The sequence below is a fragment of the Psychrobacter sp. H26 genome, from assembly GCF_059073035.1.
On the sequence record NZ_JCACRW010000001.1, the window covers coordinates 115,344 to 346,029 of the forward strand.

At 44.2% G+C, this 230,686-nt stretch carries 208 protein-coding genes and 2 tRNA genes (1 of these 210 running past the window's edge); 127 read left to right on the plus strand and 83 right to left on the minus strand.

What is annotated here, in order from left to right; all coding sequences use genetic code 11:
- Positions 1-109 precede the first annotated feature (109 nt).
- From AC5JPT_RS00505 to AC5JPT_RS00530, 6 genes are all read right to left on the minus strand, one after another.
- Complete coding sequence (locus AC5JPT_RS00505; protein ID WP_493856667.1) at positions 110-361, minus strand: hypothetical protein; 252 nt, start codon at positions 359-361, stop codon at positions 110-112.
- Positions 361-633, minus strand: a complete 273-nt coding sequence (locus AC5JPT_RS00510; protein WP_493856668.1) for a hypothetical protein — start codon at positions 631-633, stop codon at positions 361-363. The genes AC5JPT_RS00505 and AC5JPT_RS00510 overlap by 1 nt, the downstream gene beginning before the upstream one ends.
- Positions 634-718: 85 nt before the next feature.
- Positions 719-1,027: a hypothetical protein gene (locus AC5JPT_RS00515; RefSeq protein ID WP_493856669.1), complete on the minus strand. Its 309-nt coding sequence runs from the start codon at positions 1,025-1,027 to the stop codon at positions 719-721.
- Entirely contained in the window at positions 1,024-1,272 is a 249-nt protein-coding gene (locus AC5JPT_RS00520) for a hypothetical protein (RefSeq protein ID WP_493856670.1), read from the minus strand. Before AC5JPT_RS00520 ends, AC5JPT_RS00515 begins: the two co-directional genes overlap by 4 nt.
- A gap of 1 nt (position 1,273) precedes the next feature.
- Positions 1,274-1,660, minus strand: coding sequence for a hypothetical protein (locus tag AC5JPT_RS00525; RefSeq protein ID WP_493856671.1), 387 nt, complete (start codon positions 1,658-1,660; stop codon positions 1,274-1,276).
- Positions 1,661-2,312: 652 nt separating this feature from the next.
- Entirely contained in the window at positions 2,313-3,053 is a 741-nt protein-coding gene (locus tag AC5JPT_RS00530) for a helix-turn-helix domain-containing protein (protein ID WP_493856672.1), read from the minus strand.
- Between the two features lie 114 nt (positions 3,054-3,167).
- Here AC5JPT_RS00530 and AC5JPT_RS00535 point away from each other — a divergent pair, with 114 nt between their 5' ends.
- The 54 genes from AC5JPT_RS00535 (at position 3,168) to AC5JPT_RS00800 (ending at position 37,033) form a co-directional block, all read left to right on the plus strand.
- Positions 3,168-3,380 carry a hypothetical protein gene (locus AC5JPT_RS00535; protein WP_198333670.1) on the plus strand — a complete coding sequence of 71 codons (213 nt, stop codon included), beginning with the start codon at positions 3,168-3,170 and terminating at the stop codon, positions 3,378-3,380.
- A gap of 3 nt (positions 3,381-3,383) precedes the next feature.
- Positions 3,384-3,596: a hypothetical protein gene (locus AC5JPT_RS00540; RefSeq protein ID WP_493856673.1), complete on the plus strand. Its 213-nt coding sequence runs from the start codon at positions 3,384-3,386 to the stop codon at positions 3,594-3,596.
- 34 nt (positions 3,597-3,630) lie between these two features.
- Entirely contained in the window at positions 3,631-3,816 is a 186-nt protein-coding gene (locus AC5JPT_RS00545; protein WP_075106589.1) for a hypothetical protein, read from the plus strand.
- 28 nt (positions 3,817-3,844) lie between these two features.
- The gene (locus AC5JPT_RS00550; protein WP_493856674.1) at positions 3,845-3,985 is read left to right on the plus strand and encodes a hypothetical protein; all 141 of its coding nucleotides are present in this window, start codon (positions 3,845-3,847) and stop codon (positions 3,983-3,985) included.
- Positions 3,975-4,187: a hypothetical protein gene (locus AC5JPT_RS00555; protein ID WP_493856675.1), complete on the plus strand. Its 213-nt coding sequence runs from the start codon at positions 3,975-3,977 to the stop codon at positions 4,185-4,187. Before AC5JPT_RS00550 ends, AC5JPT_RS00555 begins: the two co-directional genes overlap by 11 nt.
- Before the next feature lie 9 nt (positions 4,188-4,196).
- Positions 4,197-4,406, plus strand: coding sequence for a hypothetical protein (locus AC5JPT_RS00560; protein WP_493856676.1), 210 nt, complete (start codon positions 4,197-4,199; stop codon positions 4,404-4,406).
- A gap of 171 nt (positions 4,407-4,577) precedes the next feature.
- Positions 4,578-4,883: a hypothetical protein gene (locus AC5JPT_RS00565; protein WP_493856677.1), complete on the plus strand. Its 306-nt coding sequence runs from the start codon at positions 4,578-4,580 to the stop codon at positions 4,881-4,883.
- Between the two features lie 58 nt (positions 4,884-4,941).
- A complete protein-coding gene (locus AC5JPT_RS00570; protein ID WP_493856678.1) occupies positions 4,942-5,655 on the plus strand; it encodes an antA/AntB antirepressor family protein in 714 nt (237 codons plus the stop codon).
- Positions 5,656-5,665: 10 nt separating this feature from the next.
- On the plus strand, positions 5,666-6,451 hold the full coding sequence (locus tag AC5JPT_RS00575; RefSeq protein ID WP_493856679.1) for a YdaU family protein: 786 nt from the start codon (positions 5,666-5,668) through the stop codon (positions 6,449-6,451).
- Complete coding sequence (locus tag AC5JPT_RS00580) at positions 6,441-6,980, plus strand: hypothetical protein (RefSeq protein WP_493856680.1); 540 nt, start codon at positions 6,441-6,443, stop codon at positions 6,978-6,980. Before AC5JPT_RS00575 ends, AC5JPT_RS00580 begins: the two co-directional genes overlap by 11 nt.
- A complete protein-coding gene (locus AC5JPT_RS00585; protein WP_493856681.1) occupies positions 6,977-7,738 on the plus strand; it encodes a phosphoadenosine phosphosulfate reductase domain-containing protein in 762 nt (253 codons plus the stop codon). The genes AC5JPT_RS00580 and AC5JPT_RS00585 overlap by 4 nt, the downstream gene beginning before the upstream one ends.
- 11 nt (positions 7,739-7,749) lie before the next feature.
- Positions 7,750-8,163 (plus strand): hypothetical protein, encoded by a 414-nt coding sequence (locus tag AC5JPT_RS00590; protein ID WP_493856682.1) that lies wholly within the window; start codon positions 7,750-7,752, stop codon positions 8,161-8,163.
- A gap of 207 nt (positions 8,164-8,370) precedes the next feature.
- Positions 8,371-8,526 (plus strand): hypothetical protein, encoded by a 156-nt coding sequence (locus AC5JPT_RS00595; RefSeq protein ID WP_493856683.1) that lies wholly within the window; start codon positions 8,371-8,373, stop codon positions 8,524-8,526.
- Positions 8,526-8,873, plus strand: coding sequence for a hypothetical protein (locus AC5JPT_RS00600; RefSeq protein ID WP_493856684.1), 348 nt, complete (start codon positions 8,526-8,528; stop codon positions 8,871-8,873). Before AC5JPT_RS00595 ends, AC5JPT_RS00600 begins: the two co-directional genes overlap by 1 nt.
- Positions 8,870-9,229, plus strand: a complete 360-nt coding sequence (locus tag AC5JPT_RS00605) for a RusA family crossover junction endodeoxyribonuclease (protein ID WP_493856685.1) — start codon at positions 8,870-8,872, stop codon at positions 9,227-9,229. Before AC5JPT_RS00600 ends, AC5JPT_RS00605 begins: the two co-directional genes overlap by 4 nt.
- Before the next feature lie 101 nt (positions 9,230-9,330).
- Complete coding sequence (locus AC5JPT_RS00610; RefSeq protein ID WP_493856686.1) at positions 9,331-9,492, plus strand: hypothetical protein; 162 nt, start codon at positions 9,331-9,333, stop codon at positions 9,490-9,492.
- Entirely contained in the window at positions 9,489-9,926 is a 438-nt protein-coding gene (locus tag AC5JPT_RS00615) for a dATP/dGTP diphosphohydrolase domain-containing protein (protein ID WP_493856687.1), read from the plus strand. Before AC5JPT_RS00610 ends, AC5JPT_RS00615 begins: the two co-directional genes overlap by 4 nt.
- On the plus strand, positions 9,916-10,221 hold the full coding sequence (locus tag AC5JPT_RS00620) for a DUF968 domain-containing protein (RefSeq protein ID WP_493856688.1): 306 nt from the start codon (positions 9,916-9,918) through the stop codon (positions 10,219-10,221). The genes AC5JPT_RS00615 and AC5JPT_RS00620 overlap by 11 nt, the downstream gene beginning before the upstream one ends.
- On the plus strand, positions 10,221-10,709 hold the full coding sequence (locus AC5JPT_RS00625) for a hypothetical protein (RefSeq protein WP_493856689.1): 489 nt from the start codon (positions 10,221-10,223) through the stop codon (positions 10,707-10,709). The genes AC5JPT_RS00620 and AC5JPT_RS00625 overlap by 1 nt, the downstream gene beginning before the upstream one ends.
- The gene (locus AC5JPT_RS00630) at positions 10,709-11,188 is read left to right on the plus strand and encodes a hypothetical protein (protein ID WP_493856690.1); all 480 of its coding nucleotides are present in this window, start codon (positions 10,709-10,711) and stop codon (positions 11,186-11,188) included. The genes AC5JPT_RS00625 and AC5JPT_RS00630 overlap by 1 nt, the downstream gene beginning before the upstream one ends.
- Before the next feature lie 253 nt (positions 11,189-11,441).
- Positions 11,442-11,603, plus strand: coding sequence for a hypothetical protein (locus tag AC5JPT_RS00635; protein ID WP_493856691.1), 162 nt, complete (start codon positions 11,442-11,444; stop codon positions 11,601-11,603).
- A gap of 255 nt (positions 11,604-11,858) precedes the next feature.
- A complete protein-coding gene (locus tag AC5JPT_RS00640; RefSeq protein WP_493856692.1) occupies positions 11,859-12,371 on the plus strand; it encodes a terminase small subunit in 513 nt (170 codons plus the stop codon).
- On the plus strand, positions 12,352-13,836 hold the full coding sequence (locus AC5JPT_RS00645) for a terminase (protein ID WP_493856693.1): 1,485 nt from the start codon (positions 12,352-12,354) through the stop codon (positions 13,834-13,836). Before AC5JPT_RS00640 ends, AC5JPT_RS00645 begins: the two co-directional genes overlap by 20 nt.
- A 4-nt stretch (positions 13,837-13,840) precedes the next feature.
- Positions 13,841-15,322: a DUF4055 domain-containing protein gene (locus AC5JPT_RS00650; protein ID WP_493856694.1), complete on the plus strand. Its 1,482-nt coding sequence runs from the start codon at positions 13,841-13,843 to the stop codon at positions 15,320-15,322.
- Positions 15,322-15,618 (plus strand): hypothetical protein, encoded by a 297-nt coding sequence (locus AC5JPT_RS00655; protein ID WP_493856695.1) that lies wholly within the window; start codon positions 15,322-15,324, stop codon positions 15,616-15,618. Before AC5JPT_RS00650 ends, AC5JPT_RS00655 begins: the two co-directional genes overlap by 1 nt.
- Positions 15,619-15,632: 14 nt before the next feature.
- Positions 15,633-16,499, plus strand: coding sequence for a minor capsid protein (locus AC5JPT_RS00660; RefSeq protein WP_493856696.1), 867 nt, complete (start codon positions 15,633-15,635; stop codon positions 16,497-16,499).
- 183 nt (positions 16,500-16,682) lie between these two features.
- Positions 16,683-17,372: a hypothetical protein gene (locus AC5JPT_RS00665; protein ID WP_493856697.1), complete on the plus strand. Its 690-nt coding sequence runs from the start codon at positions 16,683-16,685 to the stop codon at positions 17,370-17,372.
- 12 nt (positions 17,373-17,384) lie between these two features.
- Positions 17,385-18,389, plus strand: a complete 1,005-nt coding sequence (locus AC5JPT_RS00670) for a hypothetical protein (protein ID WP_493856698.1) — start codon at positions 17,385-17,387, stop codon at positions 18,387-18,389.
- Between the two features lie 12 nt (positions 18,390-18,401).
- Positions 18,402-18,584 (plus strand): hypothetical protein, encoded by a 183-nt coding sequence (locus AC5JPT_RS00675; protein ID WP_493856699.1) that lies wholly within the window; start codon positions 18,402-18,404, stop codon positions 18,582-18,584.
- 43 nt (positions 18,585-18,627) lie between these two features.
- The gene (locus tag AC5JPT_RS00680; protein WP_493856700.1) at positions 18,628-19,125 is read left to right on the plus strand and encodes a DnaT-like ssDNA-binding protein; all 498 of its coding nucleotides are present in this window, start codon (positions 18,628-18,630) and stop codon (positions 19,123-19,125) included.
- Positions 19,126-19,572: 447 nt separating this feature from the next.
- Positions 19,573-19,947: a hypothetical protein gene (locus AC5JPT_RS00685; protein WP_493856701.1), complete on the plus strand. Its 375-nt coding sequence runs from the start codon at positions 19,573-19,575 to the stop codon at positions 19,945-19,947.
- Positions 19,948-20,036: 89 nt separating this feature from the next.
- On the plus strand, positions 20,037-20,276 hold the full coding sequence (locus tag AC5JPT_RS00690) for a hypothetical protein (protein WP_493856702.1): 240 nt from the start codon (positions 20,037-20,039) through the stop codon (positions 20,274-20,276).
- Entirely contained in the window at positions 20,269-20,664 is a 396-nt protein-coding gene (locus AC5JPT_RS00695) for a hypothetical protein (protein ID WP_493856703.1), read from the plus strand. The genes AC5JPT_RS00690 and AC5JPT_RS00695 overlap by 8 nt, the downstream gene beginning before the upstream one ends.
- A 96-nt stretch (positions 20,665-20,760) precedes the next feature.
- Positions 20,761-21,228: a DNA-directed RNA polymerase subunit alpha C-terminal domain-containing protein gene (locus AC5JPT_RS00700; protein WP_493856704.1), complete on the plus strand. Its 468-nt coding sequence runs from the start codon at positions 20,761-20,763 to the stop codon at positions 21,226-21,228.
- A 60-nt stretch (positions 21,229-21,288) separates the two neighbouring features.
- On the plus strand, positions 21,289-21,672 hold the full coding sequence (locus AC5JPT_RS00705) for a phage tail terminator-like protein (RefSeq protein ID WP_493856705.1): 384 nt from the start codon (positions 21,289-21,291) through the stop codon (positions 21,670-21,672).
- 37 nt (positions 21,673-21,709) lie between these two features.
- Entirely contained in the window at positions 21,710-22,066 is a 357-nt protein-coding gene (locus AC5JPT_RS00710) for a putative periplasmic lipoprotein (protein ID WP_493856706.1), read from the plus strand.
- A gap of 102 nt (positions 22,067-22,168) precedes the next feature.
- Positions 22,169-22,591, plus strand: a complete 423-nt coding sequence (locus AC5JPT_RS00715; protein ID WP_493856707.1) for a hypothetical protein — start codon at positions 22,169-22,171, stop codon at positions 22,589-22,591.
- A gap of 9 nt (positions 22,592-22,600) precedes the next feature.
- Complete coding sequence (locus tag AC5JPT_RS00720; RefSeq protein ID WP_493856708.1) at positions 22,601-23,029, plus strand: hypothetical protein; 429 nt, start codon at positions 22,601-22,603, stop codon at positions 23,027-23,029.
- Between the two features lie 56 nt (positions 23,030-23,085).
- A complete protein-coding gene (locus AC5JPT_RS00725; RefSeq protein ID WP_493856709.1) occupies positions 23,086-23,355 on the plus strand; it encodes a phage tail assembly chaperone in 270 nt (89 codons plus the stop codon).
- Positions 23,356-23,366: 11 nt separating this feature from the next.
- Complete coding sequence (locus tag AC5JPT_RS00730; RefSeq protein WP_493856710.1) at positions 23,367-26,243, plus strand: phage tail tape measure protein; 2,877 nt, start codon at positions 23,367-23,369, stop codon at positions 26,241-26,243.
- Positions 26,233-27,291 (plus strand): phage tail protein, encoded by a 1,059-nt coding sequence (locus AC5JPT_RS00735; protein ID WP_493856711.1) that lies wholly within the window; start codon positions 26,233-26,235, stop codon positions 27,289-27,291. The genes AC5JPT_RS00730 and AC5JPT_RS00735 overlap by 11 nt, the downstream gene beginning before the upstream one ends.
- Positions 27,288-27,683, plus strand: a complete 396-nt coding sequence (locus tag AC5JPT_RS00740; protein WP_493856712.1) for a hypothetical protein — start codon at positions 27,288-27,290, stop codon at positions 27,681-27,683. The genes AC5JPT_RS00735 and AC5JPT_RS00740 overlap by 4 nt, the downstream gene beginning before the upstream one ends.
- Positions 27,680-28,417: a phage minor tail protein L gene (locus AC5JPT_RS00745; protein WP_493858401.1), complete on the plus strand. Its 738-nt coding sequence runs from the start codon at positions 27,680-27,682 to the stop codon at positions 28,415-28,417. The genes AC5JPT_RS00740 and AC5JPT_RS00745 overlap by 4 nt, the downstream gene beginning before the upstream one ends.
- Positions 28,418-28,535: 118 nt before the next feature.
- Positions 28,536-29,114: a hypothetical protein gene (locus tag AC5JPT_RS00750; RefSeq protein WP_493856713.1), complete on the plus strand. Its 579-nt coding sequence runs from the start codon at positions 28,536-28,538 to the stop codon at positions 29,112-29,114.
- Positions 29,115-29,174: 60 nt separating this feature from the next.
- Positions 29,175-29,924, plus strand: coding sequence for a C40 family peptidase (locus tag AC5JPT_RS00755; protein ID WP_493856714.1), 750 nt, complete (start codon positions 29,175-29,177; stop codon positions 29,922-29,924).
- A gap of 41 nt (positions 29,925-29,965) precedes the next feature.
- Complete coding sequence (locus AC5JPT_RS00760) at positions 29,966-30,541, plus strand: tail assembly protein (RefSeq protein WP_493856715.1); 576 nt, start codon at positions 29,966-29,968, stop codon at positions 30,539-30,541.
- Positions 30,541-34,752, plus strand: coding sequence for a TipJ family phage tail tip protein (locus AC5JPT_RS00765; RefSeq protein WP_493856716.1), 4,212 nt, complete (start codon positions 30,541-30,543; stop codon positions 34,750-34,752). Before AC5JPT_RS00760 ends, AC5JPT_RS00765 begins: the two co-directional genes overlap by 1 nt.
- Positions 34,749-34,928, plus strand: coding sequence for a hypothetical protein (locus AC5JPT_RS00770; RefSeq protein ID WP_493856717.1), 180 nt, complete (start codon positions 34,749-34,751; stop codon positions 34,926-34,928). Before AC5JPT_RS00765 ends, AC5JPT_RS00770 begins: the two co-directional genes overlap by 4 nt.
- Positions 34,929-34,963: 35 nt before the next feature.
- Complete coding sequence (locus AC5JPT_RS00775; RefSeq protein WP_493856718.1) at positions 34,964-35,485, plus strand: hypothetical protein; 522 nt, start codon at positions 34,964-34,966, stop codon at positions 35,483-35,485.
- Positions 35,485-35,826, plus strand: coding sequence for a hypothetical protein (locus AC5JPT_RS00780; RefSeq protein ID WP_493856719.1), 342 nt, complete (start codon positions 35,485-35,487; stop codon positions 35,824-35,826). The genes AC5JPT_RS00775 and AC5JPT_RS00780 overlap by 1 nt, the downstream gene beginning before the upstream one ends.
- Before the next feature lie 38 nt (positions 35,827-35,864).
- A complete protein-coding gene (locus tag AC5JPT_RS00785) occupies positions 35,865-36,437 on the plus strand; it encodes a M15 family metallopeptidase (RefSeq protein ID WP_493856720.1) in 573 nt (190 codons plus the stop codon).
- A gap of 8 nt (positions 36,438-36,445) precedes the next feature.
- On the plus strand, positions 36,446-36,577 hold the full coding sequence (locus AC5JPT_RS00790; protein ID WP_493856721.1) for a hypothetical protein: 132 nt from the start codon (positions 36,446-36,448) through the stop codon (positions 36,575-36,577).
- 156 nt (positions 36,578-36,733) lie between these two features.
- Positions 36,734-36,919: a hypothetical protein gene (locus tag AC5JPT_RS00795; protein WP_493856722.1), complete on the plus strand. Its 186-nt coding sequence runs from the start codon at positions 36,734-36,736 to the stop codon at positions 36,917-36,919.
- Positions 36,920-36,957: 38 nt separating this feature from the next.
- A tRNA-Arg gene (locus tag AC5JPT_RS00800) sits at positions 36,958-37,033 on the plus strand.
- A 45-nt stretch (positions 37,034-37,078) separates the two neighbouring features.
- On the opposite strand, the gene AC5JPT_RS00805 is transcribed toward AC5JPT_RS00800, so the two are convergent.
- The 3 genes from AC5JPT_RS00805 to AC5JPT_RS00815 all read right to left on the minus strand — a co-directional run bounded on the left by AC5JPT_RS00805 (position 37,079) and on the right by AC5JPT_RS00815 (position 39,451).
- Entirely contained in the window at positions 37,079-38,278 is a 1,200-nt protein-coding gene (locus AC5JPT_RS00805) for a tyrosine-type recombinase/integrase (protein ID WP_493856723.1), read from the minus strand.
- 172 nt (positions 38,279-38,450) lie between these two features.
- Positions 38,451-38,537 (minus strand) — tRNA-Leu (locus AC5JPT_RS00810).
- Between the two features lie 140 nt (positions 38,538-38,677).
- Entirely contained in the window at positions 38,678-39,451 is a 774-nt protein-coding gene (locus tag AC5JPT_RS00815) for a ferredoxin--NADP reductase (protein WP_319050186.1), read from the minus strand.
- A gap of 442 nt (positions 39,452-39,893) precedes the next feature.
- Between AC5JPT_RS00815 and tsaA the strand changes: the two genes are divergently transcribed.
- The 8 genes from tsaA (at position 39,894) to gspK (ending at position 48,023) form a co-directional block, all read left to right on the plus strand.
- On the plus strand, positions 39,894-40,799 hold the full coding sequence (tsaA, locus tag AC5JPT_RS00820) for a tRNA (N6-threonylcarbamoyladenosine(37)-N6)-methyltransferase TrmO (protein WP_493856724.1): 906 nt from the start codon (positions 39,894-39,896) through the stop codon (positions 40,797-40,799).
- Between the two features lie 53 nt (positions 40,800-40,852).
- Positions 40,853-42,640, plus strand: a complete 1,788-nt coding sequence (tfpB, locus tag AC5JPT_RS00825) for a type IV pilus assembly ATPase TfpB (RefSeq protein WP_493856725.1) — start codon at positions 40,853-40,855, stop codon at positions 42,638-42,640.
- Between the two features lie 238 nt (positions 42,641-42,878).
- Entirely contained in the window at positions 42,879-43,667 is a 789-nt protein-coding gene (locus AC5JPT_RS00830) for a TatD family hydrolase (protein WP_493856726.1), read from the plus strand.
- Between the two features lie 233 nt (positions 43,668-43,900).
- A complete protein-coding gene (locus AC5JPT_RS00835; RefSeq protein ID WP_319050189.1) occupies positions 43,901-44,584 on the plus strand; it encodes a TetR/AcrR family transcriptional regulator in 684 nt (227 codons plus the stop codon).
- Positions 44,585-44,743: 159 nt separating this feature from the next.
- Positions 44,744-45,586 carry a prepilin-type N-terminal cleavage/methylation domain-containing protein gene (locus tag AC5JPT_RS00840; protein WP_493856727.1) on the plus strand — a complete coding sequence of 281 codons (843 nt, stop codon included), beginning with the start codon at positions 44,744-44,746 and terminating at the stop codon, positions 45,584-45,586.
- The gene (gene gspI, locus AC5JPT_RS00845) at positions 45,586-46,080 is read left to right on the plus strand and encodes a type II secretion system minor pseudopilin GspI (protein WP_493856728.1); all 495 of its coding nucleotides are present in this window, start codon (positions 45,586-45,588) and stop codon (positions 46,078-46,080) included. The genes AC5JPT_RS00840 and gspI overlap by 1 nt, the downstream gene beginning before the upstream one ends.
- On the plus strand, positions 46,077-46,910 hold the full coding sequence (gspJ, locus tag AC5JPT_RS00850) for a type II secretion system minor pseudopilin GspJ (RefSeq protein ID WP_493856729.1): 834 nt from the start codon (positions 46,077-46,079) through the stop codon (positions 46,908-46,910). Before gspI ends, gspJ begins: the two co-directional genes overlap by 4 nt.
- Positions 46,911-46,958: 48 nt before the next feature.
- Complete coding sequence (gspK, locus tag AC5JPT_RS00855) at positions 46,959-48,023, plus strand: type II secretion system minor pseudopilin GspK (protein ID WP_493856730.1); 1,065 nt, start codon at positions 46,959-46,961, stop codon at positions 48,021-48,023.
- A 21-nt stretch (positions 48,024-48,044) separates the two neighbouring features.
- Here the strand turns inward: gspK and AC5JPT_RS00860 are convergent, their stop codons facing one another.
- The 4 genes from AC5JPT_RS00860 to ychF form a co-directional block, all read right to left on the minus strand.
- Complete coding sequence (locus AC5JPT_RS00860; protein ID WP_319050194.1) at positions 48,045-48,725, minus strand: TetR family transcriptional regulator; 681 nt, start codon at positions 48,723-48,725, stop codon at positions 48,045-48,047.
- Between the two features lie 105 nt (positions 48,726-48,830).
- A complete protein-coding gene (locus AC5JPT_RS00865) occupies positions 48,831-50,243 on the minus strand; it encodes a deoxyguanosinetriphosphate triphosphohydrolase (protein WP_493856731.1) in 1,413 nt (470 codons plus the stop codon).
- 182 nt (positions 50,244-50,425) lie between these two features.
- Positions 50,426-50,962 (minus strand): hypothetical protein, encoded by a 537-nt coding sequence (locus AC5JPT_RS00870; protein WP_493856732.1) that lies wholly within the window; start codon positions 50,960-50,962, stop codon positions 50,426-50,428.
- Positions 50,963-51,146: 184 nt separating this feature from the next.
- Positions 51,147-52,238, minus strand: a complete 1,092-nt coding sequence (gene ychF / locus AC5JPT_RS00875; protein ID WP_443524295.1) for a redox-regulated ATPase YchF — start codon at positions 52,236-52,238, stop codon at positions 51,147-51,149.
- Positions 52,239-52,741: 503 nt separating this feature from the next.
- On the opposite strand from ychF, the gene AC5JPT_RS00880 reads away from it, so the two are divergent.
- The 3 genes from AC5JPT_RS00880 (at position 52,742) to AC5JPT_RS00890 (ending at position 56,896) form a co-directional block, all read left to right on the plus strand.
- Positions 52,742-54,925: an ATP-dependent helicase gene (locus AC5JPT_RS00880; RefSeq protein ID WP_493856733.1), complete on the plus strand. Its 2,184-nt coding sequence runs from the start codon at positions 52,742-52,744 to the stop codon at positions 54,923-54,925.
- 325 nt (positions 54,926-55,250) lie between these two features.
- The gene (locus tag AC5JPT_RS00885; RefSeq protein WP_319050199.1) at positions 55,251-56,498 is read left to right on the plus strand and encodes an NAD(P)/FAD-dependent oxidoreductase; all 1,248 of its coding nucleotides are present in this window, start codon (positions 55,251-55,253) and stop codon (positions 56,496-56,498) included.
- Between the two features lie 59 nt (positions 56,499-56,557).
- A complete protein-coding gene (locus AC5JPT_RS00890) occupies positions 56,558-56,896 on the plus strand; it encodes a RidA family protein (RefSeq protein ID WP_493858402.1) in 339 nt (112 codons plus the stop codon).
- Between the two features lie 105 nt (positions 56,897-57,001).
- Here the strand turns inward: AC5JPT_RS00890 and AC5JPT_RS00895 are convergent, their stop codons facing one another.
- Together AC5JPT_RS00895 and AC5JPT_RS00900 are read right to left on the minus strand one after the other, a co-directional pair.
- Positions 57,002-57,814: an enoyl-CoA hydratase gene (locus AC5JPT_RS00895; RefSeq protein ID WP_493856734.1), complete on the minus strand. Its 813-nt coding sequence runs from the start codon at positions 57,812-57,814 to the stop codon at positions 57,002-57,004.
- Positions 57,815-58,022: 208 nt separating this feature from the next.
- Positions 58,023-58,523, minus strand: a complete 501-nt coding sequence (locus tag AC5JPT_RS00900) for a lactoylglutathione lyase family protein (protein ID WP_101205448.1) — start codon at positions 58,521-58,523, stop codon at positions 58,023-58,025.
- A gap of 108 nt (positions 58,524-58,631) precedes the next feature.
- Here AC5JPT_RS00900 and AC5JPT_RS00905 point away from each other — a divergent pair, with 108 nt between their 5' ends.
- Positions 58,632-59,501 (plus strand): LysR family transcriptional regulator, encoded by an 870-nt coding sequence (locus AC5JPT_RS00905; RefSeq protein WP_493856735.1) that lies wholly within the window; start codon positions 58,632-58,634, stop codon positions 59,499-59,501.
- A 103-nt stretch (positions 59,502-59,604) separates the two neighbouring features.
- Here AC5JPT_RS00905 and AC5JPT_RS00910 read toward each other — a convergent pair whose 3' ends face one another.
- From AC5JPT_RS00910 to ppsA, 8 genes are all read right to left on the minus strand, one after another.
- Positions 59,605-60,741, minus strand: a complete 1,137-nt coding sequence (locus tag AC5JPT_RS00910; RefSeq protein ID WP_493856736.1) for a glycerate kinase — start codon at positions 60,739-60,741, stop codon at positions 59,605-59,607.
- Between the two features lie 111 nt (positions 60,742-60,852).
- Positions 60,853-62,211, minus strand: coding sequence for a GntP family permease (locus tag AC5JPT_RS00915; protein ID WP_493856737.1), 1,359 nt, complete (start codon positions 62,209-62,211; stop codon positions 60,853-60,855).
- A gap of 553 nt (positions 62,212-62,764) precedes the next feature.
- The gene (locus tag AC5JPT_RS00920) at positions 62,765-63,004 is read right to left on the minus strand and encodes a hypothetical protein (protein WP_493843409.1); all 240 of its coding nucleotides are present in this window, start codon (positions 63,002-63,004) and stop codon (positions 62,765-62,767) included.
- 352 nt (positions 63,005-63,356) lie between these two features.
- On the minus strand, positions 63,357-63,863 hold the full coding sequence (gene rplI, locus AC5JPT_RS00925) for a 50S ribosomal protein L9 (RefSeq protein WP_493852668.1): 507 nt from the start codon (positions 63,861-63,863) through the stop codon (positions 63,357-63,359).
- A gap of 20 nt (positions 63,864-63,883) precedes the next feature.
- Positions 63,884-64,114 (minus strand): 30S ribosomal protein S18, encoded by a 231-nt coding sequence (gene rpsR / locus AC5JPT_RS00930; RefSeq protein ID WP_010198808.1) that lies wholly within the window; start codon positions 64,112-64,114, stop codon positions 63,884-63,886.
- 16 nt (positions 64,115-64,130) lie between these two features.
- On the minus strand, positions 64,131-64,535 hold the full coding sequence (gene rpsF / locus AC5JPT_RS00935) for a 30S ribosomal protein S6 (protein ID WP_101205443.1): 405 nt from the start codon (positions 64,533-64,535) through the stop codon (positions 64,131-64,133).
- 293 nt (positions 64,536-64,828) lie between these two features.
- Positions 64,829-65,812 carry an RDD family protein gene (locus AC5JPT_RS00940; RefSeq protein ID WP_493856738.1) on the minus strand — a complete coding sequence of 328 codons (984 nt, stop codon included), beginning with the start codon at positions 65,810-65,812 and terminating at the stop codon, positions 64,829-64,831.
- Between the two features lie 169 nt (positions 65,813-65,981).
- A complete protein-coding gene (gene ppsA, locus AC5JPT_RS00945; protein WP_493856739.1) occupies positions 65,982-68,366 on the minus strand; it encodes a phosphoenolpyruvate synthase in 2,385 nt (794 codons plus the stop codon).
- Between the two features lie 627 nt (positions 68,367-68,993).
- Between ppsA and ppsR the strand changes: the two genes are divergently transcribed.
- Positions 68,994-69,890 carry a posphoenolpyruvate synthetase regulatory kinase/phosphorylase PpsR gene (gene ppsR, locus AC5JPT_RS00950; protein ID WP_443524279.1) on the plus strand — a complete coding sequence of 299 codons (897 nt, stop codon included), beginning with the start codon at positions 68,994-68,996 and terminating at the stop codon, positions 69,888-69,890.
- A 169-nt stretch (positions 69,891-70,059) separates the two neighbouring features.
- Positions 70,060-71,703 (plus strand): Si-specific NAD(P)(+) transhydrogenase, encoded by a 1,644-nt coding sequence (gene sthA, locus AC5JPT_RS00955; protein WP_319050212.1) that lies wholly within the window; start codon positions 70,060-70,062, stop codon positions 71,701-71,703.
- A gap of 162 nt (positions 71,704-71,865) precedes the next feature.
- Here the strand turns inward: sthA and AC5JPT_RS00960 are convergent, their stop codons facing one another.
- The 5 genes from AC5JPT_RS00960 to AC5JPT_RS00980 all read right to left on the minus strand — a co-directional run bounded on the left by AC5JPT_RS00960 (position 71,866) and on the right by AC5JPT_RS00980 (position 78,352).
- On the minus strand, positions 71,866-73,062 hold the full coding sequence (locus AC5JPT_RS00960) for an ABC transporter permease (protein WP_493856740.1): 1,197 nt from the start codon (positions 73,060-73,062) through the stop codon (positions 71,866-71,868).
- The gene (locus tag AC5JPT_RS00965; RefSeq protein ID WP_493856741.1) at positions 73,062-74,375 is read right to left on the minus strand and encodes an ABC transporter permease; all 1,314 of its coding nucleotides are present in this window, start codon (positions 74,373-74,375) and stop codon (positions 73,062-73,064) included. The genes AC5JPT_RS00960 and AC5JPT_RS00965 overlap by 1 nt, the downstream gene beginning before the upstream one ends.
- A gap of 3 nt (positions 74,376-74,378) precedes the next feature.
- Positions 74,379-75,578, minus strand: coding sequence for an HlyD family secretion protein (locus tag AC5JPT_RS00970; protein ID WP_493856742.1), 1,200 nt, complete (start codon positions 75,576-75,578; stop codon positions 74,379-74,381).
- Positions 75,579-75,640: 62 nt separating this feature from the next.
- A complete protein-coding gene (locus AC5JPT_RS00975; protein ID WP_493856743.1) occupies positions 75,641-76,507 on the minus strand; it encodes a YihY/virulence factor BrkB family protein in 867 nt (288 codons plus the stop codon).
- A 222-nt stretch (positions 76,508-76,729) separates the two neighbouring features.
- Positions 76,730-78,352 carry a TolC family protein gene (locus AC5JPT_RS00980; RefSeq protein WP_493856744.1) on the minus strand — a complete coding sequence of 541 codons (1,623 nt, stop codon included), beginning with the start codon at positions 78,350-78,352 and terminating at the stop codon, positions 76,730-76,732.
- Positions 78,353-78,957: 605 nt separating this feature from the next.
- On the opposite strand from AC5JPT_RS00980, the gene glpK reads away from it, so the two are divergent.
- The 4 genes from glpK to AC5JPT_RS01000 all read left to right on the plus strand — a co-directional run bounded on the left by glpK (position 78,958) and on the right by AC5JPT_RS01000 (position 83,694).
- Positions 78,958-80,592, plus strand: coding sequence for a glycerol kinase GlpK (glpK, locus tag AC5JPT_RS00985; RefSeq protein WP_493856745.1), 1,635 nt, complete (start codon positions 78,958-78,960; stop codon positions 80,590-80,592).
- 369 nt (positions 80,593-80,961) lie between these two features.
- Positions 80,962-81,432 carry a hypothetical protein gene (locus AC5JPT_RS00990; protein WP_493858403.1) on the plus strand — a complete coding sequence of 157 codons (471 nt, stop codon included), beginning with the start codon at positions 80,962-80,964 and terminating at the stop codon, positions 81,430-81,432.
- 309 nt (positions 81,433-81,741) lie between these two features.
- Positions 81,742-82,764 carry an endonuclease/exonuclease/phosphatase family protein gene (locus tag AC5JPT_RS00995; RefSeq protein ID WP_493856746.1) on the plus strand — a complete coding sequence of 341 codons (1,023 nt, stop codon included), beginning with the start codon at positions 81,742-81,744 and terminating at the stop codon, positions 82,762-82,764.
- Positions 82,765-83,001: 237 nt separating this feature from the next.
- Complete coding sequence (locus AC5JPT_RS01000; protein WP_319050221.1) at positions 83,002-83,694, plus strand: TetR/AcrR family transcriptional regulator; 693 nt, start codon at positions 83,002-83,004, stop codon at positions 83,692-83,694.
- 154 nt (positions 83,695-83,848) lie between these two features.
- On the opposite strand, the gene AC5JPT_RS01005 is transcribed toward AC5JPT_RS01000, so the two are convergent.
- The 5 genes from AC5JPT_RS01005 to AC5JPT_RS01025 all read right to left on the minus strand — a co-directional run bounded on the left by AC5JPT_RS01005 (position 83,849) and on the right by AC5JPT_RS01025 (position 95,185).
- A complete protein-coding gene (locus AC5JPT_RS01005; protein WP_493856747.1) occupies positions 83,849-84,646 on the minus strand; it encodes a hypothetical protein in 798 nt (265 codons plus the stop codon).
- Positions 84,647-84,793: 147 nt separating this feature from the next.
- Positions 84,794-90,124, minus strand: a complete 5,331-nt coding sequence (locus AC5JPT_RS01010; RefSeq protein ID WP_493856748.1) for an SdrD B-like domain-containing protein — start codon at positions 90,122-90,124, stop codon at positions 84,794-84,796.
- Between the two features lie 139 nt (positions 90,125-90,263).
- Positions 90,264-92,372 (minus strand): beta strand repeat-containing protein, encoded by a 2,109-nt coding sequence (locus AC5JPT_RS01015; protein ID WP_493856749.1) that lies wholly within the window; start codon positions 92,370-92,372, stop codon positions 90,264-90,266.
- 41 nt (positions 92,373-92,413) lie between these two features.
- A complete protein-coding gene (locus AC5JPT_RS01020; protein WP_493856750.1) occupies positions 92,414-92,881 on the minus strand; it encodes a hypothetical protein in 468 nt (155 codons plus the stop codon).
- 249 nt (positions 92,882-93,130) lie between these two features.
- Entirely contained in the window at positions 93,131-95,185 is a 2,055-nt protein-coding gene (locus AC5JPT_RS01025; protein WP_493856751.1) for a hypothetical protein, read from the minus strand.
- A 579-nt stretch (positions 95,186-95,764) separates the two neighbouring features.
- Here AC5JPT_RS01025 and aceE point away from each other — a divergent pair.
- Entirely contained in the window at positions 95,765-98,578 is a 2,814-nt protein-coding gene (gene aceE, locus AC5JPT_RS01030; RefSeq protein WP_443524259.1) for a pyruvate dehydrogenase (acetyl-transferring), homodimeric type, read from the plus strand.
- Positions 98,579-98,603: 25 nt separating this feature from the next.
- The gene (locus tag AC5JPT_RS01035; RefSeq protein WP_493856752.1) at positions 98,604-100,322 is read left to right on the plus strand and encodes a 2-oxo acid dehydrogenase subunit E2; all 1,719 of its coding nucleotides are present in this window, start codon (positions 98,604-98,606) and stop codon (positions 100,320-100,322) included.
- A 214-nt stretch (positions 100,323-100,536) separates the two neighbouring features.
- Here the strand turns inward: AC5JPT_RS01035 and AC5JPT_RS01040 are convergent, their stop codons facing one another.
- Positions 100,537-101,163 carry an OmpW/AlkL family protein gene (locus AC5JPT_RS01040; RefSeq protein WP_493856753.1) on the minus strand — a complete coding sequence of 209 codons (627 nt, stop codon included), beginning with the start codon at positions 101,161-101,163 and terminating at the stop codon, positions 100,537-100,539.
- An 814-nt stretch (positions 101,164-101,977) separates the two neighbouring features.
- Between AC5JPT_RS01040 and AC5JPT_RS01045 the strand changes: the two genes are divergently transcribed.
- Entirely contained in the window at positions 101,978-102,961 is a 984-nt protein-coding gene (locus tag AC5JPT_RS01045; protein ID WP_493853289.1) for an ion transporter, read from the plus strand.
- A gap of 161 nt (positions 102,962-103,122) precedes the next feature.
- Here the strand turns inward: AC5JPT_RS01045 and AC5JPT_RS01050 are convergent, their stop codons facing one another.
- The 3 genes from AC5JPT_RS01050 to AC5JPT_RS01060 all read right to left on the minus strand — a co-directional run bounded on the left by AC5JPT_RS01050 (position 103,123) and on the right by AC5JPT_RS01060 (position 108,026).
- On the minus strand, positions 103,123-103,770 hold the full coding sequence (locus tag AC5JPT_RS01050) for a TerD family protein (RefSeq protein WP_319050232.1): 648 nt from the start codon (positions 103,768-103,770) through the stop codon (positions 103,123-103,125).
- Positions 103,771-103,879: 109 nt separating this feature from the next.
- Entirely contained in the window at positions 103,880-105,019 is a 1,140-nt protein-coding gene (locus tag AC5JPT_RS01055) for a helix-turn-helix transcriptional regulator (RefSeq protein WP_493852683.1), read from the minus strand.
- Between the two features lie 226 nt (positions 105,020-105,245).
- Positions 105,246-108,026: an AAA family ATPase gene (locus tag AC5JPT_RS01060; protein ID WP_493856754.1), complete on the minus strand. Its 2,781-nt coding sequence runs from the start codon at positions 108,024-108,026 to the stop codon at positions 105,246-105,248.
- A 349-nt stretch (positions 108,027-108,375) separates the two neighbouring features.
- Here AC5JPT_RS01060 and rsmG point away from each other — a divergent pair, with 349 nt between their 5' ends.
- The 10 genes from rsmG to AC5JPT_RS01110 all read left to right on the plus strand — a co-directional run bounded on the left by rsmG (position 108,376) and on the right by AC5JPT_RS01110 (position 118,457).
- Positions 108,376-109,095, plus strand: coding sequence for a 16S rRNA (guanine(527)-N(7))-methyltransferase RsmG (gene rsmG / locus AC5JPT_RS01065; RefSeq protein WP_493856755.1), 720 nt, complete (start codon positions 108,376-108,378; stop codon positions 109,093-109,095).
- Positions 109,096-109,341: 246 nt separating this feature from the next.
- Entirely contained in the window at positions 109,342-110,121 is a 780-nt protein-coding gene (locus AC5JPT_RS01070; RefSeq protein ID WP_319050236.1) for a ParA family protein, read from the plus strand.
- Positions 110,122-110,268: 147 nt separating this feature from the next.
- Complete coding sequence (locus AC5JPT_RS01075; RefSeq protein WP_493856756.1) at positions 110,269-111,426, plus strand: ParB/RepB/Spo0J family partition protein; 1,158 nt, start codon at positions 110,269-110,271, stop codon at positions 111,424-111,426.
- A 100-nt stretch (positions 111,427-111,526) separates the two neighbouring features.
- Positions 111,527-112,252 carry a MotA/TolQ/ExbB proton channel family protein gene (locus AC5JPT_RS01080; protein ID WP_493856757.1) on the plus strand — a complete coding sequence of 242 codons (726 nt, stop codon included), beginning with the start codon at positions 111,527-111,529 and terminating at the stop codon, positions 112,250-112,252.
- Between the two features lie 85 nt (positions 112,253-112,337).
- Positions 112,338-112,769 carry an ExbD/TolR family protein gene (locus tag AC5JPT_RS01085; protein ID WP_493843386.1) on the plus strand — a complete coding sequence of 144 codons (432 nt, stop codon included), beginning with the start codon at positions 112,338-112,340 and terminating at the stop codon, positions 112,767-112,769.
- Positions 112,770-112,845: 76 nt separating this feature from the next.
- Positions 112,846-114,633 (plus strand): lipid A export permease/ATP-binding protein MsbA, encoded by a 1,788-nt coding sequence (gene msbA / locus AC5JPT_RS01090; protein ID WP_493856758.1) that lies wholly within the window; start codon positions 112,846-112,848, stop codon positions 114,631-114,633.
- Between the two features lie 105 nt (positions 114,634-114,738).
- Positions 114,739-115,869, plus strand: a complete 1,131-nt coding sequence (lpxK, locus tag AC5JPT_RS01095) for a tetraacyldisaccharide 4'-kinase (RefSeq protein WP_493856759.1) — start codon at positions 114,739-114,741, stop codon at positions 115,867-115,869.
- 48 nt (positions 115,870-115,917) lie between these two features.
- Entirely contained in the window at positions 115,918-116,778 is an 861-nt protein-coding gene (gene kdsB, locus AC5JPT_RS01100) for a 3-deoxy-manno-octulosonate cytidylyltransferase (protein ID WP_319050242.1), read from the plus strand.
- 89 nt (positions 116,779-116,867) lie between these two features.
- Positions 116,868-117,998 carry a DNA polymerase III subunit gene (locus AC5JPT_RS01105; RefSeq protein ID WP_493856760.1) on the plus strand — a complete coding sequence of 377 codons (1,131 nt, stop codon included), beginning with the start codon at positions 116,868-116,870 and terminating at the stop codon, positions 117,996-117,998.
- Between the two features lie 111 nt (positions 117,999-118,109).
- Positions 118,110-118,457, plus strand: a complete 348-nt coding sequence (locus tag AC5JPT_RS01110) for a PilZ domain-containing protein (RefSeq protein ID WP_443524236.1) — start codon at positions 118,110-118,112, stop codon at positions 118,455-118,457.
- Positions 118,458-118,547: 90 nt separating this feature from the next.
- On the opposite strand, the gene ppk2 is transcribed toward AC5JPT_RS01110, so the two are convergent.
- Both ppk2 and AC5JPT_RS01120 read right to left on the minus strand, forming a co-directional pair.
- Positions 118,548-119,648 carry a polyphosphate kinase 2 gene (ppk2, locus tag AC5JPT_RS01115; protein WP_443524235.1) on the minus strand — a complete coding sequence of 367 codons (1,101 nt, stop codon included), beginning with the start codon at positions 119,646-119,648 and terminating at the stop codon, positions 118,548-118,550.
- A gap of 179 nt (positions 119,649-119,827) precedes the next feature.
- A complete protein-coding gene (locus AC5JPT_RS01120) occupies positions 119,828-121,495 on the minus strand; it encodes an acetyl-CoA C-acetyltransferase (RefSeq protein ID WP_493856761.1) in 1,668 nt (555 codons plus the stop codon).
- Positions 121,496-122,046: 551 nt separating this feature from the next.
- Here AC5JPT_RS01120 and AC5JPT_RS01125 point away from each other — a divergent pair.
- The 4 genes from AC5JPT_RS01125 to AC5JPT_RS01140 all read left to right on the plus strand — a co-directional run bounded on the left by AC5JPT_RS01125 (position 122,047) and on the right by AC5JPT_RS01140 (position 126,988).
- Positions 122,047-123,447, plus strand: a complete 1,401-nt coding sequence (locus AC5JPT_RS01125) for a 3-oxoacyl-ACP reductase (protein WP_493856762.1) — start codon at positions 122,047-122,049, stop codon at positions 123,445-123,447.
- 312 nt (positions 123,448-123,759) lie between these two features.
- Positions 123,760-124,677 (plus strand): MaoC family dehydratase, encoded by a 918-nt coding sequence (locus tag AC5JPT_RS01130; protein WP_493856763.1) that lies wholly within the window; start codon positions 123,760-123,762, stop codon positions 124,675-124,677.
- Positions 124,678-124,738: 61 nt separating this feature from the next.
- Complete coding sequence (locus AC5JPT_RS01135; RefSeq protein ID WP_493856764.1) at positions 124,739-125,335, plus strand: protein tyrosine phosphatase family protein; 597 nt, start codon at positions 124,739-124,741, stop codon at positions 125,333-125,335.
- A 213-nt stretch (positions 125,336-125,548) separates the two neighbouring features.
- Entirely contained in the window at positions 125,549-126,988 is a 1,440-nt protein-coding gene (locus AC5JPT_RS01140) for a serine hydrolase domain-containing protein (RefSeq protein ID WP_493856765.1), read from the plus strand.
- A 97-nt stretch (positions 126,989-127,085) separates the two neighbouring features.
- On the opposite strand, the gene AC5JPT_RS01145 is transcribed toward AC5JPT_RS01140, so the two are convergent.
- From AC5JPT_RS01145 to AC5JPT_RS01155, 3 genes are all read right to left on the minus strand, one after another.
- The gene (locus AC5JPT_RS01145; protein ID WP_493856766.1) at positions 127,086-128,333 is read right to left on the minus strand and encodes a cation:proton antiporter; all 1,248 of its coding nucleotides are present in this window, start codon (positions 128,331-128,333) and stop codon (positions 127,086-127,088) included.
- Positions 128,334-128,596: 263 nt separating this feature from the next.
- Positions 128,597-130,483: a dihydroxy-acid dehydratase gene (gene ilvD / locus AC5JPT_RS01150; protein WP_296134320.1), complete on the minus strand. Its 1,887-nt coding sequence runs from the start codon at positions 130,481-130,483 to the stop codon at positions 128,597-128,599.
- A gap of 191 nt (positions 130,484-130,674) precedes the next feature.
- Positions 130,675-131,487 (minus strand): hypothetical protein, encoded by an 813-nt coding sequence (locus tag AC5JPT_RS01155; RefSeq protein WP_493856767.1) that lies wholly within the window; start codon positions 131,485-131,487, stop codon positions 130,675-130,677.
- 204 nt (positions 131,488-131,691) lie between these two features.
- On the opposite strand from AC5JPT_RS01155, the gene AC5JPT_RS01160 reads away from it, so the two are divergent.
- From AC5JPT_RS01160 to dusB, 4 genes are all read left to right on the plus strand, one after another.
- A complete protein-coding gene (locus tag AC5JPT_RS01160) occupies positions 131,692-132,708 on the plus strand; it encodes a hypothetical protein (protein WP_493856768.1) in 1,017 nt (338 codons plus the stop codon).
- A 137-nt stretch (positions 132,709-132,845) separates the two neighbouring features.
- On the plus strand, positions 132,846-133,289 hold the full coding sequence (locus tag AC5JPT_RS01165; RefSeq protein ID WP_493856769.1) for an HIT family protein: 444 nt from the start codon (positions 132,846-132,848) through the stop codon (positions 133,287-133,289).
- A gap of 386 nt (positions 133,290-133,675) precedes the next feature.
- Positions 133,676-135,721, plus strand: a complete 2,046-nt coding sequence (locus AC5JPT_RS01170; RefSeq protein WP_493856770.1) for a BCCT family transporter — start codon at positions 133,676-133,678, stop codon at positions 135,719-135,721.
- Positions 135,722-135,842: 121 nt separating this feature from the next.
- Positions 135,843-136,874: a tRNA dihydrouridine synthase DusB gene (gene dusB, locus AC5JPT_RS01175; RefSeq protein ID WP_493856771.1), complete on the plus strand. Its 1,032-nt coding sequence runs from the start codon at positions 135,843-135,845 to the stop codon at positions 136,872-136,874.
- Between the two features lie 87 nt (positions 136,875-136,961).
- On the opposite strand, the gene AC5JPT_RS01180 is transcribed toward dusB, so the two are convergent.
- Positions 136,962-137,369 (minus strand): DUF1622 domain-containing protein, encoded by a 408-nt coding sequence (locus tag AC5JPT_RS01180; RefSeq protein ID WP_493851660.1) that lies wholly within the window; start codon positions 137,367-137,369, stop codon positions 136,962-136,964.
- 199 nt (positions 137,370-137,568) lie between these two features.
- Between AC5JPT_RS01180 and AC5JPT_RS01185 the strand changes: the two genes are divergently transcribed.
- The gene (locus AC5JPT_RS01185; protein ID WP_493856772.1) at positions 137,569-138,456 is read left to right on the plus strand and encodes an SDR family NAD(P)-dependent oxidoreductase; all 888 of its coding nucleotides are present in this window, start codon (positions 137,569-137,571) and stop codon (positions 138,454-138,456) included.
- Between the two features lie 988 nt (positions 138,457-139,444).
- Complete coding sequence (locus AC5JPT_RS01190) at positions 139,445-140,299, plus strand: patatin-like phospholipase family protein (protein ID WP_443524217.1); 855 nt, start codon at positions 139,445-139,447, stop codon at positions 140,297-140,299.
- Between the two features lie 61 nt (positions 140,300-140,360).
- On the opposite strand, the gene AC5JPT_RS01195 is transcribed toward AC5JPT_RS01190, so the two are convergent.
- The 3 genes from AC5JPT_RS01195 to lipB all read right to left on the minus strand — a co-directional run bounded on the left by AC5JPT_RS01195 (position 140,361) and on the right by lipB (position 142,560).
- Complete coding sequence (locus AC5JPT_RS01195) at positions 140,361-140,828, minus strand: hypothetical protein (protein WP_493856773.1); 468 nt, start codon at positions 140,826-140,828, stop codon at positions 140,361-140,363.
- Positions 140,829-140,996: 168 nt separating this feature from the next.
- Entirely contained in the window at positions 140,997-141,527 is a 531-nt protein-coding gene (locus AC5JPT_RS01200) for an inorganic diphosphatase (protein WP_493856774.1), read from the minus strand.
- 196 nt (positions 141,528-141,723) lie between these two features.
- Positions 141,724-142,560, minus strand: a complete 837-nt coding sequence (gene lipB, locus AC5JPT_RS01205; protein ID WP_493856775.1) for a lipoyl(octanoyl) transferase LipB — start codon at positions 142,558-142,560, stop codon at positions 141,724-141,726.
- Between the two features lie 521 nt (positions 142,561-143,081).
- Here lipB and AC5JPT_RS01210 point away from each other — a divergent pair.
- The 4 genes from AC5JPT_RS01210 (at position 143,082) to pncB (ending at position 149,553) form a co-directional block, all read left to right on the plus strand.
- Positions 143,082-144,566, plus strand: a complete 1,485-nt coding sequence (locus AC5JPT_RS01210) for a coniferyl aldehyde dehydrogenase (protein WP_493856776.1) — start codon at positions 143,082-143,084, stop codon at positions 144,564-144,566.
- 493 nt (positions 144,567-145,059) lie between these two features.
- Positions 145,060-146,988, plus strand: coding sequence for a glycine betaine ABC transporter substrate-binding protein (locus tag AC5JPT_RS01215; RefSeq protein ID WP_493856777.1), 1,929 nt, complete (start codon positions 145,060-145,062; stop codon positions 146,986-146,988).
- 63 nt (positions 146,989-147,051) lie between these two features.
- A complete protein-coding gene (locus tag AC5JPT_RS01220; RefSeq protein ID WP_493858404.1) occupies positions 147,052-147,972 on the plus strand; it encodes an ATP-binding cassette domain-containing protein in 921 nt (306 codons plus the stop codon).
- 354 nt (positions 147,973-148,326) lie between these two features.
- A complete protein-coding gene (gene pncB / locus AC5JPT_RS01225; protein WP_493856778.1) occupies positions 148,327-149,553 on the plus strand; it encodes a nicotinate phosphoribosyltransferase in 1,227 nt (408 codons plus the stop codon).
- A gap of 21 nt (positions 149,554-149,574) precedes the next feature.
- On the opposite strand, the gene xseB is transcribed toward pncB, so the two are convergent.
- The 3 genes from xseB to AC5JPT_RS01240 form a co-directional block, all read right to left on the minus strand.
- On the minus strand, positions 149,575-149,835 hold the full coding sequence (gene xseB / locus AC5JPT_RS01230) for an exodeoxyribonuclease VII small subunit (RefSeq protein ID WP_493856779.1): 261 nt from the start codon (positions 149,833-149,835) through the stop codon (positions 149,575-149,577).
- Between the two features lie 58 nt (positions 149,836-149,893).
- Positions 149,894-151,426 (minus strand): exodeoxyribonuclease VII large subunit, encoded by a 1,533-nt coding sequence (xseA, locus tag AC5JPT_RS01235; RefSeq protein ID WP_493856780.1) that lies wholly within the window; start codon positions 151,424-151,426, stop codon positions 149,894-149,896.
- 238 nt (positions 151,427-151,664) lie between these two features.
- The gene (locus AC5JPT_RS01240) at positions 151,665-152,033 is read right to left on the minus strand and encodes a hypothetical protein (RefSeq protein WP_319050271.1); all 369 of its coding nucleotides are present in this window, start codon (positions 152,031-152,033) and stop codon (positions 151,665-151,667) included.
- Between the two features lie 303 nt (positions 152,034-152,336).
- Between AC5JPT_RS01240 and AC5JPT_RS01245 the strand changes: the two genes are divergently transcribed.
- The 11 genes from AC5JPT_RS01245 (at position 152,337) to purF (ending at position 163,259) form a co-directional block, all read left to right on the plus strand.
- Positions 152,337-152,996, plus strand: coding sequence for an alpha/beta hydrolase (locus tag AC5JPT_RS01245; protein ID WP_493856781.1), 660 nt, complete (start codon positions 152,337-152,339; stop codon positions 152,994-152,996).
- 211 nt (positions 152,997-153,207) lie between these two features.
- Complete coding sequence (gene zapE, locus AC5JPT_RS01250) at positions 153,208-154,308, plus strand: cell division protein ZapE (protein ID WP_319050273.1); 1,101 nt, start codon at positions 153,208-153,210, stop codon at positions 154,306-154,308.
- Between the two features lie 235 nt (positions 154,309-154,543).
- Positions 154,544-155,128 carry a nitroreductase family protein gene (locus AC5JPT_RS01255; RefSeq protein WP_493858405.1) on the plus strand — a complete coding sequence of 195 codons (585 nt, stop codon included), beginning with the start codon at positions 154,544-154,546 and terminating at the stop codon, positions 155,126-155,128.
- Between the two features lie 123 nt (positions 155,129-155,251).
- Entirely contained in the window at positions 155,252-156,544 is a 1,293-nt protein-coding gene (locus tag AC5JPT_RS01260; protein ID WP_493856782.1) for an NAD(P)H-dependent glycerol-3-phosphate dehydrogenase, read from the plus strand.
- A gap of 51 nt (positions 156,545-156,595) precedes the next feature.
- Positions 156,596-157,054, plus strand: coding sequence for a SixA phosphatase family protein (locus AC5JPT_RS01265; RefSeq protein WP_493856783.1), 459 nt, complete (start codon positions 156,596-156,598; stop codon positions 157,052-157,054).
- Between the two features lie 86 nt (positions 157,055-157,140).
- Complete coding sequence (gspL, locus tag AC5JPT_RS01270) at positions 157,141-158,463, plus strand: type II secretion system protein GspL (protein ID WP_493856784.1); 1,323 nt, start codon at positions 157,141-157,143, stop codon at positions 158,461-158,463.
- A gap of 32 nt (positions 158,464-158,495) precedes the next feature.
- Entirely contained in the window at positions 158,496-159,065 is a 570-nt protein-coding gene (locus AC5JPT_RS01275) for a type II secretion system protein M (protein ID WP_493856785.1), read from the plus strand.
- Between the two features lie 236 nt (positions 159,066-159,301).
- Positions 159,302-159,715, plus strand: a complete 414-nt coding sequence (locus AC5JPT_RS01280; RefSeq protein WP_443524192.1) for a DUF4870 family protein — start codon at positions 159,302-159,304, stop codon at positions 159,713-159,715.
- A gap of 237 nt (positions 159,716-159,952) precedes the next feature.
- Positions 159,953-160,987: a quinone-dependent dihydroorotate dehydrogenase gene (locus tag AC5JPT_RS01285; protein ID WP_319050279.1), complete on the plus strand. Its 1,035-nt coding sequence runs from the start codon at positions 159,953-159,955 to the stop codon at positions 160,985-160,987.
- A 30-nt stretch (positions 160,988-161,017) separates the two neighbouring features.
- On the plus strand, positions 161,018-161,515 hold the full coding sequence (locus AC5JPT_RS01290; RefSeq protein ID WP_319050280.1) for a CvpA family protein: 498 nt from the start codon (positions 161,018-161,020) through the stop codon (positions 161,513-161,515).
- A gap of 208 nt (positions 161,516-161,723) precedes the next feature.
- On the plus strand, positions 161,724-163,259 hold the full coding sequence (gene purF, locus AC5JPT_RS01295) for an amidophosphoribosyltransferase (protein WP_319050281.1): 1,536 nt from the start codon (positions 161,724-161,726) through the stop codon (positions 163,257-163,259).
- Positions 163,260-163,378: 119 nt separating this feature from the next.
- Here purF and AC5JPT_RS01300 read toward each other — a convergent pair whose 3' ends face one another.
- The 6 genes from AC5JPT_RS01300 to yajC all read right to left on the minus strand — a co-directional run bounded on the left by AC5JPT_RS01300 (position 163,379) and on the right by yajC (position 170,092).
- A complete protein-coding gene (locus AC5JPT_RS01300; protein WP_493856786.1) occupies positions 163,379-163,738 on the minus strand; it encodes an AzlD domain-containing protein in 360 nt (119 codons plus the stop codon).
- Positions 163,728-164,459, minus strand: a complete 732-nt coding sequence (locus AC5JPT_RS01305; RefSeq protein WP_493856787.1) for an AzlC family ABC transporter permease — start codon at positions 164,457-164,459, stop codon at positions 163,728-163,730. Before AC5JPT_RS01305 ends, AC5JPT_RS01300 begins: the two co-directional genes overlap by 11 nt.
- A gap of 108 nt (positions 164,460-164,567) precedes the next feature.
- Positions 164,568-165,971, minus strand: coding sequence for an MATE family efflux transporter (locus AC5JPT_RS01310; RefSeq protein ID WP_493856788.1), 1,404 nt, complete (start codon positions 165,969-165,971; stop codon positions 164,568-164,570).
- 273 nt (positions 165,972-166,244) lie between these two features.
- Positions 166,245-167,498 (minus strand): protein translocase subunit SecF, encoded by a 1,254-nt coding sequence (gene secF / locus AC5JPT_RS01315; RefSeq protein ID WP_493856789.1) that lies wholly within the window; start codon positions 167,496-167,498, stop codon positions 166,245-166,247.
- Between the two features lie 9 nt (positions 167,499-167,507).
- Positions 167,508-169,385, minus strand: coding sequence for a protein translocase subunit SecD (gene secD, locus AC5JPT_RS01320; protein ID WP_493853256.1), 1,878 nt, complete (start codon positions 169,383-169,385; stop codon positions 167,508-167,510).
- Between the two features lie 377 nt (positions 169,386-169,762).
- Positions 169,763-170,092, minus strand: a complete 330-nt coding sequence (yajC, locus tag AC5JPT_RS01325) for a preprotein translocase subunit YajC (protein WP_319050287.1) — start codon at positions 170,090-170,092, stop codon at positions 169,763-169,765.
- A gap of 687 nt (positions 170,093-170,779) precedes the next feature.
- Between yajC and AC5JPT_RS01330 the strand changes: the two genes are divergently transcribed.
- The 3 genes from AC5JPT_RS01330 to AC5JPT_RS01340 all read left to right on the plus strand — a co-directional run bounded on the left by AC5JPT_RS01330 (position 170,780) and on the right by AC5JPT_RS01340 (position 176,116).
- Complete coding sequence (locus AC5JPT_RS01330; RefSeq protein WP_493851677.1) at positions 170,780-172,000, plus strand: CNNM domain-containing protein; 1,221 nt, start codon at positions 170,780-170,782, stop codon at positions 171,998-172,000.
- Positions 172,001-172,313: 313 nt separating this feature from the next.
- Positions 172,314-172,808: a hypothetical protein gene (locus tag AC5JPT_RS01335; protein WP_319050289.1), complete on the plus strand. Its 495-nt coding sequence runs from the start codon at positions 172,314-172,316 to the stop codon at positions 172,806-172,808.
- Between the two features lie 326 nt (positions 172,809-173,134).
- Entirely contained in the window at positions 173,135-176,116 is a 2,982-nt protein-coding gene (locus AC5JPT_RS01340; RefSeq protein WP_493856790.1) for a LysM peptidoglycan-binding domain-containing protein, read from the plus strand.
- Between the two features lie 128 nt (positions 176,117-176,244).
- On the opposite strand, the gene AC5JPT_RS01345 is transcribed toward AC5JPT_RS01340, so the two are convergent.
- Entirely contained in the window at positions 176,245-177,453 is a 1,209-nt protein-coding gene (locus AC5JPT_RS01345) for a transglycosylase SLT domain-containing protein (protein ID WP_493856791.1), read from the minus strand.
- A 983-nt stretch (positions 177,454-178,436) separates the two neighbouring features.
- Positions 178,437-179,255 carry a Nif3-like dinuclear metal center hexameric protein gene (locus AC5JPT_RS01350; protein ID WP_493856792.1) on the minus strand — a complete coding sequence of 273 codons (819 nt, stop codon included), beginning with the start codon at positions 179,253-179,255 and terminating at the stop codon, positions 178,437-178,439.
- 285 nt (positions 179,256-179,540) lie between these two features.
- On the opposite strand from AC5JPT_RS01350, the gene AC5JPT_RS01355 reads away from it, so the two are divergent.
- Positions 179,541-180,869 carry a S1C family serine protease gene (locus tag AC5JPT_RS01355; protein WP_493856793.1) on the plus strand — a complete coding sequence of 443 codons (1,329 nt, stop codon included), beginning with the start codon at positions 179,541-179,543 and terminating at the stop codon, positions 180,867-180,869.
- Between the two features lie 133 nt (positions 180,870-181,002).
- On the opposite strand, the gene yfaE is transcribed toward AC5JPT_RS01355, so the two are convergent.
- From yfaE to rpoD, 8 genes are all read right to left on the minus strand, one after another.
- Complete coding sequence (gene yfaE / locus AC5JPT_RS01360; RefSeq protein ID WP_493856794.1) at positions 181,003-181,272, minus strand: class I ribonucleotide reductase maintenance protein YfaE; 270 nt, start codon at positions 181,270-181,272, stop codon at positions 181,003-181,005.
- A gap of 71 nt (positions 181,273-181,343) precedes the next feature.
- A complete protein-coding gene (nrdB, locus tag AC5JPT_RS01365) occupies positions 181,344-182,477 on the minus strand; it encodes a class Ia ribonucleoside-diphosphate reductase subunit beta (protein WP_493856795.1) in 1,134 nt (377 codons plus the stop codon).
- A 97-nt stretch (positions 182,478-182,574) separates the two neighbouring features.
- Positions 182,575-182,943 (minus strand): hypothetical protein, encoded by a 369-nt coding sequence (locus AC5JPT_RS01370; protein WP_493856796.1) that lies wholly within the window; start codon positions 182,941-182,943, stop codon positions 182,575-182,577.
- Between the two features lie 258 nt (positions 182,944-183,201).
- Positions 183,202-184,083, minus strand: a complete 882-nt coding sequence (locus AC5JPT_RS01375; protein ID WP_493856797.1) for a P63C domain-containing protein — start codon at positions 184,081-184,083, stop codon at positions 183,202-183,204.
- 81 nt (positions 184,084-184,164) lie between these two features.
- A complete protein-coding gene (gene nrdA / locus AC5JPT_RS01380) occupies positions 184,165-186,441 on the minus strand; it encodes a class 1a ribonucleoside-diphosphate reductase subunit alpha (protein ID WP_493843339.1) in 2,277 nt (758 codons plus the stop codon).
- A gap of 502 nt (positions 186,442-186,943) precedes the next feature.
- The gene (locus AC5JPT_RS01385; protein WP_493856798.1) at positions 186,944-187,327 is read right to left on the minus strand and encodes a YbeD family protein; all 384 of its coding nucleotides are present in this window, start codon (positions 187,325-187,327) and stop codon (positions 186,944-186,946) included.
- Between the two features lie 437 nt (positions 187,328-187,764).
- Entirely contained in the window at positions 187,765-188,724 is a 960-nt protein-coding gene (locus AC5JPT_RS01390) for a bestrophin family protein (protein WP_493856799.1), read from the minus strand.
- A gap of 184 nt (positions 188,725-188,908) precedes the next feature.
- Positions 188,909-190,831, minus strand: coding sequence for an RNA polymerase sigma factor RpoD (gene rpoD / locus AC5JPT_RS01395; RefSeq protein WP_493843336.1), 1,923 nt, complete (start codon positions 190,829-190,831; stop codon positions 188,909-188,911).
- Between the two features lie 131 nt (positions 190,832-190,962).
- Between rpoD and AC5JPT_RS01400 the strand changes: the two genes are divergently transcribed.
- Positions 190,963-191,097, plus strand: coding sequence for a hypothetical protein (locus AC5JPT_RS01400; protein ID WP_493856800.1), 135 nt, complete (start codon positions 190,963-190,965; stop codon positions 191,095-191,097).
- Between the two features lie 266 nt (positions 191,098-191,363).
- Here AC5JPT_RS01400 and AC5JPT_RS01405 read toward each other — a convergent pair whose 3' ends face one another.
- Both AC5JPT_RS01405 and AC5JPT_RS01410 read right to left on the minus strand, forming a co-directional pair.
- Positions 191,364-193,559 (minus strand): DNA primase, encoded by a 2,196-nt coding sequence (locus tag AC5JPT_RS01405; RefSeq protein ID WP_493856801.1) that lies wholly within the window; start codon positions 193,557-193,559, stop codon positions 191,364-191,366.
- 138 nt (positions 193,560-193,697) lie between these two features.
- Positions 193,698-194,906 (minus strand): outer membrane protein assembly factor BamD, encoded by a 1,209-nt coding sequence (locus AC5JPT_RS01410; RefSeq protein WP_493856802.1) that lies wholly within the window; start codon positions 194,904-194,906, stop codon positions 193,698-193,700.
- Positions 194,907-195,732: 826 nt separating this feature from the next.
- On the opposite strand from AC5JPT_RS01410, the gene AC5JPT_RS01415 reads away from it, so the two are divergent.
- Together AC5JPT_RS01415 and AC5JPT_RS01420 are read left to right on the plus strand one after the other, a co-directional pair.
- Positions 195,733-196,848, plus strand: a complete 1,116-nt coding sequence (locus tag AC5JPT_RS01415) for an RluA family pseudouridine synthase (protein ID WP_493858406.1) — start codon at positions 195,733-195,735, stop codon at positions 196,846-196,848.
- 139 nt (positions 196,849-196,987) lie between these two features.
- A complete protein-coding gene (locus AC5JPT_RS01420; RefSeq protein ID WP_493856803.1) occupies positions 196,988-197,884 on the plus strand; it encodes a purine nucleoside phosphorylase YfiH/LACC1 family protein in 897 nt (298 codons plus the stop codon).
- An 86-nt stretch (positions 197,885-197,970) separates the two neighbouring features.
- Here the strand turns inward: AC5JPT_RS01420 and AC5JPT_RS01425 are convergent, their stop codons facing one another.
- Positions 197,971-199,227 carry a YeeE/YedE family protein gene (locus tag AC5JPT_RS01425; protein WP_493856804.1) on the minus strand — a complete coding sequence of 419 codons (1,257 nt, stop codon included), beginning with the start codon at positions 199,225-199,227 and terminating at the stop codon, positions 197,971-197,973.
- A 726-nt stretch (positions 199,228-199,953) separates the two neighbouring features.
- Here AC5JPT_RS01425 and AC5JPT_RS01430 point away from each other — a divergent pair.
- Entirely contained in the window at positions 199,954-200,565 is a 612-nt protein-coding gene (locus tag AC5JPT_RS01430) for a flavodoxin family protein (protein WP_443524159.1), read from the plus strand.
- A 106-nt stretch (positions 200,566-200,671) separates the two neighbouring features.
- Here the strand turns inward: AC5JPT_RS01430 and AC5JPT_RS01435 are convergent, their stop codons facing one another.
- Positions 200,672-200,800 carry a hypothetical protein gene (locus AC5JPT_RS01435; RefSeq protein WP_493856805.1) on the minus strand — a complete coding sequence of 43 codons (129 nt, stop codon included), beginning with the start codon at positions 200,798-200,800 and terminating at the stop codon, positions 200,672-200,674.
- Positions 200,801-201,489: 689 nt separating this feature from the next.
- On the opposite strand from AC5JPT_RS01435, the gene AC5JPT_RS01440 reads away from it, so the two are divergent.
- The 4 genes from AC5JPT_RS01440 (at position 201,490) to guaD (ending at position 208,405) form a co-directional block, all read left to right on the plus strand.
- Entirely contained in the window at positions 201,490-203,202 is a 1,713-nt protein-coding gene (locus AC5JPT_RS01440) for a xanthine dehydrogenase small subunit (protein ID WP_493856806.1), read from the plus strand.
- A gap of 64 nt (positions 203,203-203,266) precedes the next feature.
- On the plus strand, positions 203,267-205,840 hold the full coding sequence (gene xdhB / locus AC5JPT_RS01445; RefSeq protein WP_493856807.1) for a xanthine dehydrogenase molybdopterin binding subunit: 2,574 nt from the start codon (positions 203,267-203,269) through the stop codon (positions 205,838-205,840).
- Entirely contained in the window at positions 205,833-206,876 is a 1,044-nt protein-coding gene (locus AC5JPT_RS01450) for an XdhC family protein (RefSeq protein ID WP_493856808.1), read from the plus strand. Before xdhB ends, AC5JPT_RS01450 begins: the two co-directional genes overlap by 8 nt.
- A gap of 107 nt (positions 206,877-206,983) precedes the next feature.
- Positions 206,984-208,405 carry a guanine deaminase gene (gene guaD / locus AC5JPT_RS01455; RefSeq protein WP_493856809.1) on the plus strand — a complete coding sequence of 474 codons (1,422 nt, stop codon included), beginning with the start codon at positions 206,984-206,986 and terminating at the stop codon, positions 208,403-208,405.
- Between the two features lie 124 nt (positions 208,406-208,529).
- Here guaD and AC5JPT_RS01460 read toward each other — a convergent pair whose 3' ends face one another.
- The 7 genes from AC5JPT_RS01460 to uraD form a co-directional block, all read right to left on the minus strand.
- Positions 208,530-209,339 carry a DUF5020 family protein gene (locus AC5JPT_RS01460; protein WP_493856810.1) on the minus strand — a complete coding sequence of 270 codons (810 nt, stop codon included), beginning with the start codon at positions 209,337-209,339 and terminating at the stop codon, positions 208,530-208,532.
- Positions 209,340-209,862: 523 nt separating this feature from the next.
- Positions 209,863-210,393 carry an ureidoglycolate lyase gene (locus AC5JPT_RS01465; RefSeq protein WP_493856811.1) on the minus strand — a complete coding sequence of 177 codons (531 nt, stop codon included), beginning with the start codon at positions 210,391-210,393 and terminating at the stop codon, positions 209,863-209,865.
- Positions 210,393-211,514, minus strand: coding sequence for an allantoicase (gene alc, locus AC5JPT_RS01470; protein WP_493856812.1), 1,122 nt, complete (start codon positions 211,512-211,514; stop codon positions 210,393-210,395). Before alc ends, AC5JPT_RS01465 begins: the two co-directional genes overlap by 1 nt.
- Before the next feature lie 85 nt (positions 211,515-211,599).
- The gene (gene puuE / locus AC5JPT_RS01475) at positions 211,600-212,580 is read right to left on the minus strand and encodes an allantoinase PuuE (RefSeq protein WP_493856813.1); all 981 of its coding nucleotides are present in this window, start codon (positions 212,578-212,580) and stop codon (positions 211,600-211,602) included.
- A gap of 82 nt (positions 212,581-212,662) precedes the next feature.
- A complete protein-coding gene (locus AC5JPT_RS01480) occupies positions 212,663-214,009 on the minus strand; it encodes a urate hydroxylase PuuD (RefSeq protein WP_493856814.1) in 1,347 nt (448 codons plus the stop codon).
- A gap of 195 nt (positions 214,010-214,204) precedes the next feature.
- Positions 214,205-214,573: a hydroxyisourate hydrolase gene (uraH, locus tag AC5JPT_RS01485; RefSeq protein WP_493856815.1), complete on the minus strand. Its 369-nt coding sequence runs from the start codon at positions 214,571-214,573 to the stop codon at positions 214,205-214,207.
- A 120-nt stretch (positions 214,574-214,693) separates the two neighbouring features.
- The gene (gene uraD / locus AC5JPT_RS01490) at positions 214,694-215,215 is read right to left on the minus strand and encodes a 2-oxo-4-hydroxy-4-carboxy-5-ureidoimidazoline decarboxylase (RefSeq protein WP_493856816.1); all 522 of its coding nucleotides are present in this window, start codon (positions 215,213-215,215) and stop codon (positions 214,694-214,696) included.
- Between the two features lie 476 nt (positions 215,216-215,691).
- Between uraD and AC5JPT_RS01495 the strand changes: the two genes are divergently transcribed.
- A complete protein-coding gene (locus AC5JPT_RS01495) occupies positions 215,692-216,357 on the plus strand; it encodes a TetR/AcrR family transcriptional regulator (protein ID WP_493856817.1) in 666 nt (221 codons plus the stop codon).
- A gap of 207 nt (positions 216,358-216,564) precedes the next feature.
- On the opposite strand, the gene AC5JPT_RS01500 is transcribed toward AC5JPT_RS01495, so the two are convergent.
- The 5 genes from AC5JPT_RS01500 to tolQ form a co-directional block, all read right to left on the minus strand.
- Positions 216,565-217,971, minus strand: a complete 1,407-nt coding sequence (locus AC5JPT_RS01500; protein ID WP_493856818.1) for a nucleobase:cation symporter-2 family protein — start codon at positions 217,969-217,971, stop codon at positions 216,565-216,567.
- Between the two features lie 476 nt (positions 217,972-218,447).
- Positions 218,448-219,740 (minus strand): translocation protein TolB, encoded by a 1,293-nt coding sequence (locus AC5JPT_RS01505; protein WP_493856819.1) that lies wholly within the window; start codon positions 219,738-219,740, stop codon positions 218,448-218,450.
- A 135-nt stretch (positions 219,741-219,875) separates the two neighbouring features.
- Positions 219,876-220,898: a cell envelope integrity TolA family protein gene (locus tag AC5JPT_RS01510; RefSeq protein WP_493856820.1), complete on the minus strand. Its 1,023-nt coding sequence runs from the start codon at positions 220,896-220,898 to the stop codon at positions 219,876-219,878.
- Positions 220,899-220,965: 67 nt separating this feature from the next.
- Complete coding sequence (gene tolR, locus AC5JPT_RS01515; RefSeq protein ID WP_493856821.1) at positions 220,966-221,427, minus strand: protein TolR; 462 nt, start codon at positions 221,425-221,427, stop codon at positions 220,966-220,968.
- Complete coding sequence (gene tolQ / locus AC5JPT_RS01520) at positions 221,424-222,146, minus strand: protein TolQ (protein ID WP_319050324.1); 723 nt, start codon at positions 222,144-222,146, stop codon at positions 221,424-221,426. Before tolQ ends, tolR begins: the two co-directional genes overlap by 4 nt.
- 569 nt (positions 222,147-222,715) lie before the next feature.
- Between tolQ and AC5JPT_RS01525 the strand changes: the two genes are divergently transcribed.
- The 3 genes from AC5JPT_RS01525 (at position 222,716) to AC5JPT_RS01535 (ending at position 228,671) form a co-directional block, all read left to right on the plus strand.
- Positions 222,716-224,011 (plus strand): NCS2 family permease, encoded by a 1,296-nt coding sequence (locus AC5JPT_RS01525; protein ID WP_493851708.1) that lies wholly within the window; start codon positions 222,716-222,718, stop codon positions 224,009-224,011.
- A 692-nt stretch (positions 224,012-224,703) separates the two neighbouring features.
- Positions 224,704-227,967 carry a bifunctional proline dehydrogenase/L-glutamate gamma-semialdehyde dehydrogenase PutA gene (gene putA, locus AC5JPT_RS01530; protein WP_493856822.1) on the plus strand — a complete coding sequence of 1,088 codons (3,264 nt, stop codon included), beginning with the start codon at positions 224,704-224,706 and terminating at the stop codon, positions 227,965-227,967.
- Between the two features lie 11 nt (positions 227,968-227,978).
- Positions 227,979-228,671 carry a 1-pyrroline-5-carboxylate dehydrogenase gene (locus AC5JPT_RS01535; protein WP_493856823.1) on the plus strand — a complete coding sequence of 231 codons (693 nt, stop codon included), beginning with the start codon at positions 227,979-227,981 and terminating at the stop codon, positions 228,669-228,671.
- Between the two features lie 205 nt (positions 228,672-228,876).
- Here the strand turns inward: AC5JPT_RS01535 and AC5JPT_RS01540 are convergent, their stop codons facing one another.
- Complete coding sequence (locus tag AC5JPT_RS01540) at positions 228,877-230,049, minus strand: JmjC domain-containing protein (protein ID WP_493856824.1); 1,173 nt, start codon at positions 230,047-230,049, stop codon at positions 228,877-228,879.
- Positions 230,050-230,179: 130 nt separating this feature from the next.
- Here AC5JPT_RS01540 and AC5JPT_RS01545 point away from each other — a divergent pair, with 130 nt between their 5' ends.
- Positions 230,180-230,365: an NF038104 family lipoprotein gene (locus AC5JPT_RS01545; RefSeq protein WP_493856825.1), complete on the plus strand. Its 186-nt coding sequence runs from the start codon at positions 230,180-230,182 to the stop codon at positions 230,363-230,365.
- Positions 230,366-230,537: 172 nt separating this feature from the next.
- On the opposite strand, the gene purB is transcribed toward AC5JPT_RS01545, so the two are convergent.
- On the minus strand, positions 230,538-230,686 hold the 3' end of the coding sequence (gene purB, locus AC5JPT_RS01550) for an adenylosuccinate lyase (RefSeq protein ID WP_493856826.1). Its footprint extends 1,243 nt past the window's final position; the window shows 149 of its 1,392 coding nt (coding positions 1,244-1,392); its start codon lies beyond the right edge, outside the window; the stop codon is at positions 230,538-230,540.

The window sequence follows — 230,686 nt, forward strand, 5'->3', positions numbered from 1 at the left end:
TATCTAAAAATATGTGATTGACTCCACGCGCTTATCAGCTCGCGTTCCTCGTCATCGGTCAACTTAAAAGCTGGTGCATCGTGATGGTCAAACTGCGCCCATTGGTGTTTCATAACTCACCACCCTTAATTTTTCTCAATGTCTCATTCGCAGCCTTAACCGTTTGATACTGCTCAGACTGCACGTACTCGTCTGTATAGCCACTCTCAGTAGTCGGCTGCCATTCGTTGCTTACCAGCATTTCACCTTCAATCTCGACCATCTGATAAGCCTTGTCGTCTATAACCACCGTGTCAGCAAGTGCCGTTGCCGTGATAGCGCCCATAAGAGCGCCAAACGTGATAAAAATTAGCCAGTCCATTAGTTCACCTCTCTATCTATTGCGCTGTTTTGCCAGTCCGTAGCATCATATTTAACCGCATCGGCATAGCTACCTGTTTTTTTAGCACCAGTCACAACGCCCATTATGTAATGAGAGTAATCATGATGATTTTCAGGCCACCACTGATCGTTATCACTCTTAAGAGCTTCTTTCTTAATGCTGTGATAAAAAGCCGTTCCATTTTTGTCAACAGCCATACTCTTAGCCCATTCGGGAGCATGTTCAAAATCCGCTTGCGTTGGCTGTTTCATCACACCACCCCACTTTTCAGCACTGGCAAAACAAACCAGACGTTTAATGCAAGTACAGCTACAACTGGTACTGCTATGTAATAGTTCATGCCGTGACCTCATCTATCCAATCGGCTTGCATCACAACATCAGCCGTTATGTAAGAGAATAAATCCTCATGATTTGGCACTTCGTTTGCCACAATCTGAGCAATGTCATCTAGGGTCAAATCACGATCAGTAATGAAAAACAAATTAAACTCATTACCCTGAATATCGCTGACGTTATTGATAACCAGCCCCTTGTCGATAACATCAGGTGAGGGCAGCTTGCTTAGTGCTGACACCTTGACGCGGTTGTGAGGATGGTAAGTCCCCACGTTGTCATGGTTGCTGTAGAAGTAAGATTTCATCATGCCGTGACCTCGCTCTTAACGTCCATATTGCACACAGCTACCGATAACATGCTCTCAAAGTGCTCTCTGACCGATTCATCATCAATAGGGCAGTCGAGCAGCAAGTCGCAATCTGTGTTGATTTCAATCTGCACGCGATGCAGCACCAAGTAATTCTCGTCCTCTACGTGCTCATAAGAGAGCAGGGCGTTTGCTACGCCCATGCCGCGATAGTCATCACCACGTACTCTGATTTGCTCTAACATATTAAGCACCTCCCCACATTGCCGCTTCATTACGCATATCGTTTTCCCAGTCATTGTTGAGCCATGCTTGATGCCTTGCTTTGTCCATAACCGCATCAAGGTAGGGCTTACGTTCTTGCACTGGTTGGCTCTGAGTACGTTGCCAGTAAGATTTATTAACCAGTTCAACAAAGGCGATCAAAATAAGATTGTTATGATGTGGCGCGTGTTGATACTTGACCTTGTTACCGCTTGCATCTACTGCAAAGACTGGTAGTGCGTCTTTTAGCTTTTCCGATAAAGTAGCTTTGACTTCAAAGTGAACCTGATTGCTGTCTAACTCGACAATCAGATAACCGTCTTTTCTGCCTAAATCGAAATATTGCTTTTTGCTTATTTGCTGTGTCATAATATCCTCGCTTATTTAAGTAAAAGCCCTGTCTGGTGTCCGCCAATTTCAGGGCTTTTTTGTGGGTGTTATTTGGCTTTAGCTACGCCAATAATTTTCAAGCCATGAAGTACGTGGTTGGTATGTTTGCATACACATCTCTCTTCACCGCTCACATCAACAATTGAGTAGTCCAAGAAAAATCTAGTAATCTTGTACTTCTCACCTACCGTTAGGAGGTTCGTGTACGCTTTGGTACACGTCAAATAATCTCCAACTCTCAACCCCATACCCTTATCCTCATAGTTAGTACGCGATAGCCGTCGATTAAAACGGCTATGACTTAATAACTTCTTGTTGTCTCAGTCTGTTAAATAGCTATCGCTTGCATCGTCTGCGTTGTTCGTTGCGATGTAGTTATAATATCGTGATTACGATATGATGTAAACCCCTATGACGATATTTTTAACGTATTTACGATATTATTATGTAAATTTATTGTTATTACGATATTCACAGATACAAAAAAACCGCCCAAAAGGACGGTTTGATAGATGATTTTAATTATTAGTCTAAATCTATAGCTTCTCTATAGACACCCCAACCAAAAGGCAGCGTCTCGACTAGGTGTGAATGTTTGACCAGGTGGCACACCCATATATAAGACCAATCGTTAGTAGATGACATATTTGCCCACCACTTTACCTACCAAGTTGCATTCGCCCATTGGCAGCATCTTTTGTTCATGCCAGTTTGGGTTAAGAGGGCGTAAGTACATATCTTCCGATGTTTCGCCTAAAACCAACTGCTTGAACGTGGCTTCTGTATCGTCATTACATTGGACTATCACAAGGTCATTGTTCTTTAGTGCAAAAAGTCCAGTCTCAGGCTCTACATAAATAACGTCGTCTGGCTCAAATTTAGGCAGCATACTCTCACCGCGAACGATTAAGGCAAAACCTAACTTAGATATATTAGGTGGTCTAGGAGCCTTGCCTTTAGAGTCTGACATCGTAACTGGGTCAACATTAGACCAACTGCCAGCAGCCACCCAGCTAAGTATGGGCACCATATCTGAGCTATCAGACATTGCTTTATGTTCAGTGTCGGCAGGTGTATCAAATAGGTCACCATTGCTTTGACCTTGCATTGCCATGATCTGCGCTTTCAACTCATCAATAGACGGCTTCTTATCCACATCTAGCATTTCGCCTTGGTTCTTAATAAGCCAATCGGTACTTACACCTGTAACTTTAGCAATATCGTACAAATTAGATGATTCTTTGTTTCTGCCATTCTCAATATCAGAAATAGCGCCTTGTGATGTCTCGACTTTTTTAGCGAGTTGATTTTGGGTGAATCCTGCGTGTTTCCGCGCCTTCCTAACCCTATCGCCTAACTTTTCATTGTCCATTTTAATACCCCTTACTAATTATCGTAATTATGATACAAATAAATATCGTTTTGACGTTTGATTAAATAACGTAATTACGATATTATGATTACATTAAACGCTGGAGCGATATTTATGACTACTGAGATTAACTTCACAAAAGTTGTTCAAGACCTTCTCGAAGGTAGAACGCAAAACGAGCTGCAAGATATTACTGGTGTGCACCAAGGCGTTATCAGTGATCTAAAACGCGGCTTGCCAAAACCAAACCTTACATACATTAACGGCGCTGCACTTGTTAAAGCTCATCAAGAGTTATGCCAAAACAAACAGCTAGAGGAGGCTTAACCCATGTACGACAATCCAAGGCACATCAAAGACCATAGGGTCAATGCTCGTTTCAATGATGACGAAATTGAAGCGATATCTCAGGTGGCTGGTTTAACTGGCTTGCAAAAGAGCACGTTAGTTCGTCAAGCCACACTTAGATTTATCGAAGAACTTAGAGCTGAACTTAAAGGAGAGTTTGACGCAGATTACACAAACTTGAAAGACGCAGGTTAGCGAACTTTTGGTAACCGCAAAATAGGAGAGGCTTATGCCTGATAACGATCAGCCGTCTTTTAGCGAGGATGAGCTAGAGGATATCAAGCGAGCAGCAAAAATTATGGGCATGACAGTCGATGAACTTGTGAGCCATGCAACTAATAGGCACGTCAAGCGCGTAAAGGAGTTTTCTCGCAAATCAATTTATAACCCGAAATCAATAAAGATACTTAAATGATTTTCGGTAACCGAAAAGGAGCTAAAAGATGCAAGAACAAGACATTCAAGCATGGGAGCGTGAGATTAAGCACGCAGCCAGAATGCAGGAGCAGCGAAAAGACAAGCAGCCGGTAGCTGTTTATAGCAATGAGATATACGAAATCAAGGACGAAAACAATGAGAAGTGAATACGACGCAAGGCAATTACTGGCAGCGAGCAAGGAGCAAGCAATACAGGGATATATTGCAGATCGTAACGCTCAGACGCTACTAGATGAGCAGTTACGCAAGCAGCGCATGAACGAGATATTTTGGCGCGGTGTGATGCGATTTATCACGCATATAACGTTGGTATCAATCGTCGCTTACGCACTATTCCACTTTGTATAGGGGTTAATCATGAGAGCACGTAACGCAGGGATCAAAAAGTTAATCATTCCAGCGCACTCAAGTTATGCAAGACAGAGCGCAGATCAAGACGCCATTGATGAGTATCTAAAAAAGCATGGTGTCAGACAAGCGGTAAACACAGGCAAGGTTTTCAGTTTTAACGGCCGAGGCAAAAGGAGTGTAGGGCATGCCAAAAAGGTACTCATACGAGCGGATTAAAGAGAGGATGCTCAGCCATAGAAAAATCACATTGAGCAGCAACGACAATTTACTAGCTCTAAGAGAGCAGATTTACAAACTAAGAAAAGAAGGCTTTGTTATTAACCGCATTGGCGAACGCGGAAACATCAAAGGCTACCAGTTAACGCAAGCACCAGGGGAGTGTCTGAAATGAAAATCACAAAACTAGATAACTTCGGCGAAGGTTTTACAGTCACACCGCGTAAACCACACAGAGAGACGCGAACGCTGGGCAAGCCACTCACTCGCGCAGAAAAGAAAATGCAAATGAAAGATGTTTGCTTGAATCGACTAGAAAAAGACGGTGTTTGTTATGTCTCATGTTTTCCGACCAAGCGAAAAAGACGCAGTGCATTAGACGGTATGTGGCGAGCACATAGAGACGGAAAAATGAACCTAGAAAGGGTTTTTGACAATCAAGGTTTAATCATCGGCTACAAAATCGCTGAGCAATAAAAAACCCATCAGAGGCAACTGACAGGCTTTTCAACAAACTTAACTGGAGTATTACGACATGAATATCAACAACTCAAGTAGCAACAACGGAGATTATGACATGCAATTACCAACTATTCAAGAAAATAAAGATTTACAGCAAGCGGTATCGGCTCGTGACTTATACGGTTTCCTTCAGCCAAGCGAACGTTTTGGCAATTGGTTTGAACGTCAGTTGCAGTATGGCTTTGTTGAGAATGTCGATTATATAGGGTGTGAAGTTTTTAACGCCCTAGCTCGCCAATCCCTTCAGGACTATTTTTTAAGTATCGACATGTCAAAAGAAATCTCCATGATCCAGCGTTCTGATAAAGGCAAACAAGCGCGTCAATATTTCATTGATTGCGAACGTCGCGCCAATCAGCAACCAAGTCATCAGCTACCGCAATCATTCGCTGAGGCATTACAGCTTGCAGCCAACCAAGCATTACAAATCGAGCAAGACGCGCCAAAGGTCGCACATTACAACAAGGTTGTTGACCGTCACACACTACTCACAGCCACACAGGTAGGTCAAAAAATCGGTCTATCGGCAATCATGCTTAATCGCGTACTTAGCGAGATAGGCGTTTATAACAAGGCTCACAAGCGCGGTAAAGCCTTCAAGCAATGGTTTATTGATAAGCAGCTTGGAGAGATGAAACAAACCGATATGGGCTACTCACAGCCGTTATTCACCCTCAAAGGTGAGGCGTGGGTAGTTGAGAGATTGGCAAACGAAAGTGTCGCATAAGGAGATGGTAATGCATTACTACAGTTTCAACATCGCAGATTACAAGAAGGACACCGCCCATCTAAAGCCGATGGAGCATTACATCTATCGTTCGTTGATTGATCTCTATTACTTAGATGAAACACCAATACCACTCAAAACCCACTCGGTTATGCGTCGGTTAAGTTTGGAAACCCACGACCACGAAAAGATGCTTTTAGACGTGCTAAATGACTTTTTTGATGAGCAAGACGACGGTTTCTACCACAAACGTATTGATGCAGAGATTGAAAAGTATCAAGCAAATGCTGAAAAGAACCGCAAAAACGGCAAAAAAGGCGGTAGACCACCTAAAAAAGACAGTAAAAAAACCCAGTCGGATACCAGTGGGAACCAATTGGAAAGCGAATTAAACCCTAACCAAGAACCATTAACTAATAACCAAGAACCATTAACTAATATAAATATACCGTTTGATGATTTTTGGGGTGCTTACGATTACAAAGTTGGCAAGAAGTCTAAAGTTGAAAGCAAGTGGAATTCTCTGACAGATGCAGAACGTGAGCTAATCATGATTAACGTTCCTTTGTACAAAGAGAGTAAGCCAGATAAGCAATTCAGGTTGCATCCGATGACTTATCTGAACAACGAAGGATGGACTCACGAAATAGTAACCAAGCAGGGGAATAACAATGCAAACAGTCAATCAGCTAACAGCCAACATCAGCCAAAACGCTCACAAGCAGACATATACGCAGACAGACTTGATGCACAGCTCGCAGCAGAGTCAGCACAACGAGAGCGAGTTGTTAACTAAAGAGCAGATTGCCAGTTTGTTCAAAGGCTGGAAAAAGCTCTATCGCTCAAAAATGAAAGATGAAGATTGGGACATGGACACTGTGAAAGTTTGGCTTATCGTGCTTAACGACATGAACACCACGGATCAGGAATTTAATCTAGCTAAGCGCGTTTCAATCAGATACGAATGGCCACCAACACATCCAGCAGATTTTTTAAAACTAGGACGCACAGAGACAGCCAGTAACTATCCCGATATGCGTACTGAATACCTAGCAGCAGCACAAGGCAACTACAAGCACGAAGTAACACTTGAGACAGCAAAACGAGTCGGCACATGGAATCTCAAGACACAGCCTGAATCGATTAGCTACAAATCTTGGCAAAAGCATTATCCAGAAGTCTGCAAAGAACACAGCGAAGGCAAGGATTTTAAAGTACCGGAATCGCATCAAGTCGCTTATGAGCATACGCCAGTGCAAGCAGGTAGCGAAGCAGACAAACAGATCACAGCCCAATTAGCAGAATTACGGAGATTGTCAGCATGAGTAACTTAGTGAAGTGTGTGGTGCCGGTATCGGGCGGCAAAGATAGCCAAGTCTGTTTAGCGTTAGCTGTAAAGCGCTTTGGTGCCGAAAACGTCATCGGTCTGTTTTGCGATACGCAATATGAGCATGAGCTGACGTATAAGCACGTTGAAAAGATGAAAGGTATGTATGGCGTAGAAATCATCACGCGGTGTGATGGTGACGTTCTGAGCCTAGTTAGGAAGTACAAACGCTTTCCATCAGGCACAGCAAGATTCTGTACCGACCAGTTAAAGATAAATGTTAGCAAGAAATTCTACAAAACTTTAGCTGAGTATCAAGAAGAAGGGTTTGAGGTGTGGTACGGCATGAGAAGCGGTGAAAGCCACGAACGAGCCAAGCGATACCAAGACAAGATTAATGATGAATTGTATGAGCCGCATGAAATTTTACCGAGCAATTACCCGAAGTATCTAGGAAAAATGGGCGTTAGGTTTAGATTGCCAATTATGGATTGGACGGCAAAAGAGGTATTCGAGTTTTTAGATGGTGCTGAGAATCCGCTATATGCAAAAGGCTTTGATCGTGTGGGCTGCTTCCCTTGCTTAGCAGGTGGTGACTGGTCAAAAGAACGCGCTTTCGGACTTGATGATTTTGGCGCTGAGCAACTAGCAAAGGTTCGAGTGGTTGAGCAAGAAATTGGTAAGAACGTATTTACCAGCAAGGGCGGCGTACAACGGAATAACCCAGACCAACTTTGTTTAATTTGTCAGATTTAAGGAGAGCAACTATGAGCAACTTAGAAAACGAACTCAAAGCAGCGTTTGCCTTGCTCGATATGTCCAATTTTAAATGGCTGACCGATGCGGAGGTAAAGAAGCTACCACCGCTGACCAAGACAGGCTCTATGCAAGTGCCACTTAACAAAGAAACGTTCGAGGGTATGCAAGCAGCAAGTGTTTTTACCGGTCATTGGAAAACACAGACGCGAAAAGTGATGAAAAAGGCGCGATTTTTCAGAATTGAAATATCAATGTATGAGGTGGGATTTAGTAAGCCAGCACAAGCATTCGCTGTGATGAAGCAGCCAGACACGGTACATACGCTTTGGAAGGCGGTAGACAAGGCGTCAAGGGTCATCATGAGCGAAAACGAAGGTAAAGACTGGGACGAAAACAGATGCAGAGCGGTGGTGAAGGTATGAATACAGAAAACTTAGTTATTGGCTTAATGGTCGCTTATCTCATTTGCGCTTACTTTGTCGCTGTGAGGTTCGCAATACTGGCGCACCGAGCATCAAAAGTTACCGCTGTATCGTTTGGTTTTACGTGGTACGAGAAAGCAGCTAGTACATACGTTTTGGCATTACCGATATTTTTACTTTTGGCTTATCTGATAACGAGGGTGTGACATGAACGAAACCAAACGCAAAAACTTTAACAATCAAAAGTACGTGCAGCGAGTGACGCCCAAAGGCATGACGACTGTGATTGTGACTTACACGGACGGCACGAGTGAAGAAATGGCAGCGAGTAAAGCCAAACAGATCATTAGGGAGGTTAAGTGATGAGTAATCCTAGAGAGAGGGTCATAAAAAAACTAAACAGAGATTTTTCTAAATTGATTGGTTGTGAGATACCGCTTGACCAGCCCATCAAGTCACATCAGACAATGTTTGCAGACTCAGGCGGATATCGCTGGTACTTCGTTTACAACAGCGCTGCCAACAACTCTATATCTCAAGGCCGAATAAATGCGTTTGGTAGCACGTTGACAATGACTGAATTACTAAAAGGCAATAAAGATTGGGTTGTAATTGAAGAGGGTTATGGCTGCTACGACATTCAGCTGAGGGAGGCGTATGAAAACGAGTTGAACCATTCTTCGATTTTCCAGAAGGAGGTCGCCAAATGACCGAACTATCAGAACAGCCAGTTTCATTCGCATTAGATTATCCGCCATCGGTCAATAGCTACTGGAAAAGAAACATCAATGGCGGTGTCAGGGTTAGCGCAAGAGGTGTGAAGTACAAGCACACGGTAAAGATGCTGCTACATGGACGTGACAAGCTCACAGGGCGCTTGAAAGGTCGGTTTGTTGTCAATGTACCTGATAGGCGACGCAGAGACTTAGACAACATCCTAAAGGCGTTACTGGACTCGATGCAAGGACACGTATTTTTAGATGACGAGCAGTTTGATGAAATAACGATAGTCAGGGGCGAAGTTGTCAAAGGTGGTCGAATCGATGTTGAGCTATACGAGCTATAAACGCACACAAACGCATCAAATCGGCTAAATGCGAGGTTTTAAAGCTGGTTTGATGCAGGTGGGGCTTAAATACAATTAAGGGCTTAGGTGAGGGATTAGAGATGATTAAAAACGACACGACATGGACGCACAAACAGACAGGGCAAACGGTTTTTGTTATCTGGTCGAGCAATGAGCTTGTGACGTATCAAGCAGAGGGTGCTACAACACCGACGCCAATGATTAAAACTAAGTTTTTGAATGATTTTGAGGAGTTGTTATGAGTGATATTGATTATCTGATTGTCGGACATAAAGAAAAAAAACCTATCTGCAATCACTGCAAGCACGATTACACGGGCGAACAAATGGAAATCATGTGCATGGACGAAAAAAACAACTGTCAAATGTGTCATGCAGCACTAAGCGGCAAGTTTGCAGATGGTCGAAAAGATGACAGCGCAAAACTACGCTACTCGCTATTACCAAGGGGAACGGTCAATCAAGTGGTGCAAGTGCTTGAATTTGGCTCAAAAAAGTACGCAGACAATAACTGGCAGAAGGTCGATAACTCACGAACGCGCTACTACGACGCAGCAATGAGACATATCGATGCTTGGTTTAACGGTGACCTAAAAGACGACGAGACAGGGTTGCACCATCTGGCACACGCCATTTGCTGCTTGATGTTCCTGATGTGGTTCGACGATGAGCAATAGAGACTCAAAGCGTCTTGATGCTATCAGGTCGCTTTCTTGCTGTGAGTGTGGAGCTCAACCAAGGTCGCAAGCTGCACATTCTAATTTTGGAGCTCACGGCAAGGGTAAGGGTATTAAGGCTGATGATAAATACACGATACCCTTGTGTCATGAGTGCCACGGAAAACTAGACCAATACAACATGGGTATGAATCGCCAAGAGTCACTTGAATGGTTTATGCAGAAATGGCGCAAGACAAATCGATTGCTGAAATGGCAGGAACGCAAATTAGAACAGAATGGAGTTGATTTCTGATGAGTAAGAAAATCAAGCGGTGGGTTAAGAGTGAGGACGACCAAGCATTGCTAATGGCTTTCATTGGCAATATGGAGTTGCCGTTTACTGTGACAATCGAAAAGGGTGTTATAGCTAAACGCTCAACAGATCAGAACCGCTTACAACGTCTTTGGATTGGTGAGGCAGCAGAGCAAGACACGATAGGAATGACCGCTGAGGACTACCGCGCTTACTGCAAACTACATTTTGGTGTGCCGATACTGCTTAACGAAAATGAAGCGTTTGCTGAGATTTACGATGAGAAGGTAAGACTAAGAGTTCCACAGTACACGTATGAGCAGAAACTCGAATTTATGGCGATACCGTGGGATATGCACGTAACACGGCTGATGACGATTAAGCAGCACGACAAGTACCTAAACATGATGCACGACCACTTTACTAATTTAGGCATGATTTTAACGATACCAAGCGACATTGAATGGGTGCAAGGGAGAGACTACTGATGGACTTAGATAATTTAGATATTAAAGCAGAATTGACAGCATGGGGCAGATGGGCGTCAGGTAGTAGGATTGCATCAGCACCAAAAGGCGGCTGTGTTGGTAGCTGTAGTCCGCTTGGTTATAGGTCTATATGGGCGACTATCTTACCTAGCGGTGGCGGTTCAAGCGGTGGCTGTGACGATGATATGCTGATGATTGACGCCGCGCTATGCAATCTTAAATTTGAGGACAAGTTTGCATACAAGCTGATTAAGCTCAAGTATCGCTATGGTTACAGCTATCAAAGATTGGCGCAAAAGTTAACTAAGGATTTACCTGAGTATAAGCGCGGAGGTATCAAAGCAGGAATGCAGATGCACCATCCACAGTGCAAAATATATGTAGATAATGCCGAGCAAAAAGTAATAGAGGAACTAAAGTTTTTAGTAGAAAAACAAGGGATTGTTATAAATAGTTTGACATTACAGTCAGAAATATAGTATAAATGTGTTATGTTGTATGCATACGCAGCGAAAAGCAGTACATACAAACCCTATTTCAAGTCCTACTCTAACGAGTGGGGCTTTTTTTATGCCTATAATTTGGAGAGTCACATGGTACGTAACGACGCCCACGCAAAAAGACTAATTGAGCAGCGCGTACAAGCTGGTAAGGCTAACAAGCCCAAAGCGGTTCAGCGTTATGAGAAGCGCACAGGTAAAACTATTTATTAATTAATTTAGCAGGGACGCTATGAAATACACTCATACAGTCGAGCAGCTATATAACCGCTATCAAGACACAGACCACCCTATCGCTAAGATGTATTGGCTGGGTAAGTTAAAAGAGCGTGCAGCGTGTGGTAATACAGATGCTAGAGATAAGCTGTATATCATTGATGCGTGTAGCAAGTAGAAAACGAGGTGAGTGATGTTTGAGAAGGTCATAGGCTTATACTTTAGCGGTAAGGTGTATAGAGCGACGGTAAGACTAGATAACAGAGATATTGAGGTTACACATTACCCTGTTAGCGGCGAGAGTATGGCTGATATTCACAAAGCCATGATAGCCACTGCTAAAGACAAGATTTTGAAAGATGCTTGTAAATAGACAAACCTTTTGCCCACATTGATTTGATGGGCATTTTTTATATTAACGCTGGGAGGTGTTATGACAGACGAAACGCCTAACAGCGTTACACCTGTATTAGATTCTCTAGAGGAGCAGCAGCAGCTATTTGTCTATGAGTACATAAAGGACTTAAACGGAACTAAGGCAGCAATTAGGGCTAAGTACAGCGAGAACACAGCAAGGCAGCAAGCAAGCCGCCTGTTGTCAAATGTTAACATTCAAAACGCTATTGCAGAATTGAAAGAACAGCGTAATGAGCGTCTAAACATTGATGCTGACTATGTGATTAAAACTATCGTTGAAACTATCGAGAGATGCAGCCAAGCCAAACAGGTTTATGACAAAAGCGGTGAGTTGGTCATGACAGAAACGCCTGATGGTGAGTTAGCACCTGCTTATAAGTACGATGCTACAAACGTGCTAAAAGGGTCTGAGTTGCTAGGTAGGCATCTAGGAATGTTCACTGAGAAGGTTGAATTAAGCGGTGGGTTGGCGATTGATACTATATCTGCCTTGATGGATGACTTAGCAGATGACGAAACCACTCGATAAATTAAAGGATAGATTTTGGCGTTTAAATAATCTGTATTGGATAACCGATAAGAACGGCAAGAAAGTTAAGTTCAAGATGACGCCTGAGCAGCTTCATTATTTTGATGGTGAGCATAATAGAAACGTCATTCTGAAAGCTAGACAGATTGGATTCACTACCGAGAAGTGCATTATGCAGGTTGATTCTGCAATATTTGAATCTAAACGATGCGCGATGATTGCTCACACCTTGCCTGATGCTAAGCGCTTATTCCGTGAGAAGGTTAAATACGCCTACGACAACTTGCCAGACATTATCAAAAAAGCTAATCCCTTAGTTATTGAAACTAAAGAGGAGTTAGTCTTTAAGAAAGGTGGATCGGTCTCAGTATCAACCTCATTTCGCGGCGGTGTCTTGCAGAGTTTGCACGTTAGTGAGTTCGGTAAGATATGCGTTAAATACCCCGAGAAAGCGCGTGAGATTATCACTGGTGCTTTTGAGGCGCTAGGTATTGATGGTATTGGTACTATTGAGAGCACAGCGGAAGGTCGTCAAGGGCGCTTCTTTGATATTAGTACCGAAGCTGAGAAGTTAGCATTGTCAGGCAAAGAGCTGACCAAGCAAGATTTTAAATTCTTTTTTTATTCGTGGTGGCAGCTACCTGAGTATCAGATACCAGCGCAGCCATTGCCTGAGCGCCTGGTTAATTACTTTTATAAACTAGAGCATAAGTACGGCATTAAGCTCACAGACGAGCAAAAGAGTTGGTATTACGGTAAAGAGAAAACGCTAGGCGCTGACATGAAGCGTGAGTATCCATCGATACCTAGCGAAGCGTTTGAGCAGTCAGTCGAAGGTGCTTACTACGCAACACAGTTTGCACAGCTATACGAGAAAGGTCGTATCGTTGACGAGCTGCCAAGTAACGAACACATACCAGTAGACACCTATTGGGATTTAGGTGTGTCTGACAGTACAACAATATGGTTTGTGCGTAATGTTGGTGAGCGTTATCAAATTATTGATAGTTACAGCAACTCAGGCGAGGGATTAAATCATTATCTCAAGGTGCTAAAAGACAGAGGGTATAACTACGGCAAGCATGTAGCGCCTCACGATGTAGATAACCGATCACTAGGCGCTCAAGATGCTAAGAGCTTAAAAGACCAAGCGCGTGAGGGTTACTTGATTGATGGCGTGAAAATGTCAATCAGCTTTGAAACCGTTAAGCGTACATCAAGCGTTAATGCAGATATTGAGCAGGTCAGGCAGATATTGCCGTTGTGCGAGTTTGACGCAATTAAGTGTGAGGACGGATTAAAGGCACTCGAATCATATCGCAAAGACTGGAACGAGAAGTTAGGCGTATGGCGTGATAAGCCGTTGCACGATTGGTCAAGTCACTATGCTGACGCGTTTAGATATTTTGCCGTCTATCAGACAAAACCAAAACCAGCTAAGAAACTAAATATTACTTTTGGATAAAACTATGTCAAAGCCTGATTTTATACGCACAGAATTGGTTGAGGCTTTGGCTACCTACAAACTGGTCGCTGATTGCTACAAGGGTGAAACTGCGGTTAAAGGTCGTACAGGTTACACAGTGGGCAGCGCCAACAACGGTGGCGGTAGTAGTGACTCACTTGCGTTATCGCCTTACTTACCTGATCCATCGCCTAAAAGCGAAAAGGCTGAGGTCAGGGTCGCACGTTATAACGACTACGTGACTCGCGCAGTGTTTTACAATGTGACTAAGCGCACGATTAAAGCCATGAGTGGTGCTGTATTTAGCAAGTACCCCACGTTTACCTTGAATGAGCTGTCAGTGCTTGAGACGGACGTAAACGGTGCAGGTCAATCAATCGTACAGCAATCGCGTGACGCTTTGATTAATTGCTTGATACAAGGTCGCGGTGGTCTATTAGCCGATATGCCAGTCAACACAGAGGGTATGAGCAAGGCTGACATGGCGAGTAAGCAAGTCAGACCGATTATCGTGCATTACAACAGTGAGAGCATCATCAATTGGCGTTATCGCAAGGTTGACGGTGTTTTAAAGTGCAGCCTGATTGTGTTGTCTGAGTCATATGTGACAGAGGACGACGGTTACGAGCAAAAGATGGGCAGACAGTTGCTAGTCTTGCGCCTAAACGATAACGATAGAGCTGAGAGTGAGATACTACGCAAATCAGAGGATAGCGGCGAGTGGGTTAGCCAAGGCATTAACCCTATCACTGATAATAGCGGTGCTCAGTTGCCAGATATTCCGTTTTATCCGTATGGCTCAGTTAATAATGATTTAGAGCTTGATGATGTGCCAGTGTTTGATATTGCTCATTTGAATATTGCACATTTCCGTAATTCGGCAGACTACGAGGAAAGCCTCGCAATCTCGCAGCCAACGCTAGCGGTATCAGGGCTAACGATAGAGTGGGTTAAAGATGTGATACCTCACGGCATTGCTATGGGTTCTCGTAGCGGTATATTGTTGCCACAAGGCGGTAAAGCTGAATTGCTACAGCCTGATGTTAATGACAGCAACATGACGGCTATGAAGCACAAAGAAGAAATGATGGTGAGTCTGGGTGGAAAGCTAATAGAAGCCACAACACAAACCAAAACAGCAACCGAAGCATCAAACGACCAAGCAGAAGAAACAAGCGTATTAAGTAGTGTGGCGAACAATGTCAGCGATGCTTATACAAAGGCACTGAAAGCATGTGCTGCTTATATGGGTTACAAAGCTGATGATTTGGTCTATACGCTAAATACTAACTTTGGGTTTAGCAAGATGACCGTAGAACAACGTGCTCAGCTAGTAGCTGAGTGGCAAGCAGGTGCAGTGACATTCGGTGAAATGCGTAGTCAGCTAGTAGAGTCAGAGGTAGCCACTATCGAAGATGAAACCGAGGCGGCAGATACTATTGCTGGTGAGCAAGGTGCTTTATTGTCACCAGAGAGGATTGAGTGATGAGTGAGTTAATAACAGCAAAAGAAGCTAAAAAATTAGCAGAACTTTACGAGCATAAACAGGCTGCCGACAAACTTGTTGCTGATGTCGCAACTAGGATAAAAGCTGAGGCCATGAGAGGGCGCGAATATTTATCTGTTGATGATATGAATTGGGGTAATGACTATAACGATAAGTATGTACTGGCCAAGCAGATGCTTTTGGATGCAGGTTACACGGTGGCTCGCTATGAGTATGAGTATGCACCCAATGGTGGCAGACCTGATAAATTCAAGGCTGTAAAAATATCATGGTGATTAAGGCGTAAGTTATGGCAATCGACGAAATAGCTTTCAACAAGTGGCAGTCAAAGCAGGTTGACGTTGCTATAGGTCGAGCTGAGCGCAAGTTCTTTGGTCACATCAACCGTATGAGTAAAGATTTAAAATACCTGTTAGCTGATGTTAGCCGCATAGATAATATGTCAAAAGGTAAGATTGACAGATTGATTCAGCAAGCGGTTTCGATTCAGTTGACCAGGTATGAAGATGCTATTGCTGATTTTACCCAAGATGCTGCTAAATTGGCTGAGTATGCGGCTGCTAGTGAGCGTTTAGGGCTTGCTATGGCAGTTACACCTAAAGATGTTGCAACCGTTGCTAGTCGCACGCCTATCGCTGCTAACGGCTTGTTATTTAGCGAACACATGGACACACTGCTGGCTTACAACAATAAGCGCATAGCTGAGACTATCCGTAAGTCGTGGGCTGCTAAAGACAGTGTGGCAGACTTAAACACTATCATTATCGGCACATCAAAAGTTAATGAAGCTGATGGTTTAATCTACAAGCAAAAAGTATCAGCAAGGTCAGCCATAGAGACAGCCTCGCACCATCACGCCATGATTGGCAAGGTCGAAGCGTGGAAAGCTAATGATGTTTACAATTACCAGATACAGACTGCGCTCGATAATCGCGTAACCGAGCTGTGTCGTAGTCTTGACCAAATGATATTTGAGTATGGCAGTCCTCAAGCTAGAATACCGCCATTTCACTACAGATGCAGAACGGTTATTGTGCCCGTCATTGATGAGTCATATCGTTTCTTATCGCAGGGCAGAACGCGCTCCAGTATGTACGGTGACGTTGATGCAAATCTAACATATAGCCAATGGGCAAAACAGAATGGGGTTGAGTGATGGCAGACATGATTCATTGGGATTACATACTTAACTTCGTTATTTCTTTTACGATAAGCGTGACTATTTACAAATTAATTATTAGTAAGCTATAAACCAACTTAAACAAAACCGACCTCGCTAACGCGGGGTTTTTTATTATCCAAAATAAGCTCTGTGAGCTAAAAACATGAGGTTGTACCCATGCTGAAATACAAGATTGATACTGAGGCGCATAACGCACTTGATGAAAACCAAAAGCCATTTTACGAGCAAGTCGGTGACGAGTTTGTACTAAAGGTGGACGGTATTCCGCAAGCAGATGACAGCGAAGTTGAGCGATTAAAACAGCACAACGAAAAGCTGATCGGTGAGAAACGTCAACGTGACGAGGCAGCACGTCAAGCGCAAGCAGAACGCGAACGCATTGAGCAAGAAGCTGCTAAGAAAAACGGCGACTTTGAAGCGTTAGAGAAATCGTATCAAGAGAAATTGCAAGCGCGTGAAGCTGAGTTAGCAGAAATGCGAAACCGTAGCGACAAGCAGGTAATGCAAAGTGAGTCGCAGCGATTAGCAGCACAGCTATCTGACAATGCTAAAAATCAAAGCCTATTGCAGCGGTTTATCAATGACCGTCTAACGGTGGTCGATGGTCAAGTAAAGGTGACTGACGAGCAGGGCAAACCGTCTGCTAGTACGTTGGCTGACTTGGAAAATGAGTTTAAGACAAGTGGTATGTACGACTCATTACTAACAGGCACACGCGCAAGTGGCACAGGTGGCACAGGTCAAAGCGGAAAAACGCCAACAGACCCAGCCAAAATGACCGCACTAGAACGAAAACAACTTAAAGACAGCGACCCAGCAGCGTTCGCTCGCTTATTCCCTTCTTAGGAGATTTAGAAAATGGCAAGACTGGTAGAATTATTTGATAAAGACGTTGTGCGCTCATATCGCCAACAAATCCGACCAATGGATGTTAGTCCGTTGTTTAATAGTCAGGCGTTCGTAACCGACCCTGATTTATCTGACGCATTAGCAGCTAAGTCAATGAGTTTTGGCTTTACTTACCTAGAGCCGTTAGACACTAACATCGAGCCTAACTACTCAAACACAGTGTATAACGATGTTGTAGAGCCACGCGGTAAGTCTTACGGTGAGCAAGCAGGTCGTAAGGCCATGATTAACGAATCGTTTGGTGTGGCTAAGTTAGAACGCCAATTAACCGATGGTGATCCGTTACTACAGTTTGCACAGTTTGAAAGCGACTGGACACTAGCTAACTTAGAGCATCGCGCTCAAGCAAGTTTGGTTGGTATTCAAGCGGACGATAACGCAAACCACGGTGGCAGCTTAACCACTGACGTATCAACAAAGACAGGTGATGCAGCACTATTCACTACTGATACGTTCTTACAAGCTACGCAGGGTATGCCACAAGACATCGAACGTCGCGGTGTCATTATCATGCACAACGACAAGTATTATGACTTGAAGCGCCAAAAACTTGTGCTACAAGAGTTTGCTAGCGATGGCGTAACACCTATCGAGACATACAATGGTTTAGCGATTATCCGTAGTAATCGCATGACCAAGTTTGGTACTAAGTACCGCACGATGATTATCGGTGCGGGTGCGTTTGGCTATGCTTATGGCGATGGTCCAGACAACTTAGCGACGGATAATAGCGAGTCACGCGGTAATGGTGGTGGTTTCAACACTATTCACTTGCGTAAAAACGTGATTATCCATCCGCAAGGTTACTCATTTACTGCTCAAGCCGCAGACCTAAATGGCGGTACAACAAACGAAGCATTATTCGCCAACTGGGATGACTTGCAAAAAGCCGACCATTGGTCACGTATCGCAGACCGAGAGCAGGTAGCTATCGGCTTCCTAATCACTAAATAACGGAGATAACAAATGCCAGTACCAGTAGCAACTATTGAGCCTGATTACCATCATCTGTATGCCGAAGATCGCGCATACGCTAAAGATGGCGGTACAGCAACAGCACCAACCATGACCGAGGACACAGGCGCAGACAATGGCGTTGAGAGCCTAGGCGCAACAAAGCCTATCGTCGTTGACGGTGGCGGTGCTTAACCACTAGATTTATAGTTATTACGCATTGCCCAGGCGGTGCGTAATGCCGATAGATTTAAACGAGGATAATGCTGTGGCTTTAACCATACAAACGAATGACGGACTCAGTACAGCTAACAGCTACGTTAGTGCTGATGAGCTAAACACGTACACGACACAGCGCGGCATTGTCTTAACCAAAGATGCTGAGCAACTGCTGCTACGAGCTATGGACTACATTGAGGCTAAGCAATACAAATCAGAGCCGCTTAATAGCACTCAGTCAACACTATTTCCGCGCATGGGTGTTGGTATTGCTCGCAACATCAAACAGGCTCAGATACTCTTAGCAGTGCTTAGTGACACACAAGACTTGATGAGCGCGTCGCTTGAGGCTCAGGTTAAAAGCGAGCGCGTAGAAGGTGCGGTTGATGTGGAATACTTTGAGAGTGCAAACGCTGTGACAAGCTCGCCACTGATGAAAACGGTTAATGAGCTAATATCGCCCTATTTAACAAGTACAAGTGGCTGGGCGGCTAATGTGGCTGTGTATAGGGGGTAATTATGAATTGCTACGGTAAAAAACACATTAATATCTCAAGACAACTGACTTTTGATGGCTGGGATTATTACGAGAAAGTCGGTTTTGAATACAGGCGAATAAGTAAAAGCAGATACCTAGAGATAAGAGCTAGCAACAAGTGCTTTACGAAAAAACTAAAGGCAGAGCGGTCAATACTGCGCTCTAGCTAATGTAAGGGTGTATCGTGGATAAATTACAGTGGTTTGTATTTGCTTTTGGCTTGATGGTTCTAATTTACATAATCGTAAGTATTTACCGCCGAAAATCAGCCAACCTTTTTTGCTCACATGAATTTAGATTTAGAGATATGAAACACCGCGATAGTCAGGGATTAGTTAGATGGCCGTGTCACAAATGTAACAAGGTTTTTATAGCTGAAAACGGTCTTAAAATACTCCACAAAGGCAAGTGCATAGGTGATTAGCTATGAGCAACTTCTACCAACGACTAGCTGAAACCTCGCTACGACTGATAACAAGCAAAGGCGTACCGTGTGTGATTACCTCACTACCACAGAACGGCGGCTTTGACCCATCGACAGGTATGCCACTTGATGATGTGCCAGCCACAACACAATATGCTCAATGCGTCGTGCTTAATTACTCAAAAGTCGTAACGAATATGCCTGAATCGCTAGTACAGCAGGGCGATAAAAAGATATTGATAGCTGCAAAAGGCGTTGATACGCCGAGCATAGGCAGCACAATAGCAGTGCTCGATAAGCGTTACACGGTTGTTGAGGTTAAAGATATTAAGCCTGCTGAGGTGGCTTTGATATATGAAATCCACGGACGCGAATAACCAATGAGGTGCTCACATGAAATGGTTAATGATTGCGGTGGTTGTTATAGCTGATGCTATTTACGATAAATACTTTGATGAGGCTGACGATGAAACTAGCACTTAGAATACGCATAGATGCTATTCGCGTCGGTGAACGGTTGTTTAACGCCATACTTGACGATGACGAAAATGTTGAGCCTATGACTAACGCCTTAACAGATGAGGTCTGCGATGTATCGGCAATCTACAAGGGTTATTTAGTGTTGCGTGATGACAGGTGTGGTGATGAGATTGATGATATACAAGTTGAATTAAGCGGATTGATAAAAGAGGCTGACGATGGCTGATGACTTTATCAACTCGATAACCAATTTTATCAATAGTGCAACTGAGGACGTGAGTGCATTGCGGATCAACGTGCAAAAAGAGCTTGTGGCATCGGTCATATCGGACACGCCTGTTGATACTGGTTTAGCGCGTAAGAATTGGCAAGCAGCAAAGGATAACGTGCCAACAGGCATGGTTCCCTACGCAGGTAATCCAACAGCAGCAGGTGCTCAAGCAGTGAGTCAGGCGCAATCAACCGCGTTCGGTGAAGATGGCACTTGGTACTTCGTCAACAATCTACATTACATCTACTACCTAGAGTATGGCACTAGCCGAATGGCTGCACGAGGTATGGCACGTAAGAACGCCAAGCGGATAGCGGATAATTTACGCTCAAGATACGGCTGATATGTTATAATGACCAAGTGGCTAGGGTAGCTCCCGAACGTCTTTTAACCTGAAAGGCTGCCACACCTAATTAATCAGGTTAATGACAGAGGTGTTATGATGAAAATTAATATATTTGTAGATGATGGGATTAGTGAGGATTTTAGCGAGCACCAATTAGAATTAAGTGCTATTCCTGATAAAGAAGATGTAATTTATTTTGATGGTGCTAAGTATGTAGTTACCCATAGAGAGTTTTATATACACGACCGACTGACTGAAGCAACGGAAAAGTCACAAGCAAGTTATAATTTATACTTACTAAAAGATGATGATGGCGTTCAAAAGACAAGAGATAAAATATTCTCTCACCCTTTGTACGATACCGAGTTGTCTGTCAGAACATCTAACACGCTAGTTAGCGCAAATATAAAGAGCGTTGGTGATTTGGTTAGACAGAGAGAATGGGATTTAATAAAGACACCAGGTTACGGTAAGAAATCCATAAAAGAAGTTAGAGATTTTTTAATGAGTAATAACCTTAAATTCCAAATGACCGAGCAAGACATTATCGATTGGAGTTAAACAGCAGTCAACGCAAACAAGACCTCACCTAACCGTGGGGTTTTTTAATGGGCGAAAATAATGATAAACGACTTACTAAAAGCTATCTACGCACAAGGATTGTTTGCAGTGCCCTTATCTATGCCTAATCGCACGTTTAACACGTCAGGCATGGCAATGTGGGGCAAATGGCAATTGATGCCAACAAGCACCTATATGGGCAATCTGAGAGACATTGAGCGCGCAGGTATATTGCAGATAACGCTATTTGTCCCGATTGGCACAGACGACACGCTGATTGAGTCTAAAGCCAAGGCTATCGCGGCTCATTTTGGCACTGAGAAGGCGCACATGGTCGACGGTCACAACGTATTGATAATGAGTAGTCATATTGAACCTGCAATGCCTGATAGCGACGGCAAGTGGTATATGCAGCCAATTAGTATTGAGTATGAGATTATTTAGTTGTATGCTGTATTTAACTACTAAATGAGCAAATAACATGAAACGCATTATCACAGCAATGTCATTAGCTTTACTGCTGACAGCTTGCGGATCAAGCGGCGCGGACACCACTGAGAGAAAAGAGGAAGCTGTTAAGACACGCAGTGGGATACCGAATTTAGGTGGCAAGTCGGAAGCAGAGCTACTTACTGACTGTCAGGTTGATATACAAGGTAGGCTTAGCAACCCGAGATCAATGGATATTATCCACAGCAACCTAAAATACAAAAAAGAATCTAATCATGAGTTGTGGTTTCAGTTTTATGCAAAAAATCAATTTGACGCTGAATCCAAGCACACAGGTATGTGCGAGTTCGACGACAATGGCAATATACTAAGTTCAAAGTTTGAGTAGCCAGCTAAACACTTAACAACAAGCTCACTTCGGTGGGCTTTTTTTACGCCTATCAAAAACCAATACGCCCGCTTATGGGCGTTTTTTTATGGAGTTTCACCAATGAAAAAACCAGCAGCAGGTACGGTTGTCGAGCTATCAACAACAGCAGCTACCGACCTAACAGACACAGCGTCACTAACTTACACCGAGCTTGGTTGTGACATTACGAGCTTTGCCCTAGAGCGTAGCGAGCGCGATCAAATTGACGTGACGACTATTTGCGAAGAAGAAATGAAGCAGTATCTTGACGGCTTGCGCGACCAAGACACCGTATCAATGGACGCTTTTTACGTACCAGAAGGTGAGGCAGGTGTGCTATTGAACACAGCGTCGAACACTAAAGACAGATATGTATTGCGGTTCACCAAGGACGAGACTGTGTTTTGGACTGGTCTTGTGTCAGTGCAGCCTTTTGGTTTCCAAGGCAGCGTAGGCGATGCACTAAAAAGCACTCTTAACTTTAAAGTACGAAAAACCGCATAAGGATTAATCATGGATATTGCACAACTAAAGGGCACAGACAACAGCCAGTTCAGCAAAAACGCTGAGGTTGAAATCAGACACCCGATTACAGACGAGGTTTTTACTGCGACGATTAAGTCGGTTAAAAATCCTGAGCTTGATGGTGATATTGCTCTACTAATGTCTGAGTACAACAAAGAAAACACCAAGCTAGAAAAAGGCAATCTAAACACTGAGCAAGCCAAGTCCATCAAGACCAAGATTAAGAGCCTGAGTTCTCGGATTGCACACAAGGTTACTGTGGGGTTTGGTGGTTTGTTCAGTGAGGATAAGCCGATCAAGTGCGACAAAGATATGCAAGCTGACATGATTGATAACTACGACTGGATTAGCGAGCAAATCGTAACCAAAGCATCGTCTGAGTATGTTTTTTACAACAGCAAGAGCAAGACCTCTTAGAGCAGACTGCCTACTATTGGCAGGTCAGGTTAAAAGGCAAAAATGGCAGCTCGCAAATGTCCGATGCTTATAACTTCTTAGAGCATACAGGCATGATTGACGATTGCCTAAACACACCTTTAGTTATCCCTGATTATTGCGTCAATGCTTGGAATTGGTTTTTAGATTTAAACGCCTCACGACAAGCTGACAATGCAATCAGTTTTAGCGATATGAAAGCCTATTTTGATTTAACCAAATCCTGCCCTAGTCGGTGGGATTTGTCACTTATACAGATACTAGATCATCAGTTCTTGCAACTACGGAACGAAAATAACAACGATTAGGGGCACGTTTTATGGATATAGCAAACCTCATCATCCGTGTCACTAACGACGGTCTAACAGCAGCACAGCGAGAGCTTAGGCGGTTACGCGATGAAGCAGGTCGAGCACAGACAGCCAACGAGCGTTTTGGCGACTCTATTGCTGGATTGAATAAAATCGCTATGGTTGGCATGGGTGCGTTAGGCGCAACAATGGCAGGATCAATAAAGACGGCTATGTCCTTTGAGTCAGCAATGGCGGAGGTTAACAAGACCGTTGATTTTGCAGCAAAAGATGGTTTGGCAAATTTGCGCGGAGAGCTTGAGCAACTAACAAAGACGATACCGCTTACTTTTGAGGAATTGGCAGCCGTAACCGCCACAGGTGGACAGCTAGGTATTGCTGAGGATAACTTGGCACACTTCACTGAAGTCATGGCAAAAATGGGCGTGGCTTTTGATATACCGGCACAGCAAGCTGCTGACTCAATGGCTAAAATCGCTAACGTGTTTCAGATACCGATTGAAAATATTGATAGGTTGGGCGATGCGATTAATACGCTATCGAACAACACACCAGCTACGGCAGCACAGCTTATTGACTCGCTACAGCGTGTCGGTGGGGTCGCTAAAGTGTTCGGTCTGTCAGAGGATGCCACGCTAGGCTTGACAGGTGCGCTTATCGCAATGGGTAAACCTGCTGAGGTAGCATCATCTGCGGTCAACTCGCTATTAACATCATTCTCAACACTAGACAACGCCACAAAGTCACAGTTGATAGGCTTTGAGCAACTAGGGTTGAATATCGATGAGTTTAGCGAGCTTGTGGCAACAGATGGTAAGCAGGCTATCATTACTTATCTTGATGCTATTAATGATCTGGATAAGTCGCAGCGAATCGGCACTAATGCCTTAATTCTAGGTAAGGAGTTTGGTGACGATATAACCATGCTTGCCGGTAGTGTTGGCGTTCTAGAAAACAACTGGGAAATGCTTGGCGAGACGGTGGGCACGACAAAAGAGTATTTTGGCTCGATGGAATCTGAGTTTGCAAAAATGTCGGACACTACTGCCAATAAAATGGAGTTAGTAAAAAACAACATTAGATTGGTTGCTGCTAGTGTTGGCGATGCCTTCTTACCTGCCGTCAATGAGCTGTTAGCGTCACTCGTGCCCGTTATAGAGAAGATGACAGTGTGGGCAAAGGCTAATCCTGAACTTATCGTCACTATTGCAAAAGTAACGGCTGGTGTATTGGGCGCTGTTATCGCAATGGCGACTATATCAGGCGCTATAGGCACTGTGATGACCGCATTTAGTGGGCTTAGTGCGATATTTACTGCCGTAAAGGTGGCTATTATTGCATTGAGTGGACCGATAGGATTGGCAGCTATTGCGCTAGGAATACTGGTAACAGCAGGTGCTTTAGTCTATCAAAACTGGGATATGATAAAGGCGAAGGCTTACGAGATATGGGGTGCTGTCACAGGTCGCATAAATACTGCTATCGCTACAATGAAAGCCGCTTTTGATAGATGGGTGTCCAATACTAGCGGTGCTATCACCAATGTTAAAAACACGATTATTGACACACTTAAATCATTGCCTGGTCGTGTGCTACAGGTCGGCAAAGATATTGTGCAGGGCTTAATAAACGGTATCAAATCAGGCGTTAGCGGTGTCACGACAGCTATCGGTGATATGGCATCAAGTGCAATATCAAAAGCTAAGAGCGTGCTAGATATTCGCTCACCATCACGCAAAATGAAAAAGGTTGGTGAGCAAACAGCCGAGGGTATGGCGGTCGGTATCAAAAAAGGCGCAAAGGCTGTCAAGACCGAAGCACAGCGCATGGCTGAGCAAGCAATCAGCGCCACTAAAAATAGTATAGCGAGTCTGCAAAAAGAGATTGCACTATTTGGCAATGATAGCGCAATCGCTAGTTTTGACTATGACAGAAATGCGGGTAGTTTTAAGGGTGTTCCAGACAGCTTGCTAGATCAGGAACGTAAGCTGATTATCCAAAAGCAAACCTTGATTGATTTGGATAAGCGACAAATCGAGTCAGCTAAAGCATTAGCCACAGCGCGTGAAGCTATCCAAGCGCGTTTTGACAAGATGAGTGAGTACAAAGACAGCACTAAAACCAACTTGCAGGGCATGTTAAGCGGTATCGAGGATGAAGATCCGCTAACTAGGCTGCAAAACCAGTACGAAGAACGTATGTCTATCATCGAGAAGTATGAGCAGATGCACACTGATATGCTGGGCGTCCAATCTGAGGCAAGGCTTGCCGTTGAACAGTCTTACATGAACGCTAAGCGTGACCTGATGCTTGACCAAGGCGAGGCGTTATTTGGCAATCTAGCAGGGCTATCCAAGACCTTTTTGGGCGAGCAATCCGCTATGTATCGCTCATTATTTGCTATCGAGAAAGGCTACACGCTAGCAAAAGTACTACTCAAAAATAAAGAGGCTATCGCTGCTGCATGGGCTAGTGCACCATTTCCTGCCAACTTGGGTGCTGTAGCTTCTACTGTTGCAGGTACGGCAGGTCTAGCGTCAGCAGTATCAGGCATTGTGCCAGGCTTTAAACAAGGCGGTTACACTGGCAACATGGGTTCGTCTCAAGTAGCTGGTGTCGTCCACGGTCAGGAATACGTCTTTGACGCAGCATCAACAAAACGCATCGGTGTTGATAATCTAAACGCCATGCGTAGTGGTAAAGCGGCTAATGATGGTGGTGATAATGTCAATGTCAACGTCAATGTGACGGTCAATAGCGACGGCTCAAGCAATGTAGAATCTAACAAACAGATGGGGCGAAGCATGGGTAATGCGCTTATCGCAACTATCCAGCAGCAACTAATCAAAGAGAAACGCCAAGGGGGATTGCTGTATGGCGCTTAAAACTTTTGAATGGTGCGTCGATGCTGGGGCGTCACGCACCACTGAGCTTAAAACCAACAACGTACAGTTTGGCGATGGTTACGAGCAAGTATCGAGCTTTGGCATTAATAACGTCCGTGAGTCATGGTCAGTCACAAAGACGGGTTACAAAGCCGAGATTGATGCTATCTATGACTTTTTAATTGAGCATAAAGGCGTTACGCCTTTTTATGTTGATATTGCTGGCAACACTAAGGTTTATCGCACAGATGGCAGTATCAGCACACCTCATCAAAGCGGCAATGTTTGGCAAATATCGTTTAACTTGAGGCAGGCGTTTTATATTGAGCCATTTATATATAGTCCTCAATTGCTATTTACTGACAACAATCAAGGTCTATGGTATGACCTAAGCGACCTATCAACTCTGTTTAAAGATGCAGCAGGGACACAGCCAGTAACAGCGAATGGCGACCCTGTGGGTTTGATTAGAGACAAGTCGGGTAATAACAATCATGCGACTCAGACTGTAAGCGCGTCCAGACCAACTTATAGGACTGATGGTGTGTTGCATTGGTTGTCTTTTGATGGTGTTGATGACGCACTATTAACAAACTACAATAAATTATCTAATATTACGACAAAAGCATCTGTTTACTTTGTTGTTGACATATTAACAGGCAGTAATGAGGGTTATATATTAAACTCTGATGGATCAAATGGTAATACATCTACGCACGGATTCAGCGTACTGCGTAAGTCAGCTTCAGAAGTTAGGTTTTCTGTTGGGGGTAATGTAAACAGCACAAATCCAAGTGCATCAAAACAAATCTATAGCGCTGTTTTTGATAAAGAAAATGGTACAGGTTTTATAAAAGTACAAAATGCAAAAACCAATATTGCTGTTGGCTCTACCAGCTCTCAGCAAAATTTACAAATCGGCTCTCGTGTGGGTGGGGCAAACGGCAAATTCAACCTCTACTCATTAGTTGTCTTAGATAGGCTATACGAGGACAGCAATGGAGATTTGCAGAAATATTTATCTGATAAAGCAGGGGTTTCGCTATGAGCCAATACACTCACAGAATGACGCTTGCTGTACCTGAGCCGTTAATGAGACAAGCCAATCAACTCGCGCTCATAGCAGGTGAGTCGCTAGATGATGTTAATACGTTTACAACCGCAAACTACCAAGACAGCGAGGACAATAAGTACGCTGTTTGCTCAACAGTGATTAAGCCTGTTGTGCTGTCTTTGCTTAACACCCCATTGCCTGATAGTCCGTTAAAAGTTGATAGCGCAGACATTACGCTCGCTGAGCAAGCGATGAGTAAAGCTATGATCTATGAGCAAGGCGTCACAGCTACGACAGATCATATCTATGTCGGTATTGATATTGACCCATTTGTATTTTTTGACGCACTAGGGTTGTCGGTAATCGAGACTGAGGAGGTTATCTGATGCTTGAGTCAGACTTACAAAAACTGTCAGTCACAGGGCTTGTTACGCTCTATGAGCTGGACGCTACCGCTTTGGGCGCAGGTATCATGCGGTGGCATGGTCATGTGTCTTATGAGGACTGGCAGCTTATCGACCCAAACAGCGATGTGACAAAGGGCGATATTATTTGGCAAGGCAATATCTATAGTCCGATGCCGATACAGTCAGATGGTCTTGAGATGCGCGGTGACGGTAAAGCATCAACGCCTAGCCTTGCCTTAGCTAACAATATCGACGGTATCCAGGGTGCTATTAGTGCGCTGTGTTTGCAATTCGATGATTTTGCAGGAGCCAAGCTGACCGTCATCAATACGCTTGCCAAGTATTTAGACGCCGAAAACTTTGTCGAAGGCAACCCACAAGCGGCTAATGAGTACCGCAAGCAGCTATGGTATGTGGAAGCTAAGATTTCAGAAAATGCCAACGCTGTGACGTTCGAGTTATCTAACCCTGTTGACCTAGAAGGGGCTAGGATACCCACTAGAGAAATAACAAGTTTTTGCCATTGGGGTGTACATGGCAGATATAGGATGTCTGAATGCAAGTACATGGGAACGGCTAGATTTACAGAAGACGGAAGACCTACTGATAGCGCAGAATTTGACAAATGCGGCTCACGGCTAAGTGATTGCCGAATTAGAAAAAATGAGCAAAATTTCGGTGGTTTCCCAAGTTCTAGTTTAGTAAGTGGTTGATATTGTGATATAATAATCAAGTGGCTAGAGTGGGATTAATTACCCTGCTTGAAAGAGTGAAACGCTTATCACTTTGCCACACCTACCTAATAAGCGATTACAGAAAGCGAGTAATTTTATGTCAAAACTAATTTACGGTGTGGGCTACAATCCAAGAGGTAAGTTTAGAGCCACTGAAAATAACAAGAACACCAAGTGCTACAGCTCATGGAATCACATGATAGAGCGATGCTACAGTAGTAAAAAGCATAGAGATAGACCAACGTATCAGGGTTGCTCAGTCTGCGAGGAATGGCACAATTTCCAAAATTTCGCAGAATGGTATTACTCTCAAGATCATTGTGATGCAGGCTACCACCTAGATAAAGACTTACTAGCCTCTGATAACAGAATATATAGTCCTGATACGTGCTGCTTAGTTCCTAATGATTTGAATAATCTGATAATGGATGCTAGTAGCAATGTGGGCAAGAACCTACGCGGTGCGATATGGGATAAATCAGCAGGTAGATATATATCTAGAGTGACTATCAACGGCAAAGGGAGGTTCTTGGGCATGTTCGACTGCCCGCAAGAGGCTCACCAAGCATACAAGGTCGCCAAAGAGAAGTATGTTAAAGAAAAGGCGCTTGAGTGGCGAGATCGGATAGCGCCTAACGTGTTTGACGCTCTTATGAGTTGGCAGCTAACAGAATAATTATTAATGCTCACGAAGTCACCTAGCGGTGGCTTTTTTATTGCCAAAAAAAGGTTAACCATGCTTACAAATAAGATAAAAAAGGCTATCAATGCCCACGCAAACGAATGTCACCCAAAAGAAGCGTGCGGTGTTATCGTGAATGGTGAGTATATTCCATGCACCAACGTATCGACTGACGACGCTCAGTTTGAGATTGACCCGTGGGATTTGGTAGGCGCAAGCAAAGAAGGTAAAATACAAGCCTACGTTCACTCGCACTCAGGTTTTGGCGAGGCATCAACAAAACCCAGTCAGCCCGATATGACTCAAATGGGCTTACATGGGTTGCCTTGGGTGATCGCTAATGGTGTGGATGTGGATTTATACCACCCAACAGACTACAAAGCGCCATTAATAGGCAGGGATTACCATCACGGCATACTTGATTGTTATACACTTATTAGAGACTACTATCAGCGCGAGCTTGGCATCTATCTTAACGACTACAAAAGAAAAGATGAATGGTGGACAGACGCTAAAAGCAAGCCGTTATATCTTGATAACTTTAAAGCCGAGGGCTTTATCGAAGTCGATACTATCCAAAAGCATGACTTGATATTGTGCCGTCTTGGTCGTACTGCTCATGTAAATCACGCCCTAATATTTATCGGTGACGGTTCGCTATCAAGTGAGCACGCAGACGATGTTATCGGTGATAGCTTGGTATTGCATCACCCTTACAATCGTGAGTCTCTACGCGAAATATACGGTGAGCCGTGGCAGCGCAGAGCAGCGATTATCATCAGGCATAAATCACTAATCAAATAACACAAGTCACCTAACGGTGGCTTTTTTTATGGGCGCAATTTATGAAAACCATACACATGCATGGTGTACTCGCTGACAAATTCGGTGAGTTTTTTAAACTCGATGTTATGTCGGCAGCCGAAGCTACACACGCTATCGCCTCGCAAATCCCTGAATTTAAAATGTTTATGCTAAAAGCTGAGCAGGAGGGCATGCGCTTTGCGGTGTTTTTAGATGAGCAAATTGAGTCAGCGAACGTAGGCGAGAATGAGCTTGGTAATGTGACAGCGGCAAGTGTAATCCATATCGTGCCAAAGATTATGGGTGCAGGTGGTGATGCGTTTGGGTTCCTACAAGTTATCGCAGGTGCAGTGCTGGTCGGTCTGAGTTTTACGCCATTTGGTGCAGGTTGGGCGCTGGGTGCAGGTGTCGGTCTTATGATTGGCGGTGCAGCAAGTTTGCTAATGCCGACGCCTGAGATTGGTGAGCAAGACGAAGATGGGAACCGCGCTAACTATGGCTTTGGCGGTGCCGTCACAACGGTAGCACAAGGTAATGTAGTGGGCTTGCCATACGGTGAGCGCACAGTGGGCGGTGCGATGGGTAGCGCAGGTATTTACACAGAGGACAATCAATAATGACAGCTATCGCAATCAGAGGCGCAAAAGCGGGTTCAAGCGAGCCGAGAAAGCCATCTATAGCTAAGGACTCAGTAGCAAGTACCAGCACCGCAAAACTGCTCTATATTTTGGGTGAGGGTGAGATTGACGGTCTAGTTAATGGTGGCAAATCAATTTATCTTGACGGTACGCCATTGCTTGACGACAACGGCAACAGTAATTTTGATGGTGTGACGTGGGATTTTAGAGCAGGTACAAATGAGCAAGAATACATACAAGGCTTTCCTGACGTGTCTAATGAGACACCCATTAATGTTGAGTTACGCAGTGATACACCGTTTGTTAAGGCGTTTACTGACACGCAACTAAGTGCTGTGCGAGTCCGTTTTAAATGGAGTCGGCTGTCAAAAACTGACTCAGACGACGGTGACGTAAAGGGTTATAAAATTCAGTATGCAATTGACTTGCAGACGAATGGCGGTGCATACGTCGAAGTGCTTAATACTAAAATTGAGGACAAAACCAGTGCAGGATATGAGCGCACACACCGTATTGATTTGCCAAAATCTACAACGGGTTGGCAGATACGTGTCAGACGTATTACGCCTAACGACCCTAGCGATTTTGTGCAAGATGAGATGTTTATCTCGGCTGTTGCTGAGGTCATCGATGTTAAGTTGCGCTACCCAAACACCGCGTTACTCGGCATACAGTATAACGCTGAGACATTTAGCGGTATTGCTAAAATGGAAGCTCGCATACGTGGCATGATTATTCGTGTACCTAGTAACTATGACGCTGAGGTTCGTACTTACACTGGTATCTGGGACGGTACGTTTAAAGACGCTTATAGCAATAACCCAGCATGGATTTACTTTGATTTATGTACACAATGGCGTTACGGACTAGGTGATCGCTTAGACCTCACCATGATTGATAAATGGTCGTTGTATGCACTTGGTCAATATTGCGACCAGATGGTATCAGACGGAAAAGGCGGTTTAGAGCCACGCTTTACGTGCAATGTCTATCTACAAAAACAAGCCGATGCTTATCAGGTGTTGCAAAACATCGGCGGTATATTCCGAGCCATGTCTTACTGGAACGGTGAGCAGGTTGTACTTGATGCTGACGTACCACAAGACCCTGTTTATACATTCAGCAGGGCAAACGTCATTGACGGCAATTTTGAATATACAGGCACACGAGCGCGTGACCGTCACACACTAGCTAAAGTCGCGTGGGATAATCCGCTTAATCGCTTTGAGACTGAGTACGAGTATATCCGCGATGAAAAAGCAATGGCTAAATTTGGCGTTAAAGTGCTCGATTTATCCGCATTTGGTTGTACCAGTCAAGCACAAGCTCAACGTGCTGGTTTATGGTCGTTAAAGACTGAGCAATTAGAGACGCGCCAAGTATCGTTTGGCGTTGGCTTAGATGGTTTTATACCTCAAGTCGGCAACATCATCAATGTCAGTGACGAGTTATTTGCAGGTCGTGCAACTGGTGGTCGTGTCATCGCGCTATCTGACACCAAGCGGTCAATCACAGTCGATAGAGAGGTCGTTGCTGCTGCTGGTGACGTATTAATAGTCAATGGCGCAGACGGCAAATCTGAGCGTCGTACTATTGATTCTGTAATCGATAGATCCATCACTGTTGTTGCTGCATTTACCAAAGCAGAAACAGAAAATGTCTGGGCGATTGAAACGGCTGATTTAAAACTGATGCGTTTCCGCGTTATGTCAAGCAAGCAGAATGACGATACGACATTTAGCATTACAGCGATACAGCACGAGCCACAAAAGTACGATGCGATTGATTTTGGCACAGATGTAAAACCCACTAATATCACTATCGTTAATCCTGATGTAGTTGATGCTCCAGCTAGTGTCACTATCACGAGCCGTCACCGCGTCGTACAAGGTCAGACTATCACAACGCTAGTGATCGGCTGGGCACAAGTTAAAGACGCGGTAGCTTACGATGTTGAATGGCGTAAAGACGATGGTAGTTGGATAAAAGTACCGCGCACAGGCAATGTATCAGTTGAGATTGAGGGCGTATATAGCGGTCAATACTCAGCGCGTGTGCGTTCTGTGTCTCCGTTTGACGTGCAGTCACAACCTAAAACGTCAGTATTAACCGCCATTACTGGCAAAGCAGGATTACCGCCTACTATCGTTGGTTTGTCAGCCACAGGCGTACTATTCGGCATGGATTTAAAATGGGGCTTTGGCGCAGGTTCAGGCGATGCAGACTATACAGAGATTGAGACTGGCAGCGCACCGAATACCAACGTCAAGCTGTTAGGTCAATACAGTTACCCAACCAACACGCATACTGTGACAGGCTTACAAGGCAATCTATCGCAGTCTTACCGTGCAAGATTGGTTGATAAGCTAGGTTTTAAATCGGCATGGTCAAGCTGGGTGGCTGGTACGACTGATGCGAACGCTGATAAAGTGCTCGACTTAATAGAGGGTAAAGTAACTAATAGCACGCTTGATACCGCATTACGTACCAAGGTTGCCAAGATTGACACGAATGGGCAAGCTGCTGCACAAGCACAGCAAGCAGCAGAAAGCGCGGCAACTCTAGCGGGCAACAAAGGCGAGGTTATCTATCAGTGGCAGACGCCATCAACCGCACGTCGATTACCTCAAAACTTGTGGATCGATACCACAGGAGGTAAAAACACACCTAAGCGTTGGGATGGTAGCGCATGGGTAGCCGTGACAGACAAGGCAGCTATTGATGCTCAGACGGCAGCGGATAAGGCAATAGCAGATGCTAAAGCGGCAGATGATAAGGCAATTGCTGCACAAAGCACCGCAGACACAGCAAAAGCAAACGCTAAGACAGCAGATGATAAAGCAGTGGCGGCGCAGCAATCAGCAACAGCAGCACTGTCGTCACTGGGCGACATATCAGCAGATAGTAAGCTGACGGCTGTTGAAAAGCAGCAAGTTAAGTTGATTTTTGATGACATACAACGGACGCACACAGACTTACTTGCGCGTTCTGCAAAATACAATGTGTCGTCGAGCGCGTACACGACAGCTTACAATGCGTTAGTGAGTTACATATCGCCAAAACTCACGGATATGAACGCGACCAGCACTATCGTCAGGTCAACATTTAACAGCAAATTCGACGACTTGTTTTTAAAACGTGCCGATCTTAACACTGCTATTGTCAATGCGGCTAAAGCTGCAAGTGATGCGGCAGCTCAGGCAGCAAGTCAAGCCAATGCTGATATTGTCACTATCAATCAAGAGATAGAGCAAATCGTTAATGACAACGGCGTGATAGCAGGTGAGGTCGATACGCTACAAGTCACCGTGGGTGAGCACACGACGAGCATACAACAGTCCGATTTGGTACTGGACGACCTGAGCGCACAATCAACAACGGTGCTCGATGTAAACGGCTATGTTATTGGCGTAGGTACGTACAATGACGGCAAGACGGGCACTTTTGCTGTCAATGTTGACGAGTTCTACATCGGTTCACCTAGCGGTACGTCTAAGACGTTTCTGCATTACAACACAGCGCAAGAAATCAACGGTGTGGTCGTTCCAGTCGGCACGTATATTCGTGATGCGTATATCGCAAACGGTACGATAACGTCAGCTAAAATCGGTAATGCTGCTATAACTACAGCCAAGATTGACAATCTAGCCGTCACTACAGGTAAGATTGCTAATTTAGCAGTTAAATCAGCAAATATTGACAATGCAGCTATTACATCTGTGAAAATTGGTAACGCGCAGGTGGACACTTTACAAATTAAAGGCGAGGCAGTAATTACGCCAAGGTCGATGGTGTCTGCATCAACAGCATTGACCTCCAATGATGTAGAGGTTGAGCTATTCAGGGCGACAATGAATAGCCTTGGCGGTAATGTCTTGGTTAATTTTGGGTTTATATCGTTGTACGCCAACGAGGATATTCAAAACTTCTCTGGCGCAGCAGTAGAGATAAAGATATATAGAGACAGTGTTGTTTTGCACGAAATGTATCTGAATGTAAATACCAGCAGCACAACTTCTACAAATGTAACAAGGCGGGGCATGTCTTATAGATATTTAAATGTACCTGCTTTGGTTGATAGCGCAAGCACTGGAGACCGCATTTACAAAGTCACTGCCAAAAAAATCGGTTTGGAAGATAATGCAACAATGAAGGGTGCATCGCTTACACTTTTTGGAGCAAAACGATGACAGTAACACTTTACGTTTACGACAAAAAAACTCACATATTTAATTACGCTGATATGGGTAATGTTGAGCACGTCATACATGACCTTGGCGAAGATAAAGACTTTACACTAACAGCGCCACCAGATTACGAGCAACCGTGGTACTGGATTGACGACAAATGGACAACAACCCCTTAATTGGGGTTTTTTATTATCTAAAATTAGGGGGAGGTATGGACGTTAAACAAACATTGCTAAAGATGTTTTTATTTAACAAGTGGCTGTGCAATTCAGAGTCGGCATTAAAAACGAGCATACGACTTGTCAAATTAAAAAAATACTTAGCGATTAGTATTACGTTCGCTGAGCTGATGAACTCGATATTCACCATCGGTTTTAGTGCTGTGTTCATTTACAACAAAACTTTCAGCACCGATGGCATGACATTGCCAAGCTATAAAGTGTTTGATGATGTTTCGATCTGGTGGTTTACGGCGTTTCTTGCGCTTGGTTTTGCACAGCTAATATCGATGCTCGTGCCGTCACTTAGAGCTGTCAAGTCAAGCGGTCTTTGTATGATAGTAACGTCTCTTGCATGGGGCGTTATCACGGGCGCTTACTACGCATCGCAACATGGCATGGTAACACCAGCAACAGTAATTATAGGCTCATGGTCAGCAGCCATGTTTTTTATGGGTAATAAAATCATCAAACGGGCAATTATAAAAGAGCAGGCAACTATTAAGGAGTCGTAATGAGCTTAGTATCGGAGGTTATAACCTCGTTCACTCCACAAGTAGTATTCGGTATGTTCGGTGGTTTTGTTGGTGGCATCTACGGCATAAATAAAAAAGGCTATGACGCAAAAATATCGATAATTCTAATATTTACAGCGATTGTAGCTGGTAGCGCGATTGCTGAGGTTCTTCAAAAAAAGTTTGGGTTAACGTACTTACTGCCAATTTGTCTCATATCAATCCCAGCAGGTGCGTTCTCAGGTTATCTAATGGTCGCCCTAGATGTTGTTAGCCCTAAATTTGCGGCTCAAGTCGCAGAGAAGGTGGGCGAAAAGGTAGTAGAAAGCACAAGTAAATAACACGCCCTTTAATTAGGGCTTTTTTTGGAGTGTAGAAAATGGCTTACGGTCATATAGTGCAAGCGCAGACAGCGTTAGCAAGTGCAGGGTTTTACAAACACATAATCGACGGTGATTTTGGTCAAAAGTCGTTAGATGCCGTTAATCAGGCATTGAATAATATTGAGGATGCTACGGAGACGCTGGTTAAAGTGAATATACCTGCGAAGTCTGACACTAAAAGCGGATTTGCGCTAAGCAAAATATCAAAAGAGCGACTATCAAAAATCCATCTCGATTTACAAACCATTGTTAATCGAGCAATTGAAATCACAACAGTTGATTTTACAGTTGGTGAGGGTATGCGAACGCTAGAACGTCAGCGTGAGTTAGTTAAAAAAGGTGCAAGTAAGACAATGAACAGTCGTCACTTGACTGGTCATGCTGTGGACCTAATCGCGCTTGATGAAAATGGCGAGGTTACTTGGGATTGGAAATACTATCATCCACTTGCCGAGGCGATGAAACAAGCAGCAAAAGATGTTGGCGTCAGTATTGAATGGGGTGGTGACTGGAAAAGTTTTAAAGACGGTCCACATTATCAACTACCTTGGTCAAGCTATCCAAAATAGGGGTTGTTATGACTTTAATCATTCTAGCTCGCTACTGGCAATACATTGTGATCGCAATCTTAACCGTTGCGCTCACGCTGTCTATCAGTCGATGTAGTGACAATGCAAACGAGGTTGATGCAGTCAAAGCTGAGCATTAATTAACACTTATCACTGAGCAAGCCGCTTATCTAGCCAAAATCAACGATATTGAACGAGCAAACAATGAGAGGTGGCAAAATGCAGTTAATGAAAACGCACAGACACAAAAGCAGATTGCTAGCGACTATGCTGATAACGTCGCTATCGTTGACAGCTTGTCAGACACAATCGACAAAAACAATGCCGCCTTTATCCAAGCCAGTGCCGATGCCCGAACTCAGTACACCGTTGCCCTCAGTAACGTATCAAAAGACTGTATCGGACAGATTAGCGAGCTATCAAGAATTGCTGACGGACACGTTGCCGACATTAGAATGATGCAGCAAGCATGGGGTAAGTAGCTATCATCTAGCCACATTTAGCTGCTATAATAGCTATTCGGGTTGTGGTTCATTGGTAGAACAACAGACTCCTAGGCTCTGTCTAATGTAGGTTCAATTCCTACCGCCCGTCCAAACAATAAGCCCATTCGTTAATTCGAGTGGGCTGTTTTTTTGTGTCTAGGTTTTGAGTGAGTCGAGATAGTCAGCCCACTTTTGCATCATCACCCTTCTTTTTTCGAGCCATTTAACGCGGTTATAAGCACGCCCATTGCCGTCAACGACCTTGTGCGCCAGTTGCATATCAATCAGCGCGTATTCAAACTCTAGTCGTTCCTCTAGTAGCGTTCTAGCTATTGCTCTAAACCCTTGGCTCGTTTGCTCGCTACTGTCAAAGCCCATGCGCTTGAGTGCCTGGTTAAGTGTATTCTCAGATAAGACCCTGCTTTTTGACATGGACGAGGGGAATACATATTCACCGGTGGCATACTCGCGCATTTCATCGATTACTTGCAATGTCTGTGTTGATAGTGGAGACACCATATCAACGCCGGTGCTTTTTTTTGTCTTTGGTGGCGTGTAAATCCAAACGCCCTTGTCTAAGTCCAAATCAGACCATTTAAGGTGCCGTACTTCGCCCACACGCGCAAACGTCAGGATTGCAAAGCGTAATGCTCTACGAGTGGAGAAGTTGCCGTGATAGCTATCTATGGCTGTTACCAACTCACCAAGTCGACGCTCATCTAATATAGCCGGTGCGTGTTTTACTTCACTGGTACCAAAAACACCACGCAAGTGCAACGCTGGATTTTGTGTGGCTCGACCAGTAGCGATAGCATGAGTCATGACTTGGCTAATCTTTGTGCGCGTTTTCTGCAGCTTCGTGTAGTGTCCTGCAGCTTCAATCGGTTTTAATACCGCCATACAATCAACTGTCGTTATCTCACTCACTGGCTTATTGCCAATCACGGCTATTATCTCGTTTACTGCAGTACGAGTTTTGCTAAGCGTCGACTCCGAATAGTTTTTAGTCTGCAGCCACTCATCAAACACCGATTTAAAGTCATTCGCTATTTTATTGCGCTCGGTTGCTATCTGATTTTGGTTGTCAGTCTTTGGGTCGACGTTGTTTTCGATCAGCGCATCACACTCAGCACGTTTTTTGCGAGCATCGGCTAACGATAGTGCAGGGTACCGCCCCAACTTAAACATATCAGCGATGCCGGTATAAGGTCGACTGTATTGATAATACCAAGTTTTGGTACCGGACTTCGCAATATTGAGCACTAAACCGTTACCGTCATATAATCGATACGGCTTATCTTTAGGCTTGGCTTTGGCGACCTCGGTATTGGTCAGCGGATTAGTGATGCGAGCCATAACAGTAAATTCCAGTCAGAAATACAGTAAAAACGGTAATTACTGCCAAGTTTACTGTTAATAATCTCGGTTTACAACAGACAAGTACAGACACATACAGACATAAAAAAGCCCCTATGCTATTAAACATAAGGGCTAATCGGACTTGCTCAGACTTACTTAGACTGCTATATGGTACCAGTGGTCGGACTCGAACCGACACGCTTTTAAAGGCAACGGATTTTGAATCCGTCATGTCTACCAATTCCATCACACTGGCATGTTAGGAGATAATGTTTATTACAACTATTATCGAATTTGGCTACAGTGTTGACTGTATAGGCTGCGTATTATAGCAGCCTATTTGCAGGCGTCAAGAATTATTTTAGATAATTTTCTATTCCCTGAATTACTCTCAATCTAACCGACAAAGGCACGCTCAACGGCATAGTCAGCCTGTACACCCATACGTGGTGAAACAGTAAGACCAAAGCCATCTAGAATCTCTGAAACCTCAGCATTGAACGGCATGCTACCACATAACATGACACGGTCATCGTCTTTATTCATCGGTGGCAAGCCAATATCTTCAAACAGTTTACCTGACTTCATTAAGTCTGTGACACGTCCCTGATTCTTAAACTCTTCACGAGTAACAGTCGGGTAGTAGATGAATTTTTCGCGGTACCATTCACCAAATATCTCATCATTAGGCAGCTCGTTTTCGAACATATCACGATAAGCCAAGTCATGAGCATGACGGACGCCATGTACTAAGATGATTTTATCAAAGCGTTCATAAACTTCAGGATCACGTGCTAACGCTAAGAATGGTGCAAGCCCAGTACCTGTCGATAGCATATATAGATGCTTGCCAGGCAATAGGTCATCTAGTACCAATGTGCCGGTGGGTTTTTTGCTGACCAATAACTCATCGCCCACTTTGATATGCTGTAAGCGTGACGTCAATGGACCGTCTTGAACTTTGATAGAAAAGAACTCTAGTTGGTCTTCGTAGTTAGGACTGGCAATCGAGTAAGCACGTAGCAATGGTTTACCATCGACAACAAGTCCAATCATCGCAAATTCGCCATTACGAAAGCGTAAGCCATCGTCACGAGTGGTTTTGATGCTAAATAGAGAGTCATTCCAGTGATGAACCTCTGTGACCGTTTCGGTGCGAAGTTTTGACATAAAGTCCTCGTTAATTAATAAGTTGCTGTCGGTGTCGTCACGTTTAAATACGTATTAAATCAAAATTTTCAATGATAGATTAAAAAATATAAAAACCTACCAGTATTCTAATAGTTATCGAAAATACTGATTATTAAAACGTAAGTAACGAAGGTTTAATAATAAATCTGGCCTATCAGTCTCTATAAAAGAGAAGGTAGCCTATATTGTATTTCGTATACCCATTCACAATTAATGCCAATAGCCTTTACAAATAAGTATCAGAGAGTACAAATGAAAAAGACTCTCATCAAAATGATTGCTCATAATACCAAACTTTAAAATAAAAATCCGTCTAGCCGTTACCTTCTAGCATGATAAAATGGAATATCGTTAGTGAGTAATTTTGTATCATTTGATAGAACTGTCTAAAAAGACAGTCAGCTATTACTGGAGCAGGCTTATGTCTGATGGCAATATGCCTTTAGTTGGTTATCATCAAGCGCCTATCATTGGCTACCACCGTGCACCGCTTTCGCAAAAATTTGGGGCACCGCGCCAGCCAAATTTGGTCGCGCTGACCAGCGCTATTGAAATGGTCGCACCTTATGATACGCCAGCCGCGTTTGAGGGTTTAGATGCTTTTAGTCATATATGGATCAGTTGGCAGTTTCATCATAATTATCGATACAAAAATCTTGGATATAACGGCAACCATCAAGCGGATAGTAACTTTCGAGCACAAGTGCGCCCTCCAAGATTGGGTGGTAACCAAAAGATAGGGGTGTTTGCCAGTCGTAGTATGTACCGACCATCAGCATTGGGGTTATCTGTTGTCAAACTTGAGCGGGTAGAGGTAATACAAGGTCGTATACTACTTATCATTAAAGGTGCTGACATGATAGACGGTACCCCAATTATTGATATAAAGCCGTATGTATCCTATAGCGATGCACTCAAACAGGCACAAAGCGGGTTTGCATCCGCTGCGCCAACGCTGCTAGACGTGATTATGACCGATCATGCTTACGAGCAATTTATGCTGCTAATGAGCACTAAAGAGCCAGCTGGTATCAACGATAGTGACGAGGGCAGTACTGATATAAGCAGCCACATAAGCAGCCATATAAAAAGTGCCACCAGAAATGCTACAGTAGCTGCAACACTTCGTCAGATACAAAGCCAGCTGGTAGTCTCTGATATCGATGCTATCAAAGCGCTAATCGCTCAAGACCCGCGTCCAGCTTATCGTCGTCAAGAGGTGGATGCATCATTTGTGATGCGTTATAAGTCTGTTGATGTGGGCTTTAGGCTAATAGCGTCAGGGCAGCTACAAATAACATCAGTGGTGGCAATAGCGCTCGTATGAGTTGATGCCTTGTTTGATAAGAGACCATTTAACCAGAATAGAAGAAGAAAAATATGTCTGCTCAAAATTATTCGATAGTGATTGATTTGCGTTGGTGCCTAGATGAGTTATTGGCAGATAAAATCATTGATCAGCGCAGCTACAACCTAGTGATTACCAGCCGCCGTGATAAAACACAACATCCACTGCTGACGATTAGTGAGTTTGGGTTGCCGAATGGTCATGCAGCAGACACGAGCGCTGAAAGTAAACTGACGCTGGCATGGTTAAATCAGTGGCTAGCATCAAAAGCGGGCATACCGCTGATCCGTATCGACCCGCTCAAAATTGATGTGCCTGCCGTCACGCAGCTGATGTCATTTGAGTACGCGCGCTCACAGCATATTTTGCCGATAGAGGTTACTCTAGATGAGGTCGTCATCGGTACCGACCAGCCTTTTTATACCGATTGGCACCCCAGTATTGAAAAGCTGATTAAATTAAAGAACTATCGCACGGTTTATATCAGTCCTGACCAAATCAATCGTTACCGTCAGGAGTTCTATCAAGTCACGCAAGCGATCGCTGGGGCAAACAGTGTTCACAAACGCGCCGCGGCTGATGTCACTAACGTCGAAGCGTTATTACAGTTGGGTGACAATACCAATCCTGATGCCAATGATCAGCATATTGTCAGAGTCGTTGATTGGCTGTTGCAATATGCCTTTGAACAGCGCGCCAGTGACATCCATTTAGAGCCACGCCGTGAGACGGGCAAAGTGCGGTTCCGTATCGATGGCGTGCTACATACTGTGTATGAGATGCCGCTTGCGATTATCGTGGCAGTGACAGCGCGTATCAAAATTTTGGGGCGTCTCAACGTCGCAGAAAAACGCAAACCCCAAGATGGTCGCTTAAAAACCCGTACACCAAAAGGATTGGAGACTGAGTTACGTCTCTCAACCATGCCCACTGCCTTTGGTGAAAAGCTGGTCATGCGTGTATTTGATCCTGAAGTACTCGTACGCTCATTTGCTCAGCTCGGTCTTTCAGGCAAGCAGCTTGAGATTTGGCATCAGCTGACTGCGAACCCTAATGGTATTATTCTAGTCACGGGCCCGACAGGCTCAGGTAAGACCACGACTCTTTATAGCACGCTTAAGCAACTGGCCACTGAGCAAGTCAATGTCTGTACGATTGAAGATCCGATTGAGATGATAGAGCCTGCATTTAACCAAATGCAGGTCAATCCAGGAGTTGATCTGTACTTTGCTGACGGTATTCGCTCGTTGATGCGTCAGGATCCTGACATTATTATGGTGGGAGAGATTCGGGATACCGAAACGGCAAATATGGCCGTACAGGCTTCACTAACAGGGCATTTGGTACTCTCGACGCTTCACACCAACGATGCACCAAGCTCGCTCACTCGTCTGCATGATCTCGGTATCCAGCCATTTTTGACGTCAGCGACGATACTAGGGGTGATGGCTCAGCGTTTGCTACGTACACTATGCTCACATTGTAAGCAAGCAGTGGACGTGACGCCAGATAGCGAAATCGCCATTCAATGGCAAGAGTTGGTCCAACCGTGGCGTGCAGCATTACCTGCACAGATTTATACGGCGCAGGGATGTGAGCACTGTCGCCATACAGGCTATCAGGGCCGAGTTGGCCTCTACGAGATTATGCCGCTATCTAATGAATTAAAAAAACTGGTTGCTGCTGATGCCAACTTAGATGTGCTCAAACAGCAAGCGTACCGTGAAGGGGTACAGCCACTGCGTCTCTCAGGTGCTAAACGCATTAGCGAAGGGGTGACAACGATAGAAGAAGTCATGCGTGTGGTGCCGCTGCATTAACGTTAGGCACCATACGTTAAGTGAAAATATACTCATTAAACACTCAACCGAGCGTAAGTCTATTTTCCGTTGCACGTAGCTGCACTTACGTTACTTGGCTTGAACTTACGCCGCTCGAAAATCATCCACTACTTGAAAACCATCATTGATAGAACAATTAAGATACTAACGAATTTTTAATTTGCATAGTTTTTATTGAATAGTTTTTACCGATACGCTTCCAATAACGAGATTATTTATGTTTACAGATACACATTGCCACCTAAACCGCTTAGATTTAACCAAGTATGATGGTCAACTGACAGGCGCAATTGATGCCATGAAAGCTGCCAATGTGACGCGTGCGATGGCAATTATGTGTGATTTTGCGGAATATGATGAGATTGCAAATATTGTTAGTACCTATGGCGATGAGACACTCAATTTAGGGATGAGTGTGGGTATCCATCCCTGTGAAGATATTGGTGTCTTGCAATCAGCGACCGTCGAGCGTCTGATAGAAACTGCAAAGGCTGATCACGTATGGGCAATAGGAGAAACGGGTCTTGACTACTATTGGTCAACAGAAAATAAAAAAGAGCAGCAAGCCAGCCTTGCGCGCCATGTTCATGCCAGTCAACAGTTAAAAAAGCCGCTGGTGATACATATGCGCGATGCAAAAGAGGATACGATAGATATCCTAAAAAGTGAGGGCGCTGAGCATGGCATCATTCATTGTTTTACTGAAGACTGGGAGACCGCAAAGCGTGCTTTGGATCTGGGTTTTTATATCTCATTCTCAGGTATCGTGAGTTTTAAGAGCGCGCAAGATATCAAGGATGCTGCTAAACAAATGCCAAGAGATAGAGTGTTAATCGAAACTGATAGTCCGTACTTGGCGCCAGTCCCCAAACGCGGTAGACCCAATGAGCCTGCGTATGTGCCCTACGTGGCGAGCTGCATCGCAGACATGTATGGTTGTAGTGCAGAAGAAATAGGTGCATTGACGGCAAAAAACTTTGAAAATTTACTGGCACAGTACCACTAAAATGGTTATGCTATGACCAATCAGTCATTTATTCGATAGTCTTGTGGTTCAATCCCCCTAAGTATTTATCACAATAAATATAACCACATGACTACCGATAACTATGTCAGCAAACATAAGCATATTCCCCGTTGTAGAGCTTTAGCAGTTTTGGTATAGCATTAAACGCTTACTACCTATACTGCTGTGAATGATGGTTGTATGCTTAATCTTGTCATGTTTTAGGAGAGATTATGAGTCGTCAGCATCAGTTCAAGGCACGAGAAGAGAATATCTTAGCGATGGCAGAGCAATTGCTACTTGAGTCAGGCGATGGTGATATTACGTTGGACAGTTTGGCAGATCAGCTAGACTTGGCCAAAGGCACGCTATATAAGCATTTTTCTAGTAAAGATGAGCTCTACCTACGTATTATTATTCGTTATGAAGAGCAACTGTTCGATATCAACCGTATCGATGACTGCCCATCAGCAGGTGTTGCCCGCATGATTTTTCAGCAGTTATTTAATCCACAAAAAGCCATGCTACTGAATCAAATCGAAGAGCGTCTTGCTGCATCAGTTACTGGTCTCAATCGCTTGTTTGGTGAGTTATATGATATTCGCCGCCAACGTATGAAGCGCTTAATTGATATTATTAGTGCTTACTTAAAAGATGAACACAGTAGTTTGAGCACACGTGACTATTTGTCATCTATTTGGGCAATGGGTCAAGGCGGTGCAGGGCTGTTAAATTCAAGTTTTTATCAGCGTTATTTAGGTCGCCGTGATACCTTGCGCTACGCTTTTGTTCAACAAATGCTAGAGTTGCCTAGTCATTATCCCGCTGAGGATGATGAGGTGATGGATGAGGACATGCAAGAGCTAGTAGAGCAGATTGACACTGAGTCAGAAGAGCATCGTAATACCAATTATTAAACGGTCTATGATCTATTATTTTGGCTACCCCCAATGACGTCATTTCTGTGTTGTTATATCCGCGATGGCAACACATTTAAAGGTCTCCTTTTAGCATTTACAAAAGCAAAATCTATTATCCTACATATATAAACGAATTACAGGCTCTATAGGTGCGATATGCCGGTCACTGTCAAGACTCAGTCCAGCTCAGTGGCCACTCGCCCTTTAGCCTTAATCAGTCAAACCTCACGTTTAACCCACTTCGGTACGATAGCTACCAACCCTCACTACAGCGGTGCTCCTACAGCTGTTTGTGACTCATTATCTCCTTTATCGATATATAAGACCACGCAGACTGGCTTTACACTGGTTGAAATCGTAGTAGTGGTGGTTATTTTGTCTATATTTGCTGGCATGATGAGTCTGTCTGTTGGGAGTAGCGAGTCCCGAAAAAACCGCGCCTTTTATGAGCACCTTACCGACTCCTTGAGCTACGTTCGTCTACTGTCAGCTGAGCGTATGCAGCCAATGGGCTTGCGTCTACAAGCAGATAATCAAGGTCAAATAGAGCCCGTCATCGTCACCTTGTCAAATCCCTATATCGCTTATCAAACTGCTGATAGCATATCAGGCACCCTATCAGGCTCCTTCTCAAATAACCTCGACAGCCAGTCGAAAAACTCGATGGAGCTGTCTGCAGATCTGGGCGGTATGTCAGGCTCCACTGGAGAGCAGCAGCCAACACCGAGCTGGGATCTTGAGTCAGAAGTGAGCTTGCCTGAGTTACCTGCTGGTGTCAGTATCAGAATCCAAAGCTTGGACGCTATCAATCTGGCAAATACAAGACAGACGCAGTCGCTACAACCTTGGTTTAGTGATCAAACCGTACCACAGCTATTATGGTTTGGTACGGGACAAGCGACACCAGTTACTATTGAAGTCATCCATGATTCGCGACTAGTAGGGGAAGTGATTACCATTATGCCTGATGGTAGTATGATGATAGGGCAGGGACTATAGTGAGTAAACGATCTAACAGTCCCAGAACGATGAATAAGCCGAGAGTAATCAATGCTAAACGTGAGAGTGGATTTACGTTAATCGAAGTTATGGTTGCTTTAGCTATCTTAGCAGTAGTAGCAGTAGCAGCCAGCCGTGCCAGCAGTGCGTATTTAAGATCGGTTGATATATTGCGTACCCGTACGCTCGCTCATTTTGTGGCGCAAAATGCCGCTGCTGACTTACGAATCCAAGAGACATGGCTGACCGCCAATCGTACTCAAACCGTGAATGCTCAAGGTCGTGACTGGCAAATAGTGATGACAGTTGGCGATGCCATCACACCTGCTCTAAAAGAAGTTAATATATCGGTGGCACCTATCATAGATGGACAAACACGTACCTCGGTCACTGATATTAGTATCATGCTAAGTAATGCTGAGCAAGATACGGCAAGCTTAGACTTTAATAACGTGGGTGGTGATAATACCAGGCAAGCAGGAGATGGCCTGTGAAGCGACAGCGTGGATTTACACTGCTCGAGCTGATGGTTGCTATGGCGATATTCGCGATGCTAGCAGTCGCAGGCTGGCAAGTATTTGATAGTGTCAACCGCGCTCGTGAACGCGCCCAAACCCATGCTGATAACTTGGCTGTACTACAGTATGCTTATTTGCAGCTGCAACAAGATATGGCACAAGTAGTCCCTTACCAAGCGCCTAGCGATCCAAACGTCAGTGTTGCTGTGCTTACAAATAACCGTACAGATAGTACCAGTCCAGCAGGCGAGCAAACCAGCGAAACAGTACCTGAACCTTTTATGAAGGTAGATAGTGAACACATCAGTTTTGTACGTTTTGCTGATCCTGACCCACGCTATCAAAGCAGCACGAGCGTCCAGCATATCGAATATGTATTTGCAGATGGGCGCTTAATACGTCGGCAGTACACCAGTCTAGAAAATGGAAGCAATAGCGTCAGCTTAGACAGCGTGCTATTAGAAGATATTAGCGTAGGACGTTGGCAAGCCTATCTACCAGAGCTAAGCCCTAAATTTCCAAGTGATGATATCAATAGTAGTAGCACTACTATCAACACCGCCTTGGGACAGACAGCAAATACTGAGAGTAGTAAGCCCGATGCTATTCTGCTCCCAAAAGGTGTTTCTATTAATTTTACGTATCAAGATATGCCAATCACGTGGCAGTGGGCGCTTACTCCGCAGCCGATACCACAAAGTACGCCAAGCGTGACTAACAATCCTGAGGGTAATGGTAACGATAGTGGTAGTGATAGTAATGGTAGCAGCAATACAGATAATGGAAGTACAGAAAATGGTAATTGAAAGGGTAGTATTTAACAGGCATCGCTTGCTCAGCGATAAAGGCCATATATGTCAATAATAGTGAATGCTCAGCGTGGTGTGGCGCTGCTCACGATCTTGCTATTGGTCGTGAGTATTACCGTGGTTGCAGGAGCGATGTTGGCCAGTCAAAAGGTCGCTATTAGGCGTAGCGGCTTATTGTTTGATCAAAATCAGCTATTGCAAGATATCGATGCTGGTCAACAGTTGGCAGTGACGATGATTCGCGCGGATAGTCAGCTTAACGATACCGATAGTGAGCGAGACATTTGGGCACAGCCAATTCCGCCTTACACATTGGCGAACCATGGTATTAGTGTTGAGTTACGCGATGAGGCGGGTCGTTTTAATATCAATAATTTGTATCAAGGCGGTGCGGTTAATACGGCTGCACTGGCAGTCTTTCAACGATTATTGACTGAACTAAACCTAGAGACAGATATTGCTATTGCGGTACTTGATTGGCAAGACGCGGACAGCGATGTCTATCAAGATGGTGGTGATGAAAGCACAGTATACGCCCAGCAGTTAAACGGCACTGCAAATGGCGCTTTACCTAATCAATCTTTTGTCAGTATTGATCAGTTACAAGAAGTGCAAGGGGTAAGTGCTGAGGCGTTAGCGACCATGCGACCTTATCTGACTGCGGTTCCTTATTACGTGCCTATCAACATCAATGCTGCCAGCCCAGTGTTGTTAGCAGCACTGATTGATGGTGCAACCAGCCAGCAGATGCAAGGATTGGTCGACGCGCGCGCAAGGCAAGCATTGACCTCTATCGATGAGATATGGCAGCTGGCAAATCTGAGCGACGTAGATGATACACAGCGTCAAGCGATAGCCCCGTTGCTAGCAGTTGACAGTCAGGCTTTTATGGCGCTTATCACAGCAAGTGACAATGTTGTTACTGATAATGGACGGGGTAGACAGCGCTTTGCTACCGTTTTAATCAGCAAGACCGCAGTGAATGACAGCCAGCGGTCAAATAATAACCAAACCCCAAAAGGTACTGATGGTAGTAATACCAATAGCGACACTCCCAAAGAAATCAAAGTGATTGGACAGCGACTATGGGCTTTTCGTCCGAGTTTTTAGTGAATCATCGTGAATGACTCATTAATCTCGCAGGCGAGTCTCTTCACTCGATTTCCAGTTATAAGCACCATAAAACAACATCTGTGCTTGACGAGTACAATTATGGAGCATCAACTGCTTATTCTCTTCGATCTCATTTAGATCGATCTCATCATCGTGGTCTTCAGTATAAGTCAACTCCAACCAGTCGATAATCCAAGAAAAGAACATATTTACGCCAGCCTCAGCCAGCAAACGGCGATCATAAGCATTGATATGCGTAAACGCTGGCTGTAACGCCAAATCATCTGCTAAGCTTTGAGCATGCTTTTTTACTAACTCATTAATAGCTTTGCGTACCGCTTCTGAACCGCCATAACGCTCACTGACCAAAAACTGCCAGTAATAAGGCTGGTCGCTGACCATATACAAAAACAGCTGAATACTCTTAGCTATCTGACGATCAAAACTACGCTTGCGTCCGATTTGTAGACTATCGCTAAGTGCGGCTAGCGTACCGCCCAGCTCCTCGATGACTAAGGCGCGCCCTAGTGACTCCATATCATCAAAATGACGATAAAACGCAGTCGGCACTACGCCAACCTCGCGGGTGACTTGCCTGAGACTAATAGAGCTAAAAGATTGCCCTGTCATACATAGATCAAGTACGGCGTTAAAAAAAGCGTGCCGAGTTTGAAGTTTTTTTTGTTCGCGACTGCTCATAATATTTCAAAATTGTCCGATAAGTGTTTATCATACTCATTTCAACGCATAAATACGACCAAAATGCGCAATTCGTGTGAATTTACTAGATCTGTACCTGGTTTTTTAAACCACGGTACCCCAATGGCCTTGTAGTTCTTGCGCCAATCGATAAGCCTCGTGGTCATTCATGCCTGTAATAAAATCTAAAATATTCAATATATTGTCATAAATATCGTCTGATAACATGCGGCGATGTTCGTCAAAATGTGGCTGTAGTAAGCTCAGTAGACGCTGCTGCTCAAAAGACATCGATGATAAGCTGTCTACTTGAGAGCCTGTCCAAGCCAATGGCACAAAAGCATCCATCAGGCGATGCAGACATTGGTTGGCCATCAGCTCCATTCTGACTTTGCTTGGGTGATTGAATATCTTTTCACGCGCTAATTGCTTGGCCTGCAAGATACCGTTTTGTACGCTAGTATCACAGTGAGCAAATAAGCTGCCTTGTAGTGTGCCAGCCAGTAACGCTGCACTGTTGGCGACAAAAGCATCGGTGACTGTATTGACCAAACGCATCATAGCGCGTGATCGCAATGATGCGAGGCTCTGCCTAACAGACATGTGCGCGGGCAGGCTGACGCTATCAGGACGCTCACCAATCAATTCATAAAATATCGTGGCAACCTCATGATAGGTGAGCATATTGAGATTAATGCCATCTTCTAAATCAATTAGGGCATAGCAGATGTCGTCTGCCGCTTCCAATAAGTAGGCTAAAGGATGACGAGTAAACCCATCGTGTTGTGTGGCACGCGGCAGCTGTAAACACGCTGCCAGCTCCTCTAACTGAGCAGCCTCACTATAAAAGCAGCCGAACTTCTGTATATTGTGGTTTTTATCATTAGTGTCATTGCTGTGAGTGGCGAGCCAAGGATACTTCATAAAAGCGCCTAGCGTTGCGCAGGTGAGACGCATACCGCCTTTATCAGGATGATGCTCATTGCGTACTAAGAGCCGAAACCCTTGAGCATTGCCTTCGTAAGCCAGTAAGTCCAGTCGCTCATTGCTACTCAGCTGTTGTAATACTGCCTGAGGGTCGGACTGCCTAAACCAATCACGAATGGCGTACTCTCCAGCGTGGCCAAAAGGCGGATTGCCAATATCATGAGCGAGACAGGCCGCCTGTACTATCACCCCGACATCATATGGTGAGACGCCTGCTGGTAGACCACTGCCCAATTTATCATGGAGTTTTTCTGCTGCCATCATGCCCAATGAGCGCCCAATAGAGGATACCTCAAGTGAATGGGTAAGGCGGGTATGAATGCCCAGTTGATTGGTCAAAGGATGGACTTGGGTTTTTTGGTTTAATTGACGAAATGAGTGAGAAAATACCAACCTGTCGTAGTCTTTATGAAACTGAGAGCGTGTACTGGTATTGGCGTTAGGCTTTTTGGCAGCGCCAAGACGTTGCGAATTGAGAAGATGAGACCATTGCGCGGTAGAAGACAGCAAAGAGGGCGAGGTACTTACCATACTAAAACATCCGAAACCAAGGGAGTCTCTAGCATAGCAAAATAGCGCCCTTGGTACAGCTATAGTCCATCCTTTATACAGCTGATAGAGTGTCAGTTTCGCCTAACTGACTTATTTTAACTGACTTATAATAGTACTGTCACTCGCCGCCTTTATAACTAATAGATATTGAACGGACTATATTAAGACTTCTGACAGTCAAAAAGTACGTCTTCCTCTTCGATAGCCACGTTACTGTCTAATGTTTTGTTTAGCAATGTCGCACTGTCACCATTTACTTGCCAGATAATACCATGATCGTTATCTAAGCCAATATCACTGGTGTAGGTGGCTTTATCCGTATTCACATTGCTATCAGAAGCCGCTGACAAATCGTACTCAATACCATCGATAAGCAGATGTGCTGTCTGCGGCGTAACATCATTATGATAAGAGACACCGATAGTAGCAGCTGGCTCACAGGTGAACGTTATGCTGTTGCTGGCGTGCTCAGAATGGTCGTGACCTGCATGATCATGTCCTTCATGAACATCCATGTCACTATGGCTTTCATGGTCATGTCCTTCATGATCGTGTTCCATATCATCATGTGCTTCGTGGTCATGCTCTTCATGAGCATGTTCATCGTGTCCGGCATGACTGTCTGTGGTTGTTACATCTTCAGATGCTACTGGTTCACTGTCTGTTTTGGGCTGGCAACCTAACAGTGAAACTGTCATAACACTGCTTATTAGAGAAATGCTTACGAATTTGGAGAAAGTAAAAGAATTTATCACAATATAATCCTAAAGTAAGACAAAAAAGATATGTTATATTATAACAATAAAGTAATAAAATAAAGCCGATGCTGGAAAATGTCCAACATCGGCTTGTCAGCGATCAGACAGTATTAACTGTTCAAAGTTAAACGTTAAATCTAAAGTGCATGACATCGCCATCTTGCACGATATAAGTTTTGCCTTCTAGACGTGATTTACCAGCAGCAGCAGCGCCTTTTTCACCATTATGTTCGATGAAATCATCATAGGCGATGACTTCTGCACGAATGAAACCACGCTCAAAATCAGTGTGGATCACGCCTGCTGCTTGCGGTGCGGTTGCGCCAATGGCTACTGTCCATGCGCGCACTTCTTTTACGCCAGCTGTGAAGTAGGTCTGCATATCAAGTAAGTCGTAACCACCGCGGATGACTTGGTCAAGACCGGCCTCTTCCATATCCATCTCAGCCAAAAAGTCTTTCTTATCTTCTTCGTCCAGCTGAGCAATTTCAGCTTCGATTTGGTTGCATAGAGCGATCACGATAGAATCTTCACCAGTGGCATAATCGCGCACTGCATCGAGGTATGGGTTGTTTTCAAAACCATCTTCAGCAACGTTCGCGATATACATGGTAGGTTTTAGAGTGATTAAACCATAGCTTCTGATTAATTTTTTCTCATCAGCATCTAGAGTAGCCGCACGTGCCGCTTTGCCTTCTGCTAATAATGGCTCAATCTTCTTGAACACATCAAGCATGGCGCTGGCGTCTTTGTCACCGCCCTTGGCTTTTTTAGTCAAGTTAAGGATAGCGCGTTCAACGGCTTCTAAGTCGGCTAAAGCCAGCTCAGTATTGATGGTTTCAATATCATCAATCGGGCTGACGCGACCATCAACGTGTACCACGTTGTCATCGTCAAAACAGCGAACGACGTGAGCAATCGCATCAGTTTCACGGATATTGGCTAGGAACTGGTTGCCCATACCTTCACCTTTTGAGGCGCCTGCGACCAGCCCTGCGATGTCAACAAACTCCATCGTCGTAGGCATCACGCGCTCAGGATTGACGATATCCGCCAGTTGCTTTAGGCGTGGGTCAGGTACTGGTACGATACCAGTATTGGGATCTTTGGTACAAAATGGAAAGTTTTCAGCGGCAATACCCGCTTTGGTTAATGCATTAAATAAGGTGGATTTACCCACGTTTGGTAGGCCGACGATGCCGCAATTAAAACCCATAACATTCTCTCAATGTATTAATAAAAATAGTTGGTATGTAGTGACTATCAGACTGATTATGGCGTAAGCCTAAAACCTCACCTGTACGAAACGAAGCCTATTTAAAATAGGCATTTAGAACAGCAGTCAGATAGTCAATCAAAATTGGGCACATTGTAGCAAATTTACCTGAATAGGGGTGAGGTTGTTACTTTATATGCTAAGGTTTTTGCCTGCCAATGACAGCTTGCTCGATGGCTAGGTTCGTATACATAGAGCGTCCATAAACGAGTCGGGCAGCTTATATGAGTGGTAAGCATTACTTTTGCGCGGTTATTCAAGACTTTTTAGTATGGTAAGCTATCTGATACAAACAGTACCCTAAAGCACAAGACGATGAAGCACTTGTGTGGTGTTTGACTTAACAGCTAATACTGATTCTATAGCCTGATATCACAGCGATAAAAAGCTGACCAAAAAACAATCAGTTCGCACCAAAATAAAACGTAAGGCAATATCTGACGATGACAATCTCGATCTTTGATACACAGCGCTATAAATATCCGCAAAACTTCCTTGAGATGAAGCCTAAGCTTGCTCGACTTGAGCAGGCCATAAAAAAGCTAGAGGCAAATTTAATTCATACCAGTGATGTCAAAAATACCAAGCTTCTCGCTCAACGGTTAGATAGTCATTTAGGATTAACGGTTGACTATGCCAGCGAGCTCAATCCCGATCAGCTTATGGCAGCCACTACCACCGAAGGCAAAGTGTTGGTCATTGCGGGCGCAGGCTCTGGCAAAACCAAAACCTTGACCTATCGCACCAGTTACTTGCTCGAAAACGGGGTATCGCCCAAAGAGATATTACTACTGACATTCACTCGTAAAGCCGCGAATGAAATCAAAGATCGCGCTAAGTCTTTGCTGGCAAGTAGGCTAACAAACGAAGAGCTAGCTGAAGATAAATTACCAACAGACAAGGCATTAAACAGCATCACGAGTGGCACGTTCCATTCGTTTTGCAATATGCTGCTACGTCAGTATTCTGGGCTGCTTGGTATCAATCCACGATTTACTATTTTGGATACCAGTGATAGCGAAGATGCGATTGACTTGGTACATAAAGAAAAAAAATATCCCGCACAAACTAAAACCCAAGCTTTTCCGCGCAAAAAAACACTGCAAAATATCATATCAACGTCTAGAAACAGGCGTATTCATATTCGCGACTTAATAGAAAATAATTACCCTGATATCGCGGTACACATTCCTATCATCGAGCAGTTGGCAGTTGACTTCCATGAGTATAAACGCGCCAATCACTTATATGATTTTGACGACATCATTAGTCAAGTGGTGCGTCATCTAAAAACCAACGACACTTTTCGAAAGCGTCTCCAAAGCACGTACGGTTATGTCATGGTTGATGAATACCAAGACACCAATATCCCGCAAAAGCAGCTGATCGATTTGATCTGTGAGCCTGATTCGGTGTCACTAATGGTCGTTGGTGATGACAATCAAAGCATCTACGCCTTTCGCGGTGCCAATTATGAAAACATTTTGCTGTTCGGTGAGACATATCCTGCCGCCAAACTTCTCAAGCTTGAACAAAATTATCGCAGCACGCCCGCAGTTTTGGATTATATCAATGCATTGTCAGCGCAAATTACCTTGGGCTATCAAAAGCAGTTGTACTCTGACGCACCCGTAGCAGGCGACAAACCAATATTTCGACGACTCAGCGATGAGACGAAAGAAGCGAGTTATATTACTAATAAAATTATCGCGCTCAAGCCAGAGTTTGACTATAACGATTTTGCTGTGTTGTGCCGTACGTCTTTTCAGTCCAATTATGTACAGTTGGAGTTTATGGCGCGCAATATTCCCTTTATCGTGGTGGGCGGTATCAAATTCATCGAAAGACGACATATCAAAGATGTGTTGGCGTTCGTTAAAATACTTTACAACCCGAATGATACGATTGCGTGGCACCGTATATTGACCTTGTTTAAAGGGGTAGGCGCAGTTACCGCAACTCGTCTCACACAAGCCATCACTGCTGACAACAATGCGTTTGAGCCGTTATTGGCAGCGCCGTTTGCCAAGAAAAGTGAACAGCTACAACCGCTGTACCATACACTTGTCAGCGCCCAGAAAGCGGAATCGGTTGAAATAGCCATTGAGCGTATTCTTGATTTTTATATTCCTGTGTTAAAGCTGATTGAAGACAACTGGCGTGAGCGTACTGAGGACTTTCGGGTGTTAAAGAACTTAGCGACAGAGCACACGAGCCTCGATAGCTTTTTAGAAAATCTTGCGCTCGACCCACCGAATGATTCGGTCGCGGTCATGGGGCGATCTGATGATGAACAGAGTAATGACAAAGTTACTATCTCAACCATTCATAGTGCCAAAGGGCTAGAGTGGCCAGTGGTATTTGTTAACTCATTGGTAGATGGCATCACGCCGCATCACCGCTCGCTGGATGACTTTGAAGCATTAGAAGAAGAGCGTAAACTGTTTTATGTGGCCTGTAGTCGTGCAAAGACACAGTTATATCTGACCGCGCCGAATTATTTTTCTAGCTACTCTGGATACTTTGATATGACATCACGCTTCATCGCGGAGTTATCTGCCGACGAGGTAACAGTAGAAACGGTAAAACTGCCTATCATGGATAATGATGATCCAATGTGGTGGTAACTGTTGATGAGACTGCGTAATTAAGTTATTTTTATAAGACAAAGGAGGAGAGCGTATTTTTATATCACATGAGATCTACAGTAGAAATTCGTGCTGATTTTTAGCTTATTTCCTCCCATTTTTATAACCAGATAACCATGCCACACCTCAGTTATTCCTTTTGAAAATACTCTACCAATAAAGGCATAACTAAAAGTATTTAATGGCGAAAATATTTTTCAGATAAGGGTTTCATATTTAGCCCAATGCGTTACTATTAGCACCTAATTCGGTTCGACCCTTATATTTGATACTCTGTATTAACACCCTAAGAAAAGGATAGGTTATGCGCTACGAAGTGATCGTTATCGGTGCAGGTATGGTTGGCACGTCAATCGCGTGGCATCTACAAAAAAATAACTCAAATGTATTACTCTTAGATAAGAAATTGCCAGGTTCAGAGACCTCGTATGGCAATGCAGGATTGATTCAGCGCGAAGCGATTCATACGCATCCTTTTCCGCGTCAGCTGACAGAGATGATTAGAGTATTGCCGAACCAAGGTACTGATATTCGCTACCGTATACCAGCTATTTTGCGTTATCACCAAGCGCTATTACAGTACTGGAAATACTCTACGCCAGCATCTGTTAAACAAATCGAATCTGAGTGGCAGACGCTGATTGAGCATTGTACCAGTGAGCACCAAACTATGATCAGCGCCTCTGGTGCTGACGAGCTCATTACTCGTGACGGTTGGTTGCAATTGCATCGCTCGGAAGAGACGTTCAAAGAAGCCCAAGTATCAGCCATCGATGCGCGCAACCAAGGTGTTGAGCATAACGTACTGAACCTTGAAGAACTCAAGGCCATGGAGCCTAGTGCCAATTTTGAAGGGTTCGTTGGTGCAATTCATTGGAAAAACTCTTGGCAAGTATCAAACCCAAGCTCGCTTGTAAAAGCCTATGCAAAAAACTTCCAAGACATGCAGGGTACAATCAAAGAGAATGACGTTAAAGAAATCGTCAAAGACGCAGATGGCTGGAAAGTCATCACTGATAAAGACACCTACTACAGTGATAAATTGGTCATCGCAGCAGGTCCATGGTCTAATGATTTGATCAGACCACTGGGTTATAACTTGCCGTTGTTCCCAATGCGTGGCTACCATCAGCATTTTAAAGTAACAGATAAGAACACCATCAATCATAGTATGTTTGATATGGACAAAGGCTTTGTCATGGGTCCAATGCAACAGGGTATCCGTATCACGACTGGTGCTGAGATGACCACGATGAATGCGCCAAAGAACTTTGGTCAGTTAAAAACCGTATTGAAACTTGCTAAGAAGATTTTGCCATTAGAAGATGCCGTTGAAAGTGAAGCATGGGCAGGATCACGTCCTTGTATGCCAGATATGAAGCCTGTCATCGGTCCTGCAGATAAGCATGACAAACTATGGTTTGCGTTTGGTCACAGTCATCAAGGCTTCACTTTAGGGCCAATGACAGGGCGTCTCGTCGAAGAGATGATTCACGATAAGCCGGCATTGGTAGATTTGGCACCATTTAGTGCACAGCGTTTTTCTAATTAAAAGCGCGTCTAGCAAATTTAGCACTATTTTAAATTAATAAATTAAAGGTAGATAACATGATAAAGAAATTACATAGCACCCCGCGCATGAGCAGAATCGTCGTCCACAACCAGACCGTTTACTTATGTGGTCAGGTCGGTAATGCAGAAGACGATATCAAAGCGCAAACATTAACGTGTTTGGAAAAGATCCAAGCGCTATTAGAAGAAGTGGGTAGTGATAAATCAAAACTGCTTTCAGTAACGGTTTGGATCAAAGACATGGCGGACTTTGCAGCTATGAATGAAGTTTATGACGAGTGGTTTGAAGGCATCGAGCCACCAGCGCGCGCTTGCGGCGAATCAGCACTGGCACGTCCTGAGTTATTGGTTGAGATGATTGCCATCGCTGCTGAGTAAAGACTGCTTGCAGCACCTTTAGCCAAGCAGTAAAAAAAGCCATGATAGCAATATCGTGGCTTTTTTATGCTTTATAATAAATTAGTTTAATTATTGATATGACTATTAGCACCCTTTCCATACCGCTTGGCGCTTCTCAATAAAAGCATCAATCCCTTCACCCACATCGTCTGCCATCATATTGCCCGTCATTACTTCACTAGCATAGTCATAAGCGTCTTCAACGCTCATACCCAGTTGCTTATAAAACATATCCTTGCCCGTTGTTACTGCTACTAGAGACTTGGCAGTGATGGCCGTTATCAGTGACTGTAGTGTTTGATCTAACTGCGCTATTGGCGCTACTCGATTGATTAACCCATAGTGTAAGGCAGTGTGCGCGTCGATAAATTCTCCTGTGATCAGCATCTCAAACGCTTGCTTGCGAGGTAAATTTCGACTGACCGCAACGGCAGGCGTGGAGCAAAATAGCCCCACATTTATTCCAGAGGTGGCAAACTTCGCATCATCAGCGGCAACGGCCAAGTCACAAGCTGCAACCAGCTGACATCCTGCCGCAGTGGCAATACCTTGTACTTTTGCGATAACGACTTGCGGCATACGGTTGATGGTAAGCATCATCTGGCTGCATTGTTGAAATAGGGCACGGTGAAACGCTTCATCGTCGCGTGCGCGCATTTGTTTTAGATTATGACCCGCACAGAATGCCTTGCCTGTCGCTTGAATGACGACAATTCTAATCGTGTCATCTGATGCGATACTGTCTAGCTCTATCTGCATGGTAGACAGAACTTCCACGGATAGGGTGTTGAATTGTTTGGGTTGGTTTAAGGTGAGAGTGACCACGCCGGTTTCTTTATGGTCTTCTCTAACCACCAAAAGGTCGTCTCTATCTAGAGTGGTGCCTAATTGAGTCATGTATCATCCTTGATAATGGGTTGGTTTAGAATTTTATATAATTAACTAAATAGTAGCATGGCTTATATTCTATACAGTAGATGAATGACATAGAAAGCCCACAAAAAAATAACGTACTCAGATAATGAGTACGCTATTGGTTTTTCAGTCAGATATAAGCTAAATCTATACTAAGTTAAGTTCATACTAAGCTGTATTTGTGCTGAACCTAGTATGCGCCTTCGCTATAGATAAGCTCGTAGCTATGGCTATATATCTCGACGATGTTACCGAACGGGTCTTCCATATAGATCATACGATACGGTTTTTCGCCAGGGTAGTAGTAGCGCGGTTTTTCCATACGTTTTTTACCACCTGCGGCAACCATACGCTCAGCCAGTTCTTCAACATTTGGATCTTGAACACAGAAATGAAAGATGCCCGTTTTCCAGTATTCAAAGTTATTTTCAGGGTTTTCTTGATTCTTAAATTCAAAAATCTCGACACCGATGCGATCACCAGTAGATAGGTGAGCGATACGAAAGCTTCCCCAACCTGCACCAAATACTTCAGTACACATCTCACCAATCGGACTGTCATCTTCGACAATCTCAGTTGGTTCCATGATGGTGTACCAACCCATCACTTCGGTATAAAATTTTACGGCAGCATCTAGGTCTGGGACTGATAGACCAATGTGCGAAAAGCTTCTTGGATAGACGTTATTCATAGTTTGTGCTCCTGTTTAATGTGCGTTTTCTTTAACGTGGAGCCAGTATACAAATACAGGTTAATTATGTAAAATTATCAAATATTATATAAATAAGTATGAAACGTAATGATAAACATCGCATGGCTACGTACTTTTTGCACGCTTGCTGAGGTCGGGCACTTTACGCGTACCGCTGAGCGCTTATACATGACGCAGTCGGGCGTGAGTCAGCACATACGTAAGTTAGAGGAGCAGTTGGATACGGATTTGTTGATTCGACAAGGTAAGCAGTTCTCACTGACCAATGCAGGTGAACAGCTTTATAAAGAAGCAGGCGAGATATTGCAGCGTCTATCAAATTTAGAGCAACGTATCGGTGAAGACCCGCCTTATGAAGGGTTGGTACGGCTAATGTCACCGGGTAGTGTAGGGCTTAAGCTATATCCAAAGCTTCTAAATCTACAGCAGCAACACCCACAGCTGGTGATTGATTATCGTTTTGCACCCAACTCAGATATTGAGCAAGCACTTGCCAACCATGAGATTGATATGGGTTTTATGACGGATATCTCAGATGATGAAACGGTTAGTTGCAAACCTATGGCGCAAGAAGCATTGATACTGGTGACACCTGCGACGACAATCGAGCCTAGCTGGGAGCAGCTTACCCAGCTTGGATTTATTGATCATCCGGATGGTGCCCATCATGCAGGCATGCTACTGACTGCCAACTATGAACAATTTCAGCATATCAATGATTTTAAGAAAAAAGGATTTTCTAATCAGATTGGTCTGATTCTAGAGCCTGTCAGCAGAGGAATAGGCTTTACGGTTTTACCTGCACATGCAGTAGCTGCTTACTCAAAGCCTGAGCTCATCAACAGCCATGCTTTACCAGTTGCCGTTAGCGAAACGCTATATTTGGCAGTCAGACGACAGCAGGTACTCTCTAATAGAATGCATACGGTCATTGATGATATCAAAAAATGGCTATAGATATGTTGAGGGTCAATCTTAAATGCACCGCTAGCAGGTATATAGGAGCGGTGCATCTAATATTTTTACGTTTAGTGCAAGCTATGGATTTGAGAGCGTTGCGCTACTTTAGGCTTTGGCCCAGCTTAATACTTGCAGCAATATTAGCAGCAGTAGTCTCAATATTGTTGTAAGCAGAGCCTAACACATTATCGATCGTATCGACTTTTTGGATACTCGGCATAACCACATCGAACTGGCTAGTTTGGGCAGGTTTTAGTCCATCGACGCTGCCGCAAATAGCGATGACAGGTGTGCGGCTAGCCTTAGCGATTTGGCTGATACCGCCTGCCACTTTACCCATAGCGGTTTGCGCATCGAGCTTACCTTCGCCAGTGATGACGAGATCAGCATCTGCGATATGCTGTGACAGGTGAGCCACTTCGGCAACCGTATCAAAGCCTGACTTTAGCTGAGCCTTAAAGAACGTCATCATCGCATAGCCAAGACCGCCAGCAGCGCCAGCGCCTTCAACGTATTGACAATCTTCGTAGCCATGCTGTCCACATATGGTAGCAAAGTGACTGAGCGCTTTATCTAATGTATTGACTTGCTCTGGACAAGCACCCTTTTGTGGGCCAAATACCGCACTTGCTCCCAGCAGACCACAGAGTGGATTGGTCACATCACAAGCAACTTCAAATACCGTGTCCGATATCTGTGCATGAAGGCTAGTATTATCGAGCTTATGTAGGCTAGCAAGTGCGCCGCCACCATGAGTAAGTAAGCTGTCATTGATATCATGAAATGTTATGCCTAGCGCCATTAGCATACCAAGACCTGCATCATTGGTTGCGCTACCACCTAGACCAATGACGATACGCTTAGCACCTTCTGCTAAGGCATTTTCGATCAGCTCTCCAACACCATAACTACTCGCAACAACGGGATTACGCTCATCAGCTGTCAATAGGTGCAATCCGCACGCTTGAGCCACTTCGATAACAGCTGTCGCGTCAGGCAATAACAGATATTTTGCCGTAATCGGTCTCATCAATGGGTCATGTACTCTGACTTCTTTCCAGCGTCCGCCCAATACATAAGACAATACTGCTGAGGTACCTTCGCCGCCATCAGCCATTGGCAACAGCTTATAGTCAGCATCTGGAAACACTTGGTTAAAACCAGACTGAATGGCACGGCAGACATCGAACGCTTCTAGACTTTCTTTAAACGAGTCAGGGGCAATCAAAATTTTCATACGGCTCTCTTTGAATATCTTAATGACACGATCATTGCGATGGTGTCATGTTTTAAAACGTTTACTTAGTAACAGCCAAATAAACGTCTGTAAAAACAGCTAATCTTAGAATTAGATAAATACTAGCGTCAATAACCAGATAAATACGATGCTGGTTACACCTTGGATACCAGTGGCCATTGAATGAGCTTTGTACGCTTGTGCCACGCTCATGCGACTAAACTGGCTCACAATCCAAAAGAAGCTGTCATTGGCATGTGAGATGGTCATGGCACCGGCACCGATTGCCATCACACAGAATACCCGACCAAGCTCGCTGTCTAGGCCGATTTGGTTTAGAAGAGGTGCGACCATTGCAGAAGTCGTAACCAATGCGACTGTGGTTGAGCCTTGCGCTGTTTTTAGCGCAGCAGAGACGATAAATGGCATAAAAATACCCAATCCTAAGGCAGATAGCGTTGAACCTAGGTAATCGCCAATCGGTGTCACTTTTAGCATGGCACCAAATGCGCCACCAGCACCAGTGATCAACAGGATAGGGGCAGCAACAACCAAACCTTGTGAGATACTATCGCTAATTTCTTGCGTTTTTTGGCTTGATTTGATTAGGAAGAACGATAAGAATAAGCCAATTAGTAGTGCTGTAAGTGGGTTACCAATGAATATTAAAATCTCAGCTACCATGCTACTGCCAAATGGTTCGCTTGGGAAATTAGCAATAGAAGATAAGCAGATCAAGATAATAGGAACAATAATAGGTAAAAACGCCATTGTCGCTGACGGTAAGTGACTATAATCATCACGAGTTTTCATGCCTTCAGGCATTGCTGCTGCTGGCGCGTTAGCCTCGTTTGTGTTGTCAGGTGTTGCATTGAGAAAACGGTTAGACCACCACCAGCCAGCTAGTACTGCAACTGCTGTCACGACCACACCGACCATGATGACCAAACCCAAGTTGGACTCTAGTCCTAAATTCCCCGCCGCCGCGATTGGACCTGGAGTAGGTGGTACGAAAGTATGAGTAGCATATAGACCCGTTGCCAAAGCAATACTCATCGCCACACTTGAGACGTTCAAGCGCTCAGCTAGAGATTCTTTTAGAGAGTTCAAGATGATATAGCCTGAGTCACAAAACACAGGTATTGATACCACCGCACCAACAATAGACATGGTCAACGTAGGGAAGCGCGGTCCCAACACTTTGATCACTGACTCTGCCATTACGATAGCAGCGCCTGTCTTTTCAAGGATTAAACCAATAATCGTACCAAATACAATAACTAGACCGATGTATCCTAAAATCCCACCGAAACCATCAGAGATTGTTTTTGCGACTGTATTGAGCGGTACTTGATAAAATAGCGCGACCAAAAAAGCAGATAGAATCAATACTAAAAAAGGATGCCACTTCAGTTTCGCAGTAGCGAAAATAATAAAAAGAATGGTCAGTACAAGCCAAAATACAATCATCACTGTCTCAATATGGTTTAGAACTTAATGGATTATTAATACAAATACAGTCAATTTTATATAAATCATATACGGCATCAGCGCTGCTCAGACTATATGTCATAGTGGCAGGAATCTTATTTGCACAGGTTTTTATATGAGTCATCTTGAACTGATTATAAACATGAATAACGATACGAAATTTTGAAGGGGCATATTCTATAGCAAATGGCGGCTACTAGGAAATATATTCAGCAGAAATATAGTGCTATTTCTATCCATGCCATATTGAAAAATAATATGGCTGTATCGGACTACTGTTTATTAAAGCCATTCTAAAAGAAAATCAACGTTTGTTCAAAGTATTTCATTGCATCGAAACTATTGAGGTCTATTTTATTAGAATAGGTTATATAGATAGGGCAAAAAAAACTGGCCACATGTAGTGACCAGTTTGTACTGATAAGAGATAATGTCTAACGCAATACTCATATCAAAGTTTTAGCCCAAAACAAGGTATGAACAAGCGGTATTTAAGCGATATGGTATTGAATCAACGAACACCTACATATGACTACGCGATTTTATCGAAAAACGCTTTGTTTGGCGTGGTTGATATCGTTGTATCAAAACTCACATGAATACCTTGTTCGTCGTGAGTGGCATACCAATGATCGTCATTATCACTCGTCAATAGTTGGAAGTACTTGTCATTGACGATTCTGCCTACTGTATAAATTTCACCTTCTAGGTAAATATCATTGCCTTGAATACATAGAAGCTTATCATCAGTGTATATTTCATTGTCTTTCATACTTGTGCGCCCTGTTGTAAATAAAACAGCAGAATATCAATCCTGCTGTTGATAATAAAGACGATTATATAGGCACTATCTTATTGTTTGGTATACCATTTTTAAGGTAGTTGTAGCAAATAGTTGCTATATCATTACATAGGTAACATCGCCGTTAGGACAGTATTTTTTTAAGTAACTTATAACCGACTAATATTTAGCCGACTAATATTGAATTGAATTTCGATCTATCAGAATAGCGCTGCGCAAGACGACAGTAAACTAGTCTATAATTAATCAAAAACCGTACACAATAAAAAAACCAGCAACACAAGGCTGCTGGTTTTTTAGATAAATCTAACTGTCTAAAGAATTACTCTTCAGAGTAGTCTTCTTCAGATTCTTCTTCGTCAGCTGAATCTTCGTTGTTACCATCTTCAGAAAGAATAGTAACTAAGATGCTAGCAGTAACGTCATGGTGTAGCTGAATATCAACATTGTATTCGCCAATTTGACGTAGAGTGCCTTCAGGTAGCTTGATTTCAGCACGGTCAACTTCTAGACCTGAGTTAGTCAATGCTTCAGCGATATCGCGAGTACCGATAGAACCGAATAGCTTGCCTTCGTCACCTGATTTAGCACGCATGATAACATTAACGTCAGTTAGTGCATCAGCACGCTCTTGAGCAACAGCGATCTCTTTTGCTTCTTCAGCTTCAAGCTCAGCACGACGTGCTTCGAACTTTTCGATGTTAGCTTTAGTAGCAGGTAGAGCGCGGCCCTGAGGGATAAGAAAGTTACGTCCGTAACCTGGTTTTACATCGACAGTTTCACCGAGTTTACCAAGGTTGACGATACGCTGTAACAAAATAATTTGCATGAGTCATTCCTAGTTAGCGGTTAACCTTGATGGTTATCAGTGTATGGAAGTAGCGATAAATAACGAGCTTGCTTGATAGCAGTCGCTAGTTGACGCTGATATTTAGTAGATGTACCAGTAATACGGCTAGGTACGATTTTACCATTATCACTAATATACTGTTTTAGCAATTCAACATCTTTATAGTCGATGTGAGTGATGCCTTCAGCAGTGAAACGGCAGAATTTGCGACGGCGATAGAAACGTGCCATGAGTATTCTCCTTTAATTAGTCTTCACTGTTGTCGTTGTCGTCATTATCGTTTTCACGATTGTCTGGACGACGAGTAGTTGCTTTGCGTGCGCGTTTTTCATCGGCATTCTTGGCTAACTGCGACTCTTCAGTGACAGCTTCGTCACGGCGCATAACTAGACTACGAATGATCGCGTCGTTATAGCGGAATAATTCTTCAAGTTCAGCTAAAGTCTCGCCGTCAGTTTCAATGTTGAAAAGAACGTAATGAGCTTTGTGAATCTTGTTAATTGGGTAAGCCAGTTGACGACGGCCCCAATCTTCTAGACGGTGGATAACACCGTTGTTGTCTTGAACTAACTTGATGTAGCGCTCAACCATGCCGACCACTTGGTCGCTTTGGTCTGGGTGTACAAGTAACACCAGTTCGTAATGTCGCATTATGACTCCTTACGGATTAGTAGCTATTAACCCTATGTTAATAGCAAGGAGATTTATAAGGTAAGCCCTAATTCCTAAAAATATAATAAGAAAAAAGCTTAGTTTATAAAGCGCCGTATTATAACAGTACTCGGTGATTAACACAAAGGTTAATCACCAAGCTGTTGCCAATAAGATATAAAAAGAGGATAAATAATCTCTGCCAAATAAAAAAGCCACGGTTATACGCAGCTTTTTTATAGTAACCACAAGAAAAAATAGAGACAGTATTGGTAATCGAGTATAAAAAAGATTTACTTCGTTTTAGACTTTTTTTCTAACTGGCTACTGTCCGCTTTGACGACTAAGGTTTTGGCAAGTTTGTCATGCCAGCCCATATTCTGAGGGTTTCTTGATGCCATATAATAATGAATAGCGATAATCACAAAACCTAAAAAGCTGGTAAATGAAAACAGCAAGTTGTAGATGATGAATAACAGTAATGTACGCGTACCAATAAGCTTGATGAACGAAGGCAGTCGATGCGTGGTTTGATCCACCACTCGAATACCAGTAATCAGTTTGCCTAGTGATTGACCGCGCATGGCAATAAATAACAATTGCAAAGCAAATAGTCCAAATACCATCACTTGCGACATCATTAACGTGCTACTAGGAAGGCTTTCCATCAGCGTCATTGAATATTGATAGGCGGCGTCCATGTCTTGGATGTTTTGGAACTTGGTGTAATCCACATCCAATTTGGTCAATGCCATGACCAATGGCAAAATGGCTAAGACATAAAGTAAACCATTTAATGCCGTTGCCAATACACGCGACATAATAGGCGCGAGCACGACGTTACCCACGGTTTTGTCTGCGGCCGTCTTTTTGAGATTGGATTTGTTCAACGATACATTGTTATGCGGCGTTTGATGACGATTGGTCGTCATATCTGCCTTGACGCTTTTGGGACGTTCAGGCTTGCCGTACAACCTATCTAGTGAGACAGACTTATCTTCTTGACCACTCGCACTATTAGCATTGTCTTCAGGAAACACGGTTACATTGTTGATAATGGAATCGTTGTTTTCAGAACGACCACTAGCAGTAGGTCTATAAGCCGCTTGGTTGTTGGTGAGATTGCCTACACGTTGCCATTGGCTCAGGCCTTCATGCCACATCAAATCATCTAGCAGTACTTCACCAGAGGCGAGCATAATATTCAGCTGATCCAAATCATATGGGCCAGCTTGTACGTTATTTCGAGCAAGGAAAATCTGCATAATTGCCTGCATAGTTAGTCATGTCTTAACACATTATATTAGGGTCTATTTGAAAAAATCAAATAGACCCTAATAGTGGTATCTTTAATGACTGTGTGAATTACCCCAGTAACTTAATACTGTGACTTAGCATAGTGAGTCAATATAGTTACTTAACACAATGATCACTTAACACAGTGACTTACTGTGCTTCTTCACCAGCTAAGAAGAACCAAGTATCTAGTACCGAATCTGGGTTCAATGATACTGAGCTGATGCCTTGCTCCATGAGCCAGAATGCTAGATCTGGATGATCTGATGGACCCTGACCACAGATACCAACATATTTGTTCTGTTTACGGCAGGCGTCAATAGCCATCGTCAATAGCTTCTTAACCGCAGGGTCACGCTCATCAAATAGATGTGAGACGATGCCTGAGTCACGATCAAGACCAAGCGTTAGCTGAGTCAAATCGTTAGAACCAATAGAGAAACCATCGAAGTGCTCTAGGAACTCTTCTGCGAGTAAGGCGTTGGTTGGTAGTTCACACATCATAATGACGCGTAGACCATTTTCGCCGCGTTTTAGACCATTCTTTTCAAGTAGCTCAATTACTTGTGCTGCTTCGTCAGTGGTACGGACAAATGGGATCATGATCTCAACATTGGTCAGACCCATCTCATCACGAACACGTTTTAGTGCTTTACACTCAAGCTCAAAGCAATCACGGAAGTTATCAGAGACATAACGGCTAGCACCGCGGAAACCAAGCATTGGGTTTTCTTCTGATGGCTCGTATAACTTACCACCTAGTAGGTTAGCGTATTCGTTTGATTTGAAATCTGACATACGAACGATAACTGGCTGATCCATAAAGGCAACGGCTAGGGTTGAGATACCTTCAACCAATTTATCAACGTAGAAATCAACAGGTGAGGCATAGCCTGCAATACGCTCTTGGATTGCTTGTGAGATCTCACGTGGCAAGCTGTTCATGTTTAGTAGTGCTTTTGGATGCACACCAATCATACGGTTGATGATGAACTCTAGACGTGCAAGACCAATACCTTCGTTTGGCATTTGGGTGAATGAGAATGCGCGATCTGGGTTACCAACGTTCATCATCACTTTAAATGCAAGATCTGGCATAGACTCAACAGAGTTGGTCTGTACTTCAAAATCAATTTGGCTCTCATAAATGAAACCAGTATCACCTTCAGCACAAGACGCAGTCACGTCTTGACCATCAACCAATAACTCAGTGGCGTTACCACAACCAACGATAGCTGGCACACCTAGCTCACGCGCGATAATAGCCGCATGACACGTACGACCACCACGGTTAGTGATGATAGCAGAAGCGCGCTTCATAACTGGCTCCCAATCCGGATCAGTCATGTCTGATACCAGTACGTCGCCTTCTTCTACTTTGTCCATCTCGTTTAGGTTGCTAACGATACGCACTTTACCTGAACCGATACGTTGACCGATTGAGCGACCTTCACACAACACTTTTGCGCCAGTCGTGTCGATGACATAACGCTCCATGACATTGCTGTCTTGACGGCTCTTAACAGTCTCAGGACGTGCTTGAACAATAAATATTTCACCGCTATCACCGTCTTTTGCCCATTCGATGTCCATTGCATGACCATAATGCTGTTCAATGGTTACCGCTTGCTTTGCAAGTGAGGTCAGCTCTTCAGTAGATAAAGAGAATTGCATACGCTCTTGCTTTTCAACATCGACAGTTTTCACTGATTTAGCCGTGCTGCCTTCATCACCATAAACCATTTTCTTATGTTTGCTACCTAGATTACGGCGAATCACTGACGGCTTACCATCAGCTAGCAGACGTTTTGAGATATAAAACTCATCTGGGTTAACCGCGCCCTGTACAACCATCTCACCTAGACCGTAGCTTGAGGTGATGAATACCACTTGATCAAAACCACTTTCGGTATCTAGCGTAAACATAACACCAGCAGCGCCAGTTTCTGAACGCACCATACGCTGTACAGCCGCAGACAAGGCAACGCCTTCATGCTCAAAACCTTTGTGTACACGATAAGAGATGGCACGGTCGTTATATAAAGAGGCAAATACTTCTTTAATAGCGATTAGGACGTTATCAATACCACGAATGTTCAAGAAGGTTTCTTGCTGACCGGCAAATGATGCATCTGGCAAATCTTCAGCAGTCGCAGAAGAACGGACAGCAACCGCGATGTCTTCGCCGCCACTCATGGTTTCAAATGATTGACGTACTTCTTGCTCAAGATCTTTTGGCAGCTCTTGTTCAATAATCCAAGTACGGATCTTTTTACCTGTTTCCGCAAGTTTTTTAACATCATCAACATCTAGTGTTTTTAGCTCATTGTTGATTTTGTCAAGCAAGCCTGTTTCTGTCAAAAAGCGATTGAAAGCATTTGAAGTGGTGGCAAAACCGCCTGGAACACTAACGCCTAAATCAGATAGATGGCTGATCATTTCACCAAGAGAGGCATTCTTGCCGCCAACCATTTCGATATCGTCTTTTCCTAGCTGATCAAGATTGATTACAAGTGCTGTAGATTGCGCTGCCATGATAACTCCAGAAAATAAGGTTATTTAGTAAAGATTATAACGGTGAATTATACCGCCATATTATGAGGATTTCGAGGGGTTTGACCAAAAAACTTGTTAAAAATACACAAATTGTAGGAATTGCCACATAAATTTTGGTAAGTGGCTGAGGTTTTTTTCTCTAAAAGCACAAAAAATATCAACAGTATCAGTAATGGTATGTGCTTGTTGAGTGCTTATAATTGTCAAGAAATTTGAAGATGAGTGCATTCGAGCGACGGTATTCGAGTATTCTCACAACTTCTATTTCTACATAAAAGGTTCAGTAATAAAAACATTTAATGAGTAGTCAGTTGAAGGTAATGATTGCGTGAAAAACCGTGTTGGTTCTAAGTGTGCGCCTGTAACATTGATTTCTATTAAGGGCTTAATATGCGTATAATGTAGCGCATAGATAGGTGATGTGCATGGTTCTATCAATGTGCGATACAGATGCTGCTGTGTATCTCGTTCAAGAGCAATCATTGAGTACTTAAATAGCTAATCAGGTAACTCAATTAAGTCGCCAAATTTAGATAAACGCTATCAAATCATCACTAGAAGCTAAATGAAGATCATTATTGAGTTTTCAACCAAGGTGTCAACGTCATGTACTCAAGCAATCCATCTGAACAAGTCAAGTCCACTATCCAAAACCATCACGCACTTAACTTGGACAGCTCACAAGCCATCAGAACGGCATTTTTCATCTCAGATGGCACAGCGATTACTGCTGAGACATTGGGTCGCGCTATTTTAAGTCAGTTTGCTTCAGTGCCTTTTGAAACGCGTGTCTTGCCATACGTTGACAGCCTAGAGCGTGCTGAAGACGCAGTCGAGCAAATCAATATGGCCTATCAGCGCGATGGCTCACTGCCGCTGGTGTTCGATACTATCGTTAATTCAGAGATCCGCGAAAAAATCAACTCAGCCCACAGCTGTAACTTGGACATGTATGAGGGATTAATAGGACGCGTTGCAGAAGAAACCGGCGTTGAGCCAGATGGTCACTCTGGTCATGCGCACGACGACGTTGACTCTGAAACCTACAAAGAGCGTATCGATGCGGTTCATTTTGCTTTGGACAATGACGATGGAGCGCGTACTCGCCACTATAATGCAGCAGATATTATCTTAGTGGGGGTGTCACGTTCTGGTAAGACACCGACATCGCTATACTTGGCATTACAGTTTGGTATTCGAGCGGCAAACTATCCTTTGACCGAAGATGATTTGTACGACAATCAGTTGCCAAAAGCATTACGTGAGCACAAAGATAAATTGTTTGGCTTGCTCATTGATACCGATCGCTTAGTAAAAATCCGCCAAGAGCGCCGTGCGGGCAGTCGTTATTCCAGCTATCAACAATGTCAGCAAGAGCAGCGTGCGATACAAGGTATCTATATCACTCATGGTATTCCAAGCTTGGACGTATCGGAGATGTCTGTTGAAGAGATTGCCACCCGTATCTTGCAAATGACTGGTCTTAAGCGCCGTATTGGCTGATAAATTATTACTTTGTAGTGCGCAATACGTATCAAGATTGCAATAAAGATATCCATACTTTATGGTGGCGTGATTTTACTAAGCTAATTTTATCAACCTATGTAGATCGTAAAAACTCACTCCCATACAAACCTATTCATATAATCAATAAATAAATAAAGAGGACATCATGGTAAGTAAAAGTGCAAGCGACGCGACCAATGATACTGGTAAAGATATTCATACCGAAGTATCTAATAAAGAGAACGGTCGCACGCCCAACCCTGAACATACCGAAGGTAAAGACAAAAAACAAAAAATTGAACAAACCCACGAGCAAGTTACTGATGATGTCATGCACCATCCAGACCTTATCAACCCGCTCGATGACACCCGTATCGATATTCAATCGGGTTTTGCCAAAGACTCTCGTCGCCTAAAAAGCGACAATCACGACTATGAATACGATGTAGTGGTATTGGGTGCAGGACCAGCTGGCGAGGCCGCTGCTATGAAACTTACCAAATCTGGTAAAAGAGTCGTGGTAGTCGATCCGCGCGATCAGGTGGGTGGTAACTCGACTCATGTAGGTACGATCCCGAGTAAAGCGCTGCGCCAATCGGTATTTAATTTGATTAATTTTCGCCGTGATCCAATGTTCACCAAAGCGATGGAGTATAAGCAGGTTCCGCTGAATAAAGTGCTTGCCAACGCTCGTCAAGTGATACGCCGTCAAGTGAACACGCATACGGGTTTTTATGAGCGTAACCGTATTGAAGTCATTCAAGGGTGGGGCAGCTTTGTTGACAAACATACTCTGCGTGTTGAAACTGATGACAATGTGTTTGAAACCATCACCTTTAATAAAGCTATCGTAACGGTCGGTAGTCGTCCATATCGTCCTGATATCTTAGACTTCAATCATCCGCGCGTTTTTGATTCTGATAAGATCCTACAGATGGATTATATCGTCAAAAAAATCATCATCTATGGTGCTGGCGTGATCGGCTGTGAATACGCTTCCATTTTTACTGGTCTTGGTTATAAAGTGGATCTGATCAACAACCAAGATCAGTTGCTCAACTACCTCGATAGCGAGATTAGCGATGCCATCGCGCACGATTTTAGACAGTTCGGTGTGCTCATTCGAAGTAACGAAGAAATTGATCATCTTGAGACCCATGATGACTGCGTAATCCTACATCTCAAAAGCGGTAAGAAAATCAAATCAGATGCCATACTGTGGTCAAATGGACGCTCAGGTAACACTGAAGGTCTAAACCTAGAAGCTATTGGGCTAAAAGCGAACAGCCGTGGTCAGCTAAAAGTTGATGATACTTATCGCACTGATGTTGATAATATCTATGCAGCAGGCGATGTGATCGGTTGGCCATCATTAGCATCAGCGGCATATGACCAAGGACGCTGTGCGGCTGCATTTATGGTTGGCGACAGTGATGCTGAACCTGTATCTAGCGTACCAACGGGTATCTATACGATCCCTGAGATTTCTTGTATTGGCAAAACCGAGCAAGAGCTGACAGATGAGAAAGTACCTTACGAGGTCGGTCAAGCTTTCTTTAAGCATCTGGCTCGCGCACAAATCATTGGTGAGCGTACAGGCGTACTAAAGATACTATTCCATCGTGAGACGCTAGAGATTTTGGGTATTCACTGCTACGGTAACCATGCATCAGAGATTATCCATATCGGACAAGCGGTTATGAAGTGTAACAATACGCTTGAGTACTTCGTTAATACCACCTTTAACTATCCAACAATGGCAGAGGCGTATCGTGTTGCGGCGCTCAATGGTTTGAACCGAGTGTTCTAACGATTCCTTTAACTGCTTAGAAAGCTTTAACGTTTGGAAGTACAAGGTTCGGAAGTACAACGTTTAGAAGTAACAAGCTTGGAAGTATAAAGTCCTTTCCATAAAAAGCGCCTGCTAATAATAGCAGGCGCTTTTTCGTCAGGGTGTTGAGCTCATTTGCTGTCAAGCACTGTAAGTGGATTGTCTTTGTGGTATACGTTTGCGTAAAAGCAGTAATAAGGCAAAGTAAAATAGCCATAAGCCTGCCAGTGCATAAAATCCAATAGCAACTTGGGACACGTTGGCACCCATTTGGTTCAGCTGTACAGAGGTATTGATCGCAGGGGTCGTGGGCACGACCCAGCGTATGACTTGTAATATCTGAGGCAACTGGTCTGCTGGCCATGGGTAGCCACTCAAGAAAAATATCGGTAGCGAAACAAAGATTAAGATTTGCATGCTGCGTTCTCGTTGCCGGAACCATAGCCCAAGCACGCAGCCGAGCGTGGCGACCGTCGGGCAAAATAATGCCAAAAACAATAACGTACCAAGCATGTTTTGACCACGTGGATAATGGTGAAGCTCAAACGCCCAGCCATAATAAAAACAGCCGACGATAAAGCTTAGCGTGCTTAGCGCTCCGATGCGTCCTAGCCAGCCACGTATGCTCGTCGCATGGCGGCGTTGCTCATACCATGTGCCAATCAGCATCGCTGTCGCCATCAATAACGTCTGCTGCAAGATAATGACAGAGACAGCTGGCACGACATAAGCACCATAGCCTTCAGTTTGGTTATACAGCGGTATGATACGTAGCGGTATTGCTTGCGTGCTCTGTGCGGCAGTGGGTGCATAAGCCCCTTTCGCAACGGCCTTCTTTACCTTTATACCTGCTGATACCGTACCCACTGCTTGAGAGAAGCCCAGCTGAACATTTTTATTCAGGATAAAATAGCCACCATTACCCAAAACACTGACATGGGCTTGTTGCCCTGATAGTACTTGCGCTTCAAGCCCACTAGGTATCACCATATAACCTGCAATTTTATTGGACCACATGGCTTCTTTGGCGGCTTGCTCATTGACAAAACGCTCGGTATCTAAATAAGGGCTCGAGCTTGAGTAACGAGCGAGCGTACGCGATAAGTTGCTATTGTCATAATCGATGATACCTACCGGCACATGATTGACCACCTCAGTAGAATAAGGCCACGGATAAAAGAAGCCATAAATAATAGGGGCGATGATCAACATCAGCAAGATGCCTTTATCCCCAAAAATATCTTTAAGCGTTTGGACAAAGCTTGTCCAGAACGACGGTGATGGCGAAGACTTTGTTGATTCAGATTTTTTGAGATTGGGGTTGGATCGTATTGACATTAGCGTGCTCCCCAACGTTCAGGATGTGCCAATGCACGTTTGGTTAATAATGTGGCTAGTAGCAGTGCTATGATCATAGCAAGGGTGAGACCGTAGACACCAGGCAGGGATATAGCAATGGGTGCTTGCATCTGCAGTTGTGCAATATGAAGCTTGAGATAATGCGTCAGTGGTAGGATATTTGACCAGTACTGCGCGCTATCACTAATCGCAATATAAGGGAAGGTCACACCAGCAAAGGCATAAGAAGGCGCTGAGATAAAACCAGTAGCGGACAGCCCCATACGTAGAGAAAAAGCATTCAACGTAAAGATCGCACCCAGCCAAAACGAGAGTGTCATTAGGCATAACAAACCTGCGTAGACCACAGCAAAAGAAGCTATGCTTATAGCTTGGTTCGAAGTTGCCAACCACAGGATCATAGCCGACCATATACTATAGGCCAGCATTGGCCAAAAATATTTACCTAATAAACCAAACAACAATACTGACATGCTGATTGCCTGTGGCGTTTGTAAGGTTGATGCTACCGTAGCATTATGGCTGCTGTTATTGACACTATCCTGCTTGGTGAAAGGCGCGGTTGGTGTTTTCGAATATTGAGGTGACGTTCGTCCAGGATTTTTGGTATCAATAAAACGATACCAACGACCAATATTTTTATCACGTAGCTCACGTCCAATGGTCGTTGCACCAACAACCATTGCCAGTATATGTAGTAGGGCAGGTATTACGGTTGAGGCCAAAAACTGCTGATAATTGGTGGCCGCATTGAACAGACTGATACGTTGAATACTGATAGGCGCGTAAGCAGTCGAGGCTTGTGATGGTGCTATGCCTTGCTTGACCAATCGCTGTATCTCGACGCCTGCAGACAGTGTACTTGCAACTGCTTGAACACTCGTTTGGATAATGCCAGAGTGAGTACCATACTGTGCGTTTACTTGTAGTGTGAGTGGCGCAGGTGTATTCGATAGAATATGGCGAGAGAAGTCTTCAGGAATCGTCACGACTGCGTAAATATCGCGTTGCAATATCGCAGCCTCGGCCTCTGCTTGAGAATAATACAACTGCCTGACTGTGAGCGTAGGACTGGCTTCTAAGTAGCGTACGGCAGTATTGGCCATCGCACTATTGTCTTGATCGATAATGCCTATAGGCAAATCAGTAATCTGAGTCTGTGAAAATATCCACCAAATAAGTAGGACGGTTGCCAGCGGTATCCATACCACCATGCTAAGGTCCCACTGGTTTTTGGTCAAAAATCGCCGCTCATAGGCTGCACTGCGCAAAAACGCCTCAATTAAGCGCATGGTTTACTCTTGGTTCTGGTTAATAGGCGTAGGATTGATACGCACAACCACGCTCATACCCGAGCGAATACGAGTATCTGGCGTTGATGGTCGAGCTTTTACCTCAAAGGTACGCACATCGAACCCATCGTCATTGTTAGTCGGTCGCCAAGTTGCAAAATCAGATAGGGTCGACGTCGCATAAACAGTGAACTGTTTGCTATAAGGTTTGTCTGCTGATGATAGAGCTGGGATAGTCCCTGTAAACGTTTGACCGATAGCAAACTGATTCAGATAAGGTTCAGTGACGTTGAGTACCACCCATTGGTCATTGGTATCTACCAAAGTGAGCAAAGGAACGCCTTGACCGATGACTTCACCAGCACTGACGATGACGTTGTCAACGATACCTGCGATAGGGCTTTTTAGATTGGCTTCTTCTTTTGCGACCAGTGCCTCGTCCAGTTGGGCATCGACCTGTGCGACTTGGGCGGTAGCGGCTGACTTATCTTCACTACGCGCGCCCTCTAACGCCAAGTCATATTGCAGACGTGCCGCTTCAGTCTGATCTTCGGTAGCAAGGTACTGTGCATACGCCTCATCGCGCTTTTGCCGCGCCATCAACCCTTCTTCGTAGAGGCGATTAACGCGCTGATAAGTGTTCTTCGCCAAATCAGAGGCCGCTTTATTGGCTTGCCAAGCCGCTTTGGCTTGAGCAATTTCTTGCGGGCGTGCGCCATTTTTGGCTTTGTCCAACTGGCTCTGTGCGATTTGCTTGCCAGCCCGCGCCTGGTTGATCTTGGCATTAATTTCAGGCGAATCCATTTCGACCAGCTGTTGCCCCGCTGTGACAGCATCACCTTCTGTCACCATAATCCGTGCAATGCGGCCAGGTACTTTTGCAGCGATAGAGGTTTGCTGCATTTGCATTTGCCCCTGAAGCGTAATGATTTCAGGCTCGCTCTGTTGATTGCTTTTATATAGACCATAGGCAATCACAGCAAGAACAATCAATGCAAGCCCTGCAAGTAGCGCTTTTTTTACACGAGCAGATTTATCAGGGTTAGCATTACCGCGATTGTACGGTGGCGTAGGCTGCACCGGCTCAGCGTCAGGCGTGTTTTCTGCTGGTTTAGCTGAGTATTGACTGTCCTGAGAGGTCACTGACTCGGTTGAATCATCAGATTGATTTAAGTCGTTTGATTCATTTGGCAATTCAGACATGACAGCGGGATTCCTAAAGCAGCAAAGTTGAGAGTAAAGGGTCTAGAATAAAGGGGCTATGATTAATACATTCGAACAGCATAAGGCTTAGCACTGTCTAACGCTTCAGAGTTGAAGATCGCACCAAAAGCGACGATAAATGCCGAATAGTACAGCCATAGCATAATCACTACAGCAGCTGAAAGCGCCCCAAATTCAGCACTATAGTTATTGAAGTTTTGTACATAGATAGAGAACAGCACAGACAGTACAATCCACATAATAGTCGCTAGTGCGGCGCCTGGTACTAGCTTTTTGAGCGCGACAGCATCGCGATTAGGTGCTAAGCGGTAGAGCCCCAAAAAGCTTAGGAATATAATGCCAGCCAGTATTGGCCATCTGCTCCAAAGTGCAATCGTTTCAGCTATCTGAGGAAAGGGGAAAAAAGCCGCTCCCACAGGAATAATAGCAATAGAGGAGACCGCTATAATCAAAACAACTACCGCCCCAAAGGTTAGACTAAGCGCTCGAATAGTACCTTGAATGAAGCTACGCTCATGGGTGATATGAAAGGCAAGGTTAATAAGGATAATTAAAGACTTAATGCCTTTAGAGCCAGCATAGAGGGCGAGCAGTGACGATAAAATAAGGCTAAAAGTCAGCTTGGACGTGGTAGTAGAGACTAGGTCATTCAAGCGTGAGTTGAGGACCTCATACACGGTATCGGGTATGTATGGACTCAAAATTGAGATCTGTTCTTGCATCTGGACGGGTGAAAACACGAGGCCATAAATGAGTACAAACACTGCCATCACAGGAAATATTGACAAAAAACCAAAAAACCCCACGCTTGCACAATGTGCCCAAACGTTAGAGGTGTTTGCAAGCTGCCATGTTTTGAGTAAAGGCTGCAACCAATGACTTATCGATTTAGAAGTAGATTTTTTCATAAAACAATTATTCACAATAGAATGAGTAACAGTATGGATGTTGTCAGCGTCATGATAGACCGCGTCCTCAGTGAATTACAAAGGTATGACCGCACCTCACTCACTTGAGTCAGTCGATGTACCGTACCGCTCAAAGACATCGTTATTAAGGGCATCGTTATAACGAAAGGCTAGATCGACTGTACAAGCGCTGATCCATACGACTTATGGTTTTCATGTTCATTATTGTTCAGTATACAAAGTTGGCAGTTGAATGTCAGCGGCATTCAGATAAGCATTGAAAGCAAGCGGGGTGCCACAGCTTTGCATGAGTGCAGCCAATGACTGTACATAGCTATTGGCAGCTTGTGCTTGCTCGGTGCGGGCTTTGAGTGACTGAGTTTGCGCTTGTACCACATCGACGGTGGTATTCACACCTTCTTGTAAGCCAAGGCGGCGCAGTCGCAACACTTCTGTCGCCAAATCAACATTACTCTGAAGTGCCTGATAGCGTGACTGGGCATTATTGACATCATGCCAGTTTTTTTCTACGAGCAAGAGTAGGTTGTCACTGACTTCAATTTCAGAGAGATCGGCTTGACGGATTTGAGCGCTACTTGATGCCAATGAGGCTGTTTTATCGAGCCCGCCCCAGAGTTTCCAACTGGCAGATATACCAGCAACCCAGCTTGGATCCTTCTCTACCTGACCATAGCCATACAGCAAAACGGTCGGTTTATAACCAGTATCAGATAACGCATGCAGCTGCTGTGCCTGCGCACGTTTGGCGGCAACTTTCTGTAATCCTGGGTGATGACTCAGAGCCAGATCTTGAAAATAACTGACATCTGGTAGCGGGCGACTAGACACAAACAAAGGCGTCGTTGGCTTAATACGGTAGTTGGTACGTAGTAACCGCTGTAATGCAATCATAGCCAAGCGTGCATCGTTATTGGCATTAACAGACTCGCTTTTGGCGTCGGCAAGCGCAGATTGCGCCTCTAATCTCTCGACCCGTGAGATAAAGCCTTCTTCAAATAGACGCTCTGCCATATGGTCAGTTTGTTGCAGTGTATCGTAAGCGTCTTCACGTAAGTAAGCGGCAATGATCGCTAGCTGCGCCTCAAAGTAGCGCTCAATCAACGTATTATACAGCTCGTTTTTATCAAGAATACTATCTGCTAGCGCTTCTTGGGTGCGTGCATCGGAGGCGCCAGTCAAGGCATCTGTACGTCCAGCAGTATAAATAGGCCAGACCACACCAACACCTGCTCCAGTTGTGGAGCCTGAGCGTTTAAGGTCATACGAGTCTGGAATCCGCTCACCAACCAATTCGCCAAAGTTGGGTAAGTCTGGCAAGCTTGCAATAGGAGGAATGACACTATCGACACGATTATTCACCCCATCTATGATGCCGTTTTTAAGAGTGGACAAATCTATATCTTGGTCTAGATGGTAAGCACTGGCAGATACGCGAGCAAATACGAGCGGGTTATCGATGGTTCTTAGAGCATCAGTTTGGTATTCGCTGGCAGCAATGGCTGCTTGATTGGCCGCTATCTTGGGCGATACTTGGACTAAAAGTTTTTGTGCTTGCGCTAAGCTCAAAAAGCTGGAGACCTCTAACGGATAGCTATTATCAATCGTTTTGTGTGAGATGGGATCGACAAGGGTAGCCAGTGAAGGTTGCCCATCATAAGTATTTATCGATGTGTTATTAGGCGTTACAGTGGTCTTATGATTGCTCGGATCGTTAGCCTCCACGATTTGTGTTACAGGGCCAGATACCATACCAGTTGATTCGCGATCGGCATCACTACTGGCGTAAGTCACAGGTGCAACACTTATGAGTGTAACAGTCATCATAGTGGACGGTAGCGCTAATAAAGCGAATTTCATAAGTCACATAAACCATTAATTGAGAGGTAAGGTATTATAAGACAACGGTTATCATTAATAGACCGTATTGCTCAAATATTAACTGATCAAATTATTATAGACTATCTATGAGTGACCGCGTCTACCAGTCATCGAGTAAATGATGCCGATACAAAATATTTATTGTCAAATAGGTCAGTGTTTTTAAATAAAAAGGGTCTTATCATAGCGTCGCTGACAGTCTATCATTTGAAACATCATTTAAATTAAGGCGTACACTGTAGAGCCACAATGGTGACGGGTCAATGCTCAGTATTTTTTGGTTTTCTATTGTATGGGCAGTAGCGGTATGATAGAAGCTCAACTCTATATTTAAATATCTCTTTATAACTAACAACATAGCTTAGGAGGTATTTTGAGATGATTCTATTTGTCTTCAAATAAACTTTGTTTTTAGTTTTACTATTAAAATAATTAATCAGTCATTCATAAAAAAACAGCAAGCGATGAACGTTAATCAATGAAGAGTAAGTAGTCACTTATTACGAATTTTTGTCAAATAAAATAAATAACCTTAGTAGAGGATGTGTGTAATGGCAGGATATATTTTGGCGCTGGATCAGGGAACAACATCGAGTCGAGCGATCCTCTATGACGATCATGCACGTCCTATAAAAATGGTACAACAACCAACGACCCTCCAAACGCCAAGTGCTGGATTTGTAGAGCAAGATGCACAGCAGATTTGGCAAACCCAGATCAGCTGTGCGCACGATGTTATCAATCGGGCAGGTTTGCTTGCAACGGACGTCACCAGCATTGCCATTACCAATCAGCGCGAATCTATCGTGATGTGGGACAAACAAACGGGTAAACCATTGGCACCTGCTATCATCTGGCAGGACAGACGGACGGCAAACTACTGTAAGACGCTTGCTGCCGAAAGCGCTACCAATAGCATGGGTGATAGGGGCTATAAAAACAGCGCTCATACGAACACGTCTGAAAATCATCAAAATAATATGGCGCATGAGGTACAGCGTATTACAGGCCTGCGGTTAGACCCTTATTTTAGTGCCAGCAAGATTGCGTGGTTGCTCGAAAACAATCCAAAGCTTAGCGTGCGAGCCAGTAAAGGTGAGATAGCTGTCGGTACTATCGACAGTTGGCTGATATATAAGCTAACAGGTGGAGAGCACGTTATTGATGTGACTAACGCCTCTCGCACTTTGTTATTTGACATCCATAAACTGGCGTGGTCAGAGACACTTTGTGATCGCTTTGCCATTCCTATGAACATATTACCCAAAGTGCTGCCCTCAGACGGTGATTTTGGCAAAACCAAAAAAGGCTTGTTTGCCAAACAAATACCCATTCAAGCCGTACTTGGCGATCAGCAAGCAGCGCTCTTTGGCCAAGGTTGTCTTGATGCAGGTATGGCAAAGAACACCTATGGTACAGGGTGTTTTATGCTAATGAATATCGGTCAGCAGCCAAAGTTGAGCGACCATAAGCTACTGACCACTATCGCGTGGCAACGAAAAACCTCGCCAACTCGTCCAGACAATTTATCGTTTGATCAGATTGTACAATCAGGCAAGCGTATGCTACAACCGCCCAAAAAGGAAGTCACTTATGCGTTAGAAGGTAGTGTCTTTATGGCGGGTGCTATCGTCCAATGGCTACGTGACAACTTAGGTATGATTCAACAAAGTAGTGATGTTGAGGACTTAGCGCGCCAAGTGGATAGTAGTGAAGATGTGGTGCTACTACCAGCGTTTACTGGGCTTGGGGCACCTTACTGGCGTTCTGATATCAGTGCCAGTATCACAGGGATGAGCCGCGGTACAACCAAAGCGCACATTGCCCGTGCAGCATTAGAGGCGGTAGCCTATCAGACATACGATGTACTTATCGCTATGCAAAAAGACAGTCCCCATCCATTGACCGAGCTGAGAGTGGATGGCGGCGCGGCAAACAACGATTTGCTGATGCAGTTTCAGGCGGATTTGTTAGATGTTCCTGTACTGCGCCCAAGAGACACAGAAATTACCGCAAAAGGCGCGGCGTTACTTGCAGGTCTAAAAACTGGGTTATACGATGAGTCAACAATGAAAGCATCATGGCAGGTAGATCGTATCTTTGAGCCAAGTATGTCCACAGATGCTCGCGAACAACATCTTGATAAATGGCAACGTGCTATCGAGAGGTCGTTAATGCCACTATAAGCCTATTTTACTTGGTAAGTTAAGTATCAACGCGTTTTTGCAATCACTCAAAGTATAGGTCAACCGTACACAAATGTGATAAAGATACAGGCTGTAACGCAAGCCTACAAAGATATCGACATAGCTTACATAACCTGTATATCGTAGGGTAGTGATTGTTCCTATACTTCAAATGGCAGTCAAACAACGCCTTTGACAAGATCTAAAAGAACAAATGGAAATCAATAACTAATTAAGGATATATTTATTATGAATAACCATGACGAATTAAACAAAACAAAAATTAATGCGGATGGTACTACACGTACAAATGTAACAGACGACTACAACCGTGATCATGATGCCATCGACCGTAGTGAAGTGAAACATATGTCTGATGAGACAAAAGACGATTTGAACGCTGATATGATCACAGGTGAACCAGGTTCACATCCAGTGGGTACTGGTATCGGCGGTGTGGGCGGTGCAGCAGCAGGCGCAGCAATCGGTTCGATGGCAGGTCCATTAGGTACATTGATCGGTGGTGCTATTGGTGCAGTTGTTGGTGGCGGTGCAGGTCATGCAGCAGGTGAGGCGATAAATCCAACACACGAAGAAGCGTACTGGCGTGCAGAATACGCAAACGCTGACTACTATAAAGAAGGATATGATTTCGACCGTGATTTGCACCCAGCCTATGCAGTAGGATATGCAAACCGTGCTCGTTATCCAGCAGATGCTCGTTTTGAAGATCACGAAGCAGATTTAGAGCGTTCATGGCACGAAGTAAAAGGTGAGTCTCGTCTAGCATGGGATGAGGCACGTCTAGCGTCACGTGATGCATGGCACCGTGTTTCATAATACACGCAATATAAAAAAGCCACGTAGTTGCTTTCTAGCTACTGAATTAGTCAGGGTTTGTTAGGTTACATTTCTAAGTAGCATTGACTCATAAAATTATCAAGTAAACGGATAATCTGAAATATTGTTGATTCATTGCTAGAAATAGACTAATTGTATAACTATCTCTACGAGTGGCTTTAACTATCAAATTTATGCTATTTTAAAACTTCCAAGGTTGACCTTGGAGGTTTTTTTAGGCATAAAATTTGCTGTTTATACACATAAATGAATATTATGTATTATAATGATGAAAACAATAGGGAATATATGAGTAATCACGCTAATAATAATAAGCAGTTTTATGTTGCCACAGCCAACTTATTGAATTTCGCCAACCCTGATCGGATTTATTACGACAATGCACCGGCTTATGATAAGAAATCCTATGAGCATAAGCTGCACGGTCTTACAGACTTATTATCTAGAGCGAATGCTGATATCATTGCCGTGCAGGAAGTATGGGACAGTGAGGCACTAGAGGCGCTATCTGTTTCGTTAGGATTCAAACCAGAGCATGCTGTTATTCCGCTGGCAAGTAATGACAGTGCCAGTCCGCATACTCAAGGTATGGGGGCACAAGGCACACCAGCTGTTGGTATTATCAGTCGATTTGAGCAGTTAGAAACCAGTCTATTAGAAGATATTGAACCAAAGGCTGTGATTGATATTCCAGATATAGGACCTTATGAGCGCTTTAATCGTCCACCGCTCGTATTGCGCGTCGATGCATATGGTCAACCGATAACGATTGTGACTGCACATTTGAAAAGCAAATGTGCTTTTTTCTTACGTGATAAGAACGGCAATCTACTAGAAGATATGGATGATCCCAATATTCGTATTCGTGCCAAGCTACGCAGTTTGTGCATGCGTGCTGCAGAAGCTGCATCAATTCGAATGGCGATTATGGAGCGTTTGCACCACACACGTGAGCCATTGATATTGCTGGGTGACATGAATGATGTGACAGGTAGTGTCACCACTCAGTTGATGACCGAAACTGGTGAGGTCAATTACGATAAAAGTATGCGCGACGTCGCACTTTTTGATGCTGCTCGCATTCAGGCTCGCTATGGCTGGATGAAAGATGTCGCCTACACCCATATACACCAAGGCATGCCAGAAGTAATCGATCAGCTGTTTGTCTCAGAGGAGTTTTTACCTGATAGTAAGTTTTCGCTTGGTCAGGTTGAACGCGTTGATTATTTCAATGATCACCTTAAATGGGATTATGCAGACAGAGTCACTGATCATGGTATTATAAGAGCGAAAATCAAACTTAATGATTAACTTTTTAAAATTAAACAGTTAACTCTAGTAGAGTATTAATCGATACATGAACTTCTAACCCATTCATGTCCCTTGCTTGATAGTGTACAAGCGTTTATGATGCCTCCTCATCGAGTGTGGTAACGATAATATTGGCGCTATATTTTAGCCAATAGCCAGTAATCCGTTAGTTTTGGATGAATACTGTCTGATGAAGATTATATCTATACAATAGGGCGTAACATAAAGAGATTTATAATGAGTGATAACAAAGACGACAAAATTGAAGATGTGTTGGTAGACTCAGAATTGGCAAAAAAGCTTGTACCAAACAAGTTTAAATTTACCAGCCAACAAGGCCGTGTACGCCGCCAAAAACTTTTGGCTGGTGCCAAAAAACTGAGTGAAACACAAGCAATTAATGATATTACCTTGGCTGCCGTATGTGAAGAAGCAGGCATACCAAGAGCCTCTGCTTATCACTTCTTTCCTAATATTGAAGCAATATTTCTAGCATTGCGTTTTTTGAATGCCATCGAAATACTGGAGATGGTAGAAACAGTTGATATCGGTAATTACGATAGATGGCAAGGGTATTTGACTGCACTTATTGATCAGTGCGTGATGATCTTCCATAGTGATGAGACCAAAGCCAAGCTAATTTACGATACCAATACGCCTGACTTTGAAGGCGATAGTTTTGGTGAAGATATGGACCATCAAATCGTTGACTTGGTATATAAGCGCTTGTCAGAGCGTTATGAGATGCCAAACTTTGATGATATCCAAAACACCCTGTTGATTGCTTATAGTATCGTCAACGCTATCTTTACCTTGTCTTATCGTCGTCATCAGAGCATTACTGAGGACTATATTCAAGAAGCAAATACGGCATTTATTGCGTATCTGCGCTGCTATCTACCAGAAAAGCTACGACGCAAAAGCGTTTAATTTTCCATACCAAACGAAAAAAGCCGACAAAGATGTCGGCTTTTTTATGTTTTGTATTTACTACAATATTCTAAACACATAGTTGTCGTCCATTGAGACGTTATACGGTCATAGCAGTGATGATTAATGGTATTTGTTAATAGTAAGCTATTTCTCAACTATTTGGCGTTAAGTCTTGTCCACGGCAAACATCATCGACAGCATCTAAAGGGGCATATTGCTGATAGTAGCTGATTATTGATGTTTCTAACGCTACATTAGTCTGTGAGTCATGAGCGTTGATATAAGCTTCACGTGCTTGCTCAAGCCATCGATCTGCCATGCGAAAGTGCATACCGGACTCTCGCCAGCCTCGTTCGCATTGGTTGGTGGCGGCCCATATTAGAGCCACTTCACCAAATGCCATCTCACGAGGTGCTGACGCTATACCATTACCATCTTTGAGTGCACTCAGCGTTGCCCACAGGTCAGGTCGCATTAGCGCAGAGGTAGTAGGAATATCCTGATATATACTCATGTCTTGTGCAGTATTGTTTTTCAGTGCTTGCAGAATAGTCTCTGCCATTTCTACCGCAACTGAGCCTGCAGATGAGCGGCTGTTCATACTGTCTTTATTGATAGCATAAGTAAGCCATGCTTGTGCTTTATAGGCGAGATACTGCTCATGAGCTGTCTTGTCTTTTTGTTGATACGGCTCTAATTGCGCTACCATACAGTTCAATACACGCTGTTGTTGGCTTTGATACTTATAAGAATGCGCTTGTTTCTGCACATGGCTCTGCAAGTCATCACGACAGTTAGTAATATTGGTCGTATTAGTGATTTGAGCTGAAGTATTAACGATGTCACTGTTAGCTAAAGCAGGTGAGGCTACCGTCAGTAGCAGTATTGCCGATAAGGCAGTAGATATCGTTTGCTTATCAGGTATGGTTTTCATGACAGCTTTAAACATAATGCAAACCTTGTATGAAGGTAATAAGGGATGTTATTTACCATTATCAGGGCTAGTGCTACTCATAGCTTGGTAGGTTGTAATGCAGTTATAGTGGCATTGTCATAAGACGGTACTGAAGCAATGCCATTAGATCGCGTTGTCAATTTACAACGTATTATCGCTAACGGTAGTAGAGCTGCTCATCAAACGCTGGTTTTTTCGTGGATCTTCACGTTTGAATAGATCTTCATCGAATTTGAAGCGTAGTCTGAAATAAGCCCCTTCTTGAGTACTGTCATCATAGGCGATGTCTTCGTCTTCAAAGCCCATAAAGTTGTAGCCAAGTGATAACCACAGATTGGTCATTGGACTATAGCCAACCTCTGCACCAAGCATATAAGCCAAGTCGTTTGCTTGATCGTTCCAGTAAGTGCCTGCTTGTAAGCCAATATCCCAGCGCTCACTGAGGTCATAAAGCCCGCGACCATAGACAGCATGTGCCGTATTGTCACTGGTCAATGCATCTGCTTTGTACTCTGTGTATTTACCAGCATAACGTCCAGATAAGGTTAGTGGACGCGTCGGATGGTAGTTACCATTCCATGACCAGATGGTCGTGTCTTTTCGATAAGTGTCATCACCAGTGTTGTTATCATCCAAGCGATACTCAAGCTTTGCTAGCATATCTAACTGGTTGCTATCATAATCACGATAAGCTGCGCCTAGCTGAAAGCGATTAATAGTACGGTCGCCATCAGTGTAATCAGTGCGTGAGTAGATATCTTTGGCAAGTAGGGTGATCTCATCAGTATAGCGATAGGCAATACCAGCACTACCTAGTAATGTATCACTTGTTTCGCCCCAGCGTTTTTCAAAACGCCCCGATGCTTTGTAGTTTTCTTTGGCAAGATACTCAACACCAATACCTGCTGCGGTTGCCGTGTTGTCTTCTTCACCTTCAAGCGACTCAACACGCTCAAACAAGGTATTTAGAGTTAGACCTTCTTGGACATACCATTTGTTTTTTAGACCGATAGCGGCTTCGGCCTCGCGTGCACTAATAGCGTCACTCATACGGTATTCGCTATACACTTTACCGTCTTTCATATAAGCGGCATCGAAACCAAAAACAGTACGTTGACGCTCATCAGTATCATTAAGACCATAAGTACCCGATAAGCTGTTGATCAAATCGTGACGCGCGTACAGTCGTCCCAAGCTACCAAGAGGGGTTTCGCCGCCAATAGAAGTGGCATTACGTGAGCTATTGTCGATATCTTGCTCATACTCTGCAAATACCAAGCTATTATTTAACTTGGGCAGGCGAGAGGTAATACGAGCACGAACGGTTGTACCTTCGATGTCTTCATCAGCATTACTAACGCTACTTAACGCTGATTGATTGATGATGTCATCATTAAATAGCGTATCGTCTGTAATATCCAAAACGTCTGTCGCCGCTTGGGTATTGCGTGAAGCAGCAGTGGCATCTTGCTTATAGTAGCGTACGCCAATCTCACCGACCACATTCTCACTCAAACGCTGCTCTATGCTAGCCTGGATACCTTCGACGCTCGCCTCGGTAGTATGGTCTTCGGTACGTACACCTTCTAGCTTTAATGCTGTTTTTTTGTTGTTTATCGTGTGAACGACTTCTACACCAGACTCGGTACGCCCCGCCGTAAGCGGTGACGCACCAGTGACAAAACCTTCATCAGCATCATTGTAGTACGCTTTGGCACGGGTGTTTTTCTTATTATCAAAGTCAATCTCAAGACGTAGCGCATTACCCTCGACATCACTATCGTCGAGTTCTGTGGTGTTGATTTGATTGCTGGCTTGAAAATTTGGATTCTCAGCTTTATTCATGGCATATTCAGCGACTAGCTTTAACTTGTCGTTAAATTTGATAACGCTGTTGAGACTTGCAAGCTCTTCTTTGTTAAGTGGATCGTCGCTATTGATATAGCTACCACCGATAGATACTTTGTTGGTTAGTTGTTGCTTAGCAGCGATACCACCAACCAGATAATTTTCACCACCTTCATCTACTTCTACCGTGACACGGATATAGACAGGATTACCTTCGATGTCTTGACTGGCAATCGGTGATTTCAAGAATAAGCTGCGGCTAATCGGGTCTATCTCGTAATCAGCAAAACGCGTCAGCGTTTCACGGCTGATGATAAGACCAGGATTGTTGGCATCACGAGTGATCACTTCGATCGTTTCAGAGTTTTCTAATACCGCATCGAAGTTCTCAGCCAATGGATATGGACCTGAAATACCTAGGCCACGCGTCTCATTAACACGCTGGCTGGTACTGGTCTCTGCCAAAAATGCCGTGACACGAGTATTGCTGTCCTCAAACTGAGCTTTTAGACCAGTTAGGGTACGGTTATATTGACCCAGCTTGATACCTTCATCATTATCAATCTGGGTCTTTAGGTCACCATACATCGCGAACGAGCGACCTTTATCCAAGCGCACATAGAGCTTGCTTGTAGACTGCGCATCAAAGCCTTTAGCTGATGAGTCGCCATACACAGGGTAGTATTCGCCTGGCTCGATATCACGGAAGAGTCGCTCACCTTTTTTATCACTATCATAAGCGAGCGTAAGTAGATAATCGCCGCGCACTTTACCTTTGAGGAACATCGCTGCACGACCAGAGGCTGTGTAATCGTCGTTACCCGCAAAATCATTGAGCTCTTGTTCAAATGCACCTTGAGCATCAGTAATGCTGCCACCGTCGAAATCTTTGAGCGAAATAGCCCCTTCTACGATACCAACGGCAATCAGCGGACGCAATTGAGCAGTGAACTGTAATGGAATGACTTGTTTACTGCTACCCGTGTCAATGACGAGCTCGCCCTTACCGGGTACGCTTGACGCGATGACTGGTATGAGTAGCTCACCACCTGACACAGTAACTTGGGTGCCGGCTTGATCTTTGCTGCTGTCTTCCAAATTGATACGACCGATATTAGTATCAAGTGTAAGAGAAGTAGTACCAATATAGGGGCGATTGTCACGATCTTTTAGACTAACGACTATCTGGTATTCGCTAATGCCGTCTGCAGCTACTAGCTGAGTCTGAGTGCGATAATCGATAGATTGTAAGCTATCAGGTGTCAATACTTTAATCGTCTGCTCAGAGATGATTTTGCCGTTGATATCAGTGGCCACACCGCGCAGGGTATTACTTCCACGTTGTAGGTCAACCGCATAATAGTCAAAAGCCGTCACATTTTGCTTTTCTTGCTTAGCAGTTTTACCGATATTTTGCTCTGATACCGCTTTGCCATTGGCGTATAAAGTAAATATTGAGCCAAGAGGGGCTTGCACCTGTACCATCTGCTTGTAAGTGCTAAGCTGTTGACCTTCACCTAGATTAATAAAGGCGACATTGTTGTTAGCCACTTCTTTTAAGTATTCTTCGAGCTCTTTTTCTACTGGAGGGGCAATCGTTGTCACGGCCATATCGACACGATTGGTCGCTTGCCCAACCATATCGTTGACAATAGCAGAATCACAGTTGTTACCAAGGTCTAAGTCACCATTGATATTACAGCCACTTGCATCGATATTATCAGTCGTGTCGGTATCGTAGTCTGGCTCTAGTGTTAGCGCTGTTTTTACCGCTTGTTCTAGCGTATCGTTTTTAGCGCTCACTGATTTACTACGAGCGATTAGCTCAGCGTTCAGACGCTCAGTGCTATCCGCCATACCAGCGACTATTGCAAAATCTGCACGATGTAACTCGCCGTATTTTAAGTCAACAAAACGGCTGCCAGCATCACCAGCATTACGGTTGCTTTGGGTGACCAGTTCTGTTTCTCTAGGGATCGTCGTGCGGTCTACTTTCAGTACATGCGTTTTGGCACTGATGCCATAAAAGTTGTATTTACCTTCAGGATCAGTAACGATGAAGTTACCGTTCTCCATGTAGATACGTACACCAGCAACACCAATTTCACCGTCTTCTTTTTGCTGAATACCATCGCGGTTGATGTCGTGATAGACCTTACCGATGATGATGCCGTCAGTGTTCATGACGCCACGTTCTACGTCGATTTTCCACTGTGCTTCTCTTGATACTAAGCTTTGGCCTTGCTCGTTGTTAGCAACTGCGATTGCGCGGTTGATACCATCACCACCTAGTGATGCAGCACCAACAAGCACACGATAAGTAATTTTTTTACTTTCGCCATTTGCCATATTGCCTAAGTTCAATACCTGGTATTTACCGTCAGACTTAAACTCAGTAGTTTGTGTCTGATTGATATCGATATCAGTCGCTGGGCTCACACGCACACTGCTATCGACATAATCAAAACCGCGTGGTAATGCGTCTTTTAGCTGCACATCGTAAGCAGTAGCACTACCGTTGTTCGTGATATTGATGGTGTAGCTGACGTAATCACCGAGCTCAGCACTTTTTACGTCACTTTCCTTTGTGACAACTAAAGCTGGGTTGTCATCGACGATATTAATTTGTGAGCTCAGATCACTGATACGCACGGTGAAGTCAGACGCGTTCGGCAATTCATCAGCACCAATGCCAACCGAAGGGGCGATACAGGCGTCTAAGCTGACAGTCAATGTGTCACTGTTCAACGTCTGGATGAGCTTATCATTAATAGCGTTGGCGTTATTTTGAGTGGCCGCTGATAGCTGATATTTACCCGTGTTATTACCAGTTTCTATAGCTTTAAGTGAATAGCTATCTTCAGTTATCGGCGACTTGATGGTTACCCATACTTGATCAGGCTTGTCAGTTTGTACGTTACATTGCGCATAGCTGGCACTGACATAAACATCATCATTAATTTGTGAAACAGTTTTACTTTCATCAAATTTAGGAGTGGTGAATTTGATACCAGATTCGATAATGACTAAACTATCGGTCGCACTCACGCTGGCTACTGACGAATCTGCTAACACAACTGCACCAATCTTAATATCAGCAGTGTCCCCATCCTGACCATCAACATCTGATAGCGCTTGTATAATAAGCTGAATGTTTTCACTCTGACCAAGCTTAATTTGAGCACTCATGTCATCAAGAATAAGTTGTCTATCGCCACTGTCGACAATACCGTTGTTATTTAGGTCTTGATAAACTTTCAAATTAGATAGAGTTGGCGATACATCAAGCGTCAGCTCAACAGTCTGACTACTATAGCCAGTATTACTAAGAACATTGACCCAATTCACTAATGTATTGGGTGCGACAGTACGCAGAGGTTGCTGAGTTAAATTAATACCATATTCAGGCAGGGCAGAGGTTTTGACTTGAACTTGGTTTGAAATACCACTTTGTTCAATAGAATCGACGTCATAAGTTGCATTAGCAATGTTATTGATAGTTTGTACGAGCGTGCTAGGCGCAGCAGACGCCACATTTGATTGCATAAGCAACATTGCAGCTGTCAGCGCAGAGATCTTCGCTGTATGCAACGTAATACGATTAGACGTTAAGTATGTAGTCATATGTCGCTTATCCAATAAAACATAGAAGGGTAGGGTAGTAACCCTCCAGCTTGGCTAACCAAAAACGATCAGGTCAAACTGGAGCGTTAGTCTATAAACGTCTTGTGACGCTTATAGACTTTGAAATATTAAATATAAATTAACGATCGTTTTTGATTTTGATTTTGAAAGTCAAGGTGCCAACGCCCTGAGGAACTATAGTAAAGTTAGTACCAAGAACTGCAGTACTAGTCGCACTAGGCGTGCCTGCAGTAGATGAAGCAGTCGCCGAAGTAGCAGGTGAACCAGCTACTAAATCCGCACCAGCTGAGAAGTTAGACAACAAATCCGAGATAGTTAATGCGTTAAGATTAAAACCTAATGCTGTTGAAGAAGTGTTAGTTGCCTGAATACGATAGATAACACATTGATCAGGTGCCGCATTGAGTGTAGTCTGAACAAAGGTACTTGTAGCAACGGTAGCTTCACAAGCAGCATCTAGTGATTGAGACTTCACCAACGTTAAGCCTCTAACGTTAGTCGTATCAGTCACTGAAGTAACAGCAGGTGGATTAATACCGGCAGGCGTTAGCGTTACGACAGAAGTTTCAGTGCTACCAACAGCTGCAGCATCAGCAACAGTTGCAGGAGCATCCACATTGCCCGACGACACATTGTAGTTGATTGCTAGTGTGCCACCAGGTGCAATACCATTTGGAAATTGAGCGGTTGGTAGTGTAGTGCTATTAAGGGTGTACGTATTACCACCAGCAACGGTAGGTTGCAGCGATATAGTAACCGGGGCGCCATTACCAGGCGGCGTGTAAGTAACACTAACAGGACCAGTAACAGGTCTAACAGCCCCATTATTGCCACCATCAGCAATAGTAAAGGTCAATGGGTTAGTATTGGTACCTTCAGCATCTTGACCACTGTTAGTAATGAGAGTTGAATGAGTCGCTTGACTAGCAGTACCTGAGGCAGGGGGAACTTCTCTAGTTGTTGGATTGCTCACTACAACCGCTCGTCTGGTAAAGTTAGTCACACCAGCAGTATCTATACCAGCGCCGTTAGCTTGATCCGCAGCAGCAGGTACTCTAGTCATATCTAAATTGTTATTTGTACTATCCAAAATGTCATAGTCAGTACCAAGTACAGGAGCAGCAATTAACGGACTAACCGCACCGACGAACTTATCGTAGACTTCTGCATTGTTAGTTACTGAACTATTAGCAGCTGTATACTGATCTCTATCGACATTAACTGTGAAAGTAATTGTGCGACTTGCGCCAACGGCTAAGTTCGCTACAGCAACATTAATAGCTTGTCGAGTACCAACAGTAGAAATCGTAGCAGTGCCAGCACCAGTTACGGTCACGTCTGAGGCTGTGCCATTAGGCAAACTCAAACCTGCAGGAAGGACATCTCGGATGACAAAATCAGTTGCAGCAGTACTATAGTCAGTATCCACGTTAGTGACTACGATACTATAAGCGATCTGTGGGTTAGCGACTGTCAAATCGACAGTACTGGTTGCTGTTTTTGCTATTTTGAAGGTAGGCAGCTTCACGATAGTTTGGTTTTCGTTCACCAATGTCGCATTTGCTGGAAGATTAGCAGTAAAGAAACTACTGGTTGCTGTTAATGTGCCTACACCTTTGTCATTACCGTTACGAGCGGCTGGTGTAGCTGCTTCGTAGCTTAAGTTAGCTCTGGTACCTGGTTGTAGTCTAATAGTACCACCGTTGGCTAGGGTACCTGTCTGTGCCTGACCATTCAAAGCGGTGACTTGAGCAGGAGTTAAAGCAGTGCCATCTGCTTGTACAATCGTAAACGTGACAGGCGCAGTACCTAAAGCATAGTCTGGCGTAGCTGTTACTAGTGCTGAGTCATTACCTGTGGTATTAACGGTATAAGTATCCGTTACGTTACCCGTATTGGTTAAAGCATGAGTAAAGGTAGTCGTACCACCTGGCGTAGCAGTCTGATTGATAGCAATATCGTCACTGATGCTACCATCATCAATAGTCGATACGAGTGCAAAGTTAGCTGTTTCGCTAACGCTCACAGTCACTGTGTTAGAAGTAACGTTTGGCTGAGCAATGCCAGCAACGCTATAGTTTGCGGTTGCGACGTTGGTAATCGGTGCTGCTCCTGCACTAATACCACCAGTAGTATTAGGAGTAGCTGCATTAGCGGCAGTAGAGATACCCATTGCAGCCACAACACCTACGGCTAATACTGAATATTTAAAAGAATTTGGTTTCATGCAGTAAATCTCCGAAAGATTAAATCAGTAAGGATGAAGGGTTATTTGTTAACGACAGTATTGAGGGCAACAGCTGCTGCCTTTTTTGCGGGTAGTAATTTGATGTTCCAGCGTAGCGTACGGTATTCAGAGTAGGGCACTTTAACCATTTTGCCATCGACTTTGCGCATTAGCGGCATATCAGCATAGTTCTTGCCATCAGTGCTAGCTTGTGCGCTTGCAGGCATCGCATCACCAGTAAAGGTCATGTTGGCAGGAATAGGTAGAGTCACCATTAGATCATTAATATCTTTATTAATGGTATTGGTATAAGTTGCCTTGTATTGGATGACAGTACCTGCTGGTGCGGTACGTACTGCCGTATAGACTGTCTTACCGTCAGCATTTTTGATGACTTGATTGGCAGTCAGTTCCATCTTTAGAGCATCTTCAGCATGCGCGAAGCCTAACATGCTAGTAGAAGCAACCGTTGCTAACAGAACATTGCGTAGAATCTTGAAACGTTTCATATAAAATCCTTTCTTATACCGTTGCTATCATTGGGATACAGATGCTTTGGGCTACAGTGAAGCTGTCTGTAATTTGATATCAGGCTCGTCTGTAAAAAGCACACATCTCCCTTTAAGCTATTGTCACGTAACCAATACAAACTTTCATTATAAAGACGACAAATGGTGTTTCAAGGTGACCAAACGGTAAAAGCCCTATCTATGAAGATAGGGCTTGATTGAGTATTCGGTAATTTAATACACAGGTGTTTAGTTACTACTGGTAGTACCATATTTAGTATTAAAGCGAATGGCCTGACGGCGAGTGGCTGTAGTAGCACCTAAAGAAAAAGTATTGGTAGTCACTGTACCGTTGTTACCAATAGATACCGAGTTTGTTGCAAATGATGGAGTGCCGCTATTTTCACCAATAGGTGTTGGATTAACTAAGGTAGAGGTAATCAGCGAATTATTAGAGTCATTTTTACTCTGTAGCGTATCCTTGATAACAATATCTGTCAGAGAAACGTTGCCCCGGTTGATGGCTTCAATTCTATAAGCGATACATTGTCCTGGCACAATGCCAGATATTGGTTTTATACTATACGCGCTGTTAGCACTACCTTCATAATTGACACCAATTGTAGCAAGGTTATTTAGACTACAGTCATGAACATACTGACTTTTGATTAATACTAATGCAGCATTTTCTTGGATAACATCACCAAAGTCATTGCTAGGATAGTTGTACTGACTATTAATAATGTTTATTTGTCGCACATCGCTTGTCGTGTCTACAGAATATGCATAATTGCTAGGTTCATTCTGAGTGACACAGAGTCTGGTATAACTGCCAACTTGTGCAGATGTCAAATTGAAGCTGTAGGTACCGTCACTATTGATATTCACTGTTTGAGGCGAAAACGTCCCACTATCACCAGCACATTTATTCAAAGTAATGGTGTGACCAGTGGTAAAAGGGATTCCAGATTCAGTTGGTGAGTCATATCTACCATTAAAATAAAGACTATTATTTAGATATTTAGTAGAGACATCATCTTTGGCTGGAGATGTAATTTGACCGTTATCGTTAAATACAATACCTGAAAAGACATAATTGGATCTGTCATTTGTGATTGTACATGCCCAATTATCTCCGTACGTAAGCTTTAGATTTTTTGGATCTAAAGTAGTAACGGTTGTACCATCCGATCTTCTACATGCATACAACGCAGTATAATCTACTAGGTTGGTCGTTCCTGAGACGGCTTCTGTCAGTGTATAGGTCTTGGCAGGGTTCACCTTAAAGGTTCCTGTAGTGCCTGTGCCCGTAGTGACTGTATTGCCTGAACCCGACGTAGTGACCGAGCTGATGCCGTTGGTAACAACCGAGTTATCTGCATTGTCCTTGATTTGAACTGTGAATTGGTCGGTATTTGTTTTACGAGAAGAAGAGAGAGCTTTAGTATATGTTAGGCGCGGCTGTGGTAGGTAGCAGTAACCATCAAATACAATGTTGATCAGCTGATCACCAGGGTTACCTACAGTGCCAGTAGTATTATCGTAGTATTCTAGGTTAGGGTTATTGCCATAAGACACATCTACTCTAACGATAGGTTGATTAAAAGCAACGGATACTTTACATCTTTCATCTACAGAATCTGTACTACATAAAACGCTACCAGTAGTAGTTGTTTGACGATAGGGTGCAGTAGTCGTTATTCCGGTGCCTCTATATGTCAAAGTTGGCGTCACACTAGCACCCGCACTAGTAAAACCCGTGATGGTCACTTGGTCAGAAAACTCGAAATATCTAGTATTTAGTGTTGTTCCTCCGTTTCCTGTCCCTGTACCTAAATAGTTCACATCTATATCATAAATACTTAAGCTGACATTGGTAAGGGCTTGAGACTCGTTGGTGAAACTGTTTTTAAAAGTATATGAGGCCGTACGAGATGATGCCTTGTTAGTAAAATCCTGAAAAAATTCAAACGATTGAAGGTTGCCTGCTAGCGTTTTAGGTCTATAAAAGTTCGAGCCACCTGCATCTAGACTACCGGTAGTCACTAAACTGTTAGAAGCCACAGTGTAACTTTCACTTTTGAGACCGTTTAAAAGTTGGTTTACACCAAGAATAGGCGGTGATGCTGTCGATCCTAAGTTGCTGTAATCAGTGCTTGCAAACTCATCAGACACAAAGTTAGCAGGGCAAGTTGTAATTGCTGCAAAAGCCAAATAGTTGGGCAGTAGTACCAACAAAGACGGTAAAGCTATCCAACGCGTTACTCTCGACTTAAGAGCTGATAGTTCAACAGACGAATTCATAATAGCTCCGAGAGCAAGGATGGAATGTAGATATAATTTTGTGATAAGCATAATATTTAAGTGACAATTAATATACAAAAATGAGACGAAAGTCTATTTATAGGGTATGAATAGCAGAATGCTTTTTCAGATAATATATTTAGAGAGATGAACCCTTACTGCAAAGGCTATACTTGTTTTTGCACATTCAATAAAATTAGATATATCTCAGTGAATCATCAGTAATCATTTTTAAAAAAACTAATCGTTATTTATTTAAAAAATACTTGTTATTTATCCATTTCTTTACAGCCATAAACAATTCCCTCGCAAACGCCTATAATGGACTGTCAAAATCATCTGTGACAGGATATACAGGGATAACAGTATGAGCTGTTTTGTCATGGCATCTATTTGATGTACAAGTCAGCTCACCGTAGTAGTGTTTTTTACCATCATGTTCTATACCACCGCACAAAACAATGGAATGATTGAAGATAGCAAGGAAGCCATCAGTAAGTCGATATCCCATCACTCACCAGTATTTAACAAAGCCCTGCCATATAGGCAGGTACGACTGATATAAAAGGATTAACACCAATGAATTATTATAAGGATGCTGATAGCACCGAAACCCAAGAGTGGCTGGCAGCCTTTGAATCTGTGGTCAAACACGCAGATAAGGACCGTGCCCAGTTTCTACTAAAGGCGTTGTACAACATGGCAGTTCAAGAAGGCCTGCCTTTTAATAGACTAGATACCGCTTACGTCAATAGTATTGCCGCAGAAGATGAGCCAATGTATCCAGGCGATCTAGGCATGGAGCGTAAGATACGTGCTTTGATTCGTTATAACGCACTTGCCATGGTGATGCGTGCCAACAAAAACGATGATGACTTGGGTGGTCACTTAGCGACATTCGCCTCTAGTGCAACGCTTTATGAGACTGGTTTTAACCATTTCTTCCGAGCAGCCAGCGATCATTTCGGTGGCGATATGATTTATTACCAAGGTCATTCAGCACCAGGTATCTATGCTCGCTCTTATTTAGAAGGTCGTTTGACCGAAGATCAGCTTGATAACTTCCGTCGTGAAGTGGGTGGTAAAGGTCTATCAAGCTATCCACATCCATACTTAATGCCCGATTATTGGCAGTTCCCAACGGTATCAATGGGACTTGGGCCCATCATGTCGATCTATCATGCCCATGTACATCGCTATATGGAAAACCGCGAATTACTAGAAAAAGAAGGTCGTAAAATCTGGACGTTCTTAGGTGATGGTGAAACGGATGAGCCAGAAAGCTTAGGCGCAATCTCTCTTGCTGGTCGTGAAAAGTTGGATAATTTGATATGGGTGGTCAATTGCAACCTACAGCGCCTTGATGGTCCTGTACGTGGTAATGGCAAGATTATTCAAGAGCTAGAGTCTGTGTTCCGCGGTGCAGGCTGGCGCGTCATCAAAGTTATCTGGGGTGGCAACTGGGATTCACTACTTAGTAAAGATCATACCGGCGTGCTTAAACATCGTATGGAAGAAGTGGTCGATGGTGAGTACCAATTATATGAAGCACGTACGCCTGAATTTACCCGAAAAGAGTTTTTTGGTAAATACCCAGAGTTAGAAGAGATGGCAGATGCGCTGACGGACGAAGAGATTGCACGTCTGAACCGTGGTGGTCACGATCCAGTGAAAGTTTATGCTGCTTTTAGTGAAGCAATGAAGACAAAAGGTCAGCCAACCGTTATTTTGGTCAAAACTGTCAAAGGCTACGGCTTATCTACTCAAACGCAAGCCGTTAACAAGTCACATCAGATCAAAAAACTAGATCAAGAAGCCTTGATGTATTTCCGTGATCGTTTTGATTTACCGTTTACTGATGAGCAACTAGAGACCCTACCATTCTATCGCCCTGAAGAAGGTTCGGCGGAGATGAAATATCTCAAAGGGCGCCGCGAGTCGTTAGGTGGTCATCTGCCCAACCGCCGTAGTGGTCACATCCCGCTTAATATTCCTGAGCTATCGATGTTTGATCGCGTATTAAAAGGCAGTAATGGCAAAGAGCAATCTACCACGATGGTTTTTGTACGTTTGCTATCTGCGATGCTAAAAAACAAAGATATCCAAGATCGCGTTGTACCAATCGTACCTGACGAAGCGCGTACATTTGGTCTAGAGGGCATGTTCCGTCAATTGGGTATCTATTCAGCGGTCGGTCAAAAATATACGCCAGAAGATAGTGAAGCGTTGATGGGTTATAAAGAAGCCATCGATGGTCACATGCTAGAAGAAGGTATCAACGAAGCGGGCGCAATGAGTACGTGGATTGCTTTGGCAACCAGCTACTCTGTGAACGCCCTGCCAATGATTCCGATGTATATCTATTACTCAATGTTTGGTTTCCAGCGTGTGGGTGATTTGGCTTGGGCCGCAGGCGATTGTCAGGCACAGGGTTTCTTACTAGGTGCAACAGCTGGTCGTACAACGCTTAACGGCGAAGGCTTGCAGCATCAAGATGGTCATTCACAGATACTATTCAATACCGTACCGAACTGTGTCACCTATGACCCTTGTTTCGGTTACGAGCTGGCAGTAGTGATGCATGATGGTCTGCGCCGTATGTACGGTGAAGGTGAGCGCGTCTATTATTACTTGACGCTGATGAATGAAAACTACGAACAACCTGAAATGCCAGAAGGAAGCGAAGAAGGTATCAAGCGCGGTATGTACTTATTAGAAGATAATGGCTCAGCACAAGTACAGCTGTTAGGGTCTGGTGTGATCTTACGCGAAGTCCAAAAAGCATCACAGATACTAAAAGATGAGTTCAATATCACATCTAACGTCTGGAGCGTTACCAGCTTTAATGAGCTGACTCGTGATGGTATGGATTGCGACGACTACAACCGCTTGCATCCGATGGATGAAGAAAAAGTGCCTTGGGTTACTGAGCAGTTGGCACCGCACGAAGGTATCGTGGTTGCTGCGACAGATTATATGCGTAACTACTCAGAGCAGATTCGTGCTTGGTTGCCAGACAACCGTCCTTATACGACTTTGGGTACGGATGGTTATGGCCGCTCTGATACGCGTGAAAACCTACGCAGTTTCTTTAATGTTGATGCCGCACATATTGTTGTGGCAACGCTGAAGCGCTTAGCCGATGAGGGTGAAGTTGAGATGCGTTTGGTCAAAGACGCGATTTCAAGCTTAGGTATCGATGTGGATCACCCACCTGCATGGCAACAGCAGTCTTATTACGATCAATCTCCAGATGCACCAGCACCAGGTAATGTCAATCCAAAACCTGTTCCTGAGTTTGTTGAAGAAGATGATGATGAAATCAGTGATGAAGGTCGCGCTGAAGACCAAGCAGATGCAAACGTACTCGATGATAGTGATGTCAAAGAATAATAACCATAAGACGAGGAAATAAATCATGGACATTAAAGCCCCCGATTTAGGTGTGGATAGCGCCGAAGTCAGCGAGATTATGGTAGAAGTTGGTGATGTCATCGCAAAAGATGACAACATCGTGTTGTTAGAGTCTGACAAAGCATCAGTCGAAGTGCCAAGCTCTGCTGCTGGCAAAGTCACTAAAATTAGCATTGCTATTGGTGATCAAGTCAGTGAAGGTATGGTGCTAATTGAGCTTGAGAGTGCAGATGATAGCAATGATAGCGATAGCACTGCTGATGATAAACAAGATGAGAACACTGCAAAGGACACATCTGCTGAAACAGAAGAAAAATCTGAGCCTGATACTACTGAATCAAAGCAATCAGAGTCTCCTGCTAAGCCAGCTGCTACTGGTCAAGCAACGACTCATGCGTTGCCTGACCTAGGTGTTGATGAAGCACAGGTTTCTGAGATTATGGTAAGCGTCGGTGATACTGTCAGCGCTGAACAGTCGATTTTATTGATCGAATCTGACAAAGCTTCAGTTGAAGTACCAGCGCCTGTTGCCGGTAAGATCGAAAAAATCTTGGTCGAAGCAGGTGATATGGTTGCCAACGGTCAGGACTTTATCGTTATTATGGAAAGCGGTACAGATAATGCGAGTAATAGTGAGCCTGAAGCTTCTAAACCACAAGAGTCAGCACCCGCCAAAACAGAAGATAAAACAGCTCCTAAGACCACTGGTGAACCAAAACAAGCTGCCAAACCGACCAATACTGATACAGCTGCTAGCAAACCAGAGGGTAAACTCACTGAAGCACAGGTCAATGAAAAATTGGTCGATGTGTATGCAGGTCCTGCCGTGCGTAAGCTAGCGCGTCAGTTAGGTGTTGACATCACACAGGTGACTGGCTCAGCATTAAATGATCGTATCCTAAAAGAAGATCTGTTTGCTCATGTCAAAGATAGCCTAACCAAGCAAAAAGCAGCGCCTGCGAGCAGCAGCGCCGTAAGTTCAGGTCTACCGAAACTGCCTGATATGAGCAATACAGAGGTCTGGGGTGAGACAGAAACCCAAGACCTCAGCCGTCTGCAAAAAGTATCAATACCGCAGCTGAACTACAATACTTTGCTACCACAAGTGACACAGTTTGATTTGTCTGATATTACCGAGACTGAAAAACTACGTGGTGAGTTAAAAGGCGGTATGAAAGCTGAAGGGGTTGGGTTGACTATCTTGGCCTTTATCGTTAAAGCGACCGCATACGCGCTCACGCAGCATCCACGCTTTAATAGTCATTTAAGCGATGACAATACACAAATCATTTTGCGTAAGAGTGTCAATATGGGTATCGCAGTAGCAACTGATGATGGTCTGATTGTACCTGTTATTAAGGATGCGCAAGATAAAGGTATCAAGCAAATCGCAATTGAGATTGGTGAGCTTGCTGTCAAGGCTCGCGATAAGAAGCTCAGTACCAAAGATCTACAAGGTGCAAGCTTTACTATCTCAAGCCAAGGTATCCTAGGTGGTACAGCATTTACACCACTGGTCAACTGGCCACAAGTAGGTATCTTAGGAGCTTCAGAAGCCACTATGCAGCCTGTCTGGAATGATGCTAAGCAGACTTTCGAGCCGCGCCTGATGCTGCCATTATCATTATCTTATGATCATCGTGTCATCAATGGTGCTGATGCGGCAGTGTTTACCCGCTATGTTGCGACCTTGCTTGCAGATCCACGTCGTATCTTGATCTAGCACTTACCGATAAATAAAAAAAGACTGTCTACGGATGGTCTTTTTTATGGCTTGCTTTTCGTTTCTAGAAACCACTATTCTAAGAACAGCTATTTAATGATTAGGCTAGATGTAGATGGTAGTAATAGTGAGCGGCAAGTGATAGACAGTAATTAGTAAATATAAAAAAGCCAGCTAACAAGCTGGCTCTTTTGAGTCATGATACTTGACTGGCTTAGAACTGTTTGACAAAGGCAACGCCATATACCCAAGGGCTAATATCAATTTCACCGATATCACTACCGTCTAAAGTAGCGTCGGTTTTGATGTCCATGTAGCGTGCATCGATTCGGAATGCCTCAGTAGGAGCAAAAGGAATATCAAGACCTACGTGACCCGCTACGCCAACGCTATCATCAAGATCTAAATCGCCACCACTAGAGATTCTTTCTTTAAAGAATGTCGTGTAGTTCACACCAACACCGATAAAAGGCTTGATATTCATTGGCATACTGTCATTAACGAAGTGATACTGTACAGAAAGCGTAGGTGGTAAATGTTGGGTACTACCTGTCAAAACTTCATTGCCATCAGCGTTGTTCAGGTCAAAGTCATGATGAAATGGGATTGCTGCAAGTAATTCGACACCAACATTATTAGCGATAAAGTATTCGCCGCTGATAGTTGGACGGATATCATCATCCACTTTTACTGCTAGTGTACCGTCGACTAATGTACCGTTGTTGCTTTTTGGGTCGACCATATGGGCGCCAGCGGCAACAGACCATGTGCCAGCAGGGACAGCGAAAGCAGTGGTCATCGTAAGTGCAGCAGCTACCAAAACTAGGGATTGTAGTTTCATTGGTTGGTTCCTAAAATGTGAAAAGGGTCAGTGAAATGAGGGATGGCATTGTACACTGATACATAATGTTATAATAGATAATTAATCTGTAACATCATGGCATCATTATAGTTTAAAACCACATTTATTGTAAGGTTTTAATTTGAGATTTAAGTGCTTTTATTTAGTCACTAACGATAGAAGGAATTATTTGACAGCTTTTGACTGTTAAAAACTAATTATTGTGGGATAGGGTACAACCGCATTGTGATACTCTGATATAACTGGTTCAAAAAACTGAGATAATAATGGTTATCCGAATCGAAGAGTTGATGAGCGTCAAATTATTGACGATTGATAATGGCTTATGGAATTGATATTGATGATATGACAAGAGGCGTAATATATTATGCTCGGTTATTGTAGTAATTCTCCTCTACGCTGTGAGAATGCACGCTCTACAAAGATATTGAATCAGGTGGACTCTTGTTGCCCTGAATGCAATTTGTTTTTGGTGCCTGCTCAAGATATAAGCCAACAGCTCATTGCTGATGAGCAGTTTTTGAGACTCTCTATTTTATCAATCGCACTGATGCTGCTCATATCTGTCTATATCTATTATTCAAAATTTACGTAACCCTTTATGGTCAAGTATGATAAAACCATGAGTAATACGGGTGGCTTCAAGTCAGGAGCTGTCATAAGCTGTCAGGCGCTCCATCAAATGAGCTATTTTTTTGACCATCTATCTTTTTGAACATATAGGTAGTCATATTCTATGATCACTGTTTTATTCTACTAATATATTACCGGTGTTTCACCGCATAGGGACGGCATGCTATTCCAATCTATACGGCGCTTGCGTCATTTTGTTTATGATGTTTTGCAAAACGAAGCGCACGACACGTTATTTAGTCGTTATCTCGATTATTTTCTTATATTCTTGATTATGACCAATGTGGCAGCCGTGATAGCGGAGTCAGTAGATAGTTGGTATTACCCGTATCAGGAATATTTTACGTGGTTTGAAAACTTCTCTATTGTGATATTTTCTATCGAGTATTTGTTGCGATTATGGAGCGTCGCTGAAGCCAAACCTGACAATACAACGTGGAAGCAGCGTTGGGATTGGATCAGAAGCCCGTCAGCACTCATCGATTTGGTAGCGATTGTCCCAGCGTTCCTAAACTTCTTTGTCACGATTGATTTGCGTTTCTTACGGATTCTGCGTCTGTTCCGTATCCTCAAGCTGACTCGCTATTTTGCGTCCATGCGTATTCTACTGGTGGTTATCAGTAAAGAGCGAGGCTCGTTTCAAGCTGTTATCTTTATATTAATTATCATGATTGTGACGGCATCAAGCGGTATTTACTTGGTTGAAAATCACGCCCAACCAGAAGAGTTTGAGTCGATACCCAAAGCGATGTGGTGGGCTGTGGTGACGCTTACTACTGTGGGCTACGGCGATGTAACCCCAATCACCAATGCTGGCAAGATATTGGGGGCAATCATTACCATATTGGGTGTGGGTCTTGCGGCACTGCCTGCAGGTATTCTGGCGACGGGTCTTGCAAATGAGCTTGCGCAGCGGCGTGAAGAGCTGGAGCAGCATTTCCGAGAGCAGCTGATCGATAGTGACTTTGATTTGGTACAAAATCAGATGATGATTGATAAGATTCGCCGCGAGCTAGGACTGGACAAAGAGCAGGCGCAAAATATCGTATTACAAGTGCTGCGTGAACAAGAGTTGGAGCGTCGCGAAAAAGAAGTAGAGGACCGTCAAAAGAATTTTTGTCCACATTGTGGTGAGGTCTTATAGATAAAAATTAGATAGGAGTAGGTGTTTGTTGAAGTAGCCATTCAAATAGTAATCTAAACAGTCACCAGATAACGGTGTGTGCGATCAAAAAATGGTGCCATGTGATCAAAACATAGCACCATTTTTACATTGTATTATTTGTTGATAATGTATATCTAGGACTATACACCCTGAGGAATAGGCATCGCACGTGCCAACTCATGGGCCACTTGCTGTGCTGCACTTGATAGATCTTCTGCATCTAGTGGTAGGTTTTGTAGCGTCAGATGCCAGTCATCGACAGAACGACGCAAATGAGCAACCCAAAGGGTTTTACAATCACGTGGCAGCTGTTTTAGGTTGACTTCAAAACAGCGGTTGCCCTCGTCATCGCTCAGATGAATCTCGCCTTTCTTAACTCTTGAAAACGCGTGACCATGGTATGAGTTGGCAAGCAGCGCAATATGGGTGATATGTTCTGGAACTTCTTCTAATTCCAATCTAATTTGCTCTTGGTCAAGTGGCGCAAGATACATAGCTTGCTCACCGCGATCCTTGCCGTTTAGACTGTCTCCTTGATGCTTGACTGATTCGGCTCTATCACGCAATTGTTTGAACCAGACGATGTCACTAATGATGCAGTTGTCATCATATAAGACGCACGCTAAGTCGATATCGACTGCGCTTTTGTCCTTTTTAAAACGCTTAAATAACCCTTTTGGCTCAATCTTGGTAAATTCATAATTGAGCGCAAAAAATAAGGTTCCCGTATCCAAGCCCAGTCCTCTTAAACTGTCGGAAAGCAGTGGTGATGGGGCAGTGGTCGGCATAACATTCCTTTTTTCAATTCTTAGTGGTTAATTCTTGGTTCTTGGTTCTTGGTTCTTGGTTCTTGGTTCTTGGTTATTAGCGCATATTGTGGTCTAAGTATTACTCAGCTTAGACATCACTATCAGTATTCGTTGTCGCTCGAGGTTTGTCTAATACCGCTTGGTATAACAACTCAGGCTTAGCACCTAACAACCCATTGCCAAAACCACGTAGCCACCAAACCAGTTGTGAGGTCAGATTAACCGTCGCTTTTATCGTTAAGGTTCCGTCATCATTTGCTATGACAACCTGATCGTCACTCAATTTACTCTCTGTGAGGCTTCTACCTGCTTGCTGCGTAAATTGTAGCTCAATGGTGGTGTTTTTACCACGCTCAGCCAGTTCACCGAAAAACGGGTGACTAAACCCCATACTGCCTTCGTCCAAATACGTATCGAGTTGAAAGTTATCTGGGGTTTGTGCGGTACTTTCTAAAATCTCCACACTATCAAATCGGTGTAGCGCAAAGGTGCGAATAATGACGTCTGGATCATCGGTACGAGTGGCCAGTAGATAGATAATCACACCACGCTGAATGATAGCAATAGGGTTTAGCGTATACTCGCTGGCCTCTGACTTATTGCTGCGAGTATAGCAGGCATTGATTTGCAACTGATAAAATAGAGCATGATAGATGTTGTCTTTGCTATCTAGGTCTATGTGTGGCGCAATGAGTGGCTGGGTCGCAGGCTCAATACGGACGCGGTCTATCCATGAGTGTGTCACTTTGCTGTTTTTGAGTTGTCGTCTTGCCAAGTCAAACCAAGGGAACAGCTCATCTAAAATGACAGGTGGCAATAGCTGAGTCAGATTGGCCTCAACCATATTAAAGGCAACGGCTTGCGATAAGTTCATATGCGGTAAGCTTTGTAGTGGGGCATCTTCTTTCCAGCGCCAGCCTTGAGGATTGGCATTGTTTTTTTCGATAGGAAAGCGTTTGGCCAGCGCATTCAGATCACGCTGTACAGTACGTAGGCTGATGTCAAAACCTGCCATCATGAGCTGTTCGTAAATATGGGTGGTGCCTACCCAGCGATTGCGCTGTAGCTGTGACAACACCTGCCATTGACGAGCAGTCGTCGCCGCTCCATGACGGTTGTCATTGCTCTCTTTTAGCGCATTGCTGTCTGTAGCCACCAGCATATTCTCTTGCTCAGTAGCGTTGGCTTGAGCGTGGATGTCATTGGCAGTGGTAGGACGTACAGTCATTAAGAGATACCCTTTATGAAGTCATAGGTCATTTTTTTGTAGGTCAATATTTTCAAGATTAATGCTTTAAAGGCTAATGTTTTATGGGTTTTAACCAGTTAGCAGCCGTTTATCATCGCAGAAAAGTATCGTGGCGTCTAGGGACGTTCGTACATGTCGACGCCATATCGAACGCTCTGTATTTAATAATGAAGACTAATATAGTAGATATTAAAGCTAGTGGGTACTAAAGCGATTCATCATCAATGACTTCAGTCTCACCATTTTCGTCTTTACGATTTTCTTCCTTTTTCTTATCCTCTTTTTTCTGACGCTTTGCTTTACGCTTTTTTTTCTCTTTCTTTTCTGACTTTTTATCATCGACATCATCATCGCCATCTTGGTTTTCATCCCACAGCATTAGACGATCCAGAACTTTACCGAATAGCGTATTTTTGCGATATCGACCTTTCTTGTTCATGGTGTCGATGGGTAGACCTGTCATCAAGGTCAAGGCTTCACTCAATGTATAAACACCATAGATATGAAAGTTGCTGTCTCTTACAGCAGCAATGATATCGTCACGTAACATCAGTTGTTTAACATTGGCCATCGGAATAACCACGCCTTGCCCACCTGTGAGTTCTTGCTCACGGCAGGCATCAAAAAACCCAGCGATTTTGGCGTTGATGCCGCCAACAGCCTGTACTTCACCCAGCTGATTCATGGAACCAGTGATGGCAAATGATTGATCAATGGGGACATTAGCTAAGGCGGATAGTAGGGCGCAGCCTTCGCTGACAGTGGCGCTATCGCCATCGATATGAGCGTAGCTTTGTTCAAATGCGAGCGAGGCACTAAAATTTAGCGCATGGTGCTGGCTAAACAGCGCCCGCAAATAGCTGGTCATGATCAGCATGCCCTTAGCATGCAAGCTACCACCCAAGTCTACATCACGTTCAATATCAAGGATTTCACCTGCACCAATATTGGGTTGAATCACCGCAGTGAGACGCGCAGGCATGCCAAACTCACTATCAGCGTAACTGACGACAGTCAGGGCATTGACCTGTCCAACCGCACTGCCTTGGGTTTGAATCAGTTGCTGCCCGTTTTTGAGCTCATCCCAATATAGGTCACGCAAATATCCTGAGCGCTCATCCATATCGTCAATGGCTTGAATGACATGGTCAGCAGTAACCATATTTTGTGCGTTCAAACGCGCATGACGGTTAGACTCATGTAGCAGCTTGATAAGCAAGTCACTATGTAAGCTCAGTCGATCTTGTTCTTCAGCTTGCAAGCTCAAGTGCTCAAGTAACGTGGCTTGCGCGCAACTATCGAACGGATACAGATCGGCGTAGTCAATGATGTCTGCCATTTTCGCTACCAGTGCCAATTCATGCTCGCTGGTGCGCGTCACATCATCATGAAAGTCCGCTCGAACTTTGAACACCGCATCGAACTCAGGCTCAAGCTCTAACAGCTCATAGTACAAGTCTGCTTCACCTAATAAGATCACTTTGATATCAAGATCAATAGGCGCAGGTGATAAGGACAAGCTACCTGTTAGGGTCAGCATCTGCTCAAGACTTGAGAGCTTAATTTTGCGTGACTGTAATGCGCGCTTTAGACCTTGCCATGCATAAGGGTGCTCAAGTAAATGGCTGGCTTCTAGGAGCAGGTAGCCGCCATTGGCACGGTGCAGGGCGCCCGCACGAATCATGCTGACATCAGTCGTTACGGTACCCAATTGAGTGATTTGCTCAACGTGACCCAACAGATTAAGGTGAGTCGGCAGGTCTTCAAAGACAACAGGTGCACCACTGTCTGGTACGTGGCTGACAATAATATTGACCGCATAACGGCTAGGTGTTGTGGTTAATACTGCCGACACAAATTCTTCGTCATCACCGTTGACGATGCGCTCTACATGAGCAACCATATCGGCAAACACAGTTTTGAGGTAATCAACAACAAGCGGGTGCGTGGCAAACTGCTCATAAATAGGGGCAAACAAAGGTTGTAGCGCACGGTGCGCGATACTGCGATGCAATGACTCGATTGCATCGTTGGCTTCATCTTCTAACTGCTCTAAAGCGATGGTCAGTTGGCTGAGCCGTTTTTGCATATGATTTTTCTGTACAAAGTTATTTAACTCCGCTTCGTACTCGCTATTGCCATACTCAGAATTTTGGGCATTATTTTGATCTTTATTACCGTTAGTTTTATCGTTACTTGGTATATTGGCTTTTTCGGTACTATTTATCGGCGATGAGTCTTCATCATTGCTAGGTGATTTTGAATCCTTTGAGTGGTCGCTGCTATTGTCTGTCGTTAGTTGACTGGGATGAACGAAAACTGCTTTATTATCAAACGAGCGAAACGTTAAAGCTAAGTCATATTGTTTGCCTTCAGCGTTTAGCGCATCATAGGCATGACTCTCTTTTTGATGCGTATTGTTCTTTATCGCTTCAATTTTACTTTGGTATTGGTCACTACGAAACCGTTGGCTCAGTCGCTTTTTGGCTTGTTGCCACAAGCTATTGACGTGCTGCTGTAGTTGTACTGCTTGACCTGCAGGCAGACGCAGTGCGAGCGGCGTACGGGGATCAGTAAAATTATGCACATAGACCCAATCGTCAGGCGTTGGTGCATCAGCGGCGATGCGGGTAAGCAGGCGACTAATAACCGTGCGTTTGCCCAAGCCGTTCTCACCAGCAGCAAATACATGATAGCCACTAGCCTTGATATCTAGAGCCGTATGCAATGCTTTGAGTGCGCGCTGCTGACCAAAACCAACATCCAAGTCCGGTGCCATGCGGGTGTCTGTAGGCAGCTCATCAGGGTCACTATAGCGCTTTAGTTGCTCAGCTGATATGCGGCAATTTTGCTGAACCTCTACAAAAATAGGATTGGGCGTATTAGGTGTATCTTGCTGAGTATTTTTCGAGTCAGCGGTAGGTAGTACCATATTGTTAGCGTCTTTTGATATTTGAGATATAGGGGTGCGGAGTTGTTCAGTCATAGGGTATTAAAACATCATCTTAAAGGTATAGGTTGGGGTATGGCATATTCATACTAGGCGTATTTATTCTAAAACTATTACTGTCAATAAAGACATCTTACAAGATGTGGCTGCATTTTAACGAAGTCATTGAGCGCAGTTTTGTATCATATTTGGATAATTGACATAGCACAATGAATAAAAAAAGAATAAATGGCTCATGGCATATCATGCTATTACATACGATAACGCCTCACAACAAGCGTAGATAGTATAAGATGTTCCACATTGGCGCAATCTGCAACTATTCAATGAGCGGGTCACATGATAAAATAGGCGGTTCACATGTCAAAACTGGATAACTCGTTGTATGTCAGCTTCCGCTAAAACCTCTTCATCGTCTGCTAACACGGGTAACATCCGTATTGATCCGACTGGCTTTATCAAACTTGGGGCACAGCTGCCAACGCTTGCTAATATCTTAGCACAAGCAATAGCCGAGCTCGGTTTATCTCTAAGTGATAAACAGCAGCGCACGTTATTATTATACTTAGACCAGCTTTTGTTATGGAATAAAGCGTATAATCTGACCGCTATCACTGACCCAGAAGAAGCACTGATCAAACATGTGATTGATTGTTTGTCTATTATCACGCATTTACCAGCGGGTTCACTGCTTGATATTGGCACAGGAGCAGGGTTGCCTGCAGTGATTATTGCGATTTGTCAGCCTGAGCGCCAATGTACAGCACTTGATAGTAATCAGAAAAAGATTCGCTTTATCAAGCAAATCAGCAGTGAACTTGGTTTGGGTAATATGCAGCTAATCGCTTCACGTATCGAAGCACACGAGGCCAGTTACGACGTAGTGACTTCTAGAGCATTTGCCAGTTTGATAGATTTTGTTGAGGTAGCGCAGCCAAGATTAGTAGATGGCGGCTATCTGTGTGCGATGAAAGGCAAAGCACCGAGTGATGAAGAGCTGCAAGCGCTCGATGGTGATTGGCACATCAAAACAATCAAGCTATCAGTACCGCGGCTGCATGACAGCCGTCATTTGATTGAGATGTCTGTCAAAACATCTAAATGACAAACACTTCTCAGTCATGAAACAGCTATCATTTTTTGTGAAACATAGTTTACGTTTGTACTCAAATGACATAGTATTTAAAAGCACTAAAACTATGTAAGCGGAAATTGAGCAGTTGACATCTAAAACGGCTGCGGATTGAGAGTGCTGGCGTAGTACGAATTTACCAGTATGAGCGTTACCAACTGCATCAAATACAGTAAAAGAAAAATCAAGTAATAGATTTTAATAATATTGAGTGAGTGTATGGAAATCATAGCAATTGCGAATCAAAAGGGCGGTGTGGGCAAAACCACAACGGCGGTAAATTTGACCGCCAGTTTAGCTGCTAAGCGCAAGCACGTACTACTGATTGACTTAGACCCACAGGGTAATGCAACCAGCGGGACTGGTGTTGATAAAAATGAGCTAACGCTTACCATAGCCGATGTTTTGCTTGATGGGGTATCACTGACTGAAACCATTGTCACTAGCCCTGCTGGATTCGATGTTATCGGTGCCAACCGCGATTTGGCAGGTATGGATATCACATTGATGAGCAAGACTGATAGCCATGAATTGTTCAAAACTGCCATGGCAGATTTGGTTAATGATCAAGTCGCTAATAAAAAGCAGTCATATGATTATGTGATTATAGATTGTGCGCCTAGTTTGAATCTATTGACCATTAATGCTCTGGTCGCAACTGATAGCGTCATTATTCCGATGCAGTGTGAGTATTATGCATTAGAAGGGTTGGCTGATTTATCCCAAACGATTGAGCGTCTAACAGAGTTAAATCCCAAGCTATACATACGTGGAGTCGTGAGAACGCTGTTTGATGCACGTAATACACTTGCTCGTGATGTGTCTGCTGAATTAGAAGCGCATTTTGGCGATATCATGTACAAGACACATATTCCAAGAAATATTCGCCTAGCAGAAGCGCCTGCACATGGTTTGCCCGTCATTGCTTATGAGAGATGGTCAAAAGGCGCACGCGCGTACCAAAAGCTGGCTGCTGAAGTCATAAAGCAGAGCAGTTGATTTTTATATAAGCGTTGTTTATATAAGCGAGTTTCACTGGTAAAGACAGTAAGCAATCAGTTGGACAACAAAGCACTGAAAATTGCATTTAGTAAGCCGTAATAGTAATCAATAGGCTTTTATTTTAGCGTTAGAGGATAGGTAATCATGGCGAAGAAAAGAGGGTTGGCTGCCAATCGAGGCTTAGATGCCTTATTGGGATCAATCAAAAAAGAAAAGCAAATCACCGCCTCTGCCTTGCAAGACGATATGGCTGCACGTGACAACACGTCGCCAGCTGAAACACCGAATCCCAAAGTGCCTGCCGATACCAACGCGGCAGCTGCGACTGCTGATACTACTTCGATTAAAACCAGCAAAAAATCGACCACAACGTCTAATGATGCTGATAGCGACAACGGTACTCGCGCACCGCGTAGTCCGCGAGCTGCGAGTAAGTCTACTGCTGCTAAGTCACGCAATAGCAGCACAGAAGCAAGTACGCAAGAAGATCAAATCAGCCTCGTACAAATCGATGTCACCCTTTTACAAGCAGGCAAATATCAGCCACGTCGTGATATGAGTGAAACGGCGCTCGCAGAATTGGCATCTTCTATTGAGCAGCATGGCGTGATGCAGCCTATTGTGATTCGTCCTTTGCTGGCCAATGAAGATAAAAGTGAAGATTTTGTTACTCACGAAATTATCGCGGGTGAGCGTCGCTGGCGCGCGGCCAAAATGGCCGGAAAGTCGGTTATTCCAGCTATTGAACGTGCGCTATCTGACGAGCTCGCCATTGCACTCGCATTGATCGAGAACATCCAGCGTGAAGACTTATCAGTAATTGAGCAAGCAGCAGCATTGCAGCGCTTTCATACTGAGTTCGGTATGAGTCATGCCATGATTGCTGAAGTCGTTGGCAAGGCACGTACGACGGTATCGAATTTACTGCGCTTAAATCAATTACATGATACGGTAAAAGACCATTTGGCAACCAGCGCGCTAGATATGGGTCATGCCCGTACGCTATTGGCGTTGTCTTCTGAGCAGCAGCCTATCATCGCGCAAAAAATCATCGATGGTGGCATGACGGTGCGAGAAGCGGAAAAACTGGTCAAATCTATCTTGCAGCCGGCTCCCAAAGCCAATCGTATCGAACAAGCACAATCTCGTGATGCTGAACGTCTCACCCAAAGACTGACTGATATGTTAGGCGCCGAAGTCAAACTCAAGCACAAAAAAGATGGACAGGGTAGCGTTGAGATATTCTTCCATAATCAAGATCAACTGGCCGCTTTAATCAAGCATATAGAAGCGCAGGCTTAGGACAACACGCGAATTAGTAGGACTGATTTATTAGTAGCAATTGTTTACGCATGAATCCGTCTACGTCATAACTGTTTTGAGAATATGGAAGAAAGTAAGTATGTGGGAGTTAGTAAAGGCAGGTGGCTGGCTAATGACACCTATCGTCGTCTGTTCTATATTAGCGCTGGTTATCATCATTGAGCGTAGCCATACGCTACAATTTAACAAAATTGTGCCCACTAGACTACGAGAGCAGCTCATCACTCGCTTACGTGAAAATGGTGATATTGGTCGTACGCAGCTGATGAATGTCAAAGAAAAGACAGCGCTTGGTGATATTTTGGCAACAGGTCTGCTCTATCGTCAGTATGGCTTAGAGTCTATGACCATGCATATGCAAAACCGTGCCAGCGTACAAGTTCATCAATTAGAAAAAAATATCAATATGCTGGGTACGATTGGTGCTATTGCGCCATTGCTTGGATTATTAGGTACCGTATTAGGTATTATCTCTTCATTCTTAGCCATCACTGATGGTGCGATGCAAGATCCAACTATGCTTGCTGCTGGTGTGTCACAAGCACTAATCACGACGGCTGCTGGCATGATCGTGGCTATCCCAGCACTGGTGGCGTATCGATACTTTCAACGCCGTATCATCGATATCAATGCGCAGTTCGAGACGCAAGCAGGACTTATGATTCAAGAGCTATACGACTACCAATTGCTTGAAAACACTCGCACGTCGGCGCCTGCCAATAGTACAGTAGCTATGGATGAGCATGCTAGAAGTCAGTTAGATGCAGGCTTAGATACAGACAAGGTCAACATGGCGACATCATAACGGTCATAGTTTTGATTCTATATAATAGCGATGGTTTTCATACGAAAGTATGCCCATGCGCACTAGATAATTTGAAGAGATTCATATGCGTTTTAGAAAACCGACGGTTGAGCCGCTTGAGATTAATCTAACACCGATGATTGACTGCTTATTGTTTTTGATTGTCTTTTTGCTACTGGCTACCTCCTTTAACCACTTTAGTCGCTTAAATATTATCCTTCCTGAAGCAGAAGGTGTGGCACAGACAGAACCACAAAATAGCATTGAAGTGGCTGTGCAAGAAGACGGCAGTTACTTGGTCAATGGTATTACGCTCGCCAGTAGCAACGAAGCCGAACTGACCAGCATGTTGCAGCAAGAAGCAGGAAGCAATCGCGATATGCTCTTTGTGATTGCAGCGGATGCCAACGCTACCCATCAGTCTGTCGTACGAGTAATGGATGTCGCTGGCAAACTTGGCTTTTTGAACCTGAATATCAGCACCGTTGTCCCACTTGGTCAAACTTTGCCGCAATAACATTTGCCGCATCATTACTATAAACTGTGTATCAAGCACAGCCCATTCATGTTATGACACCTACATTGAGGCTTTTATGAGCCAAGCTTATACATCTGACTCTACAAAATCTTCTGCTAAAAAACCTTCAGCAGCACCTTCTAGTCCGCCTAAAAGTAAGACCTTATTGCGCCTACTGAGATATCTAAAGCCGTATTGGTGGGCCTTGCTACTAACTGTTTTGGGTTTTGCTATCAATGCAGGAACTGAGATTTGGATTGCCAAGCTATTGCAATACATCACTGATGCCATCAATCAAAATGACCGCAGCAAACAAGCTTTATTTCCCTTACTCATTATTGCCTTGTTTTTTGTACGCGGTGTGGGTAGTTTCTTGGGTAACTATTACACTGCTTTGGTGTCACGTAATCTGGTTTATCAGCTGCGGATTGAAGTATTTAATAAACTACTACGTCTACCAAGTTCATTCTATTTGGCCAATCCTGCTGGTACGATTTCATCAAAACTGATATTTGACGTGGAACAAGTTACCGCCGCCAGTACCGACTCAATGAAGACCTTGCTGCGTGATGGTTTGACGGTTGTGGCATTGATAGGCTTTTTGTTGTATAGCAACTGGCGCTTGACGCTCATTTTGTTCGTCGTATTACCACCGATATTGTGGCTCATCCGTATCGCTTCTAAGCGTTACCTGAAGCTGTCTAAAGGCATTCAAAAGACGATGGGTAGTGTTAGTCATATCACCAATGAAGTCATCGGTGGCTATCAGGTGGTAAAGAACTACGGTGGACAAGGGTACGAAGCCGAGCGTTTTGATAAGACTTCAAAAAAGAATTTACGCCAAGGCATGAAGGTGGTCGTCACCAATAGTATCAACACCCCAGCGGTACAGTTATTGATGGCGATAGCCATGTCAGTGGTGGTATGGCTTGCCCTTAGACCTTCAGTTATCAGTAATATTTCAGCGGGTGAGTTTATCTCTTATATTGCGGCGGCTGGTCTGCTCAGTAAGCCTGTCCGATCACTGACCGATATCAATCAAAAGTTGCAAAAAGGTATTGCTGCTGGTGAGTCGATTTTTGCATTACTTGATGAACCAGAAGAGGAAGACACAGGTACTATTAGTAAGCCGTTATCCGGTCAGATGTCTTTGGACAATGTCAGCTTGGTATATCCAGACTCAACGGTTGCTCTACGCGACTTTACCTTAGATGTAAAAGCAGGCGAGACAGTTGCACTAGTCGGAAGAAGCGGGGCGGGTAAGTCGTCCTTAGTGAATCTTCTAACACGTACTTTAGAGACGTCCTCAGGGCAAATTACTCTAGATAACATACCCATTGAAGATATAAAATTAGAAAGCTTGCGTGCACAAATCGCCATGGTGAATCAACAAGTGGTGTTATTTAACACAACGGTATTGAACAATATCGCTTATGGCGGTTTGGCTGATAAAACCCAAGCTGAGGTAGAGCAGGCCGCAAAAGCAGCGTTCGCGCATGACTTTATTATGAAGATGCCAAACGGCTACCAAAGTGAAATCGGTGCTGAAGGACTACAGCTGTCAGGTGGACAGCGTCAACGACTGTCTATTGCTCGCGCATTATTAAAAGATGCGCCGATTTTGATTTTGGATGAGGCCACTAGTGCGCTTGATAATGAGTCAGAATACTACATTCAACAAGCCCTCGATAATGTCATGAAAGACCGCACGACACTAGTAATCGCGCATCGTTTGACGACGATCGAGTCCGCTGATCGTATTGCTGTGATGGATGGCGGACAAATCGTTGAGCTAGGAACGCATGACGAGCTGATGCAGCTACAGGGTCACTATGCGCAAATGTATGCTCGAGATTTTGAATAGCATCACATATCTGTACTTTGATTTATGGTAAGTCTGGTAGTCTTAAAAACTGGAACAACCGTTAGCACCTATGCAACGCATCAATAGAATGAATGGCAATTATCAATGAGCATCGAGACGACAATCACCCGTGCATGGCAACGCCGCGCCCTTTGGCTTTGGCTATTGTTGCCTGTTAGCTGGCTTTATGGGTTGATTACCATGCTTCGCCGCAATGCTTATAAATCTGGGTTGCTATCGAGTTACCGTGCATCTGTACCCGTCATGGTCATTGGCAATATTACGGTAGGGGGTAGTGGTAAGACGCCGCTTATTATTGCTTTAGTTAGTTATTTGCAAAGACAAGGCATAAAGGTAGGGGTTATCAGCCGCGGTTATGGTGGTGATACCAGTCAAATGCCGGCCGTGGTAAGTGCTACCAGTTTGCCGAGCGTGGTAGGTGATGAGCCTTGTTTGATTGTTCATACGACAGGCGTTGCTATGGCAGTATGCCCCAACCGTCAGCAGGCGATTGCTGCTTTGCTGGATGCTCAGCCCGATGTGCAATTGATCATCGCTGATGATGGTTTGCAGCATTATGCGCTTAAGCGCGATATAGAGTGGATTGTGGTAGATGACGCGCGAGGGTTTGGCAATGAGCAATTGCTACCGACTGGGTTTTTGCGTGAGCCGATGTCACGATTGCAAGGGGCTGACGTCATCTATCATGAGAATCCTGTCATAGATTCGGCTTATGATAATAAAAGTGGTGAGAAGGCGCGACATGCTGAGCGCTTGACCATGCATTTGCAAGCGGATACATTGCAAAGGCTATGGAATTCACAGTCGGATACGCCTCAGACCGATAACGCAATACCGGTTAGTAATAGTAGAGTACATGCAGTCAGTGGCATCGGCTATCCACAACGTTTTTTTGATACCTTAAAATCTCTTGGTTTTGATGTCGTAGGACATCCTTATCCTGATCATTATGACTTTAGTTTGGCTGAGTTATTGCAATATAGTGATTATCCAATCGTGGTGACCAGTAAAGATGCGGTAAAAATAGGCGCGTTATTGTCAGAATATACAACGGATCAAGTGTTGAATGCTGAGTATTCAGAGCTAATCAATAGATTATGGGTATTACCTGTGACAGCCGTTTTATCCGATAACTGCTACGATAATCTCAACCAGCAATTAAAAGCTTTAGGTGTCAATGCTAATCAAAATGCTAGTATAAGCGTCTCATCATAGACACTGGTTAAGACACCAAACTGCACCATAATTTTATAGGAATCAACCATGTCGCTTGTCGCTCCCTCTACTAAAACCCATATCGTAATTCCTGCTCGCTTTAAGAGCACTCGGCTACCTGGTAAGCCATTGCTAAGCATTCATGGCAAGCCGATGATACTGTGGGTGGCTGAAAAAGCACAGGCAGCTACCTTTGCAGATGATATGTGTATCGCGACTGATGATGAGAGTATTGCAAAGGTTTGCACCGATGCAGGTTTCGATGTTGTTATGACCAGTAGCGAACATGCTTCGGGGACGGACCGTTTGGCAGAAGTCGCTGCTATCAAAGGCTGGGCTGACCATGACATCGTGGTCAATATGCAAGGGGATGAGCCACTTGTACCGCCATTGCTGCTCGAGCAGGTACAAGCACTTTTGGTCGCGGATGAGGCTAGCGTCATGGCGACACTCTGTGAACCTATCGATGATTACGATACGTTTCAGCGACCATCTGTGGTAAAAGTCGTCAGTCAACAGGCAAACAACCTACAGCGCGCACTCTATTTTAGTCGCGCGCCCATCCCTTGTGATCGTGATGTTGCGCTGGCTGGTAGCAGTCAAAGACAACCACCAAAAAATGCGTATCGCCATTTGGGTTTATACGCGTATCGCGTCAGTTTATTGCAGCAGTTTGTACATTGGCCACAGACGCCGCTCGAGTTACTCGAAAGTCTAGAGCAGCTACGTGTGCTAGAAAATGGTGAGCATATTGCCATTGCCGAAGCTGCCTGCCAATTACCTGCTGGTGTGGATACACAGGAAGATCTAGAGCGTTTAAATGCGATGAGCTTAGCTGACTTTCAGAGTCCTGCTGCTCAAAACCCTGCTACCCAAAATGGTATTACCCAAAGCCCCATTGCACAGTAATCTAACCACATATTTTTAGAGCAGTGGTCGCATGCTGCCTCTCGAGCCCAAGTACCCAAAAACGTGATAGAGCCAATAGAGCTATAACTATGAATGATATGACAGGGAATGTAGGTACACTGGAGGCGTCAGGCAGTATCTATTTTGCACCATTGTTGCCATGGCAGCAGACGCTGTGGACGCAATTGACGCAGCGAGTATTGATGCAGCAGTCATTGCCGCACGCACTACTTGCTGCTGGTATGCAGGGTATGGGTAAACGGGCCTTTGTGTGGCGATTGGCTGCTTGGTTATTGTGCCGCAAGCGTAGTACACACCCATCAGGAGCTTGCGGCGTATGTGAAAGCTGTCAATGGTTAAAGTCGGGCACCCACCCAAGCTTGCAAGTCTTACCGCTAGTCAGTATGCCCATCGAGGCAGACAATGAGCCTCTCAAAGAAAAATCAAGCAATACAAAAGACAAGAAGAATACCAAGAGCACAAGTAATAGCACTCTTAAAATTAAAGTTGATGACATTCGAGCGCTCCAGCCTTTTATATATCAAGGCGGACAGGGAATGCGTATTTGCGTGTTAGATCATGCTGAGCAAATGACCGTTGCTGCTGCCAATGCCTTACTTAAAACTTTAGAAGAGCCGCAATCGCAGGTTCATTTGTTTTTGATTAGTGATACACCCGCTCAGCTACTTCCAACCATCAAGAGCCGAGTACAGCAGTTAGCGCTACAGACGATAGAGCCTGCCGTTGCCATCGATTATGTGACCCAAGTGCTAGGTCATACGATCAACCGTGAGGCAGTGGGTCAGACAGCCATCGAGCAGCTCATACAGCTGGCAAATGGTGCTCCGCTCGCTGCTATAGGCTTGGCGCAGGCACCGTGGTACAGTAAGCGCGCGCTATGGCTGACCACATGGCAAGCACTGCGTAGTGGCAAGCGTAGTAGCGTGGCAGCAAGTGATTATTGGCAAAGTCAGCTGAGTATCAAGGAGTTTATCCAGTTATCTGAGTTGATGCTTCTTGATATACGCCGTGTTTGTTTGGGACTTAGCGAACTACAAAAAGACATTAATCTCTCATCAGCATTGGCATCTTACCAACCCACAGGTAGCGGACTAGAAACCGTAGCTATGAGCTTGCAGCAGACCAAAGTTGCTCTACAACAAAATGTGCAAGAAAAATTTGCCTATGATAAGCTAATGCAAGAGTTGGCATACTTGTAAGGCAGTGCTGTAGCGTCTTATAAGGGATTGCTAACTCACAATTGCTTTTATTTATATATATCCAATACGCTCATAAAATACATTTAACTCATTCGATAAAGGAAGCTGACTATGGCAATGCCAGGCCGCGGCGGGATCTTAACCTGCCACATTGAAAGTATCGAGACATTGTATGCCAGCTATTTATCCTTTGTGAGTAATGGCGCGCTATTTGTGCCCTCTGATCAGCCGCAGCAGTTAGGTAATGAGGTGTTTATTGCCATTACGTTACCAAACTCTAGCGAACGCTTACCGATGAACGGTAAGGTCGTTTGGATTAACTCTAAAACCCAAGGCAGTCGTCCGGCAGGTTTTGCAGTGCAAATTGGTAGTGATATTTCTGGACAGCGTATCAAAAACGAAGTTGAGCGCCTGCTGGCTGGTAAAATCGATAGCTTACAATCCACATATACGATGTAATGTTTTTAAAGATGTATACGAAAAAGCAGCCTTATTAAATAAAGGCTGCTTATAGCAATTAAAGTCTCTTTGATTGTATATAAATATAGGCTAGTAGCGGGGCGGCACATACATGTCGTCAGGTATGGGTTCGCGGTAGTACTCATCGTCGCGCTTACGGTCAGGCAGTTCGATCTCATCACGAGGGACTTCTTTATAAGGGATTTGTTCGAGCAGGTGAGCAATACAATTGAGCCTTGCGCGCTTTTTGCTATTGCCTTCAACGACCCACCATGGCGCTTCAGGGATATGAGTACGCTCAAACATGGTCTCTTTTGCCTTGGTATAGTCTTCCCAACGTCTACGTGACTCTAAGTCCATTGGCGAGAGCTTCCACTGTTTTAAGGGGTCATGGATACGGCTCATAAAGCGCGAATGTTGCTCATCATCGGTAATAGAAAACCAGTATTTTACCAAGCGTATGCCCGAACGGACCAACATACGCTCAAAATCTGGTACGGACTGAAAAAACTCCTCGTACTGCTCATCAGTACAAAACCCCATCACCCGCTCAACACCGCCGCGGTTGTACCAGCTGCGATCAAATAAGACAATCTCGCCTGCTGCTGGCAAATGGGCAACATAGCGCTGAAAATACCACTGCGTTTGCTCACGCTCAGTCGGCGCAGGCAATGCGGCAACCCTACAGACTCGTGGGTTTAGCCGTTGGGTGATGCGCTTGATAGCCCCACCTTTACCTGCGGAGTCACGCCCTTCAAATATCACAACGATACGTTCGCCATTCTCAACGACCCAGTCTTGTAATTTGATGAGTTCGCGTTGTAAACGAACCAACTCTTGAAAATAAGTGCGGCGGTCGAGCTTCTCTTGAGTGGTTAACTGACATCCGTCAAAATAAAAGTTACGCATATAATCGTCTATTTCGTTCTCTAACTCTTCGTCATGGCTATCGATCAGGTCTTGGTGCATTTTTCGACGTAACTCATCATAGTCGACTTCTTTTTCGATGCGCTTGGACAAAGTGGTCTGCTCACGCTCGTATCGGCTCTTATTGGCATTGTCGTAGGTATGAGATGAGATAGGTTTAAATTCAGTCACCGTTGAGGGCTTTTTTTTATCATGTTGGACAGTTTGATGCTCATCAAAAATCACTTGCCTGAGCTTTTTTAACAAGTATTTCATCGTACTCATAAATATTACCTTTGTTTGATAAGCTGGCGTTTGTAAAAGGCTATCGTCATAGAGCAAATTTATGATAACAAAATAAAGGCAAATAAAATGCCCTCTAATTGAATTAGAGGGCATTTATTTTTTGACAGCGTCATCTGTATTAATGACGCTTAACTAGCAAACTATATTGGCGTTAAATCTTATTTTTCTAAGATGCAAGTCACACCTTGACCACCAGCCGCACAGATAGAGATAAGCGCACGACCTGAACCTTTTTGATCCAGTAGTTTTGCGGCAGTCGCTAGGATACGAGCACCAGTTGCAGCAAATGGATGACCTGCTGCCAATGACGAGCCGTTTACGTTTAGCTTGCTACGATCGATAGATCCTAGAGGCGCATCAAGACCTAAGCGCTCTTCACAGAACTTCTCATCTTCCCAAGAAGCAAGGGTTGATAGCACTTGTGAGGCAAAGGCTTCATGGATCTCATAGAAATCAAAATCTTGCAAGGTTAGACCAGCACGCTCGAGCATACGCGGTACCGCATATGCTGGTGCCATTAGTAGACCTTCTGTGGTACCAGATTTACCAATGAAATCTACCGCTGCGGTTTCTTGATGAGCGATATAAGCCAGTGGCTTTAGACCGTGCTCTTTTGCCCATTCATCAGTACCTAGTAACACACAAGACGCACCATCAGTCAGTGGCGTAGAGTTAGCAGCAGTCATCGTTGGGTTAGCACTCTTTTTGCCAAAGACTGGCTTGAGCTTACCCAGTTTTTCTAGTGTGGTATCTGGACGCAAGTTGTTGTCACGAGTCAGACCTTTGTATGGTGTGATCAAATCATCAAAGAAACCTTCGTCATAAGCGCGTGCTAGGTTTTGATGGCTGTTAAATGCTAACTCGTCCTGAGCTTCGCGGCTGATATTCCACTCAAGTGTGGTGATTGCTTGATGCTCGCCCATTGATAGACCAGTGCGTGGCTCGCCGTTTTGTGGAGAGTCGATTAGATCTTTTGGATTTAGACCCATCAATGCTTTTAGACGTTGTTTGTTGTCTCTTGCTGCACCCAGCTTGATAAGTACTTTGCGTAAGCCATCGCCAATAGCGATAGGCGCATCAGAAGTTGTGTCTACGCCGCCAGTAATGGCAGAGTCGATCAGACCCAAGGCAATTTTGTTGGCAGATGCAAACGTCGCTTGCAAGCCAGTACCACAAGCCTGTGCGATATCATAAGTTGGTGTGTGCGGGTTTAGCGCTGTGTTTAGCGTCGCTTCACGAGTTAGGTTGATGTCACGGCTTAGCTTCATGACAGCGCCAGATACCACTTCGCCTAGTATCTCACCTTGTAGGTTGTAACGCTCAACCAAACCGTCTAGGGCAGCAGTCAGCATATCTGTATTGCTAACGTCAGCATATGAGCCGTTCGAACGTGCGAATGGGATACGGTTACCACCTAGGATAGCCACACGGTTTTGGTTTGAGGCAGGCTTGGCTTTGCTCGTCTTTTTGGCAGTGGCCGCTGGCTTTTTAGCAGCAGGGGTTGCTGCCTTTTCGTCATCTGCTTTTTTTGCAGTATCTTTAGTAGCGGTTTCTTTAGTAGCTGTATCAGTAGCCGCGTCTTTGGCGTCAGGCTTTTTAGGTGCTTCAGTTTTGGTGTCTTTTGCAGGCACGTCTTTTTTTGAGCTATCTGTTTTTGTGTTGTTGGTATCTTTTGCACTGCTAGTATCGACCGCTTTTTTTGCCACGTCTTTGACATCTGCAGTAGGCTCACTGCTCGCCGCTGTTTCTTGTGGTTTTGCATCATTCGCTTTAACGACAGTACTTTCGACAACTGGGCTATCAGGGTGGTTATTTTTGTTACTCATAATATTATCCTTAAAAAGTATGGGTAGAAGAAATGGAGGGTAAAGAATAGGTAATGTTATTTTAAGCAAGAAGCAAATATTATCATTTATCACATCATATAGCTGTGTATGATAAGGCGTTTTTACTCGTTTAATGTATATCTTTAGCAAACGATGTGACGCTTATACAAGCGTTATCATCAGTCTTAGTAATAATGGGTAAGACGTTAATCGCCCAACCAACATTAGATATTAGCATTGCATAATGGTTCGTTTGATAATATATTGTTATCGATAATTAAACTTGCCATAACTTATAGGTCGGATTCTAGCATGATATGGTGGCGATTAACGCGACAAAAAGTTGCTGGCTTGTATACTGAGTTGTTTACAGATTGTTGTAGACATTGTCTGTTTTTGGACTTGTTTACAAGGGCAGTGTATAGTTAGGCTGGTTTTAAAATGATTTACCAAATATCAATAATTACAATGTCGATGAGCCTATATAATAGGTGCATTACCTCTTGTGTTTACTATTCTTCTAACCATTTATTATTTATAGGGAATATATTATGTCAGACCGTTATGGTGATTTTGTTCAATCTTCTCTTGGCAAAAAAGTAGCAAAAAACTTAGGTTTGCCGATGCCAACTACGCTTGATCGTTTTGAGAGCGGTGAGCGTTTGGTTCGCGGTAGTGTGTTGGTTGGCCGTGCGAATGGGGACGACAAGAGCGTTGGCGAATCAGTTGCACGTATTTTGTCAGATGTTCATGCTGAGGTTTATGTAAACAGCAGCGATGATATCAAAGACGCATTGGCTGATGCAGGCATTGAGGCAAAAGCAAACACAGGTGGCGATGATCAATTCAAAGTTTTACTTTTTGATGCCAGCAACATCAGCAACGCCGATCAACTAAAAGAAGTGTATGACTTTTTTCATACCGTTGCCCGTCGCGTAGAAAAATCAGGCCGAGTCATCATTGTGGGTCGTACGCCAGAGAGTATCACTGATATCGAAACGGCAATGGCACAGCGCGCACTCGAAGGTTTTGTAAAATCAGTCGGTAAAGAATTCAAGCGCGGCGTTACGGCGCAGCTTATCTATGTAGAAGCAGGTGCCGAGCAGAACCTAGATTCAACCTTGCGCTTTTTCACTTCAGCACGTTCAGCGTATGTTTCAGGACAAGTAGTACGTGTCAGCAAAGGCGAGTCGGTCGATGTCGATTGGAACCAACCTTTAGGTGGCAAAACCATGCTAGTGACTGGTGCCAGTCGCGGTATTGGTGAAGCAATTGCTCGTGTCTTGGCTCGCGAAGGTGCGCATGTGATCTGTCTGGATGTACCACAGCAGCAAGCTGACCTACAAAAAGTAGCAAGTGAAATCAGTGGCTCTGCACTAACGGTAGACATCACAAGTGATGATGCTGGTGCAGAAATTGCAGATGCGGCGCAAAAGCGTGGCGGTTTAGACTCGATCATTCATAATGCTGGCGTAACACGTGATAAGACGCTCGCTAGAATGGATGAGAAAAAGTGGGATATGGTTATCGATATTAACCTAGGCAGCATTGCTAAATTGAACCGCTATCTACTTGATAATGACGTACTAAAAGCAAACGCTCGTATCGTCTGTGTGTCATCAATCTCAGGTATCGCTGGTAACATGGGTCAGACTAACTACGCGACTTCTAAAGCGGGTGTAATCGGTTTGGTCAACGCAACTGCCAAGCAGCTAGAAGGCAATGCTAAAGGCATGACCATCAATGCAGTGGCACCAGGATTCATCGAAACGCAAATGACTGAAGCCATTCCTTTTGCTATTCGTGAAGCGGGTCGCCGTATGAACTCAATGAGCCAAGGTGGTTTGCCAGTAGATGTGGCTGAGACTATTGCATGGTTTGCTTCACCTGCTTCTGGCGGTCTGAACGGCAACACTGTCCGTGTCTGTGGTCAAAGCCTACTTGGTGCATAATATGGATTTATTTGCCAGCATTTGTGATAATTAACGGGCGGGAAGCTGCATAGAACTTCCTCTCAATTTTGATTGGTTTCACATATGCTTACGAATAATTGCTGATAAATTGTAATAAAGCTGCCCACGGGTGGCTTTTTTATGATAAAAACACAAGACCCATTAGCCAAACTATTTTTTGCTATTAGAGATACTCATAAGATTGATTGAATATGGCGCTTATTAAATGATTTAATAATAGGTTCTAATCAACGACTGCAGAATGTCTTTAGATACGTTAAAACTTGTTCAAGCCACATTTAGGATTTACTTATGTCAGACACACATTATGATGCGTTGCCAAAAGCGCACACTACCTACGCCAATATCGTCAAAAGCTTATTGCCTATTGGCAACAGCGAAAAAATCAGCAAAGATCAATTACCACAAGCGACTTATTACGTCGATGACTTGCATATCGATCAAGACAATCTAAATGACTATCGTAAAATTTGCGGATTCGCTGACGATGGAAAAGTTCCAGCGACTTATTTTTCAGTATTGTCGCAAACGTTGCAGATGAACATGATGGTAAAAGAGCCATTCCCATTTGCTATGTTAGGTCTGGTGCATATCGACAACAGCGTCACACAGTATCGCCCTATCGGTGAGCGCGAAACGGTCGCAATGGCCGTCACGTTTAGTAACTTGCGCGATCACGCCCAAGGTCAGCAGTTTGACTTTGTGACGACAGTCAAATCAGAAGACGAAATTATTTGGGAAGGGACGTCAACTTATCTGTCACGCAGCAAAAAATCCAGCAGTAGTAAAGACAAGAAAAGCGCACCGCGTCCAGTTGCCGTCAAGCCAGAAGTCGGTGAGAAAGATGTCCATAGTATTTTTGAAGTGCCAGAAGATATCGGTCGCCGTTATGCATTCGTTTCAGGTGACTTCAATTTGATTCACCTGCATCCTTTATCAGCTCGTGCCTTTGGTTTTCCAAAAGCGATTGCACATGGTATGTGGTCAAAAGCCAAGTGTCTTGCTTTAATGGATGAGCTACCTGACGCTTATACTGTCGAGGTTTCATTCAAGCTGCCTATCTTTTTGCCAGCTGAAGTAGAGCTCATCGCTGAGCCAGTAGCACAGCTAGAAAACACAGGTGATACTTGTGAGTTTGGCCTATATAGCTCTAAAAACAGCAAGCCACATTTGGCTGGTGTTGTGACCTTAAACAGCGACAGCAAGTAGCACATATTGTATAGCGTCGCTTTTATTTTAATAGCCATATTTAACGAATATATTTATCATTATGACGTCACAAAATACAAACCCACAAAGCAATGCGACAAGCACCAACCACGCTGATAGTTTAGCAGCTACTGACACAGTCGCTGCTAATGACACCTTGACCACTGAGGCTTTAGATAGTGACTTAGATACTGACTTAGATAGTGACAACGGTATCGACTTAGCTGCTGTCTTTGAGCCTTACTTCCGTCCGGACGACAAGACTATTGTGTGCGGGGCATTGGATGACGAAAAGGTCACTGTTTTGGCAAAATCTGGTGTAGAGTTAGTCATCAATTTACAGCCAGATGATGAGCTTACTTTTGATGAAGGAGTAGCGGTTGAGCAGGCAGGAATGAGCTATGAGCATCTGCCTATCAATGGGGCTACCGAGCTAAAGCAGCTCAAAATACTGGCATTTGATAACATACTTCGCCAGCATCATGGCAAAAAAATTGCCATGCATTGTGGATCCGGTAATAGAGTTGGTGCAGCGATTGCGCTACGAGCAGGTTGGCTCCGTGGACGCAAAATGGATACGGCTATGGAACGCGGCCGTAGTCATGGTCTGACCAAGCTTGAACAAGAAGTTCATAATCGTTTGTTAGTGCCTCGCTAGACTAGATACTTAAGCTGGGTGAAATGACTCAATAAATACTAGCGTGACACGTAGTTTTAGTAACACCCTAAAATATTATTGAATAATCAAAGGCGACCAGTAGGTGGCCTTTTTTATTGATTGCACATTCATTTATACTAGTCCAGACCTTTTGGTAGCGTATTTATACACTTTCAAAACGACAATAATTTATAGCATTGGAGCCAGACAATAATGACGGAACATAATAAACAACACTCTCATGCACTAACAAAGATGGACTTGCAGCAACGTTTGCAGCAGCTACTAACTGTATTACAGCTTGATGATGCACCAGCAGGCGGTATAGTGGTGGTATATCAGGCAGGTGAGTGCATCGCGCAAGCAAGTATAGGAATGGCGCGTCCTGATGAGCCGTGGCAGCCTGACACGCTAGCGATTAACTTTTCTACGGGTAAAGGCATTTTAGCGACGCTCGTACATGTGCTGGTCTCTCAGCAGCTGCTCACTTATGATGTGCCCATCGCTAAGTATTGGCCAGAGTTTGCTGCAAACGGTAAAGATAACATAACCTTGAGACAAGTCATGTCACATCAGGCTGATCTGTTTTCGATCACCAGTATCGATGTTGACAGTGACACTGTGCTCGATTGGGGCGCGATGCTGAGACACGTTGAGGGTATGCCTGTCACTGCACCTGAAGATGCAGCAAAATATGATAGCGCGTACAGTGCGTTGATATATGGCTGGGTGCTGGGCGGTGTGATAGAAGCAGTGACGCAGATGTCACTAGCTGAAGCACTACGCCAGTATCTCACTGACCCTTTAGGTATTTCAGACAGTTGTTATTTTGGTGTGCCAAAAGATAAGGTCGATCAAGTAGCAAAACTGGCAAAAGACTTTGAAGCTTCAGGCGAAGATAGTGTACTGCTACGTAACAAACGCAATAAACCAACGCTGAAGTCCGACTCACAAGATACGTTGCGTACCTATGCCAATTTACCCAGCTATACATACTGGCAGCAGCAGGGCTTGATCAATGACCAGACACCTAATCCAGCTATAGCTAATGAGCAAGATACAGGTAATGAGCAAGATACAGGTAATGAGCAAAATGATTTGCCACTCATGGATACAGCTTATATTAGCCGTTTGTACTTTGATACCAGTCAGCTCAATCTAAAGAACTATAAAGCGGCGCTCATTCCTGCTGGTAAACACGCACTTGACTACCATAATCGCAAAACGTTAGAGGCCATCATTCCCGCTGCGAACGGTGTCGCTTCAGCTGATGCATTAGCCACTATCTACGCCATGCTAGCCAATGGCGGCGTATGGCAAGGGCAGACGCTGATCGATAGGGCTACTTTTGAGCAACTGTCTACGCCGCAAGTCACCGGTCTAGATGCAGTAATGCCAGCGGCCATGCAATGGCGCTTGGGGTACCATAAGCTATTTAGTATAGGCAACAACGAGAGAGCCACCGATAGTAGCGTAACGCCTGCCACATCAGGGTTTGGGCATATGGGGTACAATGGCTCAGTGGCGTGGTGTGATCCTGAGCAGCAATTGTCATTTACCTTTATTCATAATTTTGACACCACGATGCTCAACGACATCCGTCAGTTTGCGCTTACAGAGGCGGTTTTAGACTGGATCAATGAGCTACATTAGTTAGTGCGCTCTCAAGTTAACGTGCTCTTAAACAGTTGCTGTAGTCAAACTGATTTTGCCCAAACAGCTTTACTAAAAATAAATCCAGTATGAATAATCAACTGGACTTTTGAGGGGTTAGTCTTAGGAGCCTAGCAGCACTTAAACCGTGGATAAAGATAGAGGCCAAAATCACAATTGAGCAGACAATCCATAGTTTGAGTGCATCTTCATCAGCAAAAAAATCTTTATTGAGCGCATAAGACAGATAGTACAGCGTACCAATACCACGAATACCCAGTGCTGAGATTGCGTATTTTTCGGTATGCGGTAAGTTAAGCCCTGATAAGGCGATGAACCCCCCAATCGGACGTATGAGTAATAGAAAAGTAAAACTGACGATATAGACACGCCATGTCAGCTCAATCCCAGACTGTAGTCCTTGGCCCAAGAACATACCGAAAATCACCAGCACCAGCGACATCAGCAAGCCTTCTGACTGCTCAGCAAAGTCGTGAAGTTTTTGATGATAGCTATGCTCACACTCTGAACGACGAAAGGCGAAAGCTGCAACGAAAACTGCGATAAACCCATAACTGTGTACGTATTCTGCGACACCATAGGCGACTAAGGTGAGTGCAATAACAACATACCCCTGTGAGATAGTCGTGTCACGAGTATGTTTGGAAAACACGACTTTGGCCATCGCTTTACCGACCAAGACACCCACAACGACGCCTGCGCCAATTTTCCACAAGACATCATGAGTGAACCACGACCATAGCATATCGTAGGTAAAGGCCTGTCCTTCACTAAAGGCTTCTGCAATTTTGATGGCCAAATAGACGAAGGGAAAAGCAAGCCCATCGTTTAATCCTGCCTCTGACGTTAACGTAAAGCGCGGTGTGTCTTCTCCACCAGTATTAGGCGGTCCAACCTGAATACTCGATGCCAAGACAGGGTCGGTAGGTGCCAATACTGCCCCTAACAAGATAGCAGCGCCTAGGCTTAAGCCAAATGCGTAGTAACCTAGCACTGCCATTGCAAAGATACCAATGGGCATGGTAATGAGCAGTAGCCTGACAGTAGGTCGCCATAACTGCCAAGAGAGCTCGGTATCAATCTTTATACCCGCACCAACCAACGAAACCAATACCACGATCTCAGTTAGCTTTTCGATGAGCATGCCATTGTCTATAGGGTCCAAAAAGGACAAAGAGGTCCACCAATAGCCCATCATCAAACCAAAGCTAACTTGTAGCATGGGTAAGGAGATAAAGTTACGCTTAAAGATGACAGGAAATAATGCCCCTAATAAAAAGGCGATACCGCAAATCAATAAGAATAAGTTATATTTTTCAATCATAAGGTTTGCGCACGTTGTTAGGTTTTAAATGCCAGTTCTAGGGTGTTGTTTTGAATACAGCTTTTTGAAGTTGATGAAAGTCTATATCAATAAAAACTTTGTCTAACGGTAAGACTTATCATGCCGATAAAAAACGATTATTACCGAAAGAAATAGTTATCAAAACGATTACTGCGTTGTTTTTTGGTGAAAAAAAAGCCTGCATAGCGCAGGCTTAATAAATGATACAAGTAGCTTTTTAATGTTAACGGCACAAGCAGGGCTTAGCGCTCAACTTGGCTCACGTCGCGTATGGCACCAGTATCGGCACTCGTAGTCATGGCGGCATAAGCACGTAATGCAGGGGTCACATAACGTTCACGACTGACAGGCTTCCACGCATCGCGTCCACGAGCTTCCATGGCTTCACGGCGAGTCGCCAAATCAGCATCGCTAACCTGCATGTTGATAGTGCGATTAGGGATGTCAATATGGATAGTATCGCCTTCTTCAACCAGACCAATCGCCCCGCCTTCAGCAGCTTCTGGGCTGGCATGACCGATTGAGAGACCTGATGTACCACCAGAGAAACGACCGTCAGTGAGTAGGGCGCATTCTTTACCCAGTCCTTTTGACTTCAAGTACGTGGTTGGATAAAGCATCTCTTGCATACCAGGACCGCCTTTAGGGCCTTCATAGCGGATAATGACCACATCACCGGCAACGATTTTATCATCCAATACCGCGGCAACCGCATCATCTTGAGACTCAAATAAACGTGCACGCCCAGTAAATACTAAGATGCTTTCATCAACGCCTGCGGTTTTGACCACACAGCCACGCTCGGCAATGTTGCCATACAGTACAGCCAAGCCACCATCTTGTGAGTAAGCATGCTTGGCACTGCGGATACAGCCAGACTCACGATTGACATCGAGGTTTGACCATTCTTTTGATTGTGAAAACGCCTCAGTAGTACGTACGCCACCAGGCGCGGCTAGATAGCGTGCGCGTGCCTCGTGGTTGTCCGCATTCATGATATCCCATTTATCAATCGCTGCTTTCATCGTTGGGCTATGAATGGTTGGAACGTCCGTATTCATTAATCCTGCACGGTCAAGCTCGGCCAATAGCGCAAACACGCCGCCAGCACGATGCACATCTTCCATATGGTACTTTTGTGAGGCAGGGGCGACTTTTGCCAGACAGGGCACACCGCGGCTTAGGCGGTCAATATCTGACATCTTAAAGTCGACTTCTGCTTCGTTCGCTGCGGCTAATAAATGCAAAATAGTATTGGTCGAGCCGCCCATCGCGATATCTAGTGTCATCGCGTTTTCAAAGGCGGCTTTGCTAGCGATTGAGCGAGGTAAGACCGAGTCATCATCTTGCTCGTAGCGACGTTTGGCAAGTGAGACAATAGTACGTCCTGCTTCTAAGAACAGCTCACGGCGCAATGAGTGGGTCGCCAGTAGTGAACCATTACCTGGTAATGCCAGTCCTAAGGCTTCCGTCAGACAGTTCATAGAGTTGGCAGTGAACATCCCAGAGCACGAACCACATGTCGGACAGGCCGAGGCTTCAATCGCGGCCACATCTTCATCACTAATGCTGTCATCAGCAGCGTCCATCATGGCATCGACCAGATCGAGTTTACGAACAGCACTGCTGTCATTACTATCAGTATTGTGGCTCTTACCGACGGTGCTGGCTAGGATTTTGCCTGCTTCCATTGGACCACCTGAAATGAATACCACTGGAATATTCAGGCGCATGGCAGCCATCAGCATACCTGGCGTGATCTTATCGCAGTTTGAGATACAAACGAGTGCGTCAGCACAGTGAGCATTGACCATATACTCGACCGAATCAGCAATCAAATCACGACTTGGCAGTGAATACAACATGCCGCTATGACCCATCGCAATGCCATCATCAACGGCAATGGTGTTGAATTCTTTTGCCACGCCGCCTGCTTGTTCAATCTCACGTGCGACCAGTTGTCCCAAATCTTTTAGATGCACATGACCAGGTACAAACTGGGTGAAAGAGTTAGCAATTGCAATGATTGGTTTGCCAAAGTCGCCGTCAGTCATACCAGTTGCACGCCATAATGCACGCGCACCTGCCATATTACGACCGCCGGTAGAGGTTTTTGAACGATAATCCATGTGATATTCCTTACAAATAGGCGGAGTTGTTAAAATTTGCACCCTCAGTTTTAATAGGGATAGTGTGCTTTTTATAGAGAGTGAGGACTAGTGAATAATACTAAGTCGTTACCATACCATTAGATATGAATAACTTAAAATAATATGCCAATAATAATGGTTCCAGAACCGCTAAAGGTGAGTAAAAACGATTATTCAAGACGCGCCAATATGGCTGTGTCAAACCAAGGTAAATCAGCTTTGTCAGCTTCTAGTTTGACAATAGCTGCCAGTGCATGGGTGGCTAAAAGCTGTTGATAGTCGCTACTTGCGCCAATCGTTAGCAGTGATTCGGTAGGTAATGCTGGGGTACTGGGATTTTGCTCATCAATACTGATCAATGTCTGCTTGTTATTCTTATAAAGAACGTCCACACGACCAAAAAACTGCCAGTCTTTAAAAGCTGCAGTAACCGCATCTGCTGCATCTTTGGTATATACCTGCTGAGTCTCTTTGCCAGTATTGGTCCAATGTAGCCGTACAGCCAACTGCAATGCCTCACTAAATACTACCAACGAGCCGATAATTTTCACATGCCAAGGACTGGTCAGCAGCTCCTCGTCAATACCAATTAATTTGGCAGCCTCATGAGCCGACATGGGTGTATTGAATTGAAGCAGTAACTCAGGAGTGAGCGGGTGCGTTTGTTTGATCGCATCATCTAAACTGTCATAGTGATACAAAAAAGGCAATGGCAAATCTTGCGTGACAGTCTTCTTTATAATTTTACAATTGTGTATCTGCCAGCTGATGGCTTTATCAGTTAGTGCTTCTGCTAATATGATAGCGCTTGGATCGATGGTTTGAGTACTATTGTTAGGCTCAGTACTAAGTTGCTCTAAGCCAGTACTATCAGGCACAGAGACATTTGATCCAGACGTTTGGGCATTGTCATTGAGTGTTGAAGACGGGTCGCCGTTATCTAGGCTATCTGATCTATTGGTCGGCAAAGTAGGCAAATCCATAAGCATAGCGTTATTAAAATAGAGGGCTAATATAACATTTAAAAGGCATGACTCGCCAATAAATTAGTGGGATGAGATGGTAGTTTATACGTATAAGATAATGTCTTTAGTTGAATGATTTATTATAAATTAATCGTATTTTGTCTATTAAAATAATCTAAAATATAGTCGATAATTTAGATAAGTATATAGATAGAATAATTAATGAAAACCCCTTCCGATAACGAATCTATCCAAGAATGGATGACATCAGACCGTCTCTATGAAGAGTATCTCTTCTTTTATTTACTCATATGCCTATTTTGGTTTTTCGTTGGTTTGTTTTCTATTGGTATACGCATACCAGTATTCAACGATATTCAAAACCTAATCCTCAACTCAGTATGGTTCTTGCTCTTATGTGTGGCCTTAAGTCTTCCTAAGTTTTGGTATCGGCTGATAAAAGGCAAAAATGCGTACCTGTTTCAAGCCACTGCCAAAGTGTATGAAACGCTAGACAGCATAGAGGATATTGAGCAAAGAGAGCAGGTACATAAGCAGATTGCTAGCAATGGCAAGTTGCCACCTAACCGATTAGAAACGCTATCACTGGCATTTTTATTTGCATTCATACTCTTCGATATATTGTATACCCGCTGCTGGATAAGAGATCTGAGCCTAGTATGGCAGCCTGATTGGGTCAATATGTGCATTGGTTGGATACATAATAACTTGACGCTACCACCGATTAATGAGAACAGAAAATTTTTTGATTTATATTTTAGCGGTAATAGTGCAGATACCAAACTGAAGCAACAGTTTGGCAACGAATGGGCATTTTTGGCTTCTCCATTTGGTGATGCCGCAATGTTTTACCATTTTATTCGAGTGATGATGTTTGTACCTATCTTAGCGGCATTGTCTATCGTATTGTGGAAGCCGCTAAAGTTTATGGGAATGCAGCAGATTGACCCCAGAAATATTCATAGCGTCATGTCTTTTTTACGTAGCTGCGCTTGGTCACTTATCTTTGGATTTTTTATGACTATTGGCACGTTAGGTTTTTTAACCAATGCAAACTGGTTCACATTAGGTCTGATAGATCAAGAAGCATGGTTCGAGAATTTATATATCAACGGTTTATACATATTTATCGTTTTTGGTATCCGGTTTTTTTATGGCTGGCTCGTTTTTTGGAAAAATGTTTTTTTAAAGTTCGTTAACAAAGCCAGTTACAATTGATTTAATAATCTTGATCTCACATTGTTGGCTTGTACTCAACTTATATTTCGTCCACTATATGACAGGTGCTTTTATCTATTTTTGATAGCTATTAAGCTATTAATTAACTAATAATAAAACTCTTAAAGGAAGAAATAATGACTGAAGTAAATCCACAAACTGCTTATGATGACAATAACATTTTTGCCAAAATGTTAGATGGTGATATTCCATATCACAAAGTATATGAAGATGATAAAACGCTCGCCTTTATGGATATCATGCCGCAAGCAGAAGGCCATGTATTGGTCATACCTAAGCAAAAAACAGCTGATTTGGCTAATCTTGAGCCAGAGTATGCTGCCGCTGTTTTGATGACCTCCAAAAAAGTCATGCAAGCGCAGCGTAAAGTGTTCGAGCGTGAAGGTATCATCCAGATGCAGCTAAACGGCGCGCAATCAGGTCAAACGGTTTTTCATTATCACATACATCTGATCCCCTCGAGTATTCATGAGTTGGGTCGCCATGCAGTGACACAGGCGGATCAAAGTGAACTTGCCGATATTGCAAAGCAACTTGCTGCAGCAATCAGTGATGCATAATCGCAGTACCGTCTTTTGTGATATAAATACCATGCTTTGTGACCTTAATATCTATAGCGATATGTAGGTCTAAGTCATAGCGCATTAACATAAGTGATGTACAAGATAAGAAGACAGCTCGCAAGCTGTCTTTTTTGTTGCTTAGTGATAGTCATGTAACGAGCGTTAAGGTCATGTTACGAGTCAGCTGGTCGTCTAGGGTTTTTGAAAAGAATGTGATAGATATGATACGTGTTTACTAACTTATCGTTAATCGACTTATCACTAACTAATTTAGATTTAACGCACAACCATAAACTATCTATTAGCTATCTTACATTCACCTTTGTCCTTACCAATGAATAACTATAAAAAAGGCAAAATCAACTTTTGGGAAATCGCTTTTCATGAGTAAATTACCTCGTTCTACTATTTTGTTACCAGTCTTTGTACCCGCTGCCATCATTATGCTGCTACTGGTCATTGGTACAGCGATCAATCCTGAAGCAGCAGGTGCTTTATTCAACGATGTACTTGCCTTTACGACTGAGACGTTCGGTTGGTTTTATATGTTGGCAGTGGCATTGTTCTTGATGTTTATTATCGTATTGGCATTTTCGTCCTATGGCAGTATCAAGCTAGGGCCTGACCATGCTGAAGCGGAATACAAGTTTCTTGAATGGTTTGCTATGCTCTTTTCGGCAGGCTATGGTATCGCGCTCCTGTTCTTTGGAGTAGCAGAACCTGTGATGCATTTTGCCAGTCCGCCACTCTCCGAGCCGCAAACGATCGCGGCGGCAAAAGAAGCGATGCAAATTGCTTATTTTCACTGGGGATTTCATATTTGGGCGATTTATGGGGTAGTGGGGTTGTCACTGGCGTATTTTGCATTTCGCCATGGTCTACCATTGTCAATACGCTCAACACTGTATCCAATCATCGGTGACAAGATTCATGGTCCTATCGGCCACACGGTCGATGTGTTTGCGATATTGGGCACGATGTTTGGTATTGCGACCAGTCTCGGTTTGTCAGTATCGCAGATCAACGCGGGACTCAACTACCTGTTGCCAGATCTCATTCCAGTGAACACCACTGTGCAGGTGATTGCTATTGCATTAGTAACGTCAGCGGCTCTGTTGTCTGTGTTGGCAGGTATGGATAAGGGTGTCAAACGCTTGTCTATTTTAAATATGGTGCTAGCGACAGCACTGATGATTTTTGTGTTTATTGTCGGTCCGACCATCTTTATCTTGAATGCCTTTATGGAAAATACAGGCAGCTACTTGGGCAATATCGTTGAGCGTACCTTTAGTTTACAGGCCTATGAGAACAGCGACTGGATCGGTAGCTGGACGCTGTTTATTTTTGCGTGGACAATCGCATGGGCACCTTTTGTGGGTCTATTTATTGCCAAGATTAGCCGTGGTCGTACCATTCGCGAGTTTGTATTGGGCGTGATGCTGGTACCAACTTTCTTTACGTTCTTTTGGTTTGCTGTGTTCGGTGATACTGCACTACATATGATTATGGTCGATGGGTATAACTCGCTCATTGGTGATGTACAGGACAACCAAGCGATTGCTTTATTTAAACTATTAGAGAACTTACCATTCACTGAGTTTGTGTCGTCATTGACTATTCTATTAATTATTACCTTTTTTGTGACGTCGTCAGATTCAGGTTCATTAGTGATTGATTCACTAGCGGCTGGTGGTCGTAGTGATACGCCGTGGTGGCAGCGCAGCTTTTGGGTAGTGACTGAAGGGGCCGTAGCAGCGGTACTCTTGATCGCAGGTGGTCTAACAGCACTGCAAACAGCAGCTATCGTCAGTGCGCTACCGTTTGCGGTTATTATTCTAATCTCAATGTTTGGTATGTGGCGTGCCCTACGTATCGAAGGCCACCGTAATCAAAGCCTCGGTCAAAATAACAAACTGCCACCGCATCTACTCAAACCATCAGCATGGCGCGAGCGTATTGACTACATGACTGACAAGCCAACGCGCGATAAGGTCTTGATTTATATCAAAGAAGTGATTATGCCATCCATGATGGAAGTATCATCTAAGTTTGCAGAGACAGGCTGGACGACTGAAGTCAATTACGATGCAGTCAATAACCGTGCAGTACTTGAGTTGCAGCGTGGCGACGATGTTGAGTTTTGGTATGAAGTGCGCTTATCCGAACATGATGCGCCTGATTATTATACTGAGGGCACCGCAGACACCTTGCCACAAGAACATCATCACCGTGCTGAGGTCTATCTACGCCGCGGTGGTCAAACGTATGATCTATACGGCTACCAGTCTGAATCAGTGATTAACGACATCATCGATCAGTTCGAAAAGTATCTGCATTTCCTCAATGTATCGCCTGATAGTCTCCCATGGCGTATGCAAGCGCACGATGAAGATATCACCCTAGAGCAGGGCAGTGTACTCGACAAATAATAGAATGAATGCGTCAATAGTAATTATAAATCAGGCAAGCTATTTACCGTAATAGCTTGCAATAAATATAAGATTCCTTAGAATAACGGCTTGTTTTCCTTACAAATCAAGCCGTTTTTTTATGTCTATTGATTCTTCAGTTTTATCCTCGTCCGCCTCAGTGTCTGACCATCCGATATTGCAGCCATTAGTCATCGGTGGTCTGACTATCGAAAACCGTCTGATGGTTGCCCCGATGGCAGGGGTGACGGATAACCCTTTTCGCCGTCTGTGCAAATCATTCGGTGCAGGTCATGCGGTCAGTGAGATGATTATCGCAGATACGGCACTCTATGCACGCAAAAAATCACTATATCGTGCCAATTTTAATAATGAGATTGCCCCTATCTCTGCACAGATAGCAGGTGCGGAGCCTAACAAATTGGCTGAAGCGGCTCGTTATCAAATCGATAACGGTGCACAGATCATTGATATTAATATGGGCTGTCCTGCCAAAAAAGTCTGCCGTAGGCTGGCAGGTTCAGCGCTGCTACAAGATGAGGATTTGGTTGCGCGTCTATTAGATGCCACAGTCAATGCGGTGGATGCCCCTGTCACGCTAAAGACAAGATTGGGATTTGAGAATGGTCGCGAGAATATTTTGCGAGTAGCGAAGCGTGCTGAACAAGCTGGTATTGCGGCGATTGCCATTCATGGGCGCACGCGTGAGGATATGTATACGGGTGAAGCGCGTTATGAGCTCATACGAGAAGTCAAAGACAGCATCAGTATTCCGGTTATCGCTAATGGCGATATCGATAGCGCGCAAAAAGCCCAGCATGTCTATGAGATGACGGGCTGTGATGCGGTGATGATTGGTCGTGCGGCGCAAGGGCAGCCATGGATATTTCGTGATATTGAGCATTTCTTGCGTACGGGCAAGCGTCTGGATGCCCCAAGTATCAGTGAGATAAAAGAGATTGTACTGGCGCATCTACAAGAGCTCTATGACTTTTATGGTGAGTACTCTGGCTGCCGTATAGCCCGTAAGCACATCGCTTGGTATACGACAGGTATTCCGAACTCTAACGCCTTTCGGCAAGCAATGTATGGCGAAGAGAGCACCGCTGGACAATTTCGAGTGGTTGAGACTTTTTTGCAGGCGCATGAGTAGTAGAAGACAATGATGCTATTATGCTCATCTAGTATCTATCATCACACTTGTATAGCAGATACTGCATACGCGTATCTTTGTCGTTTCCTATGCTTTATCGATAGGTGTCGTATTCTCAGCAGGGGTAGTGGCGAGGTTTTCTTTCGGCAACGGTTTTTCTTTTTGCCAAGGGAACCGACCCTCTAGCTCTACCTGTAGTGATAAGCTCAAAAACGTTCTAATAAGTACGATAATACCCAATACTATTACGCTACGTAACGATGGCTCTGTGACCACAGTGGCGACGATATCAGCAGCGATAAGTACCTCTAGCCCTAATAGGATAGATTTACCAACAGTCTGCCTGATATCGACATACGTATTATGGTTGAAGCCTCCTGGCAGTCGAAATGCCCTATAAAACGCAAAAAATATGCCAAAAAACATTATAAGAACCCCAATGACTTCAACTATTTTGGCAATTAGATCGATATAGTGGGTTAACGTTTCTATCAAAATATATCCTCCTCAATCTCAATTAGTACATAGCAGAATACTAAATCTTACCGCTATTGTATGACTATATACCACTGCATACTTTCATAATCATCGTACTAACGGTCAGTTACTGGTGTTTTGTTCACTTTATACGATATTTTTTTGCTATGCTATAAACGAATATTTATTGGCATAGGACAGACAAAAAGGACTTTTTATGGCTAATCCCTCGAAAAAAGCAATAACCAAAGCAGTGAAAGGTAAAAATATTATCATTACAGGCGCGTCAAGTGGTATTGGCGAGCGTACCGCTTTTTTATTAAGTGAGTGCGGTGCCCACGTTATTTTGCTTGCACGTACTGAAGACAAGCTTAGAACAGTAAAAGAAAATATTGAAATACTTGGTGGTAGAGCCAGTTATTATCCATGTGACCTCACCAACATGGATGAGATCGAAAAAACCAGCGAAAAAATTCTGACTGATTTTAAACATGTCGATGTCCTCATAAACAATGCTGGTCGCTCGATTCGTCGTTCGGTGCATGAGTCTGTCAACCGTTTTCATGACTTTGAACGTACGATGGAAATTAACTATTTCGGTGCCGTCAAGATTATTCTTGGGTTTTTGCCTACGATGATTGGTCGCCGTACTGGACAGATTGTCAATATATCGTCAATTGGTGTATTGGCAAATAGTCCTCGATTTTCTGCATATGTGGCATCAAAATCCGCATTGGATGCCTTTAGTCGTTGCCTAGCAGCAGAAGTGAAAGGGGATAACATTAAAGTCACCAATATCTTTATGCCATTGGTACGTACGCCTATGATTGCTCCAACTAAGCTGTATCGTTATATGCCTGCGCTCATGCCAGACGAAGCTGCATTGATGGTAGCAAGAGCTATTGTTGATAAGCCAAACAGTATCGCTAGTAATATGGGTAAATTTGCATCAGCGACCTATTCGTTGGTACCAGCATTCAACGTCGGTATTCAGTCGATTGGTTATCGTATCTTCCCAAGCTCTACTGCAGCACAGACCAAAGACAGCAAGCCAAACTTTGCTCAACGCGCTTTTGCTAAGATTTTGCCTGGTGAATATCACTAGAGTAGAAACTTTTTGAGTTTTTAAGCAAACAAAAAAAGGATACGATGGTATCCTTTTTTATGTCTCTGACTTTTTGAGTGATCTAATAATTAGCTTATTTGATTATTCGGTTGCCGTGAGAGAGATATTTAGATGATATTTCGATTTGTTTTTGATTTTAAGAATATCTATTTGAGAGTGATCGGAGACTATCGATGGCTATCTATAAAAACTTCGAGGGTCAGCAAAGGAGTCCGTAATTTACAGACGGTTTTTAGGTTATGAGCTATAAAATGGTGTCTACAGTCAGTCTACTTAACGCCTATTTGACTTGCTGGAACCATGCATCGTTGATCGCCGTTTCGTTCGAGTTAAAATGGACACAAATCCTTTCGTTGCATTTTTTGGCATACCAGTATTCGTCGAGCCCTATTTTTATTTCAAATAAATCCTTGGTCACGACATCGCCAACCGTATATATAGATCCTTCTTCAAAAAAAGGATTGCCAATGATGCATATAAGTTTGTCACCAGAAACTATCACAAGTGTATCTCCCCAAAATCAAAACAACATAGAATATATATTATTTATGAACAAATGCCAATTATAAAGACGGTATTTTTTTGTATTTTTGGCTTATATCGTCGATTATCCGATAAACGGTAAAAAAAAGTCCATTTTATGTTTGTTTTTTTGTATTAGGATTATTTTTGTAAAGTTGGTATTTGTTACCAAAAGTATTGATTGAGCAAACTAATATCTATCTGTTTGGGTTTGTCATTTATGCTCAGATAATTTAAATAAGTGATAGCAGACTCCTGTACCTAGATACCTATAGCGTTCAGTTATTCATATCAGTCAGAATGTACCCATTACTATTTACTACAAAGTCTCTTATGGCGATAATAATGACTTGAGAGCCCGACCATAAACTCAAAATTATTTGTATATATTTTCTCATCTAGTGTGCTGGTAAGTGTGCGCTGCGTGAGTTATCAGAGGTTTTTAATGATCAAACAACATCGGCAGGCATTAGTCGTTGAAGGCGGCGGAATGCGCGGCGCATTTACCAGTGGCGTTTTAGATGCTTTTTTACAGCAACAGTTCAATCCTTTTGACCTTTGTGTGGGCGTTTCCTCAGGTTCAACCAACGTCGCTAACTATTTGGCTGCACAAGAAGGTCGTACCTTGCACATTTACTTAGATCACTCTCTTCGATCTGAATTTATCCGTTATGGTCGTTTTTTTAGAGGCGGTGACTTATTAGATTTGAAGTGGATGTGGGACGTTGTCGAACAGGAATACCCGCTAAATCAGGAACAATTATTTGCCAATCATGCTGAATTTTATATGGTATTGACGCATGCTATTTCAGGAGAGGCAACCTATATCAAAGCTTGCAGAAAAAATATTCTGGAGGGATTAAGAGCATCAAGCTCTATCCCGGTGCTGACCAGACAAGCCGTTGAGATATTTGGTGAGCCTTATTTTGATGGTGGTGTGGCTGATGCTTTACCCGTACATTGGGCTGCCAATCAGGATCGCGTCGCTAAGATGATGGTTGTACGTACTCGCCCCAAAAACTACTATAAAGCGAGTCTCAAAGGCGATAAGTTACTGGCAAAATACTACGCTAAGCAGCGCCAAGGTTTTGCTCAAAGCTTATTGACACGAACCCAACGCTATAATGATGCCGTGCAATTTTTGCATACATCGCCAGCACAGACGCTTTTAGAGATTTGCCCACCTGACTTAAAAAATATGGCGAGCCGGTTGTCTAAAAACAAAGCTAAAATCCGCTATAGCTATGATGTCGGGTTGGATGCTGGGCACCAAGCGATTGAAGAGTGGTACAAGCTTTAGTTCCAAGGATGGTATAGAAAACATGAAGCCCGTTAGGTTAAGCACTTGTTCAATATGATTTTTAACCAAAAACCCGCCATAATATCCAAAACACACCCAGCATTATGATAGCAATAACGAGCAAGCGTTTTAGCCAGTATGGGAGTAACGGTTTTCTGTAACCCAAATCATTCAATTGACTGTCTACACCCGCTTGCAGACTTTTAAACCCTTGCTCTGATTTAGTCGATTTGACCCGATTTTTTACTAGCGGTCCAGAGTCCTCTTCGACGTCTTGTTCTCTATCGAAGCTGATGGCTTGATTGGGGATGCCTTGTTTATTGGCAATGGTACTTAGCTTTTGCTGCTGCTCTATTTTTAGCTTGGTCTCATAAGCATCAATCCGTACCTTGGCCTCGTCCATACTGATGTTTTCATCAGCTGCCAATGTTTTGATCGCCATGACCAAGTTGTTTTTTTCGATCATTGTAATGATTGCTTTGGGCAGCTTTGTATTGACGGGCTTTGTGATAGGGTCGGGATTAAACATGGTTGTCCTTAGTGTCAGATAGATGCCACATAGAGTAGGAGAGTATCGTCGGTTTATTATAACCATGTTACACAAACAATATTCAAGCAAAAAAATACCGCCATCACATTATGATTGCGGTATTTTATTATTTATCTTTTGTCAACATCGATGCTGATTTTTGATAAATTATAGATCTTTCCAGCGTTGAATGGCTTCATGGATGACTTTTTTGGCTTCTTCGACATCGCCCCATGATTCGACCACAGTGGTTCCTGGTTTTTTCAGGTCTTTGTAGTGGTTGAAATGATACTCTAGCTGATTGATGATTTGCTTTGGTAGGTCATCCAAGCTGTTATAGGCGTTGCTATTGTTGCGATCATCGGCAGGAACAACAACGATCTTGTCATCAACTTCGCCATCATCAACGAATTTCATTACACCAATTACTTTGGCTTTTAAGAAAACACCTGTGGTCAATGGCTCTTCAGTTAGAATCAACAAGTCCAGTTCATCGCCATCTTCGTCAAGAGTTTGCGGGATAAAACCGTAGTTGCAAGGCTTTGCAAAAATTCGTGGATCAACACGATCAAGCTCAAATACCGCCAATTCGCGGTTCCATTCGATTTTGTGGTTGCTACCAGTTGGAATCTCAACAACGGCGTTAATAATGCCGCCGTCTACATCGCCTGCGTCCAAGATTTTATTAAAATCTGCCATAAAATACTCCATTTTCTTTTGTTTTAGAAGTTTGAATAAGGGGTTGAGCTTGCAGTGCCACAACGTCATATTGGGGCATCCGATTTATGCTGCATGCGATTATAGCAAGTTTGAATCAAGTTTTCTCACAATGCGTAAGTCTAAGCGTGCAAGACATTATGCAAAAAAAGATTATGCAAAAATAGACTCAAAGCACTTATTTAGGTGCAATCGCTCGTAATTTAATCAAACCAGCATGGCGTTTTGCAATATTGTCGATGAGTTTTTGAGTAACGACGTCATAGCTCAGTGCCTCACTTGTTTGTTGAGCCGTTCGGTTTTGTTTCTCTTTTTGCATATCTACAAAATCCGATAGGCGTAGCATTTGCATACCTGCATACCCGCATGGGTTGATCGCATTAAATGCTGACAAATCGCAATTGAGGTTAATCGCAATACCGTGATAGCTAAAGCCATGCTTAATCTTGAAACCTAATGAGGCTATTTTGCCCAGCATAATTTTATGATCAAGAGCTGTGTCATCAAACGAGGTGCTGTTGGTTGATATGTCAGTATCGGTAGGGTCAGCGTAAAGATAAACACCAGGGGCATCACGCCGGGCATGAGCGCTGATATGGTCATCACTAGATGATGCTGAGCCATGCAAACAGTCGTTGACGACATCTTCGATCGCCTGCTCTGCGTGAGAGACTAGATGACGCACGCTCCATTTTAGACTATCCAAGTCAAACAACCAGTAAATCACTAATTGTCCATGACCGTGCCATGTCACCTGACCACCGCGATCGGTCTTTATAATGGGCGTATCGGTACGCTGTAATATGTGCTCTTCTTTACCAGCTTGTCCGAGTGTATAGACGTCGTTATGATCTACGATCCACAACTCATCAGGGGTACGCTGTTCTTGTTGTTTTTTTAAATCGATACGAGCAAGTGTGCGTGATAGCATCGCATCAAGCGTAGAGACGTAGTCGGCTGCTGATAGAGATTTACTGATCAGTGTGTCATTGAGTTGTTGCGTGTCGTTTGGCATGAGAGTGTCTTATTATTGTCTGGTGTAAAGGCGCATAACGGTTTGGCGTAAAGGTATAGTGTATAGATAGGCAGTGTAGCAGTTTTGGCGACTATCGCTCAAAATTATATGCTATCACGCTGCCTACAAAGGTGGTCGACGCTCATAAAAAAGCAGTGCGAGAAGGCGCTAAAAATATTTGTATATCATTGCGTTAAAGGTCAAAAAACAGTATTGATACAAACCCTGTAGTCAATCAAAGATGCTGTTCATTGCGCAGTCGATGCGCTACATTAAAGTAGCACAAATGGAACTTGATAGAATCTACAGTCAAAGCAGTATAGTAAACAGCAGGACATTCAAAAGTAAGATAGTCAAAAGTACATAGGACTATATAGAGCTGATCATAAAATAGACCTGAATACAAAATAAAAAGGTCTGTCTAGTAAGACCGTACCTATAACCCAATATAGCGCCGTGACTGCATTATAATATATGAACATAAATGATATGAGCATAAACGACTACGACAAGGAAGAAAAATGACAGATAACAATCAACACACCCCTGAGCAGACATCAGCTGATGCCCGAACTGTGCTACAGCGTATGCCCGAAGCACTGAGCACTGCTACTACTATCGATGAGATGAAAGCACAGTTTTCACGCTTGCAGATGTTGAGTCGTACGCAGCCAATCAATGACTGGAGAGAGCGTGAGACTCATCTGGATAATTTAGAAGTGATGCTGAGTGATAATCAAGAGAGCTTTGCAAAGGCGATCAGTGCTGACTTTGGTTATCGCAGCCAATCAGAGACCCAGTTTGCCGAGTTGTTCCCGAGCTTTACGGGTATTAGTCATGCCAAAAAACACGGCAAAAAATGGATGAAAACGCATCGCGCGCCTATCTCAGCCCTATATATGCCAGCACATAATGAGATCCAGCCGCAGCCGTTGGGTGTGATTGGTATTATGGTGCCTTGGAACTATCCACTATACCTAGCCATTGGCCCAATGATCGATGCGCTCACTGCGGGCAACAGAATCATGGTCAAGATGAGCGAAGCGGCGCCGCAGTTCGCTCAGGCGTTCGCGGATGCTATTGCTCGTTACTTTTCACCAGATATGGTCTGTGTGGTACTGGGTGAGGTTGATATTGCTGCGGCCTTCAGCGAGTTGCCATTTGATCATCTGCTCTATACAGGATCGACTGCTGTAGGCAAAAAGGTAATGGCTGCTGCTGCACCTAATTTAACGCCAGTGACGCTTGAGCTCGGTGGCAAATCACCAGTGATTGTATTGGATGATGCCAACTTAGAGTCTGTGGTCAATCGCGTGATGATGGGCAAAACATTAAATGCCGGTCAAACCTGTATTGCTCCAGATTACGTGTTGATTCCGCGTCAACATCATGACCAGTTCATCCATTTAGCAAAAGAGTGGATGGCAAAACACTATCCTAATATCGAAGAAAATCCGGACTATTCGCGTATCATCAATGGTGAGCAATTCAAACGGGTCAAGGGCTATCTAGATGCACTAACTGGTGATGAGGTGCATGCCCTTACCACTGCGGAGCCTAATATAGAAACACGTCTAATGCCGCCAGTTATCGTGAGTGAGCCTGCACCTGATAGCGATATTATGCAGAACGAAATATTTGCCCCAATTTTACCATTGGTGCATTACGAAACCCTTGATGATGCGATTTATTTTGTCAACTCACGTCCACGGCCATTGGCGTTGTATGTCTTTAGTGACAACTACAGTAGTGTGGAGAATGTGCGTAATAATACAGTCTCTGGTGGTCTATGTATTAATGAGGTGATTATTCATGTTGCCCAGCACGACTTGCCATTTGGCGGGGTTGGTGACTCTGGTACAGGCGCATACCATGGCAAAGCTGGTTTTGAGCGTTTGAGCCATATGAAGCCTGTCTTTGTACAAACCAAGCTTAATGGTCTCAATTTCTTGCTGCCGCCTTATGGTGGACTGTTTAAAAAGGCGATGGCGCTGTTTTTAAAATGATAGCTTCTAAAATGATAGTTTGTGAAATGATAGTTTGTGAAATAACAAATTTTGAAATAATCTCTTCCAGAGGGTTGGTTTTTAAAAGAAATACCTTTGGAATAATCGTTCCATAGTAGACTTTTCAAAGATAACTCGATTACAGACGATTTTATAATTCATATTTTACAACTTACAGTACCTATTTAGATAGGTGCTGTTTTTTTTGTTCAAAAATTAATCAACGCAATCAGAAAAAGAGTGTTTAGTACCAAGATATCTGCCTCTGTGATATCAAATTTAATCATTGCAGCCACGACATCTATCGATAAATAAGCATTTGTCATCACTCACATAAATCGATACACTTTGTAGTAAGTCTAAACAACAGTAGATAATATTTGCATGATTCATAGATGTCATTGATCGATATGTCACCACGAAAAGCCATTATAAGGCTTTGCTGATTTGCTACTTATGTCATGCTAATAAAAAACAAAAAATAGGACAAAGCATGCGTCAATGGATTGCATTAAGCTTACTGTGTATGAGTGCACTGTTGCTACCCGTATCGGCATCTGCAGCTTGTGAGTCACCTATCAAATTTGGAGCGCTCACTTGGGAGAGCGGTCAATTTATCTCTGGTGTACTCAAGTATATCGCAGAAGATGGCTATGATTGTACAGTTGAGGAAGTGCCAGGAGCAGGCCCTGCGCTAGAGACGGCACTGTCGCAAAACGATATCCAAATCATTGGTGAGCAATGGATTGGTCGTTCACCTATTATGGAAGACGCTATTGAACAAAATAAAGTCGCTGTCATTGGTGATACGCTAAAAGGCGGTGCGACCCAAGGCTGGTACGTCCCAAAATACGTCTTAGAAGAAAACCCAGGACTGCGCAGTTATCAAGACCTGCCTAAATATGCTGACCTATTTACAGACCCCGAAGACCCAAATAAATCGCGCTTTATGAACTGTCCCTCCGGTTGGACATGCGAGATATTCAATACACGGTTGCTAAAAAACACCGGTCTAGACAGTACTTTTAATAATGCTCATCCTGGTACTGGCGCGGCGCTCGATGCCGAAATCGCCTCCGCTTTTGAGCAGCACAAGCCGCTATTATTCTATTATTGGCAGCCCACGGGTCTCATGGCAAAGTATGATTTTGCCGCGTTGGAATTTCCTGCTCATAAAGATGCCTGCTGGCAAGATCTATTGCTTGCTGACGGTACGTCTGACTGTGTATCAGGCTTTCCTGTATCGCCTTTGGGCATCGCAGTATCTACTCCTTTTATTAAATCTAATCCTGAGCTGGCAGAGGTGTTCGAGCAGGTGCAGTTCACGCCTGATGAGCTCAATGGTGCGATCTTAGAGATGAGCGAAACGAAGCGTAGTGGGGAGGAGCAGGCGTTGGTGTTTTTGCGTGAGAACCCAGACGTTTGGCGTGAGTGGTTGTCTGAACATGCCAGCACCAACCTCGCCTCAAACTTAGGTATCGGCTTAGATGGTGCTATTACTGAGGATACTACTACCGCTAGCATCGATGGGTCAGCCCAAGCAACAATATTTCCTTCATGGTCACTTGAGACGCCGCTCAATAACGCTTTGGCAAGTGTGGTTCAAAATTATGGAGACGTATTTCGCACCATTAGTACAGCCGCGCTTACGTATTTACTTTTACCTATCGAGCGATTGCTGACCGTCATTCCGCCTTGGCTGATCATCGCTTTGGTATCTTTATTGGCTTGGTTTGGCGTACGCAAGATTTGGTTTGCGTTGGCATGCGGCGCGGGGCTGTTTTTGATTGGTGCCTTTGGATTATGGGGTGCATTAATTGATACCTTGGCGTTACTTATCGTATCAGTATTGGTCACCGTAGTGATTGGCATTCCTATCGGTATTGCGATGTCAGGCAGTACGCTGCTACGCAAGATCGTGACGCCAGTACTCGATGTAATGCAGACGATGCCGAGCTTTGTGTATCTGATACCGGTGCTGATGCTATTTGGTATTGGTAAGGTGCCAGCACTGTTTGCAACGGTTATTTATGCGCTGCCACCATTGATTCGACTGACGACATTAGGAATTACTCAAGTTAATCACGAAATGGTCGAAGCAGGACGCTCTTTTGGTAGTACGCATTTGCAGCTACTTATTTGGATCAAACTGCCACAGGCATTGCCCAGTATCATGGCAGGTATCAACCAAGCGGTGATGATGTCGCTTGCGATGGTGGTACTGGCGTCGATGATTGGTGCGCCTGGACTTGGCGAGGATGTATTGCAATCTATTCAAACGCTCAATATTGGGCAAGGGCTACAAGCAGGAACAGCTATCGTTATCGTTGCAATTATTATCGACCGTATTACTCAAGCGTTTGGTCAAGGAAAGCGTGCGCGCCAAAAAACGATTAAAGCAGGTAGGCGTCCAATTGGATAGTTATTTATCTAGCCGTAAACAACCAAAGCAATAATAAAAAATCAGGCAATAGTGAGAGCGATGATGAATCATATCCAACTAAAAAATATCAGCAAAATCTACAATGCCAATAGCACACAAGCACAATCTGCATTGGCATTACTGGCTGAGGGTATGGACAGCACTGCTGTCAAAGAGCAAACTGGCTATTCGGTGGGACTCTACGATATTAACTTGGATATCAAGGCAGGCGAGTTACATTGCATCATGGGACTATCAGGCTCCGGTAAGTCTACGTTGATACGTCATCTCAATCGTTTGATCGATCCTACCAGTGGTGAGATATGGGTAAATACTGCGCTTAATGCAGATCGCATTACCCAAGCGACAACAAATACTGAAAGCCGTGCAGGAAGAATAGAAACACTCGACCCAGCAAAAGAGGAAATCTCAGGAACCGCCACCAATATTTTGTCGCTTAATGATAAGCAGTTGCAGCACTATCGGCAGCAGACGGTTAGCATGGTGTTTCAGCATTTTGGTTTAGTGCCGCACATGACAGTGATGCAAAATGTCGCTTACGGTCTACGTGTGCGCAAAATGAGTGTGAATGAACGCAATGAGAGTGCACGGCACTGGCTGGGTGAAGTGGGGCTTACTAATGTAGAGCACAGTTATCCTGACGAGCTGTCAGGCGGTATGCAGCAGCGTGTCGGACTGGCCCGAGCATTGGCAACTGACAATCCGATTTTGTTAATGGACGAGGCATTCTCTGCGCTTGACCCACTTATTCGTGCACAACTACAAGAGCAGCTGCTTGCATTGCAAGACAGACTCAACAAAACCATTGTTTTCATCACTCATGATATTGATGAAGCCATCAAAGTCGGTCAGCGTATCAGTATCTTGAATGGTGGGCGATTGATACAGACCGGCACGTCAAATGAATTGCGGCATAATCCTGTTGATGAGTATGTCGAGCAATTTATGGGTGCAAAGGCTTGATAAATCCTAATACTTGATAAGACTTAATGAATACTAAGAAAACTCTGAACTAGAATAAATAAAAAACGCTAAGCTAAGCCTTAGCGTTTTTTGTGTCATATGCCCAATATGCTAGCGCACTAATTTGAAGGTTGTACTAATTTTGCTGCAATCTATAGTGAACTCTGAAATAAACACCAAACTTCGTTATACTTAATGACTTTTTGATAACTCGCGCTTTATGTGCGTTTGTCACTTATTATTTAGATACTATTTATAGTTCAAATACAGTTGATATCTCAAATACAATGTTGCAATGTCGCTTGGTCTATTCAGTGACGCTTGTTTCTCATTTTGCACTTCTAAGGCGATAGCATGACTGCTACCTATACCCCGATCATTACTTCACTGCTTGATAATGATTTGTACAAATTTACTATGCTGCAAGCCATGCTGCATCAGTTCCCTCAGACACATGGGGTTTATCGTTTTCGCTGCCGCAATAATAAAGACACGGCCTATCCATTGGCTGATATCCAAAAAGACTTAGAACAGCAACTAGACAGCTTATGTGAGCTGCGTTTTTTGCCAGATGAACTGGACTACCTGCGCAGTTTGCGTTTTATGCGTTCAGACTTTGTCGATTATCTTGAGTTGTTTAAGCTAAAGCGCCGCTTTATTACTGTCAGTACAGATGAGAAAGGGCGCTTATCTATCGATATCGAAGGACCGATGATTCAAGCGATGTTCTTTGAAGTATTTGTACTCGCTATCGTCAATGAGCTATATTTTAATGCACTATCGAATGATAGCGTGATTGAAGAAGGACAGCGCCGACTCGATGAAAAGGTCACGCTACTGCACCAATATGCGGTAGAGCAAGCAAACAATGGTGTCGATACACCGCCGTTTATCGTTGCTGATTTTGGCACGCGTCGACGTTTTAGTAAACACTGGCAAGCGCATGTGGTGGAGACGTTATACAACGCTGAACCAAAGATCGTGAGCGGTACCTCTAATGTATATTTGGCCAAGCAATTAGGAATGACGCCAATAGGGACGATGGCACATGAGTTCATGCAGGCATTTCAGGCATTGGATGTGCGTCTGCGTGACTCACAAAAGGCCGCGCTTGAAGCATGGGTACATGAGTATCGTGGTGATTTGGGTATTGCATTGACAGACGTAGTCGGAATGGATGCGTTCCTGCGTGATTTTGACTTATATTTTGCCAAGCTCTTTGATGGGCTACGCCACGATAGTGGCGACCCTTATATTTGGGGTGATAAAGCAGTTGCCCATTATGAGAAGCTAAAAATAGACCCAAAGACCAAGATTCTGACTTTCAGTGATGGCTTGAACTTAGAGAAGGCGTGGGAGCTGCATCAATACTTTAAACATCGTATCAGAACCAGCTTTGGCATTGGTACCAATTTGACCAATGATATGGGTATTACACCGATCAATATCGTACTAAAACTGGTAGAGTGCAATGGTCAGCCAGTCGCCAAGCTATCTGATAGCCCAGGCAAGACCATGATCAATAACGACACGTATCTTGCCTATCTTCGTCAAGTATTTGAGGTTGATGAGCCAGAATAAGCCAGAAAAACACTCTATTGTCTAACTATCAGCATGATTATGCTTGGAGTCGCTAGTAGGATTTTCTTCAGCAAAGGCGGCATCCAATGCTTGCTGAACCGCATTGATGCGAGTCTCGCACACGCGATAAGCGGCGATAGACTCTTCAACGGTGGTCATCAGGTTATCGATGTCAGGCTCGTCTTGTTGCTGTAGTTCGGCTGCATTGGTTTTCAAAATATCGTAGGCCGCCTTAAAAGTTTTTGGGGCGGCTTTTTTGCGTCTGCGAGTAGGGGTGGTCATAAAATTTCCTAATGTTTAAAGATAAGTAGACGAGTGTTCTTTAGATATTATTATTTTGTTAAGTCAAAGTGCCTGAGGTTTCTGTTACTTTTTTATCCATAGCGATATCTATAATCTGTGCTGTTGCGCTACCATCTTTTAGAATAATATTGACCGTTTGCTCAGGATACAGTTGGGCGCTGCTGGTGAGTGTTTGTTTGCCTTTTTTATCCATAAGCATGGTATAGCCTTGCTTGAGCACGCGAGAGGGTCGATGTAATAGTACAATGTCTCGCAGATGTTCACTATCACGCTTCGCTTGTATCACTTGTTGTTGCGCGTTTTGCATGATGGACTCTTGGTAATTTTTACTACGAGTAGCGACCTTTGTGAGCTGCTGATGCGCTAAGTTTTGCGTCTGTACATACCGCTCAGTCGTCAATCTGGCGGCTTGCTTCACTTGGCGCTGCGCGCTTTGTTGAATGCTGCGCCACGCATAATCACTGTCTTTTTGTAGAGCGGTGAGCTGTCCGATAGTTTGCGATTGTATTTGGCTCAACTGGCGCGTGGTTTGTTGCTCGGCAGTATTCAATTGGCGCTGAGCGGCTTGCTTAATTTGCGCTTGATATTGTAGCGTCTGAGAGACGAGCTGCGCTAAATGGTTATGGATAGCAGCAATGACTTTGGAAGGCGTATCGAAGCTTGTGTGCGCAACTTCATCTAAAATCACGCGGTCTCGCTCATGACCGATACCGACCCAGACAGGAATAGGTAGCTCAGCAACCAACGCTGCCAACTCATAATCATTCAGATAAGCCAAATCACCAACTGCACCGCCGCCACGAATAATGACTAACAAGTCTGGTAGGTGCTGGTAAGTATCATAAAACGCCTGTTGGGCGCTAACAATCGCTTGTCGTATCTCGGCGGGCGCGTGATTGCCCTGAAAGGTCGCATGATGATAGTGGAACTGACAAGCGCCTGTATTCGCTAAGCGATTTGCATCGGCTTGAAAATCGCCCAATCCAGCAGCCTTTTCGGGTGCGATGACCAGTACATGTTCGATATCAAAAGGAGTCGGAAGCTGTTGGTTAAGATGCAGTAGCCCTTCGCCTGTTAAGCGATCAACCATCTCTGCATATTGCCGTGCTAAGTCACCTAGCGTATAGCTAGGATCAATATCTTCAATGGTAATAGAAAAGCCATATTGGGCATGGAAACCTGCCGATACTTTGAGTAGGACAGTCAAGTCACGCTCAAGGGGCATTCCTGTTGCGCGCTCAAACTTAGCCAACACACGAGACGCTTTAAAACGCCAAAGATTACCGCGGCAACTGGCAATTACTTTGCCCTCGTCGTCTTTTTCTGCCAACTCAAAGTAATAGTGACCGCCCTTACTTGATAAATTGCGGATTTCCGCCTTGACCCAGACACGGTGATCAAAGGTTTGTTTGATGACCATTTCAACCGCCGATAAATAGTCGCTCAGGCGTAGGACAGTATCTTCTAAATGGTCTTCTTGCTCAGCGAGTTCTGCTTCCAATGTTGCCAAATCTTTAGCAGGCGCTAATACTTTGGCGGGTTTGATATTTGAAAGATTGGGTTTGCGCATGATATGAGACCGAAGATGATTGAAATACAAAGACTGATGAGGTAGTGACAAGTAGAATATGAACAGTTTAACCCAAAAGGGCGTGTACAAAAAGCGAAGCCAACACGCTTTGAGCGATATATTATCGACATCGAAGCTTGTTGGCTATTTGATTGGCATCATATTGTCTGTGATATCAGCAGATGACTCGTAAACCTACCATCCTTAAGGTGGCTATCGTATAAAATAGGTTGTTGGCTTATTGGCAACGAAAACTAATAGTGTATTCATAGTCATCATCACGCGACAAGTTGGGTGTGCCTGTACCAAAGATAGAGCCAACGACTGCACCCATTTGTCCAACCATGCGACCAGTACGCTCATTCAAGATACCGTTATATTGCACGCTATCTTCTACGATAATCACTTGCTTGCTACGACAGGTTTTTTGCGCACTATCTATGGCATTCTGTTGCGCCTTTACTTTAGTATCGCTGATACCAGTAGTCTCATAAATGGAATTGGCACGTTGAATCACAGGCGATGATGGTGTGCTTTGACACGCACTCAATGTCAGTATAGCCGCGAAACACGCACCTAGACTGGCGGTTTTATTAAAAGTATTCATAAATGATTCCTGAGGTTACAAAAAAAACATCATGATTATAAGTAAAGCTTTATGAATGTAACCTAACGATATATTAAATGTCTAGACGCTTATGGTGTGTTGTATTGCAGCGATATTGCGAAGAGACACTGCCATAAGTGCGTTTAGTGAAATGAGTGAGGTCTAAAGCCTAAACCCCAAGGCTAAAAATAGCTTTCATTCGTTTAAAACAAAACAAGACACGACCATACACAGCAAATCACTTGAAATATAAATCATATCTAGCATAATTGAGCCATTCATTTTTTATTAAAAAGTAATACTATGCAATTGATTCCTGCTCCTGCTGGTGTGCTCGAGATCGACGCACTATGGCAACAAGACAATCCGAATGACCCAAACACCGATACCGTGGCGCTACTGTGTCATCCTAATCCCCTGTTTGACGGTACGATGAATAACAAAGTAGTCACGACTATGTATCGCTTTGCTCGTGATAATGGCATGCATGTGGTGCGCTTTAATTTTCGCGGGGTGGGACAGTCGACAGGTGAGCACGATTACGCGGAAGGTGAAGTCGTCGATGCAATGACCGTGCTACAATGGATCGCCGAACAAACCAATGCCCGTAAACTATGGCTTGGTGGTTTTTCTTTTGGTGGATATGTCACAGCCCGCGTGGCTGAACAAGTGCTTGAAGCCCCGCATATATGGGGAGTAGGTGATTTTGAAGTTTCAAAAATTGCCCTTATTGCACCATCAGTCGAAAAAAACGACAGTAGTGACATTGATCTACCCGCTGACAAAACCTTTGAGATTTATGGCAATGCTGATGAAGTGATTGAACCTGACAATATGCAAGCGTTTGCAGATCGTCTAGGGCTTGAGGTTAGCGTCGTCGATGGTGCTGGACACTTTTTCCATGGACGCTTGTCAGAGCTCAAAAAGCTATTAGAAGCCCATAGCTTTGGGCATGACGGCTAGCTTTGGCTTTATAACTGTTCTTCAAAGGCCGTTATTTCACAGCTTTGTCTTTGAAGAGGCTTTTTGTAGTACATCTCACAGCCCATGTTTTTGAATAAAGTACCTTGGTGTGAAGTGTGTTGACGGGTAGTGTTTCTTGTCAGATACTTGGCTATCCCACTATTTTGTTATTTAATTTTGATATTTATTGAATCCAACGATGAGTCGTATTATGAGTTTATCTCCATTGCAACGTTACGAGAAAGCCGTCAGTACAGATGAGTTTACCCGTGATGAGCAGCAGTTTCAGGCCATGAGTTCCCTTGATGAGATATACCATCAGCTCATCAATAGTGCGCCGCAAAAGAAAGGTTTTTTTGGGTTTTTGAAGTCTAAGCCGGTCGCACCAACTGGGCTATATATGTGGGGCGGTGTAGGACGCGGTAAAACGTGGATGATGGACATGTTCTATGATTCACTGACCATTGAGCGCAAAATGCGTCTGCATTTTCATCATTTTATGCAGCGCGTCCATCAAGAGTTGAATAAACTCCAAGGTGAAAGCAATCCACTCGAAAAGGTCGCCGATATTATTTATGAAGAAGCGGTCATCATCTGTTTCGATGAGTTTTTTGTGTCTAACGTCTCCGATGCTATGATTTTAGGTGATTTGTTCACCATGCTGTTTAATCGCGGCATTACCTTGGTCGCCACATCAAACATTGAACCCGCTGGACTATACAAAGATGGCCTGCACCGTGACCGTTTTTTGCCAGCCATTGCAGAAGTTGAAAGCCATACAAAAGTGATGAATATTGACTCTGGTATTGATTACCGTCTGCGAGTGCTTCAGCAAGCGGAGCTATATGAGTCGCCAATGACCAAGGCCAACCATCACTGGTTAGCCAACCGTTTTGCCAGTCTGTCTGATAACCAAAAAATCAGTAATGATCCTATTACTATTAATGGTCGCGAAGTAAAAGTCAATGCGCGTACTGACGACATTCTATTTTGTGATTTCCGCCATCTGTGCATGGCACCGCGCTCAGCATCTGATTTTATTGAGCTTGCCAAACAGTTCAGTACGGTATTGGTCGACTCAGTACCCGCCTTAGATGATGATCTGCGTGATCCAACGCGCCGCTTTATCTACCTTGTTGACGAGTTTTACGACCGCCGTGTAAAACTATTGGTAAGGGCAGAACAATCGATTTTGGACTTATATCAGGGAGAAAAGCTGGCGTTTGAGATTGAGCGTACTCGCTCGCGCTTGCTTGAGATGCAATCAGAAGACTACCTACGTATGGAGCACCGTGTCGAGGATGCCGCGTAGTTCTCCTTAAAGCTGTATTGCTGATGCTCTATGCTCATTGCTTCTAAAAGTACTGTTAAAGATTTATTCTTTAGAACTGCTGAGTAATAAGAATTAGGCAGTCAGTGATAAATATTAAAAATAATTAGCAAAAATAGATAATAATAAGTAAGGATAACCAATGACTATAACGAATGAAGATAATCTAGAAACGCTAGACAATAAGCTGTCCGTGAAAAATGTATCAGGAAGCGATATGTCATCTACCAGTGATGAGTTAATAGGTTGGATTAATTCAAGACGCAGTATGGGCAATCTAGATACACCAGCACCGACGCGTGACCAGATTGAGTCTGCTATTGAGTGCGCAGCAACAGCACCAGATCACAAAAAATTGCGCCCATGGCGATTTATTGTGACGCAAGGTGACGCGCGACATGAGCTTGGCAATGCTCTGGTTGAAGCCGTCAAAGCAAAGGCATTACAAGATGGTGAAGAGGTGTCTGAGAAGACCATCAAAAAAACCCACACTATGCCACTTCGTGCACCAGTGATTATAACTGTGGTTACTCAAATGCAAGCGCATAAAAAAGTCCCACTATTTGAGCAAATGCTTAGTGCTGGCGCTGCGGTGCAAAACCTTATATTGGCGCTAAAAGCCCAAGGGTTTAGTACGGTGTGGCGTACTGGACTACTATGTAACGAGCCGGCAGTAAAAGCCTATTTTGGCGTAGGGCCAGATGATTATGTGACCGCTTTTGTTTATACTGGCACAAGCCCCAAAGATGAGTCTGCCCGCAAACCTATCGATATCGAACCGTTAGTACGCTTCGAGTCATGATTTGACCCTATAGGATTTCTTGGTAATAGTATTGCCAAAATAGACAGTCAACCTGTGTATCTAAGATATCAGGGGTAAGATAGATTCTATTGATAATAAGTCAGTCAACACGGATAAAAGAACATGACAAGCCCTAACAATAGCAACAAAGACAATAGCAGCGCTAGTGATGAGACGAGCAACAATACGTCTGACAAACAAAACGGTATGCTGGCAGGTATCTTAGAGCGTGCAAGTAAGTCAGGCATCGGTCGTAAGAAATCAATACCGAGTCCAGTGGCGTCTGCAGTTGCAAAGGATATGGCAGATATTCATAGTAATCCTACCAAGCTGCGTTTGGCATTTTTGGGTGGTGGTAGCTTTGGTACGGCAATGGCAAATTTGGCCGCACGTAATGGCTGTGATACCACGCTATGGGTACGTAATAAACGTACTGTCAAAGCGATGGCAAAAACCCAGACCAACAAAAAATATCTACCGGGTTACAAGCTTGATGATCGTCTAAAATACAGCCATGATTTGGCGGCAAGTGTCAAAGACAAAGATATCATCTTTATTGCTGTGCCGGGCTTGGCCTTTCGCGAGACCCTCAAGAGTATCGCGCCATTTATCAGTGGACAGTCTATTGTCTCATTGACAAAAGGCATGGAGAAAGACACTTTTGCGATGATGAGCGATATCATCAAAGAAGTGCTGCCTGAGGTGAACTTTGGTGTTATGTCAGGGCCAAATCTGGCTATCGAAATTATGAAAAACATGCCATCTGCTACAGTCATAGCAAGTGAGTCTGAACCATTACGCCATGCCGTACAAGCTGCGCTGCATAGTGCGTTTTTTAGAGTGTTTGCTAGTGATGATATACGCGGCGTTGAGCTTGGCGGCGCACTCAAAAATATCTACGCCATTGCTATGGGTATGGCAGCTGCCTATGAAGTGGGTGAGAATACCAAGGCAATGATACTGACCCGTGCGCTGGCGGAAATGAGTCGTTTCGGTGTCGAAGAAGGGGCAAATCCGCTCACCTTCTTAGGTCTGTCGGGAGTTGGGGATTTATATGCTACTTGTAGCTCAGAATTGAGCCGCAACTACCGTATCGGCAATATGCTCGGTCGCGGCATGAGTATTGATGCCGCTGTCAAAAAGCTCGGTCAAACTGCTGAAGGGGTCAATACGATTCAGCAGGTTCACGAAAAAGCCACTAAAGCGGGCATTTATATGCCCATTACCCATGCACTCTATGCCGTGATTTATGAAGATAAGGCAGCACTAGGTGTGGCACTACATTTGATGGAAGCAGGATTCCGTAGTGATGTTGAGTTTGTGATGGCTCATGATCATAGCAATGCCGCGCTGACTGCTCATATGAAAAACAGTGCCACAGACAATGCCAACGATAGCGATGCTGATAGCAAGTAAGGCTTGTTATTTAGGCAAAATACACTGCCGCCACATGCACCAAGGAAGGTTATGAAAATTATATTAGTACGTCATGGTCAAGCAGAAGATGAGACGCGTCCAGATAGTGCGCGCCAGTTGACTGATTTTGGTCAGCAGCAAGCAGCGCAAACGGCGGAGTATGTGACCACTCATTATAGCCCAGATCGTTTCATAGTCAGTCCTTATGAACGCGCGCAACAGACACTGTCTACATTTCAGTTGCGCGCGCCAAAAACACCATCATCTATCCAACCCAACATTACGCCTTCTGATAATGCTCGTCAGGCGCTAATAGATATCGCTAATATTGACGCGGAGTGTTTGGTAGTGGTTTGCCATATGTCGATTGTTGCTTATATAGCGGGACTGCTTACCGGTGAGTCTCCTGATTCATTCTCTTTGGCAGAAGCTAGAGTGTTTGAGATGGAGTTTGTGATGACAGGTATGGCAACAGAAGTGGATCGGTTTGTGCCTGATCAGCCATACTAAAAAATTTGAACATTTAGCAGATGCCTTTGGGGTTCTGCCTCATGAACGTATGGTTATAATTGCATCAATAATTGAGGACACGTTTAGTGTTACACGTTTGGTTACGAGCGCAGCATAGTCCGTTAGCTGTCTGGCATGAAGAGGTACAGCAGTGGCAAATGGTTGACAGCTGGCAGCAGCTGCAAACTGTCTATAGCCATTATAAATCCAATAGCCAAAAGTCACTTTGCCTATATTTTCCCTCAAGCTATGCACTGCAGGTAGATACCGAGCTTAGTGCTACTCAGCTCAAGCAGCTGGGCAACAGCGGTAAGCAGTATCTGTTTGAAGAGACCTCGCTCACACCTGTTGAGCAATTGGCTATTCGCCAGTTAGGTCATGCTGATACTACGCAGCTGTATGCACTGGCGCAAAGCGATATTGAGTCCTGGCAGCAAAGTGCTCAGCTTATTGACATGAATATCGTTGCCTTACTTCCTGATTTTTTATTGTTGCCGTCGCCAGAGGAGGGAGCAGGTCAGCAAGTGACACTGTACCAAGATGAGCAGACGATGTTATTGCGTCAGTCAGTGCGCCAAGGGATGGCTGTCAGCTATTTACCGCTGATATTGGAGCGTTTGCCGCACTTAAGTGAAGTGATGATGCTATCGTCTATTGAGGCTTCGAGTCTCGTAGACAACCAGTCGATAGATGATAGTCTAAACGCGGCTATAGAGTCTAACGAGACTGCTGTTACGGGTACACAAGATATTCAGACGATGTCAGCGACAACCAGCGCCATCGCACAAACAACAGCGCTTATCGCTGATGCTCAACTGCTATTGACGACGCTACCGAGTATACCTAAACCCATTGACGGTCCTGAACGTCATGCTCTTAACTTTTTTATTAAATCAACTGACTCGCAGCTATCACCTTATCTGCGAGTGGCAATGATGGTTGCGCTAGTGGCCTTGGTGCTACAGATGGCAACCGATGGCGTACAGTGGTACAAGTACAACGAGGCCACTGCTGCAACCAAGACCGAAATCGCGGCGCAGTATCAATCTTGGTTCGCTGATGAGCCACTCAGTACACGTACCAAACTCCAAGTACAACTGCAACCCAAGCTGATGAGCGATAGCCAAGCACCTGAGTCGCATATAGCCGCACTATCAAAGATATCACCTTTGATCAAACAGTCCTCGCTAAGTGCGCAATCATTAGTCATGCAACCATCAGCACTCAGTTTTACGCTCATTGCACCTGATCGCGGCAGTCTAGATCAGTTTACGAACACACTGGTTGCACAGGGATTGAGTGCTAAGCTTGCACAAGTGAATAGTAATGAGCAAGGTCAGTTCAGTGGTCAGATCACTGTAAATATAGTGGAAGGGAGTGGTGCAACAGACAATGTGGCAGCGTCATAACTCATCTAGGTATCGGTAATAAAGGTTAAAATATGAAACGATTACAGCGCCGTACCAAACGTAGTGCAGCTGCCTCTGCATCCAATACTACAACGCATGCACTCTCAGCTCAGATTGGCAGTTATCAAAACATGCTGGCAACGCGCTGGCAAGCTCTACCACCACGTGACCAGCTGGCATTAGCTGTATTGTCCGTGTTTCTGCTGTTATTTATCGGTGGCTATGGCGGTTATAGTATTCATCAAGCCGCAAAATCCAGCAAAAGTAACTATCAAGAGCAAGTATCTGATTATTTTTGGTTGCGTGCGCAAGCAGGTAATATTGATAATAATGCATTGAATATTAATAATACTACTAACGGCGTGGCTGACATGCCGCCTGCCAATCGCATCAGTGCGCTACTCAATAATTCAGGTATTACGGACGCTCAAGTCGTTGCTGCTGGCGATTCGGTGCAGTTGAGGTTTGTGCATCCTAGTCAAGCTGTTGTCAGTACTGCACTTGGTAAGCTTGAGCAGCAAGGTTGGCAGTTCATGCAGTTATCTATGCAGCAAAACCTAACGGACAAATCCATTGAAGTGCAAGCCACTATCACTTCATAGTGTGGTGTGCTAAACGTGATATATCAGTTAAGATGAGCGATGGCCAGTGCTTAAGACGGCGTGCTGGGTCCAACATCTTAGATTAGGTGCCATTTTAGCTTGAGTATTATTTTAGCTTGAATGTCATTGAAACGCCATTTACTGGCACCATTAACTATTTATTAGCCACTGCTAACCACAAATAGGTACCACAAAAAATATCTAGATAGCTAACTCAGTAAGGAAAATTGCCTACGATGAGTGACAGTATGAGCAAAGACAAGCACCGTTCTTTGGTGACTTACAACCACATTACTTATTTCTTATATGTGATCAGTTACTTTACTGCTGGTTTATTATGGATTGTGCCGATTGTGATGAACTATGCCAAGCGCCATGATGCGAATGGGTCATGGTTAGCCACGCATTTTGATTGGCAAATCAAAACCTTCTGGTACAGTATTGTCTGGTTTGTCATTGGTGTTATCATCATCACCTTTGCACTGGGCGGCTTTGGTGTCAGTGTGTTGGCTGATAGTGGCAATATCGCTATTGGTTCCATATTATTGGCTGGATTTGGCCTATTGATTATGACCTTTACCTTTATCTGGCATCTATATCGTATCGTTCGTGGTTGGATTGCTCTGACTGATGGTCGCCCAGTACCTTAGTGCTTTAATATGCCACAAGATGTATGGTTTGAGTGTTTTTTGATGTTGATCCACTGAACAGGCAGTGACTTATTATCGTCATTTACTGAATGCTTAGGAGTGCTAAGAGTTACTTTGGGGTGGAAATTTACCGTATGAAACTTTGCCCTTGTTTCTGTTAAGCTGATATAATCGCTGCGCTTGATTTTATTCATATTCTTTATTCACTATTGCTTTTGAGCAGGGTCTGTCGTCATTATGTCTTATGCCTTACTTCGTCCTTTTTTGTTTAATATGGATCCTGAACACGCCCATGAGATGACTTTGTCTTTATTGGACAAGGCACATAAGGCGCGCGTCTTAGGCTTGGCATATGGTCAGTCGATGCAGCCCACAGACTGTATGGGATTGCAATTCTCTAATCCAGTTGGTCTTGCCGCAGGTCTGGACAAAAATGGTGACTATATTGATGCCTTAGCTGAGCTTGGATTTGGCTTTATAGAAGTAGGTACCGTCACACCAAGACCACAAGTGGGTAACGATAAACCTAGGCTGTTTCGAATCAAACAAGCAGACGCTATTATCAACCGTATGGGTTTTAATAATGAAGGCGTTGATTATCTGATTGATAACGTCAAACGCTGCAAGTACAAGGGTAATATCGGTATCAATATTGGCAAGAATGCTGATACGCCAGTAGAGCAAGCAGCAGATGATTATGTCTATTGTCTAGAGCGTGTTTATCCTCATGCGTCATATATTACGGTCAATATCTCATCGCCAAATACCAAGAACTTACGTGATTTGCAAAGTGGAGAAGCGTTGACCCAGCTGATGGATACGATTAAGAACCGTCACAGTCAGTTAGCCACTGAATATGGTTTTTATGTGCCATTAGTATTGAAGGTTGCCCCTGATCTAGAGCCTCTACAAGTCGACTATATCTCACAGCAGTTGTTAGATTTTGAAATCGATGGTCTGATCGCGACCAATACAACATTGAGTCGTGTGGGTGTCGAAGACTTGCGTGATGGCGATCAAATGGGCGGTCTTTCAGGTCGACCAGTCAGCCATATTAGCACTCAGATTTTGCAGCAGTTCTCCGATCAGCTGGATGGTAAAGTGGCTTTGATCGGTGTCGGTGGTATCGATAGTGGTGCCAAGGCCGTCAAAAAAATCGAAGCGGGTGCAGACATGGTGCAGCTCTATACAGGACTGATCTATAGAGGTCCTGGACTGGTACAGTCGTGTATTCAAGCAATCGGTGGGTATTATGATGCCATGGAAGGCTAATCACATGAAGCAGATAGTGAGGCGCAAAGTATGAGCGGTCTAGATATTGTGATTGCTATCGTTGTATTGATTGGCTTGTGGCGTGGCTTTCAAGTCGGACTGATCAAAACAGCAGTAGGCTTGGTAGGTTGGTTCATTGCGCTTATTGCTGCAACTCGCCTAGCAGGCGTAGTATCGCCTCAACTGTCTGGTATCGTACAAAGCCCTGTGTTACAAATGGCGTTGGCTTTTTTGTTGGTAGTGATTGCAATATTGGCTATCATGCACTTGGTGGCTTTTGTGTTCTCAGGTGTACTCAAAACCCTACGCTTAGGTGTGGTCGATAAAATGGCTGGCGGGGTACTTGGTGCTGCCAAAAATGTCTTGATGGTATTGGTCATTTTGAGTGTTAGTGCACCGTTATTGGTGCAGATGCCGCAATGGCAGACCTCAGTACTTGCCCCTGAGCTCATGCCTTATGCACCCATGGGCAAAGCCTTGGTTTCAGATGTGTTAGGCATGGCTTGGGATCAAGTCAATCAATCGTAATTTTCTAAAGTTTTCATTCTTTTTATACTTCTAAATGTTTGTGCGTGTCGCGGATCATCAAAAACAAGTTATCAGAAACTATCGTTAAGTGTCTTACAAAATCATCAGGTTAGCGGCGAACGACAGTGAGTGATTTTAGCAACATGCTGTCGTTGCATTTGCCGTTATTGTCGTACTAATGTGTGGGTCAAAATAGGATATAGCTATTATGTGTGGAGTCATTGGAGTTGCAGCTCATGAGCCAGTCAATCAGATACTTTATGACGGCTTGACGATGCTACAGCATCGCGGGCAAGATGCAGCAGGTATTGTCACTTTGCAGGATGGGCGACTCTATCTACGTAAAGAAAATGGCATGGTACGTGACGTATTTATGAATCGTCATATGATGAAACTGGTTGGTAAATTTGGTATTGGTCACGTTCGTTACCCAACGGCTGGTACCTCTAGCAGCGCTGAAGCCCAACCTTTCTATGTCAACTCACCTTATGGCATTACGCTTGCACATAATGGCAACTTGACCAATGCTGAGAGTTTGGCCAAATCGCTATATATCGAAGATCGTCGTCATCTAAATACTGACTCAGACTCTGAAGTACTGCTAAATGTACTGGCGCACGAGATGCAAAATCTTGGCAAGACTCATCCAACGGCTGATGATATTTTTGAAGCAGTAAAAGCGGTTTATAAACGTTGTGAGGGTGCTTATGGCGTTGTGGCTTTGATTACTGGTCATGGTCTGCTGGCATTCCGTGATCCAAACGGTATCCGTCCGCTTATCTTTGGTAAACGCATGGCACAGAACGGCGGTACCGAGTATATGGTCGCCTCAGAATCAGTAGCGCTAACAGGGTCAGGATTCACTATCGTTCGTGATGTAAAACCAGGCGAAGCGATTTTTATCGACTTGAACCATAAATTGCATACGCATCAGTGCGTAGAGCAAAAAGAATACACGCCTTGTATCTTTGAGTATGTGTACTTTGCTCGCCCAGATTCGATTATGGACAACATCTCAGTCTACAAATCACGCTTACGCATGGGTGAAAAACTGGCAGATAAGATCCTTGCTGAATGGGGCGACGGACATGACATCGATGTGGTTATCCCGATTCCAGATACGTCACGTACGTCAGCAATGGAATTGGCACTCAAAATGAACGTCAAGTATCGTGAAGGGTTTATGAAAAACCGCTATATCGGTCGTACGTTTATTATGCCAGGTCAGCAGCAACGCAAAAAATCAGTGCGTCAAAAGCTTAGCGCTGTCCCATTAGAGTTCAAAGGTAAAAATGTACTATTGGTTGATGACTCTATCGTTCGTGGTACGACCTGTCATGAAATCATCCAAATGGCACGAGATGCCGGTGCTAACAAGGTGTTTTTTGCGAGTGCTGCGCCACCGGTAAAATTCCCAAATGTCTACGGTATCGATATGCCAGTGCGTAGTGAGCTGATAGCTTCAGGTAATAGTGTCGAAGAGGTACGTGATATCATCGGTGCTGATCGTTTAATTTTCCAAGATTTGGATGATTTGATCGATGCGGTAAAAGACACCAAGCATAGCCGTGTTGAAGGTTTTGATTGTGCGGTATTCAATGGTTGCTATATCACAGGTCAGATCAATGAAGCGTATCTTGATCACCTGCAAGAACAGCGTAATGACACCGCTAAAACGGGGAAAAAGGGTGTACAGATAGTGGCCGACACTCCAGTAGATATGATGGGTGTTGAAGAGCTTTAAGTCGTATACCGCTGAAGAATGATGTTGTAAAAAGAGCTGGGTTCTGAGTAGGATCCAGCTTTTTTGTATGTAAAGCACAATCAAAAATACTGAAAGTAGTACAAGCGTACGTCATACAGTCAGCCAAAAAATCGACTAAGTATCCAAAACAAACCATTGATTGCAGCAATACCAACGACCATACTCACCAAAAGTTGACGGCTAATATGGTAAACAAATAGTACCAAAATAAGCGCACCAACTTGAGCCATCAATAAATGAAGCTCAGAGTTATTGATCGTGATATCTGCTGGTAAATTCTGATAAGACAGACTGGTCAAAATAAGTAAGACCATGACAGACAGCGGCAAGCTCTCATTCAATCGATGTAGCCAAGGCGTGTCTAAAATTTTTCTAGGTATTAGCGCTGGCAATGCACGAGTGATAAAGGTAACAGCAGCCATGGCAAGTGTTGCAAAAATAAGATAACTACTGGTCATGAGGCGCTCCTATTTCTTGACGTTGTATCCAAAATCCACGTATCAAAATCATGATCATACAGATAGTAATGGCTACTAATAGCAACCAATCGCTCGTAAATAGCGAGGCGATAATTAGGCCAATCACTGCAATACCAATTGGAAAGTAACGCTTGATACTTTGAAACTGCTCGTAGGCTAAAATTGCAAATAGACAAACCAACGCAAAATCTAAATGCGGTACTAAATCACTGAGCGTACTACCAATGACCACGCCAATAGCACTCGCGAGCACCCACCAGCTTTGATTGAATAAGCTAATAGGCAGTATCAATGCCCGTCGTGACTCATGGGGTAGACTGGTCATCACCGAAAATGTCTCATCAGTTAGGGCGAACAAACAATACGTTTTGGCGAGTTTGTGTTGAGGTAAATACTGTAATAACGGCATACCGTAAAATACGTGACGTAAATTTATCGCTGCGATATTGGTTGCGATATTACCGATTGGTAAGCCTGCGCTTAGCATGGGTAGACAAGCGTATTGTGCGGCACCAGCATACAACACAATGCTGAGCATGATGGTTGCCCATATGGGAATACCGGCAACTTGTGCCAGCACACCAAAGGCAATACCTGCAGGCAGATACCCCATAGCAACGGGTAAGCTCTTTTTGAACCCCTCAGCCCAGTCGTAGTGACTGTTTTGTTGCTGGCTTAATTCATTTGAATGAGTACTCACATGACATCCTAAATTTGTCTTACTAATTTTTTATAAATTTATATGTTCTAAGGATAAACCACTCATTGCATAAGGTGGCTAACCAAGCAGGCATTTAGTCGATAACTACTATGCTTCAGGCTGTAGCCTCTCATAACTACCTGACTGATGAGCACGGTATAAAAACCCACTTAAAATGATCAATCTCAATAGCAACAAACACCACACGCTGAGCCAAATACCAGTCATATCCCATTGCTGGTAAAGTATCCAACTCAATGGAAAGAAAACAACAGCCAGTATGAGTGCCGCATTTCGAATGACATTACCCGCGGTTAAACCAAAAAATATACCATCCAACCAGTAGGCACCCACGCCGACAAGAGGCAATAGCACGGCATACCAATGGTACTCATAAGCGAGAGTAAATACTGGTTCAATATTGGTCATAAAGTCTAAGTATGTGGGCATTGCAAGCCACCAAATGGCACTCAACATGATAGCGAGAGCATAGCTAACCACACCTGTGCGTTTGACGATCAGACGAAAACGTGGCCAGTCACGTCGACCAGCGGCCTGTCCGCTCAAGGTTTCAGCAGAGACAGCAACGCCGTCAAGCGCAAAGGCTGAGATACTTAATACTTGTAACAAAATAGCATTGGCTGCCAGTATGACGTCGCCACTTTGGGCAGATAGGCGAGTGATCCAAGCAAAGCTTAGCGTCAAAATAAGTGTACGTACAAAAATATCTTTGTTTAAAGAAAATAGCCTAAGCATTTTTTCTTTGGTGAAATGTTGGCTGTCAGCTCTAAACAGTGCGCTCCAAGATGTCGTTAGGTGATGACGGCTTAACCACAATGCCAACAACACGCCTAGCCAAAACGCGATAGTCGTACCTAGAGCAACACCAGCCAAACCCATCTGCATTACAAACACAAAAAATAAGGTCAGCACGATATTGATTATGGCGATAAAACCTTGTTGGTAGAGCATATATCGTGTTTTACCTTGTCCTGCAAACCATCCAATAAATGCAAAGTTCATGAGTTCCGCTATCACGCCCCAAAAGCGTACATCTAGATAGGTTTTTGCCGCGCGACCGCTCTCCGGGTTGGCCGACAGTGCTTGTAAACCATAATCAATCAGCCATGGCTTTGCGAGTAGCAATATTGTGCCAATGATAAAGGCTAATAACAGCGCACGTTGTAAGATAGAAAGCAGAGGGGTGGCAGAGGTTGCTGCAATACGGTCAGTACTATTAGCCAACTGTCCTAATGCCTGTGCGGAAAGTCCCGATGAGGCGTATTGCAAAAAGTTAAAACTGACCAACAATAAGGACAACAGCTGTATTGCTAGACCCATGCCAGCCAGTTTGGCAGTGTCATTCATATTGCCTACGATTGCTGTATCGATAACACTTTGCAGTGGCATAGCAAGATTGGCCAACAGTACAGGCAGGGCAATCGCGATGATACGCTTATAGCTGGTATCAATAGGCGGCATGGCATTAGATGTTGAAGCGTTGGCTGACATTGGTAGCTCGTTTATACTGAGGTGATAAAGAGAGTAATATGTTATTTAATCTGTAGCAAAACAGCAGTGCTATACCTATGAGAAGTGAGACAAAACGGCTATAAAGACAAAAGCACCTAGACTCATCATTCATGAGTCAGGTGCTCTTATTTAGACGCTTTTAAAGATTGTGACTGTTATTATGACTATTTGAGTAGCGATAATATAAAGACCAATAATACGCTATGTTCGCGTCTTAGCTCAACCAATTTGCTAGACAGCTAATATGGCTTATTAGACGTTGTCCTGTTCAAACATCTTTGGATCATTAAAAGTAACAATCTCTTCTTCGAACTCTGGTTTTACTTTCACAATAAAGTCATCGCGCGATAGACCCATACGTAATGGAATCGAGCTTGCGATATAAGTCGACGAGTATGTACCGGCAAGCAAGCCGATAAATAGCGCCACTGAGAACCAGTATAGTCCATCGCCGCCCAAGAAGAGCATGGCTAGTACGACCAATAGAACAGTTGAGATGGTCATAATCGTGCGGCGTAAGGTTTCAGTCAAAGATAAATCGACAGTTTGACTGGGCGATATACCTCGAACACGGCGGAAGTTTTCGCGGATACGGTCATAGACAACAATCGTATCGTTCAATGAATAACCAATCAAAGCCAAGATAGCAGCCAATACTGTCAAATCGAACGGAAAGCCAAACAATGCAAACACACCAATAGTTACGACGGCATCATGAAAAAGAGACAGTACAGCGCCCAAAGACAGCTTGAACTGAAAGCGTAGGGCAACATAGCCCAGCATACAGGCCAGTGCTAGTGCTAGCGCCATAACTGAGTTTAAGTAAACCTCATTACCCACTTGGCTACCAATGATATTGACGTTGCTAATATCAGCAGTATTATCAGGTAATGCCAATGCTTGAGTGAGATCTGCACTTAGTCCATCGACGTTGTCGGACTGAGGCGGCAGACGTACCAGTAGCTCCTCGCGAGTGCCTAGATACTGTACGACAGCATCATCAAACCCACTGTCTGCCAGCGCCTGTACCACGGCTACTTGCTCGACAGGTTGCTCATAACGCACGTCTGCTGAGACACCACCAGTAAAATCAAGACCTAAATTCAAGCCATTGACAGCGATAGCAATGATACTAGCGATAACCATAAATAAAGATAATAGCGCCATTGGCTTTTCTATCTTCATAAAAGGAATAATACGCTGATTACCAACCGCTTTGATACCACCTTCAGCTACGGCTGCAGCATCATCAGCGGCGTCACCTGATACTAGATTGGGATCAGTCGCAGTAGATAATGCCTGACTGTCTTTGTTATCTTTGCCGCCGCTGCGACTGCTTTTGCCAGATTTTGTGGCAGTTGGATTATTGGTTTTAGTGTTGCTACCTTTACCATCACGACGCGGTTTTTTGCGGCGTCGCGTACCTGCATTAGTCGCCTCACCAGTCGAGCCATTTCGATCAGGGTTGTTCTGCTGTTCTAAAGGGTTGTTATTATCGATCGCCATAGTATTCTCCTAACCGATGCTCAGACTTTTGATGGATTTACGCTTACCGTAAGCAATTTGTACCAGTGCACGTGTCACCAAAATAGCGGTGAATAGTGAGCTGACAATACCAATAGCTAGCGTAATCGCAAAGCCTTTAATCGGACCTGTACCAATCGCAAATAGGATAAACGCGACCAATAAGGTTGTGATGTTGGCATCAAAAATACTACTAAATGCGCGGTCAAAACCTGCCACGATAGCGGACTTTGGCCGTACGCCATTTGCTATTTCTTCTCGTATCCGCTCAAAAATCAGTACGTTGGCATCAACGGCCATACCGATGGTCAAAACGATACCTGCGATACCAGGTAGAGTAAGAGACGATCCCAAAATTGACATGATAGCAATGATAATAATAACGTTCACGGCGAGTGCCACGTTGGCAATCACCCCAAACAGACGATAGAAGATAATCATAAACGCAAAGACTAGAAGATAGCCAACCTGCGTAGAGAACAAGCCTTTATCAATGTTTTCTTGACCCAATGATGGACCAATGGTGCGCTCTTCTACAAAATACATTGGAGCCGCAAGTGCGCCTGAACGTAGTAATAGAGCAAGCTCGGCTGCTTCAGCAGTGCTATCTAAACCTGTGATACGGAATGATGAACCTAGTACCGCTTGAATGTTAGCGCGGTTGATAACTTTAGTTTCAGCATAAGGCGTACGAACTTCGGTCGTCTCACCAGTCTCTGGATCTTCTTCGTAAGTGATTCTTTGCTTGTTTTCAATAAATAGTACAGCCATCTGTTGACCAACAGCGGTACGAGTGGCGTTCTGCATGAGCTTGCCGCCAGCACTGTCCAAAGTAATACTTACTTCAGGTAGGCCGCTTTCATCTACGCCAGTTTGAGCGTTGGTTACTTTGTCACCTGTGACGATCGCTTGGCGATCTAGTAATACTGGTGGACCATCTAATGTCTCAAACGGGAAGGCCTCTGTGCCTGCAGGAGGTATGCCGCCTGTATAGGTATCGGCGTCGTCTGCTACCATACGAAACTCAAGGTTTGCGGTACGTCCAAGGACACGTTTTGCTTCAGCGGTATCCTGTACACCTGGCAGCTCGACCACAATACGGCTAGCACCCTGAGACTGTACTAAGGCTTCAGTGACACCTAGCTCAGCAATACGGTTACGTAGAGTCGTTAAATTCTGATTGACCGCATAGCTATTGATCTCATCAAGCGTTGCATCATTATACGACAACACTAATGCAGGACCTTGATCATCAATAGAAGATTGCAGATTAAACGTATTGCTCATCGAGCCTTGCAAAATATTCTGTGCACGATTACGTGTATCAGTGTCAGCAAAATGCAACACAACACCGCGCTCTTCAGTTTTTATACCTTTGATTGCTACTCGCTCAGCACGTAGCTCGCGTCGCATATCACGACTGGCACTGGTCAAACGCTGCTCAAGTGCCTTGTCCATATCAACTTCTAGTACAAAACGAACACCACCGCGCAAATCAAGACCGAGCTTCATCGGTTTTGCACCGATATCGCGCAGCCACTGCGGGGTCGTCTGTGCTAGGTTGAGAGCGACTACATAGTCCTCACCCAAGTTTTGACGGAGTACTTCCTGCGCTTTTAGCTGGTCAACTGGGTTGTTGAGGCGTACCAGCGCACTGTTTCCCTCAAACGTACCATCATGATTGTCTAGTCCTGCCTCTTCGAGCAAGCTTTGAGACTCGGTCAAAATGCCTTCAGACAATTGCGTGCCAGCTGCAGCACTGGTGATCTGCACGGCAGGTTCGTCAGGGTAGAGGTTAGGGGCAGCGTATAGACCGGCCACGAGTAGCACGACGGCAATAATTAAGTATTTCCAAGCGGGATATTGCATAATCACTTCTTTAGGTTGATAAACGACTGGCGATGTGAGCCACAAGTTAGCAGATGGGAAGTTAGCGACAGCAATGATTGACTGTCTATTTGGCAGGCTTCATTGCGATCATCCGCGGTGATAGTAAAGCATAAAACAGTAAAGCAAATAATACAGCGGTATCTTTATCTAGTCACCAAAAATATCACCAAGCAAATAGATAAAACCAATGTGTTTCAAGAGCCAATATATATAGACAAAAACTCAGCCTATATGGCAACTATACTTTACTGCTTTAATAGCGAAAAATGACCGTAAATGATATACGGTCATTGTTTTGTCATGACACCCAGTGGTGAGATGACCATCAGATTATTACTGGTAAGAAACAGTAGTAACTATACGCCTTCGATCGTGCCAGTAGGCAATACTGAAATAACAGAAGCACGTTGTACTTTTACGTCAGTATTGTTGTTTAGGCTTACGACGGCATAATCACCCTCTATCGCTTTGATACGGCCCATCAAACCACCAGCAAAAATGATCTCATTACCAACACTCAAGGCGTTAACCATTGCACGATGCTCTTTGGTACGCTTAGACTGCGGGCGAATAACCAAGAAGTAAAAAATGGCAAAAAAGGCAACAGGCAGTAAAATCTGACCGAATAAACCTGCAGCACCTGCAGTCTCTGGGGCAGCATGGGCAGCTTGGATAAATAGGCTCATAATATCTCTCAGTAAGTCATAGATAACAATAAAATTAGACGCATAGTAACAAAAAATACCCGACTTGGTAACTGTTAATCATAGGCTGAGCATGTTTTTGTTAGCGTAGAGGCATACTAGCGGTACACAGGTGTCACAACAACGTTTTACTATTCCAAGTATAGGATACGCAAATACGAAGCCATAAATAGCATTACAAGGAGCCATAAACAGCAGTGACTCGCTCAGTAATATTGAGGCAATAATGAACAATAAAAGTGACCAAAAAATAAAAACTTAAAAATAGCGACTTATTGTGAAATGCTATTATCAATGCTACTATCAAATGGCAATGATTGCCTGTATTTAGTCTGCTGTCTATTGAAGCGAAATATAGCTTTGGAGCAGTGTTAAATCAGCTTTGAGCAGTAGTATCGGTTCATGCAGTGTAGTGAGGTACATGGTGAGTAAAAGTACTACAGAGTAGACTAAATAAGCCTAACACGTATCTGATTCATATATAATTAACGCTACAATGATCTATAGATATCTTATAGCACGCTATTAACTGACATCGATTGCTCTTTATGTCATATTCCCTCTTCTCTTTTTAGGTTACCTAACTTGTTCACCACTTTTATGTTTGTACCTCGTTTATGTCGTCCGCGCGCTCATCGTGAAGACGCATCTGCAGAACCTCCCCCGAGAATGAAGCATAGTTCTCAAATTGGTTATACATTTTTTTCTGCGTTAGCGTTATTGATGCTACCGCAGTCTGTATGGGCAGCTGGTGCTGTAGCCACAACAACCGCTGCTGCTGCACCAACTGCACTCAGTGTTTCTCTCTTGATATTTTTTGTCTTGCTCGCTATTGGCGTCTCTTTTGTCTGTTCGCTTGCAGAGTCTGTTCTGCTTAGCATGACGCCATCGTTTATTGCCGATGTGCAAGAGACAAGCCCCAAAAAAGCAGCGATGCTAAAGAGCCTTAAAGTTGACAATATCGACCAGTCTTTGGCCGCTATCTTGACCCTAAATACGGTCGCTCATACGCTTGGCTCTATTGGGGCTGGTGCGCAGGCGACGATCGTATTTGGTAGCGCTTGGTTCGGCTTATTCTCTGCCATTATGACGCTTGCCATTTTGTTTTTATCTGAAATTATTCCAAAAACACTGGGTACGGTCTACTGGCGTCAGCTGAGTGGCATGGTGGCATACTTTGTCCGCGGTATTATCATGATTTTGTACCCACTTATTTGGGTGTCAGAACGCTTGACTAAGCTACTAGTACGCGGTAAAGAGACGCAAACGTTTAGCCGTCGCGAGTTTGCCGCACTTGCTAGCATTGGTGAAGAGTCAGGTCAGATCGATCCATTAGAGTCACGTATTATTCGTAATCTACTGGCGTTTGGTGCTATAAAGGTTGAAGACATCATGACGCCGCGCTCAGTGATGCTTGCATTTGAAGAAAACAAAACAGTGGCTGAGTTATTGGTTGATCGCCCAAAACTGACTTTTTCTCGACTGCCTATTTATGATGGTGACTTAGATAATATTACGGGTTTTGTTTTAAAGACTGACATGTTATTGGCCAAAGTCAATCATGCTATGCACAAACCGTTGACCCAGTTCAAAAGAGACATTACTTTCGTATTCTCTAAAATGAAGCTATTCGATCTACTAGAGCTTATGCTAAAAAACCGTATTCATATTGCGATTACTGTCGGTGAATATGGCGAAGTAAAAGGCTTGGTCACGTTAGAAGATGTTTTTGAGACACTGCTAGGGCTTGAGATTGTTGATGAGATAGATCGCGTAGAAGATATGCAGGCCTTAGCTCGACAAATGATGGACAGACGTGTAGAACGTTTGGGTATGAAGCTCAGTGACGACGAGCAAGATGACGATAGCAATAGCGACGCCAAATTCTAGTATTGAGAGCTGATTTAGTATTAAGAGCCACTATAAGAGCCCTTGAGATCAAATGTTATGGCACCAAACGTCATAAAAATAACCGTTTTAATGACGTGCGGTGTCATAGCCGCAAATGTGAGACTTCTGCGTTTTGTTAGTCGCAATAATTACACAGGGTGTCACATGGCTGTGAGAATTCGATGATAGGCTCGGCATATTATATAAGTATAATCATACAGATATATCTATAAAAACGTACTGCCAAAATAAATGATAAAGAGCGTTGATCGTCACTATATGACGCTAACGAAAAATATCGCTAAGGATTATCATGAAAAAACTATTGGGTAATGGGCTATTAGCTCTCTTGGTAAAAGGCGCCAGCATCACTGCGATAGTAGCAGTAGCCAGCACCATTAGCATCAGTGCACAAGCTGCCACGATGACAGAAGCTTTGGTGCAAAATTATGCAGCAGCAATGAAGTCCTCTGCAAATAACCAAAGCATCAATCAAGTGGCGCGTCTTGTATCTGATGATGCGCTGATTTCTTTATCTAGAAAGGGTAAGTCGACTAGCCTAGATAAAGACGCCTACTTGAGACTATTGCAGAATAGCTGGAACGATACGTCGAATTATCGCTATGACATATCAGTAGATAATGTGGTCATCACAGGTGATCAGGCCAAAGCCAATGTCACAACAAACGAAAGCTGGATTAAAAACGGTCAGCCAGTATCATTTGTTACCACCTCTCGCGTAACGCTGACAGTATCTACTGGTAATGCCATACTACTGCGCGCAGTATCGCAAGTAGCTATTAATTAAGTCTGACTCAGAACAAACGTAATTAGCTGCTGCCTATTATCTGTTAACAAAAAGAGTAGGTAGCCAAGCATGTCCGTCAGACAAAGCAAAAAACGGTTATTTTTTGAAAAAGTAATCAGTCTGATTGTCGATGCCAAAACTTATGACTAAGGATTTTGACGTTAAAGGTCTGACATCGAAAGCCTTTGAAAGGTACCAGCTTTAAACGATTCTCTAAACGATCATTACTATCTTTTATATTAGGCTGGTTTTTGCTTTACGTTGCATACTATACTATCTATCAACTTTATCTTATCACTTTCTGTCGTTAGGAAACCTCCAATACCATGTCTACTGTGCTATCAAAATCTCGCTCGTTTGTCGCGTTACCCTTGACGCTTGCAGTATCAACGTTACTCATCAGTGCGTGTAGCAACACCTCAGCAGTAAAAAACACAGGTGCGACTAATAGCTCATCTGTTGTTACTAAACGTCCTGCTACTCAAGTGGCGACGAATAGTACAGACTATTCTACTGCATTTTTGGATGCAGAGAGTTTAGATGAGTTGGCAGATTTGTTAGAAGCAACTGACATGACAATGGTGGAGGGCAACCAGCTTGCCATTCAACAGTATGGTGATTTGTGGAATCGCCTGCGTGCCGGTTACCGTATGAATGGTGGTAAGCCGATTTATAATCAGCGTATCGAAGGACAAAAAAGCTGGTTTACTAGCAGACAAGACTACCTAAACCGTTTAACAGCGCGTGCCAGCCGTTATATTTATCATACGGTACGAGAAGCTGAGCGACGTAATATCCCGACAGAGCTGGCTTTGCTACCCGTTATTGAGAGCTCGTATGATCCAAGCGGCACCAGTAGTGCAGCCGCTGCAGGGCTATGGCAGTTTATTCCAAGTACGGGCCGTATTTATGGTTTGAACCAAAGCAGTACCTATGATGGTCGCCGTGACGTGATTGAGTCGACCCGTGCCGCTTATGATTTCTTGACCGCACTGCACAACCAGTTTGGTAGTTGGGAGCTTGCGTTAGCAGCTTATAATGCAGGCCCTGGTCGTGTACAAAAAGCCATTGATGCGAACGCTGCACGCGGCTTGCCAACAGATTACTGGTCACTGCAGCTGCCTACAGAGACCATGAACTACGTGCCACGCTTTTTGGCAGTTGCCGAGATCGTTGCCAAACCTGAACAGTATGGCGTATACCTACCGGCTATTGCCAACCGTCAGCATTTCCGTAGTGTGCCAGTCAACTATGGTGTGAGCTTGTCTGAAGTGTCACAGCTCACAGGTGTGACTTATGATGAGCTCGAACGACTCAATACGGCATTGACCTCAGGTCGTGTTGATTCTTCAGGTCCGCAGCGTGTCATTATTCCTAACGATGTTAGCCTAAATGCTGATGCTAAACTGAGCCTATTGCGCGGCAATGGTACAGGTAACGTATTGGCATCTGGTAATACAAGCACACCGGCGTCAACGACACCAAGCTATAATAACAAGCCATATACCTCATCATCACTACCATCTAGCAGCAGCGCTTTGGCTGATTATGCTGCTAGCGCTAGCGTCCCTCAGCAAACGACAAGCTATATCTCACCATCGGCTCAAACGACGAGCAGCTCTGTTTATAGCGGTAGTGCCTCAGTTCGTACTGAGCCACCATTGACCAACGCTGAGACCAAAAAAATCAATGCTGAGCTTAAGAGTAGCAACAGTCTACCGACCACTTCAGCTCAAATCACTCAGAACAATACGATTGTCCAAGAGCCACCACTGAGTAAAGAAGAGCGTGATTTCATTGCCAATCAAATTCGTAGAAGCACCTCTGAAACTAACGTAATTAATGCTGATGGTAATATTAACCTATCAGCCGTTCAAACGCAGCAGTCTATCCTAGAAGCAAGTGGTGCAGAGAAAAAACTTAGCTTTGCAAAGTCATCGGCCAGCAAGCCAAAACCGCAAGGCACGCGCAGTACTTATACAGTCAAGCGTGGCGACACCCTATCGAATATTGCAAGCCGTGCTGGGGTAAACTGGCGTGATATCGCAGAGTGGAACCAGATAGACGCCAGTGCCAACTTATTGTCTGGTAGTACGTTATATCTATACAATGCTAAGTCTATCGAGCCATTGGCTGCTGCCAATAATACTGCAGCCAGTCAGCCTGATAGCTATATTGTACAAGGCGGAGATACGCTCATCGGTACGGCAAATCGCTTTGGTTTGTCAGTTACTCAGCTTGCCAGCTACAACAATCTTAGTAGTCGTGCAGATCTGCTTAGAGGACAAAAGTTGTGGTTGATACCGGGCAAAGTGACTGCACCGGCGACAACACCTGCGGCACCTTCTACTCGGTCGAACAAGTCAAGCGCCGCAACCAAGAGTTATAAAGTAAAATCAGGAGACGGTCTGATTGCTCTAGCGCGTCAGTTCAATGTATCAACAGACACATTAGCCAGCCTAAATGGTATCAATACCAACAGCTCACTATATGTTGGTCAGACATTAAAAGTACCAGCTAGTGTTAATTTTGATACAGCAAGTACGTCAAGCTCTAGTAGTGCCAATAGCGCAAGCTCAGTAGCGACCACCAGTTACAAGGTACAATCAGGTGACACCTTGATTGGCATTGCCAATAGTGTGGGTGTTAGTGCCGCAGAGATTGCTGCTGTTAACAGCAACTTTGATGCAAGAGCACGTCTCCAACGTGGTCAAACGATAAAAGTACCTGTTTCTAAAGAATTGGTTGATCGTCAGCTCAATGATAAAGCGGTTAGCTATAAAGTAAAATCAGGTGATACGCTAACTGGTGTGGCGAGACGCTATAACATCGGCTTGAGCGATTTGGCATCAGCGAATAACTTAACAACCACTTCTAATTTGATACTGGGTCGTACGATTACGATTCCTGCTGGTGGCAGTGTTGCAAGTGCCTCTAGCAGTAGTCAAAGCAGTAGTTCTACTAGTAGTAACAGCAGCAGCTCTGCGAGTAGCGGAACAAAACTGAGTAACACTGAAAACTACAAAGTCCAATCAGGTGATGGTTTAATTGCTTTGGCACGTCAATTTGGAGTTTCTGTTGAGGATTTAGCAGCGACGAATAATCTGGCAACTAACGCACAGTTACAGCGTGGTCAAACCCTTAAAGTACCAAAAGTAACTGTAAGCTATACCGTTGGTTCAGGCGATAGCTTGATCGGTCTAGCACGTAAGTATGGTGTATCAACGCAAGAACTGGCTGATATGAATAACATCGCTGCTGACACTATGTTGCAGCGTGGTCAGCGTCTGACAGTACCCAACCGTTAATGAGACCTTAGATACGGTATCTAGATATCGTTTTGATTGACCGTATAACAAAAAAGCTGCTCTTAATAAGAGCAGCTTTTTTTTGGATATTTAGTTTTACAAGTTTCTATCCAATAGAGATCTATCGACTAGACAGTTTGAGTTTTGATGGTCTCAAGGTAGCTTCTGATGTTACTGACATAATGCATTGCTTGCCCGTACCGACTGTTGGAAGCTTTGTTATCTGCTAAATAAGCATAGACGTTCGCCCAGCTCTTATCATCAATACCTTGAGCACGTAGTTCACGCTGAATTCTTTTGACTGCATTGGGACCCATGTTATAACCTGCAAGTGCAAACCAAATACGGTCTGTTTTGGGTACATCAGAGAAGTCGTCTTTGACTTGCTCTAGGTAGCGTGCACCGCCACCAATGCTTTGGTAAGGATCAACACGGTCTGAGACGCCCATCGCTTTTGCAGTGTTATTGGTCAGCATCATCAGACCACGTACGCCAGTCGGTGACACCGCATCGGCATCCAAATGAGACTCTTGATAACCCATCGCCACTAGCAATTCCCAATCGTGATTATAATTGCGCGCTTGCTCTTCAAACGATGATTGATAATCAGGCAGTTTTTCTGTCAGCGTTTTTTGGAAATGATCCTGACTATAAGCGTCCTTTAGCAAGTTCTGATTGTAGAATGCTGCCAATTTCTGTGTGTTTTGTAGCTTGATGCTATCACACAAAAAATAACTGGCTTTTTTGGATAGTGGGTCATTAGATGAGCTAAACGTCCAACTGACTTTTGGGTGCAAGCCATTTTTAGTCAAGCTGAAATCATAACCACAGCTGACATTGATAGAAGATAGATTAAGTTGGCTTTTTAGCTTAGTGCTGGCAGTGGTCAATGCCATATCAGCATCACCTGATCTGATAGCTTTTAGCGCAGCTTCTTCGTTAGCATAAGCTTTTAAGTCGATATCAACACCAAGCTCGTCGGCGTAAGTGCGCACCAAATCAAAGCCAAAACCATGTTGGAAGCCGTCAGTTGCAAAATAGGTACTATCGCCTGGCACTGCGGCAATGGTTAAGGTGTTTTCCAGCATGACGTTGGCATAGGCTGGTACAGGACTACTCATTGTCGTTAGGCTCTGTGCTGGTAGAGAGAGTAGCGCTATACTGGATACTTGTGCCAGCTTCTTGGTTCTGGCAAAACGCCCTGACGCAGTAGGGGTAACGGATGAAACGATGTTACTTTTGGTGTTAAGCAGGCGTTTAGATGGACGCAGTAAATAAGAAATACGGCGTTTGGCCCCTTGCGCAGATACTTTTACACGATAAGTAATACGTTGCATGGATGTCTCCTGATTTTAGCCATCCTTCTTACCACAAAAACACATAAAGACAAGTGCACGTCATTTTGCATCTATCGATATAGCGTCTCAGACGATAGGGTACTTTTAAATAAAACAAGTACATATCATCTTGCTTGAATACAGTGCCACTAGCATACTCTCTCTAAGAGTTAGCGATGTGAGCGATCATTAGCCGGCGATTCAAGTATCATTCATATCATCACAACAGTCGTCTCAAAATCTAGACGCACGACTATAGGAAGGATATAGATCAGATGATTCCTTCATCAATGTTTCGATGTGGCTAATGGTCAAACAACTATATATCAAACATAGGTAAGGTCATGAGTAAGTCATTGGGACAATGACATAGCGCTAAGCAGCATTGAGATATTTTAAGATTAGAATAAATATCTTCATTTGCCTTTACTATGCAACTTTGAAAACTGGCGACACCTTGTGTTATTAGTAATAAGGTGGCTTGCTACAAAGTTTCTTGTCCAGCGATGAGAGTAAGTACAGTAGCTATCAAATAAAACAAGCCACGTCATATTGTCATCGCGACACTAAAATTAAAAACACGATGTTGCCAAAATATAGTGCATACATCGTGTCTCAGTGGCCAGCATTCTAAAATATCATTACTTATCATGTGTAATAAAATCTTAGATTACTGCCAATATCACTCTAGTGCCATAACCGGAAGCTGTAATAATGGGAAGTTTCATGACAAAACGTTCTTTCTTACAGGTAGTAATATGCGGTTACCGATTGTATTATTCAAGTAGAGTTAAGAAAAAAGCGATAAAACTTAACAATAGAGACATAAACGGTTAAATTTCCGTACATTAACTGTTTGTTATTCACAAAAAGACTAATAATGGCTAAAAACAGATAGACAGTGAATTTAAATGAGCCCGAAACTGTCAATTTTCAATCTGTTTTTCTACCATGTAACTGTCCATACACGCTATGCTGATTTCCTAGGCAGGGTTATTGATATCAATAAACGTCACTGGTAACTCGAATTCTTTAGCAACGATATCGCCCAATGCTTGGATACCGCCACGCTCGGTTGCATGATGACCACAGGCAAAATAGTCGATACCCAACTCTCGCGCACTATGCGTGGTACGCTCAGATATCTCTCCTGATATAAAGGCATCACAGCCCATAGCAGCCGCTTGGTCAATCATATCCTGGGCACCACCGGTACAAATACCCACTCGTTTGATCAGTCTGTTCTGTGAGTGAGCATCTGCGTTGTTTTCATAATTGGCTGAGATATGAAGCGGTGCGCGCCCTAATACTTGAGTAATTGTGGTGATAAGATCATCAGTAGTTTGCGGTGCACAAGTGGCAATATTACCAACAGGATGCGACTCGTGAGGATAGAGCGCACCAGTCATCGTCATACCTAAAGCATCAATCAGCTGGGCATTATTGCCAACCACAGGATGCGCATCAAGCGGTAAATGATAGCCAATCATAGAGATACCGTGCTGCATGAGTTTACGGACACGTCGACCCTTCATACCTGTGAGCGGGGCAGGTTCGCCTTTCCAAAAATAACCATGATGCACCATAATGGCATCAGCATTGTCAGCAATGGCGGCATCAATTAAGGCTTCGCAAGCAGTTACGCCAGTGACGATACGCTGTATTGGTCGTCCACCATCAACTTGTAGTCCGTTTGGCGCGTAGTCTTTGAATGCACTGGTAGATAAATACTCATCGCAGAACTGGGTCAGCTCTTGTGCGCTGATGCCACTGGTCAAAGATTTAGTCGTGTCTTGGGTCATTGGGCTTCCTTATTCTTATCGTATCGGTCTCTGTGGCAAGTATTTTACATGGTTTTTATTTTAACATGACGCTGCAAAAGAGTAGACAAGATGGATAACTGAAACGGTACACGATACGTTACTATTTCACGGCATTGCGGTTATAATTTATACATGTAAGTCTGCCTATCTGTGCATCCGTTGCTTAGCCAGGCAATGAGATGCGATCAGTCGCAACCAACTTACTTTATCTCTTATAACTTTATTTTTCACTGTTTGTTTGCATTACATTTATAGAGGTTCTATATGTCGTCATCCCAGAACACCCATAACAAGGCATCCCTATTAAAATGGTTGCCTTGGGTTTTATTGTTGCTAGTGTTAGCAGCGTTTATCTGGTTGTTTATGAGTATGAAGTCGACATCAGAGGCGACATGGGAACCACCAAGAACCACACCAGCTGAGCAGCAAGCCTCAGCACCAGTGGCAGACACGCCAGCGCCGATATCTTCTTATCATAATGCAGTGGCTCGCGCGTCACAGTCGGTGGTCAATATCTATACAACTCAAGCGATGATGGAGCACCCTTATATGGATGATCCTGTATTGCGTCGTTTTTTTGAAAATTATAGCGGACCGTCACAAGATCAAGGGTCGACCAATCTAGGCTCAGGGGTCATCGTATCAGAAGACGGCTATATTGTGACTAATGCTCACGTGATCGAGAAAGCCGATGAGATTACAGTCGCGTTCAACGATGGTCGTAAGAGCCGTGCTAGAGTCATCGGTACCGATCCAGACAGCGACTTGGCAGTGATCAAAGTCGATATGACAGGACTGACGCCACTTGGTTTCCGTGAAGATCCTATTCGTGTCGGTGATTTGGCCCTAGCTATTGGCAATCCATTTGGGGTCGGTCAAACGGTGACCCAAGGGATTATCTCAGCGACTGGACGTACGGGACTGGGTGTCAATAAATTCGAAGACTTTATCCAGACGGATGCGGCGATCAACCCAGGTAACTCAGGTGGTGCGCTAGTCGATGCGCGCGGTGAGCTGGTCGGTATCAACACTGTGATATTCTCACGCTCGGGTGGCTCGATGGGGATTGGTTTTGCGATTCCTACAGCGCTCGTTGAGCAAGTGATGAATGCGCTCATCAAAGATGGACGTGTCAGTCGTGGTTGGCTAGGTATCGAGATTCAGTCACAGCTACGTGATCCAACACAGCTTGAGACTTCAACGGGCGTGGAAGTGCTAAATGTCATCGAAGGTGGTCCTGCTGCCAAGAGTGGACTGCGTGTTGGTGATATCATCCTAACCATCGATGGTGTCGAGATGACTGATGCCAATACCTTGATCCAGTATGTCGCTCGCAAGCCGCCAAATACTGAGCTGGATGCGCAGATACTACGCCAAGGCAAAAATGCACAAGTCAAAATTATGCTAGAGGAACGTCCTGTCCAAGAGCCTATCGAGCGTCCTGTGGTACTGCAAGGAGAGAGTATGGGCGGTATGGAAGCAGAGCCAAGTATTCAAAGTGATGAAGAAGCGCCAATGATGTCAAAAGCAGAGCGTGATCGTATGCGCGAAGAGCTGATGAAATTGTTTGAGCAAGATACGGCGGCACAGTAAGGTGTATTGATTTAGCTAGTCGCATAAAAAAGCGCGCTCCTTTAAATAAGGAGCGCGCTTTTTGTTTGAAGGTTTGAAACACTTTTAGCAACGCTGACTGTCGTAAGCTTAGGGTTTTGCGTTTACCATTGCATTATGACTTTTCAATGGGGTCATGGTTGATATGAATAACCCCTTGTACCCGGCAGCAGCAGGGCAGAATCTCATCGTCCTCAATCATCGCAAGCGGATCAAACGGATAGTCCACCGTATGCGAGCTGGCAATACGCTTGACTCGGCAGCTACCACAATAGCCCTCACGGCATTGATAGTTGACCTCATGACCAGTGCGCAGCAGACCATCAAGCAGACTCTCGTCATCATGTAGATAGAACTGCTTTTTACTGGTCATTACCCACGTCATAATTTATCCTATTGGGATATGTCTTTGCTGTTACTACTACTAAAACGTAAAACGGTTACAACTCAAAGCTTTTATAATTCAAAGTCATCAAAATCACTGTCTGAGAGATCAGAGTCAATCTGACCAACCAAGTACGAGCTAATCTCGGTCTCTTGCGGGGCGACTTGCACATTGTCAGACGACAACCACGTGTTGATCCAAGGGATTGGGTTTGATTTTGAGTTCGGGAACGCCGCTGGCAAGCCGACGGTTTCCATACGCAAGTTGGTAATGTACTCGATGTACTGGCATAGAATGTCTTTATTTAGACCGATCATTGAGCCATCTTTGAACAGGTAGCCTGCCCATTCTTTTTCTTGCTCAGCCGCCTTGCGGAAGATCTCGATGCTTTCTTCATAACACTCTGCGGCAATCTCGACCATCTCAGGATCGTCACGACCGTTGCGCATCAGGTTCAGCATGTGCTGCGTACCCGTCAGATGCAGCGCTTCATCACGAGCGATTAGCTTAATGATTTTGGCATTACCTTCCATCAATTTACGCTCAGCAAAGGCAAACGAGCAAGCAAACGATACATAGAAACGAATGGCTTCTAGGACGTTGACTGCCATGATGCACAGGTACATCTGCTTTTTGAGTGATCTTAAATCAACCGCGACTTGCTCGCTATTGATGTTGTGCGTACCTGGACCGTACAAGCTATATAGTTGCGAGTTGCGATACAGCTCATCATAGTACTGAGCGATATCAGAGGCACGACCTAAGATGTGCTCATTTTGCATGATGTCATCAAAGATAATATTTGGATCATTGACGATATTACGAATGATATGCGTATAGCTGCGTGAGTGAATGGTCTCAGAGAACGACCATGTCTCAATCCATGTCTCAAGCTCAGGGATAGATACCAGCGGCAGCAGTACCACGTTTGGACTACGACCTTGGATAGAGTCGAGTAGGGTCTGGTACTTGAGGTTGCTCAAAAATATATGCTGCTCATGCGAGGACAAATTGCTAAAGTCGATACGATCGCGTGAGACATCGACTTCTTCTGGACGCCAAAAGAACGATAGCTGCTTTTCAATCAATTGCTCAAAGATAGGGTGTTTTTGTTGGTCATAGCGTGCCACGTTGACGGGCTGACCAAAGAACATCGGCTCTGTTAGCGCATTGTTTGGCGTTTGAGAAAAAATCGAGTAAGTCATGGGACTGCCTTTATAATTGATACGGTTATTAATTTATAGGGGTTTGACTGGTTTTGATTTGATTTTATGACACGTTTTTGGATTATAGCGTTTTAGCTTAGAGGTTCTCTAGTGATATCTGTGACGACTCTTGCCCATCGTTCATATAGGCTTTGAATATCTCGCTCAGCTCACTATCATCGAGTGCTTCTAATTCATCAAGTGCGCTTTTGCGTAAGGTGCTCACATCAGACTCTTCTGCTGTTTTTACGTCTTTTTTAGCCGCTCTCGATACTGGCTTTTTGGCTGATTTTCCCACACTTTTTTTGGCGACCGTTGTCTTTGGTGCTTCATCCACACCTAACTGCTGACGCACCGCTGCAATATCAACCTCGACTTGTACGATATGCGAGCCACCATCGTTTAGGTCTGAAAATACGTTTGGGATAAACAAACCACCGTCTTTGATGATTGCAGTATAGTGCACATGACCTCCGTCGTTTTAGTTCTATCTGTATGTTTTAATTTTAGCAGTAGCTAATCCCGCCTACCGCTTGTATCTGCCTTGCCGCTGGCGTGCAGTCTATTGTGTCTGACCGCATTCCTGTTGCCTCGATACTACGTTCAGTCACGGACTGCATCGCCATCGTCGTCAGCAGGATACCGCTATAGTCGTGGCTAAACGACCGTGTTAGGGCATCTTTCTTTATCCTTGACGACTCTTCCGTTTGGGCGCAACCTAAAACTAGCCACGATTCTTAGGGTTTAAAGTTTCAGGGAATAAGTCACCAATTGAACCTTTTTTTGGATAAGCTTTATTTACAGAGTACATAAATTCTTCCCAATTATCAGATGCTCTCATTAAACCAATTACAGCATGTAAATGCATTTCGAGTGCTTTTCTTCCTTGGTTTTCTGACAAATGCTGATGGTCCCTATGTTTGGCAAGACCTTTTTCATCTCTTGGGTTGAGTATTTTTAACTCATTAACTAAACCAACTGCCATTCGATCGTAAACTATATCGTTAGTATAGGTTCCAACAACACCAGGTCTATTAAATGTGCTCCACTTCCAATCTTTCAATCTAAATATTTGTTCATAAAACTCATCTGGAAATGTTTTAGTCCATGCAAGAAGGTCTTTAGTAATATAAAAATTGAGAATCTCTTGTAAAGCTTCAGCTTTACGAATATTTTGATAACCAGTAGCCTCATCTACTAATGCAACGATACCAACTTTAGCTAAAGATCTGATAATAATTGAGGCTTGCATAGCAGTGTCTTTCTGGTTTTTATACGTTACTGCACCTGCTTCATCGGCTAATATATATAGCTCACAAACTAAGGGGATAATGATGGCATCAAAGCCTTGAAAGCTTTTACCGTTTTCGTCTTTGTATAATATTTTTTCTTTTACTTCATTGAGTTCATCAGAAATGAATGGTTGTAAGTTTTTAGCATCCATAAAAGAGGGAGTGTCAGGTAAACGTGCATTACCTCTTACTTCTCTACCCAGAGCTTTAAAAACATCTGAATGCTTGATTATTCTTCGACCATCACTAAGAACAGCACATTCTAATTCTGCATCAGCAATTTTTATTGTACCTGTATATTCTGAAACGAGCATAAAAAATCCTTTTTTTATTAGCTGACATAGTGGCAAAAAGCGGATTCAACCCAAAAGCCAAACCCGCTATTCTTCAATAGCTTAGATCTTACAAGCTCCGCCAGCACAATCATCTTCCATATCCGCTTGGGCATCGTTCGCACCATCACGCGTGTTATGGTAGTACAACGTCTTCACACCCATTTTATAAGCGTTTAGCAAGTCTTTTAGCAATATCTTCATCGGTACACGGCCACCAGCGTAACGAACAGGATCGTAGTTGGTGTTGGCAGAGATACTTTGATCGACGAACTTCTGCATGATAGCGACCAGCTTTAGGTAACCGTCATTGTTTGGCATTTGCCATAGTAGCTCGTACTGATCTTTTAGCTTATCAATCTCAGGCACGACTTGCTTTAAGATGCCATCTTTTGACGCTTTGATAGAGACCAGACCACGTGGTGGCTCGATACCGTTGGTCGCGTTGGCGATCTGACTAGAGGTTTCAGACGGCATCAAGGCGGTTAGGGTCGAGTTGCGTAGACCGTGCTCAGTGATCTCGCCGCGTAGCGTTTCCCAATCGAGATGTAGCGGCTCTTGGCAGATTTTGTCCAAGTCGGCTTTGTACGTATCAATCGGTAAGATACCTTGTGAATATGTAGTCTCATTGAACGCAGGGCACGCGCCTTGCTCTTTTGCCAATTTGTTTGACGCTTTCAAGAGATAGAATTGCAATGCTTCAAACGTCTGATGGGTCAGACCAAGCGCGCTGTCGTCTGAATAGCGTGCGCCATTCTTAGCTAAGTAATACGCATAGTTGATTACGCCCACACCGAGCGTACGGCGACGCATGCTGCCGTTTTGAGCCGCTTTGACTGGATAGTCTTGATAGTCGAGCAGGGCATCAAGCGCACGAACGATGAGCTCGGCTGGCTCTTCGATGTCGCTGACGTTGTCGACTTTACCCAAGTTGACCGCTGATAACGTACAAAGCGCGATTTCGCCTTCTTCGTCATTGATGTTATCCAGTGGCTTGGTCGGTAGCGCGATTTCCATACATAAGTTTGACTGGCGAATCGGCGCAACCGTCGCGTCAAATGGGCTATGCGTGTTGCAATGATCGACGTTTTGGATATAGATACGACCTGTGCTCGCGCGCTCTTGCATCATTAGACTGAACAAGTCTGCTGCTGGGATCTGACGGCTACGTACGTTAGGATCGTTTTCGTACTTGGTGTATAGCTCTTCGAACTTGTCTTGATCTTCAAAGAATGCATCATACAAGCCTGGCGTGTCGCCTGGTGAGAATAGCGAGATGTCTTGGCCTTTGATTAGGCGCGTGTACATCGTTTTGTTTAGCTGTACGCCGTAGTCCATATGACGGACACGGTTGTCTTCGACGCCGCGGTTGTTTTTGAGTACCAGTAATGACTCAACTTCTAAATGCCATAATGGGTAGAACAATGTTGCAGCACCACCACGGACGCCACCTTGTGAGCAGCATTTCACCGCTGTTTGGAAAAGTTTGTAGAATGGGATACAGCCAGTATGCTGTGCTTCACCGCCACGGATCGGGCTACCAAGGGCGCGGATACGACCTGCGTTGATGCCGATACCAGCACGCTGTGACACATAGCGTACGATGGCGCTAGTGGTCGCGTTGATAGAGTCTAGGCTATCACCACATTCGATCAATACGCACGAGCTAAACTGGCGCGATGGTGTACGTACACCTGACATGATAGGCGTCGGTAGTGAGATTTTGAACTCTGAGGTCGCATCATAGAAGCGTTTGACGAAATCAAGACGGTCTGACTTGTCGTATTGGCTAAACAGACACATACCGACCAGCATATACAAGAACTGCGGGCTCTCATAGACAGTCTTGCTCACGCGATCCTGTACCAGATATTTACCAGCCATTTGTTCAACAGCGGCATAGGCAAGATTCATATCGCGCCAGTGGTCGAGGTATTCTTCTAACTCATCAAATTCAGCACGGCTATAGTCTGCTAGAATATGTTGGTCGTATTTGCCAGCGTCTGTTAGCGTTTTGACATGGTCATACAGATGCGGCGGCGTGAATCGGTTGTAAGCAATCTTACGTAGATGGAAGATAGCCAAACGCGCAGCGAGATACTGATAGTCAGGCGTGGTCTCAGAGATGAGGTCGGCAGCAGACTTGATGATGGTTTCGTGAATATCACGCGTCTTGATACCTTCATAAAACTGGATGTGCGACTTTAGCTCAACTTGCGATACCGACACGTTGTCCAAGCCATCCGCAGCCCATGCGATTACCTTGTGAATTTTGTCTAAATCAATAGGCTCTAAACGTCCATCACGTTTGGTTACTTGGATTTTATCAATATGTGTCATGCTGGCCTCTATTTTGATTGCTTATAGTGATGCTACGCGCCGAGTGGGCGGCAGACATTCTTTATAACGCTATTATGCGGGGTTGTGATAGGTCGTTTTTTGGACAAAAGACTGCCACTACTCATAGTGATGGTTAAAATCACTGAGTACTACATATAGCGTGTTTGTTAATTGGTAGGCACAATATAGCGGGAAAATTTTGAAAATACTATATTGATTTTAGAATAAAACTATGTTGCTACAAGGTTGTAGGCGGTCCAAATTTTGGCAAAGGACGATGGGATAAGGGTTAGACGCGAATGCGGTCAATAATAAATTTTTTGTAAAAATATCGTGACGTTTCGCTTTTCATTCTCTCGGTTATTGTTGACTGAAAAAGGCAGTCATGACGACAATAATGCGGGCGCAGATTGTACATCAAACCACAAAAAATCGCCACCCGTATCTTATTACTAGCGAGTGACGATTTGGACTAAAAAGGCGTTAAAGGTTTCTAAGTTGTCTACAGCACAATACGAACCGTTTTGGCATTATCAAGTGCCGCATAAAGCGCGTTGACTTGCTCAGCAGCCGTTAGGTATAGATTGACCCGTGCTGAGTGAAAACGACCTGTCTTTGATGGCTTAACTTCGATAGACGCCAGATCAAAATCAGGGAACTGACTACCCAAGATGAGCTTTATCTCATTAAGTAAGCTCTCATGCTCGCCTTCATGACCAATGATACTGAGCGGGTAGTTCATCGGGAACTCCCAAAGCTCTGGGTTTTGAATATCGGTCTTTTTGCCTTTTAGAACGCCTTTATTTGGCGTCAGGTCAGTGACTTTCACTGATGGCTGATTGCTGGTTGGGTTATTTGAATTGTTGTCGTTTGAATCATCACTCATGATATGAGCCTCGCTTGTATAGGGAAATAAGAAAAAGTTAATCAGTAACTAGTAGTAAGTAACTAATAGTGAATAATAAAAAAATCACCGCTATAGACATCCAGTGAATCAGACATCTGCTTGAGTCATGCCAAAATCAATCATAACGCAAAAAGCTGAGACAGGCTCAGTATGGTCGTAAATGGCATTTGTATCAGTCAAGCTATAGTCGATTCAATTTAAAAGTAGTACAAGGCAACCGAATGTAGATGTATGTGTGATACTTCAAGTGAGGTCAACGCTGTCATACTTTTATATTGGAATAGCTATATTAGGCAGAGAATATATGCACTGTTTATAGTGGTCTATGGGCAATTATTCAAGTGAAGTCTGTATTTAGTCTGTTTTGAAGCTAGGTAGTAAGCCAAATGGCTTTTATCAATAGCTATTGATAAAAACTACTGCAAATAGCCGTTGATGGGAGTGATATTAGGCGGGATATCCGTTTCTCCTAATGCTTCTCTTAGATTAATCTCGATAGTGCGTGACAAGGCAGTCAAAGGTAACTGGTTAGCCGCCAAGCCAAAAGGCTCTTCTGGCTCTTCACTCAGCGCATCTAGTCCAAAAAAAGTATAAGCAATCACCGCACAAATCAACGGGGTCGCCCAACCGAGCGAGGCTACCAGACCAAAGGGCAACATAATGCAATACAGATAGGTCGTGCGATGTACCAGCAGCATATAAGCAAAGGGTAGAGGCGTGTTATGAATGCGCTCGCAAGCTGCCAGTACAATCGTCATCGAGGTTAAGCGCTCGTCCATATTTTGTATGACTTGCTCTGATACCATTCCTTGACGCCGAATATCGCCAAGCTGCTTACCCATTAAGCGCATTATATAGTCAGGGGCGTTTTTCGCTTGATGCATACCATCATGATGGATCGGTGCGACAAAAGGCTCGATATCCTCCCATGGTTCAGTACCACGCAATCGATGACGTACAGCATGGGCAAAAGCAATGGTCAGATATATCATCGTTCGCTGAGTATTGCGTGCAGTCTCGTTACTATCCTTGCCACTCTCTATGGCAGTTGTATTGTCCTCATCTATAAAGGACAGCACTTGGCGCGCTAAGCTACGAGAATCGTAGACCAGCTGACCCCATAGTGTTCGCGCTTCCCACCAACGTTGATAGCTGGCATTGTTCCGAAACCCAAGGAACAACGATAGTGCAATACCTATCAAGGTAAAGGTCGCCGTACCATAATAAGGGAACGAGTTAGGGTACCAGTGCTGGATAACCGTTATCAGCGTGCTAAGTAAAGTAGTCAGTAAAATCTGCGGATAGATCTTGGGAACAATAGAGCCGCGCAGGGTAAAAAATATTTTGAGTGTGTTTGGGGTTTGGCGGACAATCATATCGGCGTCCTAGCGGTGGGTTTTGTGGTCACACTAACAGCATCAACATCAATATTGACTTCAATAGCCACAGGTCAGCCTAGAACGTAGCAACCTGTGTGAGCAGTTAATAACGCTGTAGTTGATTCGTTAAACACAAAAAAGCCGAGATAAACTCGGCTTTTTTGTGTCGCTGGCTTGAGTATTAGTCGTTCTCTAAGAACGAACGCAGATGCTCAGAGCGCGATGGATGACGCAGTTTACGTAGTGCTTTTGCCTCAATCTGACGAATACGCTCACGCGTGACGTCGAACTGCTTACCGACTTCTTCTAACGTATGATCCGTTGGCATATCGATACCGAAACGCATCTTGAGCACGCGCGCTTCACGTTCAGTTAAGTTGCCGAGTACATCACGAGTGGCTTCTTGTAGTCCAGCAGACGTCGCATCGTCGACAGGGCTTGAGATCGTACCATCTTCGATGAAGTCACCTAGGTGTGAATCTTCATCATCACCGATAGGCGTCTCCATAGAAATAGGCTCTTTAGCGATCTTGAGCACCTTACGGACTTTGACTTCGTCCATCTCTAGACGTTCGCCTAATTCCTCAGGCGTTGGTTCGCGTCCCATTTCCTGTAGCAGCTGACGTGAGACACGATTGATCTTATTGATGGTCTCAATCATATGTACCGGAATACGAATGGTACGCGCTTGGTCAGCAATAGAACGGGTGATTGCCTGACGAATCCACCACGTAGCATAGGTTGAGAACTTATAACCGCGACGATATTCAAACTTATCAACGGCTTTCATCAGACCGATATTACCTTCTTGAATCAGATCCAAGAACTGTAGACCACGGTTTGTGTATTTTTTCGCAATAGAGATAACCAGACGTAGGTTGGCTTCGACCATTTCTTTCTTAGCACGGCGAGCTTTTGCTTCACCAACAGCCATACGGCGTGCCACGTCTTTCATATCGTGGATTTTCATATCGAGCTGCTGCTCGTAGTCACGGATACGACGTTGTAATAAGATGACGTCATCAGTGACTTTTTCTAGCGTACCAGCAAATGCAGGCTTACCTTTGATACGCTCAATGAGCCAATCAACATTGGTTTCATTGCTTGGGAAAGTCTTGCGGAACTCTTCGCGCGGCATACGACCACGGCGAATTACCAGACGCATGATCTGACGCTCTTGCTTACGCACATCGTCATAGACATCATGCATAATTGCCATGACTTGATCTGATAGGCGGTTGTTTAGCTTTAGCATCATAAAGCGTTCAGCAAGTAGGGCATACGCAGTGTCTGCCTGTACGCTACCACGACCATAATCTAGCAAGGCTTGCTTGGCTTTGATAAATAGATGCTCGATCTCTTCTAGACGTAGACGTACTTCTTCTGGATCAAGACCGCTGGTTTCTTCTTCAGCTTCTTCTTCAACGTCGTCTTCATCTTCGTCTTCATCATCAAGGGCTTCGGCTTTGGCATTGACCTTGGCTTTAATAACTGGTGGGTTTTCTTTTTCTTCTTTGATGCGCTCACGCTCTTCTTTCGCCGCTTCTTTTGCTTCTTGGGCAGCGATTTTGTCTTCTTCGGTTTCAGGGTCTAAAAAACCAGTGATGACATCAGACAGCTTTTTTTCGCCGTCTTGTACTTTTTGATATTCATCAAGGACGAACTGTACGGTACCCGGCCAGTAAGACATAGCGTGCTGTACGTCACGAATACCTTCTTCGATACGTTTAGCAATAGAGATCTCGCCCTCACGGGTCAGTAGATCAACGGTACCCATCTCACGCATATACATACGGACAGGGTCAGTGGTACGACCAGGCTCGGTCTCAACAGAGGCGAGTACCGCTGCTGCTTCATCTGCTGCCATGTCATCGTCACTTGAATCATCATTCATCAAGATGTCATCGGCATCAGGAGCAGACTCAAATATTTTGATACCAACATCGGTTAGCATCTGCACAATATCTTCGATCTGATCGCTTTCGGTAATAGAGTCGGGCAGCTGGTCATTCACCTCAGCGTAGGTAAGATACCCTTGCTCTTTGCCCATTTGGATTAAGGTGGCCAGTTGAGATGTGGACTTAGAAACTGACTTATCGTTCATAAATACTCGCTTACTTGCATCGGACATTTTTATATTGTGACGCGCTATCGCTCGCTCTTTGCGTTGATCTTATCAGTCGATTGATCAAAATATGGCGTAGAGGTTGTCAATAATATCAAAAATGAGTTGATATGAATAAAGGCTCAAAACACTACAATAACAATGCTAAAAAAATAACTATGCTAAAAAAACAGCTAAAAATTAGAAAAGCTAAAAAACTTCAATACAGCACCCAAAAGAATATAGTACTTAAAAATAGTATCTAAAAGCGGATACGTAAAAATAATACCTAAGATTTGTGCTTAACGATGCATGCTCGCAGTCATTCACCAAGCAGTGCTGTCAATATACAGCGACACAGTTTAACACAGACCGCAGCTCTCAAGCACGAGCTAGTGATAGCTACTAGCCATTTTTACTGATTATTTATTATCAGTTGAATGATATAGGAGCTGCTCATGCTACTGGGCATAATCATTAGTAGTGGGGGCAGTAACTAAACTTTTAAAGGGTCGACATTTGAAATTGAGCATTAAGACTGGACAGTGACCATCTGTGATGAGCGTTCGGCATGTTGCGCGCGCAGCCAATTACTCAAATGCTGGGCTTGCATGCGTACGATTGCTTGTTTGATGTGATCAGGGTTTTTTATCAGCTCTTGCATTTTTTTCTTTATATTGCGCTCAAGTAGGGAGCTTACTAGCTCTTGTATTAAGTCATCAAGACTGAGGACGTTCCTTGCGGTTAGCGCTCTATAAAACCCGCCCCAGCTACCGCTCAATGTCACTTGATTGGTATGATCAAGGTTGGATAATACAAAGTGTGCCGCCGCATTGGCGTCTGTTGGTAAGTGCGTGATACAACGCTTGATAGTCGTGACGACATTCAATAGCGCAGCATCTTGCAAGTCTTCCCATGCGATAGCGCGCAATGCATCGCTCGCGGCCTTTTTTTGTATGTGGGCTGGCAGTTTTAGTCTTGTAAGACCAGACTGTTGCCATATTGACTCAATAGGATCATCGACTAACGCGCGCGGCTGAAACAAAAAACAAAGCTGCAGTTGCTGACTGATGGTCATGTCACCATCAAAATCTAGCAGCGCATCTTTGGCCTCGACATTTTGACTGCGCTTGCCACCAAGCTTTTGATACACATCATTGTTGAGCAAATAGCGAAAGCTACTGCCTTTAGGTAAGGCGGTGGTCAACGATCGTACTTGCGACATGAGTTTGGCTTTGCCTTCAGCCAGACTCATGTCATAACGTTCACTCAAATACGCAAAAATATACTGTGATAGCGGCATGGCATTAGCGATTTGCTCACGCATGGCATCGCTGCCCTGACTTTTGATAAACGTATCAGGATCATGATTGTTAGGCAGGGTCAAAAACCGTAGCTCTTTGTCATCAGCTAATACAGGCAGAGCAACTTCAAGTGTGCGCCAAGCGGCTTTTTGTCCGGCGCTATCGCCATCAAAGCTCAAGGTAAGCGTTGGGTTTAGAGTCAATAAACGTGATATCTGGCTTTCGTTGATGGCCGTACCCATTGACGCAATAGCGCCATAGATACCGGCTTGGTACAGTGCAATCACATCCATATAGCCTTCGACCACCAGCCAGTCGTTGGCACGCTGCTGACGCGACTCGTAATAGCCATAGAGTACGTGCTGCTTGTGAAAGACAGGCGAGTCTGAGGAATTGATATATTTGGGCTTAACTTCATCGTCAAGCGCTCGACCACCAAAACCGATGGTACGACCTTGATTATCACGAATAGGAAAAATAACCCGATCGCGCAGCAGATCATAGTCGCGGCCAGATTCTGACTGGCGCACTAGTCCCAAGGCTTTGAGTCCTTCGATATCTTGTGGAAACTGGTGCTCAAGATGTTGCCATCCAAATGGCGCGTAACCTAAACCAAAAGTCTCAAAAGTCTCTTCAGTGAGTCCACGAGACAAAAAATACTGCTTGGCATGAGGGTGAGTGGTTAGGTTATGCTGATAAAACTGCTGAATTTGCTCTAGCAGCTCGTATAGGTTGCCATCTTGGTCAGTTGTCTCAATACTAGCTATGCCTGCATCGGTATCCGTCAGCCATACTGGCGGGTAGTCATCATCCTGTGAATAATCGGACGGATATGAGTCCGCTGCGTATGGCACTGAATCGTAAGCATCTATCGGCGGGAAATTATCGTAGCCCTGAGCATCTGGATAACTGGGCTGATCCATGTAGCTTTGGTCGCGGTTATCTGCGTGGCTCTGATCTGCGTGGCTCTGATCTGCATGGTCTTGCTTTGTGTTGCTGCTATTTGAGTTGCTAGCATTTGGATGGCTTTGATTGACAGCTCGATCTACGGCTACATTAGAACGGTTTGGTGCCTGCGGCGGAATCACAGGTTTGGGTGCGCGGCGCTGGTAGCTGACGTTTTGTTGTTCTTCTTTTGGTACCTCAATGCCTGTTTGTTTGGACAGCTCATTGACCGCTTCAATGAAGGTCAAGCTTTCATAATCACGCAAAAAACTGATGGCATTGCCACCAACACTACAGCCAAAACAATGGTAGATGTTTTTTTGTGGATTGACATAAAATGAGGGTGATTTTTCACCATGAAAGGGGCAACAGCCTTTATATTCACTACCAGCACGTTTGAGCGTGGTATGTCGACCAATAATGCTGATCAGGTCAGCTTGGCTATTTAATTGTTCAAGAATATGGTTAGGGATGCTCATACAAAAAACAGTTTACCATAGGTCAATTATATTGGGGCAGAGTGAATAGCATACCACTAGAAAAATAAGGCCAACATAGTGTTGACCTTATTATTAATCATATAGACGATGGCGACTTAACCCAGTCACTGAATGGGATTATTCGTCGTCCATATCTGATGGGGTCAGTAGTATGCTATTGCTACTATCATCTAGGGTGGTGCGGCGTGTTGGGTTGATGTTTTGTGGATCAACGTTGGCTTCTCTCGCCGTAGAGCCAGTGCTTGATTGACTGGTAACGCGTTCAGCCGATGCTTCTGGCAGACCTAGTCCAACATTGATACCGTTGTTGCCTGAGGCCATCGCAGTATTGGCAGTGGTTGCACGAGCAGCGCTTGCACCATTATCACTTGGTAGTCTGAGCTGATTGGCATTGCGAATCATTTGGGTTTTAGTCACGCCGTTATATTCGCCAGTTGCCACTGAGTTGTCAGTTGTGTTTGAGCGACCAAGCTTACCAAAAGTCACTTTGTTGAGCCAAGAGCGATCACGTTTGGTGCTTAGCTTCACACTGCCGTTGCTGGTCAACATGTCTGGATAGTTGATTTGCAAGAGGGTTTTGTACTCGTCTGCCAAATCTGTTAGACCAAGCTTGTCGTGGCTATAGGCTAAGACGGCTAGGGCATCTGGAATCGATTCGCTAAGTGGGTAGTACTGGAACACCCATTTGGCACGGTTGACAGCTGCCACATAAGCTTCACGCTCGATATACCAGTTGGCTGCGCTCATCTCGCTTTGAGCAAATTGATTGTAGATGAAGGTCATACGCTGAGCGGCATCTGGTGCGTAAGGGCTGTTTGGATACTTGTTGATAAGCTCTTGGAAGTTGGCAAAAGCAATACGCAAATACGCAGTATCACGCTCTGCTTGGTTGAGTTTAAATAGCTTTAAGCTCTCAGATGAGCCTTCCATATTGGCAACGCCGCGTACGTAGTAAGCATAGCTGACTTGCGGGTTAGACGGATATAGACGGATGAATTGCTCAGCACTTGCCGCTGCCATCTCGTATTTATCAGCCTCATACTGTGCGTACATCATGTCGAGCAATGCTTGCTCAGCATATTGTCCAGTTGGATAAAAAGTACGCAAATTGGTCAATTCTTCAATACCTTGGAGATAACGACCTTTGTCGATTTGAGCAACGGCATCGCTATAGTAACCTTGCTCTGATTTTTCTGCAGTTTCTACCGCATCGACGTCTTTGGCACCCGTTAGGTTTTTGAAAGTTTGGCAACCCACTAGATTGACGCTAAGCGCAAGTAAGGTTATTGAGGACAGCTTGATAAACGTATTGCCAACAGCTTGCATACTTCTTCTCCGACACAAGACGCATAATAGCAGCAGCGCTATCATGCTATATAAAAGGTTAGTGATAAAAACAATTCACGAATAATAAGGTTTTTATCGAATGCAGTTTTTGTTATGACGTATTTTACTCATAGAACTGATTAAGCTATGAAAAATTTATAAATGTTCAGCCGCGCATGCGTGTTTTATCACAGTCAAACGATATAGAGAGCAAACGTTGTTGTTAAAATACAACGGCACTCAAATACGGCATGTCAACAGGGCATTCAAATACAAAGCATTCAAATATAGTGCCATAGCATACAGCAAAACATGGCTACACTTTATAGAATAACGTCAGCTTCGTCTATTTTTTCGCCACAGGTATTTTACAGGCAGTTTAACATGAGCGGCTATCACGAGCGATATCGAATATCACTGGCTGGAACAAATATACAGTAAATTACAGCAATGTTATGTTCCAGAGAGCTAAGGGGTAAATGTTAAACGCTCAAAATCGATAGATACCAGCCACTTTTATAGGGCTTGGGCGCGTGACATGGTACACTATGGCGATATTGTTTCCGATTTTTTGAGTCCTGATTGCTTTTGTTCGGCAGCTAAAGGTCAAAAAACGCCAACGTTTTATAATTTTTTTATTACTTTTTTTAAGGCTGCCTTATCACTATCTGTTAAGGGTCTTGATATGTATAAATTCGCTATGAACAATAACGCCATGACTACCCATTTATCACAGAATCAATCGTCAAAGACTGATTCATCAGCACAAGAGCCACCAATGCCAAATAACGTTTTAAATAATGAAGAGCTACCTGATAATCAGACAATGATTGATGAAGCACATGATGAAGTACTGGATAACGACGATATGCTCATCGACGATGATGGTGTTGAAGAGCGTGGTATTGATGATGGCGATGCAGATGATATAGATGATAGCGACGATGATGAAGCGCCAGTAGCAGGTCAAGCGGTGCCAGTAGTCGTAGATATGACACACATCGTCACAGAAGAAGAGTCTGGTTTGCGCATTGATAAAGTCGCCTCGCAAGTATTTTCAGACTTTTCACGGGTGCAGTTACAAGGATGGATAACTGACGGCAGCTTGCTATACAACGGCAAGGTACAAAAGCCAAAGGTCCGTGTAAAAGCAGATGACGTGCTGCATCTATCAACGACGCTGCAGCAGCATAGCGAAGATCAGCCAGAAGATATTGATATTAATGTGGTCTACGAAGATGATGAGGTACTGGTGATCGATAAGCCTGTCGGCATGGTGGTCCATCCTGGGGCAGGCAATCAAACTGGCACTTTAGTCAATGCCTTGCTATACCATTATCCGCAGCAGCACCATCTACCGCGTGCTGGTCTGGTACACCGTATTGACAAGGACACCTCTGGGCTGCTGCTTATTGGTAAGACCAAACCTGCTCAAATGGCACTCATGGAGCAGCTAAAAGACAAGTCTGTCTATCGTCACTATAAGTGTGTGGTGGCAGGCGACCAAGCAAGTTTGTTGCGTCATCGCCGTATTGAGGCACCGATTGGACGCCATCGTACGCAGCGTACCAAAATGACAGTCATGACAGCAGGCCGTGAAGCGGTGACGCATTTGCTGAAAGTGACGCCCCTTAATGACAACTACTGCCTGCTAGATGTGGGGCTTGAGACGGGTCGTACCCATCAGATTCGTGTGCATTTGAGTCATGTGACTTATCCGCTAGTAGGGGACCGTGTTTATGGTGGACGTCGTCAATTGCGTGCAGGATTGTCCGAAGCACAGCGTCAAGCTATTAATAATTTCCCGCGCCAAGCACTGCATGCTTATACTTTGGGTTTTGTTCATCCAGCGACTGGTGAAGATATCGAAGTCACTACGCCGCTGCCAGAGGACATGCAAAAACTAATAGCCGTATTAAGTGATGGTTATGATGAAGAATAAAACCTGCTGAAACAAAGCTACGGAAACAATGCTGCGGTTGAGTCATTGCTGTACACAGGTATGACACCTATCTAGTCTACGGCAGTGATACAACCAACCTCATTGTGAGGTAATCGGTGGATAAAGGGGTAGAGCAGTCATGATAAACAAGCTTCCGATAACAAATAACTTCCCAATGACAATGCTTGCGCAAATGGACGAAGTGGCTGTTTTTCAGACGGCTGCGTTTGCGTATGATGATAGGGATGACTCTGTTACCAGAAACCAGCGTATGGGGTATGAGGGTCAGTCAAATTATGGTGAGCTGAATCTAGGTCTTCATGTCAATGATAATGCGGCAAAAGTATTGGGCAACCGTATGAGTCTATTAGCTGCTATCAATGAGCAGCTGGCAAGTGAATCATCGACAGATGGGCAGTATGGCAGTATCAATAGTATACATTGGGTCAGTCAAGTCCATGGTCAGCAAATCCACGATATTGATGCGACGACGTTGAGTATGACGCCATTGGCTGCTGATGCAATGGTCAGCCAACAACGTGGGCGCGGACTAGCGATAATGACGGCAGACTGTGTGCCGATTGTCTTATACCAGCCTACCAGTGGCAAAACAGCGGCGATCCATGCAGGCTGGCAAGGGCTGGCATGCGGCGTCATTCAAGAGACGGTAAAGCGCTTTACCGACTCAGGGGCTATACAGGTTTGGATAGGGGTCTGTATCAGTCAGGCTAACTATGAAGTAAATACAGACGTTCGAGATAAGCTATTGGCTGGGTGCATAGAGCATCAGACATTATCACAGGAACATATCGATAATTTTGCGACGCTGTTTTCTATCCCATCTATCGATGACAAGGTCAAGCTGGATTTACCGAAGCTTGCTGCCATGCAGTTAGAAGCGGCTGGCGCTACCATTATGAATGATTTGCCAGTTAACTGTAGTTACGCAAATACTCACTATTACTCTTACCGTCGTCAGACCCATATGCAGCAGCCAGCAACGGGCCGCATGGCACTGGTCGTTGTGCGCCGTTAGAAGCGCTCTAATTATATACAGATTTAGCAGGCAATAAAAAACAGCAGAATAATCTGCTGTTTTTTTATTTAAGAACTAAATTTGTATTAACAAACAGAATCGCTAGATTTTGGCACTGACAAGCCAAATAAAGGACGTAAATATAGTGCTAAAAACGTACCTGCCATTGCGAGTATGCCCCAGATATAGCCATGCAAACTAAAAGAAGCGATACCGCCAAAATAAGCGCCAATGTTGCAGCCGAATGCTAAACGTGCGCCATATCCCATCATCAACCCGCCAATGACAGACGCTGCAAAATTACCTGTAGTAATCTTAGTAAATTTGAATAAGCCGCCCGCTGCAGAAGCGATAAACGCACCGACGATGATACCGATATTTAGTACCGTGGTCGAATCTGCAAAAATAGAAGCTTCTAGAGCTGCTGCATTAGCACCCTGCCAGTAGCCCCAGCTGGCGACATCCATACCAAAGCCGCTTGCAATTTTAGAACCCCATAATGTAAAGCCAGAGGTGATCCCCCACGGTTGACCACGCGTGAGCAGTGTCAGTCCGTTGAGTAGAGCCAATACGATAGCGGCAGCAAACAGTGGCCAAGAACCGCGAAAGATTCTTCTCCAGCCAGACTCAGAGGGTACGGGCGCCATCTTTGGTGCATTTTTCTTTTTCTCAACGATCAGGGTCACCCATGCGATGATACCGAATATCGCAAGAGACAATAGCCATGCTCCTGTATAACCGAGACCTGTGGAGGTTGCCAAAGAAAAAGGCGCAGCTGCGGGCATCTCCTCTGTCCAGAACGGCAAATGATAAGCGCCAATTGTCGCGCCTACGATGAAGAAGATAAAGGTGATAAACATCACTGAACGGCCACCGCCTACCGCGTAGAGCGTACCAGAGGCACAGCCTCCACCAAGCTGCATGCCGATACCAAACACGAATGCACCGACGATCAGACTGACACCTAACGGGGCGACATAACCTGCCACAGGTCCACCGAATAGCGTCGTGCCATAAGCGAGTATGGGCGCAAACAAGGTGACGGCAACCGCTAGCATCAGCATATGAGAGCGCATCGCCTGACCATTGCCTACCGCCATGATGCGTCTAAAAGCAGAGGTAAAGCCAAAGCGTGCATGAAAGAGGGTATAGCCAAGCAACAAGCCAATGCCAAGTAGCAATGATTGAGAGATATGCTGGGTGGCCAGTAGATACACAAGCACCATTAATCCTACGATACCGCCCCCTATGATCAAGGGTTTTTGCGGGGCATTCAGAGCAAGATCGTCTCTGACAATGGGGTCTTTTGTATCGTTTACAGGTTGAACGAGAGTAGTAGTCAAGGTAATAGCTTCCTTATCCGACAGTTTTATCAGATATCGTTTTTATGAGAATTTTTGTTTTATATGTATGTAGGTCTACAGAGCTGAAAGTGGTCATACGGTCAAATTAAGAGAAGCGCTACATCTTAATCCTATTAATCGTAATGTAAACCTGAAGCGAGTAGAATAATTTGAATTAGCATATAATTATTTGGAATATAGGAGTTAATTGCTGATATTGTTCGAGGTTGATAGTCGTCTATGTAGTTAATAAACATAAGGGTTATCAGCGTATGAAATCCATTACGTCTATCTAAGGTAAGACTTTAGGCTGTATTGATCGTGCATAGCGCATCGTTTGGTAAACCGCGTAGCCTAATAGTTTGATAGGTTAGAATCTAACAAATAACTCAAAAATAAAAATACGTCTGATACAATAGGCTTGAATTCAATGAAGTTCATCGCATATATGATGATACGTGTACGCTGACGTATAAAAGTCATGCGAAAGCTTTGTCATTTAGAGATTTTACCATTTAGAAATGTTGTCATCGACGCTTTTGTCCATGAAAGTGATTGATTCAGTAATCAATTGCTTAGAGTCGCCTGTCAGCACTTGATTGCTTATCAGTGATAATGATGACGCCTTTACCAATCAAAGCGATGTCACAAGCTACTGACCATCGCTAAGTAGCCGATATTTTACAATCTTTATTATCCAACCAATTATTTATTATTAGAGTATGTATGAATACACCTGTTAAATCGTCTGAAACATCTACTGATAGCACGCCCAACGTATCAATCGCTGTTATTTTTCATAGTAATTATGGTCATACTAAGCGTGTCGCTGAAGCGATCGTAGAAGGTGCGCATCAGCAATTGCCGCAAGCTCAAGCAAGGGCAGTCGATATTTATGATATTGATTGGGACTATTTAGATCAGGCAGATTTGCTGGTTTTCGGTAGTGCAGTATATATGGGTAGCGTGACCGCTGAATTTAAGACCTTTATGGATGAGACTTCAAAGCGCTGGTACAACCGTAAGTGGGAAGGCAAGTGGGCCGCAGCCTTTGCCAACTCGGGCGGTTTGAGCGGTGATAAGCTTGCTGTACTACAGCAAATTTCGTTATATGCGATGCAGCATGGCATGAACTGGATCGGTCTGCCCTTGATGCCGACAGGTCATGAGTCACATGACTTAAACCGTTTATCTAGCTTTTTGGGTTTGATGACGCAGTCGCTTGATGGTCCACCTGAAGAGACACCAGGAAAAGGGGATATCGACACCGCTATTTGGTTCGGTGATCATTTGGCAAAGACTATTATCAAGCACCAACCAACTGATACTAAAAGCTAGACGAGCGGATAGCTAACAGACTAGTAGAAGAAAAAAGCAGACACCTTATGATGTCTGCTTTTTTTTATGCCAAATTTATCTTGGAGAGAGTTTTCGTACCGAGTCTCTATTGAGCAATTAGCGTAGTAGTAGGGGCAGCGGTCACAGGGATGGGGCTGTCAACAAACTGAAATGCCTGACATCCTGTCAGCATCATCGTCACTACCAACAAATAAATAAAGCTAAATGACTTCATGATCGTATCTCGAGGGCAGTGTTGACCAGTAATATTTTTCTACTACCGATTATCATAAATAATGGCAGTAAAATGTTGGATGTATTTTAGCTATTATATATAAAAACCAGCCAGCTATAAAAGTTTAGACAAGATATATGTGTTTGAACTTGTTTTTCAAAGGATTATTTATTCAATGGCAACCTGCTTTATTGATCACTCTGCTCGGTCTGTTGCCTATATGGCTAAAGCGAATGCATAGTGGCAATATATTTGCTACTACACATATCAATCAGAGCCATTGAGCATCCGTCTATATATCAACTATTCGGTAGTATTGGTAGGCATCATAATGGGTTGTATTGTAAATAAGAATAGTGATAATATGTTGAAAGCTGACCAAATAGTCAGGTATCTTATGTCTTTAAAATTATATCTCTAGCATTAGTTTCTAAACTGTTTGTGAATTTCTAACGAAACTGCCTGATGATTGCTGATATTTTTTATCCGTTTATTTACTATAAAAGTGTACTGTCGTCAATGTATTGGTATCTTGCAAGTGTGCCACAGAGCAGTCAATAAATTAAAGGCTGTAGCACCCATGAATGATACGAAAACAGTTGCGATACGATACAAGTCGGATGCTTAAGCTGAGTGTTTGAGCCGTCAAATCCCTTATTTTATCTTCATTATTTTAGCCGAGCCTTGCTATGATTAGTTTTTATCTCAATGGAAAAATCCAAGAGCTAACCCAGCTTAACCCCAATACGACGGTGCTTGAGTATCTACGATTGTATGAAGGCCAAATGGACACAAAAGAAGGCTGCGGTAGTGGTGACTGCGGTGCCTGTACGGTGATGGTTCAGCGTCTACCCACAACCAACCAGCAGTCGTCTGATGTCGAAAACGGCGGTAATGAAAGCATTACGTCGCCGTTCTATACTATCAATGCCTGTATCACGCTAGTCTCGCTCATGGATGGTCATCATGTAATGACAGCGGCTTACTTAGCAGAAAATCCTGAGCATCACCCTGATCGTGCCTTGTTGCATCCTGCCCAGCAAGCAATGGTCGAGTGTCATGGATCGCAGTGTGGTTTTTGTACCCCTGGGTTTGTGATGTCGCTGGCTTGTGTCTACGAAAACAAGCGTTTGCAAACCAATCAGAATGACAGTGAACAAAGTGATGCCAAGCCATTAAGCTATGATGAGGTCGTCGCGTCGATATCTGGCAACCTATGTCGCTGTACAGGTTATCGTCCGATTATTGAAGCGGGTCTACTGATGGGTGATATCGGTCAGCAAAGACAGGTAGAGCAGTCAGCGGTGAAAGATCTGACGGTCAGTTTGGCGACAGATGCCATGAGTAGTACAAAACAATCAGCAGCCTCTCATACTGCCTTAACTGAAGTTGAACCAGATACTACAGCGTCTCAAAATATTGAAGCTGCATTGACTGATGCTGGGCGACAGTTGTATATGCCTAAAACAGTAGATGAGCTTAATCAAGTATTGGCAGCCAATCCGCAGGCAACGATTTGGGCAGGTGGTACGGATTTAGGGCTCAGCGTAACCCAGCATCTAATCGATCATGACGTCATTATTCAGATCTCAGGCGTTGAGGCACTAAAGTCATGGTCGCTACTTGACGCAAAACCTGATTCAAAATCTGACTCAAACAGTAATAAGTCAAATAGCGAACAGCTGGTAGCTCAGTCACTAGTGCTAGGTGCTGGCATGAGCTATCAACAGATGCTGCCTGTGCTTGAGCAACACTTCCCAACCTTTGCGCAAGTGTTTGAGCGTATTGCCTCTCCACAAATTCGTAATATGGGCACCATTGGGGGCAATATAGCCAACGCGTCGCCGATTGGTGATCTGCCACCGATTCTATTGGCACTGGACGCTTCTATTCATTTGCGTCACTGTGCGACTAATACTGAAGCGTCAAGCGGCTCGTCTCATACGGATGAAATCATACCGTTATCAGAATTTTTCTTAGATTATAAAAAGACTAAGCTACAAGCAGGTAGCTACGTCGTCGCTATTCATATTCCTTTGCTACAAGAAAATCAACATTTATTTATTCATAAGATTAGCAAACGTTACGAAGATGATATCTCAGCGTGCTTGCTTGCGGCGCGACTGGATGTGTCAGCAGATGGTGCAACCATTGAGAGTGCCAAGCTAGGCCTTGGTGGTATGGCAGCGATACCATTGTTAGCGACCAAGTGTCAGCAAGCACTTATGGGACAAGCTACTGAAGTGGCAAGTTTTGAGAAGGCAGCCCAACGCTTATCTGCTGATGTGACACCAATGACTGATGTCAGAGCCAGCCGGGAATACCGCATGCATGTGGTACAGCGTCTACTGATGAAATGTGGTAAGCAGTTGGCAGCAGCTATGCAGACTGAGAGTACCTAATCATTAACATTGCCAAAAATCAAAAAAAGCATCAATAAAAGCGTATTAATAGAAGAGACTTGCCATGAGCCATCATTCGTCCTTATTCGATAGTTATAGTATCCGCCGTGTGCGTCCGCCAAAAAACAAAATTGGCACCTCGGCCAAGCATGATAGTGCGATCAGTCATGTCATGGGGACGGCAACCTATGTGGATGATATTGCAAAACCACAAGGTACGCTACATTTAGCAGTCGGCAAGAGTAGCCACGCTCATGCACGTGTCCTGAGTATGGATTTAAGCGCTGTCAGAGAGGCTGATGGGGTTGTAGATGTTTTAAATTTCCAGGATTTACCAGCGCAAACGGATATCGGTGCGGTGTTCGATGGTGAGCCACTCATGGTTGATGATATTACAGAGTATGTGGGTCAAACGCTATTTGTGGTTGTGGCGACCAGTCATCGCGCCGCCAAAAAAGCGGCTACCAAAGCCATTGTCGAGTATGAGCCGTTGCCCGCGGTGCTGAGTATCGATAAAGCGCTAGAGCAAGAGTTTTTTGTGCGTCCGAGTCATTTTATGAAGCGTGGCGATGCTGCGACGGCGCTTGAGAACGCGCCAGTTCGCATCGAAGGTCATATTCATATGCGCGGGCAAGAGCACTTTTATCTTGAAGGGCAAGTGTCTTACGTGGTGCCGTGTGATGATGGCGGGCTAGAAGTATACACGTCGTCACAGCATCCAAGTGAAGTGCAGCAACTGGTCGCTGAAGTAACAGACTTGCCATTTCATGCGGTAAACACAGTCGTGCGCCGTATGGGCGGCGGTTTTGGTGGCAAAGAAACGCAAGCCGCGGCATGGGCTTGTCTGTGCGGTATCATTGCCAAGCGCCACAATGTCCCTGTCAGTATGCGTCTAGACCGTCAAGACGATATGGTCGTAACTGGTAAGCGTCATGAGTTTGCCAACCGCTATGAGGTGGGCTTGGATGAGTCAGGTCGTATACTAGGCGTCGATATGCAATTGGCTGGCCTATGCGGTTATGCGCCAGATCTATCTGATGCTATCGTCGATAGAGCGATGTTCCACTGTGACAATGCCTACTATTATCCAGCGGCTCATGTAGCAGGTCATCGCTGCAAGACCCACACAGTATCTAATACGGCCTATCGCGGGTTTGGTGGTCCACAAGGGTTAATGACTGCTGAATATATGATGGATCATATTGCCTATACCTTGGGGCAAGATCCGCTACAAGTGCGCTTGGCAAACTTATATCAAGATGGTCAAAGCACCCATTACGGTCAAACCATTGAGCATTTCGATTTGGCGACCATCATGACCACACTGGCAGCCGATTGTGATTATGACAATCGCCGTCAGAAAATTATAGAAGCCAATCAAAAAGCTGCCGCTGAAGGCAGTGATAAGCGTTTGGGTCTTGCGCTAACGCCCGTTAAATTCGGTATTTCATTTACAGTGCAGACGCTCAATCAGGCGGGCGCACTGGTACACATTTATACCGATGGTAGCATCCACCTCAATCATGGTGGTACGGAGATGGGTCAGGGTTTATATATAAAAATCGCCCAGATCGTCGCTAATGAGTTCGATGTAGATCTGGATACAGTAAAAGTATCAGCGACTCGTACTGATAAAGTGCCCAATACCTCACCAACTGCTGCGTCATCAGGTACCGATATCAATGGTAAGGCAGCACAGAATGCTTGCTTAAGTATCAAAGCGCGCATACTCGAATTTGCTGCTGAGCACTTTGAGGTGGCACAAGAAGACATACGTTTTGAAAATAACCATGTCTATATCGGTGATAAAGAAACGCTAACCTTTGCTGAAATGATTCAGCTGTCGTATCAGAATCGCATCAGCCTATCGTCTACTGGCTATTATAAAACGCCAAAGATATTTTATGATCGTTCTAAAGCATGGGGACGTCCATTCTTCTATTTTGCATTAGGTGCCGCCTGCGCTGAGGTTGAGATTGATACGCTGACAGGGGAGTACAAAGTGCTACGCTGTGACGTATTACACGATGCGGGACAGTCGATTAACCCTTCCATTGATATCGGTCAGATTGAAGGTGGTTTTGTGCAAGGTATGGGTTGGCTCACAGCAGAAGAGCTGATCTGGAATGATAAAGGAAAACTCGCATCTGACAGTCCTGCCAACTATAAAATTCCAACTGCGCATGACTTGCCTAAACAGTGGAATGTCAAATTATACGACCGCAAAAACGAAGAACAAACTATCTATAACTCTAAAGCCGTTGGTGAGCCGCCGTTTATGTTAGCAGCCAGTGTCTGGTGCGCACTCAACAATGCCGTCGCAAGTCTCAGTGATTATAAAAAGAATCCAGAACTGACCATGCCTGCAACGCCAGAAGCGGTACTAAAAGCAGTGATGCGTATGGAAGCTACCTCATGGGAGCTAGAGACCAAAGCGGACAAGGATACGATGGATAGCCTTGCCAAAGGTGTAGAAGAAAAGGGCGACCTTTATAACGACAAGGTCATGCCGCAAGATGTGCGCCATGCAAAAGATATCGATCCAAAAGAGGTGACAGGCAAACAGACCGATGAGCAGCCAGAAGCGATAGAGCATCCGAATGTCGCAGGGGCGAGAGGTCCTGCGCACAGTGAGTGAGTCATTAGCACCGCCAGTGATCTGGTATGAAGGTCTGGCGCGATATCAACAGCAAGGCATGGCTCATGTGTTGGCAACGGTTGTGGCTGTGAATGGCTCGGCTCCGCGTGCGCTACAGGCCAAAATGATCGTCACGCAGGATGGCATCGTAGATACGCTGGGCGGCGGCGGTCTCGAGCACGATGTGATTACTACTGCTCGTCAGCTACTGAACGGTGAGATTTCAGCAACGGTATCAAAGGAAGTCAAACCAAAAGTTTCTGAAGTCAATGATACAAGCGCGCCAAATCCTTCTAAAGCGGTACGCCGTGACGCGGTTTATACCAAACATTACCCGTTGGGTGCGAAATTGGCACAGTGTTGCGGCGGTAGCGTCACCGTTATGTTCGAGTGCTTTAATGTGATACCGCCGATGTCAGTACTGGTATTTGGGGCAGGGCATGTGGCCTCAGCACTCATGACCATTCTTGCTGAATTGCCATGTCAGGTAGATTGGGTAGATAGTCGCCCAGAGATGTTTGAGCGTTATTTGACTGATAAACCTAGAGCTGATCAGTTGAGTGCTCATAAATCTGGTCAGGTATGTACATCTCGTCACAGTTCAGAACAGCATTTAGTAAAAAACCAATCTCCAGCTTATAAATTACCAGCGCATATTCGTCCGCATGTTGATGATGAGCCTGTAGATTTTGTGCGTCCATTTATAGAGCAGGGTGGCCAGCGCTTTATTCTGGTTATGACTCATGACCATAGTGTTGATTTTGAACTGGTGCGAGCAGCATTAGATACTATTTCTGATAGCAGCTCGGCTGATGATAAACGCTCAGATATCCCAGTACCTTATATCGGCTGCATTGCTTCGGTAACCAAAGCCAAGCGTTTTAGAGATCGGCTTATTCAGCGTGGCTATAGTGAGTCATTAGTGAATCAGCTCGTCATGCCAATTGGACTGCAAGTTGGCGGTAAAGAGCCGATGGCGGTGGCAGTGTCTATCGTGGCACAGCTTTTACAGCAGTATCATCAGGCTGCTCTTTGAACGGACTAATTACTTCATACAACCGTGTCACTTTTCATTAAATAATTAAAACGCTCAATGCTTTTATCAAAACGCTCAGTATTACTGCGCCATTGTGAGACCACCAAATGACCCTACATATTTATCAAGCTCGACTGCTGCATTATTTGACCGAAAGCGATCGTACTGAGCGTACACCCTCTAAAATAGCGAACACCAATCAACCTGATCATGCACAGGTATCAACCATTGATCAAAGCACAATGTTATTACCCGTGATTGCAGGCGAGCGCATTTACCCTGAATATATTGCTGATGGTGCGCTTGTTGTAGATGATGTGACAGGACGCATTGTAGAGTACGGTCGTAGCGAGACTATCTTATCGACGTATGCTAATGCAGAGGGCAAGCCAGCAGTTAAAGTGCATGACTATCGCGATAAACTCATCATGCCAGGTTTTATCGATACCCATGTGCACTATCCGCAAATCGATATGATTGCCGCTTATGGTGAGCAACTGCTTGACTGGCTCAACAACTATACCTTTGTCACCGAAGCCAATTTTGCTGATCCAAAAGTAGCGCACGACACCGCGCAGTTCTTCTTAAACCAACTGCTGGCCAATGGTACGACCAGTGCCATGGTTTTCTCTACCAGTCACCCGCTATCTGCCGAAGCGTTTTTTGCTGAAAGTCACAGGCTCAATACACGCATGATTACGGGCAATGTATTGATGGATCAAAATGCGCCTGCGCAACTGTGCGTTCCTGCTGAGCAAAGTATCCGCGATACTCAAGACATCATTGATAACTGGCATGAGCGCGGACGTCAGCATGTCGCCATCACCCCGCGATTTGCGATTACTTCGACACCGAAGCAGCTACGGCTGGCAGGAGAGTTGTATACCAGCTACGATAGTGTCTATTTGCAGACGCATTTAGCAGAAAACCGCGATGAGGTGGCCTTTGTTCAGCAGCTGTATCCCAATCACAAAGGTTACCTCGATGTCTATGATGATATGGGTCTGTTAGGTCGTCGTACGACTTTGGCGCATGGGATCTACCTTGAGACATCAGAGTATGAGCGCCTACGCGCGACTGGCACACAGATATCACATTGTCCGACGTCCAATCTATTTTTGGGTAGTGGACTGTTCGATTTACCCAAGACCTTAAGCTATACCGGTGTCAGTATCGCCACCGATGTTGGGGCAGGCACGAGTCTGTCTATGCTGACGACATTATCAGAGGCTTATAAAGTTCAGCAACTACAGAGCAATCAGTTGTCAGCGCATCAAGGGTTGTATCAGATTACTTTGGGCAATGCACAGTCGCTGCTATTGGATGATAAGATCGGTAATTTTATGCCCAATAAAGAAGCCGATTTTGTCATCATAGATATGGGTGCGACGGAGCTGATGGAGCGACGTATGGCACAGACCAAAACGCTTGAAGAGCAGCTGTTTGTACTGATGATGCTGGGTGATGATAGAGTGATCGAACAGACCATCGTTGCAGGCGTGAGTCGCTATTGCAGCGCTGCCTTATAGGACGGATATATCAGTGTGTGCTTGCACCAATAGCGCAGCCAGTAGATATCTCTTAAGAACAAACCCCCTGCTTCTACCAAATAGGAGCAGGGGGTTTTATGAATAAAGGTATCTTTATCTGGTGTTAAAAATGGAACTTTACTAGGGCGCTAGGAGCGCTTTGATTGACACCATCGACACCGTATTTGTTTTTCCAATAACTATACTCCATGCCGACTTCTAGGCGGTTATCAATACCGAGCACCTCCTGTAGATTGTATTTGATTTGCGGATTGATATGAATATTATCTTCAATATCATCGTTATTAAATGAATAATCGATAAAGCCGTCCACTACAAAATTGTTACGCTCCCAACCGTAGGTCAAGGTGATTTGTTGATCATCATCGATATTGTCATTAAAAGCATGGTATAGCGTTGCAGACGCGTACGTTGTCCCTGGAATAGGGATATTTAGATCGGCACCAATACCAACCAAATAATTGTCTTGATCAAAGCCAGTACTGTTTGAGCCAAATTCATAAGTAGCGGCTAAATTAACTTGCTTTATAAAGCTATTGTCAAAAGTCGCCATTTTGAGTGTAGGAGACAGCTCACCATAAGTTTCTCTAAATCTATTGTTTTCAATATCATTGGCACCTTGATTTCGATCGACAAAGAAGAATACACCGCCCCAGTCGTGCGCAGAGACATGCTCTAATGTAATAGTCGTCAGCTCTCCATCCTCTACAAGGTCATAGTCACTGCCGTAAAGTACAGAAACGCTCGTATCGGTAAAATAGGTCTCAGCTTGGAGGTTAGACATGCTACCGAAAGCGGCGACAGCAACTGCCACCATTGACAACGGTTTAAGCAAAGACGGCTTTGGGCTAAATGGTTTCTGATTAGACAGTTTAGAGGTGGAGAGTGGGCTCGTTCGTAAATCAAAATGCAAAATGTAACTCCTTTATGTACGATGGAATATTAATTACCTTAAATTTATCTTTGATAATTCATAAAATAGGTTGTTGTTTGAAAATCACTATCAACTAACAATAAGCGTGCTATTGACCGGTTCTGTTTTTAAGTAGAAATCAATAAGTATCATTCATACGCTTACCCCTAAAGAGTATTCAATAATCATGCCACGAACCTATAAAATCTACGCTCTGCAGCATTTACTGGCTTTTATGCTTATTTGCTATTATCAGGGCATAAAATAAGCAAAATAGTCCTTAATTTTTCTTAAATGCCAGACGCATCTCCTATGTATTTGAGTAAATATAGAAAACAGTGCTTTTGGATGAAAAAGCACGTGATAAAAGCACCAAAATAGACCTTTTTATGCCCCAATTTGGGCTGTATAAAATACCTTTGAGTCAACATAGATAGGACTTGCCGATCTGCCAAACATAAAAAAGCCAGCTAATAGGACTCAGCTGGCTTTTAGTTTGTATCGTACGTGCCGTATTAGCTGGTTAGCTGCACTCGTCTGCTAGTTCAATAAATACATGCCAGTCAGTAATATCTATCTCGTGGCAATTGTTACCGTCGCCATTGATGCGATCAACCACTAGAAAATCACTATCACGCCCTAGAGCCAGTAGTGGATGATGCCAGACGTTAGCGTCATATTGCACACCCTGATGAGAGGTGGCATAGAATACAGCGAGGTCTTCAGCAGACTGGGGCGGTGTACCCGCTTTTGCAACAACGACGACATAGTCCTGACCTTCCATAGACACAAACGCTTGTGTTCCAAGTGGGTGGTACTCCATGACGGAGAGGACAATAGGGTTCTCGCGCTTTTTGGCACGAAAGATACTCATACCTACTGTACCACCCTCAAGCTGGCTTTCAGCAAGTGCATGATGGCGAACGGCATAGCCATTATTGATCTCATAAGTATTGGCAGCGGTTTGCTCATCATCACTATAGCGCTCGATCACCGAACCATAGGGGGCAAAATTTGCCTTGGTTAAAGGTATGGCAGTTAATGTGACAGACATTAGGTGGTCTCGCTATCGTTGGGCTGGGCCGCGGCATTGTCAGCAATCTGTCCATATATACGTACGCGGCTGATACCACCATCTGGAAAGATATTGACTCGAATATGAGTGATAGGCTGCTCTATTTGAAGCTTATCTTTACTAAAAGTATGGACGTCATTAGCATTGGTCTTTTGCGGCTCAAGCAACGTCTCCCAAAACATACTTTGAGTCACTAGCGTTTGCTCTGGTGTGTTTGGTGAGTAGACTGCTTGGATCGAGACTTTGTCAGGATAGTTGCCCTTAAAATGAGCCGTATCAATCTCAATAGAATCAACGATACCTGCTTGGCCTAAAGCAATAATACACCAGTCGTTACCTGGCTCACGGCGACGACGAGTCTCCCAGCCATCCCCCATATTGGGTGCTTTGGTCGGTAACAGTAAGTTGCTGGCTGCGCCAAAGTGCGCATCATTGCTAGCAATCGCGCGACCACCATTTAGCGCACCTGCCAAATCGAGCAACTCGCCTTGAGTATTGAGGCTCGCATCAAGCTGGATATCACCGTAGACACGTAGCCTAGCAACGCCGCCATCTGGATAGATATTCAAACGAATATGGGTCACCGTTTGCTCATGATCGATCTCGACAAACTCATGATTGTGTCCTTGTAGCGGCGTCATACCTACAAGCGTTTGCCAGTTTTTACCGTCCCAGTCTTCTTTGCTTAGGTTGGCAAGTTCGGTATCAGCCTGCTGTAATAGCTCTGGTGCATACAAAGCATCGACACTGGCAGAAGAGGGGAAGTTGCCAGTAAAGTGACTGGTATCGATATCGAGCCCAGCGATTTTGGTTGGGCGGGCAAGTTGAATAACCAAGTAGTCATAACCTAAATGACGCTTACGACGCGTCTCCCAGCCGTCCATCCATTTACCATTGTTATCGAATTTACCAACCACAAATATAGGCGCATCCGGATTTAGAATACGGCTTTTATCTGCAAAAAAATCATCAGTCGCAAACAGTGATTTTGCGCCTAAGCGACTGTCAGCCACGTTTGATTTTTTGGTAAATGCTGGCAATGTCTCAGGTAAATTGTTTGCTGAGAGAATTTGTCCGACTTCTGAACTACTTTGACTCATCGTTATTTCCTTTATTCTATATTAGGTTGTATTTATCGTATGCGGTCTGTCTTATATGGTCAATATATCAAGATAATGACGGCGCTCACATCCAGTTGGCAGTGTTGTCTGACGTGGCAGGGTGATTGTCGTACCAGTGCTTGGCTATGTCATCACGGCGACATATCCATACGTCAGGTTTATTGGTGATATATTGCAAAAACTGCTTTAACGCTTTGATGCGTCCTGCACGTCCGATAATTCGGCAATGCAAACCAATCGTCAGCATTTTCGGGGTATGCGCGCCTTCTTCGTAAAGGGTATCAAAGCTGTCTTTGAGATACTGATAAAACGGCTCTGCATGAGTAAATCCTGGACTTGAAGAAAAGCGCATATCATTAGTCTCTAAACTATAGGGTATGACCAGATGCGGCTTACGCGTGATGACATTGCCATCTTGCACTTTGACATTGAGCCAGTAGGGTAGCTCATCCCCATACGAGTCAGAGTCGTAGACATAGCCGCCTTGCTCAGCGACTAACTCGCGAGTATTTGGGCTATCGCGTCCGGTATACCAGCCGAGAGGCTGATTACCTAGCATACGCTTGAAGATAGTAGTCGCACAGCGAATGTGTTCGCGCTCAGTCTCGCGGTACATGTCCTGATAGGTAATCCAACGTAGACCATGACTGGCAATCTCATGACCGTCTTCTAACACACGCTCAATAATGTGCGGCGTTTTTTCGGCAGCGGCAGCACAAGTGAACGTGGTGATAGGAACACCGTACTCTTTGAAAACATCTAGGACTCGCCATACACCGACACGACTACCGTACTCGAAAGCAGACTCAATAGACTGGTGACGGCTATTGAATTCTGGTGTGCCCAAGATATCAGATAAAAAGCGCTCTGATTGTCCATCGCCATGAATGACGCTATTCTCTGCACCTTCTTCGATATTGAGTACAAACTGTACGGCGATTCTCGCGCCGCCAGGCCAGTTTGCTTTTGGTGGATTGTCGCCGTAGCCCTTTAGATCTCGTGGATATGTACTTAGATCAAAGTCACTGGTAATTTTTTGGGTCATTATCGATGTTCCTATATCTCTTAGAGCCTTAAATATTTATTTGAAGGTTACTGGCCAAGGATAGCTTTTTTTAGATTGTAAATTAAAGCGATGATGCATATGCGACAAGCTGCTGGCGCTCTGTATCTGTTAGCTGCGTGATATTACCAAGTGGCATGTAACCGGTCTGTACCGCAGTGACGACTTTTGCTTTATGTATTCTCAAATCTTCTGGTGTCTGTAAGATAATACCTGCTGGAGGCGCGGCAAACCCCTGTTGCGTTGGTTGTACGGCATGACAAGTGCTACAGCGCGTATGCACCACATCCATCATCGCGTCATCTGCTGACGCGCTTACGGGTACGGCTTCAGCAGTGGCAGTATCATTGGCAACACTGTTATTAGTACTAGTAACGGTATCAGTGTTTGAGTCAGTAGTTATGCTTGCAGCTGGTGGCGGACTTGTCACTGATGGAGTGTTGTCAACTGTAGCAGTAGTTGCTGAAGCTGCAGGCATCACAGGCGCAGGCTCAATCGGCTCAGGTCGCATCCAGATAATGAGCAATACGGTCAGTATCGCTGGTATGACCAGATAACGCGGTTTTTTGTGTCCCAAGTGCTTTTGGTTAAAATAATGACGGGCAGTCGCGGTAATGATACCGACGAAGACCAACACCAACCAACCTTGCTCGTGAGCATACATCATTGGATAGTGGTTACTGATCATGGTAAAGATGAGTGGTAAGGTAAAGTAGTTGTTCATCAGTGATCTATTTTTGGCTTGTAGCGCCAATTCAGCCACTTCTTTACCCGGTTTTTCGCCGCGCCTTACGCAATCTACGAGGGCGCGCTGTGCCGGCATGATACCAAAGAACACATTACCGACCATCACCGTACCCAAGATAGCACCGATATGGATAAATGAGGCGCGATCACTAAACAGCTGGTACGAACCCCAACAGGCAATGATCAAGAGAATAAAAATCAACGTACTAAATATTAGGGCGTTTTTACCCAAATGACTGCGCACGATGACTTCGTAAATAAAGTAACTACCAAACAAAAACAGCAAACTTGTGGCAATAGCGCCGATACTGGTAAAAGGTACCTTACTTGGGTCAATTAGGTAGGCAGTGGCATTGGCATAATAGACGATAGACATCATCGCCGCACCCGTCAGCCATGTGGTATAGGCTTCCCATTTAAACCAATGTAGGGTTTTTGGCATCTCTTCTGGTTCGAGCTTGTACTTGGCAATCTCATAAAACCCGCCACCATGAACGGCCCAAAGATCTCCTGAAATACCTTTGTCTGTTTTCCACTGGGGCGGCTTGCGTAGGCTCAGATCTAGCCACACAAAATAAAATGAGGCACCAATCCATGCTACCCCAGCGATGACATGAAACCAGCGGAAAAATAAACTCAACCATTCGAGAAGATAGGCACCCATGTAGTAATTGTCCTTTAATATGACCGTGTCTTGATAAAATATATTGATAAGCTTTTTTGATAAGTAATAACGACCATGGTTTACAGTCGCTTGGATATAAAGTAATGAGATAAAGTGGCAACGTCAGCAAAATGTCAGCAATGAGTTATGAGCATATAACGCGAATACACATTAAAGGACACCACGCTCTATAGGCTACGATCCACGGTACGTGCTATAACCATGGGCACTCAGTAGTAGCGGCACGTGATAGTGACTGGCATCATTCACCACAAAATCGATAATGACTTGCGGATAAAACGCAGTCAACTGCTGGGCATCAAAATAAGACTGAGTATCGAAAGTCACGGTATAGCGTCCGATGCTTAGCTGCTGCGCTGCGCTATCAAGCGTGGTATCAAACTGCCAAGCATCTGGGGTGACACGGCCATCTTCATTAGTCGTACCGTGTGCAAGTAGGGTGGCGTCGCCGCTGTCCTGTATACGGTGTAAGGTGACAGCAATATTGGCGGCAGGCTTACCAAGATGAGTATCCAAGATATGTGACGATAGGGTGGCAGACATGATGCTTCCTTTATATTTATTAACGATGTAAATTCAGTAGCGATGTGAATGAGTCTAGAGTGATTGATGAATAAACCATTGTATGAATGTTGATCTTACGGTTCATCAAGTCGCAGTTATCTATGCCTGACCGAATAATTTATGTAGACGTAGGCGTGTGATCTTGTTTTGTTCAGTGGCTGCGTTCGCCAGCTCAGTGGTACGCTCATTAGGTAGACGAGCCAGTAGTAAATCAAGCATTTGCTGCGCGCTTTTGCCAGTGGCAAAGACGATAAAAATAAAACCAAACTTTTCCAGATAGTCCTGATTGCCTTTGGCAAGTGCTTCGAGCACATCGTCAGTTGCATCATTAGCACCTGACTGCTCGTGGGCGGCGCTACCTTGTGTATTGCGATATTTTTCTTTTAGGGTTGCCACGTTACCGATTTGTGGATGACCATCGAACGCTTCTAGCAAGTCGGCCTCGTTGGTTTGTACCTCATGCCAGATAGTATCGCTACTCGTTAGCAGTGTATCCAAATCTGTAAAAGGACGCGCATCAGCAAGTTTGCTCGCCCACGTGCTGCTGGTACAACACGTTAGAAGGTACTCGGCAGCCAACTCTTGAGACAGATCATTAAATTGCGCTAAGGTTAAGCTCACGATGATATCCTTTTATAATATGACAGGCCGTTTACCTATCGGGTAACGGTTGTCTAATAATGATTTATACATTATGGTTATGGGCATAAATGTGACGGTAGCAGTAGACGTTTTACTATATCCATTTGCTATATCCATGTTGTTTTGCATGCGTATATATTTCACTTGCTGCATTTAATTCTTTATTGTTAATAACCATGATTTGTGTGGGATAGCATTGATAATAAAAAACTGCTTTACCGCATGAATGCTAACAATTCAATGGTAAAAAAGCATGGCAACATGATTTTAGTAGTAATGTGATGAATTTATAGTTACCATTTTGCTAAAACCTGACTAATTGGTCAACTGTTTTATTAGAAATATTTTTATCCAGAGAATAATGCTGCACAACTCTGTGCATTGACAACCAAACGTCTCAGGAAAAATAACGACTATTTTGTCGAACCTGCCACTCGGAGTGAGATACCACTACCATGACTAAAGACAACCAAAAAGAAGATACCTTTACTACTGACGCGCCCTCGCATCGAAGCCAGCAAGCGACGCGTGCACACAATCAATCTCTAATACTGGCAGCAGCCGAAGAGGAGTTTGTGCTACAAAGCTATCGCGGTGCTACGATGCAAGGAATTGCGGATAGAGCAGGGCTACCCAAAGCCAATGTTCATTACTATTTTAAAAACAAAAAAAACCTGTACATGGCGGTACTGCGCTCAATCATTCAGGAATGGAATGAGGGCTTGGTCACCATGACCGTAGAGAGTGATCCAAAAACTGTCATTGAAAAGTTCGTCCGTACCAAATTGCATCAAGCCTTTGCTAACCCGAATCGTCATAAACTGTTTGCTATTGAGGTTATTGGCGGTGCGCCGCACTTACACGAGTTTATGTCTACCACGATGAAGGACTGGGTAAACGATAAAGCACAAGTCATGAAAGAATGGCATAAGCAAGGAAAGATAGGTATTACGGATCCCTTGCAACTATTGATTTTGATATGGGCGACGACCCAGCGCTATGCTGAGTTTGAGATAGAAATTGTCGGCTTAATGGACAAGACCGCTTATGATGCAGAAGACCAGGCACGCGCAGAAGCGTTTTTAGTACCCTTTATTCTGCGAGGTTGTGGGCTAGGGTAATTACGGATTAAAGTCACAGGCTTTATGTCGTATGGGTTGTCTACGTTGAGTAGTCTACCTTTCATCACCAAGCAGTGATACTGTGCTTTTCGCTGTTTGGTGATGAGAGGTTGTCAGTCAAGCTCAGTAAAGATCAGTCAGTTAAGAACAGCCAGATAAGATAAGTCAGCCAAGCGTAGTCAATCAAGCACTACGTACAGAGGCTTATCAAGCTGTTTCTTGAGCTTGCTCTAGTGAGTCATCTTGGTGCTGCGCTTTTGTATCAAATTCAACGCCGTAATTCTTCGGTAAAATCATATCAAGCGTAATCGCGACAATTCCTGACATCGTCACTGCTGAGCCAAAGATATTCTGAAAAAACTGCGGGGTTTGTGACAGTACATCAGGTACGAACGCAATACCTGTCGCCAAACCTAGAGAGGTGGCGATAATCAATACATTACGGTGGGTGAAGTTCACGGTAGACAAGATACGGATACCCGCAGTCGCTACAGTAGCAAACATCAATAGCGTGACACCGCCAACGACAGGTTTGGGTAATTGCGTAAAAACAGCCCCAAGCACGGGGAATAATCCCATCAAGCACAATATACCACCAACATAAAAGCCGACGTAGCGACTGGCAATCCCCGTCATCTGAATTACGCCGTTGTTTTGGCTAAAGGTAGTGACCGGAAAGGTATTAAATACCGCCGCAATCAGAGAGTTGACACCGTCACCCAATACACCGCCTTTGATGCGTTTTTCATAGATAGGGCCTTTGATTGGCTCCCCTGATATCATCGAGGTAGCCGTCAGATCGCCAGACGTCTCAATACTGGTAATGATGTACATAAAGGCAATAGGAATAAACGCCTGCCAATCAAAACCAAAGCCATATTTGAACGGTACGGGCACGGTAAAAAACGCCGCCTCAGAAACCAATGAAAAGTCAATACGACCCATAAAGACGGCAGCGACGAGTCCAAGCATCAAACCGATAAAGATAGCGCTTGAGCGAATAACCTTATTATTAATAATGCTAATGAGCACGACGCTTGCAAGTACGCCACCACCTAAGAGTAAATTTGAAATACTACCGAAATCCTCCGCACCAAACCCGCCTGCCAAATCAGTCAAACCTACCTTGGTTAAGGACAAACCAATCGTGACAATCACGCACCCTGTAACAATAGGGCTCATAAATGATTTGAGCTTGGTGATAAATTGACTCAAAAATATCTCAACAAATGCACCGAGAAATGAGACGCCAAAGATAACTGATAAAATCTCTTCAGGACTTCCGCCACGGTTTTTTACCACAAACCCTGCGGTCAATACCGCCGCTAAAAACCCAAAGCTGGTACCTTGTAGCGCCATTAACCCAGAGCCCACAGGACCTACTTTTCGAGTTTGAATAAAGGTTGCTACCCCAGAAACAATCAAAGACATGCTGAGAAGGTAGGGGATATGCTCACCCAAACCTAGAGTACCACCGATAATTAGGGAGGGAGTGATAATACCAACAAAGGCTGCTAGCACATGCTGTATAGCACCTAAGAATGCTTTGATAGGGGTTGGACGGTCATGCAGTTTATATAGTAAATCGGTATTTTCTGGAACGTTTTCACTCATGGTGGTTTCCTCCTAAAATAACTACTTTGCACCCTCGCAACGGCATATATCAGACAACATGGCAATCAAATGGATCTCAGATAACATGGAGGTCATTAGATAAGAGTTAATATCTAACCTTTGAGCATTTTTTTATCGATTTATACAATGGGGGCACACATCCGATTGAATACTAGCCAAAAAACATATATTTGTTGGATAGTATTGTTAAAGTCTGACCATTTGGTCAGGTCTACTTAGGATATAGATAAATTATGAGTGAATGCAATGTTTTTTTTGGTACTAGCAGGTTTACGTGATTGTTACGTCTTAGAAAGAAAGGGTTAACCTAAATAGAGAGGTTTTAGAAAGTAAGTACCGTTAGATAACAGTCCATCTAGTTGCATCTATACTTCAAACACCCACAAAAAAGCCCCAACCATACTCATTACGGTTGGGGCTTTTTTGGATAGCTACATTGCAATAAAATCGCAAGTTTATTTTGGACTTGATGACCATACTGGTGAGCGAATGATGCCTTGTCCTGACTTACCAAAGGCTGCACCACCATTGAGTGATTTAATCGTCAGTACACCTTTGCCGCCTTGGGTCGACGCATAGACCACACGTTTACCATTGGGCGAGAAGCTTGGCGCTTCGTCGATACCAGTATTACCGAGGTTGGTCGTTACCGCGCCACTGTTATTCATAATAGCGGCTGATCGACCACTCAAAAAGGCAATTTGCGTCCCATCACTACTAAACTGTGGACTGGTTGCATAGCCACCATTGGACACTTTGGTTGTGCGTCCTGAGCCGAACTCATAACGATAGACTTGCGGCTTATTAAACCCTGTTTTGTCACTGACATAGACAAATGACTTGCCGTCAGGGGCATAACTTGGCTGTACTTCACTGCTTGGCAAGTTGGTGAGTCTTCTAGGCGTACCGCCGCTGACACTCATCTCATAAATATCAGCGCTGCCCTCAAAGCTACTGGAGAACAGTATCTTGCTACCATCAGGAGAGAATGATGGGCTTAGGTTACTACCAGAAAAAGGTGTCAATACGCTGGCACCGCCGCCACTGACGTTCTGAATGTAGATGACAGGGTACGACTTTTCACGTTGTACAGAGTAGGCGATACGATTGCCATCAGGTGACCATGCTGGTGAAAAAATAGACCCTGCTACTTCGGTAATGGTTTTGGCATTTTCCCCATCAGCATCCATTACTTTTAGACGAGAGACTTTTTGCTTGCCAGTGCCTGTCTCTTCAATGTAGGCAATGCGTCCCGAGAAATCCCCTGGAATACCAGTAATCAGCTCATAGACCTTATCTGCGATCACGTGGCCGGCGTAACGCATACTTTCTCTGTTGTTATCTGCCGTTAGGCTTTGCTTCCCCTCTAGCACGCGGCCAGATTTAACATCGATAACCTCGTAATCGGTGACGACTTTGCCACGATTGGTGCGGGTGCTACCGACAACGAGATAAGGGATGCCCATGTTTTGCCACACAGGTAGCGTACCTGCCAGCTCGCTACTACTGCGCGGCTGCTGCGGCAAGTTTTGGCTGGTAACTGTCAGCTCTGTGTTGCTCAAGTCGTTTAGGATGATAGGAGATAAAACAGAGTCGCCTGCGAATGGTACAAACGCGACTTGGTTCTGTTGAACAGGAATATCATAGTCGAGTTCTAGTACGACAGGTGCTGCTAGCAAGCTTTGCGAAGCAAGCAGTGCCGAGGTGCCAGTCAATAAAGAGACGAGTAGTTTTTTATGAGTACGCATGAGTTAATTGAGCTCCTAACAGTAGTATGATATTCATTTTTATAGTCAATAAGGCACGCATTTAAATAGAAAAAACCGATACGATACAAGCCGATTAACGTTACGTTATCAATAATACAAGACGCTAGCAACTGATTAGTTGCTACCTCTGAACTGTATGGTAAAAGTAGGGTATTTAGGATCATCAGTATTGATGGGTAGGCTACCTGTATTGAGCACGGCTTGTTTGGCGGCTTCGTTGACGGTGTTATCAGGTCCGGAGGCGGTAACATTGATGACGTCGCCATTGGCATTGACAGTAATGGTCAAAGTAGCACGCTGGGTGGAACCTCTCGCTGCGGTAGGCGGTGTATAATTACGCTTGATAAGATTTATAATCTCGTTGTTGCTGGCACCGCGGCTACCACTTGAGGCGGAACGACTGCTGCCTCTAGAGGTGCTAGCCGTTGAGGTATCACCTGTGATGGTTGACTGGCCATCAGATAAGCTAAAGGTTCGGCCGGCATTACCAGAACCACCGGTATCAATCTCTATATTACGATCGTTGGCAGTAGGTCTTTTTATTTTAGGTGGATTGTTTTGTTTATGGCGAAAATCCCCAAGCCTTTTTTGCTCTTCGATCATCTGCTCTCTTTTATTTTGTTCAACTTGCTCGAGCTCTTCCATAGTTGTCTCGTCCAACTGAGATGCCCACTCGGCCATTCTGCGCTCATATTCTTGGTTTTGTTCACGCAATCGCTGATGCTGCTCTTCGCTCATGAGCATGGGCTGACTGGCTGGCTCGTCAGATCGTGTAAATACAGGAACGCGCTGAGAATCTGGTTGGCTTGCGCTTTGAGTGCTGGGGCTACTGCTTGATGTTTGCGGTTGGGTACTACTGGATGAGTCGCTGGTGCTACTTTCCATTTGCATGGCACTTGCTGCTGCACGGTTGGCCAGTATCTGTCCTTGCATCTCAGCGAGCTGCTCAGGCGATACCATTACGGTTTCGATGCTACCAGAGGTTTCGACGTCAGCGGTTTGATAGTTATAAACCAGTACACCGATGATAAGACCATGTGCTAGCAAGCTGAGCAACGTAGGTAGGGTCAGCCCGTTGCTTTCAGGTTCGGTAGGTACATAGACGGCAGGCGCATTATGCATGGTATGGATACTCATGAACGGTGGTTATCAGAAACGAGAATTATCGGATTTGGTACTGAGTCAGTATTCATGGGGTGTGCCACTATTGAAGCGCAGGCGTCGATAGAGGTGCACCAGTCAACAACCCCACCTTTTCAATACCGGCCTGCTGCAAGGTCGCCATTAGCGTCATGATAGCGCCGTATTGGTTATTTTGATCGGCATTGATCATTACTTGCAATGGCTCGGCGTTGGTACTACCGCTCTGAGACTGTAAGTTTGATAGTGTGTTGATCAGCTCAGGCTCACTCATAGGTAAATCGACGTTGTTCTCATAGCTGACAAAAATCTCACCATTATCAGTCAAAGAGACAATAACGGGTAATTGGCTCTGGCTCATCGTATTGGTCTGCTCTTTTGGCAAATCAACATCGACACCTGTAATGAGCATCGGCGCGGTCACCATAAATATCACCAACAGCACCAGCATGACATCGATATAAGGCACGACATTCATCTCTGCATTGAGTGCTTTTTTCTCACGGCGATAGGGGTTTGGTTTCATAGCCCATTCACCTGACTGGCACTCACTTGAGTTTCTCTGTTGACAGGGCTTTGAACGCTAGTCTCACGCTGTAGCATGCCTGTCATCTCATCGCAGAATAATGCACGTGAGTCATAAAGGTTGCTCGATTTTGCAGTGAAATGGTTGTAAGCCAGAACTGCAGGAATAGCAGCAAATAATCCCATCGCCGTTGCAATTAATGCCTCGGCGATACCGGGTGCAACAGAGGCGAGGGTAGCCTGCTCCGTTTGTGACAGCCCCAAAAAGGCATTCATAATGCCCCAAACAGTGCCAAATAAGCCAATATAAGGCGCGACCGAACCGATACTGGCAAGCGCCGTCAGTCCTGACTCTAGCAGCTGCTGCTGGCGACCTAGGCCCACGCGCAACTTACGCTCGACACCATCGATAATATCGTCTTTGGGTTGACGTTTTTTATGCATTCTGAGATATTCTGAAAATCCCACATAAAAAATCTGCTCAAGCCCTTGGCGATCAGGTGAGCCTTGGATACCTTGATATAGCTTTGCCAGGTCTTCACCTGACCAAAACCAAGTCTCAAACTGCTGATCAAAGTTTTTGGCCGTACCGAGACGCGCACTCATACGAAAAATAATAACCCAACTGAGTAAAGACGCTAATAGCAATAACGCCATCACAATCTGTACCAATAAACTGGCTTGGGTAATAAGATCAATAATATTTAATGATTCAGGCATGTAATGGACTCACGGATAATTGACAACAGCTGGATTGAATAAAAGTATATGAACCAGACCAACCTCAAAATATAATGCTTATGCTTTATTGGTCGCCCTCAAGGCAATGCTACGTCTACAACAGCAAAGATAATTGCCCAATAGGGGTCGAGCTATGATTAAGGTATCGACACAATAACCCCCTAGTGTACTTCTAAATGAAAGAAAGGTCATTATTAATGTGTTAAACAAACAGATAGCGGATATATCAAATGGCAAGTAGCGAGTATATATAGAAATAATTGCAGAGCAACGAACGCTTTTATTGACAACTGATATACCTAAATACACTTAGAGTAATATAGAGAGTCGCGTATTTGTATAGACGTTTAGCCCTTACGCCAGTGGCATCTCGAATTGTGTTTTTGTACGAATTAGGCATTATCAGCGATTGAGTTTGTAAGATAACTGGTCTAATATGTTACGCTTTGTTACTACATTATTCTCACTGTGGCGTCGTCATTTTTGCTGAAGTTACGTTTGATTTTAAGTAGTGGTGACTTTTTATTGGCCAGTCGGGGGCGACACTTATGAATGCAATTGAACGCTATTTTGGGATCAATGGTGAGAATACCACGATCAAAACAGAAATCATCGCTGGTATAACCACGTTTTTGACGATGGCATATATCATCTTTGTGAACCCAAATGTTTTAGCTGATGCGGGGATGGATAAAGGGGCAGTATTTGTAGCGACATGTGTGGCTGCAGCGATAGGTTGTTTTATCATGGGTATATATGCCCGACTACCAGTAGCGTTAGCACCAGGGATGGGGCTCAACGCTTTTTTCACCTATGGTGTTGTGCTAGGCATGGGCTATGCATGGCAAACAGCGCTAGGTGCAGTTTTCTTATCGGGTTGTATCTTTGTACTGTTAAGCCTGTTTAAGATCCGTGAAGCGATTATTAATGCGATTCCAAACTCTCTCAAAAACGGCGTAGTCGCTGGTATTGGCGCGTTCTTGGCTTTCATTGCGTTGCAAAGCGCTGGCATTATTGTCAATCATGACGCAACCTTGGTTGGTCTTGGTGACATGACGTCATTTGGTCCTGTTATGGCCTCATTGGGTTTTGTGGTTATTATCGGCTTGTCTTACAAAAAAGTACCAGGCGCGGTTACCATCGGTATTTTATTGGTTGCTCTGATTAGCTTACTAATGGGCTATACACAGTTCACGGGTATTATCTCTACGCCACCTTCAGTTGCGCCAACGCTAATGCAGCTTGATATTGCAGGTGCGTTCGATGTGGGTATGATCAGTGTGATCTTTGCTTTCTTATTTGTCGATTTATTTGATACGGCTGGTACTTTGATTGCAACCACTAGCCAAGCCAAGCTGACCGATAAAGACGGCAACATTCCTAATATGGGCAAAGCACTATTGGCTGATTCGTCAGCGACAGTAGCAGGCTCTTTACTGGGTACGTCATCGACGACCAGCTATATTGAGAGTATCTCTGGTATCGCGTCAGGCGGCCGTACAGGCTTAATGGCAGTGACTGTTGGTGTGTTATTTTTATTCAGTATCTTCTTCTCGCCGCTAGCTGGTATGATCCCGGCGTATGCAACGGCTGGTGCAATCTTTTATGTTGCTGTGCTAATGATGGGCACCCTAAAAGACATCAACTGGAGTGACTTAACAGAAGCGGCCCCTGTAGTCGTCGTGTTGTTATTCACACCGCTGACATATTCTATCGCTGATGGTATTGCACTAGGTTTCATTACCTTTACTGCGGTAAAAGCTATCGCAGGCAAGTTCTCTGACATCAGTATCGCGGTATGGATTTTGACTATTATACTACTGGTTAAGATTGTCTTCTTGTAAGGTATAACCAGACATTAGCTAGTATCTAAAAAGCAAACCCTCTTTATCATTGGATGATAAAGAGGGTTTTTCTTTGTCAGTAATGTAGATCTACAGCTTCAGCTTTCACCCTTACATTTTGGGTGTTTGTGCTGGCTTTTGACATGCCAAAAAACAGGCAATAGTAAATAGAAATATATAACCAAAGCGTCATAGTCAATAAATTGCTTGTAAGCTATTGTTATTTATGTATATATTAATTTATGAAATTAAGAAAAATTCGTTAGTTTGAAATTTTTTTTCATGATATTATAGCCGAGTTAAGCGCATCACCTCAATCAACGCCGTAGAGGTTTTTCTTACAGTGAATTAGCACATAAAGATGATAGATTTAGGCTCTCTCAAGCGATATCTGGTCATCACACTCCTTTCACTACTAACAAGAAGAAGGCACTAATGCCGCTTAATTTTTCGTTGTTGCCTTTGTATTGTTAACGTAGCCCGTTTAACAGTCGAACGACCTACTTAACCGTCTCCAGCATGTGCTGGATTTTCTAGTTTTGTGATGGCGCCGTTTGGTCTTTTGATTATTGCTGTGAATATCCGTCAATAACCTCTATTTTTTGATAGCGGTTACGAGCAGTTATACAGGACGATCAGACTTCCTAAAGCACCATTTATTATGGTTTTTAAACGATAGTTATGGAGTTGTTATGAACCCAGTAGACCAGTTTACCCCGCAAGAGCCGATTTTGTTCAATCCTGTTGATTTGCTGTCGCCAGAGTATCTTGCGCAGTCAGCAGCAGAGCTACATAAGCGTGTTTCGCCATTATATAGCGTTGATGAAGAACGTTGGTTGTCTGATTTATTGCCACTTGCCAAGCCTAGTATAGAAGAGCGCGATGCTGCTGCTGAGCAGACACGCAAACTGGTTGAGCATGTGCGTAATGACGGTAAAGCCGTCAAGATGGTTGACTCATTATTGCTTGAGTATAGCCTTGATACCCAAGAAGGTATCTTGCTCATGAGTTTGGCAGAAGCATTGATTCGTGTACCAGATAATTATACGGCTGATGCGCTGATTCATGACAAAATGAGTGTCGCTGATTGGAAAAAGCACATCAAAAATGACAATGGCTTTATGGTCAATGCTTCTACATGGGGCATGATGATGACAGGCCGTGTTGTTAGTATCGATAGCAGCACCACTGCATCAGGCTTCTTAGATCGCATGACCAAAAAGATGGGCGAGCCTGTCATTCGTAGTGCCATGCAAAAAGCCATGCGTATCATGGGTCACCAGTTTGTATTGGGTGAGACTATTGAAGACGCTAATAAAAACAGCCAACCATATCGTAATAGAGGCTATACCTATTCGTTTGACATGTTGGGTGAGGCGGCGATCACGCACAAAGACGCTGAAAAATACTTCAATGACTACCTGCATGCGATCAGAGCAACGGCTAACGTCAAAGTAAAAGAAGGCATGCCTAAGCCGTCTGTTTCTATCAAGTTGTCAGCACTGCATCCTCGCTATGAAGCCACGCAAGAAGCTCAGGTTATGGGGCTATTGCGTCAACGTTGCCTATTGCTTATAGAAGCTGCGCGCGAAGTCAATGTCGATATCAGTATCGATGCTGAAGAAGCAGATCGCCTTGAGATTTCTCTAAAACTATTTGAGTCTTTGTACCGTGATAATTTGACGGCTGGCTGGGATGGTTTAGGTATCGTCGTACAAGGGTACTCTAAGCGTGCTATCGCTGTATTGGCCTGGCTTGCTCGTATATCGACTGAAGTAGGCGACCGTATTCCAGTACGTCTGGTAAAAGGCGCTTACTGGGACACTGAGATCAAACTTGCTCAGCAAAAAGGTCTATCAGGCTATCCGGTATGGACACGCAAAGAAGGTACGGATACCGCATATCTTGCTTGTGCGCGTTTCTTATTGTCAGAGCAACTGCGCGGTCTTATCTGGCCACAGTTTGCCACGCATAATGCCCATACACTGTCGTCAATCATGACCATGAGCGCGCACAGAGACTTTGAGTTTCAACGTCTGCATGGTATGGGTGATGCGCTTTATGATCATATTTTGCAAGCTTACGAGATCCCTGTACGTATCTATGCACCAGTGGGCGCACACAAAGACTTGCTACCGTACTTGGTACGCCGTTTGCTTGAGAACGGGGCTAACAGCTCGTTTGTTCATCAGTTGCTAGACAAGTCTTATCCAATTGAAAAGCTAACCGTACATCCGTACGACAAGCTACTTGCTAATGCCACTTTGCACAATCCAGATATCCCATTACCACTAGAGATTTATGGTGAGCGCCGTGCAAGCTTTGGCCCTAATATATTTGTTGAGTCGCAATGGCTGCCGTTCAAATCAGCTATTGATAATCATCTAAATAATAAATGGTCAGCGACACCTATCATCAATGGTCAAGCAGTTAATGAGTATGAAGTAGATGGTGTCACTCATCAGCTAGATGCGCAGACTGTACTTGCGCCTTGGAACCACGATGTAAGCGCTGGTGAAGTCAAATACGCCAATGCAGCATTGGCTCGTCAAGCGATTGACGTTGCTGTCGCTGGACAAAGCATGTGGCAAAACGTGAAAGTCACTGAGCGTGCTGCTATCTTGCGTAAGATTGGTGAGCTATTTGAAGAAAACTATGCTGAGCTGATGGCACTATGCCAAGTCGAAGCAGGTAAGACCATGCAAGACAGCATCGATGAAATCAAAGAAGCCGTTGATTTCTGCCGTTTTTATGCGGATGAAGCAGAGCGATTAGACGACGTTGTACATGAGTTCACCGATTTGTCTGGTAAGCAATCCCGTCAAGTGTATAAGCCACGAGGCACCTTTGTTTGTATTAGCCCATGGAACTTCCCATTGGCAATCTATACAGGTCAAATCGTAGCGGCACTAGCAGCAGGTAATACTGTCGTGGCTAAACCTGCCGAACAAACCAGCTTAATTGCTCATTTTGGTGCACAGTTGATGTATCAAGCGGGCGTACCAGCCGAAGCGCTACAGTTAGTTACTGGTGCAGGTGATGTGGGCGGCGCATTGACAGCTGCTGACAATATATCAGGGGTGATATTTACAGGTTCGACGCAAACTGCCCAGCGTATCAACCAAAGCTTGAATGATCATGCACAAGCCAGCGGTGAGCTGCCTGTCTTTATTGCTGAGACTGGTGGTCAGAATGCTATGATTGTTGATTCAACAGCATTGCCAGAGCAAGTCGTGAGAGATGCGGTGCTATCAGCATTTGGTTCAGCGGGTCAGCGTTGTTCAGCTTGCCGCATACTATGCGTGCAAGAAGAGATGGCTGATGACTTGATCGAGCTACTACAAGGCAATATGGCTGAGCTGTCTGTAGGCAATCCTTTGTATGCAGCGACAGATGTAGGTCCAGTTATTGATGCTGACGCTAAGCATGGTTTGGAGGCGCATATTGCGCGTATGGATGCTGAACCGACTGCTACCATTTTGGCGCAAACGCCAATGAGTTCAAGCTCAGTGGTCAGCCAAGAAAAATCTACCTTTGTACTGCCAACCGCAATCGAAGTCAAAAGCATTGACGTCATCGGCGGTGAGCACTTTGGTCCCATTCTACATGTACTGCGTTATCAAGCGCGTGATCTGAATAAGCTGATTGATGCTATCAACAATACAGGGTTTGGTCTGACGTTGGGTATCCATAGCCGTATCGAAAACACGGTTGAGCACATTGAGCGTCGTGCTTTTGTCGGAAATACCTACATTAACCGTAACCAAATCGGCGCAGTTGTAAACGTCCAGCCATTTGGTGGTTGTGGTTTATCTGGTACTGGTCCAAAGGCTGGCGGGCCGCACTATGTTGCGCGTCTGATGCAGCTCAAATCAGAGTCAGTCAATGCTGCACAACCAGCTGCTAGCATGACAGCGACAACCACCCAATCTACCACTCAAACAGAACTCGCATAAGGAGTAGCAACATGGCGACTGAATTCAAAAAAAATCATGCCCAGATTTGTGAATCTTGGCGACTACTTGGCGCAGTCAATCGCGCAACGTACCTGCAAGCGGCAGTGTCAAAACTGGCGCTGCTCACTGGTGATGCTAATAAAGCAAAGCGTTTGTTCAACCATCTATTGAGTGCGGCTCCTAGTCTAGATGAGACGCACCGCATGACGGGTGCAACTGGCGAGTCAAACGACTTGTATGTGACTGGCCGTGGTAAAACCATGGTCATCGGCGGTGAGTCTGCTAGAGCCATGGCCGTACTAGGACAACTTATTGCTGCGCTATTGACAGGTAATGAAGTCATACTACATTGCCCAAGCCAAGATGACATGTGTAGCGAAGCGGCCAAGATACTACATGATACTGGTATCAGCGAAGACGTACTGAGCGTTGCTAACGACTCACAAACGGTCACGCTTTTATATATCGACCGTCTTGCGCAAGTGGCAGTGTCTGGTAGTCATAGCGAAGTACAGGCGATCAGTCAAGAGCTTGCCAATACTGACGGTATTTTGACCCAAGTCATCAGCGTCACTGATATGGAAGGCCTATCAGAGATGCTGACGCCTGATTATTTGCATCGGTTTGTCACTGAGCGTGTTAAGACTATCAATACCACAGCAATCGGTGGTAACGCGAGCTTGCTTGAGCTGGGTACAGAGTAGAGTAGTTGCATTAATTACGAATCCGCTTAGCTTTTATAGTAACTATTCATAATAGCAATCTTCACAAAGGCTAAGCGGTGTTTGGTAACCCTATAAGTACCAAACCAGTAATTGTATAAGATATATAAGAAAAAACCGCTATCTGAGTAATTATCAGATAGCGGTTTTTCTTTGCATTATTTAACTGAAATTTTATTACTGAGTATTATTCAGCAATATCCACCCATACCCAGCCGTTCTCTAGCCATTCGCTCAAATCATCTGCATCGATACCCGTCACGTCGCTATGTTGCAGTGTTTCACCATTGGCCAAGCGTACCAGTACTGATATAGCAGCTTTATCAAGCCCATCGATACGTTGACCGTTGGCATACAGCACGGTGCTATCATTGGTCTGGCTATAGAGGAGGCGATTGCTATAGTCTGCTTGTAATGTGGCACCTTCTGATAGCGCTTGCATGAGCTCATTGGTATCTAACGCTTCTTCTGGCATCAGCGCATCGTATTGACGCTTACTGACCACCTCCAAGACTGCTTGACGAATCATGTCGTCACCGCGACTAGATTGTAGCATCTCTAGCAACTGCGCTTTGATAGCCGCGATACTATCCGTTTGCAGCTCACCTGAGTTCTGTAGTGCTTGTGGCAGTAGCATCGGGATAAACAAACTGCTGTCATTGGTTACAATATCTGCCACGCTATCGATAACTTGCATCAAGTTTGGACGGCGGCACCCAAAAGAGAAGGTCAGACAATCGTCTTGTGCCACACCGAAATGTGATAATTTAGGCGGTACATAAAGCACGTCACCTGCTTCTAGTACCTCATCAAAGATAATCTCGCCCATATCATCAAATAAACGAAGCGGCTCATCAGCAACAAATTCTGTTTGTTCATCACAGAATTTACCCAATTGCCAACGTCTAGAGCCATAGCCTTGCGCCAAAAACACATCATAGTCGTCATAATGCTTACCGACCGATCCACCTGCTGGTGCATAAGACACCATGATGTCGTCACGCTGCCACTGCGGAATAAAATCAAATGCTTGCCACAGCTGCCCCAGCTCTGGTGACCATTGCTCGAGATTTTGTACCAATACCGTCCATTGCTCTGGTAAGTCTTCAAAGTCAGTTTCAGCTAGTGGGCTTTTTTTGAGCTGCCACTGCGCTTGACCTTCTTTTTTACTGGCTGCTTGAGTTAGTAGGCGTGCGCTAGCGTCTTCTTCAAGGGCAAGACCGATCATGTCATCGGGCTCAAACATGTCAATCAGTTGCGACAACCCTTGCTTAATAAGCAGTGGCTTTTTTTGCCAGTATTCTGCTAGAAACTGCTCAGGCGTTATAGTGTCAGGTAGACAAAGCGGAATAGAAGTCATTGATAAATCCATATTTTAAATACGTACAATATTAATAATAAGGGACGCTTTATAGGAAGGTTTTAATAGTCTATGATTATGGTCTATCTGATGGTTATCATCAGAGTAGCCACTAAATCCTAGGAAAGTTATGAAAAAATTGCACTTGGTCGCAATCATCGTTAGCGTGTTTTTGCTACAAGCCTGTGTCCACAAAATCGTCACGGTGCCCGCTAAAGTTGCTTATAAAACCACCAAAGGCGTGGTAAAAGGGACAGTAGCGGTTGGCAAAGCCATCATACCAGGCGACAGTGATGACGATGATGACAAAAAATAAAACCTCACTTATCAACTATGAATTTTAAACTAATATCATAGCATTCAAAGTAAGGCTGTTGTGTGTTCACAAAACCAGTAAGACACTAGCTGAACCAGACAATGCTAGTATCGAAATAGGAGCGTTTAAATTATTTTCAACGCTCTTATTTTTTGGTATCCGCTTGCTGCTATTAAAGCTTGGCAATCCATTCTTTAATAGTGCGCGCTTGTTCAGCGGCATTACCGATATAAGTGGCTGGCGTCAATGCGCGTAGACTTGCTTTGTCAGCATCACTAACTGCCGATAGCTCATCACTTTCGACAAACGTCAGCATCGCTT

Coding starts and splice junctions, on each gene's coding strand:
- AC5JPT_RS00595 (WP_493856683.1), top strand. CDS start 8,371: ATGAACGAAACCAAACGCAAAAACTTTAACAATCAAAAGTACGTGCAG.
- ppsA (WP_493856739.1), bottom strand. CDS start 68,366: ATGGCAGCGCAATCTACAGCACTTGTAATCAATCTTGATCAGCTAGGA.
- rpsR (WP_010198808.1), bottom strand. CDS start 64,114: ATGGCACGTTTCTATCGCCGTCGCAAATTCTGCCGTTTCACTGCTGAA.
- alc (WP_493856812.1), bottom strand. CDS start 211,514: ATGAGTCAAAGTAGTTCAGAAGTCGGACAAATTCTCTCAGCAAACAAT.
- AC5JPT_RS00885 (WP_319050199.1), top strand. CDS start 55,251: ATGCGCTACGAAGTGATCGTTATCGGTGCAGGTATGGTTGGCACGTCA.
- AC5JPT_RS01355 (WP_493856793.1), top strand. CDS start 179,541: ATGTCGTCATCCCAGAACACCCATAACAAGGCATCCCTATTAAAATGG.
- AC5JPT_RS00555 (WP_493856675.1), top strand. CDS start 3,975: ATGAGAAGTGAATACGACGCAAGGCAATTACTGGCAGCGAGCAAGGAG.
- AC5JPT_RS01260 (WP_493856782.1), top strand. CDS start 155,252: ATGACAAGCCCTAACAATAGCAACAAAGACAATAGCAGCGCTAGTGAT.
- lpxK (WP_493856759.1), top strand. CDS start 114,739: ATGAGCATCGAGACGACAATCACCCGTGCATGGCAACGCCGCGCCCTT.
- guaD (WP_493856809.1), top strand. CDS start 206,984: ATGACCCTACATATTTATCAAGCTCGACTGCTGCATTATTTGACCGAA.
- nrdB (WP_493856795.1), bottom strand. CDS start 182,477: ATGACTTACTCGATTTTTTCTCAAACGCCAAACAATGCGCTAACAGAG.
- rplI (WP_493852668.1), bottom strand. CDS start 63,863: ATGCAAATTATTTTGTTACAGCGTATCGTCAACCTTGGTAAACTCGGT.
- AC5JPT_RS01375 (WP_493856797.1), bottom strand. CDS start 184,083: ATGCTCGTTTCAGAATATACAGGTACAATAAAAATTGCTGATGCAGAA.
- rpoD (WP_493843336.1), bottom strand. CDS start 190,831: ATGAACGATAAGTCAGTTTCTAAGTCCACATCTCAACTGGCCACCTTA.
- gspK (WP_493856730.1), top strand. CDS start 46,959: ATGTCAATAATAGTGAATGCTCAGCGTGGTGTGGCGCTGCTCACGATC.
- AC5JPT_RS00585 (WP_493856681.1), top strand. CDS start 6,977: ATGAGTAACTTAGTGAAGTGTGTGGTGCCGGTATCGGGCGGCAAAGAT.
- AC5JPT_RS01385 (WP_493856798.1), bottom strand. CDS start 187,327: ATGAGTGATGATTCAAACGACAACAATTCAAATAACCCAACCAGCAAT.
- AC5JPT_RS00775 (WP_493856718.1), top strand. CDS start 34,964: ATGGACGTTAAACAAACATTGCTAAAGATGTTTTTATTTAACAAGTGG.
- AC5JPT_RS00905 (WP_493856735.1), top strand. CDS start 58,632: ATGATAAACATCGCATGGCTACGTACTTTTTGCACGCTTGCTGAGGTC.
- AC5JPT_RS00570 (WP_493856678.1), top strand. CDS start 4,942: ATGAATATCAACAACTCAAGTAGCAACAACGGAGATTATGACATGCAA.
- AC5JPT_RS00980 (WP_493856744.1), bottom strand. CDS start 78,352: ATGATGACTGTTACACTCATAAGTGTTGCACCTGTGACTTACGCCAGT.
- msbA (WP_493856758.1), top strand. CDS start 112,846: ATGAGCCAAGCTTATACATCTGACTCTACAAAATCTTCTGCTAAAAAA.
- AC5JPT_RS01160 (WP_493856768.1), top strand. CDS start 131,692: ATGAAAACCCCTTCCGATAACGAATCTATCCAAGAATGGATGACATCA.
- yfaE (WP_493856794.1), bottom strand. CDS start 181,272: ATGACGTGGGTAATGACCAGTAAAAAGCAGTTCTATCTACATGATGAC.
- AC5JPT_RS00975 (WP_493856743.1), bottom strand. CDS start 76,507: ATGAAAAAATCTACTTCTAAATCGATAAGTCATTGGTTGCAGCCTTTA.
- AC5JPT_RS01265 (WP_493856783.1), top strand. CDS start 156,596: ATGAAAATTATATTAGTACGTCATGGTCAAGCAGAAGATGAGACGCGT.
- AC5JPT_RS00630 (WP_493856690.1), top strand. CDS start 10,709: ATGGACTTAGATAATTTAGATATTAAAGCAGAATTGACAGCATGGGGC.
- AC5JPT_RS01495 (WP_493856817.1), top strand. CDS start 215,692: ATGACTAAAGACAACCAAAAAGAAGATACCTTTACTACTGACGCGCCC.
- AC5JPT_RS01350 (WP_493856792.1), bottom strand. CDS start 179,255: ATGACCCAAGACACGACTAAATCTTTGACCAGTGGCATCAGCGCACAA.
- yajC (WP_319050287.1), bottom strand. CDS start 170,092: ATGAGCCTATTTATCCAAGCTGCCCATGCTGCCCCAGAGACTGCAGGT.
- AC5JPT_RS01540 (WP_493856824.1), bottom strand. CDS start 230,049: ATGACTTCTATTCCGCTTTGTCTACCTGACACTATAACGCCTGAGCAG.
- AC5JPT_RS01035 (WP_493856752.1), top strand. CDS start 98,604: ATGGACATTAAAGCCCCCGATTTAGGTGTGGATAGCGCCGAAGTCAGC.
- AC5JPT_RS00740 (WP_493856712.1), top strand. CDS start 27,288: ATGAGCCAATACACTCACAGAATGACGCTTGCTGTACCTGAGCCGTTA.
- AC5JPT_RS01345 (WP_493856791.1), bottom strand. CDS start 177,453: ATGCAACGTATTACTTATCGTGTAAAAGTATCTGCGCAAGGGGCCAAA.
- AC5JPT_RS01210 (WP_493856776.1), top strand. CDS start 143,082: ATGACAGATAACAATCAACACACCCCTGAGCAGACATCAGCTGATGCC.
- AC5JPT_RS01155 (WP_493856767.1), bottom strand. CDS start 131,487: ATGGATTTGCCTACTTTGCCGACCAATAGATCAGATAGCCTAGATAAC.
- AC5JPT_RS01060 (WP_493856754.1), bottom strand. CDS start 108,026: ATGACTGAACAACTCCGCACCCCTATATCTCAAATATCAAAAGACGCT.
- AC5JPT_RS00710 (WP_493856706.1), top strand. CDS start 21,710: ATGAAACGCATTATCACAGCAATGTCATTAGCTTTACTGCTGACAGCT.
- purF (WP_319050281.1), top strand. CDS start 161,724: ATGTGTGGAGTCATTGGAGTTGCAGCTCATGAGCCAGTCAATCAGATA.
- AC5JPT_RS01010 (WP_493856748.1), bottom strand. CDS start 90,124: ATGACTACATACTTAACGTCTAATCGTATTACGTTGCATACAGCGAAG.
- AC5JPT_RS01240 (WP_319050271.1), bottom strand. CDS start 152,033: ATGAATACTTTTAATAAAACCGCCAGTCTAGGTGCGTGTTTCGCGGCT.
- AC5JPT_RS00790 (WP_493856721.1), top strand. CDS start 36,446: ATGACTTTAATCATTCTAGCTCGCTACTGGCAATACATTGTGATCGCA.
- AC5JPT_RS01285 (WP_319050279.1), top strand. CDS start 159,953: ATGTCTTATGCCTTACTTCGTCCTTTTTTGTTTAATATGGATCCTGAA.
- AC5JPT_RS01510 (WP_493856820.1), bottom strand. CDS start 220,898: ATGAGTATCCATACCATGCATAATGCGCCTGCCGTCTATGTACCTACC.
- AC5JPT_RS00600 (WP_493856684.1), top strand. CDS start 8,526: ATGAGTAATCCTAGAGAGAGGGTCATAAAAAAACTAAACAGAGATTTT.
- AC5JPT_RS00650 (WP_493856694.1), top strand. CDS start 13,841: ATGTCAAAGCCTGATTTTATACGCACAGAATTGGTTGAGGCTTTGGCT.
- ppsR (WP_443524279.1), top strand. CDS start 68,994: ATGTACTCAAGCAATCCATCTGAACAAGTCAAGTCCACTATCCAAAAC.
- AC5JPT_RS00780 (WP_493856719.1), top strand. CDS start 35,485: ATGAGCTTAGTATCGGAGGTTATAACCTCGTTCACTCCACAAGTAGTA.
- putA (WP_493856822.1), top strand. CDS start 224,704: ATGAACCCAGTAGACCAGTTTACCCCGCAAGAGCCGATTTTGTTCAAT.
- AC5JPT_RS00670 (WP_493856698.1), top strand. CDS start 17,385: ATGGCAAGACTGGTAGAATTATTTGATAAAGACGTTGTGCGCTCATAT.
- AC5JPT_RS01535 (WP_493856823.1), top strand. CDS start 227,979: ATGGCGACTGAATTCAAAAAAAATCATGCCCAGATTTGTGAATCTTGG.
- AC5JPT_RS00680 (WP_493856700.1), top strand. CDS start 18,628: ATGCCGATAGATTTAAACGAGGATAATGCTGTGGCTTTAACCATACAA.
- sthA (WP_319050212.1), top strand. CDS start 70,060: ATGGTAAGTAAAAGTGCAAGCGACGCGACCAATGATACTGGTAAAGAT.
- AC5JPT_RS00865 (WP_493856731.1), bottom strand. CDS start 50,243: ATGGTAAGTACCTCGCCCTCTTTGCTGTCTTCTACCGCGCAATGGTCT.
- AC5JPT_RS00830 (WP_493856726.1), top strand. CDS start 42,879: ATGTTTACAGATACACATTGCCACCTAAACCGCTTAGATTTAACCAAG.
- AC5JPT_RS01015 (WP_493856749.1), bottom strand. CDS start 92,372: ATGAAACCAAATTCTTTTAAATATTCAGTATTAGCCGTAGGTGTTGTG.
- secF (WP_493856789.1), bottom strand. CDS start 167,498: ATGGCGATCGATAATAACAACCCTTTAGAACAGCAGAACAACCCTGAT.
- rpsF (WP_101205443.1), bottom strand. CDS start 64,535: ATGCGACATTACGAACTGGTGTTACTTGTACACCCAGACCAAAGCGAC.
- AC5JPT_RS01145 (WP_493856766.1), bottom strand. CDS start 128,333: ATGATTGAAAAATATAACTTATTCTTATTGATTTGCGGTATCGCCTTT.
- AC5JPT_RS00705 (WP_493856705.1), top strand. CDS start 21,289: ATGATAAACGACTTACTAAAAGCTATCTACGCACAAGGATTGTTTGCA.
- AC5JPT_RS00520 (WP_493856670.1), bottom strand. CDS start 1,272: ATGTTAGAGCAAATCAGAGTACGTGGTGATGACTATCGCGGCATGGGC.
- AC5JPT_RS00625 (WP_493856689.1), top strand. CDS start 10,221: ATGAGTAAGAAAATCAAGCGGTGGGTTAAGAGTGAGGACGACCAAGCA.
- AC5JPT_RS01400 (WP_493856800.1), top strand. CDS start 190,963: ATGAATAAAGGCTCAAAACACTACAATAACAATGCTAAAAAAATAACT.
- AC5JPT_RS00735 (WP_493856711.1), top strand. CDS start 26,233: ATGGCGCTTAAAACTTTTGAATGGTGCGTCGATGCTGGGGCGTCACGC.
- AC5JPT_RS01500 (WP_493856818.1), bottom strand. CDS start 217,971: ATGAGTGAAAACGTTCCAGAAAATACCGATTTACTATATAAACTGCAT.
- kdsB (WP_319050242.1), top strand. CDS start 115,918: ATGTCGCTTGTCGCTCCCTCTACTAAAACCCATATCGTAATTCCTGCT.
- AC5JPT_RS01130 (WP_493856763.1), top strand. CDS start 123,760: ATGTCAGACACACATTATGATGCGTTGCCAAAAGCGCACACTACCTAC.
- AC5JPT_RS01040 (WP_493856753.1), bottom strand. CDS start 101,163: ATGAAACTACAATCCCTAGTTTTGGTAGCTGCTGCACTTACGATGACC.
- ppk2 (WP_443524235.1), bottom strand. CDS start 119,648: ATGAGTACGATGAAATACTTGTTAAAAAAGCTCAGGCAAGTGATTTTT.
- AC5JPT_RS00880 (WP_493856733.1), top strand. CDS start 52,742: ATGACAATCTCGATCTTTGATACACAGCGCTATAAATATCCGCAAAAC.
- aceE (WP_443524259.1), top strand. CDS start 95,765: ATGAATTATTATAAGGATGCTGATAGCACCGAAACCCAAGAGTGGCTG.
- AC5JPT_RS01135 (WP_493856764.1), top strand. CDS start 124,739: ATGACGTCACAAAATACAAACCCACAAAGCAATGCGACAAGCACCAAC.
- AC5JPT_RS00540 (WP_493856673.1), top strand. CDS start 3,384: ATGTACGACAATCCAAGGCACATCAAAGACCATAGGGTCAATGCTCGT.
- AC5JPT_RS00765 (WP_493856716.1), top strand. CDS start 30,541: ATGACAGCTATCGCAATCAGAGGCGCAAAAGCGGGTTCAAGCGAGCCG.
- AC5JPT_RS01005 (WP_493856747.1), bottom strand. CDS start 84,646: ATGTTTAAAGCTGTCATGAAAACCATACCTGATAAGCAAACGATATCT.
- AC5JPT_RS01505 (WP_493856819.1), bottom strand. CDS start 219,740: ATGCGTACTCATAAAAAACTACTCGTCTCTTTATTGACTGGCACCTCG.
- AC5JPT_RS01275 (WP_493856785.1), top strand. CDS start 158,496: ATGAAACGATTACAGCGCCGTACCAAACGTAGTGCAGCTGCCTCTGCA.
- AC5JPT_RS01050 (WP_319050232.1), bottom strand. CDS start 103,770: ATGCCGACCACTGCCCCATCACCACTGCTTTCCGACAGTTTAAGAGGA.
- AC5JPT_RS01440 (WP_493856806.1), top strand. CDS start 201,490: ATGATTAGTTTTTATCTCAATGGAAAAATCCAAGAGCTAACCCAGCTT.
- AC5JPT_RS00770 (WP_493856717.1), top strand. CDS start 34,749: ATGACAGTAACACTTTACGTTTACGACAAAAAAACTCACATATTTAAT.
- AC5JPT_RS01120 (WP_493856761.1), bottom strand. CDS start 121,495: ATGAGTAACAAAAATAACCACCCTGATAGCCCAGTTGTCGAAAGTACT.
- AC5JPT_RS01025 (WP_493856751.1), bottom strand. CDS start 95,185: ATGAATTCGTCTGTTGAACTATCAGCTCTTAAGTCGAGAGTAACGCGT.
- AC5JPT_RS00990 (WP_493858403.1), top strand. CDS start 80,962: ATGTCTGATGAGACAAAAGACGATTTGAACGCTGATATGATCACAGGT.
- AC5JPT_RS00575 (WP_493856679.1), top strand. CDS start 5,666: ATGCATTACTACAGTTTCAACATCGCAGATTACAAGAAGGACACCGCC.
- uraH (WP_493856815.1), bottom strand. CDS start 214,573: ATGTCTGCCACCCTATCGTCACATATCTTGGATACTCATCTTGGTAAG.
- AC5JPT_RS00610 (WP_493856686.1), top strand. CDS start 9,331: ATGATTAAAAACGACACGACATGGACGCACAAACAGACAGGGCAAACG.
- AC5JPT_RS00815 (WP_319050186.1), bottom strand. CDS start 39,451: ATGTCAAAACTTCGCACCGAAACGGTCACAGAGGTTCATCACTGGAAT.
- AC5JPT_RS01255 (WP_493858405.1), top strand. CDS start 154,544: ATGTCATCTACCAGTGATGAGTTAATAGGTTGGATTAATTCAAGACGC.
- AC5JPT_RS00655 (WP_493856695.1), top strand. CDS start 15,322: ATGAGTGAGTTAATAACAGCAAAAGAAGCTAAAAAATTAGCAGAACTT.
- AC5JPT_RS01170 (WP_493856770.1), top strand. CDS start 133,676: ATGAGTAAATTACCTCGTTCTACTATTTTGTTACCAGTCTTTGTACCC.
- AC5JPT_RS00695 (WP_493856703.1), top strand. CDS start 20,269: ATGGCTGATGACTTTATCAACTCGATAACCAATTTTATCAATAGTGCA.
- AC5JPT_RS00530 (WP_493856672.1), bottom strand. CDS start 3,053: ATGGACAATGAAAAGTTAGGCGATAGGGTTAGGAAGGCGCGGAAACAC.
- AC5JPT_RS01105 (WP_493856760.1), top strand. CDS start 116,868: ATGAATGATATGACAGGGAATGTAGGTACACTGGAGGCGTCAGGCAGT.
- AC5JPT_RS00895 (WP_493856734.1), bottom strand. CDS start 57,814: ATGACTCAATTAGGCACCACTCTAGATAGAGACGACCTTTTGGTGGTT.
- tolQ (WP_319050324.1), bottom strand. CDS start 222,146: ATGCCTGAATCATTAAATATTATTGATCTTATTACCCAAGCCAGTTTA.
- AC5JPT_RS01215 (WP_493856777.1), top strand. CDS start 145,060: ATGCGTCAATGGATTGCATTAAGCTTACTGTGTATGAGTGCACTGTTG.
- AC5JPT_RS01140 (WP_493856765.1), top strand. CDS start 125,549: ATGACGGAACATAATAAACAACACTCTCATGCACTAACAAAGATGGAC.
- AC5JPT_RS00690 (WP_493856702.1), top strand. CDS start 20,037: ATGAAACTAGCACTTAGAATACGCATAGATGCTATTCGCGTCGGTGAA.
- AC5JPT_RS01420 (WP_493856803.1), top strand. CDS start 196,988: ATGATAAACAAGCTTCCGATAACAAATAACTTCCCAATGACAATGCTT.
- AC5JPT_RS01055 (WP_493852683.1), bottom strand. CDS start 105,019: ATGACTGTACGTCCTACCACTGCCAATGACATCCACGCTCAAGCCAAC.
- AC5JPT_RS01125 (WP_493856762.1), top strand. CDS start 122,047: ATGTCAGACCGTTATGGTGATTTTGTTCAATCTTCTCTTGGCAAAAAA.
- AC5JPT_RS00840 (WP_493856727.1), top strand. CDS start 44,744: ATGCCGGTCACTGTCAAGACTCAGTCCAGCTCAGTGGCCACTCGCCCT.
- AC5JPT_RS00700 (WP_493856704.1), top strand. CDS start 20,761: ATGATGAAAATTAATATATTTGTAGATGATGGGATTAGTGAGGATTTT.
- ychF (WP_443524295.1), bottom strand. CDS start 52,238: ATGGGTTTTAATTGCGGCATCGTCGGCCTACCAAACGTGGGTAAATCC.
- AC5JPT_RS00590 (WP_493856682.1), top strand. CDS start 7,750: ATGAGCAACTTAGAAAACGAACTCAAAGCAGCGTTTGCCTTGCTCGAT.
- tsaA (WP_493856724.1), top strand. CDS start 39,894: ATGTCTGATGGCAATATGCCTTTAGTTGGTTATCATCAAGCGCCTATC.
- AC5JPT_RS00805 (WP_493856723.1), bottom strand. CDS start 38,278: ATGGCTCGCATCACTAATCCGCTGACCAATACCGAGGTCGCCAAAGCC.
- puuE (WP_493856813.1), bottom strand. CDS start 212,580: ATGACCCAAAAAATTACCAGTGACTTTGATCTAAGTACATATCCACGA.
- lipB (WP_493856775.1), bottom strand. CDS start 142,560: ATGCCAAACGACACGCAACAACTCAATGACACACTGATCAGTAAATCT.
- AC5JPT_RS00785 (WP_493856720.1), top strand. CDS start 35,865: ATGGCTTACGGTCATATAGTGCAAGCGCAGACAGCGTTAGCAAGTGCA.
- AC5JPT_RS01435 (WP_493856805.1), bottom strand. CDS start 200,800: ATGAAGTCATTTAGCTTTATTTATTTGTTGGTAGTGACGATGATGCTG.
- AC5JPT_RS00550 (WP_493856674.1), top strand. CDS start 3,845: ATGCAAGAACAAGACATTCAAGCATGGGAGCGTGAGATTAAGCACGCA.
- AC5JPT_RS00920 (WP_493843409.1), bottom strand. CDS start 63,004: ATGAAAGACAATGAAATATACACTGATGATAAGCTTCTATGTATTCAA.
- AC5JPT_RS00515 (WP_493856669.1), bottom strand. CDS start 1,027: ATGATGAAATCTTACTTCTACAGCAACCATGACAACGTGGGGACTTAC.
- AC5JPT_RS00965 (WP_493856741.1), bottom strand. CDS start 74,375: ATGCGCTTAATTGAGGCGTTTTTGCGCAGTGCAGCCTATGAGCGGCGA.
- AC5JPT_RS01290 (WP_319050280.1), top strand. CDS start 161,018: ATGAGCGGTCTAGATATTGTGATTGCTATCGTTGTATTGATTGGCTTG.
- AC5JPT_RS01020 (WP_493856750.1), bottom strand. CDS start 92,881: ATGAAACGTTTCAAGATTCTACGCAATGTTCTGTTAGCAACGGTTGCT.
- AC5JPT_RS00510 (WP_493856668.1), bottom strand. CDS start 633: ATGAAACAGCCAACGCAAGCGGATTTTGAACATGCTCCCGAATGGGCT.
- AC5JPT_RS01300 (WP_493856786.1), bottom strand. CDS start 163,738: ATGACCAGTAGTTATCTTATTTTTGCAACACTTGCCATGGCTGCTGTT.
- xdhB (WP_493856807.1), top strand. CDS start 203,267: ATGAGCCATCATTCGTCCTTATTCGATAGTTATAGTATCCGCCGTGTG.
- rsmG (WP_493856755.1), top strand. CDS start 108,376: ATGTCAGCTTCCGCTAAAACCTCTTCATCGTCTGCTAACACGGGTAAC.
- AC5JPT_RS00910 (WP_493856736.1), bottom strand. CDS start 60,741: ATGAAAATTTTGATTGCCCCTGACTCGTTTAAAGAAAGTCTAGAAGCG.
- AC5JPT_RS01335 (WP_319050289.1), top strand. CDS start 172,314: ATGAAAAAACTATTGGGTAATGGGCTATTAGCTCTCTTGGTAAAAGGC.
- AC5JPT_RS00545 (WP_075106589.1), top strand. CDS start 3,631: ATGCCTGATAACGATCAGCCGTCTTTTAGCGAGGATGAGCTAGAGGAT.
- AC5JPT_RS01085 (WP_493843386.1), top strand. CDS start 112,338: ATGCGTTTTAGAAAACCGACGGTTGAGCCGCTTGAGATTAATCTAACA.
- AC5JPT_RS00860 (WP_319050194.1), bottom strand. CDS start 48,725: ATGAGCAGTCGCGAACAAAAAAAACTTCAAACTCGGCACGCTTTTTTT.
- AC5JPT_RS00560 (WP_493856676.1), top strand. CDS start 4,197: ATGAGAGCACGTAACGCAGGGATCAAAAAGTTAATCATTCCAGCGCAC.
- AC5JPT_RS00615 (WP_493856687.1), top strand. CDS start 9,489: ATGAGTGATATTGATTATCTGATTGTCGGACATAAAGAAAAAAAACCT.
- AC5JPT_RS01110 (WP_443524236.1), top strand. CDS start 118,110: ATGGCAATGCCAGGCCGCGGCGGGATCTTAACCTGCCACATTGAAAGT.
- ilvD (WP_296134320.1), bottom strand. CDS start 130,483: ATGGATTATCGTTCAAAAACCTCTACCGGCGGTCGTAATATGGCAGGT.
- AC5JPT_RS00730 (WP_493856710.1), top strand. CDS start 23,367: ATGGATATAGCAAACCTCATCATCCGTGTCACTAACGACGGTCTAACA.
- AC5JPT_RS00660 (WP_493856696.1), top strand. CDS start 15,633: ATGGCAATCGACGAAATAGCTTTCAACAAGTGGCAGTCAAAGCAGGTT.
- AC5JPT_RS01465 (WP_493856811.1), bottom strand. CDS start 210,393: ATGTCTGTCACATTAACTGCCATACCTTTAACCAAGGCAAATTTTGCC.
- AC5JPT_RS00645 (WP_493856693.1), top strand. CDS start 12,352: ATGACGAAACCACTCGATAAATTAAAGGATAGATTTTGGCGTTTAAAT.
- AC5JPT_RS01390 (WP_493856799.1), bottom strand. CDS start 188,724: ATGATTGTCCGCCAAACCCCAAACACACTCAAAATATTTTTTACCCTG.
- AC5JPT_RS00620 (WP_493856688.1), top strand. CDS start 9,916: ATGAGCAATAGAGACTCAAAGCGTCTTGATGCTATCAGGTCGCTTTCT.
- AC5JPT_RS01080 (WP_493856757.1), top strand. CDS start 111,527: ATGTGGGAGTTAGTAAAGGCAGGTGGCTGGCTAATGACACCTATCGTC.
- glpK (WP_493856745.1), top strand. CDS start 78,958: ATGGCAGGATATATTTTGGCGCTGGATCAGGGAACAACATCGAGTCGA.
- AC5JPT_RS01545 (WP_493856825.1), top strand. CDS start 230,180: ATGAAAAAATTGCACTTGGTCGCAATCATCGTTAGCGTGTTTTTGCTA.
- nrdA (WP_493843339.1), bottom strand. CDS start 186,441: ATGACACATATTGATAAAATCCAAGTAACCAAACGTGATGGACGTTTA.
- AC5JPT_RS01280 (WP_443524192.1), top strand. CDS start 159,302: ATGAGTGACAGTATGAGCAAAGACAAGCACCGTTCTTTGGTGACTTAC.
- AC5JPT_RS00525 (WP_493856671.1), bottom strand. CDS start 1,660: ATGACACAGCAAATAAGCAAAAAGCAATATTTCGATTTAGGCAGAAAA.
- AC5JPT_RS01045 (WP_493853289.1), top strand. CDS start 101,978: ATGCTATTCCAATCTATACGGCGCTTGCGTCATTTTGTTTATGATGTT.
- AC5JPT_RS00535 (WP_198333670.1), top strand. CDS start 3,168: ATGACTACTGAGATTAACTTCACAAAAGTTGTTCAAGACCTTCTCGAA.
- AC5JPT_RS00725 (WP_493856709.1), top strand. CDS start 23,086: ATGTCCGATGCTTATAACTTCTTAGAGCATACAGGCATGATTGACGAT.
- AC5JPT_RS00685 (WP_493856701.1), top strand. CDS start 19,573: ATGAGCAACTTCTACCAACGACTAGCTGAAACCTCGCTACGACTGATA.
- dusB (WP_493856771.1), top strand. CDS start 135,843: ATGTCTATTGATTCTTCAGTTTTATCCTCGTCCGCCTCAGTGTCTGAC.
- AC5JPT_RS00665 (WP_493856697.1), top strand. CDS start 16,683: ATGCTGAAATACAAGATTGATACTGAGGCGCATAACGCACTTGATGAA.
- AC5JPT_RS01165 (WP_493856769.1), top strand. CDS start 132,846: ATGACTGAAGTAAATCCACAAACTGCTTATGATGACAATAACATTTTT.
- AC5JPT_RS01405 (WP_493856801.1), bottom strand. CDS start 193,559: ATGAGCATCCCTAACCATATTCTTGAACAATTAAATAGCCAAGCTGAC.
- AC5JPT_RS01410 (WP_493856802.1), bottom strand. CDS start 194,906: ATGCAAGCTGTTGGCAATACGTTTATCAAGCTGTCCTCAATAACCTTA.
- AC5JPT_RS00635 (WP_493856691.1), top strand. CDS start 11,442: ATGAAATACACTCATACAGTCGAGCAGCTATATAACCGCTATCAAGAC.
- AC5JPT_RS00900 (WP_101205448.1), bottom strand. CDS start 58,523: ATGAATAACGTCTATCCAAGAAGCTTTTCGCACATTGGTCTATCAGTC.
- AC5JPT_RS01415 (WP_493858406.1), top strand. CDS start 195,733: ATGATTGATGAAGCACATGATGAAGTACTGGATAACGACGATATGCTC.
- AC5JPT_RS00505 (WP_493856667.1), bottom strand. CDS start 361: ATGGACTGGCTAATTTTTATCACGTTTGGCGCTCTTATGGGCGCTATC.
- AC5JPT_RS00755 (WP_493856714.1), top strand. CDS start 29,175: ATGCTTACAAATAAGATAAAAAAGGCTATCAATGCCCACGCAAACGAA.
- AC5JPT_RS01200 (WP_493856774.1), bottom strand. CDS start 141,527: ATGGCAGATTTTAATAAAATCTTGGACGCAGGCGATGTAGACGGCGGC.
- tfpB (WP_493856725.1), top strand. CDS start 40,853: ATGTCTGCTCAAAATTATTCGATAGTGATTGATTTGCGTTGGTGCCTA.
- AC5JPT_RS01190 (WP_443524217.1), top strand. CDS start 139,445: ATGATCAAACAACATCGGCAGGCATTAGTCGTTGAAGGCGGCGGAATG.
- AC5JPT_RS00970 (WP_493856742.1), bottom strand. CDS start 75,578: ATGTCTGAATTGCCAAATGAATCAAACGACTTAAATCAATCTGATGAT.
- AC5JPT_RS00870 (WP_493856732.1), bottom strand. CDS start 50,962: ATGACAGTTTCACTGTTAGGTTGCCAGCCCAAAACAGACAGTGAACCA.
- xseA (WP_493856780.1), bottom strand. CDS start 151,426: ATGCGCAAACCCAATCTTTCAAATATCAAACCCGCCAAAGTATTAGCG.
- AC5JPT_RS00605 (WP_493856685.1), top strand. CDS start 8,870: ATGACCGAACTATCAGAACAGCCAGTTTCATTCGCATTAGATTATCCG.
- secD (WP_493853256.1), bottom strand. CDS start 169,385: ATGCAATATCCCGCTTGGAAATACTTAATTATTGCCGTCGTGCTACTC.
- AC5JPT_RS01310 (WP_493856788.1), bottom strand. CDS start 165,971: ATGTCAGCCAACGCTTCAACATCTAATGCCATGCCGCCTATTGATACC.
- AC5JPT_RS01480 (WP_493856814.1), bottom strand. CDS start 214,009: ATGGGTGCCTATCTTCTCGAATGGTTGAGTTTATTTTTCCGCTGGTTT.
- AC5JPT_RS00835 (WP_319050189.1), top strand. CDS start 43,901: ATGAGTCGTCAGCATCAGTTCAAGGCACGAGAAGAGAATATCTTAGCG.
- AC5JPT_RS00995 (WP_493856746.1), top strand. CDS start 81,742: ATGAGTAATCACGCTAATAATAATAAGCAGTTTTATGTTGCCACAGCC.
- AC5JPT_RS01000 (WP_319050221.1), top strand. CDS start 83,002: ATGAGTGATAACAAAGACGACAAAATTGAAGATGTGTTGGTAGACTCA.
- AC5JPT_RS00675 (WP_493856699.1), top strand. CDS start 18,402: ATGCCAGTACCAGTAGCAACTATTGAGCCTGATTACCATCATCTGTAT.
- AC5JPT_RS01340 (WP_493856790.1), top strand. CDS start 173,135: ATGTCTACTGTGCTATCAAAATCTCGCTCGTTTGTCGCGTTACCCTTG.
- AC5JPT_RS01430 (WP_443524159.1), top strand. CDS start 199,954: ATGAATACACCTGTTAAATCGTCTGAAACATCTACTGATAGCACGCCC.
- AC5JPT_RS00715 (WP_493856707.1), top strand. CDS start 22,169: ATGAAAAAACCAGCAGCAGGTACGGTTGTCGAGCTATCAACAACAGCA.
- AC5JPT_RS00720 (WP_493856708.1), top strand. CDS start 22,601: ATGGATATTGCACAACTAAAGGGCACAGACAACAGCCAGTTCAGCAAA.
- AC5JPT_RS00760 (WP_493856715.1), top strand. CDS start 29,966: ATGAAAACCATACACATGCATGGTGTACTCGCTGACAAATTCGGTGAG.
- AC5JPT_RS01330 (WP_493851677.1), top strand. CDS start 170,780: ATGAAGCATAGTTCTCAAATTGGTTATACATTTTTTTCTGCGTTAGCG.
- AC5JPT_RS01525 (WP_493851708.1), top strand. CDS start 222,716: ATGAATGCAATTGAACGCTATTTTGGGATCAATGGTGAGAATACCACG.
- AC5JPT_RS00915 (WP_493856737.1), bottom strand. CDS start 62,211: ATGATTGTATTTTGGCTTGTACTGACCATTCTTTTTATTATTTTCGCT.
- AC5JPT_RS00960 (WP_493856740.1), bottom strand. CDS start 73,062: ATGTCAATACGATCCAACCCCAATCTCAAAAAATCTGAATCAACAAAG.
- tolR (WP_493856821.1), bottom strand. CDS start 221,427: ATGAAACCAAACCCCTATCGCCGTGAGAAAAAAGCACTCAATGCAGAG.
- AC5JPT_RS01185 (WP_493856772.1), top strand. CDS start 137,569: ATGGCTAATCCCTCGAAAAAAGCAATAACCAAAGCAGTGAAAGGTAAA.
- AC5JPT_RS01075 (WP_493856756.1), top strand. CDS start 110,269: ATGGCGAAGAAAAGAGGGTTGGCTGCCAATCGAGGCTTAGATGCCTTA.
- AC5JPT_RS01070 (WP_319050236.1), top strand. CDS start 109,342: ATGGAAATCATAGCAATTGCGAATCAAAAGGGCGGTGTGGGCAAAACC.
- AC5JPT_RS01245 (WP_493856781.1), top strand. CDS start 152,337: ATGCAATTGATTCCTGCTCCTGCTGGTGTGCTCGAGATCGACGCACTA.
- AC5JPT_RS00565 (WP_493856677.1), top strand. CDS start 4,578: ATGAAAATCACAAAACTAGATAACTTCGGCGAAGGTTTTACAGTCACA.
- pncB (WP_493856778.1), top strand. CDS start 148,327: ATGACTGCTACCTATACCCCGATCATTACTTCACTGCTTGATAATGAT.
- xseB (WP_493856779.1), bottom strand. CDS start 149,835: ATGACCACCCCTACTCGCAGACGCAAAAAAGCCGCCCCAAAAACTTTT.
- AC5JPT_RS00640 (WP_493856692.1), top strand. CDS start 11,859: ATGACAGACGAAACGCCTAACAGCGTTACACCTGTATTAGATTCTCTA.
- AC5JPT_RS00750 (WP_493856713.1), top strand. CDS start 28,536: ATGTCAAAACTAATTTACGGTGTGGGCTACAATCCAAGAGGTAAGTTT.
- AC5JPT_RS00940 (WP_493856738.1), bottom strand. CDS start 65,812: ATGCAGGCAATTATGCAGATTTTCCTTGCTCGAAATAACGTACAAGCT.
- zapE (WP_319050273.1), top strand. CDS start 153,208: ATGAGTTTATCTCCATTGCAACGTTACGAGAAAGCCGTCAGTACAGAT.
- AC5JPT_RS01195 (WP_493856773.1), bottom strand. CDS start 140,828: ATGTTTAATCCCGACCCTATCACAAAGCCCGTCAATACAAAGCTGCCC.
- AC5JPT_RS01220 (WP_493858404.1), top strand. CDS start 147,052: ATGAATCATATCCAACTAAAAAATATCAGCAAAATCTACAATGCCAAT.